Source organism: Prevotella histicola (assembly GCF_055385135.1).
Genome location: NZ_AP043793.1, coordinates 1,557,132 through 1,787,817, shown reverse-complemented (window position 1 = coordinate 1,787,817; position 230,686 = coordinate 1,557,132). Strand labels below are relative to the sequence as shown.

The 230,686-nt window shown below is 41.2% G+C and carries 154 protein-coding genes and 1 tRNA gene (2 of these 155 only partly in view); 49 read left to right on the top strand and 106 right to left on the bottom strand.

Annotation, left to right across the window (positions count from 1 at the left end; genetic code table 11):
* Both ACZ48L_RS07095 and ACZ48L_RS07090 read left to right on the top strand, forming a co-directional pair.
* Positions 1–623, top strand: partial view of a hypothetical protein gene (locus ACZ48L_RS07095; protein WP_044113833.1) — the 3' portion only. It extends 538 nt beyond the left edge of the window; the window shows 623 of its 1,161 coding nt (coding positions 539–1,161); its start codon lies off the left edge, out of view; its stop codon occupies positions 621–623.
* A gap of 36 nt (positions 624–659) precedes the next feature.
* Positions 660–1,898 (top strand): SGNH/GDSL hydrolase family protein, encoded by a 1,239-nt coding sequence (locus ACZ48L_RS07090; RefSeq protein ID WP_025791402.1) that lies wholly within the window; start codon positions 660–662, stop codon positions 1,896–1,898.
* A gap of 455 nt (positions 1,899–2,353) precedes the next feature.
* Here ACZ48L_RS07090 and ACZ48L_RS07085 read toward each other — a convergent pair whose 3' ends face one another.
* From ACZ48L_RS07085 to ACZ48L_RS07045, 9 genes are all read right to left on the bottom strand, one after another.
* Positions 2,354–3,259 carry a helix-turn-helix transcriptional regulator gene (locus ACZ48L_RS07085; RefSeq protein ID WP_464721976.1) on the bottom strand — a complete coding sequence of 302 codons (906 nt, stop codon included), beginning with the start codon at positions 3,257–3,259 and terminating at the stop codon, positions 2,354–2,356.
* Positions 3,260–3,452: 193 nt separating this feature from the next.
* Complete coding sequence (locus tag ACZ48L_RS07080; protein ID WP_025791407.1) at positions 3,453–5,069, bottom strand: RagB/SusD family nutrient uptake outer membrane protein; 1,617 nt, start codon at positions 5,067–5,069, stop codon at positions 3,453–3,455.
* A 31-nt stretch (positions 5,070–5,100) separates the two neighbouring features.
* The gene (locus ACZ48L_RS07075; protein ID WP_025791409.1) at positions 5,101–8,283 is read right to left on the bottom strand and encodes a SusC/RagA family TonB-linked outer membrane protein; all 3,183 of its coding nucleotides are present in this window, start codon (positions 8,281–8,283) and stop codon (positions 5,101–5,103) included.
* A 603-nt stretch (positions 8,284–8,886) separates the two neighbouring features.
* Entirely contained in the window at positions 8,887–9,645 is a 759-nt protein-coding gene (locus ACZ48L_RS07070) for a hypothetical protein (protein ID WP_025791410.1), read from the bottom strand.
* 27 nt (positions 9,646–9,672) lie between these two features.
* Entirely contained in the window at positions 9,673–11,343 is a 1,671-nt protein-coding gene (locus ACZ48L_RS07065; protein WP_025791412.1) for a RagB/SusD family nutrient uptake outer membrane protein, read from the bottom strand.
* 47 nt (positions 11,344–11,390) lie between these two features.
* The gene (locus tag ACZ48L_RS07060; protein WP_464721975.1) at positions 11,391–14,666 is read right to left on the bottom strand and encodes a SusC/RagA family TonB-linked outer membrane protein; all 3,276 of its coding nucleotides are present in this window, start codon (positions 14,664–14,666) and stop codon (positions 11,391–11,393) included.
* A gap of 725 nt (positions 14,667–15,391) precedes the next feature.
* A complete protein-coding gene (locus tag ACZ48L_RS07055; protein WP_025791417.1) occupies positions 15,392–16,936 on the bottom strand; it encodes a RagB/SusD family nutrient uptake outer membrane protein in 1,545 nt (514 codons plus the stop codon).
* Between the two features lie 24 nt (positions 16,937–16,960).
* The gene (locus ACZ48L_RS07050) at positions 16,961–20,041 is read right to left on the bottom strand and encodes a SusC/RagA family TonB-linked outer membrane protein (protein ID WP_025791419.1); all 3,081 of its coding nucleotides are present in this window, start codon (positions 20,039–20,041) and stop codon (positions 16,961–16,963) included.
* Positions 20,042–20,753: 712 nt separating this feature from the next.
* Positions 20,754–21,356: a ribonuclease HII gene (locus ACZ48L_RS07045; RefSeq protein ID WP_025791421.1), complete on the bottom strand. Its 603-nt coding sequence runs from the start codon at positions 21,354–21,356 to the stop codon at positions 20,754–20,756.
* 170 nt (positions 21,357–21,526) lie between these two features.
* Here ACZ48L_RS07045 and ACZ48L_RS07040 point away from each other — a divergent pair, with 170 nt between their 5' ends.
* On the top strand, positions 21,527–21,808 hold the full coding sequence (locus ACZ48L_RS07040; protein WP_025791423.1) for a hypothetical protein: 282 nt from the start codon (positions 21,527–21,529) through the stop codon (positions 21,806–21,808).
* 5 nt (positions 21,809–21,813) lie between these two features.
* On the opposite strand, the gene ACZ48L_RS07035 is transcribed toward ACZ48L_RS07040, so the two are convergent.
* The 8 genes from ACZ48L_RS07035 to rimP form a co-directional block, all read right to left on the bottom strand.
* Positions 21,814–23,031 carry an aminotransferase class V-fold PLP-dependent enzyme gene (locus tag ACZ48L_RS07035; protein WP_025791424.1) on the bottom strand — a complete coding sequence of 406 codons (1,218 nt, stop codon included), beginning with the start codon at positions 23,029–23,031 and terminating at the stop codon, positions 21,814–21,816.
* Positions 23,032–23,043: 12 nt separating this feature from the next.
* Positions 23,044–24,387 (bottom strand): Fe-S cluster assembly protein SufD, encoded by a 1,344-nt coding sequence (gene sufD / locus ACZ48L_RS07030; RefSeq protein ID WP_455077624.1) that lies wholly within the window; start codon positions 24,385–24,387, stop codon positions 23,044–23,046.
* A 252-nt stretch (positions 24,388–24,639) separates the two neighbouring features.
* A complete protein-coding gene (gene sufC / locus ACZ48L_RS07025) occupies positions 24,640–25,395 on the bottom strand; it encodes a Fe-S cluster assembly ATPase SufC (protein WP_008823623.1) in 756 nt (251 codons plus the stop codon).
* Positions 25,396–25,407: 12 nt separating this feature from the next.
* On the bottom strand, positions 25,408–25,815 hold the full coding sequence (locus tag ACZ48L_RS07020) for a hypothetical protein (protein WP_025791426.1): 408 nt from the start codon (positions 25,813–25,815) through the stop codon (positions 25,408–25,410).
* A gap of 14 nt (positions 25,816–25,829) precedes the next feature.
* Positions 25,830–27,275 (bottom strand): Fe-S cluster assembly protein SufB, encoded by a 1,446-nt coding sequence (gene sufB / locus ACZ48L_RS07015; protein ID WP_008823621.1) that lies wholly within the window; start codon positions 27,273–27,275, stop codon positions 25,830–25,832.
* A gap of 421 nt (positions 27,276–27,696) precedes the next feature.
* Entirely contained in the window at positions 27,697–30,546 is a 2,850-nt protein-coding gene (gene infB, locus ACZ48L_RS07010) for a translation initiation factor IF-2 (protein WP_278539480.1), read from the bottom strand.
* A gap of 135 nt (positions 30,547–30,681) precedes the next feature.
* Positions 30,682–31,947: a transcription termination factor NusA gene (nusA, locus tag ACZ48L_RS07005; protein WP_008823619.1), complete on the bottom strand. Its 1,266-nt coding sequence runs from the start codon at positions 31,945–31,947 to the stop codon at positions 30,682–30,684.
* Between the two features lie 4 nt (positions 31,948–31,951).
* The gene (gene rimP, locus ACZ48L_RS07000) at positions 31,952–32,419 is read right to left on the bottom strand and encodes a ribosome assembly cofactor RimP (protein ID WP_025791429.1); all 468 of its coding nucleotides are present in this window, start codon (positions 32,417–32,419) and stop codon (positions 31,952–31,954) included.
* A 1,826-nt stretch (positions 32,420–34,245) separates the two neighbouring features.
* Here rimP and ACZ48L_RS06995 point away from each other — a divergent pair.
* The 4 genes from ACZ48L_RS06995 to ACZ48L_RS06980 are packed head-to-tail and all read left to right on the top strand — an operon-like array spanning position 34,246 to position 37,468.
* On the top strand, positions 34,246–34,830 hold the full coding sequence (locus tag ACZ48L_RS06995) for a hypothetical protein (RefSeq protein WP_025791431.1): 585 nt from the start codon (positions 34,246–34,248) through the stop codon (positions 34,828–34,830).
* The gene (locus ACZ48L_RS06990) at positions 34,830–35,648 is read left to right on the top strand and encodes a CsgG/HfaB family protein (RefSeq protein WP_025791432.1); all 819 of its coding nucleotides are present in this window, start codon (positions 34,830–34,832) and stop codon (positions 35,646–35,648) included. Before ACZ48L_RS06995 ends, ACZ48L_RS06990 begins: the two co-directional genes overlap by 1 nt.
* 2 nt (positions 35,649–35,650) lie before the next feature.
* On the top strand, positions 35,651–36,544 hold the full coding sequence (locus tag ACZ48L_RS06985) for a DUF6175 family protein (RefSeq protein WP_464721974.1): 894 nt from the start codon (positions 35,651–35,653) through the stop codon (positions 36,542–36,544).
* A gap of 6 nt (positions 36,545–36,550) precedes the next feature.
* Positions 36,551–37,468, top strand: a complete 918-nt coding sequence (locus ACZ48L_RS06980) for a hypothetical protein (RefSeq protein ID WP_025791433.1) — start codon at positions 36,551–36,553, stop codon at positions 37,466–37,468.
* Positions 37,469–37,910: 442 nt separating this feature from the next.
* On the opposite strand, the gene ACZ48L_RS06975 is transcribed toward ACZ48L_RS06980, so the two are convergent.
* From ACZ48L_RS06975 to ACZ48L_RS06965, 3 genes are all read right to left on the bottom strand, one after another.
* On the bottom strand, positions 37,911–38,495 hold the full coding sequence (locus ACZ48L_RS06975; protein WP_008823609.1) for a LemA family protein: 585 nt from the start codon (positions 38,493–38,495) through the stop codon (positions 37,911–37,913).
* A 43-nt stretch (positions 38,496–38,538) separates the two neighbouring features.
* Complete coding sequence (locus ACZ48L_RS06970) at positions 38,539–39,324, bottom strand: TPM domain-containing protein (protein ID WP_025791435.1); 786 nt, start codon at positions 39,322–39,324, stop codon at positions 38,539–38,541.
* A gap of 113 nt (positions 39,325–39,437) precedes the next feature.
* Positions 39,438–41,153 (bottom strand): S41 family peptidase, encoded by a 1,716-nt coding sequence (locus ACZ48L_RS06965; protein ID WP_025791437.1) that lies wholly within the window; start codon positions 41,151–41,153, stop codon positions 39,438–39,440.
* A 193-nt stretch (positions 41,154–41,346) separates the two neighbouring features.
* Here ACZ48L_RS06965 and ACZ48L_RS06960 point away from each other — a divergent pair.
* Positions 41,347–41,420, top strand: a tRNA-Asn gene (locus tag ACZ48L_RS06960).
* A gap of 203 nt (positions 41,421–41,623) precedes the next feature.
* On the opposite strand, the gene ACZ48L_RS06955 is transcribed toward ACZ48L_RS06960, so the two are convergent.
* From ACZ48L_RS06955 to ACZ48L_RS06880, 16 genes are all read right to left on the bottom strand, one after another.
* Positions 41,624–42,889, bottom strand: coding sequence for a family 43 glycosylhydrolase (locus ACZ48L_RS06955; RefSeq protein WP_025791439.1), 1,266 nt, complete (start codon positions 42,887–42,889; stop codon positions 41,624–41,626).
* 32 nt (positions 42,890–42,921) lie between these two features.
* On the bottom strand, positions 42,922–43,392 hold the full coding sequence (locus ACZ48L_RS06950; RefSeq protein WP_025791441.1) for a hypothetical protein: 471 nt from the start codon (positions 43,390–43,392) through the stop codon (positions 42,922–42,924).
* 31 nt (positions 43,393–43,423) lie between these two features.
* Positions 43,424–44,557 carry a SusE domain-containing protein gene (locus ACZ48L_RS06945; protein ID WP_025791442.1) on the bottom strand — a complete coding sequence of 378 codons (1,134 nt, stop codon included), beginning with the start codon at positions 44,555–44,557 and terminating at the stop codon, positions 43,424–43,426.
* A gap of 39 nt (positions 44,558–44,596) precedes the next feature.
* A complete protein-coding gene (locus ACZ48L_RS06940) occupies positions 44,597–46,516 on the bottom strand; it encodes a RagB/SusD family nutrient uptake outer membrane protein (RefSeq protein WP_081767847.1) in 1,920 nt (639 codons plus the stop codon).
* Positions 46,517–46,527: 11 nt separating this feature from the next.
* Entirely contained in the window at positions 46,528–49,563 is a 3,036-nt protein-coding gene (locus tag ACZ48L_RS06935) for a SusC/RagA family TonB-linked outer membrane protein (RefSeq protein WP_464722034.1), read from the bottom strand.
* 525 nt (positions 49,564–50,088) lie between these two features.
* The gene (locus ACZ48L_RS06930; RefSeq protein ID WP_008823600.1) at positions 50,089–50,457 is read right to left on the bottom strand and encodes a desulfoferrodoxin; all 369 of its coding nucleotides are present in this window, start codon (positions 50,455–50,457) and stop codon (positions 50,089–50,091) included.
* Positions 50,458–51,028: 571 nt separating this feature from the next.
* Positions 51,029–51,211: a hypothetical protein gene (locus ACZ48L_RS06925; protein ID WP_148295436.1), complete on the bottom strand. Its 183-nt coding sequence runs from the start codon at positions 51,209–51,211 to the stop codon at positions 51,029–51,031.
* 233 nt (positions 51,212–51,444) lie between these two features.
* Positions 51,445–51,783: a hypothetical protein gene (locus ACZ48L_RS06920; protein WP_044113836.1), complete on the bottom strand. Its 339-nt coding sequence runs from the start codon at positions 51,781–51,783 to the stop codon at positions 51,445–51,447.
* Position 51,784: 1 nt separating this feature from the next.
* The gene (locus ACZ48L_RS06915) at positions 51,785–55,135 is read right to left on the bottom strand and encodes an RHS repeat-associated core domain-containing protein (RefSeq protein WP_025791448.1); all 3,351 of its coding nucleotides are present in this window, start codon (positions 55,133–55,135) and stop codon (positions 51,785–51,787) included.
* A gap of 2 nt (positions 55,136–55,137) precedes the next feature.
* A complete protein-coding gene (locus tag ACZ48L_RS06910) occupies positions 55,138–58,362 on the bottom strand; it encodes a hypothetical protein (protein WP_278573182.1) in 3,225 nt (1,074 codons plus the stop codon).
* Positions 58,363–58,374: 12 nt separating this feature from the next.
* A complete protein-coding gene (locus tag ACZ48L_RS06905) occupies positions 58,375–59,421 on the bottom strand; it encodes a hypothetical protein (RefSeq protein ID WP_148295437.1) in 1,047 nt (348 codons plus the stop codon).
* A gap of 558 nt (positions 59,422–59,979) precedes the next feature.
* On the bottom strand, positions 59,980–62,406 hold the full coding sequence (locus ACZ48L_RS06900) for an alpha-amylase family glycosyl hydrolase (RefSeq protein ID WP_025791452.1): 2,427 nt from the start codon (positions 62,404–62,406) through the stop codon (positions 59,980–59,982).
* 286 nt (positions 62,407–62,692) lie between these two features.
* Positions 62,693–63,700, bottom strand: a complete 1,008-nt coding sequence (locus tag ACZ48L_RS06895; protein ID WP_025791454.1) for an Outer membrane protein SusF domain-containing protein — start codon at positions 63,698–63,700, stop codon at positions 62,693–62,695.
* Between the two features lie 85 nt (positions 63,701–63,785).
* The gene (locus tag ACZ48L_RS06890) at positions 63,786–64,967 is read right to left on the bottom strand and encodes a SusE domain-containing protein (RefSeq protein WP_025791455.1); all 1,182 of its coding nucleotides are present in this window, start codon (positions 64,965–64,967) and stop codon (positions 63,786–63,788) included.
* A gap of 126 nt (positions 64,968–65,093) precedes the next feature.
* Entirely contained in the window at positions 65,094–66,725 is a 1,632-nt protein-coding gene (locus ACZ48L_RS06885; protein WP_025791456.1) for a RagB/SusD family nutrient uptake outer membrane protein, read from the bottom strand.
* 21 nt (positions 66,726–66,746) lie between these two features.
* On the bottom strand, positions 66,747–69,812 hold the full coding sequence (locus ACZ48L_RS06880) for a SusC/RagA family TonB-linked outer membrane protein (protein ID WP_025791458.1): 3,066 nt from the start codon (positions 69,810–69,812) through the stop codon (positions 66,747–66,749).
* A 281-nt stretch (positions 69,813–70,093) separates the two neighbouring features.
* Between ACZ48L_RS06880 and ACZ48L_RS06875 the strand changes: the two genes are divergently transcribed.
* From ACZ48L_RS06875 to pulA, 4 genes are all read left to right on the top strand, one after another.
* Positions 70,094–71,119, top strand: coding sequence for a LacI family DNA-binding transcriptional regulator (locus tag ACZ48L_RS06875; RefSeq protein WP_025791459.1), 1,026 nt, complete (start codon positions 70,094–70,096; stop codon positions 71,117–71,119).
* Between the two features lie 180 nt (positions 71,120–71,299).
* A complete protein-coding gene (locus tag ACZ48L_RS06870; RefSeq protein ID WP_025791461.1) occupies positions 71,300–72,628 on the top strand; it encodes an SLC45 family MFS transporter in 1,329 nt (442 codons plus the stop codon).
* A gap of 57 nt (positions 72,629–72,685) precedes the next feature.
* Complete coding sequence (locus tag ACZ48L_RS06865) at positions 72,686–75,373, top strand: 4-alpha-glucanotransferase (RefSeq protein ID WP_464721973.1); 2,688 nt, start codon at positions 72,686–72,688, stop codon at positions 75,371–75,373.
* Between the two features lie 23 nt (positions 75,374–75,396).
* Entirely contained in the window at positions 75,397–77,310 is a 1,914-nt protein-coding gene (gene pulA, locus ACZ48L_RS06860; RefSeq protein WP_219448517.1) for a type I pullulanase, read from the top strand.
* Between the two features lie 90 nt (positions 77,311–77,400).
* Here the strand turns inward: pulA and ACZ48L_RS06855 are convergent, their stop codons facing one another.
* The 5 genes from ACZ48L_RS06855 to ACZ48L_RS06835 form a co-directional block, all read right to left on the bottom strand.
* A complete protein-coding gene (locus ACZ48L_RS06855; protein WP_025791462.1) occupies positions 77,401–77,934 on the bottom strand; it encodes a DUF6646 family protein in 534 nt (177 codons plus the stop codon).
* Between the two features lie 8 nt (positions 77,935–77,942).
* Positions 77,943–79,391 (bottom strand): hypothetical protein, encoded by a 1,449-nt coding sequence (locus ACZ48L_RS06850; protein ID WP_025791463.1) that lies wholly within the window; start codon positions 79,389–79,391, stop codon positions 77,943–77,945.
* 363 nt (positions 79,392–79,754) lie between these two features.
* Positions 79,755–80,687 (bottom strand): peroxiredoxin family protein, encoded by a 933-nt coding sequence (locus tag ACZ48L_RS06845; RefSeq protein WP_025791464.1) that lies wholly within the window; start codon positions 80,685–80,687, stop codon positions 79,755–79,757.
* Positions 80,688–80,762: 75 nt separating this feature from the next.
* Entirely contained in the window at positions 80,763–82,439 is a 1,677-nt protein-coding gene (locus ACZ48L_RS06840) for an ABC transporter ATP-binding protein (RefSeq protein ID WP_025791466.1), read from the bottom strand.
* Positions 82,440–82,455: 16 nt separating this feature from the next.
* On the bottom strand, positions 82,456–83,346 hold the full coding sequence (locus ACZ48L_RS06835) for an NAD kinase (protein ID WP_025791467.1): 891 nt from the start codon (positions 83,344–83,346) through the stop codon (positions 82,456–82,458).
* A 135-nt stretch (positions 83,347–83,481) separates the two neighbouring features.
* Between ACZ48L_RS06835 and ACZ48L_RS06830 the strand changes: the two genes are divergently transcribed.
* The 4 genes from ACZ48L_RS06830 (at position 83,482) to ACZ48L_RS06815 (ending at position 88,155) form a co-directional block, all read left to right on the top strand.
* Positions 83,482–84,054 carry a DJ-1 family glyoxalase III gene (locus tag ACZ48L_RS06830; RefSeq protein ID WP_008823574.1) on the top strand — a complete coding sequence of 191 codons (573 nt, stop codon included), beginning with the start codon at positions 83,482–83,484 and terminating at the stop codon, positions 84,052–84,054.
* Between the two features lie 9 nt (positions 84,055–84,063).
* A complete protein-coding gene (locus tag ACZ48L_RS06825; protein WP_025791468.1) occupies positions 84,064–84,738 on the top strand; it encodes a 2-C-methyl-D-erythritol 4-phosphate cytidylyltransferase in 675 nt (224 codons plus the stop codon).
* A 47-nt stretch (positions 84,739–84,785) separates the two neighbouring features.
* Positions 84,786–86,882 carry an ATP-dependent DNA helicase RecG gene (gene recG, locus ACZ48L_RS06820; protein WP_025791469.1) on the top strand — a complete coding sequence of 699 codons (2,097 nt, stop codon included), beginning with the start codon at positions 84,786–84,788 and terminating at the stop codon, positions 86,880–86,882.
* A 268-nt stretch (positions 86,883–87,150) separates the two neighbouring features.
* On the top strand, positions 87,151–88,155 hold the full coding sequence (locus tag ACZ48L_RS06815) for a peptidoglycan DD-metalloendopeptidase family protein (protein ID WP_025791471.1): 1,005 nt from the start codon (positions 87,151–87,153) through the stop codon (positions 88,153–88,155).
* Between the two features lie 585 nt (positions 88,156–88,740).
* Here the strand turns inward: ACZ48L_RS06815 and ACZ48L_RS06810 are convergent.
* The 13 genes from ACZ48L_RS06810 to rplM all read right to left on the bottom strand — a co-directional run bounded on the left by ACZ48L_RS06810 (position 88,741) and on the right by rplM (position 105,141).
* Positions 88,741–89,148 carry a hypothetical protein gene (locus tag ACZ48L_RS06810; protein WP_219524000.1) on the bottom strand — a complete coding sequence of 136 codons (408 nt, stop codon included), beginning with the start codon at positions 89,146–89,148 and terminating at the stop codon, positions 88,741–88,743.
* Between the two features lie 29 nt (positions 89,149–89,177).
* A complete protein-coding gene (locus tag ACZ48L_RS06805; protein ID WP_025791472.1) occupies positions 89,178–89,957 on the bottom strand; it encodes a glycosyltransferase family 2 protein in 780 nt (259 codons plus the stop codon).
* Entirely contained in the window at positions 89,954–91,228 is a 1,275-nt protein-coding gene (locus tag ACZ48L_RS06800) for a glycosyltransferase family 4 protein (RefSeq protein ID WP_025791473.1), read from the bottom strand. Before ACZ48L_RS06800 ends, ACZ48L_RS06805 begins: the two co-directional genes overlap by 4 nt.
* Positions 91,229–91,596: 368 nt before the next feature.
* On the bottom strand, positions 91,597–93,216 hold the full coding sequence (locus ACZ48L_RS06795; RefSeq protein WP_025791475.1) for a hypothetical protein: 1,620 nt from the start codon (positions 93,214–93,216) through the stop codon (positions 91,597–91,599).
* Positions 93,217–93,273: 57 nt separating this feature from the next.
* Positions 93,274–94,779 carry a hypothetical protein gene (locus tag ACZ48L_RS06790; protein ID WP_025791476.1) on the bottom strand — a complete coding sequence of 502 codons (1,506 nt, stop codon included), beginning with the start codon at positions 94,777–94,779 and terminating at the stop codon, positions 93,274–93,276.
* A 531-nt stretch (positions 94,780–95,310) separates the two neighbouring features.
* Positions 95,311–95,817: a 2-C-methyl-D-erythritol 2,4-cyclodiphosphate synthase gene (gene ispF / locus ACZ48L_RS06785; RefSeq protein WP_025791478.1), complete on the bottom strand. Its 507-nt coding sequence runs from the start codon at positions 95,815–95,817 to the stop codon at positions 95,311–95,313.
* A 112-nt stretch (positions 95,818–95,929) separates the two neighbouring features.
* Positions 95,930–97,096, bottom strand: a complete 1,167-nt coding sequence (gene porV / locus ACZ48L_RS06780; protein ID WP_025791479.1) for a type IX secretion system outer membrane channel protein PorV — start codon at positions 97,094–97,096, stop codon at positions 95,930–95,932.
* A gap of 92 nt (positions 97,097–97,188) precedes the next feature.
* Positions 97,189–100,770: a type IX secretion system sortase PorU gene (porU, locus tag ACZ48L_RS06775; protein WP_025791481.1), complete on the bottom strand. Its 3,582-nt coding sequence runs from the start codon at positions 100,768–100,770 to the stop codon at positions 97,189–97,191.
* The gene (locus ACZ48L_RS06770) at positions 100,771–101,388 is read right to left on the bottom strand and encodes a fumarylacetoacetate hydrolase family protein (RefSeq protein ID WP_025791482.1); all 618 of its coding nucleotides are present in this window, start codon (positions 101,386–101,388) and stop codon (positions 100,771–100,773) included.
* Positions 101,389–102,018: 630 nt separating this feature from the next.
* Positions 102,019–103,017 carry a translation elongation factor Ts gene (tsf, locus tag ACZ48L_RS06765; RefSeq protein WP_008823561.1) on the bottom strand — a complete coding sequence of 333 codons (999 nt, stop codon included), beginning with the start codon at positions 103,015–103,017 and terminating at the stop codon, positions 102,019–102,021.
* A 121-nt stretch (positions 103,018–103,138) separates the two neighbouring features.
* Positions 103,139–103,975: a 30S ribosomal protein S2 gene (rpsB, locus tag ACZ48L_RS06760; protein ID WP_025791483.1), complete on the bottom strand. Its 837-nt coding sequence runs from the start codon at positions 103,973–103,975 to the stop codon at positions 103,139–103,141.
* A gap of 303 nt (positions 103,976–104,278) precedes the next feature.
* A complete protein-coding gene (rpsI, locus tag ACZ48L_RS06755; protein WP_008823559.1) occupies positions 104,279–104,665 on the bottom strand; it encodes a 30S ribosomal protein S9 in 387 nt (128 codons plus the stop codon).
* An 11-nt stretch (positions 104,666–104,676) separates the two neighbouring features.
* Entirely contained in the window at positions 104,677–105,141 is a 465-nt protein-coding gene (gene rplM, locus ACZ48L_RS06750) for a 50S ribosomal protein L13 (RefSeq protein WP_008823558.1), read from the bottom strand.
* Positions 105,142–106,083: 942 nt separating this feature from the next.
* Between rplM and ACZ48L_RS06745 the strand changes: the two genes are divergently transcribed.
* Both ACZ48L_RS06745 and ACZ48L_RS06740 read left to right on the top strand, forming a co-directional pair.
* Positions 106,084–107,181: a lactonase family protein gene (locus tag ACZ48L_RS06745; protein WP_219444392.1), complete on the top strand. Its 1,098-nt coding sequence runs from the start codon at positions 106,084–106,086 to the stop codon at positions 107,179–107,181.
* A gap of 172 nt (positions 107,182–107,353) precedes the next feature.
* Entirely contained in the window at positions 107,354–109,981 is a 2,628-nt protein-coding gene (locus tag ACZ48L_RS06740) for a hybrid sensor histidine kinase/response regulator transcription factor (protein WP_025791486.1), read from the top strand.
* Positions 109,982–110,304: 323 nt separating this feature from the next.
* On the opposite strand, the gene ACZ48L_RS06735 is transcribed toward ACZ48L_RS06740, so the two are convergent.
* Positions 110,305–111,459 (bottom strand): TlpA disulfide reductase family protein, encoded by a 1,155-nt coding sequence (locus tag ACZ48L_RS06735; protein ID WP_025791487.1) that lies wholly within the window; start codon positions 111,457–111,459, stop codon positions 110,305–110,307.
* 410 nt (positions 111,460–111,869) lie between these two features.
* Here ACZ48L_RS06735 and pnp point away from each other — a divergent pair, with 410 nt between their 5' ends.
* The 6 genes from pnp to ACZ48L_RS06705 all read left to right on the top strand — a co-directional run bounded on the left by pnp (position 111,870) and on the right by ACZ48L_RS06705 (position 119,481).
* Complete coding sequence (pnp, locus tag ACZ48L_RS06730; protein ID WP_455078170.1) at positions 111,870–114,125, top strand: polyribonucleotide nucleotidyltransferase; 2,256 nt, start codon at positions 111,870–111,872, stop codon at positions 114,123–114,125.
* A gap of 569 nt (positions 114,126–114,694) precedes the next feature.
* Complete coding sequence (locus ACZ48L_RS06725) at positions 114,695–115,033, top strand: hypothetical protein (protein WP_025791488.1); 339 nt, start codon at positions 114,695–114,697, stop codon at positions 115,031–115,033.
* Positions 115,034–115,259: 226 nt separating this feature from the next.
* Entirely contained in the window at positions 115,260–117,416 is a 2,157-nt protein-coding gene (locus ACZ48L_RS06720; protein ID WP_025791490.1) for a TonB-dependent receptor, read from the top strand.
* Between the two features lie 172 nt (positions 117,417–117,588).
* Positions 117,589–118,326, top strand: coding sequence for a DUF4625 domain-containing protein (locus ACZ48L_RS06715; RefSeq protein ID WP_025791492.1), 738 nt, complete (start codon positions 117,589–117,591; stop codon positions 118,324–118,326).
* A gap of 119 nt (positions 118,327–118,445) precedes the next feature.
* On the top strand, positions 118,446–118,931 hold the full coding sequence (locus ACZ48L_RS06710) for a DUF4625 domain-containing protein (protein ID WP_025791494.1): 486 nt from the start codon (positions 118,446–118,448) through the stop codon (positions 118,929–118,931).
* 88 nt (positions 118,932–119,019) lie between these two features.
* Positions 119,020–119,481, top strand: a complete 462-nt coding sequence (locus ACZ48L_RS06705; RefSeq protein WP_008823548.1) for a copper resistance protein NlpE N-terminal domain-containing protein — start codon at positions 119,020–119,022, stop codon at positions 119,479–119,481.
* 723 nt (positions 119,482–120,204) lie between these two features.
* Here the strand turns inward: ACZ48L_RS06705 and ACZ48L_RS06700 are convergent.
* The 3 genes from ACZ48L_RS06700 to ACZ48L_RS06690 form a co-directional block, all read right to left on the bottom strand.
* Positions 120,205–121,140: a DUF7017 domain-containing protein gene (locus ACZ48L_RS06700; RefSeq protein WP_219448499.1), complete on the bottom strand. Its 936-nt coding sequence runs from the start codon at positions 121,138–121,140 to the stop codon at positions 120,205–120,207.
* 99 nt (positions 121,141–121,239) lie between these two features.
* On the bottom strand, positions 121,240–123,003 hold the full coding sequence (locus ACZ48L_RS06695; RefSeq protein ID WP_464721972.1) for a RagB/SusD family nutrient uptake outer membrane protein: 1,764 nt from the start codon (positions 123,001–123,003) through the stop codon (positions 121,240–121,242).
* A 29-nt stretch (positions 123,004–123,032) separates the two neighbouring features.
* Positions 123,033–126,215: a SusC/RagA family TonB-linked outer membrane protein gene (locus ACZ48L_RS06690; RefSeq protein WP_464721971.1), complete on the bottom strand. Its 3,183-nt coding sequence runs from the start codon at positions 126,213–126,215 to the stop codon at positions 123,033–123,035.
* Positions 126,216–126,930: 715 nt separating this feature from the next.
* Here ACZ48L_RS06690 and yfcE point away from each other — a divergent pair.
* Positions 126,931–127,470: a phosphodiesterase gene (gene yfcE, locus ACZ48L_RS06685; RefSeq protein ID WP_278544820.1), complete on the top strand. Its 540-nt coding sequence runs from the start codon at positions 126,931–126,933 to the stop codon at positions 127,468–127,470.
* Positions 127,471–127,562: 92 nt separating this feature from the next.
* On the opposite strand, the gene dusB is transcribed toward yfcE, so the two are convergent.
* Positions 127,563–128,522 carry a tRNA dihydrouridine synthase DusB gene (gene dusB / locus ACZ48L_RS06680; RefSeq protein WP_025791495.1) on the bottom strand — a complete coding sequence of 320 codons (960 nt, stop codon included), beginning with the start codon at positions 128,520–128,522 and terminating at the stop codon, positions 127,563–127,565.
* A gap of 181 nt (positions 128,523–128,703) precedes the next feature.
* Between dusB and ACZ48L_RS06675 the strand changes: the two genes are divergently transcribed.
* From ACZ48L_RS06675 to ACZ48L_RS06660, 4 genes are all read left to right on the top strand, one after another.
* Entirely contained in the window at positions 128,704–129,006 is a 303-nt protein-coding gene (locus tag ACZ48L_RS06675; RefSeq protein ID WP_025791497.1) for a type II toxin-antitoxin system HigB family toxin, read from the top strand.
* Between the two features lie 21 nt (positions 129,007–129,027).
* Positions 129,028–129,390 carry a helix-turn-helix domain-containing protein gene (locus ACZ48L_RS06670; RefSeq protein ID WP_025791498.1) on the top strand — a complete coding sequence of 121 codons (363 nt, stop codon included), beginning with the start codon at positions 129,028–129,030 and terminating at the stop codon, positions 129,388–129,390.
* A gap of 102 nt (positions 129,391–129,492) precedes the next feature.
* Positions 129,493–131,370, top strand: a complete 1,878-nt coding sequence (locus tag ACZ48L_RS06665; RefSeq protein WP_025791500.1) for a heavy metal translocating P-type ATPase — start codon at positions 129,493–129,495, stop codon at positions 131,368–131,370.
* A 402-nt stretch (positions 131,371–131,772) separates the two neighbouring features.
* Positions 131,773–132,369 carry a hypothetical protein gene (locus tag ACZ48L_RS06660; RefSeq protein ID WP_025791502.1) on the top strand — a complete coding sequence of 199 codons (597 nt, stop codon included), beginning with the start codon at positions 131,773–131,775 and terminating at the stop codon, positions 132,367–132,369.
* A 106-nt stretch (positions 132,370–132,475) separates the two neighbouring features.
* Here the strand turns inward: ACZ48L_RS06660 and ACZ48L_RS06655 are convergent, their stop codons facing one another.
* The 10 genes from ACZ48L_RS06655 to ACZ48L_RS06610 all read right to left on the bottom strand — a co-directional run bounded on the left by ACZ48L_RS06655 (position 132,476) and on the right by ACZ48L_RS06610 (position 149,414).
* Positions 132,476–134,221 (bottom strand): alpha-amylase family glycosyl hydrolase, encoded by a 1,746-nt coding sequence (locus tag ACZ48L_RS06655; RefSeq protein ID WP_025791503.1) that lies wholly within the window; start codon positions 134,219–134,221, stop codon positions 132,476–132,478.
* Positions 134,222–134,462: 241 nt separating this feature from the next.
* Positions 134,463–136,184 (bottom strand): RagB/SusD family nutrient uptake outer membrane protein, encoded by a 1,722-nt coding sequence (locus tag ACZ48L_RS06650; protein WP_025791504.1) that lies wholly within the window; start codon positions 136,182–136,184, stop codon positions 134,463–134,465.
* A 20-nt stretch (positions 136,185–136,204) separates the two neighbouring features.
* Positions 136,205–139,177 carry a SusC/RagA family TonB-linked outer membrane protein gene (locus ACZ48L_RS06645; RefSeq protein WP_373274224.1) on the bottom strand — a complete coding sequence of 991 codons (2,973 nt, stop codon included), beginning with the start codon at positions 139,175–139,177 and terminating at the stop codon, positions 136,205–136,207.
* 551 nt (positions 139,178–139,728) lie between these two features.
* Complete coding sequence (locus tag ACZ48L_RS06640; RefSeq protein WP_025791508.1) at positions 139,729–140,694, bottom strand: acyltransferase family protein; 966 nt, start codon at positions 140,692–140,694, stop codon at positions 139,729–139,731.
* A gap of 134 nt (positions 140,695–140,828) precedes the next feature.
* Complete coding sequence (locus tag ACZ48L_RS06635) at positions 140,829–143,246, bottom strand: hypothetical protein (RefSeq protein ID WP_025791509.1); 2,418 nt, start codon at positions 143,244–143,246, stop codon at positions 140,829–140,831.
* Positions 143,247–143,327: 81 nt separating this feature from the next.
* A complete protein-coding gene (locus tag ACZ48L_RS06630; RefSeq protein WP_199897294.1) occupies positions 143,328–143,501 on the bottom strand; it encodes a hypothetical protein in 174 nt (57 codons plus the stop codon).
* Between the two features lie 635 nt (positions 143,502–144,136).
* A complete protein-coding gene (gene aspA, locus ACZ48L_RS06625; protein WP_008823532.1) occupies positions 144,137–145,549 on the bottom strand; it encodes an aspartate ammonia-lyase in 1,413 nt (470 codons plus the stop codon).
* A gap of 52 nt (positions 145,550–145,601) precedes the next feature.
* Positions 145,602–146,810 (bottom strand): porin, encoded by a 1,209-nt coding sequence (locus tag ACZ48L_RS06620; RefSeq protein ID WP_025791511.1) that lies wholly within the window; start codon positions 146,808–146,810, stop codon positions 145,602–145,604.
* A gap of 137 nt (positions 146,811–146,947) precedes the next feature.
* A complete protein-coding gene (ansB, locus tag ACZ48L_RS06615; RefSeq protein ID WP_025791512.1) occupies positions 146,948–148,003 on the bottom strand; it encodes an L-asparaginase 2 in 1,056 nt (351 codons plus the stop codon).
* An 88-nt stretch (positions 148,004–148,091) separates the two neighbouring features.
* A complete protein-coding gene (locus tag ACZ48L_RS06610) occupies positions 148,092–149,414 on the bottom strand; it encodes an anaerobic C4-dicarboxylate transporter family protein (protein WP_008823529.1) in 1,323 nt (440 codons plus the stop codon).
* Positions 149,415–149,725: 311 nt separating this feature from the next.
* Here ACZ48L_RS06610 and ACZ48L_RS06605 point away from each other — a divergent pair, with 311 nt between their 5' ends.
* The gene (locus ACZ48L_RS06605; RefSeq protein WP_025791513.1) at positions 149,726–150,361 is read left to right on the top strand and encodes a DUF4294 domain-containing protein; all 636 of its coding nucleotides are present in this window, start codon (positions 149,726–149,728) and stop codon (positions 150,359–150,361) included.
* A gap of 775 nt (positions 150,362–151,136) precedes the next feature.
* Complete coding sequence (locus ACZ48L_RS06600; protein WP_006045714.1) at positions 151,137–152,063, top strand: IS982 family transposase; 927 nt, start codon at positions 151,137–151,139, stop codon at positions 152,061–152,063.
* Between the two features lie 545 nt (positions 152,064–152,608).
* Here ACZ48L_RS06600 and ACZ48L_RS06595 read toward each other — a convergent pair.
* The 11 genes from ACZ48L_RS06595 to dapB all read right to left on the bottom strand — a co-directional run bounded on the left by ACZ48L_RS06595 (position 152,609) and on the right by dapB (position 169,601).
* On the bottom strand, positions 152,609–153,490 hold the full coding sequence (locus ACZ48L_RS06595) for a carbohydrate kinase family protein (protein WP_025791365.1): 882 nt from the start codon (positions 153,488–153,490) through the stop codon (positions 152,609–152,611).
* Positions 153,491–153,498: 8 nt separating this feature from the next.
* Positions 153,499–154,659 carry an MFS transporter gene (locus ACZ48L_RS06590; RefSeq protein WP_025791364.1) on the bottom strand — a complete coding sequence of 387 codons (1,161 nt, stop codon included), beginning with the start codon at positions 154,657–154,659 and terminating at the stop codon, positions 153,499–153,501.
* A gap of 161 nt (positions 154,660–154,820) precedes the next feature.
* Positions 154,821–156,509: a glycoside hydrolase family 32 protein gene (locus ACZ48L_RS06585; RefSeq protein WP_025791363.1), complete on the bottom strand. Its 1,689-nt coding sequence runs from the start codon at positions 156,507–156,509 to the stop codon at positions 154,821–154,823.
* Between the two features lie 209 nt (positions 156,510–156,718).
* A complete protein-coding gene (locus ACZ48L_RS06580; RefSeq protein ID WP_219491074.1) occupies positions 156,719–158,314 on the bottom strand; it encodes a glycoside hydrolase family 32 protein in 1,596 nt (531 codons plus the stop codon).
* A gap of 14 nt (positions 158,315–158,328) precedes the next feature.
* Positions 158,329–159,723, bottom strand: a complete 1,395-nt coding sequence (locus ACZ48L_RS06575) for a DUF4960 domain-containing protein (RefSeq protein WP_025791361.1) — start codon at positions 159,721–159,723, stop codon at positions 158,329–158,331.
* Positions 159,717–161,450 (bottom strand): RagB/SusD family nutrient uptake outer membrane protein, encoded by a 1,734-nt coding sequence (locus ACZ48L_RS06570; protein WP_025791360.1) that lies wholly within the window; start codon positions 161,448–161,450, stop codon positions 159,717–159,719. Before ACZ48L_RS06570 ends, ACZ48L_RS06575 begins: the two co-directional genes overlap by 7 nt.
* A 21-nt stretch (positions 161,451–161,471) precedes the next feature.
* Complete coding sequence (locus tag ACZ48L_RS06565; RefSeq protein ID WP_464722033.1) at positions 161,472–164,531, bottom strand: SusC/RagA family TonB-linked outer membrane protein; 3,060 nt, start codon at positions 164,529–164,531, stop codon at positions 161,472–161,474.
* Positions 164,532–165,241: 710 nt separating this feature from the next.
* Positions 165,242–166,135: a SusF/SusE family carbohydrate-binding protein gene (locus ACZ48L_RS06560; protein WP_025791357.1), complete on the bottom strand. Its 894-nt coding sequence runs from the start codon at positions 166,133–166,135 to the stop codon at positions 165,242–165,244.
* Between the two features lie 358 nt (positions 166,136–166,493).
* Positions 166,494–167,108 (bottom strand): WbqC family protein, encoded by a 615-nt coding sequence (locus tag ACZ48L_RS06555; protein ID WP_025791356.1) that lies wholly within the window; start codon positions 167,106–167,108, stop codon positions 166,494–166,496.
* 165 nt (positions 167,109–167,273) lie between these two features.
* Positions 167,274–168,803, bottom strand: a complete 1,530-nt coding sequence (locus ACZ48L_RS06550) for a S26 family signal peptidase (RefSeq protein ID WP_278527964.1) — start codon at positions 168,801–168,803, stop codon at positions 167,274–167,276.
* Positions 168,804–168,845: 42 nt separating this feature from the next.
* Complete coding sequence (dapB, locus tag ACZ48L_RS06545; protein ID WP_025791355.1) at positions 168,846–169,601, bottom strand: 4-hydroxy-tetrahydrodipicolinate reductase; 756 nt, start codon at positions 169,599–169,601, stop codon at positions 168,846–168,848.
* A 173-nt stretch (positions 169,602–169,774) separates the two neighbouring features.
* On the opposite strand from dapB, the gene ACZ48L_RS06540 reads away from it, so the two are divergent.
* The 3 genes from ACZ48L_RS06540 to dprA are packed head-to-tail and all read left to right on the top strand — an operon-like array spanning position 169,775 to position 172,679.
* Complete coding sequence (locus tag ACZ48L_RS06540) at positions 169,775–171,076, top strand: DUF2851 family protein (RefSeq protein ID WP_044113826.1); 1,302 nt, start codon at positions 169,775–169,777, stop codon at positions 171,074–171,076.
* Positions 171,077–171,101: 25 nt separating this feature from the next.
* Positions 171,102–171,509: an acyl-CoA thioesterase gene (locus tag ACZ48L_RS06535; RefSeq protein ID WP_025791354.1), complete on the top strand. Its 408-nt coding sequence runs from the start codon at positions 171,102–171,104 to the stop codon at positions 171,507–171,509.
* 51 nt (positions 171,510–171,560) lie between these two features.
* Entirely contained in the window at positions 171,561–172,679 is a 1,119-nt protein-coding gene (dprA, locus tag ACZ48L_RS06530; RefSeq protein ID WP_025791353.1) for a DNA-processing protein DprA, read from the top strand.
* 676 nt (positions 172,680–173,355) lie between these two features.
* Here dprA and ACZ48L_RS06525 read toward each other — a convergent pair.
* The 6 genes from ACZ48L_RS06525 to ACZ48L_RS06500 form a co-directional block, all read right to left on the bottom strand.
* Positions 173,356–173,835 carry a hypothetical protein gene (locus ACZ48L_RS06525; RefSeq protein WP_025791351.1) on the bottom strand — a complete coding sequence of 160 codons (480 nt, stop codon included), beginning with the start codon at positions 173,833–173,835 and terminating at the stop codon, positions 173,356–173,358.
* The gene (locus ACZ48L_RS06520) at positions 173,825–174,337 is read right to left on the bottom strand and encodes an RNA polymerase sigma factor (protein ID WP_025791350.1); all 513 of its coding nucleotides are present in this window, start codon (positions 174,335–174,337) and stop codon (positions 173,825–173,827) included. Before ACZ48L_RS06520 ends, ACZ48L_RS06525 begins: the two co-directional genes overlap by 11 nt.
* 348 nt (positions 174,338–174,685) lie before the next feature.
* Complete coding sequence (gene speA, locus ACZ48L_RS06515) at positions 174,686–176,578, bottom strand: biosynthetic arginine decarboxylase (protein WP_008823510.1); 1,893 nt, start codon at positions 176,576–176,578, stop codon at positions 174,686–174,688.
* Between the two features lie 22 nt (positions 176,579–176,600).
* Positions 176,601–177,161 (bottom strand): shikimate kinase, encoded by a 561-nt coding sequence (locus ACZ48L_RS06510; RefSeq protein ID WP_025791347.1) that lies wholly within the window; start codon positions 177,159–177,161, stop codon positions 176,601–176,603.
* Between the two features lie 86 nt (positions 177,162–177,247).
* Complete coding sequence (topA, locus tag ACZ48L_RS06505) at positions 177,248–179,584, bottom strand: type I DNA topoisomerase (RefSeq protein WP_025791346.1); 2,337 nt, start codon at positions 179,582–179,584, stop codon at positions 177,248–177,250.
* A 107-nt stretch (positions 179,585–179,691) separates the two neighbouring features.
* On the bottom strand, positions 179,692–180,225 hold the full coding sequence (locus ACZ48L_RS06500; protein WP_025791345.1) for an NUDIX domain-containing protein: 534 nt from the start codon (positions 180,223–180,225) through the stop codon (positions 179,692–179,694).
* Between the two features lie 284 nt (positions 180,226–180,509).
* On the opposite strand from ACZ48L_RS06500, the gene ACZ48L_RS06495 reads away from it, so the two are divergent.
* Positions 180,510–181,334 (top strand): alpha/beta hydrolase, encoded by an 825-nt coding sequence (locus ACZ48L_RS06495; protein ID WP_025791343.1) that lies wholly within the window; start codon positions 180,510–180,512, stop codon positions 181,332–181,334.
* A gap of 596 nt (positions 181,335–181,930) precedes the next feature.
* Here ACZ48L_RS06495 and ACZ48L_RS06490 read toward each other — a convergent pair.
* Positions 181,931–182,485 (bottom strand): DUF3332 domain-containing protein, encoded by a 555-nt coding sequence (locus tag ACZ48L_RS06490; protein ID WP_008823505.1) that lies wholly within the window; start codon positions 182,483–182,485, stop codon positions 181,931–181,933.
* A 376-nt stretch (positions 182,486–182,861) separates the two neighbouring features.
* On the opposite strand from ACZ48L_RS06490, the gene ACZ48L_RS06485 reads away from it, so the two are divergent.
* The 5 genes from ACZ48L_RS06485 to ACZ48L_RS06465 all read left to right on the top strand — a co-directional run bounded on the left by ACZ48L_RS06485 (position 182,862) and on the right by ACZ48L_RS06465 (position 193,712).
* Positions 182,862–185,000: a glycoside hydrolase family 97 protein gene (locus tag ACZ48L_RS06485; RefSeq protein ID WP_025791341.1), complete on the top strand. Its 2,139-nt coding sequence runs from the start codon at positions 182,862–182,864 to the stop codon at positions 184,998–185,000.
* 220 nt (positions 185,001–185,220) lie between these two features.
* Positions 185,221–186,828 (top strand): DUF6377 domain-containing protein, encoded by a 1,608-nt coding sequence (locus ACZ48L_RS06480; RefSeq protein WP_025791340.1) that lies wholly within the window; start codon positions 185,221–185,223, stop codon positions 186,826–186,828.
* Between the two features lie 1,062 nt (positions 186,829–187,890).
* A complete protein-coding gene (locus ACZ48L_RS06475; RefSeq protein ID WP_025791339.1) occupies positions 187,891–190,167 on the top strand; it encodes a leucine-rich repeat domain-containing protein in 2,277 nt (758 codons plus the stop codon).
* On the top strand, positions 190,164–190,376 hold the full coding sequence (locus ACZ48L_RS06470; RefSeq protein ID WP_008823500.1) for a hypothetical protein: 213 nt from the start codon (positions 190,164–190,166) through the stop codon (positions 190,374–190,376). Before ACZ48L_RS06475 ends, ACZ48L_RS06470 begins: the two co-directional genes overlap by 4 nt.
* Before the next feature lie 285 nt (positions 190,377–190,661).
* Positions 190,662–193,712 carry a glycoside hydrolase family 66 protein gene (locus ACZ48L_RS06465; protein WP_044113821.1) on the top strand — a complete coding sequence of 1,017 codons (3,051 nt, stop codon included), beginning with the start codon at positions 190,662–190,664 and terminating at the stop codon, positions 193,710–193,712.
* A 482-nt stretch (positions 193,713–194,194) separates the two neighbouring features.
* Here the strand turns inward: ACZ48L_RS06465 and ACZ48L_RS06460 are convergent, their stop codons facing one another.
* The 5 genes from ACZ48L_RS06460 to ACZ48L_RS06440 form a co-directional block, all read right to left on the bottom strand.
* Positions 194,195–196,210, bottom strand: coding sequence for a glycoside hydrolase family 16 protein (locus ACZ48L_RS06460; RefSeq protein WP_025791335.1), 2,016 nt, complete (start codon positions 196,208–196,210; stop codon positions 194,195–194,197).
* Between the two features lie 406 nt (positions 196,211–196,616).
* Complete coding sequence (locus ACZ48L_RS06455; RefSeq protein ID WP_025791334.1) at positions 196,617–198,563, bottom strand: glycoside hydrolase family 16 protein; 1,947 nt, start codon at positions 198,561–198,563, stop codon at positions 196,617–196,619.
* A 239-nt stretch (positions 198,564–198,802) separates the two neighbouring features.
* The gene (locus tag ACZ48L_RS06450) at positions 198,803–199,321 is read right to left on the bottom strand and encodes an LOG family protein (protein WP_025791333.1); all 519 of its coding nucleotides are present in this window, start codon (positions 199,319–199,321) and stop codon (positions 198,803–198,805) included.
* A 521-nt stretch (positions 199,322–199,842) separates the two neighbouring features.
* The gene (locus tag ACZ48L_RS06445; protein WP_025791331.1) at positions 199,843–201,033 is read right to left on the bottom strand and encodes an FprA family A-type flavoprotein; all 1,191 of its coding nucleotides are present in this window, start codon (positions 201,031–201,033) and stop codon (positions 199,843–199,845) included.
* 33 nt (positions 201,034–201,066) lie between these two features.
* Entirely contained in the window at positions 201,067–201,996 is a 930-nt protein-coding gene (locus ACZ48L_RS06440) for a carbohydrate kinase family protein (RefSeq protein ID WP_008823494.1), read from the bottom strand.
* A gap of 142 nt (positions 201,997–202,138) precedes the next feature.
* On the opposite strand from ACZ48L_RS06440, the gene ACZ48L_RS06435 reads away from it, so the two are divergent.
* The 4 genes from ACZ48L_RS06435 (at position 202,139) to ACZ48L_RS06420 (ending at position 207,741) form a co-directional block, all read left to right on the top strand.
* Positions 202,139–203,380 (top strand): M16 family metallopeptidase, encoded by a 1,242-nt coding sequence (locus tag ACZ48L_RS06435; RefSeq protein WP_025791330.1) that lies wholly within the window; start codon positions 202,139–202,141, stop codon positions 203,378–203,380.
* Positions 203,381–203,602: 222 nt separating this feature from the next.
* On the top strand, positions 203,603–204,874 hold the full coding sequence (locus ACZ48L_RS06430; RefSeq protein ID WP_219524044.1) for an NAD(P)/FAD-dependent oxidoreductase: 1,272 nt from the start codon (positions 203,603–203,605) through the stop codon (positions 204,872–204,874).
* A 465-nt stretch (positions 204,875–205,339) separates the two neighbouring features.
* Positions 205,340–207,211, top strand: coding sequence for a DEAD/DEAH box helicase (locus ACZ48L_RS06425; protein ID WP_025791329.1), 1,872 nt, complete (start codon positions 205,340–205,342; stop codon positions 207,209–207,211).
* Between the two features lie 47 nt (positions 207,212–207,258).
* A complete protein-coding gene (locus tag ACZ48L_RS06420; protein WP_025791327.1) occupies positions 207,259–207,741 on the top strand; it encodes a methylated-DNA--[protein]-cysteine S-methyltransferase in 483 nt (160 codons plus the stop codon).
* Between the two features lie 416 nt (positions 207,742–208,157).
* On the opposite strand, the gene ACZ48L_RS06415 is transcribed toward ACZ48L_RS06420, so the two are convergent.
* The 9 genes from ACZ48L_RS06415 to ACZ48L_RS06375 form a co-directional block, all read right to left on the bottom strand.
* Positions 208,158–210,281 carry a S46 family peptidase gene (locus ACZ48L_RS06415; protein WP_025791325.1) on the bottom strand — a complete coding sequence of 708 codons (2,124 nt, stop codon included), beginning with the start codon at positions 210,279–210,281 and terminating at the stop codon, positions 208,158–208,160.
* A gap of 112 nt (positions 210,282–210,393) precedes the next feature.
* Positions 210,394–211,836, bottom strand: coding sequence for an oligosaccharide flippase family protein (locus ACZ48L_RS06410; protein WP_219496510.1), 1,443 nt, complete (start codon positions 211,834–211,836; stop codon positions 210,394–210,396).
* 65 nt (positions 211,837–211,901) lie between these two features.
* Complete coding sequence (locus ACZ48L_RS06405; RefSeq protein ID WP_025791323.1) at positions 211,902–213,128, bottom strand: nucleoside recognition domain-containing protein; 1,227 nt, start codon at positions 213,126–213,128, stop codon at positions 211,902–211,904.
* A gap of 663 nt (positions 213,129–213,791) precedes the next feature.
* Positions 213,792–214,826: a M28 family peptidase gene (locus tag ACZ48L_RS06400; RefSeq protein WP_025791322.1), complete on the bottom strand. Its 1,035-nt coding sequence runs from the start codon at positions 214,824–214,826 to the stop codon at positions 213,792–213,794.
* A 21-nt stretch (positions 214,827–214,847) separates the two neighbouring features.
* Positions 214,848–216,707: a gamma-glutamyl-gamma-aminobutyrate hydrolase family protein gene (locus ACZ48L_RS06395; protein WP_025791320.1), complete on the bottom strand. Its 1,860-nt coding sequence runs from the start codon at positions 216,705–216,707 to the stop codon at positions 214,848–214,850.
* 51 nt (positions 216,708–216,758) lie between these two features.
* Entirely contained in the window at positions 216,759–217,223 is a 465-nt protein-coding gene (locus ACZ48L_RS06390; protein ID WP_008823484.1) for an Lrp/AsnC family transcriptional regulator, read from the bottom strand.
* A 171-nt stretch (positions 217,224–217,394) separates the two neighbouring features.
* A complete protein-coding gene (locus ACZ48L_RS06385) occupies positions 217,395–218,423 on the bottom strand; it encodes an FKBP-type peptidyl-prolyl cis-trans isomerase (RefSeq protein ID WP_025791319.1) in 1,029 nt (342 codons plus the stop codon).
* An 84-nt stretch (positions 218,424–218,507) separates the two neighbouring features.
* Positions 218,508–219,416 (bottom strand): FKBP-type peptidyl-prolyl cis-trans isomerase, encoded by a 909-nt coding sequence (locus tag ACZ48L_RS06380; protein ID WP_008823482.1) that lies wholly within the window; start codon positions 219,414–219,416, stop codon positions 218,508–218,510.
* Positions 219,417–219,494: 78 nt separating this feature from the next.
* Positions 219,495–220,100 (bottom strand): FKBP-type peptidyl-prolyl cis-trans isomerase, encoded by a 606-nt coding sequence (locus ACZ48L_RS06375; protein ID WP_008823481.1) that lies wholly within the window; start codon positions 220,098–220,100, stop codon positions 219,495–219,497.
* Between the two features lie 150 nt (positions 220,101–220,250).
* Here ACZ48L_RS06375 and ACZ48L_RS06370 point away from each other — a divergent pair, with 150 nt between their 5' ends.
* A complete protein-coding gene (locus ACZ48L_RS06370) occupies positions 220,251–220,937 on the top strand; it encodes an SIR2 family NAD-dependent protein deacylase (protein WP_025791317.1) in 687 nt (228 codons plus the stop codon).
* A 49-nt stretch (positions 220,938–220,986) separates the two neighbouring features.
* Positions 220,987–221,598 carry a glutathione peroxidase gene (locus tag ACZ48L_RS06365; protein WP_025791315.1) on the top strand — a complete coding sequence of 204 codons (612 nt, stop codon included), beginning with the start codon at positions 220,987–220,989 and terminating at the stop codon, positions 221,596–221,598.
* Between the two features lie 152 nt (positions 221,599–221,750).
* On the opposite strand, the gene ACZ48L_RS06360 is transcribed toward ACZ48L_RS06365, so the two are convergent.
* Positions 221,751–222,671: a YitT family protein gene (locus tag ACZ48L_RS06360; RefSeq protein ID WP_025791314.1), complete on the bottom strand. Its 921-nt coding sequence runs from the start codon at positions 222,669–222,671 to the stop codon at positions 221,751–221,753.
* A gap of 170 nt (positions 222,672–222,841) precedes the next feature.
* Between ACZ48L_RS06360 and ruvB the strand changes: the two genes are divergently transcribed.
* The 3 genes from ruvB to ybeY all read left to right on the top strand — a co-directional run bounded on the left by ruvB (position 222,842) and on the right by ybeY (position 225,024).
* Complete coding sequence (gene ruvB, locus ACZ48L_RS06355) at positions 222,842–223,876, top strand: Holliday junction branch migration DNA helicase RuvB (protein WP_008823477.1); 1,035 nt, start codon at positions 222,842–222,844, stop codon at positions 223,874–223,876.
* A 262-nt stretch (positions 223,877–224,138) separates the two neighbouring features.
* Positions 224,139–224,585 carry a pantetheine-phosphate adenylyltransferase gene (gene coaD, locus ACZ48L_RS06350; RefSeq protein WP_025791312.1) on the top strand — a complete coding sequence of 149 codons (447 nt, stop codon included), beginning with the start codon at positions 224,139–224,141 and terminating at the stop codon, positions 224,583–224,585.
* A gap of 13 nt (positions 224,586–224,598) precedes the next feature.
* On the top strand, positions 224,599–225,024 hold the full coding sequence (ybeY, locus tag ACZ48L_RS06345) for an rRNA maturation RNase YbeY (protein WP_025791311.1): 426 nt from the start codon (positions 224,599–224,601) through the stop codon (positions 225,022–225,024).
* A gap of 368 nt (positions 225,025–225,392) precedes the next feature.
* Here ybeY and ACZ48L_RS06340 read toward each other — a convergent pair whose 3' ends face one another.
* The 4 genes from ACZ48L_RS06340 to ACZ48L_RS06325 all read right to left on the bottom strand — a co-directional run.
* On the bottom strand, positions 225,393–226,979 hold the full coding sequence (locus ACZ48L_RS06340) for a S41 family peptidase (protein WP_025791310.1): 1,587 nt from the start codon (positions 226,977–226,979) through the stop codon (positions 225,393–225,395).
* A 123-nt stretch (positions 226,980–227,102) separates the two neighbouring features.
* Positions 227,103–229,040 carry a DNA topoisomerase IV subunit B gene (locus ACZ48L_RS06335; RefSeq protein WP_464721970.1) on the bottom strand — a complete coding sequence of 646 codons (1,938 nt, stop codon included), beginning with the start codon at positions 229,038–229,040 and terminating at the stop codon, positions 227,103–227,105.
* Between the two features lie 94 nt (positions 229,041–229,134).
* Positions 229,135–230,286: a hypothetical protein gene (locus ACZ48L_RS06330; RefSeq protein ID WP_025791308.1), complete on the bottom strand. Its 1,152-nt coding sequence runs from the start codon at positions 230,284–230,286 to the stop codon at positions 229,135–229,137.
* Between the two features lie 338 nt (positions 230,287–230,624).
* Positions 230,625–230,686, bottom strand: partial view of a hypothetical protein gene (locus ACZ48L_RS06325; protein ID WP_242401699.1) — the 3' portion only. The gene runs 397 nt beyond the window's last position; 62 of the gene's 459 nt are visible here — the last part of the coding sequence; its start codon lies off the right edge, out of view; its stop codon occupies positions 230,625–230,627.

Below are 230,686 nucleotides of genomic sequence, written 5' to 3'. Positions count from 1 at the left end.
AGATACAGGACCGTTATGAGGTGGCTATGGCACAAAGGGAAGCCCTACAACTACAGCTTTATATAGCCTATCTTCTGATTCTGTTGATACTGGTTACCGGTGGAATTATCGTATGGTTTCGGCGCAGAATGCACCAGCAACTACTGAATTACCGCAAGCAACAAGAGGAGACGGAGCAGAATATTCAGATGACCCTACAAAGGAAAGATGCCACAATTGATGAGATGAAGGCTGAGATTGACAGTAAACTCAATGAACTGGAGCAACTAGAAAAGAAGATTCCAACCCACAACAGAGAAACAGAAACGTCTGTTTCAATAGAACAAACAAAGTTAGGAATAGATGCTTTGTACACAATTCTCAAAGGTGGGAACATCTCACAGATGGGCAAACGGGAGCAACAAGCCGTTTGCATGATTATGCCTAACTTTGATTATGACCTTGCTTACATTCTTAACAACCCTCGTTATGCCTTTACTCCTAAGGAAACTTTCTATTATATCATGGAGCATAACGGTATGACGGACGAAGAGAAAGCTACTGCTTTCTGCTGTACTGGTCAGGCAATAAGGTCGATAAAGAGTAGAATGAAGAAGAAAATGGCTACCTTTGCCAACACATAAACATAAGAATCAACAACAAATTATATATTCAGGATAATGCAACCACGTAAGATTTTATTCGTTTTATTTACGCTCATAACCCTAACTCTCCATGCACAACGTTGGGTTGGAACATGGGCTTGTGCACCACAGACTGTTGACAAGAGCTTCATGCCCTACAACAATCAGATGACTAATCGTTCCGTAAGACAGGTAGTAAAGGTCAGTATCGGGGGTGATGTCATCCGACTCCGACTCAGTAATGAGATGTCATCAGAGCCTGTTGAGATTACAAGCGTATATATTGCAGAAGCACAAGAAAGTGCAGAGATACGTAAAGAGACAGCCCGTTACCTGCAATTCGGCAAGAGACATGGGGTGACGATAGCAGCAGGAAAAGCTGTATTCTCAGATGCTTTGAAGTTTAATCTCGCTCCTTTAAGCCGTATTGCCATAACCATCAACTATCGGAAAGCGCCAAAGGAACCTACGGTTCACATGGGCTCGCGTACTACATCATATATACTACGAGGTATAAGCACTCCCAATACGAACTTTTCAAAAGCCTTTAAGGAAGATCATTGGTTTAACATCTCTGGCATTGACGTGTATGACCCAACGGCTTCAAGCATAGCAATCCTTGGTAATAGCATCACAGATGGGAAGGGAAGCACAACCAATGCGCAAAACCGATGGCCTGACTTCATGTCGGAGATCATGAACGCAAACCCAGAGAAAGATCCAGCAAAGAAAGACTGGACGGGAGTATTGAACCTTGGAATAGGTAACAATCGCATACTTTCTGTCGGCCTTGGGGAGCCGGGACGCATACGTTTCGATCGTGATATCCTTGAACAACGCGGGCTACGTGCCGTGATTATCTTTGAAGCAATCAACGATATCGGTACTTCAAAGGCTCCAGACGAGACATCCCGACAGCTGATTGAAGCTTATCATGTGATGATTTCCAAAGCTAAAGCACGCGGTCTGAAGGTGTATATGGGCACCATAACACCATTCCGTGGATGTAAAAGCTACTTCACAGAGGAACGTGAAAAAGCAAGAAAAGTTGTCAATGACTGGATCAGAACTACAAAGGAGATAGACGGTTTCATTGACTTCGATGCCTTGATGCGTGACCCTTCAGAGCCTGAACAATTGCGAAAGGAATGGCAGAGTGGCGACTGGTTACATCCGAATCCTGATGGTTATAAGATGATGGGAGAGTTTGCTGCAAAACAGTTAAGCAAGCAAGCTACTCCAGGAAATGGTTTCTCAACTGTTACCGTCCGCTAAAACGCAAACAAAACACAGATTATTGGTAGTCTGCTTTCAGGTAAAGGACACTTCATTATATATCAAATTAGAACCTCTGTATCAACTAATGCAGAGTATTTGTTTGTGTTTCAGAGCTTTTCTAATTGTACATTATGCACATAACAGACATGCCTTGCGATGGTGTTGAATATGAAAAACGCTTGGTGTTTACCAACAACTCAACAGGCGATGAGTAGCGACACCAGTGGTGATGGACTACAACACAACGGTAGAAAGGAGAAAAATATGTTATTTTCCACCACCTAAAGCTTTGCAATAAGACATAGACGAATTCCTAATACAGGGAATAATTATCAGACAATAATATGTCATGACATACGGAAAAAGCACCACTGGGAATGCCAATGGTGCTTTTTCAGCTTATAAAAGAGCCACCCGAGAGGCTCTCAAGTTTACAAATCCGTATATATACTTTATACATTCTTCTCTGCCAAGGCATCTATCTCCTTCCGCATATATGCCCTAAAATCATCTCCTTCCACAATGTCGATGTCCCTGAAAAGTCCCAAAACGAACCTACCAAGTCCACGATAGTCGCAGACATCTATGTCAAGTATCCACTTTCCATCCCCATCTGGCGTTATATACTTGGTCCCTTGAGGAAATTCTTCTATGAAAAGATTGCGAGATAACAGACCTAAATGCAGCCTCACGTGATGTCGTTCCTCCCCACTGAACATAAAGATATCAGTGAAGACCTGCCTGTGTTTATCTTCATGTAGCCATGAAGTATCTAGCTCTTCAATATCTTCCATGCGTGAAACCTTGAATGTTTTATTCGTATGAGTAAGTAACTCATGGCAGCGAACATCCTGATTATCATTCAAGAGTAGGAATGGTTCAACAATACGATCACGTACTGAACAGCTATTAGGACTAGAGTAGCCTATGAGACGGACCATTTTCTTACGTTCCATAGCACGCTTCAAGACTTTCAGATTACTCTCCATCTGCTTGCGAATGGGTGAATTAGCAACCACAGAAAAGTCATAAGCATTCTCCAACTTCTTCCTTAATTGATTAGCAGTATCACTATCTTTGCCTATCATCTGCAGCAGACTGTAGATTGTCTTCACCTCTGCTTCGGAGAATTGTACCGCTTGTAACAGGTCAATAAAGAATGGTGAACGCCTGTCAATATGGTAACAGCCTTCATTCTTAAAGATGATAAAGCCTGCTTGCTTGAGGAAATCAAGCAAGTAATAGAAGTTACGACGTGACAAATCCATTTTCTCACACAGCTCATTTACCGTATAACTAGACGAATCGGACAAGAGAATCAACAGTTCTAACTGCTTCTTGAGTTTATCAAATCTCATAATTAAGGCATTATATACTGTAGATATAACGGTAGAAGTGGTACTTTTATTAATTCAAGGTCAACCTTTTTGTTAATAAAACAACAAAAGACGGATAAGAGAAAGTCCCTTATCCGCCTTTTATTCATTGATCCTTACATCCTTAATGGAGTAAGAACAGTATTATCACATGGGAGATCTTGTCAAAAGAATATTACTCTTTCACAAGGTCATTGTAATCAATTTCATCCTGAGGATATACCCAAGTCCACTTGTTACCAGCATCAGCTGGGATCGTAAGTGATACTGTTGGGTGTGCATTACCACCTTCAGCAAAGGAGTGACGTACCACAGGTATGTTCCAACGCTTGTAGTCGCTCCATGCAAAACCTTCTCCCCAGAGCTCTACTTCACGATAATCCTTAATCTCATCAAAGAGATCCTGACCAGTCTTAGTACATGTATAACCTGGTGTACGGTCAGTAGAAGCATTTAAACGAACCAATGCAGCCTGTGCATCAGCAGTGTTTCCAAGGAAGTAATTAGCCTCAGCTTCTATGAGAACCATCTCGCTGGAACGTATGAAAGGAACATAACTAACACCTGGAAGGGTGGTTACCCAGAACTTCATATGCCCATCCAAATAGATAACCTTTGAAGCATAAGCAGCTGGAAGACCTGGAAGCTGATGAGCCTTAACAATAGCTTTAGCCTCTTCAAGCACGTTCTTATTACCTAAACCAATGATACCATTCTCCTGATCAACCTGTTTGTTATCAGTAATATCAATACTAGTGAACTTATCTTGAGTGATAAAGAGCTCCTTACGAGCGTCATCATTCGGAATACGATTAATCAATTCATGACCAATTGTACCTGCTCCAGTAGACTTCTTAGTTGCATTATTACCATTACAAGCATCTGATGCACCAAAAGCCCAGTACCATAACTGCTCTGTGTCACCACCATAACTACCAAAGATCCACTCCTTTGTTGGCTTATAGAAGCCGCCTGCATATTCACTTCTGTTCATAAGAGGACGATTCACTTCAGCCAATTTCGCCTGTGCTAACGCTGTTGCATAATCCTGACGGGTCAATGCTGCACGTGCATAAACGGCATGAGCCGTGTTCACATCGGCTATCCAGCAACGAGAAGCATCACGTGTCTGACCACTCTCTGTAAAGAGTTGAATAGCTTCCTCACAGTCTTTATATATCTGTTGATAGACTTCTGCAAGAGTAGAAGCTTTCAGTTCACCTGTTGATAAGTCAAGACGTATAGGTAAACCTCGCGTTGAACCATTGTTACTATCTTGCCAACGATAACAGAAATAATGAACAAGTTTCTCATAAGCATAGGCACGGAAGGTGAGCGCTGATGCCTTTAAGAACTTTTTATCAGCCTCTGGACCTTTTGCTTCATCAATGTTTAAGATAAAAGCATTGGCGTTTGTAATAATCTGATAGTAATATGCCCAGGCATAAGAGTCGTACTTTGTCGTTGCACGATCATGCCATTCCTGATTATGAAGGGGTGAGAGACCTGGTGCATAGTAGTTATAATTGTAATTCTGACTTGGTATGTTCTCATAATAACGGATGATGGCATTCTCGCCAGCGAAGCCCTGTCCATACTGTCCTTGCTGTACACTCATCACCTTTGCAATACCATTCAAGGTACTACGTGCATTGTTTGTCGTCGCATATGCAGCCTGTGGACTAATTGATTCAGATGGTGCTGTATCAAGATACCCATCCGTACAAGAGACCACCATCATTGATGCTACAGACAAAAGACCTATCGTGAGTTTGTTAATTGGATATTTCATATTATATCTTTTATTTAGGTTCATGTAAATATTAGAGATTAACTGTGACTCCAAAGTTGAATACCCGAGCAGTAACATATGTATCATTGCTACTACCACTGAAGCTATATTGTGGGTTCAATCCCTTACGTGATGTAACGGTAAAGAGGTTCTCTACACCTGCTTTCAGGGAGACGCCACCCAGTCCACACTTATCTACCCAAGCCTTAGGGAGGCGATAAGAAAGCACGATATTCTTCATAACAAGGTAAGAAGAGCTTGTTAACCAACGGTCACTAGCAGCATTATTGTCATTACTCTGAGAGTAATTAAGTGCTGGAATACCATTCGGATCAATGCGATCAGGTGATGTTGCTGTCATACCAGCAGGCACTCCCTTCCATGAAGACAGTGCATCCTTGTGCAAAGCACTGGCAGATGTAGCAGAACCAGCACTCATCAATGACTGATAAGGACCATCCATCGTCTTTCCACCAAGGCTGTAAGTCATCAAGATATTAAGACTTAAATCCTTCCAACGCAGGTTAGAACCGAATGAGCCATAGACAGATGGCAGTGCTGTACCAGCCCATACACGACGTGCATAGGTCGTTGTAGTAACATATTCCTTACCATTGATATCAACAACAGCACCTGCAGCGCGAGCCGAAGTAGCCTTATCCATATCAATATCATAGAGTGACTGACCCGTCATCTGATCTACACCAGCAAAGTGATAAGTGTACCATTCATAGGCAGAATGTCCTTCAGAATAATTCTGTTGACCATGAAGAATATCCTTTCTACCAGGTAATTTGATTACTTTATTGTTCAATGTTGTAGCATCAAATGCTAAGTTCCACGTCCAATCTTTCGAACGAACAACATCTCCGTTCACCATAAACTCGAAACCACGGTTAGAGATTGTACCAATATTCTGATACTGACTGAGGTTTGTTAGGGCATCTCCATAGAAAGAACCAGCTGACAATGGGAAGCGAACCTGGAACAACAAGTCCTTTGAACGCTTATCAAAATAACCGATACTGAAGTTCACACGATTAAAGACTGTACCTTCAACGCCGAGGTCAAAGGTCTGGGTTGTCTCCCATCTGAGGTTATCAGCCGCCAACTTCTGACGTATCAAGGCTGGTTCTCCAGCATTCTTCTTGATATAATAAAGTCCCTGATAGCCATAATAGTCTACTGCTGCATCATTTCCAACTTCACCATATGAAGCACGAGCACGCAGAGCATCAACCCATTTTACTTTCTTCATGAACTCTTCTTTCTTAATATTCCAGTTCAAACCAAAGGAGAAGAAGTTACCCCAACGCTTATCCTTATGGAACTTAGAAGAGCCATCACGACGATAAGAGAAGTCAACAAAGTACTTATCAGCATAATTATAACGAGCACGTCCGAGATAAGACTCTGTTCTATAATCCTCATTATAACCACCAGTAGTTGCATTCTGAACGAAGTTATTCAGCACTAACAGACCGTCAATTGCGGCATCTGTATTCATCAGACTTGAATATCTAACCTTCCAGCTATAGTTCTCGTGACCGAGAAGTACATCAATATGATGATCTCCAAATTCATGTTCCCATGTCAAAAGTTCCTGTCCTGTATAGGAATTGAACTGAGAAATTCTCGCCTTCAAACGTCCATTGTTACCAGCACCATCACCGATATTAGGGTTATCATAGGACTGTTTATTAGAGTTAGCATGCTTCATGCTCACCTTACCCAAGAAAGAGAAGCCGTAAGGCAATGTGATCTTTCCATAAATCAGACCATCAAGTACATTTCTACGGTTCTTGTCATTATCATGTCGTAGCTCATAAGCTATATTACGGTTCGACAGGTACTGAGAGGTAACATCAAATTGTGGATTCCCATCTGCGTCCAAGACGTAAGAACCATCTGCATTATGGAGATAATAAGGATAGATTGGTGCCATGTAACGGGTTACATAGAAAGGATTACCATACATAGAACCAGAAGCATTACTATTATAGTTCTGGATGGCAGAAGTACCAGAAAGGTTCATACCTAACTCCAGCCACTTGTTTGCATTATAAGTAGTATTAATACGACCAGTGAATCTTTCATAGCCAGAATTAATGATATAACCATGCTCATTCAGGTATCCTGCAGAAGAATAGACATTGAACTTATCGCTAGAAACAGCAGCAGAGACATTATACTCCTGTCGATGACCTGTACGTTCAATAGGTTTCTGCCAGTCAAGATCAGTATATTCAGGACGCATGTGGGCTATCAGCTTGCCATTAGCATCAAAGAGCGCATCTTCAGGACCATCATAGATATTCCATTTCTTCTTCAAAAGGTTCTTGGTTGCATATGCTGCGGCATCTGCCTCACTAGTAATACGCAAAGCTTTATTAGACAAAGCATAATTCTTATAAGCCATCCATGATGCTTCCATCCACTCATCAGGTCCTAAACGGTCATACTCGGGGATACCACGTCTATAGAATCCTTGGTCAACCTTCAATGTAATAATAGGCTTAGAAGCATACTTGGCCTTCTTAGTAGTAATAAGAACAACACCATTTGCTGCTCTGTTACCATAGAGAGCAGCAGAAGAAGCATCCTTTAAGATAGACACTGACTCTATATCGTTAGGGTTCAACTCAGCAATATTGCCAGAGTATGCCGTACCATCAACAATATACAGAGGCTGATCAGCACCACTTACCAACGTTCCTACACCACGTATGTGAATCTTTGGAGCTTGTCCAGGCTCACCATACGTATTGTTAACCTGTACACCAGGCGCTGCTCCCTCCAAAGCACCAGTCACTGACGTACTGATACGATCAGAGATTTTCTTCGAATCAACCACTGCTACAGAACCAGTAATTGACTGTCGTTTAGCTGTACCATAAGCGACAACAACGACTTCATCAAGGTTCTTGTTATCAGGGTCCAACGTAATTTTCATATGGGCAGTTGCCGTAACAGTCTTTGTGTTCATACCAACGTATGAAACAACCAACTTTGATCCTACTGATGTTGACAGTGTAAAATTACCATCGACATCAGTAACAGTACCATTCTGGGTACCAGCTACAACGATGGATGCACCAATGACTGGTTGCCCATCCTCCGAAGATACTACTATACCGTTAATACTTGTTTGTGCAAACGCCGTTCCTAAACTTAGGAACATTGCTGCCAAAAACACAATTAGTCTTTCCTTCATAAATACTCCACTTCGGTTAATAAATTATTTAATTATACTCTATTCTTTATTTATATCCCGAAATAATCTTATACCACGCCGAAAGGCTGACTAATCTATGTCCACAAATTTAATGCACTTCTGCTAAATACACAAACTCAACCTACCAAAGCACCCTAAATTTTTATATTTATTAACGTATCAAAAGAAGTAGGAAGACTAATACTACATCTGTTTCTAACGACAAAAACGCCATATTTTCAAGGGGTTTTCACAGATTTCGAGCTTGTTTATTAATCTTACTAGTCGCTAAACTCACCCTTGTTTTATCCGTCTTCTTCAGTTCTTATGAATAAAAAGCTTTGAAAAAACTAATGACAACAACACTTTGACTTAAGAGAATAGTGTGTTAACCAATATTGAATTTAAACAAATTAATTGTCAAACAGTATTTAATTTAAAAACTAAAGCTGTCAACTAAATCCAATACATAGTAGAGAAGATGAACAGGACAAATAACTTTTGCCCAACTATACCTTTATTATAAATAAGCCCATAGTTAGTTATAGCACAAAAAAGCGGCTCCCTACAAAGGGAACCGCCCATATTTACATGATAATCAGATTAATTATTCAGTTGTAAAGTCTCAGCCTTCACACCAAAAGAGCCTGCTGAAACACTAAACAGGAAGTTGAATGTGACGGTTTTAGTAGCCTCATCGTAGGTACTACCACTCTGGTCATTAGCTGAAATCATACCATATCGAGGATGTTCACGACCCGTTACGATGGTTTGAGGATAGACTGTAACCTTCGTTCCATTAATACTGAAAGCAAAACCATGGTCTACTCCCCACACATCCTTAATACGATAGCGACTGCCGACTTCGGAATATTCAACGTTAACAGTACCAAGATCACCGAACATATCGGAATGATAAACACCCGTACCATAAGGCTTGTAATCAAGTCCAGCAAACTCTATGCTTTGAGAAGTCTTCGTTCCACCTTTTACAGCTACAACTGTTACGGCATAAAGTCCGTGCAAATTAGTAACATACACATCCTTATAGTCAGATGCCTTCACGTCAACCTTCGTACCATGAGCAACAACATACTCTGCATAAGCATCTGCTGTCATGTTACGAGCTTCCTTTTCTGTCTTCAATTCTGCTAGATAATAGACCTCCCCCACAGCTGCATTGGTTGCTACACGAAAGAGACAATCATTATCAGAGTTGTATCCTGCACCTGCAGTATATTGATACACTGTAGCTATAGGAGTACCGTCATTACCTGGATCTGTACCGACCTCCTCCCTACAACCCGTGAGAGCCATAGCTGCAAGGACGAGCATCAGCAAGCTTTTAATATATTTCTTCATATTCATTTTACATTATTGATTTAACTATTATTGAAATACGAATGGGGCAGAGTCACCTGTTGGTTGCTTTGGATCAGGGTTCTGAGTCATACCACCATTGTAAGAAGACTCCGTATCAGTGAAGGTCCATACCATCCAACTAGGGATTTCTTCCACGTTCCAACGAGCATTTTCAGTATGATTCGTTCCAGCATAGCTGCGAATAATACCCTTATTGAGACGTTTGATATCAAATGTTGAGAAACCTTCTCCCCACAATTCTACACGGCGTTGCCACCATACCTCATTCTGGAAAGCAGAAGTTGAATTATTATAGTAAGCATCATTGTGCTGACCATAGGTGAAATTCGGATCACGTGTCTTAGCAAAGTCTATTAACAACTGCTTACCACGAGCCTCATCCTGCATACCTGCAGCCTCTATTTCAATGAGCTTCATCTCCTCAACACGCATCAATGGCACTGACACACACCAGGCTTCATACTTGACATCAGCCTTTCCTGCGGCATTACGGAACTTGAAACACATACCGTTTAAGCCATAACCATTTGCTTTACCACTCTCATACACACGCTCAGGATAGTTCGTATACTCTGCTAACTTCGTTACAGCATCAGCCTTTGACATACCGTCAAGATCGAAAGTCAACCAACATTTCTTACGGAAGTCGGTTACTGGGATCGTTGTATAGAGATGGTGATCGATAACATTCACACCTCCATAGTTAGAAGCATAACCACCGCCGAAGCCGTTCTCTGGCAACATCACAGAACCCCAAGAGCAGTCACCGTCGTTATCAGAGATGTTAATATCACTGGAAACAAACTTCGTTGCAAACATCCATGAGCTATTAGGAGTGTTAAATCCATTATCACGGCTCAGATAGTCAGTCTCGCTCATCATTGTATAACCTTGTTGTGCAAGCTTAGCATACTTCTCTGCATTCACCCAATCTTGCTTCTCAAGATAGGTACGTGCTTTCAAACCATAGACAACACTCAGGTCTGGCACATACTTATCAGTACGATTATAAGTAGCAAGATACTGTTCTGCAGCATCAAGATCCTTTAAGATAAACTCGAAGGCCTCATCCCATTTCATACGTTCTTGATGGATTGCTTCCTCAATAGTACGGTTTTCATCAGCTTTAATCGTAGTTAAAGCATTATGATCGACTATATAAGGCTTAGAAGCATACATGCGAACAAGGTCGAGATAGAACATAGCACGCATTGCATAAGCAATACCTGTACCCACTTTCTTGTCTGCTGGGGGCTCTGCATAATTATTAGCGCCCGCATTCTTTATAACATTATTACAGTTGGTAATCCACTTATATACTGTCCATGGGAATTGCGAAACCGCATAACCAGCTGATAGGTACTTTACATTCTGATACCAAACCTGATAATGGTTGTTACTACCCGTTGCAATAACGTCTTGTCCCTCTACATCACGTGTCAAGAAGAAACTTGTGTAACCATAATCCCAAACATTCTGGTTATTACCTGGACTATAATCTCTCTTACCACTAAGTCCTGTAGTAAGACCACTCACCATATTGTCAAAGGCATTTGGAGCTTCTGCCACTTGATCAAGGGTAGCTTCACCACCCAGTGGTTCAACTTCCTCAATACAACCTGTAAGCATCGAAGTGCCTATTGCTGCGAGGATAATTGCTGAAAATATCTTTTTCATTGTCTTTTCATTTTATTGTTATTAATAACGATGTGCGAATCATCTCATTAGAAAGACAACTGCAAACCACCCATAATCGTGCGTACAGGTGCATAAGCGTTGATACCTGCATGAGACGTTCCCTGGAAGCTATAACGTGGATCAAGACCCTTACGAGCTGACCAGAAGCAGAGGTTCTGACCTTGTACATAGATGCGAATCTTACTCAACATCAAAGCCCGAGCTATCTTTGCAGGAACGCTGTAACCAACAGTAAACGACTGGAAGTTAAGATACCTTGCACTTGTAAGGAAACGAGTAGACTGCGCTGTCATATCCTGATCAGTATACATAAAGCGTGGTATATCACTTGAAGTATTATCAGGTGTCCATGCCTTCAGGATATCTTTTGACAGATTATAGCCTTCGCTCTTCGTTGTTACGTTGCCCATCAAGCCAGCATAACCAAAGTCATAAATCTTACCACCAATCTGATAATCAAAAATCAGGTTGACATCAAAGTCATATACACGTAAAGATGTTGTGAAACCACCATTTGCTACAGGCAACATCTGGTGTGTATACTTAGTAGCCTCACGCCAATCAGTTGTTAAGAACGAATGTTTTGTACCAGGTTTACTACTAACAGACATCTTTCCTGCCTTATAATCATTATATATGTCTTCATCAACCCAATACTGTGGCAATCCCTTATCGTTCACACCAGCATAATCAGCCAACATGGCATTATACAATGGCTGTCCCTCAGCATACCACATAGGAACGTTGAATCCTGCATTTACATCAGCTTGAGAGAAGCCACCATACTGTGCGGTCTTTACAGGGTCAAGCTTCAAAGCCTTTGCTCTGTTATGTGAGATATTAGCAGATGCACTCCAAACAATATTCTTTGTACGAATGATATCACCATTTAATGTGAACTCAACACCAGTATTACGGATATCACCAAGGTTACCATAGTAACCACGAACACCCATACTCTCTGGAACACTAAGCCAGAAGAGCATATCCGTTGTCTTCTTATTATAGAAGTTGAACTCACCATTCAAACGGTTCTGGAAGAGGTTGAACTCAAGACCAAGGTTGAAGTTGGTTGTTGTTTCCCATGTAATCTTAGGGTTACCAATACCAGAGAAAGAAGGCAACATTGACTGTCCGCCACGTACAAGCGTGTACATGTCGATATAGTTGAAGTTTGGAATACCATCATTACCTTGCTGACCAATAGATGCTTTCAGCTTCAAATTATCAACCCACTTTGTATTTAGATTCTGGAAGAACTTCTCTTTACTAATAATCCATGCACCACCAATACTCCAGAAGTCACCCCAACGGTTCTTCTTAGCAAAACGGCTGGAAGCATCACGACGATAAGATGCCTGTGCAAAATATTTCTGATCGAAGTTATAAAGGAAGTTTGCAAAGTAACCTTCTACGTTGTAATTCCGCTGATATGAATAGCTATTATAACGGTCAGCGAAGGCATTGATCTCCTGAATAGCAGGAGAGAAACCACCACGTGCCAATGCTTCGAGGAAGTTTTTATTCATCTTATACCACTCATGACCAACCATCAGCTGTACATCGTGCAATCCAAATACCTTATGAGCATTCAATGTCTGTACGTAGTTCCAACGATAACTAACATCCGTATACTTGTCAATACTACCATTTGTTGCAGCAGCATTACCAATAAATGGATTCTCATAATGAGAGAAACGGCTCAGAATAAGTGTAATAGAGTTCGTTGAATTAAACTTCAACCATGGTGTAAATGTAACATCAAAGTTCAATTGTCCCTGTAACTGATCAAGGATATCATTCACCTTATTATACCTATTAGAACCCAGAGGGTTACCAGTCTGACTAAATGGGCGACCATTCAAGCCCTGGAAGTTTGTTGCAGGTACACCGAAGTCATACTGTGGATGTCCGAATCTATCTGTTGCAATGACTGGATTACCGTTTGCATCAATCGTACGCACATAGATTGGATAGATAGGAGAGATATACTGTGTGAAATAACCGAGGTTACTAGCATTTGAATTCGTATTACTCAAGTTTGGATTTGATTCACGATCAGCATGAACATAGCTGGCATTTGCTAATAGATGCAACCAGTCTGTTGCCTGATAATCAGCTTTCAAACGAGCTGTGAAACGCTCATAACCAGAGTTCTCAAGCACACCTTTCTCCTTCAAATAACCAATACTTGAATAGTAACTAATCTTAGAGTCACCACCACTTATGTTAACATTATACTCCTGACGGAAGCCATGACGATAAGCAGCATCTTTCCAATTATCAGGAAGAATATAGAATTTCTTTCCATTATACTCGTACATACGGCCCAATGTAGCCTTCGGATTCAGCTTGCCATCAAGACCGATGAGGTTTTCACCTATAGGAATCGTATAAGGATTATATTGTAAACCAAAGTTGGAGTTGGTGATAAAATTATCATTAGCCCACTGATTTGCCTGCTCGCGTGTCATACCTTTCTTATAGAAAGCATAGTTATAGAACTGCTTATAGTAAGCTTCCATATACTCTCCTGGATCAGTAAACACGTCATAATCTTGGATACTACGGCTTGTAACACCCCATTTTGACTCAACATTAATAGTTGCTTTGCCTTTACCTTTCTTCGTTGTAATAAGAATAACACCAGCTGCACCACGTGCACCATAGAGAGCTGCAGATGAAGCATCCTTCAAAACCGTTACACTTTCAATATCATCCTGTGGGATATTACTCAAAGAAGCTGGATAAGGAGCACCATCCACGATAATCAATGGAGTCGTTGAAGCATAGAGAGAAGCAATACCACGAATATGGATACTTGCATTGTCAGCACCAGGAGCACCAGAGCTACCCGTCATTTGCAAACCTGGAACAGAACCTACAAGAGCATCTGCAACGTTAGTAGTAATCTTTTTCTTTAGGTCACCAGAGTTGACAACTGCTGCAGAACCAGCAAATGAAGCTTTCGACTGTGTTCCGAAAGCAACAACCATCACCTCATCCATAACTTTACCGTCAGGATCAAGCGCAATTTTCATCTTTGCTTTACCTGTCAGCGTCTGTGTTTTCATACCGATGTAGGAAACTGTAATCTTCGAACCAGACTTTGCGGACAATGAGAAATGTCCATCAATGTCAGTTGCAGTACCGTTCTGTGTTCCCACAACTAAGATAGACGCACCAATGACAGGCTGTCCATCTTCAGAAGAGACAACAGTTCCGCTAATCTCAGTTTGCGCCAGTGCAGTTCCTAAGCATAGGAAAAAACCAGCAAAAAACATAATTAGTCTTCTTTTCATAAAATCAACTTTTTGTTAACAATTAATATAATTCTTTTGAAGTTTAGGCAATATGTATTTATGGCATTGCGAATTACATGGTAATAGTCAGTGAGTATTTTCGATCGGCTACAAATCTAATATTGTTTTTCTTAACTAACAAGTAAAAATAAACATAAGTTTAATATTTTAACATTAATTACGAATAACAATACTAAAAGTGTAAGGTTTTACCACACCAAACACACAACATAAGCTAAAAATAACATCGAAAAATTTAATATTGTAAGTTATACACAATATAACAGATTGATAGTTAGATTTTAAACAAAGAGCTTTTATGAAAAGACATAGCTTACATTATGACAACAAGAATTATCTATAATATGTCAAGGAATTATCTATAGTTACAAATTCCAACTATACTTCAATACAAGATAACCTTGTTAAGATCAACAAAAGAAAATACATCCCTATAACCCCTATATCATTTTTAAATTATGTTACTGTCACTTTTAACACTTCCTACAAGTGTTTTATTATAAAGAAGTTATAGGCGTAAAGTGAGTGACACTAGTGACAGGAAAGTTAAAACTGGGTTATTAATAAAAGAAAAAGCCATTTCAAAATCTATTATTTGATCTTGAAATGGCCATTTCTTCATCCTTGAGAGGATTTTAGTACTTACAAATTAAACACATTAAATAAAATGTGCATCTAATATATCCTCTTTGGACATAAAGGTCTTAATTACTATACCCTGGATTCTGTTGTTTTTTAAGATTAGGATTAGCATCTGTCTCTCTACTAGGGATGGCAGCTAGCGACTTAAAGAAGTCACGGTTATAACTACGCACCTCAGTTGTTAGGATATCATGCCAACCACGATCAGCATCATTAGTGTAGCGGGTAATAGTCTCATTGTTACGCATAGCGTCAAAGAAACGCTGTCCCTCACCAACAAGTTCTTTACGACGTTCCAACAAAATGCGCTGTAATGTAATATTTGCCGCTGTTACCTGCTGTGCAGTATCGCTCGTACGATTCTTGATAATATCATTCAAATACTGTGCAGCCTTTGTCGTGTTACCTGATTTAAAAGCTGCCTCAGCTGCATTGAGATAAACTTCTGAAAGACGAAGAATAGGTACATTAGAATAACGTACATCACCATTTGCAGCCGGCATCTTATTAAGATAAACTTTCGCACCATTAAACACATGTTTTTTATCAGCTGATGGGGCAAGGAACACATCAGCGCGCACATCTTGTGGGTCCTCAGCAAGAAGTTCTACAAACTTCTTCGTGGCACAAACATCACCATAACCTGGAACACTCGGACGATTCTCTGCATACAGGTATGCAATACCATTACGGTCGTTCCAATCGTTAGAATTGGTTATAGATAATTCGAAAAGCATCTCTTTTGAGTGATTCTTATCATCTTTCTTCCACGCATTTACATATTCATCAGCTGCCCAAAGAGTATTTCCAGAGTTATTAATAACATCTTCAGCTGTAGAGAGAGCATCAGCCCAATCACCCTTCGTTAAATAGACACGTGAAAGCAATGCCTTAGCGGCATAAAGTCCCATGTATCCGACCTCAGGGCTAGTTGCTAACTTACCAGAATTAATTGCTTCATTCAGGTCTTTGATAACCTGTGTATAACATTCGGCAACTGTACTACGACCCGGCTTCTCTGTTGCTTCAAGTGTTTTGGTCACTAATGGCACACCTAAGGAAGCGCCATTGTCTTCAGTATAAGTCTTACCGTAAACACGTGTGAGGTCAAAGGTTGCCATTGCACGAAGTACCAAAGCCTCTGCCCTATATTGGTCTATTAGAGCCTTTGCATCTGCATCATTTGCATCTGTCAACTTACCTCCATCTGCAGCTTCAATGATATGATTAGCCGTCTGAATAACAATATAAGGTGACTGCCATATACCATAGGCATTGAAGTTAGAAGCAGAAGTATACTCCATCTTGTAGTAGAATGAAGCACGATTACTACCATACTTTGAGTTATACTGTAAATCCTCTCCGTGCATCTCGCCGTAAAGGAACATCTGCTGACCGTAATAGTCTGAGAAATTTGATGTACCTTTTAAGGCAGCATACATACCAGTACGAGCCGTACCCAAGTCTTCACTATTCTTAATAGCTGTCCCTGAAGGTACTCCATCACTTGGTGTCTGGTCAAAGAATTCGTCACCACATGATGCCAAGCCGAATAATACGGCTGTAGCAAGCATGAAGCTATATATATTTTTATATGTTCTTTTCATAACTAATAGTTTCCATTAATTAAATTAGAATCCGAGTTCAATACCGAAAGTGAAGGTACGGAGTCCAGGAGTCTGGAACGTACAAACACCATCTACACGCATCTCTGGGTCAACATAGAGATCCTTAGACTTCCATGTAAGCAAGTTGCTGGCAGAGAAGAAAGCACGTGCCTTGCTTAGTCCAAGATGTGACACCCACAAAGTCGGGGCAGTAAAACCAAGAGTAAGACTCTTTAAACGGAGGTAATCCGTTGGCATCAACCAGCGAGAAGAAGTCTGACTGGTATTTCCGTACTGGAACACTGGTTGTGAAGCACTAGTATCTCCAGGACCCTTCCACATCTTGTTAACATCATAATAAGCAGGAACCTGACCACCAAAGGTATAATCACCATTGTCATGTTGCCATGAAGCTGCATCATAAGCTTTTCCTCCAAGTGAGAAAGTGAAATTCAAACCGAAGTCAATGAACTTCCATGTGATATTATTGGTAAAACCACCCTCAAGCTTTGTTTCATGGTTACCAATGATAACCTTATTAGCCTTGTTAGGGTCTGTTGTGGTATTACGTGCATTACTAGTTCCATCATTAATATAGAACAACTCCTTACCAGTTGCAGGATCAACGCCAGCATATTCAAATCCGTAGAAGCTGTAATAAGGTTCACCTACCTTATGGATACGCACACCACTGATAATCTGATTCTCATCACCATAAATCTTTGTCAACTTATTATGGTTATGACCAAAGTTCAACATAGTAGTCCATGAGAAATCTTTCTTCTGTATATTATTGCTCTGGATAGTAACCTCATAACCATTGTTTCGTAATGAACCAACATTGATAGGAGATGTTGTAGCTGTAGAGCTACCATCATAATAACCAGGAACAGCAGACATTGGTAAATCATAAATAAGATCAGAAGTAGTACGAACATAGTAATCGAACGTTACAGAGATACGATCAATGAATGTGAGGTCGAGACCAACGTTGAATGCACGGTTCTTTTCCCACTTCAAATTAGGATTAGCGATACCTACGATAGCCATACCCGACTTACCATTATAGTACTGACCATACTTATAAAGGCTCATATAGTCATAATAGTTACCAGGTAATGTACCGTTGACACCGTAACTCAGACGCAACTTACCATCACTAAGTACCTTCTTCACAGGATCCATAAACTTCTCAGCTCCAAAACGCCATGCTGCTGATAGAGACCAGAAGTTACCCCAACGATTTTCCTCAGCTAGACGGCTACTACCATCACGACGGAAACTAACACCAGCATAATACCTATTATCATAGTTATAGTTCACACGACCTAACCAGCTTGCAAGTGTATAACCACGAGAATCACTACTTGCACGAGTAGTTCCTGCATTTGAGAACTCGTATAAGTTACCAGGGTAATCACTACCATTAAGATAGTTATACTTTACAATGTACTTTTCAGTCTCATAACCTAAGAGGGCATCAATATTGTGTAAGCCAAAATTCTTTGCATAGCTCAACTGTGTCTGCCCATTTAACTGGCTAATAGAACCATTGTAGCGTTGTACATTACCAGCAGGTCCACCATCATTAGAATAACGATCCCAAAGAACATCTTCATTATTAGAAGTGTAATCATAAGTTACTTTCTCGCTCAAATGAAGTGCATCCCATATGTTCCAGTCTAACTTCAATGTATTGAAAGCTCTCTTGATATCTGTTTTATCATAAGTATGAAGAGCCTCATAAATAGGGTTCACACTAACGATACTGTTAGTTTCAGGACCAGAAGCAAACGACCCATCAGGGAGATAAGCAATAGATGAAGGACTTTGCATAAAAGCATAGTTAGCAATTGGATTACCATAAGATGCCCCTCCATCACTTGTAAGGCTCTGATTCATCTTTGTAAAAAGTGACGAATAAGTCAGCACGAAACGACCAAACTTATGGGTAAGGTTTGCATTACCTGTGAATCGTTCCATACCTTGATTGGCAAATATACCAGTCTGTTTCATGTAAGAAAGTGAAGCATAGAACTGAGTATTATCATTACCTCCACTCAAGCTTACCTGATAATTTTGGTGATGACCTGTCTTTATAAGAAGTTTCTTCCAATCTGTCCAAGCATTGATAGCCTTACCACTTGCATCATAACCAACAACTGGTTTTTTAGCAAAATCATCAATATTGTCATCAGCAAAGGTTATTGCATCAGCCTCTGATTTACCCTCACCGTATAGAGCATAGTTCTTTAAACCTTGGTAAAGCAAGCTACGACGTGCATCACCTCCTAAGACAGGACGATAATCAATAGCTAAGTTTGAGAAACCCCAATCACTACGGAAATCAACATGAGTTTTACCTTTCTTACCACTCTTAGTAGTAATAACTATCACACCATTTGCTGCACGAGAACCATACAAAGAAGCTGCTGCAGCATCTTTAATAACCGTGATTGATTCAATATCATTACTATTCAGTGTTGCTAATGCATTCGTACCAGCTTCATTATAGTTACCTTGACCAAAGCCATTGATATCACCTGAAAGCATAGGTGTACCATCAATAACATATAATGGATCATTACCTGCATTAATAGAACCCATACCACGAATACGAATATTGCTTACTGAACCAGGAGCACCAGAAGCACTCGTCACTGTAACACCTGGAACAGAACCCGCAAGTTTATCCTGAACTGATGCAACAGGTACATCAGCAAGCTTACCAGGGTCAACGTTAGCAGCAGCACCAGTAAAACTTGACTTCTTAAAGTTACCATAACCAGTAACAATTACCTCGTCTAATGAGCCTGCCTCAGGTTTCAAAGTAACCTTCATTCCATCCTTTGCAGGAACAGTCTGGGTCTGTAAGCCGACATATTGAATACGCAACTGAGTTTTGCCCTCAGGTACCGTGAGATGGAAATTACCATCGATATCTGTCACTGTACCCATCTGTGTTCCAACAACAAGAATAGAAGCCCCAACTACAGGCTGCTTATCCTCGGAAGAGATTACAGTTCCGCTAATCTCAGTTTGTGCCAACGCTGTCCCTACACATAGGAACAAAGCGGCTAAAAACATCATTAGTCTTTTTTCCATAAATACGCTCTTTTTATATTAATTATATGTATTATTTCCTAAGACAATCCTTATATATCTTGAAAAAGCTTACAGTTTGTAACTTATTAAACAAGAGTATTTAACAATTCACAAAGATAATGTAGCTATATTAAACATCCAAAGAAAAGTAAAATTTTAAATCTTATTTTTACATTTATTAATAATTAATATGCAAAAAGTGATAGTTTTCCGCATAATAATTGAATAATCCAGAGCTTTAAGTTGAAAGTTGTTTGTGAATAACAAGCTTTAAATTCTTACTAAATGGCATCATTTAGTCCCTTCAGGAGTGTTTTTCATGCCTCTGAGTATGACATTATCGACAGATTATAACCTTAACATTTATGACCATCATTGCATTTTATGCATGAATAGAGTGTATAAAGAAGAGCAGTCTCAAACCATCTAAAATACAGGGGAGGGATAGGCTTTGTCAAGATAATTACAAACAGGAAAAGAAAAGGGGCTCTTTTGCAATGTAAAAGGGCACCTTTTGCAATGTAAAAGACGCCCTTTTGATGTGTAAAAGGGCATCTTTTGAAGAGCAAAAGGGCACCTTTTAAAAACGAAAATATAACTATCTGACTTTCTGTAGATTACAAAGTACAAAATAAACAAAATCCGTTGATTTCAAGAAACCAACGGATAAGAAACTTGTAAGGCTATTTCAACTTTCCATTAATAACACACTTTAAAAATCAAAACTGAGCTGTCCATCACCTAAGAGATTATAGCTCTTACGATGATAGGGTGTAATGCCATGGTCGCGAATGGCTTGCCGATGCTTCTTCGTTGGGTATCCCATGTTGGATTGCCAGTCGTATTGAGGATATTCTTTTGCAAGACCGAGCATGTAATCATCACGATAAGTCTTGGCAAGAACTGATGCTGCAGCAATGGAAAGATACTTTCCGTCACCCTTTACTATCGTGGCGAAAGGTAAATCCTGATAAGGTTTGAAACGATTACCATCCACAATGACGGCTTCAGGACGCAAGGAAAGCTGGTCCAAAGCACGATGCATCGCAAGGAAGGAGGCATTAAGAATATTGATTTTATCTATTTCCTCTGGTGTGACAATACCCACTGCCCATGCCAAAGCATCACGCTGGATAACCTCACGCAGGGCATAACGCTTCTTGGCTGTTAATTTCTTGGAATCATTTAACAAGTCATTCTCGTAATCAGGAGGGAGGATTACGGCTGCAGCATAGACACTTCCGGCAAGGCATCCCCTACCCGCTTCATCGCATCCTGCTTCAACAAGATTTTCATAATAATGACTTTTCAACATAGAACAAAGTCCTTTAACTGTTAATAAACCTTTCGTTTTAAAGTTAAATAACAAAGAAAATTTTCAGTTTGAACATCCTGTGCACACCATGCTACTAACTTTGCAAACGTAAACCACAGTTGGTTTTACACCTTATTATATATATAGCAAATAACAATAAGACAAAGAATATGAAAAAGGAAATGACTTTCACGGAGCAGAACACATCGTATAATGACCTCAGTAGACTTTTCAGCGATGGCTGTGCATGGCTTCAAGCACCTGTAATGTGGCTTAGAAGATATTACAGTGCCATACTTGAACGTGAAGTAAGTACGAAACAAGCATCTTACATCACGCAAGCACAAGTGGCATTTGTATTTGCTGCATTCCCTATTATGTCGTCCCTCTTACTACATCTTGCTGCCGTTGTTTGGTTTGCAGCGAGCATTTACATGTGCAAGAGGGCCTAAAGGAATCAGAACATCTGTACCACTCGCTTGATACCTGACACCAAGGCGTCTACTTCCTCACGGGTGTTATAAAGTCCGAAAGAGGCACGAACAGTTCCGAGAACACCCAAGCGATCCATCAAGGGCTGGGCACAATGATGACCAGTCCGGACGGCAATGCCAAGTTGATCGAGGAGTGTACCGAGGTCCATGTGGTGGATATTGCCTACATTGAAGCTGATAACGGCATCGCCACTATCACCGACATGCCCGTAGATGTGCATTCCTTCTATCTCACGCAACTGCTGAAGGGCATAATGTGTGAGGTCTTGCTCATGCGCTAAGATCTTATCCATTCCCAAAGCAGAGGCATAATCGAGGGCTTTGGCAAGTCCGTGAGTAGCTACATAGTCGGGAGTTCCGGCTTCAAACTTCAATGGTGGACGCTCAAAGGTGGTCTTCTCAAAGCTGACATGCTCTATCATCTCACCGCCACCTTGGTAAGGTGGCATCTTATCGAGCCATTTCTCTTTACCATAAAGAACACCAACACCCGTAGGACCATAGACCTTATGCCCACTGAAAGCAAGGAAATCACAATCTAAATCCTGTACGTCAACAGCAAAATGCGGTACGCTTTGTGCACCATCAATCATAACTGGTACACCATGTTCGTGGGCTATCCGAATCATTTCCTTTACTGGATTGATGGTGCCAAGAACATTACTTACCTGCATTACACTGACGAGTTTCGTACGTTCGGAGAAGAGTTGCTCATAAGCCTGTAGGTCGAGAACTCCCTCATCGGTCATCGGGATAACCTTCAAAACAATCCCTTTGCGCTGTTCTTGCAACTGCCAAGGAACGATATTAGAGTGATGTTCCATCGTAGAGACAATCACCTCATCGCCTGCTTGCATACATCCTTCAGTGAAGCTGGAGGCAACAAGGTTCAGACTCTCCGTTGTTCCACGTGTAAAGACAATCTCCGTAGTGGAGCGAGCATTGATAAACTTCCGCACTGTTTCGCGTGCCGCCTCGTGTAAGTCGGTTGCCTGTTGCGACATCCAGTGTACTCCACGATGCACATTTGCATTCACATTAAGATACTCTTCACGCATAGCGTCCAGCACACAGAGCGGTTTCTGCGTGGTAGCACCATTGTCAAAGTAAACCAACGGCTTACCATAGACGGTGCGAGAGAGTATCGGGAAGTCTTCTCTAACTTTATTTATATCGTACATAAGTACCTGCTTTTACTTACACAAGTTGCAACCTTCGCACTTATCAAGCTCACCACGGAAGCGCTTTTCTACCAAATGGTGGAGACGGTCACGCAGTGGTTCGAGTTCCATCTTGTCGATGACTTCATTGATAAAGGCAAACTCAAGGAGGAGTTTAGCTTCTTTTCTATCGATACCACGTTGCTCCATATAGAAGAGAGCGGCATCATTGAGCTGTCCAACCGTTGAACCATGATTACACTGAACATCATCAGCATAGATCTCAAGCATTGGCTGCGTGAACATTCTGGCAGTCTTGCTGGCACAGAGGTTACGGTTATTCTCTTGTGAGAGTGTCTTCTGTGCGCCCTTACGAACGAGTACACGACCTGCGAAAGCACCCACAGCATTCTCGTCGAGTACGTATTTATAGAGTTCGTTGCTTGTACAATGAGGCACTTGATGGTCGATAAGTGTGTTGTTATCAACATGCTGATTCTTGTCAGCTATCACACAACCATTGCAGAAACACTCGCTACCCTCACCCTTAAAGACAAGGTCGAGCATGTTTCGGGTTACTCCATTGTGCAACGTGATGACGTTATGACTTGCACGTGAATTGCGTTGCTGTTCGATATAAACATTCGAAACACGTACATTCTTAGCATGTGTTTCTTCCATACAGTTCAGTTCCAGGTTCGCATTATCGCCCACAAAGGCTTCAATCACCTGTGTTGCAAGGAAGTTTCGGTCGTCAGCTGCGTGGTCACAGAAGAGGAATTGCGCCTTAGCACCTTCTTCGAGCACAATCAGTACACGACGATTGACCATCAAGTCAACATCAGAACGGAGGATATTTATTACCTGCACCGTACGGTCAAGTTGCACATTCTTAGGCACATAGATAAAGAGCCCGTCTTGTGCTAACATCGTATTCAGTGCCGTAACAGCATCTTTCTCAGTGCCAGCCAGCTTACCATAGTACTTCTTCACCAACTCTGGACGCTCTTTAGCCACACGACTCAAGCTATCAATGACTACTCCATCGTTGAGTTTTACGTTTGGAAGTGCCTTCGTATAGAACTGATCGTTGACTATAAAGTAAAGAGATGTACTGAGATTGGGCACATCACATCTGAAAGTCTCGTATGGGTCAACGGGTATTTCAAGTCTGTTGAGGTTCAAACCATAATCTGGTTCGAATAGCTTTTGCATGTCCGTGTACTTATAGCGTTCCACCTTCTTTGATGGAAAGCCCAGCCGACGGAAATCGTCAAAAGCCTTATCGCGCACCTCATTCATCACAGGAGCAGCGTGATCCTTTATGATTTGCTGCGCATCTGTGTAGAGGTCTATATATTGTTTTTCGCTTTGCATGTTTGTTTTAAGAAGTTTTGGAGCAATGAAAGAGCAGTCTTTGTAATCCTTTTTTACCGTTTATTACAACCTAAAAAGAGGTTTTATAACTCTTTGAGAACCACCATCTTACAGACAATTAAAAATCTCTTATAAGACAATTTAAATTCTCTTATAGGACAATTTGAATTCTCTTATAAGACAATTTCAACTTTCTACTAACTCTTTTTCTACTCGCTCCATTATGTAAATACTTTTTCTTACACGACGTTATCAGTCGTTATCCACTTCTTCCTTTATCCAATCGTAACCGCGTTGTTCAATCTCCTTTGCCAATTCTGGTCCTGCCGTCTTCACGATACGACCTTTATAAAGTACGTGAACAACGTCTGGTTTGATCATATCAAGCAGTCGCTCATAGTGCGTGATGACGATGTATGAGGTTTTATCAGTATGCATCTTGTTAACGCCATCAGCTACAATGCGCATGGCATCAACGTCAAGACCAGAGTCAGTCTCGTCCAGAATACTAAGCTTTGGCTCCAACATTGCCATCTGGAAGATCTCATTACGCTTCTTCTCACCACCCGAAAAGCCTTCGTTTACACTGCGACGAGAGAGTGTAGAGTCCATCCCCACCAACTGACGTTTCTCACGCATGAGTGCCATAAACTCAGCAGCCTTCATTGGTTCTAATCCTTCATAGGCACGCTTTGCATTGATAGCAGCCTTCATGAAGTTAGTCATACTTACGCCTGGTATCTCAACAGGATACTGGAAAGAGAGGAACAAACCCTCGTGAGAGCGGTCTTCTGGCTTCATCTCCAATAGGTTTTTGCCATTAAAAATAGCCATACCATCGGTCACCTCATAGAGAGGATTACCCGTCAGTACGGCACTCAGCGTTGATTTACCCGAACCATTAGGTCCCATGATAGCATGCACCTCACCATCTTTTATCGTGAGGTTGATACCTTTTAATATTTCTTTTCCTGCGATGGTAGCATGCAGGTTTCTTACTTCTAACATATTATTTATTCTTTACTTTAAGTTTGTGATTATTATATCAGCAACTGTTGACAAAATAGCAGAGAAGATACCGAATCCAGAATCATGTTCTCCCTCTACCATACGAGCACGCTCGATAGCTGCATCTTGCTCGGCAAATACGGACTGAGAAGGGTCGCTATCACCAAAGATAGACTTCGACTTCTTTTTGTAGTGAGGTAATTCACTGATAAATCCTGAGCCTGTCACTGTGCGGAAAAGCCTTACATCATAAGGTTTAGGCGTATGAGCGACTCCCATAACAGAATGAGACTCACGAATAGTATCGCTCTTCACTTTCATACTAACAAGATACTTCTCCCACGTCTTTGGCTCCCATGTCTGTGCTTGAAGTATTGTAGTGAACAATAGAGTGCATACTAAAAGAATGACCTTTCGCATACGTTTTGACGACTTTATCCTACCGTTCCTTCCAAAGTTACAGAGAGAAGTTTCTGTGCCTCAACAGCAAACTCCATTGGAAGTTTGTTGAGAACATCCTTCGCATAACCATTGACAATCAAGCCGACAGCATCCTCGGTAGGAATACCACGCTGATTACAGTAGAAGAGTTGGTCCTCACTAATCTTCGAAGTAGTTGCTTCGTGTTCAACAATAGCAGTATCATTGTGGATGTCCATATAAGGGAATGTATGTGCACCGCAATCGGAACCTAAGAGAAGAGAGTCACAACTTGAGTAGTTACGAGCGTTCTCCGCATTGGCTGTAGCACGAACTAGACCACGATAAGAGTTCTGACTGTGTCCGGCAGAGATACCTTTCGAGATGATTGTACTCTTCGTATTCTTACCCATGTGAATCATCTTCGTACCCGTATCAGCCTCTTGGTAGTTGTTTGTCACAGCAACAGAATAGAACTCTGCCTGTGAGTTATCGCCTTTCAACACACAAGAAGGATACTTCCAAGTAATAGCCGAACCCGTCTCTACCTGTGTCCATGACAGCTTAGAGTTCACTCCACGCAGTTCGCCACGCTTTGTAACGAGGTTCAAGACACCACCCTTACCATTCTCATCACCTGGATACCAGTTCTGAACAGTAGAGTATTTTACCTCAGCATTGTCTAACACAACGATTTCAACTACTGCAGCATGCAACTGATTCTCATCACGCATAGGAGCAGTACAGCCCTCAAGATAGCTAACATACGAATCATCATCAGCCACAATCAATGTACGTTCGAACTGACCAGTGTTGATAGCATTGATGCGGAAGTACGAACTAAGCTCCATCGGACAGCGGACACCTTTAGGAATATATACGAAGGAACCATCACTAAAGACCGCAGAGTTGAGTGCTGCAGAGTAGTTGTCACGGTAAGGAACAACACTTCCAAGGTATTTACGTACCAAGTCAGGGTGCTCTTTGACAGCTTCACCAATAGAACAGAAGATGATTCCCTTCTCTGCTAACTGCTTCTTAAAGGTTGTCTTCACTGATACGGAGTCCATAATGGCATCAACAGCCGTCCCACTCAGTGCTAATCGTTCTTCCAGAGGAATACCTAACTTATCAAAAGTCTTCTCTAACTCTGGGTCAATCTCCTTATTCTTAGGCTTCTTCGCCAATGGATCAGCATAATAAGAGATATCCTGCAAATGTAGTTCTGGCAAATGCAAGTGTCCCCACGTTGGTATAGGGAGCGTCTGCCAGTAACGGAAAGCCTTCAAACGAAAATCGAGGAGCCACTCTGGTTCCCCTTTCTTCTGCGAAATAAGTCGAACGACATCCTCGTTCAGACCCTTCGGAATGACCTCCGTATGTACGTCGGTTGTAAAGCCAAACTCATACTTTTGCTCTGCAACCTTCTTTACGAATTCATTATTTTTGTTCTCTGACATTTGTTTTTGGGATTAAAAAGAGAGGGAGTTTATAGGAGTTAATGAAGTTAGCAGGGATTAAAGGAAACTGGAGAAGTTGTTAAAAGCTAAAGGAGTAATAATAGTTAGAGAAGTTAAAAGCAACACTTCTGTCTGTACTAATACCACATACTCTTTATACTCGTTTCACTTAAACCTTCCTTTTAGCAGCCCTAAACATACCATTCACATTTCTTATACCTATCATTTAACTCATGTAAATCTATCGTTTAGTACCCTAAGACAACAGATTATGAGCTTCCACCGTCTCTATTCTCAATATTTATAAATACACAATGTGAACACACAAAGAGTATGCCACACATATCAACGGCAACATTTGTTACCATAAACAAAAACCGTCTTTACTCCTTTGCCGGAGAAAAGACGGTTCTTTTATTTTTTATAGTTTCTGTTCAACCTCAATCTCCGTGAAGGTTTCGATGATATCACCAACTTGTAAATCATTGTAATTGACAAGTGATATACCACATTCAAGTCCCGTTGCGACTTCCTTCACATCATCTTTATAACGTTTCAGGGCATCAATAGGAGCTGTATGAATAACAATACCATCACGGACTACGCGACCTTTATCCTTGCTATGAACCTTACCTTCAGTAACCATACCACCGGCAACCGTTCCAACCTTGGATATCTTGAAGACTTGTTTCACCTCAAACTGACCAGTGACAATCTCCTTCTTCACCTTGTCAAGCATACCCACCATCGTTGACTTCACATCGTCGATAGCATCGTAGATGACAGAGTAAGTATTGATTTCTACACCCTCACGGTCAGCCAAGCGACGTGCATCAGCAGAAGGACGAACCTGGAAGCCTACGATGACAGCATCAGAAGCAGATGCTAACATCACATCATTCTCTGAAATCTGACCTACTGCCTTGCTGATAACATTCACCTTCACCTTCTCTGTTGACAGCTTAATGAATGAGTCAGACAATGCCTCGATAGATCCATCGGTATCACCCTTCACGATGATATTCATCTCATGGAACTCACCACGAGCAATTCGGTGAGAGATATCAGACAGAGTAAGACGTGTCTGTGTACGCAAGCCCTGCTCACGTTGCAACTGCTCACGCTTGTTAGCAATCTCACGTGCCTCCTGTTCAGTCTCCATAACATGGAAGGTATCACCAGCTGTTGGTGCACCATTCAGACCAAGGATAATAGCTGGTTCTGCTGGTCCAGCACTCTCGATGCGTTGGTTACGCTCATTAAACATAGCCTTAATACGTCCCCATGAAGTACCAGCGATAACGTTATCACCAATCTTCAACGTACCATTAGACACAAGAACCGTACTTACATAACCACGACCCTTATCAAGAGAAGACTCAATGATAGTACCTGTAGCCTTACGGTTAGGGTTAGCTTTAAGATCCATCATATCGGCTTCAAGAAGGACTTTGTCAAGAAGCTCATTCACTCCCAAACCCTTCTTAGCACTAATCTCTTGACACTGATACTTACCACCCCACTCTTCAACGAGCAAATTCATCTGTGACAAGTCTTCACGTATCTTATCAGGATTAGCTCCCGGCTTATCAATCTTATTGATAGCGAATACCATTGGTACACCAGCAGCCTGTGCATGTGCAATAGCCTCCTTAGTAGTAGGCATGACTGAGTCGTCCGCCGCAATGATGATAATCACGATATCGGTAACCTGTGCACCACGAGCACGCATAGCAGTAAAGGCTTCGTGACCCGGAGTATCAAGGAAGGTAACCTTACGGCCATTCTCCAATGTTACACTATACGCACCAATATGCTGGGTAATACCACCAGCCTCACCAGCAATCACATTCGTGTTACGGATATGGTCGAGCAAAGAAGTCTTACCATGGTCAACATGACCCATGACTGTAACGATAGGAGCACGTGAAACAAGATCGTTCTCATCATCAACCTCCTCGCTAACAGCCTCCTGTACCTCAGCACTGACATACTCTGTCTTGAAGTCGAACTCATCAGCAACGAGATTGATAGTCTCTGCATCCAAACGTTGGTTGATAGAAACCATGATACCGACAGACATCAATGTTGAGATGACATTCGTTACAGGAACATTCATCATTGTAGCCAATTCCGAAACAGTAACAAACTCGGTCAGCTTCAATATCTTACTTTCCTTACGCTCTGCCTTAGCCTCTGCATTCAGACGCTCTTGAACAGCATCACGCTTCTCCTTACGGTACTTAGCACCCTTCTTATTCTGGCTCTTACTTGTCAGACGAGCAAGTGTCTCCTTTACCTGACGTGCTACTGCCTCATCATCAACCTCTAATGGTTTCTGATTACGGTTGCGGTTCTTCTTACCACCGTTCTTATTATTGCCGTTATTGCCACCCTTCTTACCATTCTGGTTCTGCTGCTGATTAGCTGCAGCATTGATGTCAACACGTTCTTTATTAATACGAACACGTTTCTTCTTACCCTGACCATTATTCTGACCAGCCTTCTCTTCACGCTCTTTACGGCGTTCTTCCTTACTCTTCTTCTTAGGACGAGTACTCTGATTCAGCGAACTAAGGTCAATCTTACCCAATACATTCACCTTCGGAGTATTGAGCATTTTCTTCTCATTCTTAGTCTGGAACAGACCATCTTCCTGCTTTTTATCTTCCACAACAGGTTCTTCTTTAACAACAGGTTCAGTCTCAGTCTTCACTACAGGAGCCTCTTTCTTTGGAGCTTCAGCCTTCGGAGCCTCAGATTTCTTCTCCACCGGAGCCTTAACAGGTTCTTCAACCTTATTTTCAACAGGCTTTTTCTCCTCCTTTGCTATAGGCTTCTCAACTGTAGAAGGCTGTTCTTCCACAACATTCTCCTTCGCTGGGCTGACGGCAGCAGCCGCTTCAGGAGCAGACTTCTCTTCGGTAGGAGCAACAGATTTCTTAGCTGTCGGCTTATTCAGTTGGTCAAGATCAATCTTTCCAACTGGCTTATACTTTGGACGGCCAGAATCTAATATAGCTTCTGCCTTATGGTTATTACCAGAAGACTTTTTCTCCTTAGGCTTCTTCTGGAAAAGCTTGGCAGCATCTTTCTTTACCTCTTGATCATTCTTGAAGGCACCAACAAGAGCCTTATACTGCTCCTCACTGAGTTTAAAGTTAAGATCACTCTTTACCTCACCCAGTTCTGGTTTCTTCTCTAAGAACTCCACTGCCGTTTGAAGTCCTACGTTTAATTCTCGAATTGCTTTGTTTAATCTGATGCTCATTAATTTCTTTTTTCGGTGTTGGGTGCTAGTTGTTGGTTGTAGCCTTTTGGTAGAGAGGGGTTCCGAACATGGAGTTGCTGAATAGTCACACCCGTTAGCTTCCAGTCAACAGCCATCGCCCACCAACCAATCACCTTATTGCTCGAATTCTGCTTTTAGAATATTCAATACATTATCAACTGTCTCTTCCTCCAAGTCAGCCTTCTCTATCAACATCTCACGTGGAGCGTTCAATACCTGGCGAGCCGTATCAAGCCCGATACCCTTAATGGCATCGATAACCCACTGATCAATTTCGTCAGAGAATTCATCCAAATAAATATCCTCCTCGGCATTCTGTTCATCAAGCTCACGGAAGACATCAATGGTATAACCGGTCAACATACTTGCCAGCTTAATGTTCATACCACCACGGCCAATAGCAAGACTAACCTCCTCAGGCTGCAAATAAACTTCAGCCTTTTTGTTCTCTTCGTCAACCGTCAAGCTGCTGACCTTAGCAGGAGAGAGTGCACGTTGAATAAAGAGTTTTGTATTGGCTGTCCAGTTGATAACGTCCAAGTTCTCGTTACAAAGCTCACGTACGATACCATGTACACGACTACCACGTACACCAACACAAGCTCCTACTGGGTCAATGCGCTCATCGAAGCTCTCAACAGCAATCTTTGCACGTTCACCCGGCATGCGAGCAATCTTACGAATTGCTATCAAACCGTCATTGATCTCTGGTACCTCAGCCTCTAACAGACGTTCCAAGAACTCTGGAGCAGTACGGGAAAGGATAATCTTTGGATTGTTATTCTCATTGTCAACACGAAGGATTACGGCACGTACTGTCTCACCCTTACGATACTGATCACGAGGAATCTGCTCACCCTTAGGAAGTATCAGCTCATTGTTTTCATCATCAACAAGCAGCACTTCACGCTTCCAAGTCTGATAAACCTCACCAGAGATAATCTGTCCAACGCGGTCCTTATACTTATTATAAAGTGAGTCATGCTCCAACTCAAGGATCTTTGAAGCAAGCGTCTGACGCAGGTTTAGGATAGCACGACGACCGAACTTATTAAAGTCGACCTTCTCACTAACATCCTCACCAACCTCATAATCCTGTTCTATCTTACGAGCCTCTTTCAGGGCAATCTCCTTGTTTTCATCCTGAACTTCACCATCTGCCACAACCACACGGTTACGATAGATTTCAAAGTCGCCCTTATCTGGGTTCACAATAACGTCGAAGTTTTCATCGCTACCGAAGATTTTGGCAAGGACATTGCGGAAACTCTCTTCCAACACGCTTACCAATGTCGTACGATCGATACTCTTGGTGTCTTTAAACTCCTTGAAAGTCTCGATCATATTCGGACGTTCTTCTTCTACTTTTCTTGCTGCCATAGCTTTACTTGAAACTTATTATGTATTTTGTATATTTTACTTTATCCATCTTGTACGCATGGTCTACATCCATTTTCACAGGACGTTTCTTACCTTCCACATGTACTTTCTCATTGACAGCCACAACAAAGTCGTTGCCATCAACGCTCTTTAATACGCCTTTGACTTTCTTTCCGTCCTTATCCAGCACCTCAACTTCTTTACCAACGAAGATCTTATATTGCTGTGGAACCTTGAAAGGCTGTCCTAATCCAGCTGAACCAACCTCAAGTTCATAGTCTTCTTCGTCACGTGAGAGTCTATCCTCTATATACTTACTCAACTCCACGCAATCTTCAATCCACACACCATCAGCATGGTCAATCTCAACAACGATCTTGTCATCGGAACTGATTTGGATATCAACCAAGAAGTAGTCTTTTCCTTCCAACCACTCCTCTACGAGGCTCTTTACTACGTTTTTATCTATCATAAGCGTTTAAATATGAAAAATGAGGGACTACCAAAAGTCCCTCATTCCTCTGAACGTGTGCAAAGTTACGAATATTTTTCGATATACACCAAATGTTTTCTGTTTTTTATCACCTACCTATTGTATAACAGAAGCTATCAGAAAGGAGTAATACAGGTGAGTCCCTTACATCAGACCAGAACCCATCTGACATAACAACGCCTATGGAAAAGAAGTAGCAACAAAGCCTTTCTTGTAAAATAAAATCAACGACATGCTTTCCATAGGTCCTCTTTTGCAATGTAAAAGACGCCCTTTTGCATTGTAAAAGATGCCCTTTTGAGGTGTAAAAGACGCCCTTTTGAAGTGTAAAAGGACGTCTTTTAGGACCCTATTCTTAAGTACCTGAATATCTTAACGTTACAAATCCGCAGGAAAATGAGTTTTGTTTATTTCCCTCATCATTACGCTCTTCTTTTTGTAAATATATTTTCTCAAACATTATTTCCACCTCCTTACAGCTCTTACTTTATCCTTATCGTTCACACATATAACAAACGACCAATACAATTGGCCTACAAAGCGTTTAAGACGAGCTACATATCCAGTCGAAGAATAGTCCAAAGTTCTTACACAAAATCTGCCAGGCACACAGATAAACCTTGAACTAAAGGAACAATGGGGAAGCACTGTCATACTAAGTCGTTAATTAATGATATTTTCAATACTGCACGAATCAAGCCACAGCTCTGCTTTATAGGGTACGAGAAGATTATATGAAAAAGCAAATCAACACACACAATATAGATAGAATGTAACGTAACTTATAACTTCAAGCAACGGGATCTGAAGATAAAGGAGAGGAGCAAATAGTAAGAGAAAAAGTTCTTCTGAAATATGGACTAATAAACTAAAGTTCTTAAATAATAAGGTACACAAAGTTCCTAAGAAGACAGAACTAAATGCAATATCACAGATGTACCAATAGCACAGAAAGCGATAGAGGCGAAGCGTACAGAGTCATGATAACTTTTGAGATAAATCTTATATGTATAAATTTCTAATAAAATTAGCATACAAACTCCGTTATTTCATGCGCCAACAACACCTCCATACCCACCATTGCAATATTCTTAACAATCCCGCTCTCTATGTAACATCTCGTCAAAGTTCTAAACTTAGGAGACACACTTATAATTCCAAATTTCAGAAAGCCCCTCTAAACTATCAAGATAGGAATGCAACGTTTAGGGTTAGGCATGTCGCTTTGGGAGTAATACAGATATTCTTGGAGCATATCTTAATAAACATCCACGTCACTATAGACAGAAACTAAAGGCAAAGCAAACAAAACTTTTTTAACAGAATATTTGGTACTTTTAAACAAAATTAGTAGCTTTGCAACGACAAGTTATTATCAACTTGTCCAAACATATTGGAATTGAGCATAAGACTCCATACTATGTATAGTAAATGGTCTACTGCTCAGAAAGGACGTTTACAGACGTTATCTTTTGGTCCTCAAACTTCGCAAATTTGACCAAAACCCAAAAGAGATACGGCAACGGAAACGTTCACGTTAGTTGTATTATTTCTATGTTCACTTATGACATTGATTATAATATAGCATTGACGTGGGCCTCTAGCGTTGCCTATCCTTTGGGTTAGGCAATGCGAAGGCCTGAGGACTGGGATAGGTAAGTGAAGACTCCCACGTCTTTTTTTTCACCTAAATTTTGGACCTTGCTGCAGGAGAGAGGCATAAGAATATTTCACTTCCGTATTCTCGTGTCCTTTAAACAACCTGCCTATACTTGGGAGTGGTAAGGCTTATAAAATTAAAATCTATGAAACGAATTCTATTTTTCATTGTGATGACTTTGTGTACTATGACTACATTTGCACAAGAAACAAAAGAACAAATCCAGAAAAGCGAAAAACGCGCCAAGAATCTACAGACCTTACTAGACAAGTATTCTGACACAAAATGTGGTGACGAAACCATTGACGGCTTCGGTCAGTCCGTTCGCGATGCAGCGGTATTTGCAATTGCAAACAGAGAGAAGCTAGAGGGTCTTTATTATCGCCAGATGGGGCAGACAAAGGATGGAGTAACAGACGCTACTATCGTAAAACCAAAATTGGAAGATTGGTTAGAGCTACTAGCAACAGTTACAGCTGAAACCAAATCTATTGGAAATGCAGTAGATAATGCAAAAGCTGCAGGTGAGCAGATGAAACAAATAGCAGAAAATGCGAAAAACAACAAGAATCCAATGAAGATGGCTAAACTTGCGAAGATGGCTAAGGGAGCTGGTGTCGTTATGGAATTTGGCAATAGTGCGACCCCTATTCTTTTAGAAGAGAGTGCTGGGCAATTAAAGGCTGTTCAGGATATTATCGAAACGATAAAATCAGGTAAGAATCTATAATGAGGTATTATGTCCTCTCCGTTCTGCTTCTGCTTGTACATGGCACAATATGTCATGCACAGGCAGAAAGCAGACCTGTCGTAGGTGTCACAGAGTTCACTTGCGACGAAAAAAGTCCTTATACAATGTTAGTAACCGAGAAAGTCGTGGAGATGCTAACCAACACTCATCGATTTATTGTTGTTGACAGGACTAGTCGTAATAAAGTAGAAGAAGAACTTGAGCTACAGAAAAGTGAAGCTTTTTTGGATAGCAAGAATCTAGCACAACAAGACGCAGCACTTGGTGCTAGTATGCTAGTAACAGGGCATATTATCAAGATACCTGTTTATCGCGTCCACAATGGTGATGGAAGTGTAAGAGGTTACAAAGCAAGTGTTGCCTTTCAGTTGAAAGTTGTAGACGTCTCTACTGGTATTAGTAATGAGGCACAGAGCTTTCAAGGAAAAACAAGCAAAGAAATGCTTTCTCCAGAAAGCGCTGTCACTGCTGCAATGCAGTCAATCAAAGATGACATTTATGAGTATTTCCGAATCAACTTCCCTCTCACAGCAAAGATTGTTAAGGTGCTAGACAAAAAGACTCTTGTCATTAATGCAGGTATAGATACTGGCGTAAAAGTTGGAGATAAATTTATTGTCCAAACAATAGAACTACTTGACGGCAAACCATACCCATCCGATATAGGAACAATAACTGTAAGGAAACAATCAGGTTCCTCTTTCTCTGAATGTGACGCTACATCTAAAATAATATCAGCAATAAACTCTGCGCAACAAGGTGTGGTTATTCAATGTAGTTTAATCATAAAGAAGTAGCTATGAAAAAAAAACTTATACTATTATTGACTATCTTGTCTATCTGTCTTTCATATACGTATGCGCAAGAATTGACATCAAAAGTAGAGAATATTGCGACGGCGAAGCCCAAAATAATGGTAATTCCCTACACACATCAAGGAGAAGATATACGTATGGTGTTGGAAAGTGATGTCAACAAACGTATCGCCTTGACAAAGATAAAAGAGGCATTTGATCAACGAGGATATACAACCGTTGATTTCTTTGGACGGGTTAAAACTCTGTCTAAAGCCAATGCTTTAGGAAGTAATCAACAACAAGATGCAAAGTCACTTATCATACAACAATCTGGGGCAGATATATACGTTGAAGCAGAAATCAGTATTCTCGACTCGCCAACGGGCAACTCTGTAAAGATTATCATGTCGGGATATGATGTCTCAACGGGCAATTCACTAGCAAATGCTGTATGCGAAAGCGGAAGATTCTACACGGAAGATTACGGCAAACTGGCATCAAGGGCAGCCGAGAGTGGTATTAATGGTTTCCTTAACTCTATGCAGAACAAACTCATGGACATAACAGAGAACGGACAATCAATCAGTCTAACAATCGGATTTGATCAATCTTCAATGCTATCGATGTCTACAGAAGTAGGGGATGAAGGACTTCCATTATCTGATGATATCGAAATGTTCGTTGCAGGGAAAAGTTATAAGGAGAACTATCACATACAGGGTACAAGCGACAAACAAATGATTTTTGATGACATACGTATTCCACTGACAGATGCCGAAGGCAGAACTTTTAACGCTAATAAGTTCGGATTAAAACTCCTACAATATTTTCGTTCAAGGAATATTAAGGTCGAAAGAACTATCAGCAACAACATGATTGTAATCACTATAAAGTAAAACTTCATGAATATCCGCAAGTTATATATCATCACAGCATTATTTCTTACCGTCATTAGCTGTATTCATGCACAAGGGATTGAGATTGGTTTTGTTATACCAACAAATCAAGATGAACTAAGTGTAAACACGGCAAGAATGCTTCGCAGCAGGATTCTTCCTGCATTCACGGCAGAAGGTATCGAAACATCAGAAGTAAGTTCCATCGCTATTAAGCCTGAACTCAGCTTCACAAACTACCAAGAGGCAGAAGGAGGAATGAGAAATATTCATACTTCTGAGGTTCAAATAAATCTCATCTGTCAAAATCTTATTACGGGAACGGTATTTGCCAGTCGGACGTTCAGTCTACAAGGGCAAGGCTATTCTGCTGATGACTTAGTTAAAAATGCGTTTTCTCAAATAAAACCAAATGATGAGAATGTAAGATCATTCATACACGCGGCTAAGAGACAGATATTGAGTTACTACTCTAAGAACCTGCGAGCTATACTCAGTAGAGCACAAACTTTTGCCCAGCTCCACCAATACGAAGAAGCATTATCTTTACTCTTTTCATGCCCATCCACTTTAACCAATTACAATAGTGTAAATGCTGCCATCAACAATATCTACAAACAATACCAAAGAAATGAATGTGGCAACCTTTTACTACAGGCACAAACTGAATATTCTAATGGTAATTATGAAGCATGTGCTGAGATTTTAAAACAAATAGACATAACAAGTCCTTGTGCTACAGAGGCAAAGAGTTTATGTCAGCGCATTAAACAATCGCGAGATACAGAGGCACGACGCATTATTGAATTAATAGAGAATCAGGCAAAAAGAGAAGTTGATTTAGAGAAACAAAGAATAAGAGCTGCTAGAGATATTGCTGTTGCGTATTACAAACAGCACACTAACCTAATCTTGATATTCTAATCATCATATCTCGTTTTTGCTAGTATATATATTGCAGGATACGGAAGAACCAGAGAAAAGTCTGATTGTAGTAATAGTCTTACTTATTCCGATGCATATTATCACGACATAAGAAGAAGTAGTTTTCCCAAGTTGCTGTCACTCCTATCACTCTTTACAGTATCATAACAGCATGATAATCAATGAACTTCACCTAAATGTTAAAATGACAGCAACTTAATTTTAAATTATAATTGGGTTTTTTATAGAGAGTAAGAACTATTCTCTGACAGCCGAGAGCATAATATATTCGACAAAAAAAAGGAACTCAAAACTTATCGAATTGAGTTCCTTTTTCTATTTTATGTCGGCACTTGAGAAGAACATCTATCCCTACTCTTACCATCAGTTTTCAGTTTAAATTAACTGGAAATAGGGGCAGACGGAGTGTTTTCCCCAAGCCTTAAATATCCAAATCTGGTGCTTTCTCGGCACCTTCTGCAGCTGCAAACTTAGTCATTTTATCGAAACCAAAGATACCCGCTAACAGTGAGTTAGGGAAGTGACGGACTGTCTGATTATAGTTTTGCACTGCATCATTATACTTTCTGCGTGCTTCACTAATACGGTTTTCAGTACCTTCCTCCTGAACTTGTAACGCCTTGAAGTTCTCACTTGCTTTCAGTTCAGGATAAGCTTCGGCAACAGCTATCAAACGTGATAAGGCTTGTGAGACCTGACTTTGTGCTGCTTCAAACTGCTTCATCTTCTCAGGCGTCAGGTTATCAGCATCAAGATGTATCTGTGTAGCAGCATTACGAGCCTTTGTCACTGCCTCGAAAGTCTCTTTTTCATGCTTTGCATAAGCTTTAACAATCTTTGCCAGCTGTGGCATCATGTCTGCTCTGCGCTGATATTGCGTCTCAACATTACTAAGAGCAGTTGTTGCTTCCTCCTGTTTATCTACCATACCATTATAGCCGGAGAATGCCCATAACCCTACAACAACCACAATTGCTATAACAATTAAAAGTGTCTTATTCTTCATTTCTTCTTGTTTTAAAATAATATTTCCTTAATTCAAACTAACTTTACCAGCCACCGCCAGAGCCTCCGCCACCAAAGCTGCCACCTCCGAAGCTACCTCCTCCACTGAAGCCACTACCGCCTGTACTACCAGGGTTGCCCCAAAAGATGAATGGAACACCACCGAATCTGTCTCTACCACGGCCATTATTACCTCCTCGATGGTTATCGTCATCATGATTGATCTTTGCCCAAACGATCCAGAAGAATACAACAAGGAAGAGTATTACGATGACAACATCATTAGCTCCATCGTCACTTGCTCCTTCAATACCGGTTTCCCCTGTTTTAAACTTATTATAAACAGCCTTCGCTGTAGACAGCATAGCCTCATCAACATCACCTGCACGCATATTCCTTACGATGCAAGCTTGTGCAATATCATCACAATCAACATCGGTCAGATCACCTTCCAACCCATTACCTGGTGCAATAAAATACTTTTTATCATCTACTGCCACCACAACAACCAGACCTCTTCTGGTCTTTCTATCACCGACACCGTATTTGTTTCCAATATCTTCTGCAACACGAAAAGCATCACCGTTCTTGACATGCGATACTATGACGAATACCGTTTGTATACCGGCTTCTTTCTCCAACCGTCTCAAATAAGAGTCGGTAGAGTCGCGCATAGCTGGAGACATGATACCATCTGGGTCACTGACATACCGCCTTGCATCTTGCAGATGTACCATTGGGATATTATCTGCATCCCAATCCATTGCTGCAACCTGCAACGTAAATACAGAAAAGAGGAATGTATAAAATGCAAATAAGATTTTGTTCATGCACACAGAAATAGTAAAAAGTTGAGAAATGACTCACACATAGGACCGAATATATATCCTACCTCAGCGCTATGTGCAAGCACTATCAACCCACTTTATAGTTATTCTGAATATTAGCGGAGTGTTGTCTTTGATGCCTCCGTACCCTTCTTGGAAGATGATGGCTGAAGAATATTTCTATATTCTGTTGGATTCTGCAATACTTCCACAGCCCTTTTCCATTGTTTGTCGAACTGCAGGCTGTTCTGAATAGACCCTCGCTGATAATAATAAGCAGAAACAAGGTCGCTCGTCAGCACCTTCTTCAGTGTCTGTTTATTATAATCAAGATCTTTAGCAAGGTTATGGCTCAGCTTTTTCTCCAGTGCTTCAAATTCAGGTTTGGCATCATCATAATACCCTTCAAACTTTGCCAGCTTCTCAAGACTCTCAAGGAATTTCTTACTTTCACGGTCATATTTGAAGCCACTCTTCAACACTGCCTGCTTGAAATCTTCATAATCAGCATCCGAAATAACAAAATCCTTAGCTGGAGCAATCGTTGGATGAGTCTTAATATACTTCAGTTCCCAATTCCACATAACCTCCGTTGAGTCTCTTCCTGTAGATGCAAGATAGAAAGCAATGTTAGGTAGAGAGTCAGGTTGCACCTCTATATCAGGCTTAATACCACCACCGTCACGAACCTCACGTCCATCTGCTGTATGGAACACATGGGTGAGAGAATCAGGAACATGCTCAATATAGCCTCCATTAGAGTGTTTATAATTGATAGCCTGTATACATCTGCCACTCGGAATATAATATTTACTTGTGGTCAACTTCAGACTTCCATTATAAGGAAGCTCCATTGAAACCTGTACAAGTCCCTTTCCATATGTACGAGTACCAAGGATTACGGCACGATCAAGGTCCTGCAGACTACCACTTGTGATTTCACTTGCACTTGCAGTCTCGCCATTGACAAGAACAACAATAGGTATCACCGTATCAATAGGTTCTACGGTCGTCTTATATTCCTTATTCACACGCTCCAACTTACCTTTGGTCTTCACCAATGTAAGCCCTTTTGGAACAAACATATTCACAATATTGATAGCTTCCTGAAGACTACCTCCACCATTGTTCCTCAAGTCAAAGACTAGAGATTTCATGCCCTGCTTCTTCATATCAAGGAAAGCACGACGAACATCTTTTGAACAATCTGTAGTGAAAGAGTTAAGATCTATATAACCAACACCATTTTCTTGCACACCATAATAAGGAACAGATGGCAACTGAATAGCACGACGTGTTATCTTAAACTTCATCTTCTTGTTTGTCGAAGGACGCTGAATGGTCAAAATAAAGGTAGTACCAGCATCACCACGTAAGTGGTTACTCACATAAGAGACATCCTTTCCCACCATAGAAGAGTCACCTATGGAAAGTATAACATCACCCTTTTTCAGTCCAACTTCAGCAGCAGGCATATTTTCATATGGCTCGTCTATAACAACATTCTTCAATACTAAGTTATAACGAATCAAAGCTCCTATACCAGCATACTTACCTGAAATCATCATGTCCAAATCCTTCACCTTGTCCTCTGGGTAATAAACGGTGTAAGGGTCAAGTGAACGCAACATATAGTTAATACCATTACCAACTACTTCATCGGCATTCAGGGTGTCAACATACATCAAGTCTAAGTATTTGTATATAGCAGAAAAAGTCTCAAGATTCTTTGCTACATCGAAATTATGTTCCTTGTTTACATTATTTTGAGCCGTTACAGTGCTCCCCAATGTTAGGAGGAAGAGTGTAAATGACAAGAATATTTTCCTCATCGTGTTCCTTTTGTTTATTATTTATGCACTTATAGATTGACAAAAGTACATTATTATAATGGAATACCTACTTCTGGAAGGAAAAAATTAGATAAAATTACGTTTTAGATGATTTTTTCTCTCAAAACATTTGGCAGTTTGGAAGAAAGAATGTACCTTTGCAACCGCTTACAAGAAATAAGCACTTAACATTGCTTCAGTAGCTCAGTTGGTTAGAGCACCTGACTGTTAATCAGGGGGTCGTTGGTTCAAGCCCATCCTGGAGCGCAAAAAGGAATTACGAAAGTAATTCCTTTTTTTATATATAAAGATTCCTTGTCCTATCAACAGGAAGAGAGGATGATAATTATCATCAGGTTGATAAATACAAGATTTATAAAGGTACATTCATAAAAAGATTGCCTATAAAATAATGATGGTACTATAATTCCGCATCACTTTCCTACAAGAAAGCATAGATTACTCCCTCTTTATCGGTCAACCTTTATTATCTTCTGCTCCAGCTTTCCTGCTACCCCATTTACCTTAACAATATAAATCCCATTAGCTATATCATTAACCCAGAGTTCTTGGACTTCTGTTGAACGCCCAGTTTTTATCCTCTCTCCACAGATATTATACAGACTCCAAATAAAAGAAGAATGGACTGGAGCATGGATTTCATAATGATTTTCGCCACTGTTCGTTATGGTATAGGTCTTATTAAAAGCTGTAACATCATTGATTGCTGTTGCAGAGAAAGTGGGTTTTACTGACTTTTCAGAAGGTTTTCCACCAGTGAAGAATGGCCAACCATCTTTATCCCAGTTTACTTTATCTAGGAACAATAGCCTACCATCACTGGGTTTCATAACATCATAGCCATGATAAAGTACCCAATAACTACCCTTATCATCCTTTATCAACTCAGAATGATGTCCTGGGCCTTTCACCTTATCACTACCCTGAAGGACTACATCTGAGAAATGGTCCATAATACTTTGCCCTGCTTTATTCAGATATGGCCCTTTAATATTCTTACTACGAGCTACAACGACATGGTAAGTACTATTAAGTTCATTACAACAGCTACCTGCTGAAGCAAAGAAATAATAGTAATCACCTCGCCTCATCATCATAGTTCCCTCAACAAGAGTTCTATTCTTACCCTCAATAGGACTAATTTGGAACTTTGTTTCTTTCTTAAGTCTTAGACCATCTGCAGATAGTTCAGCACCGTATATACCATGAAAGCTGCCCCAAAAAAGATATTTTTTACCGTCCTTATCTTGAAAGAAACATGGGTCAATACTGTTTCTTACACCAATCTCAGAGCTAGTAAAAAGTTTACCATGATCCTTAAAAGGACCAGAAGGAGAAGAAGAAGTTGCAACACCGATCCCACATTCCCATTCTCCACCCCAAACGGACATGGAATAGTAAAGTACATACTTTCCATTGATGTAGTTGATATCAGGTGCCCATAACCACCCATTCTTTACGAAAGTTGGACGCCCCGCTTTAGTGAAGGCACTGCCTACAAATGTCCAATCAACTAAGTTTAGGGACTTATAAATAGGAATAGCAAGCCCCGCGCTCTCTGTTGCATAAACATAAAACCATCCGTCATTGGCTTTAATGACGGATGGATCTGCAAGATATTTCCTTATTACAGGATTCGTATAAGTATTTTGCGCATAGATGTTCTGCAACCAAAGCAATGCAATCACTGCACATATCAAGACTCGTTTTTTCATTACTTTTAATTGATTCGAGACTAAGAGGATAATTATTTCTTGAAATGTATTGTAGCCTTGATTGTTGAACCAGTAGGGAGCAAAGCAGAAGGCTGACTAGCATCAATTGGAATTCCTGTCAGATTAATGAAAATATCAATGGCATCAGTAGAACCATAATTGCCAGAAAGCAAATTAGCCTTTTCTACATAATCTTTTAAGAATGCGTATGGCACCTTTAAAGATAAAGTGTTCAATTCTCCTACTACTGGTTGTCCACTCACCTCTTCTACATCCGAGGTGTAAGCATTAGAAAGATATACACGGTATTTAGCATTCATCACATCAATCCAACGTAAGGTAAGTGCATCTACCGTATCATTCTCTAAGTCCACATTATATTCACTGTGCTCAAGGAATAGACTCTTTGCACGAGGTACCCCTGCCCCATCCTCCTTAACACATGAGCTAAGGAAGATGCTGGTAAAGATACAAGTTAAAATAACATATACTAGTTTATTCATCTCTTCAATATTTAATTAATTCAAGATTCTATTACTGAACAGGTTCGAAGGATGTGTGTAAGTCATCAGCATCTAAATAGAGCGAGAACTTAAATCTACCAGGGGTTGTCACTTTCCATTTCACGTCACCACCAGCACTTTCATATCGGAACATGCTCAACTGGTGATTAACAGCTGGATCAGCATTAGGTTCAGGTGCATAAAAGAACTGATCGCCCCAGCTTGTACCTGTATTCACTTTAATCTCACCAACCTTAAATTCACCGACCCATGAATAGATGTATGGATAACGTGGGTTTTCTATTGTAAAGACACCTTCAGAAGATGCCGGATCCCATCCGATAGAACAGCCATCTCCAACGATACGGATCGTTTCTGGATTTGGTAACTGAACTATATTGAGGACACGACAGTCCATAAAATCATCATTGGTATCAACAATAATTGTACGCTTACCTGTCACAGTATTTGTAAATGGTTGTACATTTCCATTATCTATAAACTTCACTTTTCCCCCAGTATCTTGACCATAAGCAGGATAAGCATCAGTTGTCGAAGTAGTAAAGTAATAGGTACATGGTTTCATAGAAAGTGTAGCTTCATAAATACCTGTACCTAACTGACGTTGAGACATACGTTCAACTCGTTCAGCACCAGTTGCATCATCTTTAATATGAGCATATAGATAAGTAGGATTCTTTTCATAACCCGTCACACGGAACTCTACTTTTGATACTTCTGGCTTGATATACTTTATTTGATTATTTACCGTACCGACCAATTCTGCTGTTACAGCAATAGAGGTCCCTGCTGGTACCCAACGAGCAACAATAGCATTCAGATCTTTATGAGTAAAAGAAACTTCATGAGCGCCACCTAAAGAGAAGAAATCACTATGATGCTCATTCTTTGAATCTGTTGCATAAAAACGCAAGGCATAGGTTATTGAGTCATAATTTTCTATAGGACTTTTTACTGTATTCCATTTGAAAGTGACAGCAGACTCATCCTCTTGTGCCTTACTAAGTGTCAGTTCTGTTACTGATGCCTGAAGATGCATATCATCAGGCTGATTCTCTAAAGTAAAATAGGTTGGATCCTCATTACATGCTGTAAAAACCAGTAGGATACACAACAATCCGAAGAATTTATTTATTGTATTCATTATTATCTAACTTATTTTTAAAGAATAGACTAAGATTAATTAATCGCCCCAGAATGGTCCTTGAACAAGATTCGGATTCTTCTCATACTCATCAATATATACAGGCATCCAATAGTACTGACGTTTCCAAATACGATGTTGGAAAACAGTTCGCTTGTAGAACGTATCCTCGGAATTACCCAATGCATTCATACCATAACCATCACCTGTTATCTCTGGAAGGTTCTCAGCCTCTTTCCAACGGCGTATATCATACCAGCGGTTGTCTTCAAAACAAAGTTCAACACGCCTCTCAGCCCGAATAACCTTACGTAAAGCAGCCTGTGTATTGTCAATATGAATAAAGTTATCATCCTGTATTGGCACATTATCAAAAGTATACTTACGCACTCCTGCACGTTCACGAATGAGATTCAGATACTCCAAGGCAGATGTACGTGCACTGACATCATCGTGAGCTTCATTCTCTGCCTCAGCATAATCAAGATAAGTAAATGCTAAACGGTATATGAAACCTTGGCGATCAGTAATCTTACCGGTTTTTATGTTATCAGTCATACAGATAGCTTTACGAAGGAGATAACCATTCTGTGGAGCATCATGTGGTGAACTCGACTGAATATTGTCTTTATGATTATAGAACATATCGACTTTTCTATTCACATAAGTCAACCACGCCCCATTATAGGTTACAGCATTATAGAAACGTGGTTCACGATTACAATACATATTATATGTATGCTTCGCTGTAACTTCTCCAGGCTTACCCGTGCCATATTCCCACTTAGTATTACGTGTATCAACAGCATTTGAGAAGCCTTCTTCATTGTAATTAGAATTCACATCTGAGATGGGCAAGCCATTTTTAGTAAAGAAAGCATCAACTAGTCCTTGATAAACACCAAGTCCATTACCACCACCAACTTCACGTACAGAGCACCAATTAAGCAAGCCATCAATCTGCTTATAAGCATTTCCCTTCGTTACAGGGAACGTTATTTCACGATTTCCCTCACTCCAACGTTTCAGATGTACATTATAAGTAGACATAAATGGGTCAATGGAACCATCATCATTATATTCCTTGTACAGTTTATAACCAGCCTTCTCAGCCTCATCAATACATAATTTACAAGCTTCTGCTGCCTTCACCCACTTCTGTGGATCATATGTAGGATTGAATATTAATTCTCCGGACTTGTTACGATAATCTTTATACCATGGATTACCATTAACTAACGGGCTAGCTGCAAAGAGCAACATACGAGCTCGGACTGTCAGGGCCATAATCTTTGTTATACGACCATACTTAGCAGGATCCTCATAAGTAGCAGGCAAAGCATTTGCAGCCTCCAACATCTCTTTATCACAATAGTTGACAATATCATCAAACTTAGATTGCCCTATCATCAAATCAGATAACGTAAAGTCTGTCGGAGCTATATAATCAGGTTTAAAAGGAATACCACCATAAGCTTCAGCCATTTGCCACCAGCCGTAAGCTGTCAAAAACTTTAATTCATTCTTAATGTTATCAACTTCTCTCTGCGGAAGATCTTGATCTGGCAAAGCCTTTATTCTCTGTTCTATGATATAACCATGACGTATATATTTAGGCATAGCTGCCCAAAGATCTCCATCCCAATCAGAGTTAATTGTCCATTGTCCAAAGATTCTTGGAATTGTGTGTTTCCATCCCCATTGCTCCCAACGACGTGAAGGAGTCAAATCATCAGCAAATACCTCATATCCATCCTTTATCAAAGCAAACTTATCTGGGGTATGGATGACATTATAAACATAAGACAACATTGAGTAGACCTTGTCACGATTCGTAAACACAATATCCATATTAAGCTCTGTATCAGGTTCCTTATCAAGATAATCAGAGCAAGATGTTGTCATTGTTACAGCCATCAGGCCAACCATGAAATATTTTGTAATTTTCAAAGTTCTCATCTTCAATTTTATTAGAAATTAATATCCAACCCAAATTGTACTGAACGATTCATTGGGTACTTCAAGCCATCACCTGTTCCCAGCTCTGGATCCCATAATTTAAAGCCAGAGAGGCAGAAGAGATTATTACCACTGACATAAACACGAAGATTCTTTACGTATAAATTCTTTAACCATTGGGCATTAAGCGTATATCCGACCTCTATCGTCTTACAACGCAAAAAGCTCATATCCTTCTTCCACCATGTCGAAGCACGATAGTTGTTTAGGTCAGGTCCATAGGTAAGCCTTGGCCAGAATGCATACGGATCTTGATTATCAGCAGTCCAACGATCACTGAGATTCTCACTGTAAGCATTACCTTGTACGGTTGTTCCACTTGCTGGTATAAAATATGGTGAACCACCTATAATACGATGGGTATCTCCAACTCCTTGAAAAAAGAAATTCACATCAATATTCTTATAAGCAATAACACCACCAAAGCCATACACAATACGTGGGTCAACTGTTCCACCAATAAAGCCAGCATCTTCTTCTGTGATAACACCATCCCCATTCATATCTACATATTTTATATCACCTGGCTTCAGATCTGTACCTCCCACCCCACTTTGTGACGGAATACCAAATTTCAAAGAACCATCAGCATTGAAATCACTTGGCATAAAAAGACGCTCTGCAGTAAGACCCTGTAGTTCATTCAGAGAACGACCAGTCTGTGCACGATAAGTCCCTTTCTTTATTTCGGGCTCATCATACTCATCAACACGGTTCTTTGCATAGGTAAAGTTTACATAAGCAGAAGTGAACCAATCCTTGTTCCACTGCTTATGGAAGTTGAGGCTCATATCAACACCACCATTGGTAACCTTACCAAAGTTAGCCCATGGTGCATTGATAAACCCACTCTGTGTTGGGATGATAGTACGTTTCATGAAGATGTTTGAACGATTCTCACGGAAGATATCTAGATTGAAATCAAGCATATTCCAAAGTCCCAACTCAAAGCCCACATTATATTTCTTCACCGTTTCCCATGTCAAGTTGCTTACACCAATATCACCCTCTGTAATACCCGTATAACTACTCTGTCCTGTCGTACCCCATACATAACCTTCTGCATTTGTATTCATAGTAGTCAGGTAAGCAAAGCGGCGTCCACCTATATTATCATCTCCAGCCTTTCCAACACTGGCACGAAACTTTATCTTATTGAACGTCTTATGATACTTCTGCATCCATGGCTCTTCACTCATCAACCATCCTATAGCAAGTGATGGGAAGAAGCCAAAGCGCTTTCCTTTGGCAAAATTCTCCGAACCATTATAACCAAAATTGAACTCAGCAACATAACGATTATCATAGGTATAAGATAAACGCCCCGCTATACCCTGCTTACGATAGTCTTGAATGTCACCATCATCATAAGCTTGCTGATTATACAGGAAAAGCGCATCAACGTCATGTTTACCGAAACGATGCTTATATAACACATCTGCTTCAAAGTAAACACGGGTATTACCATAATCACTACCTTTATAACTACTCATAGATTCATCACCTACCGTACCTTGGGTGTGAATCAGATTACCTTCTACGTCTCTACCTGTAGCAGGGAGGACTGTACCTGGATTAGCCTTACGTCCACGCTGACTCTTATTCCAACGGTCAAAACTAAAGAGCCCCTTAACTTTTAATCCAGGTGTGATAACTTTCAAGTCTTGTTCTACAGCGAAAAGAGTTTGAATCTTTGAGCTTGTATAGAAGTCATACCCATGCTGTGTAACCGTTTCCCATGGGTTAGCACGGTTCGATACTTTTGGAATCGTGCCATCACTATAACGGATTGGATGTACAAACGGTAAGGTCTGGAAAGCTTCTGTAAACGCATCATCTGTGTTACAACTCTGCTGCTTAAAACGATTCAGATAACCTCCGATACTTACACTAAGCAGAGTTGTCTTAGTTACATCCATATCAATATTGGTACGAAGATTAAACTGCTGGTTGTTCGTTGCATTATCAACAATCAGAGATTTATCCTGTGCTAAAATACCCGTCTCACGGAAATAAGAAGCTACTATGGAATAACGCAAAAAGTCTGATCCACCACTAACCTCAAGGTTCGCACGTGAAGAATAAGCATAATCCTTTGTAATAGCGTCTATCCAATTCACATTCGGATAGAGGTCTGGATCATACCCGCTACGTGTACGGTCTATCTGCAACTGGGTAAACGGGATGGGAGAACCATCGTGTTGTGCCACATTATTAAGCAGACTCATATAGTCTGGTGCATCCAAGAACTTTGGCAGTTTTGTTGGTGAATTGATAGACTGCTCCACATGAAATCTCACTGCAGGTGCACCAATCTTTCCATGTTTTGTCGTAATGACGATTACACCGTTTGCACCACGAACACCATACATGGCACTTGCTGATGCATCTTTCAATATAGAGAAGGACTCTATCTCTGACACATCAACACTGTTCAGGTCACGTTCTACACCATCAACCAGTACCAACGGTGCACGATTTCCTGAGAAAGTACTGATACCACGAATCCAGAAATTAGAATCGTCATAGCCAGGTTCACCTGAACGTTGAATGCCAATGACACCCGATAGCTTACCAGCAAGATTATTAGATAAGGTACGCGTATTGCCAAACTTCAGTTCAGTGGGTTGAATAGTCTGAATAGCACCAACGATAGATGCTTTCTTCTGACTACTGAAACCCGTAACCACAACCTCGTCAATGTCCTTAGTGTCCTCTTCCATAATAACATTCAAGGACTTAGAACCCGTAACGGGGACATTCAGTTTCTTATATCCTACATAAGAAAACTCAAGGGTTTTATTACCTTCGGGTACATCAAGTGAAAACATACCATCAATATCACTGATAGTACGTATTGGACCATTCGAACCAACGACAGTAACTGTCACACCAATCAATGGCTCCTTAGCCTTATCAGTTATCTGTCCTGTAACCTTAAAAGTCTTAGACTGCTGGTCTACTGACAAAGCTGATGGTACTGCCATTGCAGGAGTAATAACACCATTGGAAAACAGACATGCCAACAGACAAGCAGCACTAAGCGTATGTCGGTTGAACATACTGCGGCAAATGGTAAAGCGTTTATTTCCCATATTTTTAAGTTTAAGTTATATTTTATCAAGTCGGTAAAATCGGGTAAAGATTGCTTAGTACAATTAAAATTAATGGTCGCAAAGATAAACAAAAAGCCTTCTCCCCAACCTATTTATAATGTAATATACAACAAAATACAGATTTATATTTTTTTATTATCCTAAATATCAACTACTTACAAATGACACTAAAAAGAAAAATATATAATAAATAAAACAATCATTAACAATATAAAAAGCCCCATTTCATCGTATTCGGTGGTATAGACACAAGTTTAAGGATAACCAAAGTATGATATAAAATAAAATATGGTATAGACTTTTCAACAAGATTTCTACAAAGAATAAGGGTATGCATGTCTCCACTCTGGAGTCTGCATACCCTTCACTATTATATGTCAGTTTGATATCTTTCGCTTATTTTGAGCGCCAAAGACCATGCAAGTTACAATATTCACGTGCATAAACCTCTGTTGCATCTGTCTTAAACTCTGCTACAGGACGGTCAGATGGGTTAAGATATTTACGAAGAACCTCATTGTTATTCGTAATCAACTCAATCCACTGAATTGAATGTTCCTCGGTCATTGGGTGCTCTACCTCACCTACTGTTACACGATAACCACCTGCTATCTTCTCTACAACAGGTACATGTTTCTCTGTAGCAGCATCAGTAGTGTTCTCTTTTAGCAACTGCATGCTACCAACACCACTCTCGCTACCTACTAAAACTTCTACAATATTACCGCTCTCTGAGCACTTATATAATTCGTTTCTCTTTGCCATAATAAATTATTTCTTAATGTTACGTTTGCAAATTTAGAAGAAAATTCTGAAAGAAACAAAACAATCACTTGTAAACATTACAACTTTTACATTCTTTAAGATTACATCCTACTCGACATTATCATACTTTCTTTCGTATCATACAGTCTTATAGGTTAACTGCTTGACAGGAATATCAATAAAAAACGCCTCAATTCCTCCCTACACAAATTGCTCATATCCCCACCAACTACATAACAGAGACACGTGAAGACTTTATCTCTAATCTATCTTTAATTCCCCTATCTTATTTTAAAATTATGTTGCTGTCACTTTTAACATTTTAAATAACATACTAATAATAAGGAGGTTAAGCAGCAATACGGCATGACAGGAGTGACAGCAACTAAAAACAAAACTATATTAGGGGTTTAGAGTAACTATAGAACATGTAATACCAAAGACTGTATCCATGATAATGTTTATATCTATTTATTGTGATAAGGTTTGCCATATTGTTTTCGTTTTGAATACTTAAAGCATTTAACACCATTTTTGAAGAGATTTTCCTACTCCACGATGGAAGATTAACTCACTCAAAAGATCTGAATAATCCGTAAGCAATTGCAATAATACCAGCTTCATAGCCACTAAAATGCAATGAATATGCAGCCGTAAGACCAGGAGAAGGCTTGTTCTTGTCACGATATGTAAAAATGAAGAAAACAATACCTAACAATATTGCACAAATATTATCGTACTTCCCTACAATCATAGCTATCACCGCTAAGATCACCATAAAACATCCTACACACAAATAAAAAAGACGTAAAGGGGTTATCGATCGTCTTCCTTTCTTGGCTATACAATATACTATTATAGCACCTGCAACAAGGGATAATGAATCCCAAATATAATCACAATACACCATATTGTTTTCGTTTTGAATACTTAAGCATTTAACACCATTTTTGAAGAGATTTTCCTACTCCACTATAGAAGATTAACTCACTCAAAGAATCTGACCAATCCGTAAGCAATTGCCATAATACCAGCAAAATAGCCACCAATAAGCCATGAATATTCAATCGTAAGACCAGGGGAAGGCTTGTTCTTGTCACGATAAATAAAGATGAGGAAAACAATACCAACCAATATTGCACAAATATTATCGTACTTCCCTACAAGCATAGCTATCACTGCTAAGATCACCATAAAACATCCTACACACAAATAAAAAAGACGCAAAGGGGTTATCGATCGTCTTCCTTTCTTGGCTATACAATATACTATTATAGCACCTGCAACAAGGGATAATGAATCCCAAACATAAATATAGTTTGCCATTTCAATCTTTGTTTTGATTACTTATTATATTCTCTTTTTCTTCGATGAGTTTATCTGTTAGCCGTTCTGCACCAGATAGCTTCAGATTTACTCCTTGTCTTATCACTTCAGTCCCTAAGTCAAATCCCTCTTCACCAATCTTCTTGCCATAACCTGGAAGGACTTTGTTTAACCCCATACTAACTAACTCTTCTCCACCTTTATAGATAAGTCCTTTTATTGAATTGCCATAATCACCATTTGCAAAATCAAGAAGGATCTCACTTAAACTACCAACTAAAGAAATAGCTTCTCCGAATCCTGCTAATGGCACCCCAATCTCTGCTCCTACCCCTGTCAGAGTCAGACCATATCCGAATAATGCTGCTCCATCACCTGCATCCTGCATTTTTTGTGTCCATTTAGTATCAAATTTATAATTACAAGTAATAACAAACTCTTTCTCATTCAAGGGACTAAATGTATTATAAGTATAGCGATATCTTGAATTCTGTGCTTCTCTATTTTCATATATAGGACTCGCATTTGTTTTATGAAAGAGATTATAGAACCACCTTGAGACTGCTGCTTGCCATTTATAAGGAAATCTCCCATCAGGATCAATAGCATTAACTGGATTATTCCCACAATAGCTATACGGAGTAGCATTATAAAACTTCTCTGCCAATGGGTCTACAGCATTCCATCTACAGATGATGGGGTCATACATACGGGCACCATAGTCGTACCAGTGAAGTCCATGCATCGTCTGAAATTCCTTACCATTGTATTTATAGGGTTGGATATCAGTGCCCTTCATGGAACCAGTATCACTATAAGGCAGCCCAAAAGGATAATAGTCATTCAATTGAACAACTTTCCCTTCCACGTCAAGCACCTCGCGAATATTACCTAGGTGATCAGCTGTATAGAAATACGGTTTGAAAGTAGGTCTCAATCGATAATACGGTATATTCTCATGAAATACGATATTGGGGAATCTATTATTCTTTGAGCCAGAATCTAAAGATGGTTTTCCATAAGGATAGATTGGTTCACCATAAGCTTCCATATCCTTTTGAATATAACCTCCTACAAAAAGATACTTATCTATTTGCCCATTTTTCAAAATAAGGTTACCTCCACAAAGATAATCTATTGAATCCGACGATAGGATTTCATCTTTTGCTAATTCATGCCTTCCTCCCATCGCAACACTAATATTTGGGACAGCAGTATAATGAATAGTACGTAATTTCTGCCCCGTAGCAGTAAAGACGTACTTTATGACGTTACCATTTACAAATTGTATACGCTTTAGCATGTTGTTTTCATCATAATCTATCATAGCTATACCACACCCATCATCACTATCTAACATTCCGCTATTATTATATGTATAACGGGCATTGGTAGCTTTAAAATCGATAGATCCACGACGTAGAATAGGTTCTGCATCATCATGGACGTCTACCATAAAATCATTATACGTCATCGTTAAATCGTCTATCAACCCAAAACTCTCATCTTGTTTCTGCCCACAACGCTTTAAAGACATAATTTTTCCATTATTATCATAAGTCATCTGTTCACTGAATTTCCCTATATTTTCTGATAATAATGAATTTTCACCATATACTGCATTACTCAAACGATTTAGACCGTCATAAGAGAACATATATCCTCTTTTCAGTCCATTCTCTCCACGGCTCCATTGTAGGCTACTAATATTACCATTATAGCAAGGCTTACCATGTCCCTCTGCATAATATAACTGTTCAACAAAACTGCCAGATGAGATTTCAGTCATCCAGCCATGCAAATCATAATGATAGCTAATATTCCCATTATTTCCAGAAATAGGCCTAGAGAGCTTCTTTAACTGACCGAGCTTACCATACTCATACTTCACTACAATATTTGGACTTTCTGTTTGTCCCTGCTTAATAGATATATTACTCGTAGACAGTTTATCATTATACTGATTATAAGTGTTATTTAAAATGGCTTTGAGCTTATCATTGTTCTTCAACTCAACATCTATCCGGGAGCAACTTAACTGATTCGTAAACGTATAAGTATTGTAACTCTTTTCGACAAATTGATTTAACCCTTTTGTATATACTTCTATAATGTTCCCTTTAATATCATACTTCATTGTTTTATATATATACTCACCATTAGAAGCTTTGACTATACAACCCGTCAAGCATCCTTTGGTTTTCATTGAAAAGTCCATTTCTATACTTGAGAAGCCAGATTTCCGACTGCCATACTGAAAAGAATAATCATCATAATAATTAACAATCTCTATCTCTGGATTATTCAGCATATCACTGTATTTACTTTCTAATAGATAATCTGTTGAGGCTAATCCACCTTGTGCCTGATGATAAGTAAGAATAGGATTATCATTTGGATTCAACTTAAAACTTGAACATAATCCCTGAATAGCCAAACGACCATACTTATCGTATAGCATAAAACGAATTTTCCTCTTTTCTGCAAGATTATTATCCTGTACAAAAGTAAGATGTTTTTCCTTATCATACCAATATCTCATTGTAAAGTCATTATACTCCCACGTAGGATATTTTTTCTTTACCAGATTACCTCTATCATCATACTGATACTCATATGCATTTTTTACTATATTCCCTTCTTCTTGATATAAGGGAGTGAGAATATAACGCAACTGTCCAACCGAATTATAAACATAATAAGTATCTCCTATATTACGACGCTCAAGTATAATATTTCCGAATAAATCTTTAAATTGAGTCACATAATGACCATCTGCATCTGTCTGTGTCATTTTCTGAAGACTACCTGCAGGATAATATGTATATTCCGTACTACTAGGCTCCTTCAATATTCTCTGCCCCAAAGGAGCTTCATAATGTAGCACTCTATCCGTATCTAGATTACTGCCAAAGTTCTTTGAATTCTCTTTACCTCTCTGCCTCCATGCCTGTCCAGGAAGTTCTTCTTTATTCACATTACCAAAAGAGTCGTAATGATATGAAGAAAAAGCTGTGTTATCATTATTATAGAATGCTTCAGAAAGTACAGATAAAGCATCAATATCTTCAAATTGGAAAGATCGATCTGCACCAACAGGTAGATAGGATTTCACAACTTTTCCCCTACCATCATAACACTTAGCTGAATAAACAGATGTACCTGTCCCAGAAGCAGACGTCACTTTCTCTATTTCTCGACCAATACCATCGAAATAGGTAACATTAGTAATAAGATTAGTCCCGTCCTCATCCAAAGGTATACTTTCACTAATAAAGTTCTGATTTAGACTCTGGCCCTTTACAAGCAAAGGAAAGAAGCCAACAATAAAGAATATTATTCTTGTATTCATATTTATTTGCGATAATGATACTGATATTTCTTTAAAAGTCTCCCACTATAATCAAAGATTCCTTGCAAATCTCCAAAACTATTATACTTATATGTTGTTTTATTCCCATTTGCTTGCATGATAGAAGTAATTCCCAAAAGAATATTATATGAATAAGCAACAGTCCCAGGAGGAGCAGTCGTAATATATTGTTGTAGTTTATTTTGACATTGTTCTGAATCAAGGAACTCTTCATTTGATATACCTATAGGAACATAAGTATCACTCTTCACTAATAAGTAGCAATCATTATACCCCCATTTTAGATAAGTAGTCGGTTTCCCAAGCTCTCGAATAAAATAAGGAACTCCAGTATTAGTATAACTGATGCTACGTACTAATGTATCAATTTTTCCTTCATAATTTGTACGCATAATGCTATAAGGTACAACTATCTCTTTTCCATAAAGTTTTTCATATTTAGTGGCAAGAAGAGATTCAAGCTTTCCATCTCTATAATGTACGACTTTCAATGGTTTAATATCAAACATTTTCTTATATAATAAAGAATCCTCTTCTTTACAATGCATAAAATCCCCAAATTGATATAAATACTCTTCTGAAGAATATGCTCTTTTTGTATGTCGCCCAACGGTAAGTCTTATATTCATATCATGCTTGTATGGATACCATGTGGTATACACTTTATCAATACGGTTTATTTCATTTACGGTTACAATGGGAGATGACCCATCTTCTGGGAAAATTGTATCCCGTTGTTCCACGACATCATACTTTGGATAATAAATTTTATAGACACCACCGAGGTAATGCGCAAACTGCGCCGTGTGAAAGCTTTCCTGTCGGAGATTTGTAGTTAACGAATATTGTTTAAGGTAATTATCCTCATCTGTTCTATATTTAAATGCAGTAGCTTGCACTTTTCTCCCATCATTATTAATGACTTCTTCTTTTAATAAAAGTCCTCGTTTAAAACCCATATCCGAGTACTCATCGTTAGGTGTCATTTTGTCTGTATATCCGAAAGTCAACACGAATGGTTGGTCTTTTGCACCTTCCGTAGACAGGTTTGAGAAATGATAAATATGCTTCTCTGTCTGATTTTCTATATTCCCCAAGACTTTAATAGACTCTGTAACATAGGAATATCCAGTACTCGGGCCACTACTATTAGCAAGAGGTACGATAGAAGATGAACGTGAGGTCCCTATACTATAAGTCGTTTTACCATATATACACTTTATATCATAATTCCAACTATAAAATGGTAAGGCAAACAACTCTCCGCTAGAAACAGATGTTCTTGGTATATTATAAGAATAATCTCTTTCACTCAACAGGCGTCTCATATCCTCCGTCTCATATATTTTTATAGATTTAATTCTAAGTCCACCTCCTATACCATTACAAAGTTCTAGATCTTGTCGATTATATTTAAGTCTTTTTCCATAAGTATTAGGTTCATAATCCAAAACAGAGCAACCGCCCGTAGGATAAATAATCTTATTTAATACTCCCAAAGCAGTAAACTTGGAATCTGGGGCTCGTACTGTATTTATGTTACTAAGATGCCCTTCATATGGTCTCCCATTATAATACCCCCAGTGATCCACCGCCGTAGTAAGATAGTCTGCCGGCAACCTTTCAAATTCATTATATTTGAATCTATACGCATTTTTTACGCCATGCGGCATAATACCTTCATTATCTTGGATTAAGACACTGTCAAGACATAGTCTTTTATTTACTATACTTGTACAGAGCCTAAAAGCAATTTTACTAATAACCTTCTCTTTAGCTACTGGTTGGATTACAATACTACTAAGCCTTTCTAACCTAGAATAACTAAGCAAATCTTCCCTAATTTCTTTTTCAATACCAGAAGGGCGATATATACCTTTGTTAAAAAAACTAGGAGGGTTATGACGAAATTTGTAAAGAGAATCATCATCTTCCTGAAGATAATAGAACCCTCTTTTTGAAGGGCGATTATCATGAGCTGCACCACCAACTACCCATCCACTAACATTATGGGCTAGCACTTGATAAAGCCCACTTACCCCATTGTATCTATCATAGAGTTTCTTATATAGATGTTCTGTCCCCATTTTATCCTCCACACAACAAGAAGATAGATTTATCAACAGTCCATTCAAGGTTTTTATACTCTGTAAATAGACTGGTGAGTTTATTGAAATACTATAAGGAAAGTCGTTATTATTATATGAATACATAGCTTCTGTTGCTAAGACTCCAGAGTATTTTCCATACACACCATTCGAATATGAGCAATTAAATACTTGAATAACGTATGCTCCTCTTTTATATTTTAAGGAGAATAACTCATTCCCATATTTATCAGAGACTTTAGTTAAATACCAGCTCATAGCATGCCAACATTCAGTGTATTCACTAACACTCATACACCAAAAATTAGTATTATACTCTATGGCATTTTGTACATAACCAAACTGATATTCATACCCATTATCATCCCTGAGAATAAAACCTGCAATGCTTCGAGGTTGAAGTTCTCCATTTGGGTATTTCGGATAAAAAGGGGAAGTAAAATTCGAAGATTTATTAACATCAAAGATTACTTCTATATTATCTTTACTTTGCACAGACCAATTACCATTTGTATCTAAGAAGAACTTTCCACTTTTCCCCATAAAATTAAAGGTAAATTCATCTGGAGACATATCATATTCACCACCATGTGTTATGGCTTCTTTCAAGTCGGAATAATCATTTTCTGGCTTATTCATTAAAATTGGTAACTTAGAATGAGACTCAAAGTAATTATGTGCTATTCCAAGACATACTCCCTGAGCTTGTGGGGGAGCAATCCACTCATCATAGTTCCCATGTCTATTACGCGTAATAACCCCGCCAACATTGAGCGTCCAATTCTGACCTACCCATGTTGGAAGGCTATTTGGCATAACTCCACTGGCATCATAATCTAAGGTTATTGGCATGGAAATATCCTTGACTTTAATATTATATAATGGAACACTTATATTAGGCCTACCTGTAAAATACGAGATTCCAATGTCGCCATAAGTACCCAAAGAAGATGCCGTAGGCGTGGGAACATCTACAAAATGATCTAAATTGGTTACCCATTTAGGAGGAGCCTCTCCTGGTAATTTTAATTGTGCTTTAACACTATTGGAAATAACAATTAGTAAAATTAAGATTAAACATACATTTCTCCGTTTCATGATACCATAATATTAAAATGTTATTGTCTTACTATATATCCTCCCATTTACATTAATGTACAATATATACTGTCCCCGACGTAGTCCGTTACAGTCTATGCTCTCAGAATACCCTTGTCTTGCTATTTGGCTGCGGTGCAACCTCCGATATACAATACCCATAGTATTAGAAATGAGCATTGTTATCTCAGCTTTTTCATCTAAATTATAATCAACATGTACCAGCATTCCTTGTACATTGGTTTGATAATGGAATATATCTTGTTTTTTGATCTGTTCTATAGAATCATTCTTATGAATAGCTTTATTAACAGGATCAAATAACTGATTTTGAAAGTCTGGTAAACAACAATAAGCCTGTTGCTTAGTTCCAATCATCTTCATACCAGCATAAGTGGTACTCGTAAAAGTTTCAAAGACAGGATATCTATACCCTCGAGCATACCATTCATAGTGCTCTTCTATAACTTGGTGAAGTCGTGCCGTATCAAGTGCAATAGAATCAATATCCATACAAATAAAATAGGAACGGAGCGTATAAAGACGAATAACATTTTGTAAAGTATCTCTATTAGGCAGTATAATTTTGCCGTAAGCATCTGCCAATAAAGTGGTTTGTCCGCCTTCACGATAAATATGATCATTACAATAGATACCTTTTCCATAAAAAGGTATAGTAGCCGAATCGCCATATGCATAGGGATATATCAATCTACAGACAGGAAAGATATAATGAATTATATGCAGAGGAGACTCTGTCTCTACCTGGTATAGTGTATCCTTTTTCAAAATAAAAGACCGAACATTGACAGTATTTATTATAAATGCACTATCTGATCTCAATCTATATGATAACTTTTCAGTAGACCCATCACCGATATTCAATTCAGAGAAATCCCATATTTGATTACCAGAACCTCCTTGCGAGAAATAATCAACATTAATTCTTTCCAAATTATTTGTAAGCCATTGATTGGCCTGTTTCTCTACTCTTATTTGTGAATAGCAAGATAAAGAAGACATTAGAAAGAAAGCTATAAAAAGACTTTTAACTGTCATTACTAGATTATTAGTTATTAGACCTTGGGTTAAATGCTTCCTATACAGAAAGGCTTAAATTCACTTGCAAATGTATGTAAGAATAGCGTAAACTGCAAATGAATGAAAAAGAAAGTGAATTGCATTAACAATGTTTATGAATTAACACCTATCAGCCTTTCAACTCTTATCTGCCATTCCCACGCTTGAAATGGCAAGTAGAACAATGAACAGATAACGGACGAACAGAAAGTGAAACATAAGAATATCGCAAGAAGAAAAACATCTTACAATTTCGGACACAAAAAGACTTGATAATTAAAAGAAAACCTTTCATTTCTGCTTTCATAACTCACGCTGTACCAACGGGTTACAAAACCGAAAACAAAAGGTGCCCTTTTGCGTTCCAAAAGAGCACCTTTTACACCTCAAAAGGGCATCTTTTACAATGCAAAAGGGCGTCTTTTACATTGCAAAAGAGCATCTTTGAATTGACAGTTATGAATCATCTTTACAATAACACCAAATTTATCTCCATCTAAAGGCACATGAAGAAAGATGCTATCCACAACATACTGCTTATTTTACCACAATCTTCTTCCCATTATGGATATAAACTCCACACTGTGAAGGCTTGCCATTGAGCCGCTGCCCAGAGAGGGTGTAATAAGCGTTATCAGCTGATATCTTCCCAAGGTCCTCATGAACCATACTGATTCCCGTAGGTGTTGGTTTTGAAGCAGCCCTTTGTATATTGAATTTGTCTCCTTCCTTTACAGAAGAAATAGTAAAGAATGAAGTTTTGTTTATATATTCTCTGTCCACAGTTTGGCTCTGATAAGCATCAGCAACTGTTCCTCTACTGAACACAAAATTCACATAATCATCATCATTGTTGAGTGTGTAATCCTTATAAAACCATTTCTTCCCATTAATAATTTCCGTATCAGTAACCTTATCCCCAGGCCATTGTGTATCTGCGTGCGAGCCACCCCAAGAGTGAATGTTCACATAATCATTCCATCCAACCTGCTCCGTATTCACATAAATACGAATGGTCTTTTGCTTATACACTGGTGTAAGGTTATCTATGAAGTAATGTTCTTCCTTCGGACCTTTATCCTTACCGGAATCAAAGTAAACCCCTACATAATCTTTCTCTGGAGAGACATCAAAGAAAGAAGTCTCCTTCACATTGTTCTTATCGAATGTCTGATTCTTAGAAGCCGTACCACCATCAGTTCCTGTACTAAAAACAAAGTTCACATAGTCGTCGGCAGTCTTCAGTTCGTAATCCTTATAGAACCATTTTTTTCCATTAATAGTCTCTGTTCGGGTTACTTTTTCACCTGGCCACTGCGTCCCTGTCTGTGTTCCACCCCATGAATGGAAGTTCACATAATCGTTCCATCCCACTCTGTCTGCATTAACATAGACACGAATCGTATGCGGTTTGAAATCCTCTACCTTATAGACACGCGTCACAGATTTCCCCAATTTGCCGTTTACGACAGGTGTAACACGTAATACTGTTCTGCCTTCGGGCAATGTAACCTCCGTCCCTGGGGCTACTTTCCGACTTGAAAGATCAGGAGTGGTACCATCTGTTGTATATGCGAGCTGCACATTATTATCAACTGATACAGCATCCAATCTGACCTTCAAGTCCCTTCCCTGATATTTTCCACCAGGTAGAGAAATCCATGCTTTACTACCAAACGAAGCCACATCAGCATAGTAAACATAGTGATAACCACTGAGAATCTTCTTGTATTTGTGAGTGTCAACAGGTAAACTGTTTGCCTTTGGACCAACAACTACCAGTATCTCACCGTCGTCACCCTTCGTAGTTATTGCATAATAAGCCTTGTCTTTGGCGTATGTCTCGTAGAAGCTCTCATTATGAATACCTGCAAACTTACGAACATCTATCATCTTCTTTATCTCTTGCGGATATCTCAAATAATGAGGAAGGAAGACACATGGTGTACCAGGCATAGCCAACATGTAAGCATTAGCAGCCAAAGTATCCTTTTCCATGTACCCATTATTTAGGTTAATATTCTCCCCATGTTCGCCTTTGCGTATCTGCGTGTCATGATTCTCCACGTAAGTAACAATATAACGGCGATAATGAGTATCAGAAACAACGGTATTTGGTTCTCCGAGCTCCGTCCAATTATTATCATGAATAGCCTTCTCGACAGTCCTCTTAAATGGAAAATCGAAGACTCCACTGTACCATTCTGTATTTTCAATCCACTTCTTCATCTCAGGGATATCATAAGTCCAGACCTCTCCCACTGAGTATTTCGCATTTGCAGCAGAGTTATAGTCCTTGAAATGATATCCTGCAAAACCCTTTGCCATATCATAACGGAAGCCGACATACCCAAGATCATCTATCAACATCCTCTCATACGCCTTCACAATTTTCTGCACATTCTCACTCTTATGGTCAAGATCGCGCATACCACCCCAGTCATCACCCTCGTCATTGTTTTTACTTAGTTGCACATTCTGCTCCCTTGCTGCATCTTCGCAAGAGTTACGATTCTTCACACCATCATCTGCACAGATATCGGTTGACCGGAACTGATAGGTTACACCATTATATGTTTCCGGGGGGAAGAGAAACCATCCAACTGTCTCATGATGGTTGATCACAACATCAGCTATCGTCCCGATACCTCTTTGTTTGAAGGTTTTGATCATGTTTTTCAGTTCATCTCTCGTACCGAAAGACGAATGCTGATTGAAATAATACAGAGGATTGTAACCCATAGACGGGATAGAACCACCCTTACCGCTTTGTGGTACCCATACCAGATTGAAGTAATCGGCGAAATCATCCGCCATTTTCTCTAAGTTTGTCCATTGTGTCTCCTGAAAAGAATCCCAATAGAACCCTTGCAACATGACACTATGATCATGTCCTGGCCATCCCTGTGCCATAGAACATAAGGATAGCAAAAAAGCAAATGTACTTGCTAAAAATCGTTTCATATAGATTTAGTTTATTTGTCTCCGTCAACAAATTGACGAGAGAGAAAGTATTTATAAAATGGTGATTAGCGAAGATTGTTGTAGCTATCATAGTGATAGATTTTCATCATACACAATCAATAATCGTCATGATTACCCCTGCAAAGATACTAAATTATTCTATATAAGAAAGCATAACTCACAAACTTTCTATAAAATACGCACATTAACTCAGAGCGGAACAAGAAAGGGTGTACTGACAACAATGCCAATACACCCGACGTCATACAATGATCAATTCAGAGTCTTATGGAACTATCTCCATTGTGCAATGCGACTTTGTATCACACAAGAGATAGAGTTTAATGTTATATTTGCCTGCTGTAACATTGATGTTACCACCCTTAAAGGTGATATTATCCAATGAACCGCCCCAGTCTAACACCCAATCACTGTTAGCACGGAACTTCAATTCGCCTGTCGTCAAGGTGATATTATCTATCTCCCAACACTTTTGAGCAGCATTATAGGTCATAGCTACGTCAGAGTTCCACCCATTAGGAGAGGCTGAACCGATGACACCCACACTGCTGATGGGTGTGTAAGTAATCGCTTGTGTGGTAAGATCAAGGTCCACCTTATAGAATCCAGCAGGGTCTGTCAGTACGATATTGGCACCTTTCTCTACCAAGTTCTGTCCATAATCAGTACCATTCCAGTCCTGCTGGGTCGCGAACTTAAAGCCGTTCTGATTAAGATACATGAATCCAGTATATTTTCCGTCTGCCAATGGGCTATAAAGTGGATTGCTAAATGACCATCCATTGGCATCACCTGACATGTAAAGATACTGTGTGAAGGCTGGTGCAACACAGGTAACACTTGCCGTCGTACTCTGTGACAAGCTGAATCCTTCACCACGTTGCAGCTTAATTTTGTTCGTAACGGCAACGGCAACCTTATGCAAGTCACCATTCTTACCATAGAGATTCTCCACTGCTGCAACGAGTTCTGTACTCTTTACCCGTCCTGTCTCACTCGCATTCAGTGATACAGTCTTGTTATTATTAGAAAGGACAGCCGTCAGCGACTGGGTTGAGACAGCGTTATCAGACTCTACCGTTGGGACAAACAGCTGCACAGAATCAGCCGTTACTGTATTGAAGTCAATGGCGGGGGCTTCTGCAACAGTGAACTTTACTTCCTTCGCCACCTCCTCACCATTCGCCTGTGGGCGTGTCCATTCTTGATATTCATCGCTACCGCAAGCAGTGATAAGCAATGCGGTACTTGCCATGATTAGTAACTTCTTCATTGTTTTAGTTCTTATTATGTGATGAGCATGTGCCACAAGGCTTACACTTCACGTGGCACACGCTCTCTAATCATCATTTTCTCTCTTATTGTTTTACGAAGGAATACTGTCCCGTAATATCATTGAAGTAAACGGTATAAGTCCCTTTCTGGTTATGGATGTTCTGTCCGCCCTTGGTGGCTACACCATATGGGAATGCTTCTGCTCCCCAGCTGACATCCCATGTACCATTAGCAGCAAACTTACAGCCCTCACCGTCAGCACCAGTTGACTTCTCTGCAAAGGTTACAGTAGCTTTCCAGTCGTGATTCTCAACAACCGATGTCTCAGCTGTCATTGGTGTTCCACCTGCAACAGTCCAGCCATCATGCTTACCAGGCAATGCCATTGAAGTATAAACAGTAGGTGCAGTACCCGTGTAAGGAACAATCTTTAGTTTAAGATTCTTTGTATCAAACGTAATGGTATAGTAACCTGCTGTTGGAGCTTTGATATCTGAAGATCCGCCATCATTATATACGAAGTCACCGAAGCTTGCTCCTTGACCAACCTGACCGTCATCCCAGCTTGCTGGGTTCTTCTTCAACTTAAAGCCTGCTGTTGACAGGTAACCAGTCCAAGAGATGACACCTTTACCCGTCTTTTTGTCATATTCCTGACCTTCCATTGGCAACAAAGGAACAACCTGAGCATTGCCCCATGAGCCATCACCGAAGCTACCTCCAACGAGATACCATGTCTCAACGGGTGCATCAGAAAGCTCAATATAATAAGGAGCCACACTCATCTTCACCGAATTAGAGTAGATGGTGTCACCATTCAGCAAAGAATAAGCACGTGCATAGAGTGTCTGTGAAGTAGGGACATGCCCTTCTTCATAACGTTCCATCTTCTGAATTGCCGTAGCAATGTCAGCTGCATTTACCGATGTACGGCATGTTCCTGTTGGAGTACCAACAGATGCGTAATCACCACGCTCTGTATCCATATCAACAACCTGGTCAACTGACTTTGTCCAATGGTCAGTTGTAGAGAACTGCATACCGTATTCTGCAGCTGCAGGGAAGCCGTATTCTGGCTGAGACCACGTGAAATTCAGAGTCCCAGAGGTCTTCAAATCAACCGTCTGTGCAGCATAAGCAGGTGCATTCAGAACAAAACTCTTTGGTGTCTGAAGCGTAGGGTTATGCTCCAAGTCCTTGTCGCAGGCAGCGAACAACGCTACACCTGCACACAGAAGCAACGAGGATTTTATTATTGATTTCATATTTATTGTTCTTTTATAGTTATATTCTATTGATCTGTCTTACCTGTTCACAATGGCCAACAGTCCAGATGCTTATTCTAAAAGAATCCGTCATAAGATTCTGATGACCATTGCAAACGATCTCAATTAATAGCCAGGGTTCTGCTTTAGTTTATCATTAGCTGTCAAATCACTTGCTGGAATAGGGAACAAGTTTAGGTGAGCGTCAACGTTACGCCCTACTTTCACACCGCCTTTCCAGCTCCAGTTATAATTAACATTCCCACCAAAGTAGCCGAAACGGATAAGGGTTGTACGACGCAAGCCCTCAAAATAGAACTCACGACTCCACTCATCACAGATCTGAGGAAGAGAGTAAGCACTGCGAGTGGTAGCATGTGCACGCTTACGGAGGTCGTTGATATACTGTGCACCATCAGCAGTTGTCGTCCCGCCGTTCATACGTGCATCAGCTTCAGCATACATCAGATAAGCCTCTGCAGCCCGCATAAGGAAGAAATCAGTATCAGGGAACATCGAATCATGTCCTGCTGAGCCATCAGTCTTAAAGTTAGTGAACTTACAAACGGCAAAACCATTGGTAAACACCTTCACATCAGCTTCATCATTACCATTATCAACGTTTCTGCCTTCACCATCAAAGAGTGCACGATCATCATTAGCAGCAGCAGGCATAGCATATGCACCGATGTTTGGAGCATTGTTATTAGGGAAGAACTTCTGTACTAATTCTGGACGCATACGGTTACCAGCCCATCCAGCAGTGGTATTGTTACCCTTTGTTGTAGCATCCTTTATGTGCTCACTATTATCATTCGAACCAGCCATAAGGTAAAGTGTTGAACCATAAGAAGTGGTCATTTTGCCATCTAGGAGGATTGGGAATACAGCCTCAACAGAAGCTCCACTCTCACCATTGTCGCCCATAAAGAGCTGTTGATAGGCACTCCACTGTCCTTTCTTGGTTGTGTAAAGCTTGTAAGGAGAGTCAATAACCTTCTTTGCATATACCTTAGCATCAGCCCAATCAGGTGTACCTGTGTATACCTCAGCGTTCAAATAGAGACGAGCTAAGAGCATCCATGCAGCAGCCTTATCAACACGACCGTATCCAGAAGTAGCTGATGTCTTTGGTTGAGGATCGCTCAATTTTGGTTCAACATTGGTTTTCAGCTCGTCAACAAGCCACTTATAGAGGTCAGCACGCTTGATACGATCAGCTTTATCAGATGATACTACTGTCGTAAATGGCACGTTACCGAACTCATCCAATAGGTAATAATAGTTCAAAGCGCGGAGGAATCGAGCCTCAGCTGACATTGTTTCGTTATAATCGCCGTAGTCTTTAAGATACTGATTACAGTAAGAAATACCAGCATAAAGACGGTTATAGAAACCCTTCAACATAGGGTGTGAAGCATCGTAAGTAATGAAATTGAAATTGAGGATTCCCTCATCACCTCCCCAAGCACAGATGGCTTCATCGGTTGGAAGCTCCTGTGTATTGAACAACTGGCGAATATAACCACTCGTACCACCATCAATACCGTCGACATCACTATCTCCATTGGCTCCTCCATTACCAGCCATTGCTATGATAGCATAACACTTATTCAAAACACTTTCTGCCTTTGTGTTTACCTTTGTCTTAAGGTTTGGATCAATTGGATTAACATCCAAATCGGCAGTACAAGAGGTTAGTCCTACAGACAGCATAAAGGCTGCAGCAGAGAATATATATTTTATGTTAGAATTCATTGTCTTTATCCTTTTAAAAAATTAGAAGTTTAAGTTCAAACCCAGAATAAAGGAGATTGGACGTGGATAGAGATTATTGTCAATACCATTGAACACCTCTGGGTCAAGTCCCTTATACTTAGTAATACAGAACACATTATTTACCGTTCCATAAACGCGACCAGAGATTCCATTCCATGTCCCCTGCTTGAGGAGGTTAGCGAAGCTGTAACCAAGAGTGATATTATCCAGCTTTAAGAATGACGCATTCTGTACCCAATAGTCAGTCTGTATTGACTTTGTTTCTGTTGAAAGCCAGTTGTCTGCTAAGACTTCTGTTGGACGGTTTACAAGATACTTGCTCTTAGAGAATAATTCAGAATTTGACATATTTGCAGTACTTGCGAAAGCATCATTGTAAACATAGTTACCAATACTTGCACGGAGAGCAAAGCCTAAATCCCAACTGTGATATTCAAAACGAGAAGCAAATCCCATGGTAACAGGGGCAGCTGGTGCCTTATAATAGTACTTGTCAGCATCTGTAATCTTACCATCACCATTGCGATCTACAACGACTCCCTCAATAGGTTTACCATTTTTATCATATACCTGTTGGAAAACATGGAAAGAGTTGACGGTATTACCTACATGCTGTGCCTGAATGTTACCACCGGTTCCAGCTGAGATACCACCAGTTGGAACGAAGTAGTCTGCATCATTGCCACCATTGAGGTTGGTAATCTTATTATAATTATAGGTGAAATTGTAATCCATTGTCCAGTTGAAGTCCTTTGTATTTATCGCTAACCAATGGATACTTGCCTCTACACCAGTGTTATACATAGAACCAATGTTACTCATCACCTGGTTACGGAAGTTAGACCCAGCTGATACAGTAGCACTGTTCAACAGATCATTCGTCTTACGATAATACCAATCAATTGTACCACTAAGACGTTGTTTGAGGATTCCCCAATCAAGTCCAACGTTATATGAAGTTGTAGTTTCCCACTTCAGACTTGGATCGTACGCCTTTGGTCGGGCTAAAGTACCATCACCATATACAGGATAATAAGAGTCGACACCCGTATTCATCTCATATACAGCAAAGTAATTGTAGTCACCGATACCTTCTTGTTGTCCTGTCATACCCCAGCTAAGACGAAGTTTCAAGTCAGACAACCAATTTATTTTCTTAAACATGTTCTCTTCATTCATACGCCATGCAAAAGCAAATGAAGGGAACACAGCCCAATGATCTCTGAAACGAGAAGAACCATCATCACGTACAGTGGCTGTTACCATGTAACGACCATCCATTAATGACCAGTTAGCACGACCAAAGAATGATACAAGATAGTTCTCTGTTGCGAAATCATACTTTGTACGATTACGCTCTTTACCAGCAATTGAAGCATCCGCATTCGTCTTAGGGAAGTAGCTCCAATAAGAGTTATGTGTGTTATGCCAGAAGTGTGCCCACTCATAACCAGCCATTATGTCAAAGTGATTCTTTGCTTTATCATTAAAGTCATGGTAGTATTGTGCATAAGCCGAGAGTTGCATATTACGTTTCAATTGTGATTCCCATCCATATGAACCGTAATAAATAGCTTGTGGAGAAGCTGGGTCAACGTCAGTGAGCTGGCGTCCTTTGGCAATATCAATACCAGCAGTAACATGCAAACGCAGGTCTTCAAAACCATGAACCTTATAGTCTATATCAGCACTACCAAGGAAATCACGGCTGATAGCACGGTCGTTTTTCAAATTAAGAATGGATACAGGATTCTTGGTAGCCAAGGAATAATAGGTTGTAGGCCATGTTGGGTCATTGAGAGCAGTTCCACCATCCAACCATTGATAGTATCCTGCGAAGTTATCAAAGCCTGAAGCATATACCGGTTGGGTTGGATCGAACTGACGAGCAGCCTTGATAGCTTCACCATCAGCATAACGGTTCTTTGTCCACATGCCCTTACCATTCAAAGTAATGTTCAAATGATTATTCAAGAGAGAAGGGCTTAAGGTGACTGCACCAGTGAAACGTTCGAAGTTAGAAGTCTTGATTATACCCTGCTGATTCGTATAACCAGCACTTACACGATAAGGTAACCAATTGGCTGCTTGACCTGATACAGAAACATTATGATCATGACTGAAAGCCGTACGGAAGATCTCATTCTGCCAATTAGTATTTGCTTTACCCAAACGTGCATAAGCTGTTGGAACTTGATTGCCATTAGAATCAATAGTGAACATAGCTGTTCCAAACTTATCTGTTATCAATTTACGATACTCATCAGCTGACAGTACGTCGAGATTCTTTGACTTTGTACTAACGGTAAAGCTACCATTATAAGATATTTGTGTCCCACGGCGTCCCTTCTTTGTCGTAATAATGATAACACCATTTGAACCACGAGAACCGTAGATGGCTGTTGCCGAAGCATCTTTCAGTACGTTAAAAGACTCAATATCCTGTGGATTAACAAGAGACAGAGGGTTGGTTACACCCTTAATACCCGTCTGATCCATTGCCACACCATCAATAACAATCAATGGATTATTAGAAGCATTCAAAGAAGAGCCACCACGAATACGGATTGTGGAGCCAGCGCCTGGAGTACCACCATCGCTTGTGACGCTCACACCAGCAACTTTACCAGAAAGCATATCTTGCGCATTAACAACGAGGCCTTTGTTCTTACTATCAGGCTTCAGAGCTGTTACAGATCCTGTAAGGTCACTTTTCTTCACAGCTCCATAACCAATAACAACCACCTCATTCATCTGTTGTGCTTGGTCATCTTTAAGTATAACAACCATACCATTAGCTGCTGCCACTTGTTGTTTTTGATAACCAATGTAAGAAATCGTCAAAGGTGCACCTGGCTGTACATTGACAGTAAAGTTACCATCAAGGTCAGTTACAGTGCCATTGGATGTTCCGTTGATAAGAACCGAAGCACCAATGACTGGTTCACCGGCTGCATCCTTCACGTGTCCAGTAATAGTAGACTGTGCAAAGGAATAGACTGAAAGGAATAGACTAATGAATAAAGTCAGCATCCTAACAGGAAATTTACATTTAACCTGCTTCATCACTGTTTAATTAAAGTTATTTATAAAATAATAAAATTGTTGTCGTTTAGTTACATTACAGACTGACTTACAGTCACATTATAGGTTTTGTCGGATGCAAAGATAATTGAGGGCAAAGTGATTTCACACTTTTTTCTCTTTGAAAGTATAATTTAGCAAGCGCAAACGTTTGCACAGATTGTTGCGTAACAAATAAATTGATATAAGTCAAATATTTCATAGAAAATGTGTATATTTGCGTAACGAAATCACGAGACTGCATTAAGATAAAAAACAAATTAATGGGTGGTACCACAAACATAACAATGAAAGATATAGCACAGAACCTTGGAGTATCTGTTGCTACGGTCTCTCGAGCACTCAAAGACAGCCCTCGCATCTCTGTCGAAAAGCGTGAGGAAATAAAGAAATATGCGCGTGAACATAACTTCTTTCCAAATATGATAGCCGAGAGTTTACGCAAAAGTAAGGTACAACCTATCAAGATCATTGGCGTCATTATCCCACAACTCACTCACTTTTATTTCTCATCTATCTTATCAGGCATTGAAGAAGAAGCCACAGCAAGAGGCTATAAACTGATGGTTGCACAAAGTAGAGAGATGTATGAGAATGAAGTGAAGATCTGTCGAGCTTTCTCTGAGAGTAAAGTATGTGGTATAATCGTATCACAAGCAAAGAATACGGCGAAGTATAATCATTTCCAAAAGCTTATTGAACAAGGTGTTCCGCTAGTGTTTTACGACCGTATCTGTACTGGAGTAGATGCCAGTCGCGTGGTAGTAGATGATTATATGGGGGCATATTCGGCTGTAACGCACCTCATAGACACGGGTTGTAGGCGTATTGCTTACTATGGGACATCACTTACAATGGAGATTGGAAAGAACAGATACAATGGTTATCGTGATGCATTATTAAAGCATGGCTTACTTCCAGACGAGCGTTTGATAAGGACATGTGATAATAGGGCCGATGCCGAAGCCATCACACCAGATGTAATGAGCCTTCCAGAACCACCTGATGCTTTCTTTGCAGTAAATGATGACACGGCAATTGGCATTCTATATTCTTGCAAACGAATGGGGTATGCAGTCCCTGAAGAAGTTTCCATCTGCGGATTTACAAATGGCGAACGGGCTATTGCATGTGACCCGATGCTAACAACTGTTGAGCAACGTGGCAATCAAGTTGGCGAAGAAGCTGCAAATATTTTGATTGACAAGGTTGAAGGAGTCATACCAAGAAGCAGCATTGAGAAACGAGTTGTAAGAACAAGACTGATCATTAGAGGGACAACACGATAAGAGAAAAGGAGAACCTCTAACCTGCTTGAAAGGAAGTTAGATTCAAATAGTACAAGACATAAACAAAAATATATCGATAATATAACACCTACCTGTCACATATTTAAGAATACAATCTTTCCCAATTCCATCTTATTACAAGGATAGCAAGAGGGATAAAACTAATAACAACGCATAACAATGAAACAAAAACCTAACTTAACTTTCTGGCAACTGTGGAATCTAAGCTTCGGTTTCTTCGGAGTTCAGATAGCCTATGCACTGCAGAGTGCTAACATTTCTCGCATTTTTGCCACACTTGGAGCCGACCCACATAAGCTCAGCTACTTCTGGATACTTCCTCCTCTGATGGGAATCATCGTACAGCCCATCGTTGGAGCCTTATCCGACAAGACTTGGACGCGCTTCGGACGACGCATTCCTTATCTCTTCGTGGGTGCAGCGGTGGCCGTGTTAGTAATGTGTCTATTGCCTAATGCAGGCTCATTCGGCATGGCGGTATCCACGGCAATGGTATTTGGTTTACTTTCATTGATGTTCCTTGATACAAGTATCAACATGGCGATGCAACCGTTCAAGATGCTCGTTGGAGACATGGTAAATGAAAAACAAAAGACACTTGCCTACTCTATCCAATCTTTCCTGTGCAACGCTGGCTCCATAGCTGGTTATATTTTCCCCTTCTTATTCACTTTCCTTGGTATCTCAAACCAAGCTCCTTTAGGTGTAATCCCCGACTCCGTTGTTTATTCTTTCTATATTGGTGCTGCCATTCTCATCCTTTGTGTCATCTATACTACAGCCAAAGTAAAAGAGATGCCACCAAAGGTGTATGCAGAATACCATAGTTTAAAGACCCCAGAGAACGCACAGAAAACGGGTTGGATAACCTTATTAAAGAATGCTCCAGCTACCTTTTGGAAGGTTGGATTGGTTCAATTCTTCTGTTGGTTTGCCTTTATGTATATGTGGACATACACTAACGGAACCGTAGCTGCCAACTGTTGGAATGTTGATATGTTCGCAAAAGATGCCACAGCCACGGTCGGTTATCAAGAAGCAGGCAACTGGGTAGGTATGCTTTTCGCTGTTCAAGCTATTGGATCTGTACTATGGGCTATCATTCTTCCACAGTTCAAGAACAGGAAATTAGGTTATGCTCTGTCCCTCATTTTAGGTGGTATAGGCTTTGCAATGACAGCTTTTGTACATGACCAGTACGTAATGTTCATTCCTTTCATCCTCATCGGGTGTGCATGGGCAGCAATGCTTGCCATGCCATTTACGTTTGTTACCAATGCTTTGGAGGGTTACGGACACATGGGAGCATATCTTGGACTTTTCAATGGAACCATATGTATCCCACAGATTATCGCAGCTTTAGTAGGAGGAACTCTCCTTAGTATGGTTGGTTCTGTACAGAGTAACATGATGATTATAGCAGGTGTAGCCCTCGTACTAGGAGCACTATCCGTCACTATCATCAACGATCAACACACAACAGAATAGCATTTCCATTTATCTAATAGTATTATCAATTTTGAAGAATATAAATATTCCAGCCCTATGAATATACATTTTCATTTAGATTACAACACTTATTACGGTCAGGATCTTATCCTTAACGTCATCAAAGGCTACCATAATGGGGAGAAAGAGACTACAGAATATAGAATGCATACTACTGATGGATACCATTGGGAAGTAAACATGCAGAAAGATGTGAGACCAGGGACTCACATGGATTACTTTTATACCGTACAATGCGGTGATAATACCGAACGCAAAGAGTGGAGTGTGGTAACACATCGATTGGAATTTGATGCAGAACATGCACACAACTATTCTGTTTATGATCACTGGCATGACATTCCTGAAGACTCATTCCTCTATAGCTCAGCAATTACAGACAGCGTAATGGGTAAGAAACTCGGGAAATGCAAAACTAATATATATAATAAAGCTATCACTTTAAAGGTACGAGCACCACAATTAAATGCAGAGGATAAGCTCTATGTTGCAGGAGCTGAACTGGCTTTAGGTGCATGGAATGTTACGAAAGCCCTACCAATGACACAGCACAACATCAATGAATGGAGTGTAGCACTTGATGTCACAAAGCTAACTGGTAACACACTTGAAGTGAAGTTCTTCATGAAAGGGAACAGCGATATACCCGTGTGGGAAAGTGGCAATAACCGCATCATCACCTTACCACTTATGGAAGAAGGAGATGTCACTGTCTATGAGCTTGACGAAGCTTTCTTCCCTCTTCCACCTGTACGCATAGCAGGAACATTAGTCCCTCTTTTTTCTCTACGCTCTGAAACGAGTTTCGGCATTGGAGACTTTGGAGATCTGAAGAAAATGATTGACTGGGTAAGTCTGACGAAACAACGTGCCTTACAGATATTACCTATCAACGATACAACGATTACGCACACTTGGACAGACTCTTATCCATATAGCTGTATATCTATCTTTGCCTTGCATCCTCAGTATGTGGACTTAACAGCTTTACCAACATTGAAAGATGCGAAGGCAAGAGAAAGATTTGAAAAAATTCGCAAGGAACTCAATGCTCTACCACAGATTGACTACGAGCGAGTTAACTTTTCAAAGATAGAATATCTGCATTTGCTTTTCGAACAAGAAGGAGAAAAGGTTCTCAAGAGCAATGCCTTTAAGACATTCTTCAAAGAAACAGAACACTGGTTAGTCCCTTATGCACAATACAGCTACCTGCGGGACAAGTACGGCACAGCCGATTTCTCTCTCTGGCCAGACCATCACCAATGGGATGAAACTACTCGTAAGGCTCTATCTGACCCAAAGAACAAAGCATACAAGGACGTTGCATTCTTCTATTATGTACAATTTATTTTGAGTAGTCAGCTCAAAGCTGTACATGAATATGCTCAGGCTCATAACGTAATACTCAAAGGTGACATCCCTATTGGTGTTAATCGATATGGTTGTGATGTATGGACTGAACCACGTTACTTCAATCTTAACGGACAAGCAGGTGCTCCTCCTGATGACTTTTCAGTAAATGGACAGAACTGGGGATTCCCGACTTACAACTGGGAAGAGATGCTGAAGGATGGTTGTCAATGGTGGATAAAACGATTCCAGAACATGGCTCAATACTTTGATGCTTATCGAATCGATCATGTCTTAGGCTTCTTCCGTATATGGGAGATTCCAATCAACTCTGTCCACGGACTTCTCGGACAATTCTCTCCATCACTGGGTATGAGCCGAGAAGAGATAGAAGGCTATGGATTACAGTGGCAAGAAGCATTGTTTACTGAACCTTTTATCACAGATTGGGTACTCGACCGTGTCTTCAAGGAGCATGCCAACGAAGTACGTGAGAACTATATAGAGCACACTTGGGGCGATCATTATAAGATGCGGCCAGCCTATGACACCCAACGCAAGGTGGAAAAGGCTTTTGAGGATAAGACTTCTGAGAAAGATATTTGGATACGTGATGGACTATATGCCCTTATCAGCGACGTTCTCTTCGTACGTGACCGTAAAAATCCAAATCTCTTCCACCCACGTATAAGCGTACAGCATGACTTCATATACGAGAGTCTCTATGACAGTGACAAAGCTATCTTCAATAGGTTGTACAACGATTACTATTACAGACGTAACAATCAGTTCTGGTATCAGGAAGCAATGAAGAAACTTCCGAAGCTGGTTGACGCCACACGTATGCTTGTCTGTGCAGAGGACCTTGGTATGGTACCGAGCTGTGTTGCATGGGTCATGAACGAACTGCGCATCCTTAGTCTTGAAATACAAAGTATGCCTAAGGACCCACACGTACGCTTTGGACATCTGGGAGCTAACCCTTACCGAAGTGTCAGCACCATTTCAACACACGACATGGCAACACTTCGCCAATGGTGGGATGAAGATTGGCCACGTACACAGGACTACTTCAACACGATGCTGCATCGTGAAGGTCCTGCACCACACCCACTGCCAGGCTGGTTGGCACGTGACATCGTTAGCCGACACCTCACCTCACCAAGTATGCTTTGTATCCTTGGCATACAGGACTGGATGAGTATTGATGAAGATCTACGTCTTCCTGACCCCAATGCAGAACGAATCAATATCCCTGCAAATCCTAAGCACTACTGGCGCTACCGTATGCATGTTAGTATTGAAGCACTTATGAAGAATGATGCTTTCAACAGCCAAATAACTGATTTGGTTCATCTGTCAGGTAGATAACAGTATTCTAAAGAATAAAAACAATGAAGATAAAACATTATATCATAGCGTTCTTCACCGCACTTCTATGCTCTCAGAATGCCTCAGCACAACAGAAGTTTAACGAGGTGTCCTACTCTCCGAGTGAAACGACCTTTCGTCTCATAGCACCTAGCAAGCCAACACTTCGCCTTTATGATGCTGGTACAGGAGGAAAAGCATACAAGAAGATAAAGATGGAACAAAGTGGAGAGAACACTTGGACTACAACTGTCAAAGGGAACCTCAAAGGTAAGTTCTATACTTTCGATATAGGACATGGCGAAACACCAGGTGTCTTTGCAAAGGCTGTAGGCTGTAACGGCATACGAGGTGCTGTTATTGATATGAAGGAGACCGATCCTACAGGATGGAATACCGACCACCGAGTACCAACTAAAAGTCCATCCGACCTTATTATATATGAGTTACATCATCGCGACTTCTCCATTGACCCTTCTTCTGGGTTGGTTCATAAAGGCAAATTCCTAGCTTTGACTGAGCAAAAGGCCATTGATTATCTAAAGAAATTAGGAGTTAACACCGTTCATATACTCCCTTCTTTCGATTTTGCATCAGTAGATGAGTCAAAACCAAACACACCTCAGTACAATTGGGGATATGATCCACTGAACTATAATGTGCCAGAAGGAAGTTACTCCTACGATGCTAACCTTCCAACACGCCGTATCAAAGAATTCAAACAGATGGTACAGGCATTACATAAGGCTGGCATCAGAGTGATACTTGACGTTGTTTACAATCACACTTTCGACCTGAAGAATAGTAATTTTGAGCGTACCTTCCCTAAGGCTTATTACCGTTATAAAGCTGATGGTACACCTTCTGACGGTTCTGGGTGCGGCAACGAAACAGCAAGTGAGAAGACTTTGATGCACGACTTCATGTTAGAGTCAATGAAGTATTGGGTGAAAGAATATCATATTGATGGCTTCCGAGTCGACCTTATGGGTGTCCATGACATCCAAACGATGAACGACATACGCCGTGAGCTCAATGCTATTGACCCTGGAATATTCATTTATGGAGAAGGATGGAGTGCTGGCACTTGCGCTTATCCACATGATAAACTGGCTATGAAAGCTGCTATTTCGCAGATGCCGGGCATAGCTGCCTTCTCAGATGATATCCGTGATGCCTTGCGTGGTCCGTTCTCTGATGATAAGAAAACTGGCTTTGTAGGTGGCATCGAAGGTCTGGAAGAGAGTTTAAAAGCAGGTATTGCGGGGATGATTGCCCATCCACAAGTAGATTACTCAAAGGTAAACTACTCTAAAAAACCGTATGCTACAGAGCCAACACAGATGATTGCTTACGTCAGTTGTCATGATGACCTGTGCCTTGTGGACCGTTTAAAAGCGTCAATACCCGAAGCTGAATATGATGAGAACGAACTGATACGCCTTGATGAACTTGCTCAAACAGCTGTATTGACATCACAAGGCGTACCATTCATACTTTCTGGTGAAGAGATGCTGCGTGATAAGAAGGGTGTCCACAACTCATTTAATTCACCTGATAGCATCAATCACCTTGACTGGAACAATCTCAAAGCATACCCTCAAGTATTCAATTACTATAGTGGATTAATCAATCTGCGTAAAAATCATCCTGCTTTCCGCCTTGGAAGTGCCGATCTTGTACGCAAACATTTGGAGTTCTTGCCTGTTCAGAAGTGCCTTGTAGCCTTCCATCTCAAAGGACATGCAGGTGGAGATAAGTGGAATAACATCTATGTTATCCTCAATGCCAACCCTGAATTGCGCACAGTAAATATCCCGAAGGGTAAATATACGATTGTATGCGCTAACGGTGAAGTCAAAGAATCAGGCCTTGGTGAAATGGAAGGAGGCGAAGTTACAGTAGATGGACAAAGTGCTTTGATTCTTCATGATTGATTATTAAAGGAGAAAAAAATAAGATAACAGATATTGTTATCAATCATAAAAGAGGGTTCATGCCTAACAAGCATGAACCCTCTTATCGTATTAGAACGTAATTGTCATACCCAATGACAAGGCTGTCTTACCTTTATAGACAGCTGGATGATCACTATCTTCACCAAAAGTCTTGAAGATATTCTGCTTCACCTGAGCATAAAGTCCGAAAGTCTCGCTAAAGTTATAACGAAGACCCACCTGCAGAGCACCAGTGCGAAGACCAATAGAAGCACCTGAATAAACATCCAATACCGAAGGCAACTTCATGAGTTCAGCCCAGTGATAATCACAATGAAAACTGAGATCATAGCCTGACAAAAAGCCATAGTCTTCTCCTTCACGGTCCTTAACATGCACATAAGTGACTTGTCCACCTAAGGATATATAGTCAGTAACGGCATAATCAGTACCAATTTCTACACCCGACTTGCCACCAACGTTAGCATATCCACCATAAACCTTCACATCACCTTCTCCATCCCAGGCTTGTGCATGAGAAGTTTGTGATACACAAAGGAAACAAGCCATCATGAACAGACTCGCAAGGAGATTACGTTTGCCAAATAAACACTTTACTTTCATAATCTTATTTATTTAATAGTATACTTCGTTACAGCAAATACCTTACGGCGTTCACCCGTCTTTGAGTTCTTCACAACTTGCTTTCCATAAACCAAGAAGTTGTCACCATACCAATGTTGTGAGTCAGAATAACGCATCTTTTTCACATCTTCGTCATCATTATCTGTCTCAATAAATTCAGAGGTACGGTCCTGAATCACCTTTCCATCAGCATTGTTAAAGAGCTTGGAAACCATCTTATTCCTATCTGTAAAGAGAAGATTGACATTCTTTCCCTTTAAACTTGCAGATACAAATCGCTTCACATAAAGAGGCATTGTACGTGGTTCCATCGGGAAACATTCGTCCCATAACAGATTACCTGACGCATCAAACTTTGCCAATACGGCATGGGTATAGTTATAACCAACAAATGTTGTCATAACCATATTACCCATTCTTGTTGTTGAATATACAGGGAAGTATGCCTCACCAAGATAGAAATAATCTTTTCCATCTGTCATAATTCGGTGTGAAGCCATCAGATATTTCAATGCATATTCCTTACCGGCTTTCTTTGCTTTTTCCTTCCTCCGCTCAATCTTAGCCTGCTTACGGTCACTCATATAGTCGGTAAAGTTCTTCAAATCAAGGAAGTTGTAGAACTTAATGTTATTAAACTTATTATCTTTCAACTCAGAGAAGAAGATACCTTCAGCGCCACCTTTCTTCGAACGAGAGTAGGTTCCCGTAACAAAATACTTGTCCCCAGCCTTTGAAGCAGAAGCTGAAATGATGCGTTCTGGCATGTCTGCCGTAAGATTGGTCGTACCTAACTCTTTTCCTTGCATATCAAGTCGTACCAACTGAATATCATTATCAGCGCTTACTAACGCATAGATGGTATTGTCTATCACGGTGTTCTCTAGAATAAAGATATTCTTATCCTTTACTTTAGGGAAATGAATATCTGCAAAATGGCTCTCACCTGTCTTCAGATTGATAATACCAATACGGTCTATCTTCTTCTGTGTTGAACTGAATACCACATTATCATTTGAAATGATCAGGTTGCGCATTGTTCCTTTTCGGGTATACTCACCATCTGTAACAGTAATCTTATGCGTCGTAGCATTAAAGGCAACAATCATAAACGTACCATCACTCTCACGCAATACGGTGTAGAGTACTCCGTTGTCAACGATGTTGGAATAGTAATACATCCCCTTGTCTATCAACATGGAGTCTGTGCTCACGGGGGTCATCATCGTTGAATAGAACTCGGTCTTAAAATAACGTTTGCCAGCTTTGGAATCTTTTGCAAACGACTGAATAACCAATCCTTTATCACCAATTGGCAGAACCAACTGATCTTCATAGTCAGCACGGTAGGGATATTCAATTCTTCCCGTCACCTGAGCAGTCATACTCATAACATGAGAGCATAACGCAAGTACACATAATAAAAGAGTTCTCATACTTTTTTGTAATAAGTTAATTAGTTATATATCTTCTTTTGAAACACTGTCAATACACCTTTTACATCTTAAACAATCGTCATTGTGGCTATGATAAAGCATCCTACAGAAAATTACAAAGGCTTTGTAATCTTATTACAAGCGCCTTGTAATACTATTACAGACGCCTTGTAATACTTCTACAAAGGGCTTGTAATTTCTTGTAAAGTGGCAAAGTGTCAACCATAAGCTTGTTTTGTTATTAGTAAATCAGCGTGAATCTATAAAAAAAGAGAGCCTATCATAGAAGACATCAATAGCCTATAGCTTGTCTTCTTATCGATATGCTCTCTTCGTATTATCATGAGTTAGTTTCTTTAATGGTCAGGCCCGAAAGGCAATTGTCAGAGAAGTCCTGCTCTGAACGGGGCGTCCGTTCTCCTGAGCTGGTGTCCATTTCGGCATGTTATTCGTCAAACGAACAGCCTGTTCCTTGTAGTAATCAACGCATTCTTTAAGAATCCGTTGTTGTTTTGCTGGTTCCATCTTCATAAAACGCTTGCTGGTTCCACGGGCATTCTTCACATCTGCAACACGAGCTCCCGTCACTGTTCCATCCATTTCAACATTGAAGACAACCGTAATGTCCATCTCTGCCTTTGCACGGAATGATGTTATGCTTGGACGTTGTGCCTTTGTAAAATACAGGTCAATGGCATCTTGACCTCCTTCGAAGGTTGGTAAAACATCCGTCTTACTTATTTTTGGTGCAGAAGCAACCTCCTCCAACTTTGCTTTCAGCTTGTCAATCTCTACTGTTCCAAGGACAATCTTACCATAAGGGTCGACAAGATACATGGAAGGAATCCAATCAATCCTGTATAACTTATCAATGTTTGTTTCCTTTCTGAACTTCTTAAGTTCACTGACCTGTGTCCAATTCATCTGATAACGGTTCCAATAAGTCTTTGCCCAAGCCTCCCTGTCTGTATCAAAAGAAATACCAATAAACTGCACACCGTGGTCACGGAACTGCTCATAGAGAGCTTTCATAGCAGGAATATCACGCCGACAGTCAGGGCACCAGCTTGCCCAGAAGTCCAATACTACGTAACTTCCACGATATTGACTTAGGCTTATCAACTTACCATCGTATGTTTTCAACTTGAAATCGGGTGCCTTTGCTCCTGATTTAAGCATATTAACAGCATACTTTGCATCCAGATCTTTCTTTTGATTAGAGTCTGCTGACTGTGCATGAACACCTGTTACTGACACGAACAGTGCGCAAAGGGCTGTGAAAAGAATCTTTCTCATATTTATTATTCCTTTGTTTTTATATTTCATACCATGCAAATTTAGGTTTTTATATCCAATAAAACAAGTTCATTATTAGTTTTTTTCTATCGTCAAAGTCTGGTCACAATAATCTACAACAGCTGGTCGGTGTGTGATGAATATAACAGTCTTGTCATGCTTAGAGAGAATATTCTTCAGCAACTGCCGTTCCGTCTCTGGGTCAAGGGCTGAGGTAGCCTCATCAAATATCATGATACTACGGTCACGAAGCAATGAACGTGCTATTGCAATACGCTGTGCCTGTCCTTCACTGAGGCCTCCTCCCTGTTCAGCACAAGGTGTTTCGAGTCCTAAAGGCAAATCAAAGACAAAGTCAGCACAGCTCTTTAACAGTACAGTCTTCATCTCTTCCTCCGTGGCATCAACCTTTCCAAGTAGTAAGTTCTCACGTATTGTCCCGCTAAGAAGCGTGTTCCCCTGTGGGACATACACGAAATTGGCACGGAGAAGAGGGCTTAACTCCGCATGTTTCTTGTTATTATAGATCTCGACTTTCCCACTCTGTGGCTTCACAAGTGCCAAAAGCATACGAACCAAAGTGGTTTTTCCTGCTCCGGTCTCACCGAGAATAGCCGTACAAGAACCGGGATAGAAATCGAACGAGAGGTCATTTAGGATATCACGTTCCCCGTCTTCATAGCGATAATGAACATGTGTGAGTCTGATTCCGCAAGGAGATTTAAGCTCAATGGGCTCACCTTGCTCCTCCAAAGGGTCTTCTTCTAATTCCATCAAACGCTCTGCTGCAGTAAATACAGAGACAAAAGCTGGTACAAGCTTCGTTAACTGACGTGCAGGGTTCTGTATTTTGTTCACCAATTGTAGGAAAGCTGTCATGCCACCGAAGGTCAATGAGCCCAGAGACATACGAAAAGCCGCCCATGTAAAAGCTACAAGATAACCAAAAGCAAAGCCAAAATTCAACACAAGATTAGAGAAAACAGAGAATTTCGTACGACGAACAACCTTACGACGCAGCTCACTTTGTGTGTCTTCCAGCTTATCAACAATCACTTCATCACTCTCTAACGTCTTAATAAGCATGCGGTGTTGAATCGTCTCTTGCAACACACTCTGTACTTTAGAGTCGGAGTTACGAACCTCACGAGTCAGTCTTCGCATCTGGCGAACATATATTTTACTCACCAAAACGAATATTGGAATCATCGCAACAATGAGAATTGCAAGCCTCCAGTCCATTGACATGAGGTAGAAAAAGGCTCCAAGGAACATTGCAAGCGTGGAAATAGAACTCGGAATGGTCTCTGTAAGGAAGCTGACAACATTGGATACGTCAAATTCCAAGCGGTTCAAGACGTCTCCACTGTGGTGTTTCTCTCTTCCATGCCACTCCGAACGCAGGATTCTATCAAGCATTTGCTGTTGCATTCGGTTCTGTGCTTTCACTCCAAGGAGGTTACGAACCCACACAGATGCCACACTTAGAGCAAAGTCACACAGTATCAAAACACCCATAATGCCCACTGCAGTATAGATACTACCCTCTATTACATGCGAAGCAACGTCTATAGCATGCTGAACAGCCCACACTGTAGCCAAAGAAACACCCACACTAAGAATACCAATAACGGCATTCAACACTGCCTGTGTACGGTTTCCACGCCACGCAAGCCACAACCAACGGAAGATTTCCTTTGTAGTATAACGCGTCTCAGGAATCTGAAAAAGTCTTTTTATCTTACTTATCATTCGCCTTTTTTCTAACTTAGAACTTTCTCATATCGGCTCCCCACATCAGTTTTTCACGTAATGTAGAGAAAAAACGCTGTCCATGAAGTTTCACAATATGAACTTTATAAGGAGCTTTTTTAATGGTTAAGACTACTCCTTCACTAATCTTTTCTGATCTACCATCAATGGCTGCAAGGATATTATGGCTACGACTTTCTACTTCAAGCTTTATTTCCACATCATCACTGATGACTATTGGACGAATATTTAACGTGTGTGGAGCCACGGGAGTCAGACTTAATATACCCGCTTGAGGCATGATGATAGGTCCACCAACTGATAAAGAATATGCAGTTGAACCCGTTGGGGTACTGATAACAAGCCCATCTGCGAGGTAAGTAACCAGATATTCTCCATTAACACTTGCCCTGATAGAGATCATTGAAGCTGTATCACGCTTCAGAATTGCAATATCATTTAATGCACAGGGACAACCTTCTAAAGACTCAGCACCAGCATCAAGCTGAATAACAACACGCTCTTCTATGTCATATTGCCCTGCAAAGATATTGTCCAGCATGGATATGACGTCGGCAGGAGCAACGTTTGCAAGGAATCCCAATCGCCCCATATTCACACCAATGATGGGTATTTGCTTAGCACCAACACTACTTGCAGCTTTCAGAAAAGTACCATCACCACCAAGGGAGATAACATAATCAGCATTAAAGTCAGAGCCCTTGAACAGGCCATCTACCTCTAAATCATCCTTCAGTTGGTGCTGTAAGGCATAGTAAAAGAACTGTTCCACATAGACTTCAGCACTGTGCTTGATCAGATAGTCAAGCATCTCCCATATCTGAATGGACTCTAAAGCCTTGGAACCATTCCCAAAAATGGCAAACCGCAGTTTCTTTTCAGCCATAAAAACGTACCTTTTAAATTTCTTTTAGCCTTACAAGACACACTAAACCATTAATATTTAGTATATTTGCAAATACATTAACATGTGCAAAATTAAAGATTTTAATTGAATCTATAGACTTAAAAGCGAAATATTATGGCAAAAGTGTATGAGTTTCTTGCGAACGGCTTCGAAGAAGTTGAGGCTTTAGCACCTGTAGATATCCTACGTCGGGGTGGTGTAGAAGTAAAGACTATTAGTGTAACTGGTAACCATTTGGTTGAATCATCACATGGAGTTACAATCAAAGCTGACCTTCTTTTTGAAGAAATTAGCAACTTCTCGGATGTAGACTTACTGATGTTGCCCGGCGGAATGCCTGGTTCCAAGAACCTAAATGAGCATGATGGGGTGCGAAAAGCTCTCAAAGAACAGTTCGAAAGTGGCAAAAGAGTAGCTGCGATATGTGCAGCACCATTGGTTTTAGCATCTGTTGGCTTGCTGAAAGGTAAGAAAGCAACAATCTATCCAGGTATGGAAAGCTATTTAGGAGACGACGCTGAATACACAGGAGCACTCGTACAGGAAGACGGAAACGTAACTACAGGTGGCGGTCCGGCTGCTTCTTTCCCCTATGCTTATAAGCTTTTAAGCTACTTCATACCACAGGAGAAGGTTGAAGAAATAAAGAAAGGAATGATTTACGACCGATTAATAAGCAGCAAATAAGTCGTAAGGATGAGCAATTATGTTATCATTGTAGCAGGCGGAAAGGGATTGCGTATGGGGTCAGACATACCCAAACAGTTCCTTCCCGTAGGCAATAAGCCCGTCCTGATGCGCACAATAAGTCGCTTTCATGAGTATGACAAGTCGATAAACATTATCCTTGTTTTGCCAAAAGAGCAACAAGCGTATTGGAAAGAGTTATGTGACAAATATCATTTCGACGAAGAATACACACTGACAGATGGAGGGGACACACGTTTCCAATCATCGAAGAATGGCTTAATGATGATACCTGATGGCGAAGAGGGACTCGTAGGTATTCATGATGGAGTACGTCCGTTTGTCTCTATAAGCACCATTGCACGCTGTTATGATACTGCTGAAGACACCTATGCAGCAATACCAGTCATGCCAGTAACCGACACTTTACGTTATATAGATAAGCAAGGAGGAGGGAAAAACGTACTGCGAAGCGACTATCGAGTGGTACAAACGCCACAGGTTTTCGACATTGCGCTGGCACGTCAGGCTTTCCAGGTAGAGTATCAGCCATGTTTTACGGATGATGCAAGTGTTGTTGAAAGCCTTGGATGCCAAGTTGCAATGGTTGAAGGGAATCGGGAAAACATCAAGATTACCACTCCTTTCGACCTTAAAATAGCTGAAGTATTAATTAAAGAATAGGTTCAAGAGGGGGAAAGAAGAGTATATTCTCGCAAGAAAAAGACCTTATGGACATACTATCACAGGACATCATGTATCTACCGGGGGTAGGTCCGAAACGAAAAGAGATTCTAAGCAAGGAGCTTGGAATCACTACTTATCGTGATCTTTTGGAATATTTCCCCTATAAATACGTAGATCGTACAAAGGTTTATCTTATCTCTGAGCTTTCACAAGACATGCCTTTCGTCCAAATTAAAGGGCAAATCCTCAGCTTTGAGGAGGCTGATATGGGCAGAAGGAAGAAGAGAATCATCGCACACTTTAGTGATGGACATGGCATTTGTGACCTTGTTTGGTTCAACGGAACAAAGTATATCTATCAAAACTACCAAATAGGGAAAGACTATATCGTCTTTGGTAAGCCTACTTTCTTCAATGGTAGGTTCCAATTCACGCACCCTGACATTGACGATGCAAGTCAGTTGCAACTCAATGACATGGGGATGCAACCTTTTTATATCACCACAGAGAAGATGAAAAAGGCTGGCATCAACTCGCGTGCCATGGAGAAACTGACGAAAATGCTCATCAGTAAGCTCACAACACCTCTCGAAGAGACGCTCCCACCATTCATAACAACACATCTTCACCTTATCTCTCGTGATGATGCCATGCGGAAAATACATTATCCTAAGTCGGTCGATGATACACAAAGAGCACGTGTTCGATTGAAATTTGAGGAACTGTTCTATGTCCAACTTAACATTCTTCGATACGCAAGTGACCACCGCCGTAAGTACAGAGGGTATATTTTCAACCATATAGGAGCACAATTCAACTGGTTTTATACAAAGAATCTTCCTTTTGAACTTACTGGTGCACAGAAAAGAGTGATGCATGAGATAAGGGCAGACATGGCAAGTGGAAGACAGATGAACCGTCTTCTGCAAGGTGATGTAGGCTCTGGGAAAACACTTGTTGCACTGATGTCTATGCTAATAGCCATTGACAACGGCTATCAAGCTTGCATGATGGCACCAACAGAGATACTTGCAGAACAGCACTTACAGACGATCAAGGAGTTTCTGAAGGGTATGAACCTTCGCGTGGAACTACTGACGGGGATCATAAAGGGCAAAAAACGCAAGGAAGTTTTGGACGGATTGCTGGATGGTTCAGTAAATATTGTTGTAGGAACGCATGCTATCATAGAGGACAAGGTACAATTCCACAGTCTCGGAATGGCTGTTATTGATGAGCAACATCGCTTCGGTGTGGCTCAAAGGGCTAAGCTATGGAGCAAGAGTGAGAACCCTCCACACGTCCTTGTAATGACAGCTACGCCCATCCCGCGTACCCTTGCAATGACCATTTATGGTGATTTGGATGTCAGCGTAATCGACGAATTACCCCCAGGACGCAAACCTATACAGACGATTCACAAGTATGATGACCAGATGGTAAGCCTTTATCAAGGTATACGCCAGCAGATAAACCTCGGCAGACAAGTATATATCGTGTTCCCACTCATCAAAGAAAGTGAGAAAATGGACCTCAAGAACCTTGAAGACGGATATCATGCAATGTGTGAAGTCTTCCCGGAATTCAAGTTAAGTAAGATACATGGGAAGATGAAAGATAAGGAGAAGGAGGAGGAGATGCAGAAGTTCGTAAACGGGACTACTCAGATTCTCGTCGCTACAACAGTAATAGAGGTGGGAGTCAACGTACCCAATGCAAGCGTAATGATCATACTTGATGCACAGCGTTTCGGACTATCACAGCTTCATCAGCTCCGTGGACGAGTAGGACGTGGCGCTGAACAAAGCTATTGCATACTCGTTACCAATCACAAACTGACGAAAGAAACCAGCAAACGCATAGATATAATGTGTGACACTAACGATGGTTTTGAGATTGCAGAAGCCGACTTAAAACTCCGTGGACCTGGTGATCTGGAAGGTACACAACAAAGTGGTGTTGCCTTCGACCTCAAGATTGCCGACATAGCACGGGACGGTCAGATTGTCCAAATGGCACGGGAAGAAGCCCAGAAAATTATTGATGACGATCCAACTTGCCAGAAAAGCGAATATAATTTACTTTGGAATAGATTAAAAATGTTAAGAAATACTAATATTAATTGGGCTGCAATTTCTTGATAAAGATTGGGCTTTTTACCCTAAAACCGCCTAAAACTCCTCACTTGATTTACATTATTCAAGCATAATAATACATAAAAACTCCTTGTTAAAACCCCTATAAAAACTGTTAACCTGCAATTTTTTCTACATTTTTTCGTTATCTTTGCGACGTCTTTTAGTTCAGAATTGGACAAAAATGACGTCCATTACTGGATTATTAGTGAATAAATGAGACTCATTTGCCTCATATCCTTGACATAATAAACCGAAATAAAATAACTTAATTATGAAGTTAGGAAATATAGTTAGAGCCTTTGCGCTTACTTCGCTCTTTGCTCTAACATCACATACAGCAAATGCTCAAGACTTGCTTGCACGTCAAGCACCAATCGACAGACGAGCCAAAGCTCTTGACACTGTGGTTATCACTCGCTTACGCGAGGCTGAGGAAATAGACGAACCATCATCAGAACTCTATAACGACTGGAACAACGTATATGCACACAGGGCTGGTACACTGCCTGATGTCTATAAGATTGATTTACGTGGGTTCTGCATGCCAACACCAAGTCGCGTCATAACAAGTAACTTCGGACGCCGTTGGGGACGTCACCACCAAGGATTAGACATCAAAGTTTATATCGGTGACACTATCCGTGCAGCCTTCTCTGGTAAAGTACGTGTAGTAAAATACGACGGAAATGGCTATGGAAAGTACATTGTTATACGACATAGCAATGGTCTTGAGACCATTTATGGACACCTCTCTAAGCAGATTGTATCTGTCAATCAGACTGTTCGTGCAGGACAACCAATCGGTTTAGGCGGTAATACTGGGCGTTCTACAGGTTCTCACCTGCACTTTGAGACACGTCTTTGTGGCGTTGCTTTGAACCCAGCACTATTCTTTGACTTTGCTCATCAGGACGTAACTGGCGACTATTATGTATTCCGTCGCAGTACGGTTGCACAAGAATCAGAACGTGCTACAGCTGCTCGCGGTACATCATCAAGCCTCGGTTACTCTCGTGAAAATATACAGGGGAAGCGTGGACAACGGTATTCATCTTATCAGCCGAAGACCTATAACACAGACTTCTCGAGTCATACACCTCGTTCTGAGGCTTATGCTGAAAGCGGAAAGATTCTCTATCATAAGGTTGCCAATGGTGAAACCTTAGAGTCAATAGCCAAACAACACGGCATAACGCTTGACCAAATCTGCCGATTGAACCGTTTGGGACGATTTACAAGAGTGGTAGAAGGACAGCTTCTGACTATCAGTAAGTAGCGATTCAAGCTATAATAAGAAATACAACAGCCTCGATAGACGCACGTCTATCGAGGCTGTTTGCATATATACATACGCAACCTGCGGAGCAGTCCTATAGAGAAAGGGAAGCAATTCTTTGATAAGCATGCAAGACATAGACGGCTTCTTTGTAAAATAATTTAGCCTATGACATTTTAATAGGGCATCTTTTGGCTTCTAAAAGATGCCCTTTTGCATTGTAAAAGGTGCCCTTTTAGCATGTAAAAGACGCCCTTTTACAACCTAAAAGACACCCTTTTACAAGGCCTCATGTAACTATCTGATAATGCAGTGGTTACAAAGTCGAGAAAAGACCATTTCCTGTTATTTTATTCTTCTTTGTGTTTTCCAAACTGTAAGTTTACTTTACTCCAGTAAACTTACACCCTCCTACTCTCTTCCTCACCCTTTTACACCTTATTATAATATGTGCAAAGACATCTGAGAAGGGCATTATCAAACAGGCTTCTTTGAGTTGATTAACTCAAAGAAGCCTGCCTATTCATACGTTTGGTATAAGGTACAACAGATGTACCTCACACCAAATCCAAGTAATTAGATGGTTTACTTCTCGTCTACCGTGTCTGGTTTAAAGGCATCTGAGATACCTTTACCAAGCTTCTTGAAGAAATTCTTACCACCCTGACCTATCTTTCTGGTCGCCTTACCGACAGATTTCGCACCGTCCTTAACGGCATGACCGACACCACGTGACACACTGCGGAATCCGTCTCTTACCTCATCTGCAGCTGACTCATCGTCATCATCGATCCTCGTCGTGGTACGAGTGGTGGTCTTTGTAGTGGTCTTCTTAGGAGCAGGAGTCTGCTTTACCACACGCTCCGTTGACCTTCCATGTGCCCTAACGAGACGTGGTGAGGCACCAGCGATACCACTATACTCTGTCTGAGCAGATGCAGAAAGGCATATGACAGACATTACTACTAACACTTTCATCCTGATTTTTCTCATTGTCTCTCCTTTTTTTATTGGTTAAACAATTACTTAATAACACTGCGCAGAGCAAACCACGCATGCAACAGCAGGGTATGCACCAGTCCGTAATGCCGCTTCATAACTTCAAAACGCTCTTGAAGCGACTCCTTATGGTGCAGGGTTGTTTGCCCTTCCTGCATATAATCAGCCACAATGGCATGAATATTTCTTAATAATAGATGACGATGCTCACCTTCTTTCATCACCCTAATACACCAATCTACATCTGCAGAATAGCGGAATGACGTGTCATAAGGTAACGCTTTGGCTATATCTGTTCGTGCATAAAACGCCTGATGACACACCAACATACCATAACGGAACGAGCGCCATGTGAGCCGTTCGGGTGGACTGAGCCGACGATGACAAAGGAAATTACCCTTGGAATCGATGATATCAGTATCACCAAAGAGGACAGCCGGTAGTTCTTCACCGTCTCCAACCTCTGCAGCTAAAGCCACTTTGTCAAGTGTTTCAGGTGCCGGAAAACGGTCGCCTGCATTCAGAAAGACAACATAATCACCTGTCGCCTGCTGCAATCCTTTGTTCATAGCAAAGTAAAGTCCTCCATCAGGTTCGCTCTTTATCTTCACGACATGCCCATTCTCAGCCTCATCGGACTGACGCTTATAAGCCTCAGCTATACTGACTGTATTGTCTGTAGAGGCTCCATCAATAATGAGATGTTCAACATGAACATAGTCTTGCATAAGGACACTGTCTAACGTTGGTTGTAGAACGTCCTCCGCATTATAGGTTATTGTGACTACAGAAAATGTGATCATAGATGGAAACTCTTAAAGGCCATAGCCTCATTATATACTTCAATATATTGCATAGCAACGCTACGTTGTGAATAGTTACGCTGTACTTTCCCTACAGCCGACTCGGAAAGCTCTGCGTATTCAGCCTCCTCAAGCACCCAATGTAGGCCTCTGGCAAGGTCGTCTGCATTACGATATTCTGCTACGTAACCGTTCTTTTTATGGTCAATCTCCTCTGGAATACCACCAACTTTAAAGCCTACACAAGGCACACCACATGCCATTGCCTCCATGATAGTATTGGGTAGATTCTCCGAAAGTGAAGGTAATACGAACACATCGGTGGCATTGTAGATGTCAACAATCTGTCGGGTGTCATTCACATAGCCTAACTCATAGACCTTAAAATCAAACAATTCCTGTAACCCTTCACCATGTCCGCCCAGTACTGCAACGACAACTTCATCTCGCATCTCAGGATTCTCTGCTACCATTTTGTGACAAGCATCAATGAGATAGCTGATACCTTTATTCACATTATCAATACGTTGTGATGCGAAAAGAATGACTTTCTTATCCAAAGGTAGCTTGGTTCGCACTCGTGCCTGCCGCTTATCAGACGGTCGGAAGACGTGTGTATCAATTGGATTCGGAATGGTTTGAATCAATTGATTACTCAGAATAGCACTTTTACGTGCCTCTTTCTCAAGCCATTTACTGCAGGTAACAAATGAAATGTTGCCCCTTTTGAGGACCTCCTTCTTATGATGAAGTACCCGATAGGATAGATCATGGGATGAACCTCCATTGGGAAGAAGACGACAATTGCCACAATACGACTGATAACGCTGGCAGTTTAGCGTGATATGACAGATACCTGTAGCAGGCCAAATATCATGCATTGTCCACACAACAGGCTTGCCGCTATCAAGAATCTTACGTATTCCTTTCAACGAAAGCATACCTTGATTTATCCAAGAGAGATGGATTATGTCTGCTTCCTTGAACTCTGGGAGCTGTGTAATGTCCACTCCTGCATTGGCAATATCAATCTCAAAGAGATGTTTTCGGCTGAAATGAGAGTACCAGAAGACACACCAACGCTCCCAAAGAAAATAAAATTGGTTGCGTAAGGGGTGAGATAATCCAACGACAGTAATATCATCTGTCAGCTTATCACGTACTAACATCTTTGCTTTTACCCCGCTGTTGTTCAGAGCATCCTTGAGTCGGTTAGCAGCAACAGCTGCTCCACCGGTCTTCTCGCTGGTATTTACAATCAGTACTCGCATTCTTTTGTTCCTTTACCGCAAAGTTACAAGAAAACAAATAAACATACAAGAAAAGTAATAAAATATTAGTTGTTTGCGTACACAAGCAGTTGATTTGCGTCAAGAAAGATGTATTTTCTGCATAATTCATACTAAATTAGTTGCGAAAAACATGAAAACCACCTACCTTTGCATTGTCAAAAGGTTAATAGATTGTTTAGGTTAGTAGTAATAGATTTAGGTTTTTAGTTATTTTATTAAGGTAAACGTTTAACGATTGATCTAGGATGACAAAGGTGACCGTGAGGTTCCCTTTCATTAAAAAGGATTTCTAGTTAAACATACTACAGACGCCGATGCTCGATGAGAGTATCGGCGTTCTTCTTTTATCACATCATTCGTTCTATAACAAAGTCTTTGTTATATAGGTTTCGTCTTACTTTACCCTTCACTTTCATAAGGTTTCCCTTTGTATCATAGTAATATTCATAAGCGTCAATCTTGGTTTTCAAGTCCTGAATAGCTGGGTCCGAATCATCTACTAGGTCATCTTCTTTTACTTCAGGATCGCCCTTAAGCGTGATGATAGTCCCCTGTTCATTCTTTGATATACTGTAAGTTCCATAATCACCAAGCAGATCGAAATATCCTCTACCTGTAGTATCGCCTTCCTCAAAGTACATCTCTGGAGCTATAATAGCGTCCAATTCAGGCAAATACTGCAGAGCTCCATCGTCAATAAACTCATCCAGATGGAACAAAAGACTCTCTCCTTCAGTTGTACCCATCGTCTCATCCGTCACCTTACTGAATCTTTTATCCCTCTTCCAGCTTGCTTCACACCACTTTTTAAGATTCTTATACCATTGATCAAACTGATTCTTATCCTTTATTTCGACGCTGGTTTCACCTGTCAGATTACTTGTTTCAATAATAAAATGCTGTTTAAGCATCTGTTTCAGCACCTTAACTTCAAGGTTATTCAGTTCCCTATCATAAGCACTTGATGCCCAACCTGGTTGCTTAACATCGAGTCCTTCCACTATACACTCTATCCGATAAACATCACCAACCGCCAAGGGTACGAGCTTAAAGGCATGGGTTCCTGTTATCCAGTCCATATCACTATCTACTTTAATACGATAAGTAAGCATATCCCCCACTCTATATTGTGATGGAAGCAAGGGCTTGTAAGGTGGCTCTTTTACTACAGACGCTTGCAAACGCTTCATAAACAAATTACCATCCGACACGTTCTTAGCCTCTTGCCAGAAAGAGATATTCCTGTTGACAGGCACATTCTCCTTGTCTATAGGCCATCGTAACTCACCATCAATCACCATATACACATCATCTTTCTGCGGATTATTATAGAGCCTGATCAATCGTTTTGCATCCTGCCGAGTGAGCTTCAGGGAGCCAGTAACACTACCTTCAGAACTCTCCTCCTTATGTACTGCCGTGAACGAAGCTGATGGTATGGCATAAGGAGACTTCTTATCCAAGGCACAAAGGATTGACCAACCATCCATCATCCTATTCAAACCAAAACCAAACATATAACGTGAAGTATCATATAGCTGCTTCTCTCGGGCTAATTTCAGCAACTTCATCACCGTATTTTCATCCTGTGGATTCACTTGAACGTACGAAGTTTGAGTGGCTGCGCCATCCTCTCCATTATCAGCAGCCTCTGCTGCTGCAGCTGCAACATACCCTTCGGTATCGGGTAAAGTACCGAAACGCTTTTTGAAAGCAGCAGTTGAATCTGCCTCTCCAGCATCTTCATTATTATAAATCTCATCATTGAAACGCCCGAAATACTTCTCCAAAGGTCGGGTAGTGATATGCTTCTGATAGGGCAAAAGCTTATCACTAATTGATTTTAGCAGCTCATGTGGGTCGTGCAAAACGGGATAGAAGGATATTTGTACGGGCTTCAAGCTTTGTGCAATGGTCAGTTGCAGACAGCTAACAAATACCGATAAGACAAAGATTATACGTTTCATAGAGTTTATAAGTTTGATTGTTTGTATTCAAAATTAGCACTTCATTTATTATCAAGACTATCTTACGCGTTCTATCAGAAAGCTATAACCATCACCATTCGCCCCACTCTCGCTCTTCTCTTTCGCTTTTGGGTTGGCTGTCCACTGATATTCTAACCGTTGTATGAGCCCTTGTTTATCAATATAATAGACATAACTCTCAAACGCAGGACTATTCTTATCCTTTGATTTGAGTGCAATTACATATCCATTATCCTTGTTTGTTATCGTGTAATCTACTAAATTATTCACACAAGGGAAGTAACAAGTACCCTGTGTCTGACCCTCTGAAAAGAAATTATCCAGCACTGTCATAACAGTCAACTCAGGTAACTGAAGTGCCATATTATCGCTTGAGAAAAACGAACTCTGCTTGTCTAACAACTCTTCTACCATCTGTTTTGAGAACATTTTCATCTCCTCTTTGCTTGCGCCATACTGTTCTGCATTGGCTATCAGATAGGATTCCATTCCTTTAGAGAACGCCTCTTGGTCCTTAAGGTTCGAAACAGTGGTGTGCGTAGACAGGTCAGTCTCTATCATGACGCTATTCTTGCGAAACAAATAACGGGCTTGGTCTATTATTTCTTGGAAGGCTTTATCACTCTTACCAGCCTCTTCATACATAGGATAGGATATATCTGGAATACACTCTATGCGTGTTATTTTATCGTTTACAAGCCTTGGAATTAATTGGAAAATATGTGAGTTCTTCAACTCACTCCCCCCTTGTTTGGCTGTAAAACGATAAGTTAAAGTATCACCTATCACGTATTGTGCACGATAAAGGGGCGCAAGAGATGCCTCACTCACAGCAGATGAATTCAGATGACGCACAACATCTTCTGCCTTATCTGCACTCATCTCCTGCGGAAGTTCTAAGTTAAGAGTAGAAACGCCACTGTTAACGAACATTGAGGTGAGGAACTCTCCATACAACAAGAATACGATATTGTTATCAACTTCATCATAAGTCAGCTTTGTAAAAGCCGACGCTGCATCACGAGTAAGGTCTAGCAGAAAGACGGGATTACCATCACGGCTCATGCCATTACGCACGTCTGTGAACGAAAGAGAGGGGATTGCCGATGGACTTTTTAGGTCTATAACGTGCAAATTATACAAATGCTTATCCGAAAGAGACTGAGATAGCAAGATACGATAGTGTGTTGTATCATATAAACTCTGCTCTTTGGCTATGTTTAAAAGGCTAAGTACCGCACTTTTATTCGTTTCAGAAACATAGAAGATAGCATCATCTGTAGGAGAGCTTTTAGCCTTATCAGCCTCTGATTCATCCGAATCATAAGTACTTCCAGAGTCTATATAACCCAACAAATCAATAAGTGACTTTGAAGTTACACATCCCTTAAAAGGCAACAATTTCTTATTAATTGAACGAATAAGGCTTGCTACATTCTTTACTGAAGGATAGACTGATAAAGGTACAAGCTTATCATTTTGTGCAAAGCTTACTTGCAAAAGACCGAGAAACAAAAAGAAAAACAGGATAACACGTTTCATAAAAACCTTTAAGTTAGTTATTTGAAACAAAGATAAGTATAAACATTGACACTTCAAAATAACTAGACAGAAACATCAAATAATCATCTTTCTAGTGGTAATCTCATTCATTTTAGATGATGGGACATGGTATTACAGAAAATTACAAAGGCCTTGTAGAAGTATTACAGACGGCTTGTAGAAAGATTACAAGCGGCTTGTAAAAAGATTACAGACGCCTTGTAATTTTCTGTAACGGCGCACCTGGAGATGTCTGCGTCGCTCTTCTAACAGTAAGCTAAACGTTAATTGCCAAGCATAGATAAACCTTAAACGAATGAATTGCGTATGGGGAGTTCAGCCTTAAGCCATACATATAAAAAGATTTATCGGACACCAATACATCAAAATATAACTGAAAGTAATTGGCAACATGGTTGGGAACAACTTCATTCACCAACTAAAGACATACAAAACATCACAAAAAAAGCGGCTAATAGCAGGTTTCGATACTGCTATTAGCCGCTTGGCTATTTCTTTAAATCGTAGTGTTTATGCTTTCACTATCAGACAAACGGCATACGCTGCCATACCTTCTTCACGCCCAACGAAGCCCATTCGCTCGGAAGTAGTAGCCTTGATGGACACTGCATCCTCATCACAGCCAATGATTTCTGCCAGACATTTGCACATAGCAGGGATGTGCGGATTAATCTTCGGACGCTCTGCACAGACTGTTGCATCGATGTTTCCAACACGATAACCCTTGGTTGCAAGGAGCTCTATGGTCTTGCGAAGGATTACTTTTGAATCCATATCCAATGTATCGGCAGAGGTATCAGGGAAATGATAACCAATGTCACGCATATTGGCAGCACCAAGTAACGCATCACAAATGGCATGAATGAGAACATCAGCATCACTATGTCCGAGTAAGCCAAGACTATGTTCTATCTTAATACCACCTAAGTAAAGGTCGCGCCCCTCTACAAGTTTATGGACATCGTACCCCATTCCGACACGGAAAGATGGGATTATTGGATTTTGAGAAGTAGACATAATACTAATTGGAAACCTCCGCAAACTCCTCCAAAGGGGAGGATGTCTTTGCTGACATATAAGCAGGAGATTATAAATAAGTTAAAGTTTAAATCGCCCCAAACGAGTATTCTTACCTCCGTTTAAACAGGTCTTTGATTCCATCCATATCAAACGACAAGGAGAAACGCAGTGTCTGGTCAAGTGGATTGCTCTTGGCTGTTGCCACAACGTAACCAGCATCCAACGAGAACACACTCATCTTGAAGCCTGCACCAAAGGTAAAATACTTTCGATTACCCTTGTTTTCACTCTCATTATGGTAACCTGCACGGAGAGAGAACTTATCATTGTAAGTGTATTCTGCACCAACACTCCACTGAATCTCCTGCATTTCCTCAGAGAAACCATTAGGTGCATCACCGAAACTCTTGAAGATTCCAGAGATAGAAGACACATCATAATAGTCCTTCTGCAGGCGGTTGTCATAGTCAACTTCCGACTCATCAGCCCTACGTTTTGGGTAAGTTGGCACGAGAAGCTTATTGGCATCTGCTGCAATAGTAAACTTATTGAACTCGTCAATAGGAATCATGAGGGATGCACCAAGGCGCAAATTGGTTGGAATAAACTCTGAACGGTTATCTCCACCAAAGGTAATCTTAGACCCAATGTTGGAGATGTTCATACCCAAACCTAACTGACACTCACGCTGACCAATGTTTATATAATTCTGATAATAGCATGAGAGGTCGGCAGCAAAGGCTGAACCAGGAGATGTATCATCCGTGAAATTGTAAGTAAGGTCTGAATAAATCCAGCGTACAGCAGCTCCCAAAGAGAAGTGTTCACTCAACATCAGTGAGTAAGCAACATCAAATGACATCTCATAAGGATTGATAGTCAATGCTGAACCATCATTAGACTGCACCTCACCTAATGAGAAATAACGCATTGAAGCAGACACTGCACTGTAGTCACCAATACGATAATAACCTGCAAGGTAGGCAAGGTCAATGTCACTTACCAACTGTCGGAGCCATGGAGTATAGTTCAGAGACACACCAGCACGTGAGATATTAAAAGGATACTTTGCAGGATTCCAGTATTGTGAGTTCACATCTGGATCAGTAGCAGCACCAACATCACCCATACCTGCAGACCTTGCATCAGGCGCAATGGTCTGTGATGTAACCGAAGTGTTGACTGGATTGAACATGTTTCGCTTATCTTGGGCTGTCACAGTAGTAGAGACAAGCACCGCTAATGCCAAAATAGTTAATCTAAATGATTGATTCATTCTCTTTATTTGGGGTTTCTTATTCATAAAAAAAAATCCATGATACAGCCCTAATCATTAGCTGTACCATGGATAGAAACGTCACTTTGTACTTATTTATTGTCTATGACTATGAGTTTCTTCGCCTTAGTTACCTTCGTAGCTCCATTACATGTCAGGCGCACACGGTAAAGATAGACACCCGTATGTAGCCTTCCTCCGTTATTAATAGTCAGATCCCAATTCATTGCGAAGGCATTACCAGAGGAAACTCCAGACTCTTCATGATGCCACAAAAGCCTTCCGCTCATATCAAAGACCTCAAGAGTAATATCGACATTGGAGCCTATGAAGTCGTGAGTTACGATGAATGTTGTCTGCGTTCGAGCTGGATTCTCTGTCGCTTCCACACTGGCATTGTCAGGAGCAAGCCCCTTCACGACATTGAAATGCAGCGTAACGGTTGACGGATTGTTCAGAATATCCCACGCACGGAACTGTAATGTGTGGGCACCTTCGGTCAATTCGGGTAGACTATAGCCTGTTGAACCAGAAGTATAGCTACCAAAATCATAGCGAAAGTTATCATTGAGATTGAAAGTCTGCGTTGCTTTGCCATCAACAACAAGCTGCATGTCATGTCCAATGCCATTCCCTGATGCGTTAAGTCCGTCCTTATCGGTTATCTGAGCAAAGAAATAGGGTGTTGAATTCACCTTTCCACCATCAACAAAGGATGGGTTATTGAGGTAAGCATGAATAGATGGACCTATAGAATCATTATAAACGATTTCTGAACCATGGATATGAAAGCCTTCTTCTACCCCATTTGCCATAAGCGTATGGTCTGAACTGATTGCTGAAAGATTGATAAGTCCACTCCCATCAGCATAGTTTAGATCACGAGGTACGGCAAAAGTGAAACTAAACGCACCATTACGCACACTGTCAGTACCGTTATAAAGAATCTTCTGACGGTCATAATACTGGAAAGCAGAGTCTGATGTCTCTTCTTGTTTCTTACATGTTATCAGCTCTCGGGTATCTCTTACGACAGAAGTAAGCAAGCCATTAAAGCCCGTTTGCTTCTCTCCACCTTTATATATATGTCCTTTTACTGTCACAACTGAACCACCTTTGAGGACAACTGAGCCTAGAGCATCAGGCACTTTACCATTAATGCTCTCTACTTTCACCTGCAGGCGTGGAAGATTCAACGACAGTGCAGGGTCACCAAGAAGGGAATATTGCAGTTTGTTTGGCGTCAAGTCACTACTAGAATTTATCAATTCACATTTTGCCAGACGCTGTGCTTCACCCAAAGTCGTTGGCTTTCCATCCGTAAAACTCAACACATGTTTCAGGAAAGCGGTGTTAATAGCTTTGTTATAGTAAGCATAAACGGTACGTGTTGTACCCCAGAAAGCAACAGAACCACCTTTCTTATTCAACATTGCAGCCTCACCGATTGTGGGAATAGTACCATCAAAAGGCATAATATCGCAACTGGCAGTAATCCAAAGAGGAAGATTTGCATTTGAGAAATTAGCAAAGTCACTCAGCTTAAGTACTGCTTCATGGGATATCTGATCTTCTTTTCCATGACCAGCATAGTCCATAATCAATGCACCCTGTGCTTGTTGCTGTTTTATAATAGAGCTAACTTCAGGATAGGTATTACCTGTTGCAGATGAAATACGCGTATATGAGTCCCACATTACCTTCCGAACGTAATAGTCAGGATAAGCTGCCATGATGGCTTCTGCGGTCTTATTGACGTCATTCATGTGAAGATTGTTGTTGCCATCATCGCCCATGAACATGATAATGTTCTCCCAACTGCCACCATTCTTGTTCTGTGTATAGTTGATTGTCTTGTCAACCAGGATCTGAGCATCCGTAGCTGTCGTAACAGGAAACCTTCCTACGCCTAGATCTTCCTTATCACCACTGAGCAAATTGTCACCTTCGCCATCATCCATAAGCGTAAACCAACCGTCATTAACATAACAATCAGTCTCGCTAAAGGAGTTTTCACTCTCGTAAGCCAGCAGATAATCATCAGGATTAAGGCTTCGACAATCAGCTGTCAGCATACGATTATCCCATACACAGTCGCCAAAGAGGAGTAAAGACTGTGGCATTTCCTTATCATCTGTTGCCCGATCATACAACATTTTCAGATATCTGCGATAAGCCATGGCGTCAGGTGTACCGCTGGAGAACTCATTATAAAGCTCATCAGCAGGGACAACACGAACAGTAATGTTATCATGTGTGCGGTGAAAGTCGGCTAATCGTTCTGCCTGTGCCAGTAGTTTCTGACTTGTAGGAATAATTATCACCATGTTAACAGGTGTATCTGCATGATGATCTTGGTTCGTTATGTTGTACACATACTCGGGAACTGGGAATGAAGACTTCAATGAAGGAGCAGGTGCAGGCTTATCATATGCCATCGAAATATAGTCAAGTCGCACTGGACCACCTGACACTGTAGTCAGTCGGATACTATCAGTATTCTGTAGATTATCAAGCTCATAGCTTCTTATTACTTCATAACCTTTATCATAAGAATCGCCTGGAGACACATGAATCTGAGAAAGTTGTCTTCCATTCAGCTCAACCTTAACATCTGATGCATAAGTACCTGTTGTTACGCCAACGGTTAGTATTCCCTTTGACGCCTTCCCTTTATTTACTAAAGAATATACTTTCGGTACATTCAACTTTAATGGTGTACTCTCAAAAAGGTCACGCCCACCATGATACCAACTGTAATCATCCACTTCATGCAGCGCATGATAATCAGAAGGAGAGGGATAAAAACTATTGATAAAAGCTGTACTATCAGCTATGGTTGCTGGTGTTCCAGAATCATCTTCAGTCAGAAAATAACAGCCAAAGTCTGAGTAAGGATTGCGAATTCTTCTTTTCGCCGTTGCAGATGCCCAACTAACAGGACCTTCCGCATAGAAAAGTCGTCTGCCATTAGACACATAAGTAGGGACTTCCTTCAGATCATCATGGGAACGAAGGTAGGCATCATCCAACACTTCATTTTGGAGATTGCCACCATAACCATAGATCTTTACCTTGTCAGGATTAGAGAAACCAGCACGACGTATCAGTTCATTCGTCAGTTGATACACACCTGTTGAAGAGACTTTTATCTTTGCCCACTTGCCATTTGCAAGGACTGAATGTGCTGCATAGCGACTGGCTGCGTCTGAAGATGCGCTTCCTACCCGTGTAGACATCGTACGTACGGATTTCTTCTTAGCAAGTGCTGACTTCGGACGAGAGGTAAGTGCTATCATGAAACTAACAAGAAACTGCTTCTTCCCATTACGTTCAACGATAGGCGTAAGGGAGAATTCCAGAACTCCACGCTTACGATCAACTGTCATTCGTTGGTGAATAGCAGGAAGAACAGAAGGAACTTCACTTGTAAGTGCATTATAACGTGCTATGTCCTCTTTGCTCATATCTATGAACTCTGGATAACGAATCGACAGTTCATAGGTAGAGTCAGCATAGTGTTCTCCTACAGGAATAGCATATCTAAAGCTTGGTAAAGAAGTCCCAATAGTAACATCATTAACCGTAAGATTAAAGAATCTCTGCTGCTGGGCAACCACTTTCAGACAACCCACCAGTAACAAGAAGCAGAGTATTGTTGATAGTCTCTTCATTTATTTACAATTAAATTCAAGGACTTTTCGGTCCTCAAGACAGCCTTCTAAATGGTCATTGATAGACACTGGACCACAAACTGCAGGACAACCCGTATAAATAATATCTCCAGTCTTAAGGGTAAAGAAGCGACTTATATAGCTGATTATTCTGTCAACAGTAAATAACATGTCGCTCGTACAGCCCTCCTGAACGGTCTTCCCGTTAATATCAAGATGGAAACGGAGGCGTTGAACATCAAGAAACTTATCCTTTTGCACCCATTCTCCCAAAGCTGCAGAACCATCAAAACCCTTACACAAGTCCCAAGGTAAACCCTTCTCTCTCAGTTTCTGCTGAAGTTCACGTGCGGTAAAGTCTATTCCAACAGTCACTGCATCATAGTAACGATGGGCAAACCGCTCAGAAATCGTCTTACCCAACCGACAGATACGCACTACAACTTCAGCCTCACACTCTATTTTCCCCATGTCATCAGGGATAAAGAACGGTTTATGGTCTTTCAAAAGAGCCGAGTCTGCTTTCGTAAAGACAACAGGCTCTTCTGATACTGATAACGTTTCATGCAGCGATTTATTGTACTCTGCATAGTTCATACCGATAGCAAAGATCTTCATAAGTTCTGCTTAAATAATGTATTTATTACATGAGTTTGGAATGAAATATTCCCTCCCTCTATAAAATTTTTTCCTATTTGTTTTTTAATAGGTCATCTTTTGCCTTCTAAAAGATGACCTTTTGCACTGTAAAAAGTGCCCTTTTGCAGTGTAAAAGACGCCCTTTTACATGGTAAAACATGCCCTTTTACAAGCCTGTTTATAACCATCTGAAATTAAGAACATTACAAAGGGTGAAAAAGATGACAATTGTCTATTTCACTTTTTATCACAGCTTCCAAACTGTAAGCATCTTTTACTACTGGTAATATTCACCCTTCTGCCTTATCACTTCACCTCTTACACATAATCAACCTGCATGCATTGGGCACAAGTTTAGCATCTCCCTCGATTCTATCAGCACAATCAGAATAAAGACTCTTTATATTTACACTCTATTAAGTAGCATAAACCAAGAACTATCTCTTCCTGCTTCATACCTCGTTCTACAAGCAGAACTTAGTCAACAGAGCTGCTCAAAAAGCACAATCATGCAAATAAAAACAATAAAAAAAGAGAGTTACAGGAGCCTTATGGGGCTTTCCTGCAACTCCCTCTATTATATATCCTCTTTAAAAAGAGATACTAATATTAGTCTGCTGAAAGTGTGAAACGCTTGTAAGCAACAACCTTAAGATCCTTGCTCTGAGCCTTCAACCACTCACCAACGCTCTGCTTGTCACCATCACCGAACTGGAATTCCTGGTCAACAAGGCAGTTCTCCTTGAAGAACTTATTCAAACGACCTTTTGCAATGTTCTGAATCATGTTCTCATTGAGGTTAGCAGCCTTCTCAGCAGATACAGTCTTACGAATCTCAATAGCCTTATCAGCCTCCTCACGAGTCAACCAACCCTTGTTGATATTAGACTCAATGTGATCATCACTGTCAACGAGGTTAGCATTGATACCAGCCTTCTTGATAGCTGCAACAACTGCCTTCTCAACCTGCTCTTCCTTTGTTTTCTCAACAGCAACCTTGAATTCCTCATCCTTAACAGACTGTGGAACAGATGCTTCATCAAGAGCTACAGGCTTCATAGCAGCAACCTGCATAGCTACCTTGTGTCCTGCATCCTCATTATTCTCGTTGAGCTGAACCATAGTAGCAAGAGTGTGCTTGTTCATATGGTCGTAAACAGAGATGTTAGCACCCTCTAAGAAGTTGTAACCATCAAGTTCCATCTTCTCACCTGTTACACCAGAACGCTGCTGAACAGCAGTTGCAGCATCCTCACCATTAGCAAGCTTTAAAGCCTTAACCTCATCAAGGCTCTTGCATTTATTAGCAACAGCGGCATCAAGAATCTCCTGAACCAATGCAACAAAGTCCTTACCATTAGCAACGAAGTCTGTCTCACACTTGATAGCTACCATAGCTGCGAAGTCGCCAACCTGCTTAACAAGAACGCAACCATTAGATGTTTCGCGGTCAGAACGCTTTGCAGCAATAGCCAAACCACGCTCACGGAGCAATTCTTTTGCCTTGTCGAAATCGCCATCAGCTTCTGTAAGAGCCTTCTTTACATCAGCAAGACCTGCGCCAGTCATAGCGCGGAGCTTCTTAATATCTTCAATAGATACAGCCATTTTTTGTTTTCCTTTCTAATATTATTAAATATTGTGGGCGTTGATGAGGGATGATGAACCTTACATGTAGCAACAAGAAAGGTCATTAGCACTCACCAGCGCCCACTATGTTTCTTAATTATTATTCAGCAGCTGGTGCTTCATTCTCAGCTGGAGCCTCAGCAGCTGGAGCCTCAGCAGTTGCTTCTGCCTTACGAGCAGCACGCTTTGGCTTAGCCTCAGCAGCCTCTTCAGCCTGCTCAGCAGCAGCCTTCTCATCAGCCTTCTCAGCCTTACGCTCCTCAAGACCCTCTGCAATAGCATCGCAGCAAGCAGAAAGAATTGCCTCTACAGAATCCTTTGCATCATCATTTGCAGGGATAACGTAGTCAATATTCTTAGGATCAGAGTTGGTATCAACAATACCAAATACTGGAATACCAAGACGATTAGCCTCTTTAACAGCGATATGCTCCTTCATTACATCAATAACGAAGAGTGCAGATGGCAGACGAGTTAAGTCTGTGATAGAACCAAGGTTCTTCTCAAGCTTAGCACGCTGACGAGAAATCTGCAGCAACTCACGCTTAGAGAGGTTTGAGAATGTTCCGTCATTCATCAACTTATCGATGTTCGTCATTTTCTTAACAGCCTTACGAATAGTAGGGAAGTTGGTCAACATACCACCTGCCCAACGCTCATTTACGTATGGCATGTTCACTGCTGCAGCCTTTTCTGCTACAACATCCTTAGCTTGTTTTTTAGTAGCGACGAACAAAATCTTCTTTCCACTCCTAGCTATTCCCTTAAGAGCTTCTGCAGCTTCGTCAATCTTAGCTACGGTTTTATGAAGATCAATGATGTGGATACCATTACGCTCCATAAAGATATAAGGAGCCATTGCTGGGTTCCATTTGCGACGGAGGTGGCCAAAGTGACATCCTGCCTCCAATAATTGGTCAAAATTTGTTCTTGACATTTTGTTTGATTTTACTTGTTTACTTTCTTTTTTAATTCTTTCTTGGCGAATGAGCTTCGCCAGGCTTTGTTAGAATCAACCAACGAGTAGTCCCCCGATAAGAAATCTCGCCAGTTTAGATACTAAACTTTATTCCTTCTAACCTTTGAGGTTTGACTTTTGAACTATTACCTTCGTGATTTTAGAAGTTACTTCCCGAAGTAAGAATCTCCAAACAGCACATACAATAACGTTCGATGGTCCAAATTCGGAAATCAGCATTCAATGTTCAAATCTAATACCCAAAGCCCAGCAAAGGAAATATTAACGCTTACTGAACTGGAAGTGAGCACGAGCTTTTGGCTGACCTGGCTTCTTACGTTCAACAGCACGGCTGTCACGAGTCAGGAATCCATGATCCTTCAAGTTCTTCTTATCTTCAGCGTTTACCTTAACCAATGCACGTGCAATAGCAAGACGCAGTGCCTGGCTCTGACCAGTAAAGCCACCACCATCAAGGTTGGCCTTAATGTCATACTGACCTTCAACACCGAGCAACTGCAGTGGCTGCTTAACCACGTACTGCAGGATAGCTGATGGGAAGAATTCAGTTAAATCTTTCTTATTGATTGTGATCTTACCGGTACCTTCTGAGAGGTAAACACGCGCTACAGCGCTTTTACGGCGACCAATTGCATTTATTACTTCCATCTTTCTCCTTATTATTTATACTGGTTAATATCAATTGCCTTTGGCTTCTGTGCCTCGAGACCGTTGAGTTCTGTACCATCGATAACATAAAGGTTATCCAACAGATGACGACCCAGAGGACCTTTGGGTAACATACCCTTAACAGCGTGACGGATCATCTTGTCAATACCATTCTTGCGAGTACGCAACTGAGCTGGAGTATTGAAACGCTGACCGCCTGGGTAACCAGTATAACGGGTGTAAACCTTATCTGTCTCTTTCTTACCAGAGAACACAACCTTAGCTGCATTGATAATGATTACATTGTCCCCACAATCTACATGAGGAGTGAAAGTTGGCTTGTACTTTCCGCGAAGCAGCTTAGCTACCTTAGAGCAAAGGCGACCTACAATCTGATCGCTGGCATCAATAACGACCCACTCCTTCTTAGCTGTTTCCTTATTAACGGAAATAGTCTTGTAACTTAAAGTGTCCATTCTAAAAAATTAATAATTTTACTACTAAAAAACGTTTTCTATTTTACGACCATGTGTTTACCTAACCATGCCGCCCGGCCAAAGACAACACTATTAACATGAATCGTATGGGGCTCTAAGATTACCCCTATAATAATCGGACTGCAAAGATAGTCATTTCCAACCTTATATATAAGAATGGCAATCATCGTTATAAATAATTTATATATATTTAACAATATCAGCCTAAATACAGAAGATTAGACATTGCTGTACACTAAACTTTTTCTAAAGAAATGGCTTAAGACTGAACTTATCATATATTATTCAATTGCTTGAGTCTTATCTTTATTTAGCTATCAACGCTTAACTTACTACTAGAAGAGCGATGCAAACATCCCATAGTGCGCCATTACAGAAAATTACAAGGCGTCTGTAATCTTTTTACAAGCCGCTTGTAATACTTCTACAAGGCGTCTGTAATACTTCTACAAGGCCTTTGTAGTTTTCTGTAATACCCTATAAGCACACGCGAAAGCAATAGTACAGGCATGAAAAAGCACATCATTTGACGACACAGGAAGAATGAACTTACGGGTAATTATGTAAAGTTCCCATCCCCAAAAGCAGACATAGACGAATTAAAACGATGAAGAAGTTTAGCAGATAACCATAAAACAAAAGGCGACGAAAAGCAGAAACAAGACAAGAAATAGTATAAAACAAAGGACAGAATACACCCACCGACAGTCTCTTTTCATCCCTTTACGAAAACTAACCTTTATTATAGGAATACAAAGGTAAAGTTATTAAAAACTTAAAAAGAAGACGTTGAAGCCAAAAAAGATAAAAAAAATAAAGGCTTATAGAACTTTTAATTACTTTTGCAAATGCAAGTTCATGATGCAGTATACAAAGTTAAAAGCCAAAAACGACAATAAATTTATTCAATAAATATTCCAAATGAAAACAAAATCTATTTTATTAGGTATGGCACTTGCCATTATGCCAGCATTCAGCATGGCCGACAATAATGTGAAAATGGTTGTTGGAACTTACACAGATGCAGGAAGCGAAGGACTTTATTCCTTTGACTTTGACCAGGTAACTGGTACGGCTACAGAGCTCAGTTCTTTAAAGATTGATGATCCTTCTTACTTTACTTTCAGCAAAAACGGACGTTATATCTACGCTGTTAGTGAGAAGAATAATTCTTTAGCTGTACTGAATAGCATTGGCTTTGACCCGACAAAGGGTACCTTTTCATTCATGAACTCACAACTGACACATGGTGCTGACCCTTGCTATGTTGCAACAAACGGCAAGATTGCAGTGACTGCCAACTATTCAGGTGGTAGCTTATCAGTATTCCCAATACTGTCAAATGGAACGTTAGACAAGTCTTTGGTACTAATGAGCAGTAAGAAAATGGGGCCCAACCGTACACGTCAGAACCAGCCACACTTCCATTGTACAATCTTCACTCCTGACAATTACATTCTTACAACAGACTTCAGCGGTGACAGAATACTCAGTTTCACTTACAATGCAAAGGAGAAAAAACTCGAAGATCGTGGTATTGCTGCACACGTCAGACCAGGTTCTGGCCCTCGTCACTTAGTCTTTGAGCCTAACGGAAGATATGCTTACCTCATGAATGAACTATCCGGAAAGGTTATTGCATACCAATATAAAGACGGAAAGCTCAAGGAAATACAGACTGTAGTTGCTGATGATGCACATGCACAAGGTGGTGCTGACATCCGTATAAGCCCTGATGGCAACTTCCTCTATGCTAGTACACGCCTTAAAGGTGATGGTATTACAATCTTTAAGTTAGGTGGTGACGGTTCTCTGAGACGTGTTGGCGTACAGAAGACTGGCAGACATCCACGCAACTTCGCTATTACTCCTAATGGGAAATACCTACTCGTTGCTTGCCGTGATGACAACACTATACAGGTTTATAGCCGTGACAAATCAACTGGTATGCTTACAAACACTCATCAAGACATTGACCTGAGCCATCCAGCATGTATAAGATTCTACCCTGAGAAGTAACTATCTTCGTTACACCTTATTTATATATAGTCTCCACTTATCACATATGACACTGTCATAACAGATAAGTGGAGACTTTGTTTATATGTATGAACATTTGCATATCCAAAAGAAACAGACTATCTTTGCCCCCATAAAACAAGGTAATAGCCCTCCTAAGTAGTAAGCAAAGATGAAAAAATATATTTTTATCATACTCTCTACACTCCTTATCACAGCTTGTAATACAAACAATAACAGGCAGTATGTCATTGGAGTATCACAGTGTTCCGAGGACATCTGGCGTGATAAGCTCAATAATGAGCTTGTCATGAGTACCTACCAACATGATAATGCTACTCTAAAGTTTGCCTCTGCAAACGACAATGATAAACTACAGACAGAGCAAATCAATCAATTTATCAAGGAAGGGGTAGACCTTCTCATCGTTTCACCAAACCAAATACATACCATTTCATCGGTTATTGACAAAGCATACGACAAAGGAATCCCTGTCATTCTCTTCGACCGTAAGACTGATTCCAAGAAGTATACTGCTTTCATTGGTGCCGATAACTATGAGGCTGGACACGAGATGGGACACTTCATTGCCCAACAATTAAAAGGGAAAGGGCGTATTGCAGAGATCAGTGGACTGAAAGGATCGTCGCCAGCCATAGAACGTAATCGCGGATTCATGGATGCTCTGAAGGCATTTCCTGGTATAAAAGTCGTTTCCAGACGATATGCTGACTGGCTAAAACAAAAGGGTGAAGATGAAATGGACAGTATTATAGCACGGGATATGCCCATCAACTATGTCTTTGCACAGAATGACCGAATGGCAATAGGAGCCTTGCAGGCAACAGAAAAACACAAAATTAAAGGAATAAAGATCGTTGGTATTGATGCACTTCCCGTCCCTGGAGGTGGCATGGAGAATGTGCGCGATGGCAGACTGGAAGCCTCTTACATCTATCCTACCCGTGGAGACCTTGTCATGCAGCTTGCTCTTAACATCTTAGAGAAGAGACCTTACAAGCGAGACAACTATCTTAAAGGAGCACTTGTGACCCGTGACAATGCCAATGTGCTACTGATCCAAAATGAAGAGATGAACAAACAGACGGCACGTCTCACCAATCTTCATGGCAAAGTGGACACTTATCTGGCACAATATAACCACCAGAAAGTATACATCTTCCTCTTTAGCGTCATCACGTTGCTCCTTATCGGCATCATGGTTTACGTCTATCGGACTATCGTCATACGAAGAAGGATAGAGGAAGAGGCTACTAATGCAAAACTACAGTTCTTTACTAACATCAGTCATGAACTACGTACGCCACTCACACTGATAGCTGATCCTGTAGAATACATTATCAACGACAAGAATCTTAACCCACAACAACGCAACATGCTACAGATTGTTGAACGCAATGTTGCCGTGTTATCACAACTTGTCAGTGAGATCTTGGATTTCAGAAAGGTACAAAATGGAAAGATGAAACTGCATCTTTCCGACTTCAACCTCACTGATGACATGGGACGTTGGCTCAATCTCTTTGTCACTTCGGCACAAAAGAAACGCATAACACTACAATTGGAAGTCGCATCACCTATCTTTATTCGGGCAGATCGGGAGAAAATAGAGCGCATTTGTTACAATCTTCTTAGCAACGCCATGAAGTATACACCCCAAGGAGGTAGGATAATCTTTGGCGCAACAGCTGATAATGACCTTGTACACATCAGCGTTTCGGACAATGGAATGGGCATTGAGGCTGGAGATATACCCTATATCTTCGATCATTTCTACCAAGCCAGAAATTCAGGGAGCGGAACTGGCATCGGACTTGCACTCGTAAAAGCCTTTACGGAGCTACATCACGGACAGGCAAACGTAACAAGTGAGAAGGGAAAAGGGAGTGTTTTCAGTATCACTCTTCCTCTCAAACAGAAAGGAGAAGTAAGCCAACAGGAGGCTCAAACCACTCCTCCACTCATTGATACCAACGAAAACTGCGGTGAGCCCAACACGGTACGCCACCTGAATGATATCATCCAGCCTACGGATAGTAACAACCCTGAAGTGCTAATCATTGATGACAACAATGACATAAGGACCTATCTCCGTTCTGCTTTGTCTGATCTTTACAAGGTAAGTGAAGCTGCTGACGGTAAAACTGGGTTAGAAATTGCGCGCAGAATAGTTCCTGATATTATCATCTCAGACATTATGATGCCCATCATGGATGGTTTGGAGTTCTGTAATCAACTGAAGAATGACAAGGCTATAAGTCACATTCCTGTCATATTACTTACTGCCCGTAGCCTTGATGAACAACGAGCTGAAGGATATGAGCATGGCGCTGACGCTTATATAGCTAAGCCTTTCTCACTTCACTTACTACTGTCTCGCATAGAAAACCTCATCCAAAGTCGTCGACAATTAAGTGAATTCTTCTCTGGGAACAATGAAAATGAAGATATTAGCAAGCTGTCAACAGAGACTGACAAGAACTTCATCACACAACTTCGTAGGATTATACAAGTGAATCTCGCTGATAGCGACCTCAGTGTAGAGAAGATTGGCGATGAAATCGGGCTTTCTCGCGTACAACTTTATCGTAAAGTGAAAGCCCTCACAGGCTACTCTCCTGTAGAAATGCTACGCAAAGCACGCCTCGCACGTGCCCGTCAACTCTTGCAGACAACTGACAAAAACGTCTCCGAAGTGGCTTATGCCGTAGGCTTTTCTACCCCAAGTTATTTCTCCAAATGCTACAAAGAAGAATTCGGAGAGAGCCCTAAGAAATAGACAAGAGGAGGTTCCGCTGCAACAGGAACAGCAAACAGAGACGTTAAGAAAGTTCTTTACTAAATTACTTCGTCTAAAAATTTATTCCAGGGAAAAACCTTTTATTTTGCTCTTCATAATATTATGACTGTCAAGACATTACAAAGTGGCTTGTAAAAGACGCCCTTTTGCATTGTAAAAGGGCGTCTTTTACACATCAAAAGGGCATCTTTTAAACAGCAAAAGGTGCCCTTTTACAATGCAAAAGGGCACCTTTCATTTTTCAATAGTGAAGTTATTTTACATTCCGAGCTCAACACTTGAGATCAGAATGGTACGGATTGCTACAATAACTTCTCAATTTCTTCACTTAAATTCTTAATCTGAGATGGATTCTTCACAACGTTATTACCACGGTCTATGAGGTAAATGATAGGAAGAGTCTGGGCTGGAGCCGTGTAAGCTTGGCTAATACCAGAATCGTCATATACGTTTATCCAAGGAAGATTGGCAACTTGCTCTTTCCAGAAATGCTCGTTATCATCCAAAGAAACCATGTAAATCTCCAGTCCGCGGTCATGATATTTGTTATATAAATCACGCATCTGCATGATATATTCTGTTGATCCATCTGCAGAGAACACATGGAAATCAAGTAGGACAACCTTTCCTTTCAGGTCTGTTAGATGACGAACATTGCCGTGATTATCACGTAATGGCAGGTCGACAACACCCAATTCCTGTGCTTTTAGCTCCACGGACTTGTTCTGTGCTTTGACAATACGCTCGTCTTTCATACCCTTTATTGTGATATTATGCAGGTTCTGTGTTCGCTCTGAGCCTGGATAATAAGTGTCCCAACTTGTTGCAACAGCACCAAACACCTTGTTATCACTAGCATCTCTCGTTGGATCGAAAATCAATCTTGCCTGGTTTCCAACAACAATATACTGGAACAAGGCAAAATAACTGTATGCACGCATAGGTTCTTTGAAGATATAATTCAAAGAGACATCACGTTTATAATCATTTACAAGGACGTTCACCATAGAGTCAGCAATATCGGGGCGCTCGTTATAAAGGTCTTGACAACGTGTCTGTAGATTGATCTGTTTGAGTGCTAACTCTTTGATTTTCTCATTTTCGTAAGAACCTTTTACGGTATAATCGGTTGACATCTGTGGGTAAGTAGCCTTTACATCAACCGTCTCAGTAGAATCAATAGCAACATTAATAATCTGTCCTGCTATGCGCAGACGATAGAACTCAGGGTTGTTCATCTTATCTCCTGAGAAAGAAAAATTGCCCTTTTCATCGAGTTTTAACGAATCAATAGTCGAAAATCCATCCAGTCCGTTATGCTCAAAGTAAAGAGTTGAATCCTTAGCATTAGCTATAGAACCAGCCACATGGAACTTTTCGCCCGTACAACTTGCCAAGACAACCAGTCCAACAACAGCCAATCCTTTTGTCAATATGCTTCCAATATTATGCTTCATTGCTTAATAGATATTACGTTTTTAATTGTTATGTTTTGTGCAAAGGTAATGTTATTTGATAAAACAGCAAAGCAAAAGAGTATCAAATATTGTCAATAGCGTTTCTCACAACACGCTACTATAACTGCTATTTTGTTACGTTCCGACCTATCAAAGAGCATCTTTTGCATGCTTTTCATGCACACTTATAACAATTAAAAGCATAGGGTTAGGAAAAGAGGCAACGCACTTGAATGACTCAAAATATATTCTTATTTATTTGTATGTTACATATATAATAGGTAAATTTGCACGGATTAATTTTATGGGATGCGTGAGAAGGTTTCCTCCAAGGCTTCAGAGTCTTGCAGAATTTACCGCTTTTCTTCCCTAAGATGTTGGTCAAAACAATAAGTATTTTTAATTTTTAGATGAACGTAATTACGAAAACAGTTCAATTGCCAGATGGAAGAACCATCTCAATTGAAACCGGAAAGGTTGCAAAACAGGCTGACGGTGCGGCAGTACTCCGCATGGGTAACACTGTACTTCTCGCTACTGTTTGTGCAGCTAAAGAGGCAGTTCCGGGCACAGACTTCATGCCTTTGCAAGTAGATTATCGCGAGCAGTACTCTGCAGCAGGTCGTTATCCAGGTGGTTTCACCAAACGCGAAGGCAAAGCTAACGACGACGAAATCCTTACATCACGCCTTGTGGACCGTGTTCTTCGTCCACTTTTCCCATCAGATTATCACTGTGAGGTTTATGTACAGGTGATGTTGCTGTCTGCAGACGGTGTTGATCAGCCTGATGCACTCGCAGGTTTCGCTGCTTCAGCAGCACTCGCAGCATCAGATATTCCTATCGATTACCCTACATCAGAGGTTCGTGTGGCTCGCATTAATGGTGAGTATGTCATCGATCCAACCTTCGAACAGATGAAAGAAGCCGATATGGACCTTATGGTTGGTGCCACTAAGGACAATATCATGATGGTTGAAGGCGAGATGAATGAGGTTTCTGAACAGGATCTTATAGGTGCTTTGAAGGCTGCACATGAGGCAATAAAGCCTATGTGTGAGATGCAGGAAGAGCTTTCAAAGGCATGTGGTACTGACGTAAAGCGTGAGTATGACGACGAAATAAACGACGAAGAGTTGCGTGAACAAGTACGTAAGGGGACTTACGATGCTTGCTATGCAGAGGCTCAGAGTGGTGACAACGACAAGAAACACCGTGAGGAGACCTACGAGAAGATTAAGTCTGACTTCACAGAGGCTTATGATGCAGCTCATACAGAGTTGTCTGAAGACGAGCTCGAAGAGAAACATGCAGAGATAGATCGTTACTTTGCAGATGTTCAACGTGACTCTATGCGCCGCAGTGTACTTGACACTGGCAAGCGTATGGATGGTCGTGCAACAGATGAGATACGTCCTATCTGGTGCGAGATTGACACTTTGCCAATGCCACATGGTAGTGCACTCTTCCAGCGTGGTGAGACAATGTCACTCTCAACATGTACCCTTGGAACAAAGATGGATGAGAAAATGGTTGATAATGTACTGGAGAAAAGCTACCAACGCTTCCTTCTTCACTACAACTTCCCTCCTTTCTGTACCGGTGAAGCTAAGGCTCAGCGTGGCGTAGGACGCCGTGAGATTGGTCATGGTCACCTTGCTTGGCGTGCATTGAAGGGTCAGATCCCAGCTGATTTCCCTTACACTGTTCGCTTGGTAAGCCAGATTCTTGAGTCTAACGGTTCTTCTTCAATGGCTACAGTATGTGCTGGTACACTTGCATTGATGGATGCTGGTGTTCCAATGAAGAAGCCTGTATCAGGTATTGCTATGGGTCTTATCAAGAATCCAGGCGAAGATAAGTATGCAGTACTTAGTGATATCCTTGGTGATGAGGACCACTTGGGTGACATGGACTTCAAGACTACGGGTACAAAAGATGGTCTTACAGCTACTCAGATGGATATTAAGTGCGACGGATTGTCGTTCGAAATTCTTGAAAAGGCACTTATGCAGGCTAAGGCTGGTCGTGAACACATCCTCAATCTGTTGACAGAAACAATTGCAGAACCACGTGCTGAGATGAAGCCACAAGTACCACGTATCATCCAATTGGAGATTCCTAAGGAGTTCATTGGTGCAGTTATCGGCCCTGGTGGTAAGATTATCCAGCAGATGCAAGAGGAAACTGGTGCAACAATCACCATCGAAGAGACTGAAGGTGTGGGCAAAGTACAGGTTTCTGCTCCTAATAAAGACGCCATTGATGCGGCTCTTGGCAAGATTAAAGCCATCGTTGCCGTACCAGAGATTGGTGAAGTATACGAAGGAACCGTACGTTCTATCATGCCTTATGGCTGCTTCGTAGAGATACTCCCAGGCAAAGACGGATTGCTCCACATCTCTGAAATAGACTGGAAGCGCCTTGAGACTGTTGAAGAAGCAGGCATCAAGGAAGGCGATAAGATTAAGGTTAAGCTCCTTGACATTGACCCTAAGACTGGCAAGTACAAGCTTTCACGTCGTGTTCTGCTTGAGAAACCAGAGGGATATGTAGAGCCACAGCGTCGTCCACGTGGTGAACGTCGCCCACGTCGTGACGGAGAACAACGTCATGATGAGCGTCGTCCACGTCATGAGAACAACAATACTGAGAGCAATGATTAGTCATTGAGTCTTTATAAAATAAGAATCCTCACAGCTACATATTGGCTTGTGAGGATTTTTTTTGCTCTTTTTGAAATAGCGAGATGCCGTACCTAAAAACAGGGTTGTCAGTCAAAGAGAGGATGAAAGGATAGATATTAGAAACATGAAAATATACTTACAATATTAGAAGTATACGCGAACCAAAAACAGAAGGAATTCTTCTTTTTTCAGCTTTGTAACCTAAACATTATCAAACAGTTATGAAGAGGCTCGCAAAAGGGCATCTTTTACAGTGCAAAAGGGCGTCTTTTACATGTCAAAAGGTGCCCTTTTACATTGCAAAAGGGCACCTTTTAGAAGGCAAAAGATGACCTATTAGAAAACAATAGGTAATTAGTTTTTACAAGAGAGGCGTCTAAGCCTCCCACAACAGCACAAACATTGCATCTCTTTATTATGTATTTTATTCCCCGATAACATAAACCTCGCACACGAAACGAACTGTTAATAATACTGAAAAACTTACATATTTACTTGTCTTATTTTATATTAATCAATATCTTTGTTCCCAAATAAACGAAGAGTTAATGACAAAACGTAGGTACAATTTGAAGCGTATCTTCATTGCATGGCTACTCTTGGCACTGTTCATGTTGCCAATGGTTGTTAAGTCTGTGCATATTTGTCAGGTGAATACTGAGCTCTCTACATGCGACCAAGGCTATGGTCACCATGGACAGAACCACAATGCAGACACCTGTCAGATTTGTCATTTTGCCTTCTTCAACTTCCTTCAAGCAGCAAACATTCAGTTGAATGCTGTTGCTATCACCGTCTTAGGCTTCCTCTTCCTTGTGAGTGTCACCTCCTATGTGCGCCCAGAAGTTGAAGTCATCAGCCTTAGGGCTCCCCCAACACGTTTATAATTAAGGTATTCCCAACGCCACAAAGACGTTGTTTGGGATTACTATTGCCGTAACAGACAAGGGAGAACTGTGTCTTGTTACATTTCCTTTAAGGGATGATTATATCCTCTTATTGGCTTCAAACCATTATGTTACGGCACACTTTATCTGCCTGATCATCAAGTCTACGTGTACTTGAAGCGTGCAGAAATCAACTATTTTTATCAATATTCTATAACATTTAGAAATGAAAAAAGCGTTATCAGCTTTTGTTCTTTCTCTTGTTTGCATGGCTATGTTTGCAGGTAATCATCTGTCAAAGCCTCTCCTTTCTAAAGCAAAAGAGGGCGTCGACAGTAGTATTGTCATGCAGGATGTAACCGTATTGGGCAACAGAGAGAAGGATCTCCAGATGAGATCATCCGTCAATACCATCAGTATTGGCAAGCAATTCCTTCAAAACAATTTTGCAGGAAGCCTGATGCAGACACTCAGTAATATACCAGGCGTCAAAGCGATGAGCATTGGGTCGGGACAATCCAAGCCTACAATACGTGGTTTAGGGTTCAATCGTATGGTTGTAACAGAGGACGGTATCAAGCATGAAGGCCAACAATGGGGCGATGACCATGGACTGGAAATAGACCAGTTTGCCATTGATCACATCGAGGTTGTGAAAGGTCCGGCAGCCTTACTGTACGGTTCTGATGCCATAGGAGGTGTCATCAACTTATACAGTAACTATATTCCAACAAAGAAATTCCAAGGAGGAGTATTGCTTTTTGGCCGTAGTAACAACGAATCATTGGGTTTATCTGCACGTTTGCAAGGCATTATGAACCACATTTATTGGAAGGTTAACACCACTCTTATCGACTATGCTGATTACAAGGTACCCACAAACAGTATTCAATATTACTCCTATGATATCCCACTGAAGGATCAACGCCTTCGTAACACAGCAGGATTTGAGCGAGATGGAAGTGTTACTATCGGCTACAAAGGATATAACTTCCACACTGAACTGAAGCTCACTGACTCCTACTCTAAGAGTGGTTTCTTTGCAAATGCACATGGTTTGGAAGTCAGACTGTCAAGCATTGACTATGACAAGTCGCGTCGTGACATTGATTTACCTTACCAAAGTGTGAATCATCTGAAGGTGATGAGCCACACGGTTTACCAACAAGGGGCTCTTGCTCTTGAGGCAAATCTTGCTTATCAGAACAACCATCGCAAGGAACTTTCCGAACCAATATCACATGGTTACATGCCAACTCCACCGAATACATTGGAGCGTGAGTTCAAGAAAGATACCTATACAGCAAACATTATGATGCGTCTTGCCCTGAATGAGCAGCACATGCTCTCCGCAGGTATCAATGGTGAATATCAGCATAACCGCCGTAATGGATGGGGATTCATCATCCCTGACTTCGAAACAACATCCTTTGGCGCTTACGCCTTCGACAGATACACTATCAAAAAGGACTTGATTGTAAATGCGGGGGTACGATATGACCACGTAACAACCAATATTCACAGTTATAACGATTGGTTCAAGACACCTATCAATACCACTGATTCCGTTTACAAACAGCGTTCTCAAGACCTTCATAGGTCGTTTAACAGCCTTACATGGTCGGCTGGTATCAACTATGCTACGGGCAATTGGATCCTGAAAGCAAACATCGGGAAGAGCTTCCGTGTACCTATTCCGAAGGAATTGGGCACCGATGGTATAAATTATCACATCTTCAGATATGAGAAAGGTAACCCTACGCTCAATCCAGAGGAGTCTTATCAGTTAGACTTGGGGCTTCGTTGGGGGAATGATAAGGTCACTGTACAGTTTGATCCTTACCTTAATTACTTCCCGAACTACATCTATATGAACCCAACGCCAAACTATTATGAGGGTCTTCAGTGGTATTATTACACACAGAGTCGTGTCATTCGCTCTGGTTTTGAGCTGCAAGCCAACTGGAAGATACTTCCTTTCCTAAGCGCAGAGTTCAAAGGTGAATATCTATATGCTGAACAATTGTCGGGTGAAAAGAAGGGTTATACGCTTCCTTTCTCAACTCCTTGGTCGGCAGACATGACCCTTAAGTATGATTATTGCCAACAAAAAGTAGGTAATGAAGGCTTCGTTGCACTTAATTTCCACGTCATTGGAAGGCAAAACAACATTGTTCCACCAGAGAAACCAACCCCTGGATACTACACATTGAACCTTTCTGCAGGAAAAGACTTTGCCTTTGGTGATAAAAAACTGCACTTGAGCCTTAACGCAGAGAACCTTTTGAACCGTAAATATTACGATCATACGAGCTTTTATCGGCTTATTGACGTGCCAGAACCTGGTAGGAACGTGGCTTTAATGGTTGGATTTGAATTTTAATTAAACAATATACCACTTAATTCTACAAACAAAATGAGAACGTGAAGGGATGCTTGTGGAGCGCTGCCCACAACAGGTAATATCTCCATAGCATCCCTGTCACACAACCGAGAACAAAGAAACAAAGAGTAAATAAACCAAGACGAAAGTCTTATCAAAAACAAATTAAACGATGAAAAAGAAGTTTTTTATTGGCGCAATGGCGCTGTTGAGTGTTTTCACTATGGCACTTACATCTTGTGATAATGATGATGACCCTACAACAAACGGTAACATCGAGTTCAAAGACATGGAGTTCGGACATGACAACGAGAAAGTTGGCACCATTGGTGACGACCTTCACTTGGAATGTAAGATTACTTCAAACTCTAAAATCACGGGCATTAACGTTACACTTGTAAAGGATGCAAACAACAAAGTAGAGAAATCATACACCAATAACAAGTATATTGGAGTCAAAAACACTACCTTCCACGAGCATCTTGACCTCCCTGAGACACTTACAGAGGGCGAATATGAGTGCACCATCACTGTTACTAACACAGAAGGAGCCGTAAAGAGCATTAAAGAAAAGATCACTTTAAAGAAGAAAATAGTAGATCCTAATGCTCCAAAGATTGAGAATCTGCAGGTAAACACAATGGAAGGAACACCTAATGGTAAGCTTACTATCACAGCAAACATTGAGACTAAGGACCCAGTTGATGAGATTGAGATCGAGTTCCATGGTGATAAAGAGCATGAAATGGAGGTTGATGGCTTCAAAGGAAAGACTGGTAGCTTCACGTTTACCAAGGAAATCACCATCCCAGCAGAGTGCCAAGCTGGCGAATATCACATCCACTTCACTGTAAAGGACAATAAGGGACGTGAGACTACTGAGGAGATTGAGGATTTCATCATCAAGTAAGAACACTTAAAGAAGTATTAAAATACAACAACACGATAGTCTCTGAACCCGTAGAGAAACGGAAATCAGTACGCATTCTCTACAGGTAAAGAGACTCAATCACACAAAAGAAAGACATTATGAGAAAGATTTTGTTCAGTTTAACTGCTGCTGCTGCACTACTCACTATGGTTGCATGCACTAGTAACGATGACATTGTAAAAGACAATGAATTGCCTGTTATCACAGACGCAGGCATCACTGCGAACCCTGTAGATTGCCAAGTCTATAGCCGTGGAGAAACGATTCCATTCCGTTATCGCTTCACTGACAATGAAGAATTAGGCAATTACAACATCGAAATACACAATAACTTCGATCATCACACACACGGTACGCAAAAAGACAACTGTAAACTCGATCCAAAAAAGGAGAGTAAAGACTACAAAAACCCATGGGTATATAAGCAAGACTTTACCATTCCACGTGGAGACAAGGCTTATGACGCCAAACAAGACATTCAGATTCCAGCTGATAGAGATACTGGCGACTATCATTTTGTCATCCGTGTCACCGATCAGGCAGGCAATCAACAACTGCGTTCAATGCCTATTAAGATAAAATAATAGTTAAAACATTCTCGATTTACAAATAAAATGCAATATCTTTGCAGGTCGAGAGTTAAAAAATAGTTAGAAACAAAAGTAGATAATTATGAAAAAGATTATGTTAATGGTAGCTGCTTGCGCAGCTATGGTAGCTTGTAACAATGGCAAGACTACAGCAAACAATGAGAGTAATGACAGTGCAGCTCAGGACACAGCAGCAGCTGGTGACTCAGCTGTTTACGAGGGTATGACACCTGCAGCAGACGTTGCTGGTATCAAATATCGTGTTGCTTTGGCAAAGGATTCATCTAATGGCTTCAGCGTTGTTGAGTCTTATATGAAGTCAAACACCGAGGCTGACACTACATACAACTACACTGGTAAGTATCAGGTTATCAAGAAGGACGTAAAGGGTAAGAGCAATACTTACTATCAGTTCGAGCTTGGTAAGGACAACAAGACCAACTTCCTCGTAGTAAACGACTCTACTCTCCGTCTTGTTAACAGCGACTTTGAGGAGCCAGCAGTTAACTCTAAGGACATGAACTACGATCTGAAGTTGAAGTAATAATCAACCGAATATTGCGCTAATAGCGCTAAAAAACAAAGGGGCTTATCAAGGTTTCACTCCTTGTACAAGCCCTTTTTCTGTTTTATCCATCATCCTGTAACGGGGCAAGTGTACTCCTTACGCCTGTTTCCTACTAACCATTCTTTCATATTCGTACAGCCTCTGCAGGCACGGTAGCCATTGTTTGATGAATAGCAGGAAATATCTTAAAACACAACTTACACCTCCCTTTTGTAAGGATTATTCTTACTCACAATTTAATAGATGCTCTTTTGCCTTCTAAAAGACGCCCTTTTACATGGTAAAAGATGCCCTTTTGATGTGTAAAAGGTGCCCTTTTACAACGCAAAAGGGCACCTTTTTAAACACCTCCTGTAACCTATTGGTTTTCAAAACGATACAGAAGCCGTTTTTTAGCACATTAACTGATTTTACAAAGAGACCACTTCTCAAAACTGTAAATAATCTTTCCTCTTAGCTTTTCCCATATTCTACTCCTTCTACCTGGTCCTTTTTCTTTCCCGATCCTCACATTTCAGGCAATAAAGGATACGACCTTCGCCCCGCAACATCCTATCACATCATGCCTATAGGGGCATTATACAAAGGAAACAAAAGGCAGGAAAGCAAGTGTGTTCCTCATCAGGGGGTGCTATAGTTCGAAGATAATGAGAACTTAACTGTGCTTACCTACAGAAAGACTGCACTGGATTTATACTATCAACTGAGTTTTGTCATCTCCCGAATGACAGCTTCCTGCTGACGATAAAAACTCTTTTCATCCACTTCAGTGACGGGTATCACCTCTGCCAAGCTTGCTGCAAGATTCTGCATCTCCCACGTAATGGCATATCCAGCTTGCTTACGTGCTGCAATACACTTGTCCAATTCGTATTTCGCCCTGGCCTTATCACGACTGAATAGCAAACCTGCCAGCGTATAACGCATACGCTGACGGAACTTCTCTTCACGTTGTGACGAGATAGCTTTGCAGAGTAAAGCTATCTTTTGTTGCTCATCATCAAGGAGATTGGACAACTCATGAAAGAGATAAGACTGTCGATGCTTGGATATAAGACGTAGATAAATCTCAATAGCCTTGTCTTTCTTCCCCATGATACGATAGACTATGGCTTTATAACGCTGATTATTCATGTTATAAGGGCTGTGCTTCAACGCCTCTGCCAATATAGGTGCAGCTTTCAATGCAACGTCAACTGTTGGTGTAGCCTCAACCTCTTTGAACACTTTTCCCACAATACGCATCCCCGTTGAAGGGACTGGATGCCCGTTACTTTGCCCTGTTGTCCAGTCTTCATCAGCAAGTCTGGTGATGCCCCACTGCGTGATGAAGCTGATCATTGAGAATGAAGGATGATGCTCGAAGACAAGTATTGCAGCACGCATCATGGCACTTTGCCCTTTCAAATCCTTATCCTCCATTGTCGGATAGAGTCGCATCAAACTCTGAAAGATTTTGTAAGCTTCTTCTAATCGGCGCTGCTGATAGCGTAACTGCATCATGTCAACCCCCACCCAGAACATCGCTATCGTGGTGTAATGTCCCTTATGCGTTGCATACATAGGGACGATAGCTGCATAAGCCTCCTCAGTTCGCCCTTGCTTTCGTAGTTCAAAGATATCCTTTACTTCCATAGCATTAAGATTAAAAGAAGGCAGACCCCAAGCCGAAACAGTATGTTCAGCTTTAGGATCTGCCTTTTCGTTATGATTTATTGATCAAATTCCAGTTAGTTATTGATTGGTTACTGTAAGACTTCCAGACGTATCTGGGTTCGGCTTACATGCCACATTGTTATGTGTTTCATACTCCAATATGAAGTAATTGAGCCATGGACAAACATAACCAGCCTTGGAATTGATTTGCGCATTAGGCTCATAATTAGTATTATCTTTGCGTCTGATCTGCTGAGCAAGGCGTTTATTATCAAAGTAAACAAGACCTTCTCCCCAAAACTCAATACGCTTCTGTATCAACAACTCCTTTATAAACTCATCCATAGTGGTAGCATTACCAGCCTGATAAGAGCCATCCGTGTAACGATAGTCATTGATGAACGACTTCAAAGCAGCTACACCGGCAGCTACACCGTCGAGATGTGCAGTGCATTCAATGTCGATAAACTTCATCTCCTCTACACGCATCAAAGGCAAACTAATGAATTGTCCCTCATAAGTGTCTACCCTATTACCCTTTGCTGGACGGAATTTCGTGTTTACATAAGCTGGAAGAGCCTTCCATTCCTCCTCATCTAACAGAGAATTCTGTACTTTATGGCCTGCAATCATCAGAGATTCATACTGCTTGTAACCGTCATGTGTACCCGCTGCATCAGGTGAAACCCATGAATAACGGCGCCAGTCACCTTGTCCGATCTGCCCATATAGCCAACTACCTATCATGCGGAAAGCCTCATAAGCACGTGTCAATCCCCAGTCAGTCTCGGTTGTTACACTACTTGTAAACGTATAATAGATATACGGTATCTGCTCACGTGTACTGTAACCTAAGCACCACATCCATGCCTGATTAGGCGTATTGAATCCCGTCTTAGGGTCAAGCCACTCCGTTTCTGTCACCGGACTGTATCCTGTAGAAGCCAACCGTGCGTAGTCACGAGCCTTCTCATAACACTCACGAGCCGTATGAATGCCTAACTTATCATACGTTATTGCCGTTGAATCTTCGGCTGCTATCGCCTTATCTAAGTCTGAACTGGATTTGTCAAAACGGCTTGCCATATCCAACCAAAGACGTGCTTTCAATCCATAAACAACACTAAGATCGGGCATTTTCTTATCAGAACGTACATAACCTTGTAGATACTTTTCTGCATTATCAAGGTCTGTTAGGATGAAGCGATACATCTTATAGAAAGGAGCTCGTGGATTATGACGCATCTCAGAGTCAGGTGTTTTCTCTGTCACGATGGGCACTGTAAGTCCCCATATATTGTCTTTCGTAGCCTTATCATCCAGACTTGCGATACCAGTTGGCTTAAATTCGAACTGCCGAGCTATGTCTAAATAAGCCATTGCACGATAAGTCAATGCTATACCAAGGTAGTTCTTTGAAGTCTCAGACGCCGTTGCAGGATCTATAACACTTGCAAGATTATTGCACGTAGCTATGAAATTGTAATAATAACGATAAGTGTAATAAGCCTTAAAACGCGTTTCTGTACCGCTTTCTACAGATGGCCAATAGCTATAGTTACTACTATAGACAGGGAAATCAGCCCCAAGAACCTCTCTATAGAACATCTGACAAGGATAACCCCAGTCATTAGTAGGATACCCACTACTACCCCATGAATTGATATCAATCACATAAGAGATGATACCATTCAGTAAACTTTGTTGTGAAGAAGTCAGATTCTTCACTTGCTGGGCAGTAAGTGTCGATGACGGATCAATGGTATCAATACATCCTCCAAGGCTAAATGTCGTTGCAACAAACGTCAACGAGAAGAGATATCTTAATATACGGTGTTTCATAATTTTGTTTTTTTTCATTTGAAATGACATTAGAATGTAACTTTAATACCGCCAGAGACTGTTCTGGAAGGGCTATAAGTTGCCGTACTACTACTTCCGGAGAACGATCCACGTGGGTCAAAGCCCTTACGTTTGCTCCAGTAATACAGGTTATCTGCAGCCAGATAAACACGTATACTACCCAATCCAAAACGCTGAATCAGATGGTTTGGAAGTGTATAACCGAAGTTAAGATTCTGCAAAGTCAAGTAACTTCCACTGATAAGGAAGCGATCACTAAGTGAAGAAGAGTTCGCATCATTGTATTGCCAACGTGGGATATTACTTGAGGTATTGGTCTCTGACCATGCATTAAGCATATCTTTATGAATTGCAAAGCCAGTAGATGTACCACTCGGAACGCCCATCATCCCTTCATAACCATAGTCACAAGACTTCCCACCAAGGGAGTAAGAGAATGAAACGGACAAGTCGAAGCCATAAGCTGTTAGTGTTGTGCCGAATCCACCATAGAGGTCTGGATGTGGACTTCCACATGCATAATAGTCTGCATTACCATAGACATCAGTCGTCTTGAGGCTTCCATCCGTATCATTGTAGTACCACATAGCCTTTCCTTCACTTGATACACCAGCATAACGTGGGATATACCATTCGTAAATAGGGAGTCCTTCAGCATAGAGTCTGCTACCATTCATATAACCAGCATGCCCATCTACGACGAGATCTGCCTTAAGAGCATCTGCCAATCGGGTAATTTTGTTCTTGTAAGTTGTGGCATTAAAGTTCACATCCCAATTGATATTCTTGGTTCTAAGAAGTGTAGCTGAGAGGTCAAACTCCAATCCTTGGTTCACCATATCACCAATATTGTCATACATTCCACTATAACCAGCAGAATAAGGTGCGAATACAAAGCAGAGCATATCAGTCGTTTTCTTATAGAAATACTCAACACTTCCGCGTATCCGACTATTCAAAACTTCATAGTCAAAACCAACATTGAAGTTGTTATTGGTTTCCCAAGTGATATTAGGATTACCCTTTTCATTGAGTACCAGACCAACCTTACCATTGCTATTCACGATGCTGTAAGTATCAATATAATGGAAATCACCGATATTATCATTTCCTTGCTGACCAAAAGAAGCCTTCAACTTCAACATATTCATCCAACGGAAAGGCTTCATAAACTTCTCTTTTGTGAGAATCCAGGCACCTCCTACAGAATAGAAGTTACCCCAACGATGAGCTGGATCGAAGCGACTTGAGGCGTCACGACGGTAAGAAACACTTCCGAAATACTTCTGATCGTAATCGTATTGACCACGGAAGAAGAAGCCTTCTGACTCATAAATACTATTACCAGACTCACCTGTATTGTCTAATTTAATAGCTCCAGCCAGTGTCTGATTGGTAAAGTAAGATGCCATACCAGTCTTTGAGCCGAACAAATTCTCATAACTACTACGATAGAACTCATGTCCTAAGAGTAATTCCATGTGATGATGACCAAACTCATGATGGTAATTTGCGAGCTGTTGGAAGTTATATGAGTAAGTCTGTTCACTTGATCTTGATACGAAACCAGTAGGGTAAGCCGTATGACTGTATCCATAAAATGGTTGTGTTGCTTCTGTTCCACGAGAGTCATAGCTTGTTACTGCGCCATTAAGAGTAATCTTTAACCCAGTAATCGGCATAATATCAGCATAGCCAAAGAACGAATACATGTTGTTCTTACTAGTGTTTGTATTCAAACGATTCTCCTGTAATGGATTAAGATTAGGCAACACTGGACGCATATAACCAATCACTGAGCCAGCTCCATAATCGTACATTGGACCATTTTCGTCCGTCAGAATATTACCCTGTCCATCACGTATATAGGCAGGATAGAGGGGCGCCATATTGTTAATTTGATAGAAAAGACCATTGCCAGTAGATGGAATTACATGATACTTTGTACGACTGAAGTTCACGTTTGTACCAACTTTCAACCAATCCAAAGCCTCATAATCAGCCTTAGCACGTACTGTAATACGATTGAAATCAGAGTAATAAGCAATACCTTCATTGTTCAAATATCCTAAAGAAAGATAGTACTGCATCTTGTCACTACCTCCTGTCAGGCTGATATCATACTCTTTTCGCAAGCCGTTTCGGAACCCTAAGTTCTCCCAATTATCAGGTTTTATCATGTAGTCTTTACCTTTATAATTGAAGACACGGCCTAATGTAGCATTTGGATTGATACGTCCATCAGCCCCAATGAGCTCTTCTCCAGCAGGAACAGTGAAGATTGGATAACCCAAACCACCAGATGCACCAGAAGAAATCAATTGCTTATTAGCGGCAATCGTAGCTTGAGCAGGTGTTAATCCTAAACCATTTACTTGATAATTATATAATGCTTTATAATATAATTCATAGTATTTAGCAGGGTCAGAAATCGTTTCATAGTCTCGTTTAATACGACTGTTAACACCCCATTTCATATCAATTGCTATGTGTGCCTTACCTGCTTGTGCATGTTTTGTGGTCACCATGATAACGCCATTGGCACCACGCGCACCATAAAGGGCTGTTGAAGAAGCGTCTTTCAGTACTGTAACCGATGCGACATCGGCTGGGTTAAGGTTATTCCAACCGCCATCATAAGGTGCACCATCCACGATAATAAGTGGTGCCTGACCAGCACTGATACTGCTGAAACCACGTACACGGATGGCAGGAGTAGCTCCTGGCTCACCACTATTGTCTACGATCTGCACACCAGCAGCCTCACCCTTCAAGCTACTCATCACATTATTGAGTTGCTTATTCTCAATTTTCTTCGAGTCAACAATAGCAGCTGAACCCGTAAAAGCTGAACGTTTCTGTTCTCCGAAGGCTGTGATGACAACTTCATCCAGTGTAGAATTCTCATTGACCATAGTGATTTTCATCGTCGGTCGTGCTGGAATCACTATAGTTTTCATGCCGACATAAGAGACGGTCAGCTTAGCTCCAGGCTTCAAGTTGTTCAAAGTAAAGTTGCCATCCATGTCTGTCGCCGTGATATTCTTTGCGTCTCCAACGACCTGAACCGTAGCACCTATAACGCTTTCTCCAGTCTCATCGACGACGACTCCCTTAGAAGTAAATGGTTGCTGCGCATAGCTTACCACCGCTGTCAGCACCAATAGTGAAATTAGTATGAGTCTTTTCATATCAAAAGGTAGGTTATAAAATTAGTATTCTCTAGATTCATAAACACGATATTATTTTATTTCGCAAATATAAATAAAACTTTTAAACGAACAAATTAATCACAGATATTTCTTAAAAAAAATATTTTATCGCCACGAAAACAAGGATACAATAAGCTTTATAAGCGTATTTCGTACAATATATAATAATCAATTGATTCTTTCTATTAATAAAAAAGAAAGCTCTACAGAACCCTCTTACCATGGAATATCGGTATTCTTTCCTTACAAAACAGAACTGTATGAGATGCAAAAAGGCTATTATAACTCACAGATAGAGAATAGATACAGAGACGGGGAATGCTTATAATGTAATAAAAAATCAGCATGTGCAAAACAATAGATGCTCTTTTGCAATGTAAAAGAGCATCTTTTGCAATGTAAAAGAGCATCTTTTGCAATGTAAAAGGGCATCTTTTGACGTGTAAAAGGTGCCCTTTTGAAGTGTAAAAGGGCGTCTTTTACTTTGCCCATCATAACATATTGGATATCTGAATGTTACAAATGGAGAAATAGAGTCTTATCTTTAAAAACACGACACCAAGCAAAGAGCAATATTGTAAATGATTTTTCAATCTAAGGAAAACAGTCTGGTAATATGTTAGTAGGTCTTAAATATAAGGGATATCTCAATGAATTAACGTACCTTTGTGGGAGAATAATAAAGAAGAAAAGAATGAAATATCTACTTGTATCAGACATTCACGGCTGTTTACCAGCCTTGGAGAAGGTGCTACAGTTCTATGACAGAGAGCATTGTGACATGCTTTGCATCCTCGGTGACATACTTAATTACGGTCCACGCAACTCTATTCCAGAGGGAATCGATGCTAAAGGAATCGTTGAAGCACTGAACAAACGTGCCAATGACATCATTGCTGTGAGAGGAAACTGTGATGCTGAAGTCGACCAAATGCTACTGAAGTTCCCTATGATGGGAGACTATACGTTACTGGTTGACGAGGGGCGTAAGTTGTTTCTCACCCATGGACATATATATAATAAGGAGAAAATGCCACAAGGGCACGTAGATGCTATCGTATATGGGCACACTCACCTCTGGGAACTAAGCCAACAGGATGACACCTTGGTATGCAATCTCGGTTCAATAACATTCCCTAAGGGTGGAAATGTCCCCACATTCATGACCTATGAACACGGTGTTTTCACGGCATATACCTTAGATGGGAAAGCCTTGAAACAGGAACGAATATAAGAAAATGGCTACTTTGACGGCGTAATCTCATCTGGTTACGAAAGAAAAGTAATAGGGCTTACGGAACTCTTCATTCCATAAGCCCTATTACTTTATACCTCTTTCAACTTCTCTCTGCATTCTTCCAAGATAGTAAGAAGCTCATCCATCTTCGTTGCACGAAGCATTGAGATGCGTGTTTGCTTAAAGTCGGAAATACCTTTAAAGATAGGTGATGCTGCCAAATGCCGACGTGTATGGAGAATACCACGATACTCATCAATCCGTTCAACATTGATTCTCAGCATTTCTTCAAGTATATCAATCTTCTCATCGAGTGAAAGTTCCTTTCCACTTTGGTTGAATAACCACGGACAACCAAAGGTTGCACGACCTATCATCACTGCATCCACACCATAACGATCGAACTTTTCGCGGGCATCCTCAACACTTGTCACATCGCCATTACCAATAATAGGAATATGAATGCGTGGATTCTTCTTCACTTCACCTATCAAAGTCCAGTCTGCTTCACCAGTATACATCTGTGCACGCGTACGTCCATGGATGGTCAAAGCTTGTATTCCACAATCCTGAAGTTGCTCTGCCAGATCGGTAATGATAAGGTGATCATGATCCCAACCCAACCGAGTCTTCACCGTTACAGGGACATTCACAGCCTTAACGACCTCACGTGTTATCTCCAACAACAAGGGAATGTTCTTCAACATACCTGACCCAGCACCTTTGTTTGCCACCTTCTTTACAGGACAACCAAAGTTAATGTCTATCACATCAGGCTTTACCTGCTCAACAATCTTTGCAGCTTCAACCATAGAAGCTACATCCCGACCGTATATCTGTATACCAACTGGGCGCTCACCATCATCAATCACCATCTTTGACAGTGTCGACTTAATACTCCGAATGATAGCATCAGCCGAGACAAATTCCGTATAAACCATTGCTGCCCCAAAGCGTTTACACATCTTTCGGAAGCCTATATCCGTCACATCTTCCATCGGGGCCAAGAACAATGGGCGTTCCCCTAAATCTATTGTTCCTATTTTCATGGGTGCAAAGGTAAGGAAAAGCAAGAAAGTAAAAGAGTAAAACTAAAAAAAGCTATGCTTATAATAAAGGGTATAATAAGCTTTCAAGAGACTTCCTTTCTAATATTTTTATTTTGATATATAGGATTTTAACATGCAAATAATTCTGATTTACGAAATATTTGATTATATTTGCAGCAGAATGAGAATCATTTCACATAAAAAATTAAAGCTCTTTTATGAGCAAAGAGAACACAATGATGCCAAAGTTCCATTAGAACGGTGGTATGATATAGCCTGTCATCGCACCTGGCATTCGCTTGGAGACATTCGTCAAGACTATGGAGATACCGACATGGTAGGTAACCAAAGATATGTATTTAACATCCATGGAAACAAATATCGTTTAGTAGTTGTTGTGCAATTCACTATCCAACGTATTTACATACGGTTTGTCGGGACACATAAACAATACGATAAAATTAAAGATATAACAACCATATAAACTATTAAAAAGGATATATCAATGACGGAAATTACTAAGACACAATATGAATTTGCACTTCAAAGGATAGAAGATCTACTCCCTTTGGTTAACGACTCTACGCCAAGAGATAATCCAAACTGCATAGAGTTAGAACTTATGAGTGACATAGTAGAAGAATATGAGAAGGAATATTACCCTATAGAAAAGCCTTCTCCTGCAGAACTCATACGATATAGTCTGAAAGAAAAGAAGATAACACAGAAGCAATTAGCAAAAGAATTGGGTGTTAGTCCAAGCCGAGTTAACGATTATGTAAGCGGGAAAAGTGAACCTGGACTTAGTCTTGCAGGAAAAATTTGCCATATATTAGGAATCATGCCTGAGGCTATCTTGGGGTTATAACACAACAGAAAGAACCTAACTACAACACACTTTGCAACCCAGTTGCAAAACATTATCCTTACCTTTGCTGCAGAATATTAAGCAGTAACAGGTATTTGAATTATGAATAAGAAACTTTTAAGAATCATTCTCGCAGCTATTCTCCTGGTAGGAGCATGGCTTGTGGAGCGTTATGCAGGACTGGCTACATGGCAGATCCTGCTTGTTTATCTCGTCCCTTACCTACTTATCGGTTATGATGTGTTAGGTGAAGCTGTAGAAGGGATCATGGAGGGAGATCCTTTTGATGAGGATTTCCTGATGGCATTGGCTACCATTGGAGCTCTCCTGATAGGTTTCCTACCAGGTGCAGAGACGCAGTTCCCAGAAGCGGTCTTCGTGATGTTGTTCTTCCAAGTGGGTGAACTCTTCGAAGATTATGCGGAAGACAAGGCACGCGACTCTATCTCTGAGCTGATGGATATACGTCCTGACGTAGCTTATGTGGAACGAAACGGGGAGGTAAAGGAGGTCAATCCTGAAGAAGTAAGCGTTGGAGAGACTGTCATCATCAAACCTGGAGAGAAGATTCCACTTGACGGAACAGTGCTGGAAGGTGCTTCGAGCCTTAACACCGTTGCCCTTACAGGGGAGAGTATACCACGCGATGTAGCCAAGGGAGACGATGTCATATCGGGATGTGTGAACCAATCGGGTGCATTAAAGGTGAAAGTAACAAAGGCTTTCAACGACTCTACCGCATCAAAGATTATACAACTTGTTGAGAATGCAAGTGAAAACAAGTCGAAGAGTGAGTCACTCATACGGCGTTTTGCCCGTGTTTATACTCCTATTGTGGTAATAGCAGCACTTGCCTTAGCCATCATCCCTCCTTTCTTTTACGACAATTATGCCACAGCCTTCAGCACTTGGCTCTATCGGGCACTAACCTTCCTGGTTGTAAGTTGTCCTTGTGCACTGGTCATTTCTATCCCATTGACCTTCTTTGCAGGTATCGGTGGAGCATCTCACAAGGGTATTCTCATCAAAGGAGGTAACCACATGGATGCACTGGCAAAGCTCTCTACGGTGGTATTCGACAAGACTGGAACACTCACACATGGCTCTTTTGAAGTGGAAGCGGTGCACCCTGAAACGATTGACGAGAAGGAACTGCTCCATTTGGCAGCCCATGTGGAACGCTTCTCTACGCACCCTATCGCCGTCGCCTTACGCAATGCGTATCCCAATGAGGCTGACAGTTGCGTGGTAACTGACACCAAGGAGATTGCAGGACAGGGTATCACGGCTGTTATCAATGGGAAGACTGTCAGTGTGGGGAACGACAAAATGATGGCAACACTCGGCATCAAGCCTCATGCATGTAAGCTTTGTGTACACCATACGGGTACTACAGTGCATGTAGCTATCGACGGACAATACGCTGGACACATACTCATTGCCGACCAACTGAAGGATGATGCACGTAAAGCCATCGAACAGTTGAAGCGTCTGGGGGTACAAAGAACCGTCATGCTTACTGGTGATCGGGATGAGGCAGCACGACAAGTTGCTGAGCAAACGGGCGTCACGGAATATCATGCCGAACTACTCCCTGCTGATAAGGTAAGCCACGTAGAACGACTATTAAAGGATAAGCAGACCGGTACATCTCTGGCTTTTGTCGGCGATGGTATCAACGATGCTCCCGTATTAGCACGTGCTGACGTAGGCATAGCAATGGGTGCTTTGGGCAGTGATGCTGCCATTGAAGCTGCTGACGTAGTACTGATGGACGACAAACCATCGAAGATTGCCCTTGCCATCCGTCTTTCTCGCCGTACAATCTTCATTGCAAAAGAGAATGCTTGGTTTGCTATCGGCATCAAAGTGGCGGTCCTACTCCTCGCAACCGTTGGCTTTGCAAACATGGGATGGGCTGTCTTTGCCGATGTCGGCGTGATGGTTCTCGCTGTACTTAATGCTATGCGTGCAAGATAGAACACTGATTTCGCAATCAATTTTATACACGTTTCATCATCAATTCCTATAGGATTCGCTTCCGTTTCCTATAGGATTTGTTTTTGTTTTACCCGTACTATTTCCTATTATCACGCTTAGATAATTAATTATCACGCTTAGATAATACTTTATCAAACTTAGATAATACTTTATCACGCTTAGGTAATTAAATAAGAAGCATAGAAAACCATTCTAAAGCACGCACTTCACAAACATAAAACACATACAAAAGAGATACAAAAGCAGAGTATCTGCAGTGTGAAGCATGAGCAATACTATCTTAAACAATATTAGAACGCTATTCAAACAACATAAAAAAAGAAACAGAAGGAAGAGTATAAGGAAAGTTTTATGTAAATTTGTCGCAAAGAACAGCTCACTATGAACGTACGTATTGCTATATCTTTCCTGTGGCTGATGCTACAATTCGCGCCTTTACATGCCCAGCAAGTATTGGTGTGCGACGGTGCATCCCACTTTCCAATACGGGATGTGCTGGTCATGGCAGACGGCAAACGAGTGGGGATGACTACTTGGGAAGGACTCATTCAGTTGCCTGATTCGTTCCAGACAGCAAGCTTCAAGAAGAAGGGTTATGCCCCTGAGAAACTCTTGCGTGAGGAGGTTCTTCGTGACACTGTCTTCCTTTTCCCTGCTGAACACTATCTTGACGAGGTGGTTGTCGTGGGGAAACAGATGGTTGATGGGCGTGCCTTATTAGAGAAAATGCCGAAACGTGACATCCTGGAGAAGCGCCCACGCGCAGTTCTTGGAGGTTTCGACTTAGGCGTAATGCTCGATAAACGTTATCGGAGGGATAAGAGACACGTCGCACAACTGCGTGAAGTGTTCAAGAAAATGGATAAGATAGGAGAAAAGGAGGACCCGATATTAAAAGCCTATAGGGAGACACAGATGGAACTTAGAGCTGACAGTATCAAGCAGAACACATTGAAAAAACATCAGGACACCAAGTAGTGAGCACGGAAAAGAACATGGTTCAAGACTAAGAAGTTCTGATACAGACATAGAAAAAGGACGCACTTACTCGTGCGTCCTTTTCCTTTTTATGGGTAGTCGGTCCTTATTCAGCTATCTTAAATACTGCTGCTGAGATTCCATTGAGTTCAACAGCATCTTCCGTCTTACCAGTTTTGTAACTTGCCTTACCCGTCATTATCAATGACTTTGCTTTACCAAGATGCACAATATTGGCAGATACTTTCTTGTCACTGGGGTTGATTGCGACAACAACGGTCTCACCTCCTGACGTACGTTTGTACACCATAGGATAAGGTTGGGACTCTTTGCTCACCAAAGTCCAGTCGCCATTACCGCGCAAAGCAGGTTGTGAATGACGTAAACGGGTGAGTTCACGGGTGTAGTTCAGCAGAGAATGTGGGTCATTCTGTTGTGCCTCAACAGTCAACTTACCCTTTTCAGTATCTACAGGGAAGTAAAGCTGAGACGGATTACAGGTAGAGAAGCCAGCAGTAGGACCTGATGTCCATTGCATTGGCGTACGGGTACCGGCACGTTCGTTACTTCCTTCCTTGCTTGGCAGGTCCATCTGATACTTCATACCGATCTCATCTCCATAATAAATGAATGGTACTCCTGGCATTGTCAGGAAGAAAGTCATAGCCACTTTCAGCTGATCGGGGGTGTTACGTGTACCGATATTCGGACGCTGATAGTCATGATTGGCAGACGGAATAGCTATATAACCAAGATCCTTCGTAGCATTATAGACTTCAGAGAAGTTATCAACGAACTCCTTTACCTCACCTTTACCAGCCTTATCGAAGTAACAGAACTTGTAATCCTTTGATATATCCTGTCCTGGCCATGGCTTACCCCACGGTGTATTACGGTCGAAGAAGAGTGAAGGATAACCTTTTATCCCGAAATGAATCATGAAGTCAATATTAAAACCTGCTGGAATAGCCACTGCAGGATCGCTCCATTCAGAGATTAACACGCACTCTGGATAGTTCTCATCCTTCCATTCACGCATCTCATTCCATAGCTTTGACACCTCTTTCTTACCCCAGTCATTCTTAACAAGGGATGATGCCATGTCTACACGGAAGCCATCTACACCTTTATCAAACCAGAAAGCCATGATATTGCGCATCTCCCGACGTACTGCCTGTGGTCCTGGAGCTGTCACAGGTTGCTCCCAAGGCTGGTTAGGGTCGGGCTTTGCAAAGCCATAGTTTAGTGCTGGCTGACATTCAAAGAAGTTCTTCTCATAATATTTACCACGCTTTGCATTCATCTCTACGTAACGTCCACGGGTACTTGAGGCTGGATTGGCTTCTTTATGACGTTCGGCAATCTCCTTCTTGTCCCCTTCTGAGATGCTGTCCGTCCAAATAAAATAATCTGAATAACGACTGTTCCTATCACCATTGGCACTCTCCTTGAACCATGGACACTTTGTACTTGTATGGCCAGCAACCAAGTCGAGACATACCTTTATGCCCCTTTTGTGTGCTTCTTTGACAAGGTTCACCATGTCAGTATTGGTTCCAAAGCGTGGATCTATCTTATAAAAGTCTATCACATCATAGCCACCATCAAACCAACCAGACTCAAAGACAGGGTTCAACCATATCGCATTGACGCCAAGTGACTTGATATAATCAAGCTTTTGGGTGATACCAGGCAGGTCACCTATACCATTTCCATCTGTATCCATATAGGAAGATGGATAAATCTGATAGAAGATTGCATCACCAAGCCACTTCGGATTAGTCCCCATCTGAGCTGATGCTGACATCGTCATAGCACATGCAAGTGCCATAGTTAGAAGTTGTTTTTTCATCGTTTTAAGTTTTTAATTCCCATAAGAAAGACGCACTTCCCTCTGGTTATAGGTACAATAGATACCATATATACTCACGTTAGTAATATTCTTTACTGCAAAAGTACATATTATAATCTGAAAAGAAGACAGTAACAAGGAATATCTTTGAAGAGAACACACGCCCATACAAGGCTCATAAACATAAAAAAAGTCGGAATGCATAAGGCATTCCGACCAAAAAAATCAGAGAGTAAACTACCTACTTAGTGTAACCTGGATTCTGATGAAGATTCCTATTTAGGTTCAACACTTCGTAAGGAATAGGGTAAACACAGGTATAACCTTGAGTATCATCATTGTAATCACCAGCTGAAGCATTATGCCAAACATTAGGATAACGGTCAGCTGTTGGCTGTGTAAAGGTGCAGAAACGAATCTGATCTTGTCTACGAACGCCTTCCCAAGCCAGCTCTATCATACGCTCATTGAGGATATCATTGAGGGTAAGTGACGTACGTGCAGTTGCATGTGCACGACTACGAATCTGATTGACAAGTGTTAGGGCGTCTGCAGTATTACCTAATCGATACTCTGCTTCAGCCTTCATCAACACGGCATCACCGTAACGCCAGATAACAAGGTCATTGTTATACTGTCCCTGTGCGGCTGCTGTTGGATCGTATTCATACTTCTTAAAACGTGCACCAGCACACTTAACGTCATGCTTATCAGCATTATTATCGAAGTCAACCTTTACTGCCAATGGCTTATAAGTAAGTGGACCACCTACTCCATCATCAACAATCTTACCAGTCTGCTGGGTGTATTCCTGCTCAACCCAGTAGTTCAGACGCAGACGTGGGTCTTCATCGCTCTCCTTATAACCCATAACCTTCATGGCTTGAACCGTACCACATGCACCATTCCACCCATTGAAGCCAGCTGCACTGGCATGATTATAGTGTACAGAGCGGATAAGATTGTAGTCAGTAATCTTATAAGTCTTGTCGTCATTGGGCCGAACAAAGATGTTTTCGTTGGAGTTCTGGTTCTGAGTAACGAAGTTATCTGCATAATTAGGAGATAGTGAATAACCTAAACCAGCGATCTTGTCAACGCAATACTTAACTGTTTCCCAGCAATTACGTGATGTTCCGTCAACAGTCATCATGATATTTTTACCCATTGCAGTAACATTTGCGCCAAGAGTTTCGCTCGCTTTGCAGGCTTTTGACTTATCATCACCAACGAAAGCCTTATAGCTATCAATGGCTGTTGCATCCGTTTTATAGACAGGAGCATTCAAAGCACACTTTGCAAGACACATGTAAGCTATAGGTTGGGTGATACGTCCATAGTATTTACCAGTCTTCTGACTCTGATCAGGAGCAAGTTCTGGCAACACTTCCGTGAGTTCTTTCACTACAAAGTCAAACACTTCTGAGCGGTTACTCTGCTTAACATCCTTGATACTCTGTGTGGAAGAGGTTACAACAGGTACCTGTCCAAACAAGTCCATAGCATAATAATAGTAGATAGCACGCAATGCACGCAACTCAGACACGTATGCTTTATAGTCTGGATGGTCAGTAAGCAGTGGTGTCAACTGGTCTATTGACCCATTACACTGCCCGATAATCTTATAGATATTCTTCCAGTTGTTATTGTAAGTATCCACAGATGATGCGAAATTATGCAGGAAGAAGTTCTGCCATTTACCACCATCTACCCAGTCACCCTGCCTTCCTGGAAGGATAGCTTCATCTGAAGTAAACTCCTGCAGACAGTGGATCGCATCCGTACCACCATATATTCCATCACCAATCTCCGAATAAACCTTAGCAACAGAGTTCACATAGGTAAGTGTAGAGTTGGCAAAAGCTTCACTTTCTTTAAACTTACTTTGTGGTGTTTCATCCAACGAACAGCTTGTAAGGAGTGCTGTGGAAAGGAATACTACACTAAAAATATATTTCTTCATAACTGTTTTCCTTTTGATAATTAGAAATTAACTGCAACATTAAAAGAGAAGGTACGTGTCAGTGGGAACAGTCGTTTGTCATCAACACCAAGTGTTCCGTAAGTCGTACGACCCTCATCAACGCGAACAAGTGAAGCAGAATTGATCATTGGAGTCAAGCCTTTGTATCCTGTAATAGTACATACATTGTTGACTGCAAGCCCAAGATGAATACTCTGAATCCAATCAGCCTTGAGTTGTTTCTTGTTAAATGTATACCCAAGTGTGATATACTCGAAGTTCACATAGTCACCTTTCTCCAACCAGTAATCAGAGATTTGGATATCCTTGATACCCTTTTCTGGTGCATCTGCCAATACATTATAGGTTGGGAAGTTGTTCATGTTGCTGTAAGTCATGCCAGTACCGTTGTAGATCTTATGTCCAAAGGCACCATTAAACTGCATTGCAAGGTCCCAATTCTTATATTTAAAGGTGAAATCCCAGCCTAAATAAGCCTTAGGAATAGCCTGTCCACATACGTAACGGTCGCCAGAATCACCCGTATCAATTGTACCATTCTTATCCAAATCTGTAATTATATACTGTCCATTAGCATTAATCCCTTCGCAATGAGGCAGATAAAAGACACCTATTGGCTGACCTTCGATAAGATAAGTAACGCCCGTATTTTGCGTTAAACCAGCCGCATTGATATTTGCAACAGCAATATGTTCACTCGTTGTCAGCGCCTGTCCCTTGTAAGTACCACTCAAAGTGTTCAGCTTATTCTGCTGAAAACTGAGGTTAAGACCTGAGTTGAAGGTGAAATCCTTTGTACGAATGATATCACCACGTACACCAATCTCAAAACCAGAGTTGGTCATCTGTCCCATATTAGCCAACAAAGTGTTGTAAGTAAATGGTGGAACAGGAACAGTATAAGTATAAAGAAGATCCTTTGTCTTTGAAGTGTACCAGTCCAAAGTAACATTCAAACGGCTCTGGAAAGCAGAGAAATCAACACCAACATCGAAGGTATGCTTTACTTCCCACTTCAAATCAGGGTTGTCATTACTCTGAATAGCATAGGTAGTAGTGTTGGAACCATTGACAAGTGTCACTCCATTAGGTGCATAAAGAGCCAAAGAATTATAAGGAGCGATGACATCCTGATTACCAGTAACACCATAACCGAGGCGCACTTTCAGGTTATCAATCCAGCGAATGTTCTTCATAAACGCTTCTTGAGATACTACCCATGCAACAGAAGCTGATGGGAACCAACCCCATTTATGGCCTTGACCCAACTTTGAAGAACCATCTGTACGGAGGTTAACCGTAGCTATATAGCGGTTACCATACATATAATTCAAGCGAGCCATGTATGAACTCAAGGTATATTCAGATGCTTCTGATTCAACATCTCCCCAAGAAACATTCGCTCCAGACTTCATATTGTTATAACCGAAGTAGTTTGTATCGAACTTAAAGGACTGTCCTGAATTCCAGAAAGTCTTATAACGCTGGCCTTCCATCAAGGCTAAAGCATCGATATGATGCTCTCCAAAGTCCTTTGTATAGGTTAGTTGGAGGTTGCCCATGATGTCTGTACGCTTCATATTATGGATATATGCCCATCCATTACCATTGATACGACCCTGCTGGATGTCGTTAGGAACGTAACGTTTGTGGTCCAGATTCAATCGGGTATAACTACCAAAGGCACTCAAGAAGAGTCCATCAGCAATAGTCCATGTAGCCTTTCCATGTGCATTCAGCGACCCTACGTCAAAGCGATCCTTCACTTCAAGCTGTCCAAGTGGGTTATAAATCTCATTAGCCAGCTTGTCTTCGTCCCATTCACCAGTCGTTACGTTCTTATATGTTGGGTAAGTTGGATTGTAAGCAGCTGCAGAATAGAACATCTTCTGTGGGTCATACTGCATCTTACCGTCTCTTTCACTACCAAGAACACCAAGCTCCAACTTCAGTTTTTTGTTGAAAGCGTACTGTGTAGCATCAAGTTTTACGGTGTAATTCTTCATATCAGAGTTCTTCAAAGCACCCTGACGCTGTATGAAACCAAGGCTTGCACGATAGTTACCATGGTCGTTACCAGATGAGAAAGCAACATTATGGCTTTGCGTAAGACCAGCAGAGCGTTCTATTTCGTCAAACCAATTGGTGTTACCACCAAGGTCAGTAAAGGCTATACCCATGTTGGTAGCAGTCTTACGATAGGCATCTGCACCCAACATCTTCAGATTTTTGAATACGCTGTTCACACCAACAGTACCATTATAAGAGATGTTAGCGAAACCATTCTTACCTTTTGTAGTTGTCACAACAATAACTCCGGCTGCACCACGTGAACCATACTGAGCCGTCTCTGACGCATCTTTCAGGATTGTCATGCTCTCAATATCATTTGGCTGAAGGGCATTGAACATTGTCATGTCACTAAAAACGCCGTCAATAATCACCAAAGGATCATTACCACCAGAGAGAGATGAGGTACCACGAACGCGGATATTCGTTGCTCCCATAGGGTCACCACCATTCTGACTGATGACTACACCAGTCACTTTACCCTTCAAAGCATCTGCTGCACTGGTAACAACTCCCTTGTTCATGCCTTCCTTTCCCACGCGTTCAACCGCACCTGAGACCGTACGTTTAGTACCAACGGCATAACCAACGACAACAACTTCATCCAATTGTTTGTTGTCTTGACTGAGACTAACATTAATGTTTGATTGATTACCTACGACAACTTCCTTGTTGCTATAGCCAATGTAAGAGAACACAAGTGTAGCACCAGGCTTCACATTCGTAAGTTTGTAATTACCATCAAGGTCCGTTACGGTACCACCTTGTTCACCTTTCACTTGGATGGTCGCCCCAATCAATGGTTCACCCGACGCATCCTTCACGTTTCCTTGCACCGTTGATTGGGCAAAAGAACTCATTGAACACATCAAACCAATGGCTATCGCCACGGTCTTCTTCATAAACGATTTCCTGCTCATGAGGGATTAGATCTTTTTAAATTAGTTATATATTTAGGTTCTTATTATTATTCTTTGTTCTCTATGGCTTCTATCAATGGCCCTGTCATGGTTCGTAAGTGATAGTTCTGTCTTCGGTTTTTTCTTGTTCGTTAAGGCATAACATCGTTACGATTGTTATAGGCTTTAGATTCTTATTGGGGTCAAAGGTATTTTATTTTTTTAATATCTCCAAACATTATGTTGATTTTTTAAAACGTACTTCATCAACTATAACGCATAAAAAACTATATCACAGCATGTTACATATAGTTTTTACTATAGAATATTTTTGTGAAAAATGTCGCTTATCAATTGATTTTATGACAAAATAACAAAGAAAACAGACGAACAAAAACATGTAAGACCAGTTAATTAGGAGTACAAAAACATTGTTTTTTATCGTTTAGAATAAGGTATAAATCAAGATTTCTGCCTAAAGAAAACACCTAACTTAACCTAAGATATTGCTCTTTCTCTTTCTTATAAATCACCAATGGACATTGGTATGTGCATCAGAAATTAGTCAGTTGCTGATCTTTCCCGAAGAAGAATGGCGAGAGATGCAGTCTATCCATCAGCCAAGTGATAGCAAAAGAGCCTGCAACGGCAAGCGAAACACTGATGACGAGGAAAAGCATTCCCGTAGAATCAAGTTGCAGAAGAAATGCCTGATAACTCTTAGCAAGCATGGTGAAAAGAGGTGAAAAGAGCAACAGAGGAAGTGTGTTACGCCCAATGAAAAGCAAAAGACGGCGTAACGGGGAATAAAAAGGAAAGTGAAAAAGCCACATCAGCAGACTGATAACGAGGTATACGATGCTTGCTCCTGCAAAGGAAGCACGATCATAATGGCTATTATCCAGGCATAATGCCACCAAAGGAATGATAACCCACCACCGAGCAGGGAAGGCTTTACGGAAGTCGACCACGCTTTGACGAATGAGAACACCCACAAAGAAGTAAGCGGCATTAGCCCATGAAAGGAGTCCACAACCCAAGGAAAGTACCCCAAGGAGCACTGCCAACAAAGCTGCTTTCCCTTGCCAAGGTAACCGAGGGACGCAGAAACAGATATAATAGCTTGCCCCGCAGAGTATCAATGTGTGCAGATACCAGTACGGACCGATAGGATGTAAGAAGATCTTGTTCAGTAATAGCCCTACAGAGAGATGGTCAATGTGCTCACGAATAGGCAACAGTGATGCCATCACAGTGTAACCTATCTCCATCACAGCATAAGGTATCAGAATCCAAAGCAGCGTATGTCCCACCCTACTCCACGACTTCCGAACATTAAAAAGATAACCTGACACTAAGAGAAAGCCTGGCATGTGGAAGGTATAAACCAATTGTTTGGCTACAGGATAGGTGTTGCCTATATATATAAGGTGGAAGGCTATCATCAGAATGATGAAAACACACTTGAGGAAATCAAGTTCTTCAATCCGCTTATCACCCAATGTTATTGGTATTCTCATGCTTGCAAAGATAGGAAAATGGCGTCATATGACAAAGAACTGACGTAAAAAAAGCATCTGCAACACCCTTTTACAGGCATTACAGATGCATGAATTTTTATAGAGAAAATAATATTAGCCTTTCTGTTTGTGTACTAATTATCGTAAGGAGAGGTCCTCCAAAGACGTACAGGGGCACTCATAATGAAGTTAAGTTTAAATCTTGGATCATCTTTTGCGCCTTGTGCTACATTACCAGTCGTAGGAACGTTTATGTAAAGATAGTGTTGGAAGAAACCACAAGTCTCATTTCCGCCCTGCGAACCCATGAAAGCAACCGCCTGTTTAGGTCGAACGCCACCCAATCCGAGCATTGCTCCCGTACCATCAGAGTTCTGTGGAGTATATCTTCCAGTGGTTGTTGTATTGTCAGGAGTCCAATATTGTGTACACTTTCCTAAGGTTGATGTGTCGTAATACCAGAACGTTTGGTTACCAGCTTCTGCAGCACTATTCACTCCTGCGTATGGAAATATGCGCTTAGTATCGGTTGGATAGGTGGTACCATTACTTGGATCAGCCCAGAAATCCTCCGTATCTATGTCGTCCATATCTAGTACAAAGCGTGGACCAAGGTAGCGTTGGGTGAGCACAGCTGCCCCGTTTACATCTTCGTAGCGTATGGTATAGCGATAGTTATTATTGTCTATCCATGTTGGATTGCCGTCAAGTCCTGCGCTAACTCGTGTTGGAGAAGCTGTTACATGCCCCATATAAAGCTGTCCTTCTCCGCTATTGGTAATGTAATCGGGCTTTTTCGACATACCAATCATATAGGCAATAAGTTTGCCGTTGCTATCTTTCACACCCTTAGAATAGGAATGGAACACGAGTTTAGTGGTGCTCCAACCCGGTAATTTAGCAGGAGAAACAATACCGACAGAATACTTATAGGTTGCACCAGCATTACGGAAGCCTGCAAAACCATAGTATTGTGCAATGATGCTACGCCAGTATTCGTTGCCAGCAAACATATATCCAGACGGTATAGAAGCCAGTTTGTCGGTTATCTTTTCTGTGTTTGCAGCATATTCTTGGTAAGTATAGCGTTTTGTATTAGCCACATTATAATCGTTATCAACCGACAATTCGGCATCAGTACCAAAGTTATCGTGCTTTGCAATGTAGCTTAATGGTGGGAATTTGTATACCACACTGCCCCTTGCCGGATAGTTAGCACCCGATGTATAAGGTTTTAACGAACCGTAAGCAGGTATCATATTAATGGACGAAGGCACAACTTTAGTAGCCGAACTGGTCTCTGTAGGCACAGCCATCAGTAGGAACTGTGTTTTAGCAACACGGTTTACGGTGTAATTAGTGCTTGTTGCAGATTCCATATTATCACTATACAGCTTCACAGCTTGTGTTTGTGGAGCCATCCAAACATATATGTAGCTGGGTGCTTCGCTATTATTTGGAACATTATCGAAGTTGTTTCCCGTTGCATCTTTTAGGAAAGTGTGGTCGTAATAAGTAAGTGCTGTATTGAATTTCTTACTTAAATCGTTATCAGCCTTAGCATTATTAGCCTTCTCTTCAGCATAGTTTGCAATGTATTCGCCCTTAATACGGAAGTGTTTTTTGGCAATAAGACCATCTGATCCTATCATTGCATTGTCGGTTAATGGGCGTTGATAGAACTTAAAAGCCTTGAAAGCATCTTGGAAAGAGGTAGATGTTGCCGATGCAATATTGGTATCTTTCGTGTCAATTAAGTCGGTTGTTGGAACCTCATCAAATACTTTTAAGTCGAACTGACCGCACAAAATGTTGCTTGTTATTATGCGAACGCCATTGTATTTAAAGCCAAATCCGGTTTTGTTAGTAACCTTTAGTCGAACAATTGTTCCGAACTGCTTAAAGCGAACAGGGTCTTTTGCCTTAATAGTTTTATTGGCTTGATTGGTTTCTAACTTACGCCAGCTGAACACGTACGGTATGTTTGCGCCCCATTTAACCTTGTTTCCGGCAACATCTCGTGCCACATGTCCTTCCACAAAACCATTAAATTTCACCTGATTAGCACCAGGAAGAGGCTCTCCACCCAGTATTCCGCACACAAACCATGTACCTTTACTAAGGTCGGTACCCGCCTTCATCTCGAACGTTTCGGTTGGTTCGAGCGTTAAATTTCCCCCTTTTGCGTAGGTCCATTTGGTAATAACCTTTGTTACAGGCTGTGTTGTGTCGGTGCTTTTAAATATCAATAGCACTGGCACTTTGGTACCGTTGGCAAGCTCTGTGCCCTCGTTTGTACCCTTATTGTATATACCTACGGGAGTAGGAAAGCCAGTGTTGTCGTCTGTTTCGTATCCAATGGCGTTGTTTGGAGGGTCTGCTCTACTTGTAAGAGCGGGTTTGTCGGCTTGCATATTGCCTTCCATTGCCATCGAAACAGTAATACCTGGCTGGTTGTCTTCACCATTTATGTTGTCTACAATGTCCTTATCTGCACAGCTTGCAAATAGTAATGCACATATTGCAAGGCATGAATAGAATAATTGTTTCATAAAGAAAAAGTTGTAAGAAAGTCTTTTTAAAAGAGAAAATGAGCTCCTCTTTGGTTATAAAATCTTAGTAAAATTGGTTCGTTAAGGGTCTTGATCGTCTATTCCTGCCGTATTATCTTCAGGGTCTGGTTCGTCATTTCCTGGATCTAAGTGCCCATTGATACCACTCCTTGCGTGGAAACCACCCTCCAAAAGCTCATCGGTGTAGAGGCTTATGACCTCTGCCATGGGCTTAACATACTCTGTTCTAATCATAATCAAATAATAAGTTTAGGTATAAAAATTTCGTTTCTTTAGTTCGTTTCATTGGTTCTCTGGGCAAATTAAGTGGCTTTTTGAGGTTAATTTATATCGCCCGCAATTCTGTGAACCGTTGCAAATTTATATATAATAATGCAAACCTCAAATCATCAAATACACTATTTAATCTTTTTTAAACATATGGTAGCAGAGGCAGAAGAGAGAGGTTGGAAGGTGAATAACGCACCAATAGTAGCAGCCTGACTAATAGAGAATTACCCATATACGCACCTTTATTGTAAAGACTATTCATAACTGCAAAATAAAAGGTGCTCTTTTGCAATGTAAAAGATGCCCTTTTGCATGGTAAAAGGTGCCCTTTTGATGTGTAAAAGACGCCCTTTTGCAATGTAAAAGGGCGTCTTTTACAACACGATTTGTAAACTCTTGATTATCTGAACGTTACAAATCCAAAAATAATCGGTTTAGAGTTGCATTTCATGTTATTGGCTATTTTAATTTGTAAAGTAATATTCTACCACGGAATCTCTGCTTTTTTGAGGCGGTATATACGCCTTTCGGGGATATTACATGCCTAAAAAAAGGGACACCGAAGCGGTGTCCCTTATCATGAAGAATACTTTTCAGTATTACTTAACCATATCAGTTGAGTCGAGCATGTGCTCTGGATTCAGGATAGCATCAAGCTTTTCCTTCGTCAAAATCTTCTTCTCAAGCACGAGATCATATACAGAACCACCAGTCTCAAGAGCCTCTTTGGCAATCTTGGTACTGTTCTTATAACCAATATATGGGTTCAAAGCTGTCACAATACCAATTGAATGTTTCACCATTTCAAGGCAACGCTCCTTGTTAACAGTGATGCCATCGATACACTTCTCACGCAGAGTGTCCATAGCATTAGGCAACCATGTGAGGTCTTCAATAAGACATTCTGTGATGATTGGCTCCATAACGTTCAACTGAAGCTGACCTGCTTCGGCAGCAATCATAACAGTTGTGTCGTTACCAATAACCTTAAAGCAGGTCTGATTGGTTACCTCTGGGATGACAGGGTTCACCTTACCCGGCATGATACTTGACCCTGGAGCCATTGGAGGAAGGTTGATTTCATTCAAACCACAACGAGGACCAGAAGCCAAGAGGCGCAAGTCGTTACAAATCTTAGACAGTTTAACAGCCAAACGCTTCAAAGCACTTGAGTAACTAACGTATGCACCCGTGTCAGGAGTAGCCTCAACGAGGTCGGCTCCAGCAACGAATTCCATACCAGTAAGCTCAGTAAGTCTCTCAGCACATACCTTTGGGAAGCCCGGAGCTGCATTCAAACCAGTTCCAATGGCTGTTCCACCCATATTGATCTCGTGTAAAAGAGCAGCATTACGGTTGAGGTTTGCAATCTCTTCTTCCAACGTATTGGCAAAAGCATTGAACTCCTGACCACTTGTCATTGGCACTGCATCCTGCAACTGGGTACGTCCCATCTTGATAACATGCTTGAACTCCTCACCTTTCTTGCGGAAAGCAGCAATCAATGCACTCAAAGAAACAATAAGATTCCTGTTCATACGGATAAGAGCAAGGCGTATTGTTGTTGGGTAAACATCGTTGGTTGACTGTCCACAGTTCACGTGGTCATTAGGATAACAGTACTGATATTCACCTTTCTTATGGCCAAGTATCTCCAAAGCACGGTTAGCAATAACCTCATTGGCATTCATATTAACAGATGTACCAGCACCACCTTGTACCATATCAGTAACAAAGTTCTCGTGTAACTTACCTCCAATAATCTCGCGACAAGCCTGTGCAATGGCGTCAGCTATCTTGTCATCAATCTGACCAAGGGCATGATTAGTCTCAACAGCAGCCAACTTAACATAAGCAACAGCGATAACATAATCAGGATAGTCGCACATTCGCTTGCGTGAGATGTGATAATTGTTAATCGCACGTTGCGTTTGTACACCGTAATATGCCTCCTCTGGCACTTTCAACTCACCTAAGAGATCACTCTCTACACGGAATTTCTTTTCTTCCATAACTTTAAATTTAATGATTGTGTGTATTTGTTATTATCTTATTTCAGGATCATTAATACGCCTTTATTCTATACTTGATACCCAACTCGATACGGTTTGTATTGTACTTATCAAGTCCGCTCTTAGCTGTATAACTAACCTTTCGACCTATATAAGCAAGGAAAACACGGAGATCCTGGCTCTTAACAGGATAGTATTCAACGCTCCCTACGTAGCCATAACTCTCACGATAGTTCTTGAATTGCTCAACCTTTGTGGCGCTGGCAGTCTCATACATACCCTTCAACATAAGGTTCCATTGTGGTGCAAACTGCCAGTTGAGCTTCGTAACGAATGAGTTGTAATGCACATCACTCATCCATACGTTAGCTAAAGAAGGAGCTGAGACGAGTCCAGAAAGCTCATTTGACACAATACCTAACCGATCGAGGCCATCAAATTCACCCATATAATCGAAATAAATCTGTAGCTTTGAAAGGTTCAACTGCTGACCAAGGAAGAGCAAACGACTGTACTTATGACGTGCTTCTCCTTGTAATCCCCATGACCAACGGGTCTGTAATTTATTGCCAAAGAAGCTACCATTCCAGTTAACAATATAGGTTAGCGGATTGCGTGAAGCCTCCAAAGGACGGGAACTTGTCGCATTCCCCTCAACAGCTACCGAGCCATTACCATATACTTCACCGAACTTCTCGTTATGAGAGTTTGTCACTTCAAAGACAAATTCCTGTGTTGGTACAGGCTTAATAGTAGCTGCCACACCTGCCATATAGTTATCCATGGTTCCTACCATATCGGAGAATTCATAGATATACATAGGGTTTTCATCAAACTCAAAGCCTCCCCAGGTCTGGCACATCTTACCACCTTCGAGCTTAAACTTATCTGAGAACTTATAACCTACCATCATAATATCCGTCGCTTTAGCAAAGTTGTCTCCACTCTTAGCTGCATTTGACTTATTAAGACGGTGACGGAAACGATAGTAAAGCTTATCTGTCAGGTTACCTTTAATCTCCAAACGAAGCTGTTTATTCTCAAAGTTTGTACTCCATTTGTGGTCTGCATCCGACTGAACTTGTGCACTTGCAGCATAGTTAAAGTAGACATTGAACATGTCATTGTGCTTCTGTAGCTTTGCAACTTCCTCTGCAAGAGACTTGAATTTGGCGTCATTGGCTCCATAGCCATGGTTGTCCTGTGCTGAGACTCCTAATGAGAGAGCCAGGAAACTGGTTAGTAGTAGAGTCTTTTTCATATTAGTTTGGTTTTCAGTTATTATTAATAAATATGGTAAGTACTACCATTTTAAATGCCATAAAAAGGTTTGTTGAGGTGTATACAGTGGGGACAGACGCCTTCCGACACCCATCCCTACCCGTTAACACCTTAAGTTTAGTACTCGTTGAAGTACTGTTGTATCTTCTGCCAGTCCTTGGTTTTTGTCAAAGCAAGCATGAGAAGAACACGCGCTTTCTGTGGGTTGAGGTTCAAAGATGCTACAAAATGATACTTCGCATCATCCACTTCACCGTTGAGATTAGTAGGACCAAAGGGTACACGACTTGACCGAACAATCTGTATACCACTGTTCTGTGCCTTCAAAGCAACGTCGAACACGTCCTTATAGAAGTTACCATCACCTACTCCAGCGAGGACAATTCCATCAAACTTAGCATTTACGAAAGCCTGGATTGGCAGTGGAGAACAGTTTGCATAACCATAAACAATGCCAACTTTTGGCAGACTTGTGAGGTTATCAACATTGAATTCAGAGGTAAGACCTTGCTTAGCAACTGGCTTATGGAGGAAGTATGGCTTACCATTGTACACATATCCCATCTCACCATAGAGCCCTCCTTTGAAGGTAGAGACGTCAGTTGTATGGGTTTTGATGACTGACTTAGCCTCAAAAAGCTCATTGTTCATACAAACCATTACGCCATGTCCCTTTGAAGAAGGGTCTACTAAGGTACAGATACCATTATAAAGGTTAGCTGGACCATCGGCACTAATGGCTGTAGAAGGGCGCATTGAACCTACCATCACTACTGGTTTATCCGTATGAACAGTAAGAGAAAGGAAATAAGCTGTCTCTTCCATAGTATCCGTTCCATGCGTAATAAGAACGCCATCATAGCCCTCTTTGTTCAGAAGATCATTGATACGCTTAGCCAATTTCAGCCAAACTTCATCATTCATGTCCTGACTTCCAATGTTAACAAGCTGTTCGCCTGACACGTCAGCAATGTCCTTAATCTGTGGAACAGCATCAATGAGGGTCTGAACGCCTACCTGTCCTGCCCCATAAGCAGAACTTGTAGCTGATGCAGAGACGCCCGCAATGGTTCCACCTGTGGCAATAATGCGAATCTTTGGCTTCTGTGCGTATACGACAGTAGACATAACCAATGCCAAAACTGTCACAAATGTGATTTTAAGGATTCTCATAAGAATTCGTATTTATAAGTTAAACATTTCCTATTTTATCATTGACCTAAGGCTTTGAAGCCCCATGTAGTACCGTAAAACAGTGATTTCAACGGAAGAATTGAACCATCAATACTCCCAGCAAAATAGACACTATAGTGGTGATGAAACCAGGTATCTGGAAACTATGATTGATGACATACTTACCAACACGTGTCGTTCCTGTACGGTCAAAATCAATGGCTGCCACCTCCGTCGGATAGTTTGGAAGGAAGAAATAGCCATTACAAGCTGGGAACATAGCAATGAGTAAAAGCGGATTGATACCCAAAGCGATGCCAACAGGATAGAGTGTAGTTACTGTAGCAGCCTGTGAGAAGAGCATGATGCTCAATAAGAAGAGGGCAACAGCGAAGAGAATAGGTGTAGAAGAGATCATTGAAGACAGTGCTGCATCAAGAATCTTCTCATTACCAACATAGAAAGTATTACCCATCCATGCTATACCGAAGATGGCAACGACAGCATTCATTCCTGCTTTGAATATGTTTCCATTGACAGCATCTCCCACTTTACCCTTACCAACGAGCAGAATCAAAGCGGCATCGGACATCATTATCATCTCAATAGTCTGACTCATCGACACACCCTCAGGTCGAAGTTGAGGCAAGAAGCCAAAGAGAATAACCAAAGCTACGCCAAAGAGGAAAGCCCATACTGCATGTTTGGCAGACGGGTCGTGCTCGTTTTCAGCCTTTTGGACCTCTTCACACGCTGCCTCTGGATTGATAAGCCCCGCAGCCACACGCCGTTTATACTCTGGATCATCCTCAAGTTCCTTCCCAATATGGTTCTCCACGAAGGCAGCAACAAGGATTGAGATAAACGCTGTCGGTATACAGATCATCAAAACTGTACCTAACTCGATGCCCTTAGCGCCAAGTAGATCCTGACTGATAAGGGCTGCAGTAGCAGCACTTACCGGACTACACGTGATTCCCAGTGAAGCTGCTATCACACTAAGGCTCAATGGGCGTTCAGGACGAATCTTATTCGTCTGTGCTATTTCGGCAATAATCGGCATCAAAGAGTAAGAAGTGTGGGCTGTACCTGCTACAACACAGAAGAGCCAGCAGGTTATAGGGCCGAAATAAGTAATGTGATCAGGATGCTTTTGCAGGAACTTTGCTGCAACACCCACCAGATATTCCAATCCACCAGAGGCTTGAAGAGCTGACGCTGCTGTAATAACAGCGACAATAATCATCATCACATCAATAGGTGCTGAGCCTGGAGCCAAACCAAAACCATACACAAGAATGAATACGCCTATCATTCCATAGATACCAAGACCAATACCTCCAACACGTGCACCAATAAAGATGAGTGCCAGAACTATTAGCAACTGAATTATAACCAAGCCTGTTATCATATATGTTTTATGTATTTTCGTCCGAGGTTGATTTGACAAAAATAAGAAAAAATACTGATAGCAGCATTATATAAACTTAACAAAACAACACTCATTAACAATCTTTAATGGCACAAAGTCAGCTTGCTGAGGAATATTTAAGGAAAAAATCAACCCTAACTTACACTTTGTCAGCTGCAACACATACATTATCTGCACTCCACTTGTAAGAAGAAATCATTGTATAGACACGTAATTACAACTGAAAAAGGCAAATTATTCGTCAAAAACGAATCACACTTCGGAAATAATCGTTACTTTTGCGATTGATTATGGACAAAAAAATATGTTCTATAGTGATTGCCTTGCTACTTATTTCAGTAAGCACAATGGCACAAGATCATATCAATCCCGAGGATCGTGTGGTTGACATGAACTCGCCAACATTCGTTCCAATGGTTCACATTGGTAAGACGAAGGTGGGCAATGACAGTATTCAGTATGTCAAAACCAGCAACGTTTACGTTTTCCCTCCTTTAGATTTCAAGAACAAATCACAGGAGATTGCTTATTACCGATTGGTATATAACATCAAGAAAGTACTGCCTATCGCCAAGGAATGTCATCAGATTATCCTTGAGACGGGTGCATACTTGGAGACGATTCCTTCAAAAAAGGAACGTGCAGAACACATGAAGCGGGTGGAGAAAGACATATGGAACACGTATAAACCACGTATGAAGAAACTTACTTTCACACAGGGTAAGCTGCTCATCAAGCTGGTTGACCGTGAATGTAACTCTACTTCCTACGATCTTGTCAAGGCTTTCTTAGGCCCAGTGCGTGCAGGTTTCTATCAAGCTATTGCTTGGACATTCGGCAGTAGTTTGCGAAAGAATTATGATCCACAAGGAGCTGACCGCCTTGTTGAGCGTATTGTGCTTCAAGTAGAAGCTGGTCAGTTATAGCTTTCTACAAGCTTTCATAATATATAAGAGGAAGAAACTGATATTTTTATTAGAATATTAAATCAACAAAAGAGGTCATTCAGCTGCTCTTTATATTACTCTTCACATATAAAAAAGTCCCGAATTGATCGAGAAAAAGACATTTCTCTCTATCAACTCGGGACTTCTTCGTTATGCTGAAAGCCTTTGACGTTGAGCTTATCAAACCTTTCATTCTCAAGTTCAGGCAGATTTCAGTTTTATGTCGCGGTTTCATCGCCCTTGAGAAGCACCCCTACCCACTCATTCCTATATCGTTTCTACGTGAATAAAAACATGACATACACATTTTCTAAGAGTATCTTTGATACCTATCCCTATCCATCTTTTACAGGAATTGTCGCCGACTGCATTGCAATACATACACATTGCACTTATTGCAAACGCCTACTCATCCAACTAAAGGATACCATAAATTGTAAAAATAAATAACACTAGGCAAAGCAATACATGCTCTTTTGCATTGTAAAAGACGCCCTTTTGCAATGTAAAAGGGCATCTTTTGATGTGTAAAAGGTGTCCTTTTGAAGTGCAAAAGACGCCCTTTTAAAAGCCCTTTGATAACTTATTGGTAATCAAAACGATACAAAGCCTATTTTTCAGCATATTGACTCATTTCGCAAGAACATAACTTTACGCGAGTTCGGGATAAGAAAAGGCTTGAAAAAGTTGGTAATCTCGTCAAAAATTCGTATCTTTATAGGTGAAAATCAATAGATTACAAGATTTTTGAACGATGATTACCAAGGACAAAGTTACTGAAATTTTCTGTATAATCGACGAGTTTGATAAGAATTTGAGTGCCGAATTAGCGAAAAACCTGCGTCTACCGTCCCATAACAGTGACGGCAAACGCTACCGAAACCGCAAGGGCAGACTCTCGGAAAGTGAGATTATGACCATTTTGGTATGCTATCATTTCGGCGCATATCGCAATTTCAAGGAGTATTATTTGAATTGGGTCAAAGGGGTGATGCGTCAGGATTTTCCCGACGCGGTTTCCTATAACCGCTTCGTTGAACTCATGCCAAGAGTGTTCTTTAAGATGATGCTGTTCATGAAGCTCTATGCCTTCGGCAAGTGTACGGGTATAACATTCGTTGACAGCACAATGATACCCGTATGTCACAATGTACGACGATATTACAACAAAGTCTTTGCCGGCCTCGCCAAGGACGGAAAGGGTACCATGGGCTGGTGTCATGGATTCAAGCTGCACCTGCTATGCAATGATTCTGGTGAAGTGATAACGTTCTGTCTTACAGGAGCAAATGTGGATGACAGAGATAGCAGGGTATGGACGGTATTTGCAAAGGTCTTATTTGGGAAGATCTTTGCTGATAGAGGGTACATCAAGCAGGAACTCTTTGATAGTCTGTTCAGTCAAGGTATCCAACTCGTTCATGGGCTCAAGGCTAAGATGAAGAACAAACTGATGCCTATGTGGGACAAGATTATGCTGAGGAAAAGATACATTATCGAGTGCATTAACGAACTACTCAAGAACAAAGCCAACCTTGTTCACTCAAGACACCGCTCGATACACAACTTTATCATGAACTTGTGTTCTGCCCTTACAGCATACTGCTTCTTTGAGAACAAGCCAGAGGCACTGCCAGTGTATGTGGAAAAATCAAGGCAGTTGGAACTTTTTTCATACTAAACTTATCCCGAACTCAAGTATAACTTTCAGAAACTGTAAACATATTTTCCCACACGAATAGACTATCCTATCAAGAGATCTTCAGTTGGATATTTGATAGGGAATGTGCTGTCTTCTTAGAGATAAACTTTGATGAATCTGTCAGCAACAGGGAAGCTATAACGAAAGTTACTGTCACTGCCTTCACTCTATATTCTTCTACAACATTTTGATATTAAGCAGCTTATACGAAGTGTTAAACATGACAGGAAAGTAGTTTTAAACCTTTTTAGGGTTATTAAGAGTCGTCTCTTGGCTAAATAAAATATAGAAAGTAGAGAACAATCTCTTGGGGACTTTGGTCGAGACAAGCCATGAGTTGATAGCCTCTGACCTGCCCCAACAGTCATAATTAGACCCGAATTGATTGAGAGAAAAAGCGTTCTCTGTATCAATCCGGGTCTTCTGTGTTATCCCGAGATCCTTTACCTTGGACCAATCGGCTTTACCGTGTTGTATTGTTGTTACCCTCTAAGGGTGAGACGTCAGCATATTACCACATCTCTTTACTTGATTCTCTCAAGTAGTTCCTGTGGTATTTTAGGCATAGCTCCATTCTGTGTACAGACATATGCACTCACTTCCACAGCCAATCTGTGAGCCTCTGTTATCGACATTCCAGCCAATATAGCCGATGTGAATGCCCCTGTAAAGGAGTCACCAGCACCAACCGTATCGGCAACATTGACTTTCGGAGTCTCTTGGAATGACTGTACGTTTGGTGCAAAGACGTATGAACCGTTTACACCACAAGTCAGAACAAGCATGTCAAGGTTGTATTTGCCCAACAAGAGCCAACACTTGTTCTCAATATCAAGCCCTGGATAGCCAAAGAGACGCCCAATCGTAATAAGTTCCTCATCATTAATCTTGAGGATATTTGCTTGATGAAGCGAGTTAGTAATAATCTCTTTCGTATAGAAATTCTGTCGGAGGTTGATATCAAAGATCTTCAAACAATCCTTAGGAGTAGCCTCCAAGAACTTCTGAATAGTCTGTCGACTCACGCTACTACGCTGTGCCAAGGAGCCAAAGCATACAGCCCGACAGTTTTTAGCAGCCTCTTCAATCTCTGGAGTGAATGGAATGTTATCCCAAGCCACACCTTCTTTAATATCATAAGTTGGCACACCCTCCTCGTCCAGTTCAACCTGAACCGTTCCTGTTGGGTAGTCAACCTGTGGCATAATGTACTTAACTTCTTTTTGATCGAACTTCTCAAGCGTCTCTTTACCAAGTGCATCGTTCCCTACAGCACTGATAGCAAGAGTGTCATGACCAAACTGACCAGCATGATAAGCGAAGTTTGCCGGTGCACCACCAATCTTCTTTCCTTCAGGAAGACAATCCCATAATGCCTCTCCGAGGCCGACTATTACTTGTTTCATATCTTATTTTATTTGTGATTCATCTTTGGAATATAAGTAAAGAGGTACAGAACGCCTATTGCCATGATTGCTACTGCACCAATTTGTCCTAATGCGTCACTGGCAAATCCCATAAAGAGAGGGAAGATAGTACCACCGAAAAGCCCCATAATCATCAATCCACTTACTTCATTCTGCTTATCAGGAACACTCTGCAAGGCACGTGCAAAGACCATTGAGAACACGTTACTATTCCCATAACCAACGAGAGCAATAGCGATGAAAAGGACCGTTTTTGACGTCCCGACAGCCAGTCCAAGCATTGACAGAGCCATCATTGTGATGGATATGATGAAGAATACCTTGTTGTTCATCACTCTTAAGAAGAATGAACCCGTAAGACATCCAAGCGTACGGAATATGAAATAAAGTGAAGTAGCAAATGCCGCATCATTCAAAGTCATCCCCAATCGTTCCATAAGGATCTTAGGTGCAGTGGTATTGGTACCAACATCAATCCCCACATGGCACATGATACCAAGGAAACTCAGCAATACGATAGGTTTACCCAACAAACTTAAGCATTGCATGAAAGAACTTGCTTTACCCTCAATAGGTTCTTCCTCAATAGGAGTTGAGAAGAGTAAGAGGGTGGCAAGGATACCAATTACAAGATATATAGGGAAGAGAACACGCCATCCAAGACCAAAGGCTGGAATGCTTGCTTGTGCTCCCCACATTGCAAGATAAGGTGCCATGAAAGAGGCTATAGCCTTAACAAACTGTCCGAAAGTTAGTGTTGATGCAAAATTTCCACCTTTCATGACTGTTGCAACCAATGGGTTCAACGAGGTTTGCATCAACGCATTACCGATACCCAACAGTGAAAAGGATACGAGCATCAAGCCATACGACTCCCCAAAGACTGGTAACAGGAGTGAAAATAATGTTATTATCAAGCTGACCAACACTGTCTTCTTTCGTCCAATCTTGTTCATCAGCATACCCGTTGGCACAGAGAATATGAGGAACCAGAAGAAAACGAGTGAAGGAAAGACGTTGGCTGTTGCGTCAGTCAGGTGAAGATCATCTTTTACATAGTTGGATGCAATACCTACCAAATCAACAAAGCCCATTGCAAAGAAGCAGAGCATAACAGGTAGTAATGCGAGTTTATTGGTTTTCGACATAACATTTAAATTTTTAGTTTATATAGATAACTGTTTCTAATTGCGATGGCAAAGGTAGCCGCTTTTAGTAAAAGAGAGTGGAAAAATCCGTTCATTGACCGCAACAAATGTTTCTGCTACAGAGAAATTGTGTATCAATGAGAGGCTTTTCCTTACTCTTTTTATTGTTTTAAAGCATGGATCTTTACCTTACATCCTTTCGCAATTACATTATCATAAGGTTTTGTTGGGAAGACCAGATTGGTCATTGACAGCTTACCATCAGCATCGAAGGCTTCTATACTACTACGATCGACAAAGATATTAAGTGCCTTGACAGCACCGTAGGTTGGTGCAACAGTCTTTGCTTTGAAGTCATTGTTGAAGTCAGATAGCCCACTCTCGTTGCGATCCATACTAAAAGTACCTGCCTTACCATCATAAACCATTGTCACATTCTCACCTTTGTCGTTGCTTAACACGATGGAAGCGTTGTTTTTTATATTCGTAACCTCCAACCAAGTAGCCGCCTGTAATCTACCAGAAGGCTTCTGTTCAAAGGCTGCAAACACTTCCGGAGAAGGCTTTATGGTAACGTAGTCCTCACCATTATAGTTAAACAGCCCCATCTCTCGTGGTAGTCCATTGGCTGAACGGAACTGTTGTGTAGGGACTTGGTTGGCATATTGCCAGTTACTCATCCATGGAAGAACGACAATTCTACCATCAGGAGCATTGCTGAAAGATACTGTAGCGTAATGGTCTTTACCATAATCCATCCACTTTGTTACTTCAGGCTTTGACGCACAAGTAAACTTATGACCATCGAAAGTGCCGACAAAGTACTGTGTAGCACTACCGCCAAAGGGGCCACCAGGATTGATATTACAGATGAGAACCCACTTATCACCAACCTTTAACAGGTCAGGACACTCCCATACACCACCATGATTACCATATCCTTCACCAAAATTACTCTCATATTTCCAGTCCTTCAGATTCTTTGAACTATAGATATTCATCTGTTGACCAGCCGCAAGAATAAGGATCCATTGCTTTGTATCTTCATGCCAGAACACGTTTGGATCACGAAAATCAGGGACATCACTGGTAATAATAGGATTGTCTACGTATTTATTGAAGGTCTTGCCATTATCAGTACTGTAGGCAATGCTCTGCGTCTGTGATGCTCCTGCTGAAGTATAGAATGCTATAACAACATCCTTACCGAAACCTGCTGTATTGTCTTTGTCCACAACGCAACTGCCACTAAAGATTGTTCCAAGTGCATCAGGTTGGATGGCTTCACCCTGATAGGTCCAGTGCATCAAGTCTGTTGACGTACTATGAGCCCAATTCATGTTCTCCCATTGCGAACCAAATGGGTTATATTGGTAGTAAAGATGCCATACCCCATCCTTATAAAACATTCCATTAGGGTCATTCATCCATCCGTATGCTGGTGTATGATGATAGATGGGACGAAACTTCTCACGATTAGTTGTATCGAACTTACTTGTTTCCTTGAAATCTTTCCAGCAAGCAAAGTTCTCTATAAGACCTGTTGTTCGCTTGTCACCAGTAAGTTGTATGTCGAGAAGAACATCGCCTCCGAATTCGCTTACATCAAGCGGAACAGTGTAGTCTGTCTTGTTAACAGAGAGTTTACAGTTGAATTCCTTAACTACTTGGTTATCTTTAATAACACGAATGTGAGCAATACCCTCGCTCTCTTCTACAGGAAGGAGGATGTATTTCTCCGTTGTCTTCACGCGTTTCATCGCGTGATTCTGGCTAAGAAACTTTTGTCCAAACATAAAACCTGTACTTGTAAAGAGGCATACCGCCAGTGTTATAATCTTTTTTATCATTGTAGGTTCTCTATTAGTAATTCGGTTTTCGCCGATAAAGATACGTATTATTTCTATAATTAAGGTATAAATACACTCTTATTTACACCTCTGAAATATGTTAGCTATACCTCTTCGGTTTACTTACCCTTAGGTTTAGATCTTAAAAAAGCCAACCCTTTTAGAACTATCTACTTAACGATAATTCCAAAAGAGTCGGTCCTTTTCTGTTAATAATGACTGACAGTAAGGTCGCTTATATCAATCTTTCCGCCATAATTATTTATGCTCCAGCAGTTCTTCTGTGTACCATAGATGCGGTTTGTATAGCTGCATACGTCGTTGATATACATAACGGAAACACTGTTATCCGTGTAAATAGTGACATGATAAATATTATCAGCAGGACGAGAGAAGTTATATCCGTCAGCTCCTGCAATGAATCCCATTCCTGCTTTGCCTTCCTGCTCGAAATTAATCTTACGTGTATTGTCATTCTCAGGATTAACAACCATAGAGTAATACTTCTCAGAATCACTTCCACGGACGAGGGAAATGCCGAACTTATCAGTGTTGGATGCAGTCTTCACTGTGAAGGATATCTTGTTGTGATAGCCCAAGCGGTCGAAGAGAATATAGGAATCTCCTGTGAGTGTGAATCCGTTATTGGTCTTTTCAACACCATTCTCACTCTGTCCTACAAGCTTTACTTCCTGCTTTTGACTATATTTTTCGTTGATACCCTTTACCTCTCCGAGTGTTAATGTACCGTCTTCATGCTGAACAAGACGATGTGCTACGAGATTTCCTGCCCATTCTGGTTCGTTAGGAGCAGCTCCAACAGCTGTATTATCTCTGCCTGGACGGGTTGGACACCAGCCCCAAATATATCGGTTTTGTCCATCTGATGCTGTCTTCCCAGCATAGAAGGCACGGCTATCTAAGAAGCCTTCATGGCTATCAGGCCAACGACCAGCATCATTCAGCGTACAAGCTTTCAACTCATCGAGACTTCTTCCTTTGAAGTACTGTACACGACGGATTGCAGAATGCTTCTCACTATAAACAAGATACCACCAGTCACCCATCTTAAAGACATCTGGACACTCATAGAAACGGTCCCACATCATGGTCATGAAAGTACCTGCATGAGTCCAATTCTTGAGGTCAGGAGAAGTGAACTCTGCCAAATGGCCTTTACTTCCTTGCTGTGTTGCCACTAACATGTGCCATTTATTGTCATCACCTTTAAATACAAATGGATCACGGAAGTCGTCTCTACTATATCCATAGTCACTTCCCTTCAGACGGAAGGTATGATTTTTAGTCCATACTTTGAAGTCAGGAGAAGTAGCCATCATAACCATTTCTCCGTAGTCTGATGCTGAAGCTTGTGTCCGATGCCCTGTATAGAAGGTATAATAAAGTCCGTCGGCATCATTATAAACAGTAGAACCTGTTCCCAATGCTGCATCTTGCTCATTGAGTCCACCACAATGAATTAACTCACCCAAGGACTCATAGTTAGCTATGTCCTTTGTTGACACCCCCCAAATAGGGTGAAAAGTACCTGCAGGGTTAGGGCGGAAGTCCTGAAGATAGAGGATCTTGAAGTCTTTTGCTTTAGGATCAAAGAAAGGCATAGGGTCTCCAACATAACCAACTTCTGGCTTATAGTACGTTTTTTGTCCGCTTTCATCGGTAGATTGGAAGTAAGTTGTAGTGTTCCAATCCTTCTCTTCTGCAGCAACATTGTTATCACTGCAGCCCGTCAGAGGGGCTACAGTGCATGCGACAAGTGCAAACGAATATAATATTGTCTTCATATAAAACCGTTATTTTAATTGTTCATAAGATAATTAAAGGCATTCATCGTCATCTTACCGATGTTGTCATGATAATGAGAAGGCACCTCATCGATACTATACCAGTCGTAACAACCAGATCCAATGCAAAGGATTTTACCCTTAGAACCTGTTGCAGGGAACTCCCAAGCAACGATAGCACCGTCGCCACCATAGGCAATATCTTGCGCTCCTGTCTCTGTACGCCACTTGTTATAGTCGGCATAACCACCCCAGTCTGCGCCAATGTGCCACTGTGCAGTAGAGTTTGTTATTCGATAACCAGCGTCACAGGTATACACAGCATTAGGTTCTCCTGTCTTCATGATGAGTCCTTGGAAGAGTGGATGATTCGTATGTCCCTGAATAAAGAAGCTCCATGGAGAATTAACCTTCTCCGCATCAGCCTCTTTACCGCCCCAACAATTGTTTGGGGTAGCATTGTTTGCTACAGCTCCGAGTTCTGCTGGCATATTGGTTGCATAACGAGTGAAGAGGAATGAGCCACCATTATTATAATAATCGCGTAATGCTACAGAGGCATTCACTGCTTCTGGTGCCGCACGTTCGAATGCTTCCTTCCCATCAACACCACCATCTTTGTGATAGTGCCACCATATAACCTTACACTCACTAAGGTCTATAGTTCCGTTCTTTATATCACTAAAGGAGACATAAAGAGAATTTGGAATATTCTGTAACATCCACTTACATGCTGTAAGTTCCTCTATATTGAGTTCATTCATCGTTGCTGGGAGTCCAACAAAGACAGCTTTTGGTTTACCTATTGCTGTTACTGTCACGGTGTAAGATGCCGTTGCCGTGTTATTTGTGACGGTGTAGACAACAGGATTAGTGAAGTCTGTGGCGACACCTGACCCTGGACTAATAGATGCATTGGCACTGAAGGTGATAGATGGTGTAAGTGAATGGAGATTGAGAGAGTTTGGAACATAGACAGATATGGTCTTGTTAGCCTCATCAATAACGCCATTATAGATACCGTTTATCTTGAAAGAGGTAATCTTTGCCTCGTCTCTCATAACCTTTACGGTCCAATCAAGGTACACATCACCATTCTTAATACGGATAACCTGTGGAGCTATCATATTAAGTTTGTCACCTTCTTTAATATTACTAATAGCTCCTTGGCTTATTGAAAGTTTGGAGACTGTCATATTGGTGACATCATAAGTCTCAGGAACTCGTACTGTAATTGTACGTGAAGTCTTATCTACAATACCCTGATAGTCATCTAATTTGATATTTTCAACAGAGCAATGCCCGTCAAGTTGCAGGTCAGATACATTATCACTACTGCAGCTGCCTAATGCCAAAAGGGCTATTAAAGCAACGAAAAATGTTATTATCTTAGTCTTCATGATTACCATTGTCCAATGTTTTGTTTGTAATGTCCGTTAGAAGCAGCAATCTGTGCGTATGGGATTGGTAAATATTCATTCTTGTTTTTGGTGAAGTGAGCATTCGTATAGATAGAACAATGGCTCGCTTCCTCTGCAAAATACTTATTCAGAACAATATCAGCTTCCCCCCATCTAACGAGGTCGAAGAAGCGTTCTGACTCCATTCCCATCTCCAGACGACGTTCCATCTTTATGATGTTGAGTGCTTCTGTCTGGTTATATGTTCCCGAATAAGGCATAATATTCATCCTTACACCATAATCACTTTGGTAGTTACTGATAGCTCCAGTACTCTGTTTAGCACGATTACGGATCTCATTAACGATATTGATAGCCTCATTAATTCTACCATCGTTCAATTGAACAAGTGCTTCTGCCCGTTCTAATAGCACGTCAGCATAACGGAATACGATGCGATTCTCTGACGTTCCCCACCAAGCTCCTTTCTTTAAATAAGGACTTTCTGGGTCTACATTCTGCTTTAATGTTACGTAATAGCCATACAAACCATTACTTCTACTCCAAGTTGCACTTTGATCCATGATGAACTTAGGATTGAATTCATAGGGCAACCCTGGTATACCTACCGTCAAGAAAAGACGTGGATCAGCATAATCGGTTGTCTTATCATAGTCTTTAGTATTGAAAGTTCCGATGTAAGGATGTCCATTGGCATCTGTACGATAGGCATTAACCAGATTCTGACTAGGCTTATAGAAGTCACATCCACCGTCTGTAACACCTGGAATATTCGGAACAATAAGACCATAACTCCAATTCAAATTACCATTTTTAGTACCATCATTGATGGAATATTGCATTGCCCAAAGGCTCTCCTTACCATTTTCATACTGTGGTTCAGGGCGGAAGTTATTGTGGAAGTCACTCTCCAAACCATATCCACCAGCTGAATAGATAGCAGGATCACTGAATTGTATAGCTTTTAATAGGTCATCTTTAGAGATACTTGTCACTTCATTCGTATTCTCATTGTCTTGATGATAAGCTTTATACATATAAACTTTCGTGAGGAAAGCTGCAGCAGAAGCCTTTGTTGGGCGTCCCTTGTCAGCCTGATGTACAGGAAGATTGTTGTAGGCTTCCATCAAATCATCAATGATAACCTGCCATCCTTGATCATTAGTGTACTCACGGTTAGACAATGTATTATACTGGGCCGCTGTTAAGTTTGCATCAATAATGAATGGAATGTTCTTATACAAGCGCTTTAAAAGGAAGTGTGCATAGGCACGAAGGAACTTCATTTCTGCAAGACGCTCACTCTTCTTGGGATAAGAAGAAGCATCGACTTGGTCTAGAAGTGATATGGCTGTATTCACACGTGAGATACAATTATACAAACGTTGCCACATATCACTAATATTCCAGTTAGTTGTTAATACACCTTGTTCTATCTCTAGCTGATGGAATACATCACCATCACTGGTACCATTGCCACCTTTATAGGCATCATCACTGCGCACATCAAAGTTCCACATAGAGAAAGAGGAATTGATATCTTCTGCTGAAATAAAGATTGCATAAGCCGAGATAACCAAATTATCTACATATTTGGGGTCCTTAACCTGCTCATCACTCAACGTACCCTGAGGCTTTTGATCATCCAGAAAGTCCGAACAACTCGTCATGCCTAACGTCGCTAGCATAAGCACTATATATATTATCTTTTTCATATTGTTATCAGATATTATCTATTAAAATGTTACGTTGATACCAAAAGTGATGTTGAGAGGAATTGGATAACCGTAGTTGGGGTTCTCAGGGTCAACACCTGTAAAGCTCTTACTATGGATTGTCAGCAGATTCTGTGCACTGATATAGAAACGCATACGCTGCATAGCGAGCCGGCTGGCTACGCTGTTAGGGAGGTTGTAACCTAACTGAATGGTGCGAAGCTTCAGATAAGAGCCATTCTCAACCCAGTAAGATGACACACGCTTCTCATTGTTATTGTCAGATAATGATAGTGCAGGAATATTGCTTCCAGGGTTAGTTGCGCTCCAAGCTTCTGTCAAACGCTTTCCTTTGTTCAAGAATCCAATGTTCAAACCAGCCCAGATATCTGTCTCACGCTTTAAGTCCGAGATAACATCTACACCTTGTACTCCTTGCCAGAACATAGTGAAGTCAAAGTTCTTGTACTCCAAATATACGTTGAAACCATATGAAAAGTCTGGTGTTGGGTCATAAATCCAATCTTGATCAGCCTCTGTTATAACCTTATCACCATTCAAATCCTTCCAACGCATACGCCCTACAGCTGCTCCATCTTGCTTTGCATGATTGTCAACTTCGTCTTGACTCTTGAAGATTCCTTCCTCAATGTATCCAACCTGTGCCCCCATCGGATGCCCAATGACGCTCTTCACGCCATTACCACCGAATGTTCCATTGGCAGCGACAGTTGCTGGGAGTGCAGTAATCTTGTTTCGATACGTGCTAATGTTACCCGTTAGATCGTAATGGAGACCCCAATTGGTTGTCTTACGGTATCCAACATTGAACTCAACACCACGGTTTTCCATTGCACCAGCATTGATCCATTGCATACTACCTTCTCCCATAGCAGCTATACCAGCCATCTGTACAAGAATATCCTTGGTCTTTTTGTAGTACCAATCAAAGCTTCCATAGAGTGAAGAATTGAATATAGAGAAATCTAAACCAAGGTTTGTTTGTGTTGTTGTTTCCCATTTTATGTCATTATTACCCAATTGATTGCGTTTGAAACCACTTGGAAGCTGTCCACCTCCATTTGATCCAGTGATATCATACGATGTTCCATAACTCTGACCACCATTCTCATTCACACCATAATTGCTGACATAGATAGTATATCGCGCAATATTTGAGATTTCCTGATTACCTGTTGCACCCCATGATGCACGCAACTTGAGATCATTCAACCACTGTTTATCCTTTAAGAACTTCTCTTGATTGATACGCCAACCGAGAGATACAGAGGGGAAAGTGGCATAACGATTATTCTTACCAAAGCGGGAAGAGCCATCATAACGCAGTGTAAATGAAGCAAGATACTTGTCAGCGTAGTTATAATTCAACTTTCCAAAGTAAGAAACGAGCGAATAACCGCCACCATTACCATAAGCTTGAGCTGTTCCTGTACCAGCATCAGGCCACATATATGTTGGATTAAGGATAATATAATCTTCTTTATAGCCTGAGAAATAATCATCATCTTGCCTGTTCAATTCTATACCTGCCATTGCATCTACATGATGTTTACCTGTCTCAAAGTTATAGGTTGCTACGGCATTCCACATCCATTTCGTCCAATGTTCCTGCTTTGCTTCGACAGCATTCTTTGGATTGGCGACCGTTCCTTCTGTAACAGGGAATGTAAAGATGCGCTGTTGCTTCTGTGAATAGTCCAAACCGAAGGTAGAACGCAGGTTAAAGCCTTTGAAAAGATGGAGGTTTACGTAAGCATCACCGAAGGTACGCCAATAAGTATAGCGATTATGACTATTACGACTGAGGCGTGCTACGGGGTTCTCACGGTCAGGATAACCACCAACAGGACCTGCAAAATCACCTCTTTCAGTATATACAGGGAGTGAAGGGTTAAACTGAAGAACGTTCTCAAGGAACCCACCAGGTGCCTGAACTTCAGAAGTCCGGTTCAAAGTGAAGTGCTCTCCGATGGTCAAAACATCTTTAATAAGCTTGTATTCAGTATTCATACGAGCTGAATAACGGTCAAAGTCTGATGACTTGATAATACCGAGATTCTTATAATATCCTAATGAAAAATAAGAAGAATGGCGATCAGAACCACTGCTTACAGCAACATTATAGTTCTGAACAACACCAGTACGAGTTGTTTCCTTAAACCAATCTGTGTCTGCCGCAGGTGTTGTACCAGCTGCATCAAGGTATTTCTTCATGGTAAGACTATTGAGTACAGGATGACCTTGTGCATCATACCCCCAATCATAGTGATAACCTAAACCATTTGTGTTAGGGTCCATACCATCATTAACGTATGCTTGCCACATAACCTGCCCGTATTCCTTTGCATTCAACACATCCATTTTGTGAGCATACATAGAAGCAGCTACAGAGGCATCGACATCTACTTTTACTTTTCCTTCTTTTCCTTTCTTTGTTGTAATGATGATTACACCGTTAGCAGCACGACTACCATATATAGATGCCGATGCTGCATCTTTCAGAACCTGAACACTCTCAATGTCACTACCATTCAATTCATGCATACCAGCTTTGGTTGGAACACCATCAATGATATAAAGTGGATCATTATTATTCAACGTTCCGATACCACGAATGCGTACTGTAGCAGAACCTGATGGTGAACCATCAGCTGAAATGTTCATTCCTGGGACACGTCCTTGAAGGGCTTTCATAGGATTATTCTCATTTTGCTTAGCCAGTTCGTCAACATTGACAACCGAAACAGCACCCGTTAAATCTGCCTTACGTTGTGTTGTGTAACCAGTTACAACAACCTCATTAAGTTCACTGGCATTGGTTTGTAATTTAATTTTGAGTCCAGTACCAGCTTTAACCTCAGTTGTCTTGTATCCAATATAGGATACAACTAACGTTACTCCTTGTGGAGCTTTGAATGAGAAATTACCATCAATGTCCGTAACGGTTCCGTTAGATGAACCTTTCTGCAATACAGAGGCACCAATGACAGGCTGATCCTGTTCATCTACGACTGTTCCGCTGACGTCAACGTTCTGTGCCATTACACCTACACAGTACATCATACCCAACAGACTCATGATGATCCGAGATAATTGTTTCATACTTTAGATAGTTAGTAATACTAATTTAATTTTTAATTATGTGTTGCAAAACTATACAAAGTATTTATATCAATAGCTTATGAATCGTTCTTATAATAACATAAATGTTACATAAGACGAGACCGGAATGGATTATCTTGTAAATATTAAAAGCCTGTTCTTGTATCAAAAGAATATTGTCGTTATAAACAAAGGCGTTCTTTTTTCGATAAAATGGAGTATTTTCCTATTCTAACTTTTGACAGACATTTTACAGACAAGACTCTGTTCTCTATAGAAGCGATTTATAGAATAGATTAATTCCAGCCAAGCCTTTATAGTATCTTTTTAGCTTTTCATTATCAAAAATTATCTTTTCCAGTTTTATTTCTTAACTCTATTATCCTCTAAACTGGTATAGACAGAATGATTAAATGTAGTCCTTGGCAAAAGAATAGGAGATAGTTTAAACGAGACCTCATAATAAAAAGCACAACACCTGTGGAGATTCTAAAATGAACTTACCCTCTTATTACTCAAAGGACATACTTGTTTTGGAAAAACAAAAGACATATGTGAGATTTTAGCAAAACCTTTATATACACGTAAATACACATAAAAGCCCCTGTAACATACACTTCGCTACAGAGGCTTTCTTATTTAAATTGAAAAGAAGTTCTATTTGTCTGCTATTTCAAAACAACCTTTACAGTCTTACCACCCTGGCGTTTCACATAGACACCAGCCGTAGGATTAGTAACCTTAACACCACTCAAAGTGAAGTATTCTGCAGGTGCATCCTTTCCTGTCTCTACAGAAGAAATACCTGCAGAGGAATCCTTTACGAAAGAGATGGTCATATCAGCAACGTTAGCAGTGATTCTATAAGGACCTGCTTCTGTGATATTCCACTTATGATCACCAGCTGTTCCGAATTCCATCTTGCCTGGATCATTAGGGTTACTGAAGTAATATGCGGAATCATCGAAGCCAGCATTAGGCGAAATTGTAAACTTAAGTTCTCCTGCATTCAGGTTATAAACACCAGAATAAACATAAGGCTTGGATGGATCTTGAGGCATAATGGGCGCCTTACCAAGGTCCCATCCTGCATCACAAGCATTACCAATCAACCATAAAGCTGCATAATTAACATTTGTGTCTTGGTAAGCTGACTTATTTATGAGCATGACATTCGTCCCAAGATCACACGAAATATCATAGTTTCCAGACTCTGTTACATGAAATTTATAATCTTCAGCATCACCCTGTACAGCTGTAATATCCTTTGCTACACCTGGAGTTACCTCTACATCATCTGCAGACTTTGCTCTATATTCCGTCTTCGTGAACTCAGGTTCCGTAAGAAACTTGAACTCTTCATTTGCTTTCAAATAGACAGTTGCTTTGAAAACATTAGCATCACCCGCATCAGAAAGCATAGAAACACTCTTGCCTGGATTCCAGCCAGCCTCTGTAGCAGGTCCAATGATGTAGAGTTTGCCTTGAGCATTTACGTTCAGTACACCTACAGCAAGGAGGGTACCACATAAGATTGATTTGGTAAAAGTCTTTAATCCCATAATCGATTTAGTTTAAAAGTTTATTAATTGATTTAAGTTCTATTACTATGTTTAGGCGTATATATATAGTTGTGGTGAATAAGACCACACTTCTGACTGCAATATTACAAAATAATACTTAAAGAAAAATAAGCATACAACTACCTTACCAACATAATACAAAGAGGAAAAGAATCGATTCTTATCAGAAGAAACACTTATAAGTCACTAATAAACAACAACATACAAATATATAGAAGAAATGTAATTAATGTTTCAATCTTCTAAAAAATACAAGTAGAAGAATAACTTTTAATATTTACAAAAGAAACATTAAAAACGGGATATATGAAAAAAAGTAAACGCCTTTACCAATCTTTCATAAGTATAAGACACTTTCGTTGCCCTCATTAAAGAGCAAATCAAGAATACTAAGATTGGGGTGAAAACCTATTTTATGCTCATAAACCTGATAATAAGGGCGTGGGGAGAAATCAGGATCAGCACCTGGATGCTTAGGACGGATCACTTCACGGAAATCAACAATGCTGCCTGAAGGGTCTGAATCATAGCATTCTGTACGTCGGAGAGAAGGCATAATATCGATGAGTTCGCACATTTTCAACGTTATCTCCCAATTGAAATCATAAAGATATTCCCACTTTCGTTCAAAAAAAGGATGTAAATCATCTGCATAATATTCAAAGAACGGACTCTCTCCATAAGCAGATTGCAAAGCATTCCAATGTAGATGGCGCCAATTAGCATGGTCACTGATGCGCACATCTTTCATCTCACACTTCAATCCTTCAAACTTTTCTACTGGTATGGAAAGTGCTTGTAAACCATTAGTCGTAGCAATAACACAACGATTCCTGTAGGTCTGCTTGACAAAATGGTCATGTTGTTCTATCAGACATGCATCAAAACGGTTCAGTTTCTGATACCATTGAATGGGTGCGAAGTAAGCAGAGGAAAGCAATGCTATTGCCATAATATATTGAGATATGTGATGGAATGGGGAAAAATAAATACTTATACATAAGAAAAGGACAATGAAAGACAGTCTTTAACAACAGCTATTCATTGTCCTCTTTGGTAATATCTCCCCTCTCAAAGCTGGGAGAGGGCGAGGATGAAGCTGTACTTATACATGCTTCTACTTTATATTATCAACCCAGTTAAACAGTCTATGCCAGCGGATTCCACCCAAGCCTTTACGGTCAGGATCGCTTGACCACCATATAAACAGTGGTTTTCCGACAATATGATCCTCCGGAACAAAGCCCCAATAGCGGCTATCTGCAGAGTTATGACGGTTGTCTCCCATCATCCAATAGTAGTCAAGTTTGAACGTATAGCGGCTCGCAGGCTTACCATTAATATAGATTTTTCCATTCTTAACCTGCAGGTCATTCTTCTCATACACCTTGATACAGCGCTCATAAACAGGCAGGTTCTTCAGTGTAAGGTCTATGCTCTTTCCCTTTGCAGGTATCCATACAGGTCCATAATTATCACGTGTCCACCCAGTAAAGGCGTTCAATGGATAGTTAGGACCAGAATAAAGATCTTTGTCTGTAACCAAACGCATTGACTTAACAAGACCTTGGCGCTTCAACTCTGCCGCAGCTCGCTTGGTCAAAGGCATGTAACCATCATAGGCAAGAGCCGCATTGTTGAGTACATATCCCTGATCAACATCATATCCATGCAGTCTGCTGAGGCTCTGAACATCCTCTGCACTAATGTCTAAGTCCTTACGGAGTTCATCAAAACGCTCACCAAGGAGGTCAGCAGCAGTGATATTATTGAACTTTATAAGGTACGTATATTCTACATTTTCAGGTTCTTTATTTGCCTTTCCATCGAGATAAACGATTTTATTCTTTATCTGTAAGGTCTGCCCTGGGAGGCCAACACAACGCTTAACATAGTTCTCACGACGGTCAGTAGGACGCCAATCCAACACCCCATACGTCCCTACATTCCTTACAATGTAAGCTCTCCCGACAGCATATGCCTTGTTATAGAAGTCACGTTGCTGCAGTGTGGTCATCTTAGACAGATTTATATGAGGGTTCTGTTGGGCTAAGATGTTCTCACCCATTGTATAAACATCACGATAATAGTCATCTCCTTGATAAGCAGGTTCGCTCATTATGGTGTCACCAGCAGGGAAATTGAACACTACAATATCGTTTAATTGTACTTTTCCAAGTCCTTTTACACGACGATAATCCCAATGTGGCCATGAGATATAACTCTTTGTATTGATGATTGGCAGTGTATGTTGAGTCAAAGGCATGGTCAACGGCGTCTCTGGAATACGTGGACCATAGCTTACTTTAGAGACAAACAGATAGTCACCCGTAAGCAATGACTTCTCAAGAGACGATGAAGGGATAACATAATTCTGGAAGAAAAAGAGGTTAATGAAGTACACTGCAACCAACGCGAATACCAAAGCATCCACCCAACCCATTATGAATCGGACTGGTCCCTCGGCATCTTTCCACCACTGCCAGCGTATTTTCTTTGTTATATACGCATCAAAGATGAAAGGAACAACAAGGAGTCCCCACCAGCTCTCTACCCATAAGAGGAAGAGAAGATAGAGAACAAGAACTACAATAAACTTTACCCATTGCTTAGTAGGGTTGAGTGCGGCTTTCTCTTTATCAATCATAGGAGATTATTTTTAGGCGATATCAAACGTTGATAGTTGCTATTAAAACTGGAAAAGATCACTTGTCGTAAGCAATCCATGATGATTCTGTGTATATTCAGCTGCAAGAACAGCTCCCAACGCAAAGCCCTTACGACTGTGGGCATCATGCGTTATAGTGATTTTGTCGGCATCAGAGTCATAACTGATACTATGAATACCTGGCACTTCATCACGACGAATAGAGGCAATGGGCAACTCATCGGCAGCAACATCATTACTTCCCGACTCCGTACCATCGGCAGCATGCTGGAAACCTTTTACCCATTTATCCTTCCGGTCGAGATTATCAATGATCTCTTCTGCCAGAGTTATGGCTGTTCCAGACGGCGCATCCAGCTTATGAACATGATGAACCTCCTCCATCTGAACATCATATTGAGGGAATTTATTCATGATTTTAGCCAGATAACGGTTCACTGCAGAGAAGATAGCTACGCCGATTGAGAAGTTACTTGCCCAAAAAAGCGTCTGCCCTTCCTCATTACAAAGGCGTTCCACATCAGCCTTATGGTCCTGCATCCAGCCTGTTGAACCACTTACAACTTTCACATTATGCGCAAAAGCACGCTTATAATTGTCATAAGCTGCCGTTGGATTCGTAAACTCTATTGCCACATCTGCTGATGCAAACGCAGGAGAATCGAAGTCATTTGTATTATTAACATCTATAATACTCACGATTTCGTGGCCACGATCACGGGCTATTTCTTCAATCATATGCCCCATTTTACCATAGCCAATCAATGCTATCTTCATAATTAATTCGAATTAAAACACATGCAAAGGTAGCTGATTTGTCACACAAAACAAAATAACTTCACGTATTTTATATAAGGTGGAACCCCACGACAGCAAAAAATAAACCATCTATGCGAGCATTGTAGTGGATTTTTTGTATTTTTGTCGTCTATAAAATACCAAGAATCTGTATGGAACAACTCATCCATTATGTATGGAAACACAAACTGTTTCCCCTGACTGGACTTAAAACAACCGACGGAAAGCCTGTGGAAGTCATTGATCCCGGACTACATAATCACAATGCTGGGCCTGATTTCTTCAATGCAAAGGTAAAGATTGACGGCACTTTATGGGTGGGGAATGTTGAAATTCACGATCGTTCATCAGACTGGTTTCTACATCATCATGAGCAAGATGCAAACTATAACAACGTAATCCTGCATGTAGCAGAGTCGATTGATGCGGATGTAAGGACGGAACAAGGTGACTATCCTCCACAGATGCAACTGAATGTTCCCGTCAAGATACGTGAACATTACGACGAACTGATAACTACAGATAACTATCCTGCCTGCTATTGCATTATTCCAGACCTACCCAAACTGATGATTCATGCGTGGATGAGTGCTCTACAAGTAGAACGTTTAGAGCAGAAGACAGATGCTATCACAGAAAGACTGACCGCCTGCAACGGTTCATGGGAGGCTGCTTACTTTGTAACACTCGCCCGAAACTATGGCTTTGGCATCAATGGTGATGCCTTTGAGACGTGGGCAAAGACGGTTCCTCTGCAGAGTGTAGACCATCATAGGGATGATATCATGCAAATAGAGGCTATCTTCCTGGGGCAAGCAGGGCTATTAGAAGTACCTGCTATACCAGAAAGATACCAGCAGGAGGCTGCAAAAGATGAATATTTCATACGTCTTCAACAAGAGTATAGATACTTAGCCCACAAGTTCGGACTACATAAAATGGATGCTCATCAATGGCGTTTTCTGAGATTACGACCACAGAATTTCCCACATATACGCATTGCACAACTAGCACATCTCTATTATCAACGGCATGCAGGACTGTCGCAACTATTAGAATGTGAAACCGTAAAACAGGCTAAAGAGCTTCTTGCAACACAGGTAACACCCTACTGGGAGACGCACTACATGTTCGGTGCAGAGAGTGAGAAGAACGAAAAGCATCTCTCAACATCCTCTTTGAATCTGTTAGTCATCAATACTGTCGTCCCAATGCTCTTTGCTTACGGCAGACACAAAGGTTCAGAACGACTCTGCAACCGTGCCTTCGACTTCTTAGAAGCTTTGAAAGCAGAGAACAATCACATTGTAAGAATGTGGAAAGAAGTGGGGTTAGCCGTTGGAACAGCAGGTGACTCACAAGCTCTCATACAACTGAAGAAGACATATTGTGACAAGAAAGACTGCCTACGATGCCGCATTGGATATGAATATTTGAAGAAAAAAGACGCATAAACAACAAGAGAATAAAAACAAAACAATGGAGAAGAAATACATTTATGAAACCCGAATGGATGTCCGTGACTATGAATGTGACATCGAGGGTATTGTTAACAACGCCAACTATCTACATTACACAGAACACACACGCCACCGTTTTCTGCGGTCATTGGGGGTGAGTTTCTCTGAATTACATGAGAAAGGAATAGACGCCGTTGTGGCTCGTATGCAATTAACTTACAAGGTTCCGTTGCGCTGTGATGACGAGTTCATCTCACGTATGGGACTGAAGAAGCAGGGATTACGTTGGGTTTTCACACATGATATCTTCCGTGCCAGTGATGAGTGTCTGTGCTTTCATGCCGACGTAGACCTCGTTACGCTTATCAATGGTAAGTTAGGACTGAGCAAAGAGTACGACGAAGCATTTTCAAAAGTTTTAGAATAAGCAAAAAAACAACGCCCTTCTCTCCTAAAAAGAGGGAAGGGCTAACTACTTATGGAAACACTTAATACCATCCTTCTCACACGTATGACACGGTTCCACCTTACTGAATTAGTGGAACTATACCGTCGTGCAGGGTCGGCAACGACTGTTATTGAACACCATAAAGACATCAGAGAGATTCTTCCTGATGCCTCTACGCATCTTGTCAATGCACTGAAAGACATTGATGAACTGAGGAAAAGGGCTGAAGAAGAGCTGACATACGATGAAAAACACAACATCCTACCTATCTGCATGAACGATGAAAGATATCCACAACGCCTACGTGAATGTCCAGATGCACCTCTCCTACTCTATCAATTGGGGAATGCTGACCTCAACAACCGACGGATAATAAACATTATTGGCACTCGGCATTGCACCCCATATGGGCAAGATCTCATCCGCTCCTTTGTGAGAGAATTGAAGACTTTGTGCCCAAATGTTCTTATTTTCAGCGGACTGGCGTATGGCGTTGACATCCATGCACATCGTGCTGCATTAGAAAATGGGCTTGAAACAGTAGGAGTTCTTGCACACGGACTTGATGATATCTACCCAAGAGGACACCGTGATACTGCGCTGGAGATGATAAAACACGGAGGATTGCTCACCGAATACATGACACATACGCAGCCTGTAGCTCGTAATTTCGTGCAAAGAAACCGTATTGTAGCTGGTTGTTCGGACGCAACTATCCTCATTGAGTCTGCAGCTAAGGGTGGTGGACTCATCACTTGCAGTATTGCTCGAAGCTATGGACGTGAGATCTTCGCTTTCCCAGGTGCTATTGGGACTGAATACAGTGAGGGATGCAATAATCTGATACGTGACAATGGCGCTGCACTCATCACCTCTGCAACTGACTTTGTGAAGGCTATGGGATGGAATGAAGACTTAATTTTGGAGCAAGCGCAGCAAAAAGGAATTGAACGTAACTGTTTTCCAGAGCTTTCAGCAGAAGAGGATACCATAGTGAAGACGCTCAGTAAGAACAATGATCTGCAGATTAACCTTCTTTCCACACAAGCTAACATCCCTATTTCTCAGCTCTCGGGGCTCCTTTTCTCCTTAGAAATGAAAGGTGTTATCAGGACTATGGCGGGCGGATGCTACCACTTGATCGTGTAAAAAGGAGTAATAGAGTTGATGATAAAACAATATTACACTTTTAAAAATATAAGAAAGTTCAAAACAAGAGAAAACCAACTCTTTTCGCCTTTGTAACGTCCAAGTATTCAATCAGTTACAAAACGGCTTATAAAAGGGTATGTTTTACCATGTAAAAGGGCACCTTTTACACCTCAAAAGGGCATCTTTTGCAATGCAAAAGGTGCCCTTTTAGAATGCAAAAGACGCCCTATTAAAAACGGAAGAGGAATAAATTTTACAAAAGAGGATTATGCTTTGCCTCAACCCTATGTGTATAATGTTACGAATAAAAGATAACTCTACACACGGGGAATAGGGAACTAGCAGAAGAAAAAGTCCCCAAAGACAGATCTATCACTACCGTCAGGCACAAAGAAAACATGCAAAACAAAGATAAATGCTGGATATTCCTGTCATCATCAGACTGCAGTTCCGTGTTGACATACCTTACAAGTATAAGAAAGAAAGGATGAAACACGATCACAAAAGTCCAACCCATGGTATGAGAAACATAACAGAAAGAGCCGAAATCCACAAGGGATATCGGCTCTTCTACGTTAGTATGTTATGAAAAATTTGAGAGAATTGTGAGGCTTCACAGCCTCGGACTTGTTTTAATTAAAATGATTTTTTATAGAGAAAGCATAGAAAATTTCTATTTCATAAGGGTTGATACAGGCACCTGTAACTTATGTTGTAAGGTGTCATTCTGTACAGAATCAGCCTTTGCAACGGATGGTCCCTCATGTGGTTTGTCCATTGCTGCTGTGCTCGGAACGGCATGTTGCGCATCACCATCAGACACTGCAACCTGTACTGCATTACCTAATGTGAGAATGATTGCCACAACTGCCGCTGCCTTAAACAGTGGCATAAGACGCTGACGCATTGTTATTATGCGTGCCTTTACAGGCTCGTCTTCTTCAACCATTCCTAATATCTTCTGGTCAAAGTCATCTCCCAGCACGTTCACCGTCTTTTCATTCTGTTCATAAGTAAACAGATGGCGATAAGGTTGCAAGTTAGCTGGGATGTTTTCCTGTAGGAAAAACATGCGAAGTATCTCCTCTTCTTGAAGAGAAGTCTCACAACGCCAGTAGCGTTCCAGTAACTGTTCAATGTACTTATAATCCATAATTATCTAATTTCAAGTATTTTTGTTTGACCATTTGACGAGCTCTGAAGATATTTACCTTCACCTGCTCTTCTGTAATATCAAGCACTTGGGCTATCTCCTTGTATGATTTTCCTTCGAAATCTCTCAGCTGCATGCAGCTTCTTTGCTTCTCGGGAAGTGAGTCAATAATCTGTCTCACGAGGCTAACCCTGTCCTCTTGTATCATTCGGTCTTGTGGATTAGATGAAGCAACGGGCTCGGCTATGTTCACATCTTCAAGAGAATCATTGCTATTCTCCTTCTTTCTGAGGCGATCGAGCGATAGATTCCGGCATACCGTTAGGCTAAAAGCCTCAATAGAGTCGATACTCTCCCACTCAAAGCGGCGATCCCAGACCTTTATCAGCGTGTCTTGAACGATGTCCTCTGCCTCTACTCTGTTGAGAGTGATACGGAGTGCAAGCCGAAAAAGCTCATTTTTCAGCGGCAACACATCGTTACGGAAACTGACTTTCTTCATCTTCTCTCTGTTTAAATGACGATTATATATGGGGGAAAGTTACAGAAGAATGGTTAGATTCTTCAATATTTAAAATTCATTAACACTATATTGGGTAAATACTCTACTATTGAACTGGTGGTAATCTGTTTGGTAAAACGCTCACAACAATGGGAAAGTATCTTCTTTTTGAGAATGAAGGGGAAAGCTATTTACTATATTTTCTGCCGGGCAAGAGCCCCAACAACTGTATCTTCAACCATCATTACTTCAGCATTCCCATTGATAAGCATTGGTTATTTAAAACAAAAGGCGACATTATCTGTGCCGCCTTTCCTATTATTAAATATGTGATAACTCCTCAATTGCTTATTCCAAGTACGTATATCCGTATAGTCCGCTGCGGTAATTATTGAGAAACTCCTTGCCTTCCTCAAGTGAAATCTTTCCTTGTTTGACACTCTTGGTTACCCAAATCTCGAGTTGTCGGACAAGCTTCTTGGGATTATACTGTACATATTCAAGTACTTCCTCAACTGTTTCTCCGTCAAATATCTGGTCAATATGATAGCTTCCGTCCTTCACAGAGATGTGAACAGCATTCGTATCACCAAAGAGATTGTGCATATCACCAAGTATTTCTTGATATGCACCGACAAGGAATACACCTAAATAATAAGGCTCATTGCGCTTCAAAGAATGTACAGGAAGCACATGACTGCTACGTCCTGCTGCAACAAAGTTGGAGATTTTACCATCACTGTCACATGTAATATCCTGTAAAGTAGCATTACGTGCCGGCCGTTCATTGAGTCTTTGAATCGGCATAACAGGGAATAGCTGGTCAATAGCCCAACTATCAGGAAGTGATTGGAAGAGAGAGAAGTTGCAGAAGTACTTATCTGCTAACAGCTTGTCAAGGTTTCGAAGTTCATCAGGCACATGTTTCATGTTCTTTGACAGGCTATTGATCTCATGACAGACGCTCCAATACATTGCTTCTATCTCTGCTCTGGTACGTAAATCAACCAATCCATGAGAGAAAAGTTCCAATGCTTCTTCGCGAATCTGCTCTGCATCGTGCCAATCTTCCAACATATTGCGAGAGTCAAGGTTGTCCCATATATCGTAAAGGTCCTTAACTAACTGGTGATCGGTATCCTTTGCTTCAAAGTCTTCTGACATCTCAGGCAGTGAAGCAGTCTCTAAGACATCAATGACAAGGATGGAATGATGGGCAGAAAGGCTACGGCCACTCTCTGTGATGATGTTCGGATGAGGGATATCATTCTTGTTTGCTGCATCAACAAAGGTATAAACACAGTCGTTGACATACTCTTGTATAGAATAATTGACAGAACTCTCACTACTTGAAGAGCGTGTTCCATCATAATCAACACCAAGTCCACCACCACAATCTACGAAGTCTACATCGTAACCTAACTTACGTAGGTTGACATAATACTGTGCTGCTTCATTCAAAGCAGTCTGTATTCTGCGTATTTTTGTTATCTGTGAACCTATATGAAAGTGGATAAGATGCAAGCAATCATGCAACCCTTTATCATCTAAAGTTTGTAAAGCCTGTAATAATTCAGATGAAGTAAGACCAAATTTAGAGGCATCACCACCACTTTCAGCCCACTTCCCGGAACCACTTGAGGCCAGTTTAATACGTATACCAAGGTTTGGTTTAACGTTTAACTTCTTTGCTGCACGTGCAATAAGTTCTATTTCGTTGAGCTTTTCAACAACAATAAAGATCCGCTTACCCATCTTTTGTGCAAGCAAAGCAAGCTCAATGTAGCTCTGATCCTTATAACCATTACAGATAATAAGCGAGTCGCTCTTGCATTGTACGGCTATGACAGCATGCAACTCTGGCTTTGAGCCAGCTTCAAGACCAAGATTGAACTTGCGACCATGCGAGATTATCTCCTCAACAACAGGTTGCATCTGGTTTACCTTTATAGGGTATATAATGAAATTCTCGGCCTTAAAGTCATATTCTTTCCTTGCTTTGTCGAAGCAAGAAGACGTTTTTTCGATTCGATTATCAAGGATATCAGGGAAACGTAACAGTACAGGAGGAGTCACATCACGCAAAGCAAGCTCGTCCATCACGTCACGTAAGTCAATCTGAGTATTGTCTTTACAAGGTGTTACATACACATCGCCCTTGTCATTGATTCCAAAATAAGAGGTACCCCATCCTGAGATGTTGTACAGTTCACGCGAATCTTCAATCGTCCACTTTTTCATTTTACAGTCTATCCCTGGTAAATCAGTTCTCTATATTTAATAAATGGCGGAGCTTTTCCACCGAAAGTTGTATCTTTTCATAATTATCCATCAGGCTCACATCCAACGTATACTTTGCCTTAGTATAGAAAGGCTCACGCAGTTTCAGCTGTTCACGAATGAAAACATCGACCTGTTCTGGTGTTTTATTCAACAATAATGGGCGCACGGACTTACCCATTACCAAGTGACCATGGAGGACTTCAGGTACAGCCTTCAGATAAACGGTCTCTCCTTGGGCGTTCATATAATCCATATTATCAAAGAAACAAGGAGTACCACCACCACAAGAGATGATCACATTTTCAAACTCTGCCACCTCATGGAGCATCGCTTGCTCCACCTTACGGAAGCCATCTTCTCCCTTTTCATCGAAGATTTGCTTCACAGTTTTATACATTCTGCTCTCAATATACCAATCTAAATCATAGAAAGGGATACCAAGTTCCTTCGACAACGCCTTACCTACAGTCGTCTTTCCAGCTCCCATATACCCAATAAGGATAATCCGAAGTGGTATCTTCTCGGCCTTGTTGTCTGTCATATCCACGAGATTTGGAGGTCTGTCTACCCTTTCATAAGCAGTAGACAGATATTTTTTTGCTCTCTACAGAAGAAGCTTTTTCCGTCTTATTTCTTCCGTTTTGGCTCTGGAGCATTGTTTACAATGTCCATACATTGCTCATAAGTAAGTTCTGAAGCTTTCTCATGTAGGGCCTTTGGCATACGGTAATTCTTTCCATTATATGCTATATAAGGACCATAACGACCATTCATCACTTCCATATTAGCATCCTCTTCAAAGGTTTTCAAGTGACGTTGAGCTTCCTGAAGGCGTTTCTTTTGAATAAGATTGATCGCTGCATCAAGAGTAATCGTCATCGGATTCTCATCTTTAGGAAGAGAAACATATTTCTTATTATGCAATACATAAGGGCCGAAACGTCCTGCACCAATAACAACATCAGTACCTTCAAACTGTCCAACAGTACGTGGTAGCTTAAAAAGTTCTAATGCTTCATCCAACGTTATGGTCTCCATGCTCTTGTCAGAAGGCAACTGTGAGAAGCGAGGTTTGTCTTCATCTTCTGCAGTTCCAATCTGAACGACAGGTCCAAAACGCCCGATCTTGACGAAAACAGGCTTCCCTGTAGCAGGATCAATACCCAATTCACGTTCTCCAGCCTTATGTTCTGAACGTGCATTCATCACCTTTTCCACCTCAGGTTCAAACCCTTGATAGAAAACTTTCATCTCTTTGTTCCATTCAGCCTTCCCTTCTGCGATCTTATCGAACTCCTGTTCCACCTTAGCAGTGAAGTTATAGTCCATGATTTCAGGGAAGTTTTCCATCAAGAAGTCATTCACGACCATACCGATATCCGTTGGAATCAGTTTACCTTTATCTGCTCCAGCCATCTCTTTCTTGGTCTTTGACGTAATTTTCAAGCCTAAGAGAGAGTCAACTGCGTACTTTCTTTCTTCCCCTTTACGGTCACCTTTATGCACATAGTCCCTCTGTTGGATAGTAGAGATTGTCGGTGCATAGGTTGAAGGACGACCAATTCCCAGTTCTTCCAGCTTGCGGACGAGGCTAGCTTCTGTATATCGGTTTGGACTTTGTGAGTATCTTTCTGTAGAAACAATCTCCCGACGCTCCAATTCTTCACCCTCATGCATTATAGGAAGTGCATGAGAGAATTCCTCACCAGCGTCTTCATCATCAGTAGACTCATGGTATACCTTTAAGAAACCCTCAAAAGCGACCACCTCACCATTGGCAATGAACTGCAAATCATTCGTTGTCTTCCCATCTTCTGACTCCATAGCGATGTTTACAGTAGTCTTTTCTATCTGAGCATCAGCCATCTGTGAAGCAATCGTACGTTTCCAAATAAGGTCATAAAGGCGCTTTTCCTGACTTGTCCCTTCAATCGAAACATTATCTATATAGGTTGGTCGGATAGCTTCATGGGCCTCCTGTGCTCCTTTACTATGCGTATGATACATCCTGACCTTACTATATTCTTCACCGTAAAGACGTACTATTTCATCCTTACTGGTATTGATTGCCAATGAAGAAAGGTTGACACTGTCAGTACGCATGTATGTAATACGTCCTGCCTCATACAGTCTTTGTGCCACCATCATTGTCTGACTAACCGTAAAGCCAAGCTTTCTAGCAGCCTCTTGTTGCAAAGTTGAGGTTGTAAAAGGAGGAGCTGGCGTACGCTTCAATGGCTTTTTCGTTATCGATGAAACCGTAAATTTTGACTTTTTACACTCCTCTAGGAATGCAAGAGCTTCCTCATGTGTTTTAAAACGATTGCTTAATTCAGCTTTTACTTCGTTCTTTGCTCCGTCATCACTTGTTACTGCAAAGACAGCATTCACCCTATAATAAGGTTCTGACACGAAATTCTGGATCTCACGTTCACGTTCTACGATTAAACGGACGGCTACACTCTGCACACGTCCCGCACTTAACGCTGGCTTAACCTTACGCCATAGAACTGGAGAGAGGCGAAAACCAACCAAACGGTCCAACACTCGGCGTGCTTGTTGCGCATTAACAAGATTCATATCCAGGTGTCTTGGCGTCTCAATTGCCTTCAGAATCGCTGGTTTGGTTATCTCATGAAAGACAATACGGTTCGTATTTGCCTCGTCAAGTCCCAAGACTTCACACAAATGCCAACTGATTGCTTCTCCTTCACGGTCCTCATCGGATGCAAGCCATATCTTTTTTGCCGCCTTAGCGTTCTTCTTCAGCTCGCTGACAACCTTCTTTTTCTCTTCAGGAATTTCATAATCGGGATTCAACGTATCAAGGTCAATGCTCAATTCCTTCTTCTTTAGATCACGGATATGCCCATAAGATGACATCACCTTGTAATCTTTTCCAAGGAACTTCTCTATTGTTTTTGCCTTTGCAGGGCTCTCTACTATTACCAGGTTTTCTTGCATATAATCAAACTTATACATTTTTTCAAGGACGCAAAAGTAATCAATCTTTTCTCTTACACCTTATATAATAGGCAAAATTTCTACTTTTTTAAGTTTTCACCCGTAGGTTATTTCATCTCACCAGCTTTACTTTGGAGGAAGTCATGGAGTGCTTGTCGAATAGAACGAAGACCGAATTGCTCCGTATGAATATCTTCTAAAGGTATCCAGAGGGCTTCCTTCACATCATCAGCTGCACTAAGAACGCTGGCATCTACGGGTTGACAAATAAAGAACGTATCGAGCGTAGGGACATCAAAGCCACTATAACGATACTTATTAGGCAATGAACAGAAATACCTAACATCCTGTATCTCAAGATTGGTTTCCTCCTTTACTTCACGTCGTAACGCCTCCAAGACGGTCTCACCAATGTCACAAAAGCCACCAGGAAGGTCAAGAGTCCCCTTTCCTGGGTCATATCTACGCTGCGTTACCAGCAATTCTCCCTTCTCATTCAGGATGAAAGCTGCAACAGCTGAGCTTGGATTGAGGAAATACTCAAAGCCACAACTCTCACAACGCTTACTCTTTTCAGTCTGTTCTACAAAATGTTTACTACCGCATACAGGGCAATATTGGAACTTCTCTAATACGTGCATAATAGAATATTGGGTAATAACGACATACGAATATAGCCTTTACGGTAGTGCTTCTGAAATGGTTGTTAACAGAAATACCGAATTATTAAAATTCGTTTAGAAACAAATCACTTTTCCTATATCCGACTGCAAATATACTAAAAACTCTAAACTTCCACCCTCTAAACAGTATATTTTTGTTAACTTTGCAAAATATAGACCCCTAATGAGACGTTTTATTCAGCCCATAAATGCGTTGAAAGATTGAATGTGGGCTTGAAAAACATAACTAAACATTGTACAGAATGAAATTAAGAAAAATCTTCCTAACTCTTGGAATGGCTGCCATTGCTATGTCAATGTCGGCTCAGAGAAGTTTTGATGTGAAACTTTACAATAGTCGTCCACCATACGATAACGGCGATTCACAGGACACTGCAAAGGTGCGCGTATTCCTTCCCTATGAGAAGGAGGCAACAGGAAGGGCTGTTGTCATTTGTCCTGGCGGTGGATATTCCTCACTTTCAATGGAAAAAGAAGGCTATGACTGGGGAGAATACTTCCAGAATATGGGCATAGCAGCCATTGTTTTGAAGTATCGCATGCCACATGGTGAGCCCAATGTTCCTATCTCTGACGCTGAACAAGCTATGAAACTTGTACGTCTGAATGCAACCGGATGGAAAATAAATCGGAATGACGTTGGCATCATGGGGTTCTCTGCAGGAGCGCACTTAGCGGCAACCATCGCTACACAAAGCCAGGGAGAGGCTAAGCCAAACTTCCAGATTCTCTTCTATCCTGTCATCTCTATGATGGAAGGATATGGTCATGAAGGTAGCAGAATCAACTTCTTGGGCAAGCGACCATCCAAGCGTGACGAGAAAAAGTACAGTGCTGACATGAATGTAAGCCGTGTTACACCACGCGCATTCATTGCTCTCAGCGACGATGACGACACTGTTCCACCTGCAAACGGTGTGAATTATTATATGGAACTCTATCGGAATGATGTCCGTGCATCGCTCCACGTCTATCCCGGAGGTGGTCATGGATGGGGCAGCAAGATAGGTTTCCGTTATCATGAGGAAATGATGATGGACCTCAAAGCTTGGTTGAAGAGTTTTTAATTCATTCATTTTTGAAACATATCAGAGGGATCACTCCCTCACACTGTATGGAGTAATACGCTGCATACAGGAAAGAATAAGCGGGTGTTTTGTGGATTTCCACAAGGCACCCGCTTATCGTTTATGCTCCCATGATGCAGCCTTTGCAAAAAACGGAGTCATACTTCATACTACCCAAAACCTACTTCTTTTGTCAAGAAAAATCCCATTCACTTTTCAGAAGGGCGTCTTTTGCATTCTAAAAGGGCACCTTTTGCAATGTAAAAGATGCCCTTTTGCGTTGTAAAAGACGCCCTTTTACATCGTAAAACATGCCCTTTTACAAGCCTCTCTGTAACCTTTTGATTCTGTGAAGGTTACAAAGTCGCAAAAAGAAGGTTTTCATTCATTTCACACTTTCGTACGCCTCGCAAAGTGTAAGGTTATTTTACTGCTAGACGTTTGTTCCCTTTCGACTCCCCAAACTTAATATTCCTTCCTCGACAAGACAGTCTAACAAAACACTCCCTCAGGTGTTCCTTTCCATGAAGGACAACCTGAGGGAGAAAAACAGGATAAGTTTGGGAGCCTTATAATTACATCTCCTGTAGTCTGCTTTATCGTCTTGCCATAAAGAAACTGGTACCAGCCTGTGCCTGCTTTAGTTCGTAAAGTCCAGCAGCATCAGGTGTAATGTCAACCGTGAGACCATTGTTAAGGAAGGTCTTGATGGTACCATCACCGTTGAAATGGATGATTTTCTTCTCTTTACCCTCAGCATTCATGTACCAAGTATCCTCCTGTTTATTATAAGTAAAGTAGAGAACACTGCCGTCTGGCTTAGTAATCTGATAGCCATCCTCCAAGTATTTTACGGCATACATCAGTCCATCGTCACCCTTAATATTCTCAGTTTTGCCCACACGGTTGGCAACAGGGTTCTTTCCTGACCAGAACTCAATAGAGTTAACCACCAACATGTCCGCAGCACCACAGAACACATAAGCAGGAGAAATGGCAATGAAGATAATCTCATTGAGGAACTTAGAGTTTGTTGCATGCTTATTCCAGCGTGCCAGTTTATTGAACAAAGCAAATGATCCAACGCATGAACTCATCGTAATTGCTGCCATAAACAAGCATACTGTTGATTTTAATCCTTTCGTTTTCATTCTTTTTGGTTGTTTATTTATTGAATACTAATCTTTTTTGTTGCCAGTAAAAGGTCGGCAGGAAACACCAGCCTATCGCTTAATACTGCAAAGATAAAAGTTTTCAAGATAGATAATCGTTACACTTAACATAATTTCTAATAATTTACAGTATGCTGAATTTTAAGCGTTTACAAGCTCTGTTCTCCTCTATCTTTACCGATAAAGATATCTTCATTATACTTCATTAATGTCATAAATATCAAGGAAACAGAAGACAACAATTTACTTTTTTCGCAGTTATAATGTTAAAAAGAATGTTCACTGAGTTTTTTTTATTATCTTTGCAGCTAACGTGGCTTAAAACAAACATAATCAATCATACTTTAACAAAACAATGAAAAAAACCAACATCGCCCTCATTGGGCTTCTGATGGGGATGGCTACTTTCACCAATGCACAGACGGTAAAGTCGCCAAACGGCAATATTGCCGTGACGTTCTCGCTGACTGGGAACGGTGTACCAACCTATGAAATGACTTATAAGGGCAAGACTGTGGTCAAACCTTCACACTTAGGGTTGGAATTGGCTAAGGATAAACATGCAAGTAAGGGCTTGGAAGAAACAAGTTTGATGGATGGATTCCAGAAAACCAATACCAAGACGACAACTTTTGATGAGACATGGAAGCCTGTTTGGGGTGAAACGGCTACGATACGCAACCATTATAACGAGTTGGAAGTAGACCTTAACCAGCCAAGTAGCAAACGAAATATTGTCATTCGGTTCCGTGTTTATGACGATGGAATGGGCTTACGTTATGAATTCCCATTGCAACCAGAGCTGAATTACTTTGTTATCAAAGACGAGCACACACAGTTTGCCATGGCGGGTGACCATACAGCATGGTGGCTTCCAGGCGATTATGACACTCAAGAGCAGGAAACACAGGAGTCAAAGCTCTCTGAAATACGCTCAAGATTCCATGATGCAGTGAACTGGAACAACTCTTCTGTATCAGTTTTCTCTGATACTGGCGTTCAGACTTCCCTCCAAATGAAGTCAAAGGATGGTCTTTACATCAACATTCATGAAGCAGCTTGCGCTGACTATGCTACCATGCACTTGAACCTTGACGACAAAAACATGGTATTTGAGTCATGGCTTACACCTGATGCAACCGGTATGAAGGGTTTCATGCAGACGCCTTGTGAGACACCATGGCGTACGGTTATGGTCAGTGATGACGCTCGTGACATGCTGTCAAGTAACCTTATCCTGAACCTCAATGAGCCTTGTAAGCTTGAAGATACCTCTTGGATTCATCCTACAAAGTACTGTGGTGTATGGTGGGAGATGATTGCCGGCGGTAAGTCTTGGGCTTATACGGATGAGTTTAGCTCTGTAAAACTGGGCTTAACTGACTACGCTCATGCTAAACCAAACGGTCATCACCCTGCTAATACAGCCAATGTGAAGAAGTACATTGACTTCGCAGCAGAGAATGGTTTGCAACAAGTGCTGGTTGAAGGATGGAACATTGGATGGGAAGACTGGTTCGGTCATTGGAAAGATTACGTCTTCGACTTCGTTACTCCATACCCAGATTTCGATCTGAAGGGCCTCAATGAGTATGCACACTCAAAGGGTGTGAAGCTTATGATGCACCATGAGACCTCATCAAGTACGCAGAATTACGAGCGACACATGGAGGAAGCATACAACTTAATGAACAAATATGGATATGACGCAGTGAAGACTGGCTATGTTGGTGACATCATTCCACGTGGTGATCATCACTATTCACAGTCTATGAACAAGCACTATCTCTACGTAATAAAGGAGGCTGCAAAGCACCATATCATGGTAAATGGTCATGAGGCAACACGCCCTACTGGTCTTTGTCGTACTTATCCTAACCTCGTTGGCAATGAGTCTGCACGCGGAACAGAGTACGAAGCATTCGGTGGTAACGATCCAAACCATACTGTAATACTTCCTTTCACACGTCTGCAGGGCGGTCCTATGGATTATACTCCTGGTATTCTTGAGACTCAACTCTCAACATGGTGCAACAACAAGAGCTGGGTTCACACCACACTCGTTGGTCAGCTCGCACTCTATCTTACGATGTACAGTCCACTCCAGATGGCTGCTGACCTCCCAGAGAACTACAAGAAGTACAACGATGCCTTCCAGTTCATTAAGGATGTAGCCTGCGATTGGGATGACAGTCGTTATCTTGAAGCTGAGCCAGCACGCTATGTTACCGTTGCACGTAAGGCAAAAGGCACTAACAACTGGTTCATTGGAGGTAAAACAGGACTACAACCTCACCAGAGTATTGTGAAGCTTGACTTCCTGGATAAGGGTCGTAAGTATGAAGCAACCATCTATGCTGATGCTAAAGATGCCGACTTTGAGAAGAATCCTAAGGCTTACACAATCACCAAACGTACTGTAAAGAAGGGCGACGTTCTTAAGTTGAACGAAGTTCGCGGTGGTGGTTTTGCCATCAGTGTTAAGGCTCTTTAAGAGCAATCAATAAGGAATAACACCTTATTATATATAGAACGCAATCTGTAGGGACGCACAGTAAGTACGTCTACTACATCAGAAAAAGAGACATACTCAATGCTAATACTCCCTACAGATTGCCTTTTCATCTCTCTCCCTTCTATGAAGGGAACTCTGCAACACAACACAATACAAACCCAAAAAGAGGTTTAAGAACCTTGAATAGAGTCGACGACTAATGAAAAAAGAGGATTTAAAACAACAGAATCATCTAAGAATGATGAAAGGTAGAGGGCTTGCTACAGTTATAGCAGTCTTCTCTGCGTTCTTATTACATGCCCAAAACAACAGACCAATGCCGACACTTGACGACCTCGACAGGGAGATTGCCATGTCTGCAAGCTATGATAAGCACTTTGAAAATGAGATTCTCAAAGTGAAAAAGCAGTATAAAGCTGCCCGAACAAAGGAGGAACGATACAAGCTGAGTGATAAGATTTTCAATCTATATACCTCTTATCGTATTGATTCGGCGATTGTTTACGCTGAACATAAGCTACAATTGGCTCAGCAAATGAACGATAAGAAGTATATAGATGACTCAAAACTCAACCTTGCTTACCTCATGATGAAGGGTGGACAGCTGAAGGATGCCAGCGATTTTGTCAACTCCATCCAGCTTCAACAGCTCGATCCAAACCTCTTTTTCTACTATTTCTCTACCCGCAAGACACTGTATGAGTCACTTGCTAGTGCTGCATTGACATCAGGAAAGCGGAATTACTATAATCAAATAGCAAAGAGTTGCAACGATTCTCTGCTTGCTCACAGCGATAAACCTGATATATGGTCGAGAGCTGAGCAATATGTAAACCATCATCAAGACGAACAAGCGAAGAAAATTCTATTAGATTCTTATCGAAAACTGGATGTTGGAGATCGCCGAATGGGCTTTATAGCCTATGCTCTTGCGACATTGTATGGCAGACAGAAGAACACAGAAGCTGAGAAACAGTACCTCATTGCAGCTGCAATTTCCGACCTTCGCAACTCCGTAAAGGAGTATCTCGCTCTGCAACAACTTGCCGTCATCCTCTTTGATGAGGGCGATACGCAGCGTGCTTACGCCTATATGGACCATGCACTGAATGATGCTATCTTCTGTAATGCCCGCCAACGCACCATAGCTATGGCTGATGTGTGGCCGGTTATACTGAAATCACACGAGCGGGAAACCACCATGAGGATGATTTGGCTTACCTTGGCGCTGGTGGTTATCACGTTGTTATCAATCTTCCTCCTTGTGATGATTATCTATATTCGCCGTAAAATGGCTGTATTAAAGGTGGTACGTACACAGCTTTCGAATACAAATAAACAGCTAAAGGAATCCAATCAGATCAAGGATGAGTATATTACACGCTTCCTGGCACAGTGTTCTACATACATTGATAAGCTTGACAGTTATCGGAAACACATCTATCGACTCTTCACTGCAGGCAAACGAACGGAGCTATTAGAGACGTTGAAATCTCAGGATTTTGTCGATCGAGAGCTTGAAACATTCTATAATAGCTTTGACGAAACCTTCCTTGGACTCTTCCCAGACTTCGTTGAAAAGTTCAATGCGTTGCTGAAACCAGAGGAACAGATCATCCCGAAGCAAGCAGGACACCTGTCAACCGATCTCCGTATCTTTGCTCTTATCCGTCTGGGGGTAACAGAAAATGAGCTGATTTGCTCTTTCTTGCGCTGTTCTAAAGCCACAGTATATGCTTATCGGTCTCGAATCCGACTGAAATCTCTGGATCCAGACAGCTTTGATGAGCAAATCTTACAGTTATAAAAACATTCTTCTGCCCATTTCTCTTTCGTGAGAAATGGGCAGAACTCTTTTCTATTATATCTTTCATCATTATACAAGAACTAATACGATAAGCACATTTAGTTCACTCTCATTCATTTTCTCTTGTGTCAATGCACAATCATCAACGGCGTTAAGTAGGATGTTTGGGATATCAGGAAGCAAAGACTACATCCCACACTATGCCATCATAGGAAGTATAAAGGTTTGAAGCCTATCTCCGAATCTAGTAAAGAGGCAAGCTGGAAAGGTAGGCTAGCAAAGGGCTGCATGCTCTTCTATCACACATTATGCCGTAAGAGAAAACATGAAAGTAAAGACAACACGAATGGTAAAACAACCTTACAAATAAAAGTGCCTAAGGAAGAGCAAAGTAAGAGGAAACCTTCTTTTTTCGACTTTGTAACATCCACAGACTCAAACAGTTACAAAACGGCTTGTAAAAGGGCATGTTTTACCATGTAAAAGGGCACCTTTTACAACGCAAAAGGGCATCTTTTACATTGCAAAAGACGCCCTTTTAGAATGCAAAAGACGCCCTATTAAAAATGAAAGAGTAAATAGTTTTACAAAAAAGGATCATCTTCGTCCTCTACCCTCGCCATATTTCAATACTTAAAGATTCTCTGTGCGTACTTCTTTAGTTGGCAGTTAAGCATTCAGACTAATACATATCTGTGCTTAAATAGCCATTTTTTATTTGCTATTAGATTATATATTCTTTATAAAAACCTATCACAATAACAGGCATAACACACTGATTAACAGTGTATATAACTATCTAAATGTTTATATTCACATCCATATCGATATTCTTTCTATCTAACATTTCATAACTTTGTATTCGTTTGACAGAAGTCAGAAACAATCCACAGCGTATGACATATACATCTACTGCATGGAGTTTCTTGATGGATAAATTATTATAACGACGTATTTCCAGAAACAACTCAAGACTATCTAATCAGTAGACTTGGGTGAACCTGAAGGGAACTAAAGCCGCAAAAAAACTCATTAAACAATTAAATAAAGTACAAACAAACAATGAAACGAAAACTACTTTTGGCAATTTTGACAATCATCTCTATTGGATGCTTTGCTGACTCTCAGCCAACCGATGCCGAACGAAAGGCCAACCTGTTCATTTACAATGGCATGTTGTTCAGTATTCAGCATTTCGAGAGTATCGGCTCACAGAACAATACTGTAGAGTTCTGTGGTTGGACCACTAAAACTAGTGTAGCTAATGAAGCTGAAAAGACTGCTGCTTTAAACGACGCTCTTTATCAATCAGTGCGCAAGACGGGAGAAATTACTATTCCCGAAACAGTACAGGCTGCTGTTACATACAACGGACAACTCCAAGGTAACGCTACATATAAGGTGATTATGCTTCGTGCTAACCTCTTTCGGGCAGCTGGTTCGGGCGTAACAAGTCAGATAACAAAGATCACTATTCCTAAGACTGTTCAGCATATCGAGTCACGTTGCTTCGATGAATGTGTGAATATGACAGCCTTTGTCATTGAAGGAGCAACGGATGGAACATCCCAATTGAAGGAGATTGACTCACATGCATTCTTGAATTGTAAGAAGTTGGCGTCTATTACTCTTCCTAATTCAGTCACTTACTTAGGCGATAATGTTCCTAATTCCATAGAAGGCGGTGTGTTTGAAGGCTGCGAAACGCTTACATCCTTCACCTTTCCAAGTAGCTATGCCTCAAGTAATGTATCAAGTTTCACCTTCAAAAACTGTACGAACTTAACTACAATCAATTGGAATGGCTTCAATCCAAAACGCTTAAACAATAGCGCTTTCTACGGTTGCAGTAAGATTACATGGTCTCAAATACCTCAATCTGTAGAGGAGTTAGGGGCAACTTGCTTCTATGAGTGTAGTAGCTTGACTTCTGTTGACCTATCAAGAATCAAGAAGATGGATACCGGAGTGTTCTGGCATACACCACTTACATCCGTAGAATGGCCTGCTGCAGTGACAGAAATACCTGCAAATACTTTCTGGGGTTGTCATCAGTTAACAACCATCAAAGGTATTCCCAGTCAGCCAGGTGCATGGGACAACATCACGAAGATTGGTGCTAACGCCTTCAATGAGTGTACTGCTTTGACAACTATCAAGCTACCAGCAGAGCTGAAGACTATTGATGCACAAGCATTCCGTACTTGTACGAGTCTGGCAACAGTTGATTATGGCACAAAATTGGAGACCATCGGCGACGGTACTTTTATGTCTACTGGTGCATTGAAGAAGTTCTTTTTCAAGGGATCTGTTAAGACTCTTGGTACTAATGCATTCCAAGAAAGCGGTCTTACCTGCGTACACTTAAAGGGTGATATGACTATCGGTAAAGAAGCTTTCATGATGTGTACAGGCTTGAAGTATGTTGAAATCCCTGCCACTTCTAATGCTTCTCAACCATTAAATAATGTATCTGAGGGTATGTTCGCAGGTTGTACAAGCTTGCCTTTCATCACACTTCCTGCTTCAATAACAACAATTAAAGCCAATGCTTTCAATGGTTGTGCAGCCTTGAAATACGTTAATATCCTGGCGGACAGCCCTGCAACTTTGGCTGCTAATGCATTCGATAATACCCCAAAGGATATCTATGTGAAAGCAAGCAAGCTGTCTGCTTATCAGGCAAATGCCGCTTGGAATGCACTTAACCTTAAGGATACTTACGAGCGTACATTGACAACTAAGTATGCCACCATGACCCATGACTTCCCAGTAGAGTTTGTTGCAGCTAACGGTCGTGAAGCTATGGTGGCTTATGTGGGCAAGAGTACATACAAAGTAACACAACCAACGAAAGTTCAGAAGATTCTGAAGATGACGAAGGTTAACGCCATTGCAGCTAATGAAGGAGTAATCCTTGCTGGCACACCTAATACTACTTACACTTACCGTATTGCTGAAACAGCAGCTACAAAGCTTGCTGATAACAAGGTAATGCCTGTACGTGAGGATACACTTCTTTATCAAACAGAGGCTGATGGTAAGAGTAACTGGACATTACAACCTGATTACAAGCTACATTTATCAGAGAATGCAAAGACCATCTATTGTGGTAGAGCTTATATTCATGAGCAGAATGAGGCTGGAGTACAGGGCGCAAAGAGTGTTTCCTTTGCATTAGAGCTTGATGATAATCCTGCGACAGCAGGCATCAACACGGTTGAAGGCAATAAGAAAGATAATGACAACGTTTATTATACACTTTCAGGTGTACGTGTCATCAACCCAACAGAGAAGGGTATCTACATTAAAAACGGAAGAAAGGTAATCATAAGATGAAACGAAATTATATAACACCTGTTACAGAACAGATAACAATAAAACTCGAGAGACACTTATTAGACTTGTCATTTGATGACACACCAGCAGACCCAGGTTCTGCTCTTGCGAAACCACATGTCCTGCTTGAGGATGACAACAATGACCAGTTAGATATCAATTCTACTGGAGTAGTCTCAATAGGAAAGCATTCTGTATGGGATGACTAAGTTCCAAAGATTTTTTAAGAAGGCATTACCACTAAAGAAATTACTCGAAAGAGTAAAGGAGTGGTGATGCCTTTTTTTATTAAAAAATGATATGCTGAAACAAAGGAAACGAAAGGTTGAAGCCTTTAAACTATCAGTAGTATAGTAGAACTCTACTATAAATAGAGACTCAACCATGAACATCTAAGGTGTATATATACATAATGGTAAGGAAGTAATGACAAAGTAGTCGAATATTATAGCCTATTTATAATATATAGTTTTACAATCAACAATTTTAAAATCATGAACATCAAGAAAACATTCGTGTTGACACTTGCCTTGTTTGTAGCATTGGTTTCATTTGCCGATAGCTTCAATAAGAAAGGTATCAACTACGAGACTACTTCCCAAACGGAGGTCCAAGTCGTTGGAGGTAATGGCGTGAATGGCGCTGTAGACATCCCCGAAAGCGTGTCTAACAATGGACATAATTATCGGGTAACAGCCATTCGTCACAATGCCTTCGAAGGTAACAACCACATTACATCGGTGACAATTCCTCGCTCAGTCACCAAGATTGAATGGTCAGCTTTCAATAGATGTCAGGGCTTGACAACGGTAATTGACAACTCAAGTGTAGAGGTAATGGATGGCTACATCTTCACAGATTGTAGCAATCTAACGGTAGTTAGGTTATCAAATGCGCTCAAGAGAATCGGTCAACGTAGTTTTGCCAATACAGCTTTGACATCTATAGCACTTCCTGCAGGCTTTGAAGGCTTTGGAGATCAGTCCTTCTGCGGCTGTCGTTCGCTCTCAAGTGTCTATTACTCTGGTAATAATTGCCTTGCAATAGAGGGTAGCACCTTTGCCGATACACCTAAAGATTTCACAATCTATGTAAACCCAAGCGCTTTCAATAGCGTTAGTGGGATGGCTTATTATGGTAATAAAGTAAAGGATAAGATCCCTTATGTACTTACAAGTAACTATGTAACATTCTCTCGAGACTTTGCCATTGATTTCTCATCAGCACCTGGATTGACAGCTTATGTTGCTCAACGTAATAACAATGCATCAATAAAGTTGGTGGCAGTTACTGGTGCTGTTGCTGCTGGTACGGGTCTAATACTTAAAGGAAATGTAGGTCAGACCTATAATTTAACCATCTCAAGCAATGGTAAAAGCTATGAAGACAACCTTCTGAACCCATCAGATGGTGTCGTTGTAGAGACAAATAAGTCAGACCTTGACGCAATAAGATTTAAGTCAGATGGGACAAATGCTTATTTACCAAAGCTCCTTTCTACAGATAAAGTTCGTTATAGACCAGGTGATATGGTTAACTTCACACTCAGCCTTATCACATTCCCTAATGGTGCAAAGGTACGTTACTTACATGGCAATACTGTTGTTGGCACCGCAGATGTAGGTGGTAAGAAGTCTTGGACATGGAAGGTTCCTAAGGACGACTTCAAAGGTTACTTAGCTGAAGTTTATGTAAAAGAGGGTGATAAGGATAAGGTTCTTTCAACTATCGGTATAGATGTTTCTTCTAATTGGAAGCGTTTCCCTCGTTATGGGTTCTTGTCTGATTTCCAAAACAGCAAGATGAATACAATGAACAAAGAAGTAAACGTTCTTCTTCGTCATCATATTACAGGTTTACAGTTCTATGATTGGCAATGGCAACATCATAGAATGTGGAAGAAAGATAACGATGGTACGTGGAAGGATTTTGCTAATCGTGAGATCTCTGTTAATGTTTTACGCAACTACATTAGTAAGTTACATAACGTAGGGGCCAAGTGTATGTTCTATAATCTCTGCTATGGGGCAACTGGAGACACACTAAATGGTGAAGCTTTTCGTGTCAATTACCTCAATAAGGATGGAGTGAATGGACGTGAATGGGGAATGATTTGGTATGATGAAGGTATACTCCGACAAGGTTGTTATAATGCTTATAAGGAGTGGCCCAATATCTATCTGATGAATCCTTCAAATGAACATTGGATTAAATATATGACAGATTCTGTTAACTTAGTATATAAAAACCTTCCATTTGATGGTTTCCATGTAGACCAAGTAGGCAAACGAACAGATTGGTTATATAATGCTGACGATACTAACAGACGTGATGATCGTGAGATTTATGAAGGTTTTGCAAAGTTCTTGAAAGCTATGAAGGCTGCACAACCCGAAAAGTATCTTGTCATGAACTCCGTTTCAAACTATGGACGTCGTAATATTGTTGGTTCAGGAAGCATAGAGTTCGCATATAACGAGATGTGGGAAGGTGAACGTTGGTATACTAGTTTCCGAGATGCGATTAAGGGTAATAGGGAAGAAAGTGCGAATCCTAAGCTTAATACAGTCTTCGCTGCTTATATGAATTACCGCCGTGATAATCTTGATATGGATAAGGTTGGCGGACAGATTAAGCCATTTAACACACCATTAGTACGTTTTACAGATGCTGTAATATTTGCTTTGGGCGGTGCACATATCGAACTAAGCGGTGATCATATGCTGTATACTGAGTACTTCCCTGATGCTGGGAAAAAGAGAGAAAACGCATTGGAGAATAGTCTAGTTACTTACTATGACTTCCTAACAGCCTATGAAAACTATCTGAGAGATGGTAATGTTGAGAAGACAGTTACTATGGAAATAGGAGGCAAAAACGTAAAAGCATGGGAGCCAGAGTTAGGAAAGATTGTCTCTTATAGTACTCAGAAAGACAACAAAACTATGATCCAACTATTAAATTTCACAAATGCCAACCGTTTGACATGGCGTCTTTCAAAGCTTGAGAATGGTGAAGAAAAAGATAAGAGCAAGGTGAAAGAGGATGTTATGAACGAACCAAACTTGTATACTCAAGAACCTGTTACACTCTATGATGAGGGCAATGTAACTCGTATTTGGGTGGCTACTCCAGACGCATTGGGCGGTGCTCCACAGGAAGTTAAGTTTACTCAGGACCGTGATGTGGTTAAGTTTACTCTGCCTTCTTTGAAGTATTGGACAATGATTGTTGTTGAGCATGGCGCTAAACCTGGCAGTCAAGCAGCTCAGTCACGCAATTATGTTTTGCAGGGTGATAAGTTCAGCGACAAGACTTATGGTTTCGTACCTGCCGGTGAGGCTTATCTTTCATTCCCATCTGATGCTGCCAGCTCTTTACAGTCAGTATTATCACTGGTTCCAGTGACTGCAGGTATTGAGAATGTAACAACCGATAATGCTAACAACACCGATGATGGCTACTATACAGTATCTGGTATCAAGGTTGACAAACCAACCAAGGGTGTGTATATCCACAAGGGTAAGAAAGTTGTTATCAAGTAGAAGTTCAGACATTCCATACTAATAAATATTACTGTCTGAAGGGATTTAAACAACATAAGGGCTTCCGCAGGGTGATCTTTAAATAGGTTTCTGCATATTACTTTTAAGGAAACGAGGCCTTTATGATTGGATAAAATCATCACACCTTTGGTGTTTCAACATCCTTCTGATTATAAACTGCTATCACATCTGTAGCATATCGGAAGGTGTTGAACGCTAAACACGACTGGTGCTGGGCATCAGCTCCACTAGTGCTGACCATTAGCCCCACTGGTGCTAACCATCAGCTCCACTGGTGCTGGGCTGCAGCACATAAGTAGAAAACAGTATGACGTATTCGTTTCTGACGTTATCAACTATATAGTAAGGCGTTGATGAATAACGAATACCAGAAGGGTCAACCAGACAGTAACGATCAATAAAAACGCCATTAGCTTCAGTGCTAATGGCGTTTTTATAGCTTTTAAATCCCTATTCAGGAATTATTTCACAACGAATTTCGCTCCATTAGTGACGTATATGCCAGGGGCTAACTTGCTATTATCATTGGTTTCTTTTACCTTTACCCCACTCATCGTATACACAGATTCGTTTTCTTTCTTATGTGAAGTAATGTTTTTGATTCCCAATGGCAAGTCTTTCTTGTTCTTTAATTTGATACTTCTTAAGTAAAATCCCGCTCCTGTAAAATACAACCCGTTGTCTTTTAGCATCTTAACGGTGTTCTTATCAAGTGCGATATAGTATTGTTTCTCATCATTTGAAGCCACTAAAGGAATAGTTCTATCAGCTTCATTCCATTGCGGTAGGACAATCTTTGCATCCCTTTTAACATCCCGTACAGTAACTTCCAACGCCTGTTTTTCTGTTACTCCATCAAACATTGTCTTTGGGATTACCACCTTATTATTATCATCTATTTGCTTGAAACCACTCCATATACCGTCATCTTTCTTCTCTCTTACCAAAGAAAACAAGCGAATATTCTGTCCTATTATACTACAACCATCTGCCTTTAAGGCGTTAAGCATGTCTTCATCTGTGATATAGAAAGTCACTTGGGCGTCATTTCTTGCGACTTCAGGTTTCAAAGTCACAATACTTTTCCCGCTCTTATTGCAGATATCGATAGATGAAGGTCCAGCATCCCGGTCACAGACAGGTCCCATATTCGGATCGGTACATGGTGGAGCAGTTAAGTCTTTAGCAGGAAGAGTATCTATATCTAAGATGAGCTTATCACCAACTTGCAACTTTGCTAACCGATCAACAGGCACTTCTTTAGATAAATTGATCTTTGCTGTTGTTGTTTCCCAGTCCCATCCTTGAGGTACAGCACCAACCCATAAAAGCTCATTTGCACGTTTATAGACACGTAACCAGTCTATATCCATGATGTAATCTTTTGGAGTTTTGTTGATATCATTATGATATTGAGGGTCTCTTTCTGGGTATAGAATACCGCTATTATGGTCTCCTGGCGTACCACCAATACCCCCTGTTATTGCAACATCCCATACATGGTCAATACCATGTGGCATGAATTCAGGTCTTAACAGTGCATTGTATCTATATTTATGACTGGATTTAGGGTTCGATACAATATCTGTTGATGTCAAAAAGACCGACCTTACCCTGCCATCCAGAAGGAATGTAACAGCCAAATGCCGTCCTGAGTCTGTAGGAAGAGGGTCAATTTGTGCACCATATACATGAAAGTCTTCTGAAGGATCAAACTTAATTTCCTTTACTCTGTCTGCATATGCATTGTTATTGTGTTTATTAGGAATAGGATTCTCATCTGTTGCACTTTGATAATCAATCCCATGTACCGACTGATGCAGGAAGTTTTTGTTTGCATTGTAGTATCTATGCTTTTCGTATTTGTCATATCTGTCAACCTTAGGATCATCATTTACGAAGAACTCTTGTAGGTCAATTTCAAACGTACTTGCCCCTGTATAATGCCGCAACCATAGTGCCATCCATGTCCCAATACGGAAAGGTATCTTGGCTTTTATCTCTATTCGCGAATAAAGAGGATAATAACAGCCTATCTCTTTATTCTGTTCATCCATATTACCAGTCTGTGCATCCTTACTGGATAAGAACCCTGACCACCATCCATGGTCTGTGTAACCATGCCCAGGCTTAGGAGGGAAGCGCATCTTTTCCGTATAATCGCTCCTTAATCCTGTGAAGATTTTGCTGCGGGTAGCCCTTACTATTGCCAATCCATCTTGCACTTTAATCATGTTATCACGATAAGTTTGGGCCATACCTTGGTTCTTATTGTTACCATAAACATCAAAGAAATAATCCCTCGTCTTGTCTCCATAGATACCCCACAGCTTCCTATTGATAGCTGTACCATTGAATTCATCTCCTCCATAGTACTTCCAACCAGACAGTGGAGGTACTGTTTCTTTTGTCTCTTGTGCGGATAGATTGAGGAGTCCGAGCCCTAATCCACAAAGAATAATTGCTATTTTTTTCATGTTTTGATGTGTAATAGAGTAGGATTTAGCTACTCATGGTTATGTAAATTACTTATATTAATAGTTATTTCATGTGTCAATACGAATCTGCATGTAGCTCAAATACTTAAAGATTCGGTGTCGTTTATGAGTATTAAATTGAGTGTACAACTAACCCTTGTTGGCAAAGTTACACTTTTTTTCGTATAGTTGGTTATCAAAACAACAAAAAAATGCCACGGAATAGTAATATTTTCATTATCTGATAGATAATAAGTAACATGCTAAAAGGTAATTATCCCTTCTTTAACTGATGAATGTCTTGTCTTCCATAGGTAATGACACATTATCCATTTATAAAGAGAAAAGCCATTAATATCAATGATGATACTAATGGCTTTATACCCAAATAGGAAAGAAAGAATTACTATTTCACAACAAATTTCTTCCCATTGGTGATATATATACCAGGGGTTAACTTACTTTTATCATTGGCTTCTCTTACCTTAACACCATCAATCGTGTACACAGCACCGTCCTCTTCCTTGTTAATATTAACCCCTTTTACGTCAGTCGTACTTTTTTTATCAGTCAATCTTACACCTCTTAGGTAGTAATTAGCTCCTGATATCTGCAAACCATTCGTACGTAAGCGTTGAACAGTCTGTCCATCAAGTGTGATACGGTACAGTTTCTCGTCTTGTGAAGGGGTCAGTTGGATATTGGTTGCATTCCCTCCGAAAGGTGTTAGTACGATATTTCCACCCCCAGCTACATCCCTTACGGTAAATTCCATTTGCTGTCCTTCAGAAACATTACTGAAAAGCAGGGCAGGAAGGACAACCTTATCAGGTCCAATCTGTTTGAAGCCACTCCACAATCCACTTCTCTTCGTCTCGCTCATAAGGGTGAAGAAACGAACATTCTTGCCGTTTATCTTGCATCCCCCAGCCTTCAACGCCTGCAACATGTCGTTATCTGTTATGAGGAATGTCACCTCTGCGTCGTTTCTTGCAATCTCTGGCTTCTGCTTTAAGATACTCTTACCCGTCTTATCACAGATGTCGATTGACACAGGACCAGCCTTTCTGTGTTCCGAAGTACTGAGTGTGTCTATATCCATGATGAGCCTGTCGCCCACCTGTAGGTTACCTAACTGTGCGTTAGGAACATTGATTGATACGGTTGTCGTCTGCCAATCATATCCCTTTGGTACAGATCCTATCCACAATAACTTGTTTGTTCGCTTATAGACACGTAACCAATCGAGGTCCATAACATAGTTCTTGGGGACTCTGTTTATGTCTCCTCCATACTGAGGATCATTCTCTGGATAGAGTACTCCACCACCTTTTCCGTCTGGTTTACCCCCTATTCCACCCGTAATGGCAACATCCCAGATGTGATCAATATTATTCTTAATATACTCATTCTGCAGAAGTGCGTTGTATCTGGAAGAATAATTAAGCGTCTTTGGCTTATATTCTGATGTCAAGAACACCGACCTTACCCTTCCATCCAGCAGGAATGTCACTGCCAAGTTCCGTGAGGAATCACCCGGTTCGGGATCAATTTGTGCACCATAAACATGGAAGCCCTTCGATGGATCAAACTTTATCTCCCTTACACGATCAGCATACGGGTTATGATTGGAAGTAGTTTTAGGGATATACTTCTTAGTCTTCTCATCATATTCAGTCTGATCATAATCCAATCCGTGGATAGATTGATGCAAGAAGTTTTTCCCTTTCTTATGATAAGTATGCTTTTCCCAACCAGCAACATAGTCATTTTGATCATCATTTACAAAGAACTCTTCCAAGTCAATCTCGAACGTTCCTGCACCACCATACCGATGACGGAGCCACAAAGCCATCCATGTTCCTATGCTAAAAGGTATCTTTGCCTTTATCTCAATACGAGAATAGAGCGGATAATAAGTCCCTCCATTGTCTGCATCCCTACTTGACAGAAACCCTGACCACCAACCATTCTTCGTAAAATTATGGGTAGGTGCCAACGGAGCGCGCATCTTTGGACTGGTGTCAACTCCTTTTTGGTATCGTAACCCAGTATAAATCGGTTCACGAGTAGCACGTACGGAGGCTTTACCATCCTGCACTGTTACCATTTTATCACGGTAAGTTTGTGCCATACCTTGCCCAATATTGTTACCGTATGTCTCGTTAGAATAGTCTTTCTTCTTATCCCCATAGAGTCCCCACAGGTTCCGATCGATAGCATTTCCATTGAACTCATCACCACCAAAATAGCTCCATCCCGCCAACGGTGGTACTATGTCTTGTCTGTCTTGTGCCGTTAGGCTAAGAACTCCTAAGCCTAATCCACAAAGTGTAATTATTATTTTTCTCATATGATTTTGCTTTTCGTGTATATTAATGTAACACGGAATAAATATCTACGTGCAAAGGTACGGCATTTAAAATAAACTCAATGACATCGTTTCTCACAGTAATGTAAAATAAAAATAAGGTATTATAAACGTACTCATTTTATGTTGAAGAACATAAAATGAGCATGCCTTTTAATTAATTTTTCTTTCTTTTCGTTGCCAGAAGAGCCGTCTTCTGAACGTTTTTCCTTATCAAAGGCTTATTGATTCAAGCTGTCAATATGCTTCACATGGATGTATTCATGGTAATCACCACGTATCATTCCCTTCTGCTGAAGGTCGTCTAACAGTGCTATGAGGCTGTCCCAGAAACCATTTACATCATAAAGTGTCACACGTTTATGATGATATCCTATGGTTGCAGACGCAGCAACAGTGAACACTTCATCCAAAGTCCCGATGCCACCGGGCAAGGCACAGAACTCATCCGCCTGTTGCATCATGATTGCTTTGCGGTCAGTAAGATCCTCACATGGAATCTCTACGTCCACATAATCACTCATTCTGCGCCCCTCTTCCATGATACGCGGGACGACACCAATGGTCCTTCCGCCTGCTTCATGCACACTTTTACCAATACACTCCATGAGTCCACTGTTTCCTCCACCGTAGATGAGGGTGTGACCATGCTCCCCTATCCATTTCCCCAACCGTTCTGCCATGTTGAAGTAGGTTGGATCTATATTGTTGTTTGCCGAACAAAATACTGCTATCTTCATCTTATTTACTTTTCCACAAAGGTAGTTATTTTTTCACAATCTTACCTCTGAATACAGAAGTTTAAGGTAAATTTGAACTAAGTACTTTTTGATTGACAATCAGTTTGTACTTACAAAATAGACTAATTATAATAATAAAACAGACTATATATCAAGACTTCTATCTTATAAGAGAACAATTTGGCAAACTGAAAGCCACGTAATCACATTCTTTCTCCAACCTGATGAAAGCAAAAGAAAGATCTTTTGCACCATTAATGACTGAAGGATGACACAGTTAGAAATAATCTTACAAAAACTGAAGTGACATAACTTCGAAATCAAACAAAAATCTATTTTTTCTTGCTTTGTAACTTCCTAAGATTCAATTGGTTGTAAAGGGCAAAACAAAAGATGCCCTTTTAGCATCCAAAAGACGCCCTTTTACATTGCAAAAGGGCATCTTTTACCATGCAAAAGGGCGTCTTTTAGAGTGCGAAAGGGCACCTATTACTTTTCGTTATACGAAATTCTATTACATATTACTCAGCCAATAGCTTTGCAGCCATCTCATGACCGAGTCGTGCACACTCCTCTTTTATCTCTGGAGTAAGTGCTTGCTTCATCTCTACAGGCTCACCCACCTGTTCAAAGTGCAGGTGATTCTCGTTCCATTCTCCTATTGCAGAGACAGCCTTTGAAGCCCATGAGTATGACCCGAACCAACCAATGAGATGGTTCTTGATATCCCTGTTAGCCACTTCCTGCAGCAAAACATCCATCTCATGATAGAGCCCAGCATTGTAAGTTGGCGCACCAACAATCAGTCCACGGAAGCGGAAGATATCCTGAAGGATGTAGCTATGATGCGTTTTAGATACGTTGTAGAGTCGAATGTTCCTGACTCCAGCCAATGAAGCAGCACGTGCTATCTGTTCAGCCATACGCTCTGTGTTCCCATACATCGTTCCGTAGCAGATAACCAAGCCTGGATCAGTCTCATATTTCGACATACGATCATACAGGTTCACCACCTTTTCAACGTTCTCATGCCATACAGGACCATGTGTTGAACAGATATAATCAATGTGAATACCTGCAAGTTTCTTCAGTGCATTCTGAACTGGAATACCGTATTTACCTACAATGTTAGAGTAATAGCGAACCATCTCCAACCAATATCCCTCTGTATCGATGTCCTTATCGATGAATCCGCCGTTTAAAGCACCGAAACATCCAAAGGCATCACCTGTGAAAAGGATGGATGCTTCACCCTTGCTAAGAGTCATCATCGTCTCTGGCCAGTGCACCATTGGTGTCATAAAGAACTGCAATGTATGATGTCCTAACTCTAAAGTCTCACCATTTTTCACTTCTATAGTATTCTCTCTGATACCGTAGAAGCCTGACATCATGTCGAATGTCTTCTTGTTTCCAATGACTTGTATGTTAGGATAATACTTCTTCAACAAGGCTAAAGAACCAGAATGGTCAGGTTCCATGTGGTTGATGACAAGATAGTCAATTTGTCTATCACCCAAAACAGCATGTAGATTCTCGATGAACTGGACAAAGAAGTCCACTTCTACTGTATCAATCAGGCAGACTTTGTCGTCGTCAATGAGATAAGAATTGTAGCTAACGCCGTATGGCAATGGCCATAAACCTTCAAAAAGAGATTTGTTACGGTCGTTGACACCTACATAATAAACTTTGTTGGCAATTTCTATCATTTTTCTATTTTGATTTAGTGTGGTTCTTTTTTGTTATCCTTTCATCTGCTCTCCAAACTCCCGACTTACATAATTGAAGATGTCTTTGCAGCAGTCTGCAGAGAAATCCAAGCCACAATTGATAGCCTTGTCCCATTGTTCTTCAGTGAGTCCACGCAATAAGTCGTCGCGGGTGATACCATACTTCAGCATTCCGAAGATGAAACCGGCATTGAAGTTATCGCCAGCTCCAATGGTGCTTACGATATTCGTGTTATGGACAGGGTATGACTTTTTAAAGTCTTTACCACCACGTACCTCCACAGGTTGGCTTCCTTGCGTGTAAATGAACTGCTTGCAATAGAATGAAATCTCTGCGTTATAGACCTTGTCAGCCTCATCTTTTTTATAAAGTGTGGTGAAATCTTCATTGCTTCCACGCACAATGTCGGCATAATCGAGGTTCTCTAATAAGTTCGGAGTAATCCTAATAACATCGTCTTTGTGTGCAGGTCGATAGTTAACGTCATAATAGATGATTGCGCCATGTGACCGGGCATAATCTAAAAGCCCCAACACTTGCGGACGAATGACAGGGTTTACAGCATAATAAGAGCTGAAAATAACGATATCATCGGGCTGAATGTCAGGGTAAGTGAACTCTAATTGGTCGTGAGGATGGTCCTTATAAAAGATGTATTCTGCATCATTCTTGGTATTAAGGAATGCCAATGACACTGGAGACTTTGAGTCTGGGAAGGTGCTAACATTATCTGCATTAACCCCATTCTCCCTAAGGAACTTAATGATATAGTCTCCTACACGGTCATTACCAGCCTCAGAGATGAAGGATGCATTCACTCCGCAACGTCCTAAAGAGATAATGGCATTAAAGGTTGAGCCTCCTGGGACAGCTTCAACAGGCTTATTATCCTTGAAGATGATGTCCAAGACAGTTTCACCGATACCTATAACTTTCCGCATTCTATTATGATTTATATTAACTTCCTTATTAGTTTTGCAAATATAATGAAATTAGGTGGACTACAAAAAAGAATTAAGATTCTTTTTCCTTTACGCTTTTAAAGTGGTTTGTGTTTCGTTCTTTTTTCTTAAATTTGCAGTCATGACAAGTTATAAGACAGCAGTTTTGGATAACGGACTGCGTATCATAGTGCTCCCATCAGCATCTTCGGTGGTTTATTGTGGCTACCAGATCAATGCAGGAACAGCCAATGAGGAAACAGATGAAGAGGGTATTGCCCACTTTTGTGAGCATGTCAGCTTTAAAGGAACAAACAAACGAACAGCACTTGATGTTATTAATTGTTTGGAACAGGTTGGAGGTGACCTCAATGCCTTCACCACTAAGACAGATACTGTCTATTATTCAGCTATTCTGAAGGAGCATCTTCCGCGTGCAGTAGACCTCCTTACGGATATTGTTTTCCACAGTATCTATCCGCAAAAGGAGATTAATAAGGAGGTAGAGGTTATCTGTGACGAGATTGAATCATATAATGACAGCCCTTCAGAACTTATCTATGATGAGTTTGAAAACATCATTTTCCGTGGTCATCCACTGGGACATAACATCTTAGGTGAGGCAAAAAGGGTGAGAAAGTTCACCACTGAGGATGCTCTTCGCTTCACTCAGAAGTATTATCGACCAGAGAATGCTGTGTTCTTTGCCTATGGCAATATAGATTTCGAGCAGTTATTGTCTCTCTTGTCAACTGAAAACGGCACATTTGTGACCACTAAAGATGACAGTTGGAAGCCTAAAGAGATTTCTTTGCCAGCACTCAATGCATATGAACCACAGAAGATTACGGTGGACAAACATACGCATCAGGCACATGTAATGATAGGAAACAGAGCATATAGCGTACATGACAAGCGCCGCATGGCACTGTATCTATTGAACAATATATTAGGAGGTCCAGGGATGAACGCACGTCTGAACCTTGCATTACGAGAGCGTCGTGGACTGGTTTACACGGTAGAAAGTACAATGGTAAGCTATAGTACGACTGGGATATGGAGCATATATTTTGGTTGTGACGCTGAAGATATAGATGAGTGTAAGACCCTTGTACGGAAAGAACTCGACCGTTTTATGTCGACACCTCTGACTGATGCAGAGCTGTCAGTTGCCAAACAACAGATAAAAGGGCAAATAGGTATAGCCTGTGACAACCGTGAGAACCTTGCATTAGACTTCGGTAAGGTGTTCTTGCACTATGGTTGGAAGAAGGATATTCAGGCTCTTTATCATGACATAGACACCATCACAGCTGCCGAAGTACAATCCGTAGCACAGGAGTTGTTTGATAACAAACAGCTTACGGAGCTTATTTACGCATAAAAAAGAGGGATATTTACAGGGAGGACTCTGTTGAAGTACGGAAGGGAGAAGCGTTATCTTAACCTCTTTTACCCCTTTATTTCCCCCCATTCCATATCAGTATGGCATGTTTTTTTCTGTATTAAGAATAGTAATATATCTGTATTAAGGATAGTAATATATCTGTATTAAGAATAGTAATATATCTGTATTAAGGATAGTAATATAAATGTTTTAAGGATAATGAAAGCAAACATCGAACGCACAGATAAGAAGAGAGTAGTAATCGTTGGCGGTGGATTGGGTGGATTAGAGCTGGCTGTGAAGCTGACGGATGCCGACTTTCAGGTAGTATTAGTGGATAAAAACAACTATCATCAGTTCCCTCCATTGATTTATCAGGTGGCATCAGCGGGTCTTGAACCAAGTAGTATATCTTTTCCTTTCCGACGTTTGTTCCAAGGAAACAAGGACTTCTTCTTCCGCATGGCAACCGTTGAAGGTGTTAATACTAAGGAAAAGAAGATCATAACTTCAGTTGGTAGCATCCACTATGATTACCTTGTGTTGGCTGCAGGAGCCAAGACGAACTTCTTCGGGAACAAAGAAATAGAGGCTACCACACTACCGATGAAGTCCGTTTCAGAGGCAATGCGCTTGCGCAACACTATTTTGCGCAATCTAGAAAAGGCTGAAACGGAGGAAGATCCAAAGAAGAAACAAGCCTTAATGAATATTGTTGTCGTAGGTGGTGGTGCTTCTGGAGTAGAGATTGCAGGTGCTGTTGCAGAGATGAAGAAGAACGTTATACAGCGTGACTACCCTGATCTTGATGCTTCACAAATGCATATTTACCTCGTAAATGCTGTCGACAGACTACTGTCTGCTATGGATCCTGCATCATCAGCACGTGCAGAACGCGACTTAAAAGCTTTACATGTACACATTCGTCAGCCACAATTTGCAACGGAATATAAAGATGGTGTATTGAAGACAAGCGCTGGATTAGAGATTCCAACAGAGACTGTTATCTGGGTAAGTGGTATCTGTGCAAATCATATAGATGGATTACCAGAGGATAGTATCGGGCATGCTGGGCGTATACTTACCGATAGATTCTGCCAAGTTAAGGGCTTACAGGATGTCTATGCCATAGGCGACCAGAGTCTGGTGGAGGGTGATGAGGAGTATCCTTTAGGGCATCCACAGTTAGCACAGGTGGCTTTGCAGCAGGCAAAGACCGTTGCAGCAAACCTTCAGCGGATGCAGAAAGGGGAAGAACTAAAGCCCTTTAAATATCATAACTTGGGTGTTATGGCTACGATAGGACGTAATCATGCTGTGGCAGAGATTGCCGGCAAGAAGTTCGGAGGCTTCCCTGCATGGGCTTTGTGGCTTGTTGTTCATCTGCGTTCTATCCTTGGTGTGAAGAACAAAACATTCATTCTACTAAATTGGGTATGGAACTATATAAACTATAAGCAGAGCTTACGACTGATATTAAAGGCTAAATAGCAAAAAGGCTTCGCATCACTGCGAAACCTTTCGTTAACATGTGGCTTGCTCACGCAAGTCATGTTTCCTTGTACTAACTCAAATAATTAACTTTAATAACGACTATTTTTCTATTTGACGGGACAAAGTTACAAAAAAAGAACATAAGTAAAAGGAACAGAGAATATAAATAGTGTTACTTTTAGACTTTATAACAAATACAAGCTATCCTATTCACAATCAGTGGCTTTTTATTATCTATTGTTAACGCCTAAGTTCATTATTTACGAATCTTTGGGTATCATTCTCTTGGCTTTTATTTGCTACTCTCACCTTCTTACCGTACCTTTGCACACCAAAAAGGTAACATGCCACCTGAGAGTCTGCGTACCGATTGGTAGAAATTAGTCGTAGGCAAGTGTCTGTTGTGGGTTCGTTTGGTGGCGAGTTTGCCTTTTGTAAGATTATAAATAAATACAAACGAATTTGAAGACATTTGAAGAATTGGGCGTCAGCGAGGAGATTCGCCGCGCCATTAGTGAGCTTGGATTTGAGCATCCAATGCCTGTTCAGGAAGAAGTAATCCCTTATTTGCTTGGTAATCGTAATGACGTCATCGCACTGGCACAGACTGGTACGGGTAAGACGGCGGCATTTGGGCTTCCATTGCTACAACGTATTGATACGAATAGCAAGGAAACTCAAGCTATTGTGTTGAGCCCTACGCGTGAGCTTTGCCTGCAAATTGCCGATGACTTGAAGGATTTTGGCAAGTACATCCCCCACTTGCACATAGCAGCAGTGTATGGTGGAGCATCTATTGAGACGCAGATTCATCAGTTAAGACATGGAGTACAGATTATCGTTGCTACCCCTGGACGACTGATAGACCTCATGCACCGTGGCAAAGCACGTCTTGACAAAGTAACAAACGTTGTTTTGGATGAGGCAGATGAGATGCTGAACATGGGCTTTCAGGAGAGTATTACGGAGATCTTAACCGGTGTTCCAGAGGACAGAAACACTTTATTGTTCTCTGCAACGATGAGTCGTGATGTGGAACGTGTGGCAAAAGGCTATCTTCATGATTACAAAGAGATTGTCGTTGGAAGCCGTAATGAAGGGGCAGAGAGTGTAAACCATATATATTATATGGTGAATGCACGCGACAAATATCTTGCTTTGAAACGCTTGGTAGACTTTTATCCTAAGATTTATGCCATCGTATTCTGCCGTACTAAGGTTGAAACACAGGAGATTGCAGACAAACTGATCAAGGATGGATACAATGCAGAATCGTTACATGGTGACCTTTCACAGCAGCAACGTGACCTTACAATGCAGAAGTTCCGTTCTCATCTGACACAGATCCTTGTTGCAACGGACGTTGCAGCACGTGGATTGGACGTGAATGACCTCACACATGTCATCAACTATGGCTTACCTGATGACATAGAGAACTACACTCACCGCTCGGGTCGTACGGGTCGTGCAGGCAAGAAGGGTACATCTATCTCCATCATCCACTCACGTGAAAAGTATAAGGTACGTAATATTGAGCGTGAGATTGGTAAGGAATTCGTTGACGGAACACTCCCTTCACCTGAAGAAATCTGTAAGAAGCAGCTCTTCAAGTCAATGGATGATATCTTGAAAACAGATGTTGACGAAGACCAGATTGCTCCTTATATGAAGGACATCACCCGCCAGTTTGAGTATATAGACAAGGAAGACATCATCAAAAAGATTGTTACTTCAACCTTCGGACGCTTCCTGAACTACTATAAAAACGCTCCTGAAATAGAGAAACCATCATCACGTAGCTCTAAAGAGGAGAACCGTAGCATGCGAGGAGAAGGCAGAAGCACCCGTGGTCGTGGTTCTCGTAAGCCTGAGAGTGGCTACAAACGGTTGTTTGTCAACCTTGGTAAGGCTGACGGTTTCTATCCAGGTGAGGTGATGCAGTTCATCAATAAGAACATGCATGGGCACCAGGCAGTAGGTCATATCGACCTTCTTTCTAAGCAAAGTTACATTGAAGTGCCCGAACGGGACGCCCAAAAGGTAATGCATGCACTGGATGGTGCTACATATAAAGGCCGTAAAGTGCGTTGTAACGATGCTGAAGAAGGCGGACATGGTCGTAATTCAGGTCGTTCTACAGGTGGTCGTGGAAACAAGGAAGGACGTAGCGAACGTCGCAATCGTCGTCAATATGATGACAACATGTATCCTTCCACACGCAAATTCAAAAAGGATGACTGGAAAGAACTTATGAAAGGAGCACCTGCAAAGCTGAAAGGTGAAGAACCAGACTTCTCAGAAGAGGGATGGGCAAGGCGCAGACCAAAGAAGTAAACCAGCCTCCTACCCTCTCATTATCTACTGCTTCTGTCCACCGAATTATGCGATTTCATCGTTACCGTTCGCCTATCGGCAATCTGATTCTTGCTGCAGACAACGGCTTCCTGTGCTACTGTCTATGGGAAGACAGCATGGATAATCAGCTCCTTGACGATTGGGAAGAAGACAAGACTACGCATGAGACAGTGCTTACTGAGGCTTGTCGACAGATGGATGAGTACTTCTCAGGGACACGTAAGAACTTTTCCTTGCCGCTCAAGCCCTTTGGTACCGTCTTTCAACAGCACGCCTGGCAAGCACTACAGAAGATTCCCTATGGCAAAACCATCTCTTACGCCGAAGAAGCAAGACTGATGAACAGTCCTAAAGCTGTAAGAGCAGTAGGCAATGCCAACCGTCATAACCCACTAATGATCATCATTCCGTGCCACAGAGTAGTAGGAAGCAATGGACATATAGGAGGATATGTTGGTGGAACAGAAAGGAAAAAGTGGTTGTATAAATTTGAAAACGTGTGTCAATAGAGCTATTGACACACGTTTTTTGTTCTACTATCTCTATACAAGAAAGCAAATGTTTCGCACCAGAAAAATATCTTACAATCATCAGAAGTAATCTGTCTAATATCTCGAAGGAATCATCCAAAATGTGGTTTTGTAACCATCACATACTTAGAGGGTTACGGTGAGCAATGTAAAAGGGCATCTTTTACCTTCTAAAAGGGCACCTTTTACACATCAAAAGAGCACCTTTTGCGTTGTAAAAGATGCCCTTTTGCAATGCAAAAGACCGTCTCTTACTTTTCAAATGTGAAACAACTTTACATAAGAGACATTGATAAGGCATTTGGAAGATACGTTAATACAGATTAAATCACATAAAAAAAGGATGTGCAAAACAATCCATTGCACATCCTTTTCCGTATTTATACACTTACAGTTTACTGTGGATTAATCTCCTTCAGCAGGCGGTCAGCGTGTCCCCACTTGTCCATAAGATAGAGAACGAAGCGGATATCAACACCAATACAACGTGCTAACTTGCGGTCGAAGTAGATATCACTGGCAAGACTATCCCAGTTTCCATCGAATGCAAGACCAATGAGTCTGCCCTTTCCATCGAACATTGGAGAGCCTGAATTACCACCTGTAATATCGTTATTGGTAAGGAAGCACAGTTGCATCTTACCTGTTGTCTTATCCGTGTAACGCCCGAAATCCTTTGCACTCATGAGGTCCATCATGATTGGTTCAGCCTTATAGTCTTCGAGTTTATCGCCACGTTTCATCTTCTCCACAATACTTTCAGCTGTTGTGTAGTAGTTACTGTCGAAGTTACCAATCATGTATCCACCCACCTGACCATAGGAAAGACGCATCGTAAAGTTAGCATCACTGTAATGAGGCATGTCCATTTCCATCTGTACCTTTGCTTCACAGAGTTTCTTTTCTTCGTTGTCAATGGAGTCAGACTTGCCCGTTAAGTCCGTCAGAATACCTTGATAAGCAACGATAAGTTGCAAGCCTAGCTGTACACCTGGGTCTTTCAGGGTCTTATCATCGTTATAGAACTTATGGTCTTTCTCCATTAACTTACTCTTTGAATAGAGCCATTCCGTATACTTCTTATAATCATTACCGAAGCTTTTCTTTATTGTGCTGTATACATCAGGTAGGTATTTAGCTGGTACATGTTCGGCATAATTCTTCAGCATGGCAGCAGTCATCTCCTTATCAAGTGCCAAATTCCATTCGTCACTATTGTCTTTGAACTGCATATATTGCTTCTTTGGATTGTCCTTTGGTCCTTGAGGCTCTATCGCACCACGGGTAAGATCAAGCGCACGTTTGAACATTTCTGTGACTTTCCAGAATGATTCATTCCAGTAATTGGCTGCAAGTGAAGATTCATTGCTGTTCGTATAGAGCTTACTCAGCTCTGGGAAGTTAACATCTACAGATGGATCTTTCACCTTTTTAGCATCAAGCCACTTCTGTATCCTTGCCTCGTATTCTGCTTTCTGGCGGATAAGCCCCGTTGAATCGATACATTTGTTCATACCCATGGAGTTCTTCCAGTAGTTAGCAGCAGTGACATATTTGTCCTCATATTGGATACGTGTCTTCTCATTCATATCCATATACTTCTTCATAATGGCTAGTTTGATGTCACGTGCCTGTATGCGAGTGGTGTTTTCTATGTCCCGACGTTGTTTAATACCATACGAAGACAGATAACGACTTGTTGATCCTGGATAACCTACTGTCATTGCAAAGTCCTTATCCTTATACCCTTCTAAGCTTACTGGAGCCCAGTGTTCTGGGTGATAAGGCACATTATCCTTAGAGTAAGCAGCCGGTCCGTTGGTCTTTGGGTCAGCATAGATGCGGAAAACAGAGAAGTCACACGTCTGTCGAGGCCACATCCAGTTGTCGGTTTCACCACCAAACTTACCCATACTCTTCGGTACTGTGAACACTAATCGTACGTCAGGGAAGTCCTGATAAGTTGTAGCATAGTACTTATTACCTTCATAGAAAGCGTCAATATTCACGTGTAAGCTCTTGTCGATGTTCTTCACGGAGTCCGTCATCTGGTTCGTCAAGACATCAATAAGGGAGTCTGCCTGCTCCTTAGTTTTACCATTAATAAGCTTATTCACACGTGCTGTGACATCCTTTTGGTTCTTCATGAAGGAGACAAACATGTTCTCATTCGGTAGCTCTTCCGCATAATTCTTAGCATAAAAGCCATTCAACATGTAGTCATGTTCTACTGTTGAGTGTGCATTAATAGCACTGAAGCCACAGTGATGGTTTGTGAATACTAAGCCATCAGGGGATACTACAACTCCAGAACAGAAGCCTGAGAAGTTGATTACATAGTTACTGATAGCGTTAGGAGAACTGTACAGCATGTCAGCAGGTAGCTTGAAACCCTCTGCTACCATTTGATCATAGACTGCATTCGGAAGGTTGTAGAGTGTCCACATACCTTCATCGGCGTGCATTGAGGTACTACCCAATGCAAGAAGGCCAGCGATGAGTAAAGTTGTTTTCTTCATAATTTATTTGTTTTGAGGTGCTTATCTATGTATTAAGAGACTAAATTAGGATGGTTTTGTGAACCATTTCGTCTCCTTTTTACTTGCTTTTTAAGTTTTTTCGCCCTACTTTCTACTTCTTAAACTTTCTTATTACCTGTGGCATATCATGATAAATCACGTGTGCAATGAAGGCAATGATCACTAATGTATTGACTCCTAATGCCTCTGGAACAGAAAGATTAGCATTGCAGTAGGTAATAATAGCGAAGAAGAAGCCTCCTATCAACACGTAAACGAGGATACTCTTCAGTGGATAATCAATGGGATACTTACGTTGACCAACGACATACGACAGTACCATCGCTGTTGCATTCCCTAAGAATCCTGCCCATGCGCATGCCATATAGCCGTAATGAGGCACGAAAATAACGTTGATTCCGATGATTACTGCACATCCTATGCCCGAGAAATATGCGCCCCAAATGGTTTTATCAATAAGCTTATACCAGAAGCTTAGGTTGAAATAGACACCCGTCATGATACCACCTGCCATGACAATCGGTACGACACGGAGTCCAACCCAGTAGTCTCTGCCGATGATATGACGCAGAACATCCATGTAACCCATCACAACAAGGAAAGCAAGTATGGTGAAAATGAGGAAGAACTTCATTGCTCTGGCATATGTTTCTTTGTTGTCCTTATCACGTGATTTACCAAAAACGAAGGGCTCATAGGCGTAACGGAAGGCCTGTGTTATCATTGACATGATCATTGCTATCTTACTTGCAGCACCGAATATGCCAAGTTGTGCATGTGCATCGCTATCCTTATAGACGTATGGAAAGAGGATATAACCTGCTGTTTGGTTCAGAATTCCTGCTATACCAAGGATAAGAATAGGCCAAGAGTAAGACAACATCTTCTTTGCCAAGGGCATATCAAGCAGTTTACCACCAGCAAAGAAACCATCTTTCAGCTCCTTCCAGAAGCAGAAAGTAATGGTACCCGTACATACAAGGTTAATATAGAAGGCGAAACCAACCTCATGTCCGTTGAGAATAAGGTAGTAAACGATGTTCAGAATGATATTCAATGCAATGAACAAGAGCTTGAAAGCAGCAAACTTTATAGGTCGTTTCTTGTATCTAAGGTATGCAAAAGGAATACATTGGAAGGCATCTATAGCAACGGTAACAGCCATCACCCACACATAAGAGGGATGATCTGGATACCCCATAAAGTTACAAATGGGTTGCAAGAAGATGAAAACCAATGCGATGAACAGTAACGAAGATAATCCAACTAACGACAAAGTCGTTGAATAAACCTTCTTTGGATCTTGGTCAGCCTTATTTGCATAGCGGAAGAAAGTGGTCTCCATTCCGTATGTTAGAATCACAAGTAGCAAAGCTGTATAGGCATATATGTTCGTAATAACGCCATAACCACCACTGGCAGCACTAATCTTTGCGGTGTATAATGGTACAAGAAGGTAATTCAAGAACCTTCCGATGATACTGCTCATGCCATAGATGGCTGTATCTTTTGCAAGTGATTTTAAATTTGCCATTGTTTGTTTTGTTATTGAACGTTCTGGCTGACAAAGTGAGTTAAGCTTGTAGTCGTAATGCTTTGTTAAAAGAACATGTAGCAGACTGCTATAGCTGCTATCACACCAACCAGGTCAGCAAGCAGTCCACAAGCCACGGCGTGACGTGTATATCTCACGCCAATACTACCGAAATAGACTGCAAGTATATAGAATGTAGTGTCCGTTGAACCTTGGAAGATACAACTTAGTCGTCCCACAAAGGAGTCAGGACCATAGCTTTTCATTGCTTCCAACATCAAACCTCGTGCTCCACTGCCTGACAATGGTTTCATGAAAGCTGTTGGAAGGGCACCTACGAAGTCGGTATTTAAGCCACATTGCTCCATACACCACTGTATTCCACTTATCAATAAGTCCATTGCTCCTGACGCACGGAACACTCCTACAGCAACAAGTATCGCTACAAGGTATGGGATAATGCGTACTGCGGTATGAAATCCCTCCTTTGCTCCTTCGATGAAAGCGTCATAAACGTTTATCTTCCGCATCAGTCCTGCACCGATGAAAAGGACGATTATAGACATTAAGATGAGGTTTGAAGCCACAGATGTCACTGTACCCATCGTCTGTTTGTCCATTTGTCCAAAGCCCCAGATGATGATTCCAACGAATGCCATCAGTCCAACAAGCCCTAAGAAGAGTGTTGGTTGGAAGATATTGATACGTTGCCAGGCTGCAGTAATGATGATTCCAGCGAGCGTTGCAACCGTTGTAGCAAGCAAGATAGGGATGAAAACATCAGTTGGTTGTGCTGCTCCGTATGAACTTCGGAAAGCAAGAATAGTCGTTGGGATGATGGTTAAGCCCGAAGTATTCAGCACCAAGAACATTATCATGGGGTTGGTAGCGGTGTCCTTCTGTGTGTTTAGCTCTTGCATCTGACTCATTGCCTTAAGTCCAGTAGGTGTGGCGGCATTGTCAAGTCCCAACATATTCGATGCAATATTCATAAAAATAGAACCCATAACAGGATGGTTCTTAGGAATATCAGGGAAGAGTTTTGTGAAGAAAGGGCTGAGCATACGTGCCAATACGTTTACTATACCCGCCTTCTCACCAACTTTCATGATACCTAACCATAAGGCGAGAACACCTGTTAAGCCCAAAGATGTTTCAAATGCAGTCTTGGATGAGTCAAAAGTAGCATCCACCATCTTTTGAAAAATCGTCATATCACCTGTCAGTAAGGCTACTATTCCGAAGACAAAAGCGATGAGGAAGAAGGCAATCCAAATATAGTTAAGTACCATTCAGTTTCTTTCTTGCGATTGTTTTTTTATTTATTGATGATAATTATGGGATGGACTGACTTTGGTAACATCATTCTTTCCCATTGCAAAGATACGCAATAATGCGTGAACTATCGTCATAATAAATAAAAAAGATAAGCAGCTCGCTATGAATATAACTGCTTATCCTGCTATCTTTCTGCTCTGATCGTTTTGGTAATAATACCCCTGATAAAGTTTAGAATTGGTTCCCTGTCATTTTTAACACTTCATATAATATACTTATAATCAAATTATTACAGAGCACGAAGGCGTGACAGAAGTGACAGCAACTTTCGTTTCAGCACTTCTGTTGCCGCTGAATGTATCAAGTTTATCGCCAAAAACAAATCTAATATCAAACAGTTTTTCTTCTGATAGGATAAACTGTCAGTACGGGAAAGTATCTTTACAGTTTAAAGAAGTCATATTTTCACGGAATCAGTTAATACACCAAGAAAGTCAGCTTTGTATTATCTTGATTATCAATAGGTTATCAACAGGCTTTCAAAAGGGCGTCTTTTGCACTTCAAAAGGGCACCTTTTACACATCAAAAGATGCCCTTTTGCGATGTAAAAGGGCGTCTTTTACAATGCAAAAGGGCATCTCCTATTTTTCAATAGAGTTACTATTACGAATTTATATTACAACTCTTTGGATTCTGTATACAACAGTTGTATCATTGTCTGACCAACTGCCTGCAGTGTATTCTTATCTATATGCGCCATCGTGTCATTGACAGTATGCCACGTAGGTCCAAATGAACTCTGTGCACAATCAGGATAGTATGGGATAATATCTATCGTTGGGATTCCTGCATTTTCATTGATTGGGACATGGTCATCAGTAACCATTCCACCCACAGCATCAGGGAAGTATGACCCATAACCAGCGGCTTTAGCTGCATTCCAGACCTTATCTACAACGTCAGGAGCGAACTGCATGGACTGACCTTCACGATAGAACTGTGCGCCTTCACCACCAACCATATCCAAAAGGATACCAAAGACGGGCTTTGCACCAGCTGGAAGGTTCTTAGAATAGTATTGTGCGCCCAGCGCCCAGCTATCACCAGTATCCTGATAGTTCGTTGCCCACTGCGGAACACCCCAGTCTTCAGCATCTGTACAGACGAAGTCTACACCAATCTCCAGCTTCTTATCAGCCTGCAACTGTCGTGCAAGCTCAAGCATAACAGCAACACCACTTGCTCCATCATTGGCTGCCATAACGGGTTTCTTATGATTTGTTGAGTCTGGATCATTATCAGCCCAAGGCCTACTGTCCCAGTGTGCACAAAGCATAATACGCTTCTTGGCTTTCGGATTGTAACGTGCAATGATGTTTGTAGACTTCAGTATCGTACCATCATAGCCCTTCAGGTCAGCTTTTTGCTCTAAAACCTCACATCCATATTGCTTAAACTTTGCCACAATCCACTTTCCGCACTGCTCATGTGCCGTAGAATTCATAGTTCGTGGACCGAAATTGCACTGTGCAGCAGTAAAGGCATAAGCTGAATCAGCATTAAACTTTGGACCAACAGGCTTGACAGCGGCAACTGTATCAGCATCTGCTGTACTGTTATTGTTCCCTGTTTTCTCTTTACAACCATAGGTTGATGTTGTCAGGAGAGCCGTCAAAAGACAGCCAATGATAATTTTAATTTTAGCTTTCATTACTTATTTTCTATGAGAAAATTACCTAACGCTCTGCACCTTTGCCATGACACGCAGCCAATTTCCTCCCCATATCTTTTCAATATCACGTTCACTATACTTACGACGAAGCAGATGAAGCGTGAAGTTTATCATCTCACTAGCATCTGCCATACCACGTACCGTACCGTCACCATCAAAGTCTGTGCCTACTCCAACATGGTCTATACCCATCACTTCAATAGCATGTTCCAAGTGAGCAATGGCATCCATGACCGTTGCTTCGCCTTCTTTCTTGAGGAAACCATGATAAAGTGTGATATGGGCTACACCACCTTTCTTTGCCAAAGCGCGCATCTGATCGTCTGTAAGGTTACGAGGTACATCGCAAAGCACCTTACTATTGGAGTGACTGCAGACAATTGGCTGTGTACTTATGTCCAAAGCATCATAGAAACTCTTCTCACCGCCGTGGCTCAAGTCGACCATTATGCCATTACGATTCATCTCTTTGATGACTTCAGCACCAAACTTACTCACTCCACCATGCGTATTACAGCCACGAGCAGAGTCACAAATATCATTGTCACCGTTATGACACAGAGTAATATAGACTACGCCACGCTGTGCAAAGTGCTTCACATTCTCCAACTTATGCTCTAAAGCAAGACCATTCTCAATGGCAAACATGATACTCTTACGTCCCTTTCGCTTGTCTTCATAGAGGTCGGAAGGTGTACGCGCTATGCTGATATAACGTTGATTCTGCTTTACAATCTCTTCCAATTTGTTGAAGATAAGGTCAGCATATACGGCTGGTGTCAGGTGATCAAGCGTCTCTATCAGATCCGGATTGAAGCGTTTCAACCCCGCAACATCTATCTTTGAAGAGAAAGTCTCACCTATCTTCGGCTGTGGAAGATAAGCAGCCATCGTCACTGCGTCCTGCCTTCCCTCCGTCATCTTATGGAGATCATAGAGGATACGTGGGTCACGTTGATCAAAACGAACACCTTGTGGGAAGAACATTGGGGTATCACAGTGGGTATCCAACGTGAGGACACGCTGGTGAAGTTGCTTTGCTATATAGAAATTGTTTGCCTGTGTGGCGAGCCAACCAAAGAGTTTACCACCTTCGTCACCCATCCATTCTGGGTGCCACTGCACTCCCATGACCGACTTAAACTCCCTACTCTCTATCGCTTCAATCACTCCATCGGGTGAAAAAGCCGTGGCACGGAACCGATCGCCTGCCGTTTTCACTGCTTGATGGTGGAAAGAATTAACGAAAATATGCTCTTCCTTGTACAAAGCACGTAGGATTGAGCCCTTTTCTAACGTCACGCTATGCGTTGCCTCACCACGATCAGCATCCTGAGAATGCTTTAATGTAGCAGAATGGAGGGTTGTTACGACTTTATCTTTGCTGAGTTTCTTGCCTACAGCCTCATCAATACGGAGATAATCTTCATAAATATCCTGCTGAACTATACCTCCTAAGGCAACAGCTAACGTCTGTATACCACGACAGATACCAAGGATTGGGATCTGACGGTTGAACGCCAAGCGTGTCAACATCAGTTCTGCCAGATCACGTTCAGCATTGATATTATGTAAATGGGTAGAAGGTTCCTCCCCCATCCACAATGGATTGATATCTCCACCACCTGTAAGCAACAGACCATCTAAGTGGGTTAGCGTATTTACCAACACTTCTTTATCTGCAACAGGTGGTATAAGAACAGGCGTCCCACCAGCCTTTACAATCTGTTTATAGTAAACGTCTCTTAAAGTAGCATCCCCTTCCGTGAAATTTGTGGTGATACCAATAATAGGCTGACGCTTCGCCTCAGGGTAAGTCGCATAGACTTTGTCAAGCTGCGACTGTAGATCATACTTCATTCTTTCGCTTGTTTGAAAGCTATTATGTTATTGTTTATTGGATAATTCCTCCTACATATTTTCAGAAATGGGCACTTCACGCTTGATACTCTGCTCTAAAGAGATAAGTGTTTCGGTTGATACCACACCAGCGATGCCTTGCATCTGGTTGTTAAGCAGGTCCATTAATTGCTCATTATCCTTTGCATATAGTTTCACCAACATGGTGTAAGGACCCGTTGTGAAGTGACATTCCACAATCTCAGGGATAGAGCTAAGACGATCAACCACCTTCTTATACATAGAACCACGCTCAAGATTCAGTCCGACATAAGTACAAGTCGTATAGCCTAAGCTCTTGGGATTAATGTTAAAACCACTACCCGTAATAACGCCATTCTCTACCAAATGCTGCACACGTTGGTGGATTGCTGCACGCGACACACCGCACTGAGCAGCCACATCCTTGAAAGGCATACGAGCATTCTGCGACAGGATACCTAGTATCTTCTTGTCTAATCTGTCAATTTTGTCCATCTTTATTGTTGATAAACTTTGTTTATTAGGTAATTAAATATAAGTATAGATTGCAAGCAAAAGTAGGTAATAAATATTGAACAAGCAACAAAATGACATAAAAAATGCGCCATTAAGGCGCATTTTGCTTTCTTTTGCATATCCAAATGATATTTAAAACAGTTGTTAAGTTTACTTCTTAACAGTTTTCTTAGCAACCTTTTTCGCAGGAGAAGTCTTCGTGACAGGAGTCTCCTTAACCTTTTTTACTGCTTCAGGCATGGCTACTGTTGCAGGTTCAATGCCCTTCAGTTCCAAAGTAAATATCAAAGTAGAGTATGGAGCAATGTCTTTACCTGCGCCACGTGAGCCATAAGCGAGGTCTTGAGGTATGAATACTTCCCACTTAGAACCAACAGGCATCAACTGCAAGACCTCTGTCCAGCCTTTGATAAGACCACCAACATTGAAGGTATCATACTCTGCACCATGCTTAGAGGTAGCATCGAACACCTTACCATCAATGGTTTTACCCTCATAAACAACGCGAACAGCATCTGAAGCCTTCGGTGTTGCACCTGTACCTTTCTTAATTATACGGTATTGTAAGCCATCAGGGAGTACTACAACGCCCTCTTTCTTCTTGTTTTCAGCCAAGAATGCTTCGTTCTTTGCCTTCAATTCAGCCTCTTTCTGTGCTATTAAAGCAGCCTGCTTAGCATTAAACAAGTTGTTAGCAGCCTCAGAAGTGAAATAAGTAGTATCCTTCTGCAGCGCATCCAAGAAGCCTTTATAAAGCAAATCGCCCTGAATTGGAGCAGAAGTCCCTTCAAATTGCTTTTCCATATTGGGCAACATACGGCTCTGAACCTGCTGACTGATGGTCAAACCTGCTACATAAGCAGCAAAAGTAGAGTCGTTACGGCTGTCAAAACCTTGACGCAAGCCCTTCATAAACATTGGCATCTGTGCCTTCGTCACACCAAACTGCTGACCAATATACTCCTCCAAGCCACGCGTCATGACCACTCCCGCAGCATAACTAAGCGAGTCGGAAGCTGTCTTAAGCTGTACTGGCTGTGCAGAACCTTCTTTTTTGCATTCTACAGCGCACTCTGTCTTCTGCTTATTCTTCTTATCTTTCTTCTTACTTTGCGCACTAACAGAGTTGAAAGCAGCACCGGCAAATACCAAAACTGCCATTAAAAATACCTTCTTCATGATCTTATTGCACTTTAAAAAATATACTCAAATAAGGGTCGGATTCGTAAATCCGACCCTAATATGTAATGTTATAGCCTTCAATTACCTTACAGCTGGCTGACCCTGAGGCATAGCTGGCTGACCTTGAGGAGCCTTCTCAATACCAAGTAACTCTACTGTAAAGACGAGAGTAGAGAATGGTTTGAGGTCAGGACTTGGCTGTTGAGCACCATAACCTGCGCTATAAGGGATAGTAATCTCCCACTTTGAGCCTACAGGCATCTTGGTCAGAGCCTCTGTAAAGCCAGGGATTACACCACCAACAGGCATTGTTGCGTCATTACGCTGGTCGAAAACCTTACCTTCAATAGTCTTACCTACATAGTTAATCTTTACTACATCAGAAGCTTTTGGCATTGGACCGTTACCAGCTTTGAGCTCTTTTACCTGCACACCCTGGCCGATTGTCTTCACACCTGGCTTCTTTGCATTGGCTGCCATATAAGCATCGCTCTTCTTTTTGTTGGCACCATAGGTCTTTTCAGCATTCTTCATCTGGATTGCTTTAGACGTATTCTGCTCAATATTGCGAGCCTGCTCAACTGTCATCTTCTGTCCTTTACCCTTTGCACTTGCTGCGAAACCAGCGAGGAAGTTATTCAAAGAGATTGTCTTTGTTGAATCTTCACCAAAGATCTGACGGTTGATCTGCTGCTTGATAATCATGTTCATCTGCATACCAACACCAATACCAGCATTGTAAGCAGCACGTTTCTTATCGTCAGCACCCTGTGCTCCATCGTTCATACCTTTGATAAACTCATCGATATAAGCAGTATCAATCTGCATTTGCTGGAGGTATTGTTTTACACTCTGACCCTGATCAATACCGAAAGCATAGCTCAAAGAGTCTACATCTGACTTCAACTCCTCTTTTGGAGCAGACTTACCGCAAGAAACAAGACCTACGGCAACGATAGCCATTGCGGCTACAATTGAAATTTTCTTCATTATTCTTTTGTTTAATTATTAGTCTATTTTAGTATCAACAAGCTATAAACGGATGCCATAAACACCCATTTATATGTCTTATTTCACCTGAATCAGCTCAACATCAAAGACAAGAGCAGCAAAAGGAGGTATCTGTGCACCTGCTCCACGCTCACCATAAGCGAGGTTATAAGGTATGAAGAAGCGGTATTTAGCACCTTCACTCATCAGTTGTACACCCTCTGTCCAACCAGCAATAACCTGATTCAAGCCGAATGTTGCAGGCTCATTGCGCTTGTAAGAACTATCAAATACTGTTCCGTCTATGAGCGTTCCCTCATAATGACATACTACCTGATCCGTTGCAGAAGGCTTCTTACCATTGCCTTCCTTCAACACCTGATACTGCAAACCAGATGGAAGTGTAACGACTCCATCCTTCTTTGCATTCTCTGCAAGGAACGCTTCACCGGCAGCCTTTGCTGCTTTACCAGCCTCAGCGGCTGCAGCTTGCTGTTTAGCTTCCTGTTCCTGGAAGAAGTTTTGTACCAAAGTCTGTGCTTCAGCATTGTCAACTTTCAGTCCAGCACCTGAGATAACATCCTTAATAGCCTGTGCGAAGTCGTCGATATTCAGTTCTTTCGCGCCCATACCAGCGAGTTGGGAACCAATACCGATACCCAATGCATAGCTTAATTTATCCATTATTCTTTTTGATATTGTTTAAAATTAATGTGCAAAGATACGATTTTTAAAACATAGTATAGCAATAATCGAATTAAAATAACTAAATTTGTGGAAGATAATACAATGTATTATAGATTTCAAACCTTGGACATCATAAACAAGAAATATATGAAGAAAATAGTATTTCTGACAGGTGCTGGCATGTCAGTAGAGAGTGGTTTCAAGACTTTCAGGGGTAATGACGGACTCTGGGAGAACTATCCTGTGGAACAAGTTGCCTCACATGAGGGGTGGGAAGCTAACCCTACATTGGTAAATAATTTCTATAACATGCTGCGAAAGAAGCTCTATGCTGCAGAACCGAACGATGGTCATCGTCTCATCAAACAGTTAGAACAGGACTATAACGTTACTGTTATCACGCAAAACGTAGACAATCTGCATGAGAAAGCTGGTTCAAAGCATGTCATCCACTTACATGGTGAGTTGTCCAAGGTATGCTCTAGCAAGGATCCTTACGACAGTAGATATATCAAAGAGCTTCCTCCAGACCACTGCGAGGTTGCTCCCGGAGCGTTAGCAGGCGATGGTAGCCTACTCAGACCATTCATTGTTTTCTTCGGAGAGGCTGTCCCTATGATTGAACCAGCGGCAGAAGAGGCCATGCAAGCCGACATATTCGTCATCATTGGTACGTCTCTGAACGTCTATCCAGCAGCAGGACTCGTACGCTACACACGCCCCGGAACGCCAATCTATCTCATAGACCCAGACGATGTGCCTGCTGACAGAAATGTAACACACATAAAGAAAGGTGCAAGTGAGGGTATGAAAGAACTCATAAGCAGACTATAACAACATCAATATTATCCACATAAGATTTAAAGATTACAACTTACACAATATGAAAAAGCTATTATCACTCCTCTTCATTGCCTTTATGGCATTACCCATCATGGCACAGAAGACCGTTTATAAGTTCGATGTAAAAGACGGAAACGGGCAAAACGTTAAATTAAAGGACTATAAAGGTAAAGTACTTCTCATCGTAAACACCGCCACAAAGTGTGGTTTTACGCCACAATATGAGGAACTACAGAAGCTTTATGAGACTTATAAAGCACAAGGATTGGTCATTCTTGATTTCCCATGCAACCAATTTGGTGCACAAGCGCCAGGCTCTTTCAAGGAGATTCATAGCTTCTGCACGGGGAACTATGGTACTACTTTCCCTCAGTTTGCAAAGATCATCGTCAATGGACATAATGAATCACCACTTTATACCTACTTAAAAGCGCAGCAACCATTCAAAGGTTTCGACTTAAACAACCCCATTGGCAAATATCTTGATGAGAAATTCCGAGCTCAGAATCCCAATTATGCAAAAGATCCGAGTATCAAATGGAACTTCACAAAGTTCCTTATCGACCGTCAAGGGCATGTCATCGACCGCTTCGAGCCAACTGCTGATATGAAAGATGTGGAGACTTGCATCAAAGCTGCCTTGAAAATGTAAGATAAGTAAGCATCATTCAGAGAGAGTTGAAATAAAAAATAAATTCATTTCTGCCACAAAAGTCAACCTATAACATATATAATAAGGTGCTAATGGTTAACTAATACAGACAGATTTACCAGATAACAACTGTAAAAAGAAACAGGTCTCGCTTAAGCGGGACCTGTTGTTTTTTCTTTATGTGTCTTGTGTTTAACCTTGAATTTATCAAAGCCCTTGCCGAAAACACCCATTACCTGACTCTGTGTGACAAAGGCATCAGGGTCTATTTCATCAATCATTCGATAGACATAAGAAGCTTCACGCTGACGGGTTACTACGATAACGACTTTCATATCATGCCCCGTATAATAGCCTTTTGCATCAATTATCGTACTTGTTCTGTGTGGTTGTTCAGATGATATCATATCACATATCTCCTTATACTTCTCAGAAATGATGAGGAACTGTACAGAACGACGACTCGAACTGATAACCTGATCCAAGACAAATGAAGTGATAATCAGATTGACATAACCGTAAATAACCTGCTCCCAACTGTGAAGAACGAGGTAACTACCCGTTACAATTGTCATATCAACCAAGAGAATGACACGCCCAAGAGAGATATCACGATACTTATTCACGATGGCTGCAACAATATCGGAGCCACCTGAACTACCATTATATGACAGACCGAATGCCAAACCTACACCACAGAACACTGCACCGATGATGGCTGACATGAAAGGTTGCCCATGTAAAAGCATCGGATGTGGAAAGGCTGAACCCAATACGCGCGTAAGAATAGTCAGAATAACCACACCATAAATAGTACGGACACAGAACTTCCAACCTAAAATCTTCAATGCTACAGCCAGCAAGATGGCGTTAAGTACAAAATAAGTGTAACTTACTGGGATGCCTTGCCCCCAATTAACGATAGACGCAAAGCCCGCTACACCACCATTACCGATGTGATTTGGGAGAAGAAAAATCATCCAACCGATAGCATACGAGAACATTCCAACGGCTATCATCACGTAGTCCATGATCTCTCGGTATAGGACTTTCTTGTTAATGTTGTTAATCATATGTTTAAGGAAATAAGTAATACCACCTTGCAAATTTAGATAAAAAATCCGAAACAAAGCCTTTGCACAGAAAAAATACAGTATCTTTGCATGAAATAACAGTCCTTTTAGGAAACGAAAGTAGGTTTTCTTTCCAAATGACGACTCTATTTTTATAGAAATTTAGATACATGCCAGAAGATTTTGACATACGGGAAGAGAGGCTGACGTCAGCTGAGAAAGATTTCGAAAACGCTCTTCGCCCACTCCGATTTAATGATTTCAGTGGGCAACAGAAGGTTGTTGAGAATCTCAGTGTCTTCGTTGAAGCTGCGAAATATCGCGGTGAACCGCTTGACCACACACTCTTACACGGTCCTCCAGGACTGGGTAAGACCACGCTAAGCAATATTATTGCCAACGAATTGGGCGTTGGTTTCAAGATAACATCAGGTCCTGTACTCGACAAACCGGGCGACTTAGCAGGTATTCTGACCTCATTAGAACCGAACGACGTACTCTTTATTGATGAAATCCATCGTCTTTCACCTGTCGTAGAGGAGTATCTCTACTCTGCAATGGAAGACTATCGCATCGACATCATGATAGATAAGGGTCCTTCAGCACGTTCTATACAAATTGATCTCAATCCTTTCACCCTCATAGGTGCTACTACCCGTAGCGGACTTCTTACTGCTCCGTTGCGTGCCCGATTTGGTATTAATCTCCATTTGGAGTACTATGACCCAGAGACACTACAGAGAATCATCAAGCGTTCAGCACAATTGCTGAAGGTTCCTATCATAGATGAAGCAGCAGTAGAGATCTCCAGACGCTCACGTGGTACGCCTCGTATCTGCAATTCATTGCTCCGCCGTGTACGTGACTTTGCACAAGTACGTGGCAATGGGACGATTACTCCCGAGATAGCAACGCTCTCTTTGCAGTCACTGAACATTGATCAGTATGGCTTAGATGAGATTGATAACAAGATTCTCCTTACCATTATTGACAAGTTTCATGGTGGTCCGGTGGGTGTTTCCACCATTGCTACTGCCATAGGTGAGGACTCTGGCACCGTAGAAGAGGTCTATGAGCCTTTCCTTATCATGGAAGGTTTCATCAAAAGGACGCCTCGTGGACGTGTTGCAACCCAACTTGCATACGATCATCTGGGGCGTAACATGCACATGAATGACGCTCTTCAGCCAGGATTATTCGACTAAAAGCTCCGCAGCGTAAGCCTTTTCAGAGGGTTTACACTGCGGAGTTCTTTGTTTTTCTACACTTCTAATAATCCTGCATTACCACTCTTCATCACACAAAAAAGAATACTATTTATCATTCAATGGAGTGAGATTCGTGTCATTATTATCATTGACCGTGTATCCCTCCAGCACATACTAAGGAAGAGCCAGTGGGAAATAATCCCCTGGCTTTCTTGGTTATATGCAGGAATTGGAGTAATTTTGCAGTAAAATAAGTGGTATGAGAACAGGCATATTCGTAGGAAGTTTCGACCCATTCACAATAGGACATGATTCTATTGTGCGTCGCGCATTGCCTCTCTTCGACAAGATTGTTATCGGAGTGGGTATCAATGAGCGTAAGACACACATGCTCAATGAGAACGAAAGGGTGGAGAGAATAGCTCGATTATATGCCTCCGAGCCCAAGATTGCGGTAAAAGCCTACAACGATCTGACTGTTGATTTTGCAAAAAGGGAGCAGGCTCATTTCATCATCAAGGGTGTTCGGAGCATGAAAGACTTTGAGTATGAACGGGAGCAAGCCGACATCAACAAGCTCTTGAACGGCATTGAAACCATTCTTCTATACGCTGAACCACAGTTGGCAAGTATCAGTTCAAGTGTTGTCAGGGAGCTAAAGCACTTCGGAAGAGATATAAGTAAATTCCTACCAGAAGGATATTAAAACATAAAAGACAATGATAACATACAGTGCAGAAGACGTAAAGATGCCTAAGATCAGGAAGCGTGACACTTCCCGGTGGATAAAAGCTGTTGCTGCCAGCTATGGCAGAAAGGTCGGAGAGATTGGGTATATGTTCGTTAACGACGAGAAAATGCTCGAAGTCAATAACGAATACTTAGGCCATGACTACTATACTGACATCATCACATTCGACTATGACGAAGGTGATGTACTCAATGGCGACCTTGTCATATCGCTTGATACTGTGCGCACAAACGCCGAACTCTTCCATAAGTCATACGAGGATGAACTGAACAGGGTTATCATTCATGGCATTCTTCACCTCTGTGGAATCAATGACAAAGGTCCTGGAGAGCGTGAGATAATGGAAGCAAATGAGAACAAAGCACTTACCTTACTGAAAGAAATGCAAGGATAAGGGGGAGCAAAGGTTTAGAAGTCCATTCTTGAGAAGCCTCAACTTTAGCCTTAGAAATATCCTTACAACAAGACAACCATAATCATAAGGATAAGCAAAGGATTCCTCCCGAAAACGGTTTTGTAACTAACTATCATTCAAAAGGTTAGGAAAGCCATCATAAAAGACGCCCTTTTGCAATGTAAAAGACGCCCTTTTACATGCCAAAAGATGCCCTTTTACATTGCAAAAGGGCATCTTTTAGAATGCAAAAGAGCACCTATTGAAAATCACTTGTGAATATTCCTTACATTAGACTGTAGTATACAGAAACTAAAAAGGCTCCGTTTCATACGAGAAACGGAGCCTTTTTAGTGAATTATTGTTTGTTACTTCGAGCCTGAGACAGCAAGGTCAACAGCCTTATTGACAATCTCACTCTGTTCATTCCATACACGGAAATACTCATTCATATCCCATAAGTCACGGGCAACGAGAGCCTTTAGCTGTGTACGGAGGTAAGGAAGACTTGCCTTTAGTTCTGCGGCGTCCTTCAGTTCTACCTTCTGTTTCTTTCCTTCAGCTATGATTGTGTCTATCAAAGACTGTGGAACACTGTATGACTTATTGAAGACATCAAATGACTTATACTGTGCTTTCAATGCCTTACGGTTTGCATCAGCATACTTCAGATAGGCATCAATGATGATATTCTTCGCTGCAAGCTGACGATGGAAACGTGTGAACTTCATCGTATCAAGCGGAACGAAGTAGTCAGGCATGATACCTCCACCACCATAAACCACACGATGCTTGTGCAAAGTATAATACTTCAGGGAGTCAGAGAAGTGGATACTGTCCGGATTTGTTAGCTCTCCATGCTTCAAACGGTTCTCCAAATCCATCTCATAGTCCTTCAAATCACCTTTCTTATAAGGCTTCTGAATACACCGACCACTTGGTGTATAGTAATGAGCAATGGTCAAACGAATCATACTTCCATCAGGGAAGTCAAACGGACGCTGTACAAGTCCCTTACCAAAGGTGCGCCTTCCAATGACTGTACCACGGTCATTATCCTGTATAGCACCTGTAACAATCTCTGCAGCTGACGCTGAGAACTCATTAACAAGCACATAAACCTTCACATTCTGCAGGCGTCCGTTACCAATAGCCTTATAGTTTTGACGGGCAACACGGCGTCCTTCAGTATATACTATCATGTCATTGTCATGCAAAAACTCATTGGCTATCTGGACAGCAGACTGTAGATAACCACCTCCATTGTCCTGAAGATCGAGGATAAGGCTCTTCATTCCTTTCTTCTTCAACGAGTCTACAGCTGTCATAAACTCATCATAGGTCTTCATTCCGAAGCTCTCTAAGCGTACATAGCCTATGCCTGGACGAATCATATAAGCAGCATTGAGCGTATGAACAGGGATCTTTGCGCGTGTAACAACAAAGGTAAGCATACCTTTTACACCACGACGCATGATGCCTAACTTCACCTTTGAGCCTTTCTTTCCGCGTAAACGCTTCATGATATCTATACGAGGCATCTTCACACCAGCGATAACTGAGTCGTTAACCGTCACAATACGGTCACCAGCAAGTATACCAACCTTCTCAGAAGGACCATTGACTACAGGCTGAATGACAACTAAAGTATCGCCAATCATATTGAATTGCACCCCAATACCTTCGAAATCACCTTGCAAAGGTTCATTCATAGCCTTCGTTTCCTTCGCATCTGTGTAGGTAGAGTGCGGATCGAGCTTCTCTAACATTCCCCTTATGGCATCTTCAGTCAGCTTCTGTTCATTCACAGAGTCCACATAAAAGTTCGTAATAGCCATCTCCGCCATCTGCAGTTTACGCAATGGTGAGTCACCTCCGAAGTTTATTTTCAGCTGAGCTGACAATGGTAGGAAGGTAAAAAGGCTGAAGATTAAACAATAAACATATTTTTTCATAATGATGATTATTCCTTTTCTAATATTTTCATTATATGGTTCTCAGACGAGAAACCACACCATGAATACAATAAACTACCTTATTTCTTTATTTCTACAGGCTGAGAAACACTCCCAATTTCCTTAATTCTCTTCTTCAGGTAAGTCTTCTTCAATAACCAAATTGTCAATGATGAAGTTCTGACGTTCCATCGTATTCTTTCCCATATAGTACTCCAAGAGCTTCGCAACTTGGTCATTCTTGTGCAGAGTGACCTGTTCCAAACGCATATCGGGACCTATGAAGTGGGCAAACTCATCTGGAGAGATCTCTCCAAGACCCTTGAATCGAGTGATTTCAGGCTCTGGTCCAAGGTCATTAATCGCTGCTAAGCGTTCCTCTTCAGAGTAACAATAACGTGTAATGAAGTCGTTTTTCTTCTCATTCTTTGCCCTATTTGCATCAGCATCAGCAATGACTTGCTTGTTCTTTATCTTTGTTCGACGGTTACGAACACGGAAAAGAGGTGTCTGAAGGACGTAGACATGTCCCTTCTTTATCAACTCTGGAAAGAATTGTAAGAAGAAAGTGATGATCAACAGACGGATGTGCATACCGTCAACATCGGCATCTGTTGCCACAATCACTTTATTATAGCGAAGTGAATCCAAACCATCTTCAATATCAAGAGCTGCCTGAAGAAGGTTGAACTCCTCATTCTCATAAACGACTTTCTTTGTAAGTCCAAACGAATTAAGGGGCTTTCCACGCAAAGAAAACACAGCTTGTGTATTCACATCACGACTCTTTGTGATACTTCCACTGGCAGAATCACCCTCAGTTATGAAGATAGAGCTCTCCTCTTTACGGTCATTCTTCACATCACAGTAGTGCACGCGACAGTCACGAAGCTTACGATTGTGCAGATTTGCCTTCTTTGCACGCTCTCGAGCGAGCTTAGTTACACCCGCCATAGCCTTTCTTTCGCGTTCAGTCTCCTTGATTTTATTCTCTAATATATCCGTAAAATCCTCCTTATGGATGTGGAGATAGTTGTCGATATTCGTCTTTATGAAGTCTCCAACATACTTATTAATGGTCTCACCATCAGGAGACATCTGTGTAGAACCAAGCTTTATCTTCGTCTGAGACTCAAAAACAGGCTCCTCAACATTAACAGCTATGGCTGCAACGATACCGTTTCGGATGTCACCATACTCATATTTACCAAAGAATTCCTTGATAGTCTTGGCTATATGTTCCTTAAAAGCAGTCTGATGTGTACCCCCTTGTGTTGTATGTTGCCCATTTACGAACGAATAATACTCCTCTCCATACTGGTTTGTATGGGTGAAAGCAATCTCAATATCTTCCCCTTTCATATGTACAATAGGGTAAAGAGGATCTACAGTCATGTTATCTATCAGCAAATCCTTCAATCCATGGCGGCTAAGAATGCGCCTTCCGTTGTACATTATGGTAAGTCCTGTATTCAGATAGGTATAGTTACGGAGCATTTCCTCCACGATATCATCATGGAAAGAGTAGTTCTTGAAGAGCGTGTTGTCTGGTTCAAAGTAAATATACGTACCGTTTTCGTCTGTTGACTTCGATGTTTTGTCACTCTGAAGATTACCTTTCTCGAATGACAAAGCCCGTACTTTTCCGTCACGGAAGCTCTTTACCTCGAAATGTGAGCTAAGAGCGTTAACTGCTTTCACACCGACTCCGTTCAGACCAACGCTCTTTTTAAATGCTTTTGAGTCATACTTACCACCCGTATTCAGTACTGATACAGCCTCAACAAGCTTTCCTTGCGGAATACCACGCCCATAGTCGCGCACACTAACACGCAGATTATCTTCTACATCTATCTCTATTCGGTCGCCAGCATTCATCTTAAACTCATCGATAGAGTTGTCGATAACCTCCTTCAAGAGCACATAAATACCATCCTCTGGCAGTTTTCCATCACCTAAACGACCAATGTACATACCTGGACGGGTACGCACATGCTCCATATCCGATAGGTGTCGGATGTTATCATCTGTATATTCTACGGGTTTAATTGTTTCGTCCATATTAACTTATCAGTAGCGATAGACGCCCTCGTCTGCCACTATTAATAAAGAGTTTACGGACAGACGAGGGCGTCTGTCCCCACATCATCCAGCGTTATAGATCAATCTTTTTTCTGTAGCAGCGTCTCCGCTTGTGGTTAATTGGGTCTAAAGGACCCCACTGACTCTGTACACTTTCGTTCGTTTCCATCTCCACTTGTGTCTCTCCCCACTTGAAACCATACTTGACATAACGTGGGATAAGATCCGTAAAGATCAATGCATTTGCTCCCTTTGAGCGGTATTCCGGCAACACACCTATAAGCAGAAGGTCTACAGCCTCAGTCTTATGGAACTTTATTGCACGTAAGATATGCCACCAACCAAACGGGAATAACCTACCACGACGGCACTTCTGCAGTGCCCGACTCAGTGAAGGTATGGTGATAGCGATGCCCACAATCTCATTATTCTTATTACCATCTTCAATGACAGTGACAAGATCTAAGTCGGCAAATGGGAAGTACATCTTGATATACTGGTCTATCTGACGGTCGCTCAAGTCGGAGAATCCATACAAATGGGAATAGGTTTTATTCACCACTTCAAAGAGTTTCTTTCCGTATCCTTCGTCAAAGATATCTTCTTTGGTCAACTTCCGTGCATGAAGATTGTATCGACTCTCAACCATTTCGGCTATCTTCGTATACTTCTCTGGTATCTTCTCTGGTACCACAAGATAATACTCCACATAGTCATTGTCTTTCTCCCATCCCCCGAGTTGCTCCATATGCTTTGGATAATACTCGTAGTTGTAACTGGTAGCCATCGTTCCGAGTTTATCAAAACCCCATGTTAGCATACCTTCTGGGTCCATATCCGTGAAGCCTAATGGGCCGACAATATCTTCCATTCCTTTCTCTTTGCCGTACTGTTTTACAGCAGTAAGCAAGGCACTTGACACTTCTATATCGTCAATGAAGTCTATCCAACCGAAACGAACGTCTTTCTTTTGCCACTTTTCGTTGGCTCTATGATTGATAATGGCAGCCACACGACCCACCACCTTACCATCTTTCAAGGCAAGAAAGTACTCTGCTTCACAAAAGTCAAAGGCTGCATTCTTGTCTTTCGAGAGCGTATTCCATTCGTCACTGTAGAGATTTGGCACATCATAAGGATTACCTTCGTAGAGATCATAATGAAATTCTATGAAAGCCTTGAGGTCTTTCTTGGTCTCTACTCTCTTTATCTGAACTGATGACATTTGCTATTTTTAATTCGTTATGTATCTATTCTTAAACGTGCAAAAGTACTAAAAAAAAGGTATATGGACAAATTTAGACTGTACTTTATTGACCATCAACCGTTCAATCGACAGTAAAAAGAGTTTGTGCTAGGCGTCCGCACATGTGGTGCTAAGCACCAACACACGTTGTGCTAAGCGTCAACTCCACACGTGCTAGGCGTCAACTCCATACGTGTTTACCCTCAACACATTTGCGGAACATCATCAACAGCTATAAAAAAGAAGGCTTTATAATTCCTATTTTATCAAGGAATTATAAAGCCTTCATTAGCTATTAGTCCACTGATGGCTATTGATTATCTCACAAAGAACTTCTTTCCACTGCGTACATAGATACCCGGTTGGAGTTTAACTCCGT

What these genes read in the sequence shown, in the direction of transcription:
- ACZ48L_RS07090 (WP_025791402.1), top strand. Translation starts at nt 660, where the DNA reads ATGCAACCACGTAAGATTTTATTCGTTTTATTTACGCTCATAACCCTA.
- ACZ48L_RS07085 (WP_464721976.1), bottom strand. Translation starts at nt 3,259, where the DNA reads ATGAGATTTGATAAACTCAAGAAGCAGTTAGAACTGTTGATTCTCTTG.
- ACZ48L_RS07080 (WP_025791407.1), bottom strand. Translation starts at nt 5,069, where the DNA reads ATGAAATATCCAATTAACAAACTCACGATAGGTCTTTTGTCTGTAGCA.
- ACZ48L_RS07075 (WP_025791409.1), bottom strand. Translation starts at nt 8,283, where the DNA reads ATGAAGGAAAGACTAATTGTGTTTTTGGCAGCAATGTTCCTAAGTTTA.
- ACZ48L_RS07070 (WP_025791410.1), bottom strand. Translation starts at nt 9,645, where the DNA reads ATGAAGAAATATATTAAAAGCTTGCTGATGCTCGTCCTTGCAGCTATG.
- ACZ48L_RS07065 (WP_025791412.1), bottom strand. Translation starts at nt 11,343, where the DNA reads ATGAAAAAGATATTTTCAGCAATTATCCTCGCAGCAATAGGCACTTCG.
- ACZ48L_RS07060 (WP_464721975.1), bottom strand. Translation starts at nt 14,666, where the DNA reads ATGAAAAGAAGACTAATTATGTTTTTTGCTGGTTTTTTCCTATGCTTA.
- ACZ48L_RS07055 (WP_025791417.1), bottom strand. Translation starts at nt 16,936, where the DNA reads ATGAAAAGAACATATAAAAATATATATAGCTTCATGCTTGCTACAGCC.
- ACZ48L_RS07050 (WP_025791419.1), bottom strand. Translation starts at nt 20,041, where the DNA reads ATGGAAAAAAGACTAATGATGTTTTTAGCCGCTTTGTTCCTATGTGTA.
- ACZ48L_RS07045 (WP_025791421.1), bottom strand. Translation starts at nt 21,356, where the DNA reads ATGTTGAAAAGTCATTATTATGAAAATCTTGTTGAAGCAGGATGCGAT.
- ACZ48L_RS07040 (WP_025791423.1), top strand. Translation starts at nt 21,527, where the DNA reads ATGAAAAAGGAAATGACTTTCACGGAGCAGAACACATCGTATAATGAC.
- ACZ48L_RS07035 (WP_025791424.1), bottom strand. Translation starts at nt 23,031, where the DNA reads ATGTACGATATAAATAAAGTTAGAGAAGACTTCCCGATACTCTCTCGC.
- sufD (WP_455077624.1), bottom strand. Translation starts at nt 24,387, where the DNA reads ATGCAAAGCGAAAAACAATATATAGACCTCTACACAGATGCGCAGCAA.
- sufC (WP_008823623.1), bottom strand. Translation starts at nt 25,395, where the DNA reads ATGTTAGAAGTAAGAAACCTGCATGCTACCATCGCAGGAAAAGAAATA.
- ACZ48L_RS07020 (WP_025791426.1), bottom strand. Translation starts at nt 25,815, where the DNA reads ATGCGAAAGGTCATTCTTTTAGTATGCACTCTATTGTTCACTACAATA.
- sufB (WP_008823621.1), bottom strand. Translation starts at nt 27,275, where the DNA reads ATGTCAGAGAACAAAAATAATGAATTCGTAAAGAAGGTTGCAGAGCAA.
- infB (WP_278539480.1), bottom strand. Translation starts at nt 30,546, where the DNA reads ATGAGCATCAGATTAAACAAAGCAATTCGAGAATTAAACGTAGGACTT.
- nusA (WP_008823619.1), bottom strand. Translation starts at nt 31,947, where the DNA reads ATGGCAGCAAGAAAAGTAGAAGAAGAACGTCCGAATATGATCGAGACT.
- rimP (WP_025791429.1), bottom strand. Translation starts at nt 32,419, where the DNA reads ATGATAGATAAAAACGTAGTAAAGAGCCTCGTAGAGGAGTGGTTGGAA.
- ACZ48L_RS06995 (WP_025791431.1), top strand. Translation starts at nt 34,246, where the DNA reads ATGAAACGAATTCTATTTTTCATTGTGATGACTTTGTGTACTATGACT.
- ACZ48L_RS06990 (WP_025791432.1), top strand. Translation starts at nt 34,830, where the DNA reads ATGAGGTATTATGTCCTCTCCGTTCTGCTTCTGCTTGTACATGGCACA.
- ACZ48L_RS06985 (WP_464721974.1), top strand. Translation starts at nt 35,651, where the DNA reads ATGAAAAAAAAACTTATACTATTATTGACTATCTTGTCTATCTGTCTT.
- ACZ48L_RS06980 (WP_025791433.1), top strand. Translation starts at nt 36,551, where the DNA reads ATGAATATCCGCAAGTTATATATCATCACAGCATTATTTCTTACCGTC.
- ACZ48L_RS06975 (WP_008823609.1), bottom strand. Translation starts at nt 38,495, where the DNA reads ATGAAGAATAAGACACTTTTAATTGTTATAGCAATTGTGGTTGTTGTA.
- ACZ48L_RS06970 (WP_025791435.1), bottom strand. Translation starts at nt 39,324, where the DNA reads ATGAACAAAATCTTATTTGCATTTTATACATTCCTCTTTTCTGTATTT.
- ACZ48L_RS06965 (WP_025791437.1), bottom strand. Translation starts at nt 41,153, where the DNA reads ATGAGGAAAATATTCTTGTCATTTACACTCTTCCTCCTAACATTGGGG.
- ACZ48L_RS06955 (WP_025791439.1), bottom strand. Translation starts at nt 42,889, where the DNA reads ATGAAAAAACGAGTCTTGATATGTGCAGTGATTGCATTGCTTTGGTTG.
- ACZ48L_RS06950 (WP_025791441.1), bottom strand. Translation starts at nt 43,392, where the DNA reads ATGAATAAACTAGTATATGTTATTTTAACTTGTATCTTTACCAGCATC.
- ACZ48L_RS06945 (WP_025791442.1), bottom strand. Translation starts at nt 44,557, where the DNA reads ATGAATACAATAAATAAATTCTTCGGATTGTTGTGTATCCTACTGGTT.
- ACZ48L_RS06940 (WP_081767847.1), bottom strand. Translation starts at nt 46,516, where the DNA reads ATGAGAACTTTGAAAATTACAAAATATTTCATGGTTGGCCTGATGGCT.
- ACZ48L_RS06935 (WP_464722034.1), bottom strand. Translation starts at nt 49,563, where the DNA reads ATGGCAGTACCATCAGCTTTGTCAGTAGACCAGCAGTCTAAGACTTTT.
- ACZ48L_RS06930 (WP_008823600.1), bottom strand. Translation starts at nt 50,457, where the DNA reads ATGGCAAAGAGAAACGAATTATATAAGTGCTCAGAGAGCGGTAATATT.
- ACZ48L_RS06925 (WP_148295436.1), bottom strand. Translation starts at nt 51,211, where the DNA reads ATGATTGTAGGGAAGTACGATAATATTTGTGCAATATTGTTAGGTATT.
- ACZ48L_RS06920 (WP_044113836.1), bottom strand. Translation starts at nt 51,783, where the DNA reads ATGGCAAACTATATTTATGTTTGGGATTCATTATCCCTTGTTGCAGGT.
- ACZ48L_RS06915 (WP_025791448.1), bottom strand. Translation starts at nt 55,135, where the DNA reads ATGAATACAAGAATAATATTCTTTATTGTTGGCTTCTTTCCTTTGCTT.
- ACZ48L_RS06910 (WP_278573182.1), bottom strand. Translation starts at nt 58,362, where the DNA reads ATGAAACGGAGAAATGTATGTTTAATCTTAATTTTACTAATTGTTATT.
- ACZ48L_RS06905 (WP_148295437.1), bottom strand. Translation starts at nt 59,421, where the DNA reads ATGACAGTTAAAAGTCTTTTTATAGCTTTCTTTCTAATGTCTTCTTTA.
- ACZ48L_RS06900 (WP_025791452.1), bottom strand. Translation starts at nt 62,406, where the DNA reads ATGAAACGATTTTTAGCAAGTACATTTGCTTTTTTGCTATCCTTATGT.
- ACZ48L_RS06895 (WP_025791454.1), bottom strand. Translation starts at nt 63,700, where the DNA reads ATGAAGAAGTTACTAATCATGGCAAGTACCGCATTGCTTATCACTGCT.
- ACZ48L_RS06890 (WP_025791455.1), bottom strand. Translation starts at nt 64,967, where the DNA reads ATGAAATCAATAATAAAATCCTCGTTGCTTCTGTGTGCAGGTGTAGCG.
- ACZ48L_RS06885 (WP_025791456.1), bottom strand. Translation starts at nt 66,725, where the DNA reads ATGAATTCTAACATAAAATATATATTCTCTGCTGCAGCCTTTATGCTG.
- ACZ48L_RS06880 (WP_025791458.1), bottom strand. Translation starts at nt 69,812, where the DNA reads ATGAAGCAGGTTAAATGTAAATTTCCTGTTAGGATGCTGACTTTATTC.
- ACZ48L_RS06875 (WP_025791459.1), top strand. Translation starts at nt 70,094, where the DNA reads ATGGGTGGTACCACAAACATAACAATGAAAGATATAGCACAGAACCTT.
- ACZ48L_RS06870 (WP_025791461.1), top strand. Translation starts at nt 71,300, where the DNA reads ATGAAACAAAAACCTAACTTAACTTTCTGGCAACTGTGGAATCTAAGC.
- ACZ48L_RS06865 (WP_464721973.1), top strand. Translation starts at nt 72,686, where the DNA reads ATGAATATACATTTTCATTTAGATTACAACACTTATTACGGTCAGGAT.
- pulA (WP_219448517.1), top strand. Translation starts at nt 75,397, where the DNA reads ATGAAGATAAAACATTATATCATAGCGTTCTTCACCGCACTTCTATGC.
- ACZ48L_RS06855 (WP_025791462.1), bottom strand. Translation starts at nt 77,934, where the DNA reads ATGAAAGTAAAGTGTTTATTTGGCAAACGTAATCTCCTTGCGAGTCTG.
- ACZ48L_RS06850 (WP_025791463.1), bottom strand. Translation starts at nt 79,391, where the DNA reads ATGAGAACTCTTTTATTATGTGTACTTGCGTTATGCTCTCATGTTATG.
- ACZ48L_RS06845 (WP_025791464.1), bottom strand. Translation starts at nt 80,687, where the DNA reads ATGAGAAAGATTCTTTTCACAGCCCTTTGCGCACTGTTCGTGTCAGTA.
- ACZ48L_RS06840 (WP_025791466.1), bottom strand. Translation starts at nt 82,439, where the DNA reads ATGATAAGTAAGATAAAAAGACTTTTTCAGATTCCTGAGACGCGTTAT.
- ACZ48L_RS06835 (WP_025791467.1), bottom strand. Translation starts at nt 83,346, where the DNA reads ATGGCTGAAAAGAAACTGCGGTTTGCCATTTTTGGGAATGGTTCCAAG.
- ACZ48L_RS06830 (WP_008823574.1), top strand. Translation starts at nt 83,482, where the DNA reads ATGGCAAAAGTGTATGAGTTTCTTGCGAACGGCTTCGAAGAAGTTGAG.
- ACZ48L_RS06825 (WP_025791468.1), top strand. Translation starts at nt 84,064, where the DNA reads ATGAGCAATTATGTTATCATTGTAGCAGGCGGAAAGGGATTGCGTATG.
- recG (WP_025791469.1), top strand. Translation starts at nt 84,786, where the DNA reads ATGGACATACTATCACAGGACATCATGTATCTACCGGGGGTAGGTCCG.
- ACZ48L_RS06815 (WP_025791471.1), top strand. Translation starts at nt 87,151, where the DNA reads ATGAAGTTAGGAAATATAGTTAGAGCCTTTGCGCTTACTTCGCTCTTT.
- ACZ48L_RS06810 (WP_219524000.1), bottom strand. Translation starts at nt 89,148, where the DNA reads ATGAGAAAAATCAGGATGAAAGTGTTAGTAGTAATGTCTGTCATATGC.
- ACZ48L_RS06805 (WP_025791472.1), bottom strand. Translation starts at nt 89,957, where the DNA reads ATGATCACATTTTCTGTAGTCACAATAACCTATAATGCGGAGGACGTT.
- ACZ48L_RS06800 (WP_025791473.1), bottom strand. Translation starts at nt 91,228, where the DNA reads ATGCGAGTACTGATTGTAAATACCAGCGAGAAGACCGGTGGAGCAGCT.
- ACZ48L_RS06795 (WP_025791475.1), bottom strand. Translation starts at nt 93,216, where the DNA reads ATGAAACGTATAATCTTTGTCTTATCGGTATTTGTTAGCTGTCTGCAA.
- ACZ48L_RS06790 (WP_025791476.1), bottom strand. Translation starts at nt 94,779, where the DNA reads ATGAAACGTGTTATCCTGTTTTTCTTTTTGTTTCTCGGTCTTTTGCAA.
- ispF (WP_025791478.1), bottom strand. Translation starts at nt 95,817, where the DNA reads ATGTCTACTTCTCAAAATCCAATAATCCCATCTTTCCGTGTCGGAATG.
- porV (WP_025791479.1), bottom strand. Translation starts at nt 97,096, where the DNA reads ATGAATCAATCATTTAGATTAACTATTTTGGCATTAGCGGTGCTTGTC.
- porU (WP_025791481.1), bottom strand. Translation starts at nt 100,770, where the DNA reads ATGAAGAGACTATCAACAATACTCTGCTTCTTGTTACTGGTGGGTTGT.
- ACZ48L_RS06770 (WP_025791482.1), bottom strand. Translation starts at nt 101,388, where the DNA reads ATGAAGATCTTTGCTATCGGTATGAACTATGCAGAGTACAATAAATCG.
- tsf (WP_008823561.1), bottom strand. Translation starts at nt 103,017, where the DNA reads ATGGCTGTATCTATTGAAGATATTAAGAAGCTCCGCGCTATGACTGGC.
- rpsB (WP_025791483.1), bottom strand. Translation starts at nt 103,975, where the DNA reads ATGTCAAGAACAAATTTTGACCAATTATTGGAGGCAGGATGTCACTTT.
- rpsI (WP_008823559.1), bottom strand. Translation starts at nt 104,665, where the DNA reads ATGGAAGTAATAAATGCAATTGGTCGCCGTAAAAGCGCTGTAGCGCGT.
- rplM (WP_008823558.1), bottom strand. Translation starts at nt 105,141, where the DNA reads ATGGACACTTTAAGTTACAAGACTATTTCCGTTAATAAGGAAACAGCT.
- ACZ48L_RS06745 (WP_219444392.1), top strand. Translation starts at nt 106,084, where the DNA reads ATGAAAACAAAATCTATTTTATTAGGTATGGCACTTGCCATTATGCCA.
- ACZ48L_RS06740 (WP_025791486.1), top strand. Translation starts at nt 107,354, where the DNA reads ATGAAAAAATATATTTTTATCATACTCTCTACACTCCTTATCACAGCT.
- ACZ48L_RS06735 (WP_025791487.1), bottom strand. Translation starts at nt 111,459, where the DNA reads ATGAAGCATAATATTGGAAGCATATTGACAAAAGGATTGGCTGTTGTT.
- pnp (WP_455078170.1), top strand. Translation starts at nt 111,870, where the DNA reads ATGAACGTAATTACGAAAACAGTTCAATTGCCAGATGGAAGAACCATC.
- ACZ48L_RS06725 (WP_025791488.1), top strand. Translation starts at nt 114,695, where the DNA reads ATGACAAAACGTAGGTACAATTTGAAGCGTATCTTCATTGCATGGCTA.
- ACZ48L_RS06720 (WP_025791490.1), top strand. Translation starts at nt 115,260, where the DNA reads ATGAAAAAAGCGTTATCAGCTTTTGTTCTTTCTCTTGTTTGCATGGCT.
- ACZ48L_RS06715 (WP_025791492.1), top strand. Translation starts at nt 117,589, where the DNA reads ATGAAAAAGAAGTTTTTTATTGGCGCAATGGCGCTGTTGAGTGTTTTC.
- ACZ48L_RS06710 (WP_025791494.1), top strand. Translation starts at nt 118,446, where the DNA reads ATGAGAAAGATTTTGTTCAGTTTAACTGCTGCTGCTGCACTACTCACT.
- ACZ48L_RS06705 (WP_008823548.1), top strand. Translation starts at nt 119,020, where the DNA reads ATGAAAAAGATTATGTTAATGGTAGCTGCTTGCGCAGCTATGGTAGCT.
- ACZ48L_RS06700 (WP_219448499.1), bottom strand. Translation starts at nt 121,140, where the DNA reads ATGGAAGTAAAGGATATCTTTGAACTACGAAAGCAAGGGCGAACTGAG.
- ACZ48L_RS06695 (WP_464721972.1), bottom strand. Translation starts at nt 123,003, where the DNA reads ATGAAACACCGTATATTAAGATATCTCTTCTCGTTGACGTTTGTTGCA.
- ACZ48L_RS06690 (WP_464721971.1), bottom strand. Translation starts at nt 126,215, where the DNA reads ATGAAAAGACTCATACTAATTTCACTATTGGTGCTGACAGCGGTGGTA.
- yfcE (WP_278544820.1), top strand. Translation starts at nt 126,931, where the DNA reads ATGAAATATCTACTTGTATCAGACATTCACGGCTGTTTACCAGCCTTG.
- dusB (WP_025791495.1), bottom strand. Translation starts at nt 128,522, where the DNA reads ATGAAAATAGGAACAATAGATTTAGGGGAACGCCCATTGTTCTTGGCC.
- ACZ48L_RS06675 (WP_025791497.1), top strand. Translation starts at nt 128,704, where the DNA reads ATGAGAATCATTTCACATAAAAAATTAAAGCTCTTTTATGAGCAAAGA.
- ACZ48L_RS06670 (WP_025791498.1), top strand. Translation starts at nt 129,028, where the DNA reads ATGACGGAAATTACTAAGACACAATATGAATTTGCACTTCAAAGGATA.
- ACZ48L_RS06665 (WP_025791500.1), top strand. Translation starts at nt 129,493, where the DNA reads ATGAATAAGAAACTTTTAAGAATCATTCTCGCAGCTATTCTCCTGGTA.
- ACZ48L_RS06660 (WP_025791502.1), top strand. Translation starts at nt 131,773, where the DNA reads ATGAACGTACGTATTGCTATATCTTTCCTGTGGCTGATGCTACAATTC.
- ACZ48L_RS06655 (WP_025791503.1), bottom strand. Translation starts at nt 134,221, where the DNA reads ATGAAAAAACAACTTCTAACTATGGCACTTGCATGTGCTATGACGATG.
- ACZ48L_RS06650 (WP_025791504.1), bottom strand. Translation starts at nt 136,184, where the DNA reads ATGAAGAAATATATTTTTAGTGTAGTATTCCTTTCCACAGCACTCCTT.
- ACZ48L_RS06645 (WP_373274224.1), bottom strand. Translation starts at nt 139,177, where the DNA reads ATGAAGAAGACCGTGGCGATAGCCATTGGTTTGATGTGTTCAATGAGT.
- ACZ48L_RS06640 (WP_025791508.1), bottom strand. Translation starts at nt 140,694, where the DNA reads ATGAGAATACCAATAACATTGGGTGATAAGCGGATTGAAGAACTTGAT.
- ACZ48L_RS06635 (WP_025791509.1), bottom strand. Translation starts at nt 143,246, where the DNA reads ATGAAACAATTATTCTATTCATGCCTTGCAATATGTGCATTACTATTT.
- ACZ48L_RS06630 (WP_199897294.1), bottom strand. Translation starts at nt 143,501, where the DNA reads ATGATTAGAACAGAGTATGTTAAGCCCATGGCAGAGGTCATAAGCCTC.
- aspA (WP_008823532.1), bottom strand. Translation starts at nt 145,549, where the DNA reads ATGGAAGAAAAGAAATTCCGTGTAGAGAGTGATCTCTTAGGTGAGTTG.
- ACZ48L_RS06620 (WP_025791511.1), bottom strand. Translation starts at nt 146,810, where the DNA reads ATGAAAAAGACTCTACTACTAACCAGTTTCCTGGCTCTCTCATTAGGA.
- ansB (WP_025791512.1), bottom strand. Translation starts at nt 148,003, where the DNA reads ATGAGAATCCTTAAAATCACATTTGTGACAGTTTTGGCATTGGTTATG.
- ACZ48L_RS06610 (WP_008823529.1), bottom strand. Translation starts at nt 149,414, where the DNA reads ATGATAACAGGCTTGGTTATAATTCAGTTGCTAATAGTTCTGGCACTC.
- ACZ48L_RS06605 (WP_025791513.1), top strand. Translation starts at nt 149,726, where the DNA reads ATGGACAAAAAAATATGTTCTATAGTGATTGCCTTGCTACTTATTTCA.
- ACZ48L_RS06600 (WP_006045714.1), top strand. Translation starts at nt 151,137, where the DNA reads ATGATTACCAAGGACAAAGTTACTGAAATTTTCTGTATAATCGACGAG.
- ACZ48L_RS06595 (WP_025791365.1), bottom strand. Translation starts at nt 153,490, where the DNA reads ATGAAACAAGTAATAGTCGGCCTCGGAGAGGCATTATGGGATTGTCTT.
- ACZ48L_RS06590 (WP_025791364.1), bottom strand. Translation starts at nt 154,659, where the DNA reads ATGTCGAAAACCAATAAACTCGCATTACTACCTGTTATGCTCTGCTTC.
- ACZ48L_RS06585 (WP_025791363.1), bottom strand. Translation starts at nt 156,509, where the DNA reads ATGATAAAAAAGATTATAACACTGGCGGTATGCCTCTTTACAAGTACA.
- ACZ48L_RS06580 (WP_219491074.1), bottom strand. Translation starts at nt 158,314, where the DNA reads ATGAAGACAATATTATATTCGTTTGCACTTGTCGCATGCACTGTAGCC.
- ACZ48L_RS06575 (WP_025791361.1), bottom strand. Translation starts at nt 159,723, where the DNA reads ATGGTAATCATGAAGACTAAGATAATAACATTTTTCGTTGCTTTAATA.
- ACZ48L_RS06570 (WP_025791360.1), bottom strand. Translation starts at nt 161,450, where the DNA reads ATGAAAAAGATAATATATATAGTGCTTATGCTAGCGACGTTAGGCATG.
- ACZ48L_RS06565 (WP_464722033.1), bottom strand. Translation starts at nt 164,531, where the DNA reads ATGTACTGTGTAGGTGTAATGGCACAGAACGTTGACGTCAGCGGAACA.
- ACZ48L_RS06560 (WP_025791357.1), bottom strand. Translation starts at nt 166,135, where the DNA reads ATGGGATTAAAGACTTTTACCAAATCAATCTTATGTGGTACCCTCCTT.
- ACZ48L_RS06555 (WP_025791356.1), bottom strand. Translation starts at nt 167,108, where the DNA reads ATGGCAATAGCATTGCTTTCCTCTGCTTACTTCGCACCCATTCAATGG.
- ACZ48L_RS06550 (WP_278527964.1), bottom strand. Translation starts at nt 168,803, where the DNA reads ATGATTGATAAAGAGAAAGCCGCACTCAACCCTACTAAGCAATGGGTA.
- dapB (WP_025791355.1), bottom strand. Translation starts at nt 169,601, where the DNA reads ATGAAGATAGCATTGATTGGCTATGGTAAAATGGGGCATATGATTGAA.
- ACZ48L_RS06540 (WP_044113826.1), top strand. Translation starts at nt 169,775, where the DNA reads ATGGAACAACTCATCCATTATGTATGGAAACACAAACTGTTTCCCCTG.
- ACZ48L_RS06535 (WP_025791354.1), top strand. Translation starts at nt 171,102, where the DNA reads ATGGAGAAGAAATACATTTATGAAACCCGAATGGATGTCCGTGACTAT.
- dprA (WP_025791353.1), top strand. Translation starts at nt 171,561, where the DNA reads ATGGAAACACTTAATACCATCCTTCTCACACGTATGACACGGTTCCAC.
- ACZ48L_RS06525 (WP_025791351.1), bottom strand. Translation starts at nt 173,835, where the DNA reads ATGGATTATAAGTACATTGAACAGTTACTGGAACGCTACTGGCGTTGT.
- ACZ48L_RS06520 (WP_025791350.1), bottom strand. Translation starts at nt 174,337, where the DNA reads ATGAAGAAAGTCAGTTTCCGTAACGATGTGTTGCCGCTGAAAAATGAG.
- speA (WP_008823510.1), bottom strand. Translation starts at nt 176,578, where the DNA reads ATGAAAAAGTGGACGATTGAAGATTCGCGTGAACTGTACAACATCTCA.
- ACZ48L_RS06510 (WP_025791347.1), bottom strand. Translation starts at nt 177,161, where the DNA reads ATGACAGACAACAAGGCCGAGAAGATACCACTTCGGATTATCCTTATT.
- topA (WP_025791346.1), bottom strand. Translation starts at nt 179,584, where the DNA reads ATGCAAGAAAACCTGGTAATAGTAGAGAGCCCTGCAAAGGCAAAAACA.
- ACZ48L_RS06500 (WP_025791345.1), bottom strand. Translation starts at nt 180,225, where the DNA reads ATGCACGTATTAGAGAAGTTCCAATATTGCCCTGTATGCGGTAGTAAA.
- ACZ48L_RS06495 (WP_025791343.1), top strand. Translation starts at nt 180,510, where the DNA reads ATGAAATTAAGAAAAATCTTCCTAACTCTTGGAATGGCTGCCATTGCT.
- ACZ48L_RS06490 (WP_008823505.1), bottom strand. Translation starts at nt 182,485, where the DNA reads ATGAAAACGAAAGGATTAAAATCAACAGTATGCTTGTTTATGGCAGCA.
- ACZ48L_RS06485 (WP_025791341.1), top strand. Translation starts at nt 182,862, where the DNA reads ATGAAAAAAACCAACATCGCCCTCATTGGGCTTCTGATGGGGATGGCT.
- ACZ48L_RS06480 (WP_025791340.1), top strand. Translation starts at nt 185,221, where the DNA reads ATGAAAAAAGAGGATTTAAAACAACAGAATCATCTAAGAATGATGAAA.
- ACZ48L_RS06475 (WP_025791339.1), top strand. Translation starts at nt 187,891, where the DNA reads ATGAAACGAAAACTACTTTTGGCAATTTTGACAATCATCTCTATTGGA.
- ACZ48L_RS06470 (WP_008823500.1), top strand. Translation starts at nt 190,164, where the DNA reads ATGAAACGAAATTATATAACACCTGTTACAGAACAGATAACAATAAAA.
- ACZ48L_RS06465 (WP_044113821.1), top strand. Translation starts at nt 190,662, where the DNA reads ATGAACATCAAGAAAACATTCGTGTTGACACTTGCCTTGTTTGTAGCA.
- ACZ48L_RS06460 (WP_025791335.1), bottom strand. Translation starts at nt 196,210, where the DNA reads ATGAAAAAAATAGCAATTATTCTTTGTGGATTAGGGCTCGGACTCCTC.
- ACZ48L_RS06455 (WP_025791334.1), bottom strand. Translation starts at nt 198,563, where the DNA reads ATGAGAAAAATAATAATTACACTTTGTGGATTAGGCTTAGGAGTTCTT.
- ACZ48L_RS06450 (WP_025791333.1), bottom strand. Translation starts at nt 199,321, where the DNA reads ATGAAGATAGCAGTATTTTGTTCGGCAAACAACAATATAGATCCAACC.
- ACZ48L_RS06445 (WP_025791331.1), bottom strand. Translation starts at nt 201,033, where the DNA reads ATGATAGAAATTGCCAACAAAGTTTATTATGTAGGTGTCAACGACCGT.
- ACZ48L_RS06440 (WP_008823494.1), bottom strand. Translation starts at nt 201,996, where the DNA reads ATGCGGAAAGTTATAGGTATCGGTGAAACTGTCTTGGACATCATCTTC.
- ACZ48L_RS06435 (WP_025791330.1), top strand. Translation starts at nt 202,139, where the DNA reads ATGACAAGTTATAAGACAGCAGTTTTGGATAACGGACTGCGTATCATA.
- ACZ48L_RS06430 (WP_219524044.1), top strand. Translation starts at nt 203,603, where the DNA reads ATGAAAGCAAACATCGAACGCACAGATAAGAAGAGAGTAGTAATCGTT.
- ACZ48L_RS06420 (WP_025791327.1), top strand. Translation starts at nt 207,259, where the DNA reads ATGCGATTTCATCGTTACCGTTCGCCTATCGGCAATCTGATTCTTGCT.
- ACZ48L_RS06415 (WP_025791325.1), bottom strand. Translation starts at nt 210,281, where the DNA reads ATGAAGAAAACAACTTTACTCATCGCTGGCCTTCTTGCATTGGGTAGT.
- ACZ48L_RS06410 (WP_219496510.1), bottom strand. Translation starts at nt 211,836, where the DNA reads ATGGCAAATTTAAAATCACTTGCAAAAGATACAGCCATCTATGGCATG.
- ACZ48L_RS06405 (WP_025791323.1), bottom strand. Translation starts at nt 213,128, where the DNA reads ATGGTACTTAACTATATTTGGATTGCCTTCTTCCTCATCGCTTTTGTC.
- ACZ48L_RS06400 (WP_025791322.1), bottom strand. Translation starts at nt 214,826, where the DNA reads ATGAAAGCTAAAATTAAAATTATCATTGGCTGTCTTTTGACGGCTCTC.
- ACZ48L_RS06395 (WP_025791320.1), bottom strand. Translation starts at nt 216,707, where the DNA reads ATGAAGTATGATCTACAGTCGCAGCTTGACAAAGTCTATGCGACTTAC.
- ACZ48L_RS06390 (WP_008823484.1), bottom strand. Translation starts at nt 217,223, where the DNA reads ATGGACAAAATTGACAGATTAGACAAGAAGATACTAGGTATCCTGTCG.
- ACZ48L_RS06385 (WP_025791319.1), bottom strand. Translation starts at nt 218,423, where the DNA reads ATGAAGAAGGTATTTTTAATGGCAGTTTTGGTATTTGCCGGTGCTGCT.
- ACZ48L_RS06380 (WP_008823482.1), bottom strand. Translation starts at nt 219,416, where the DNA reads ATGAAGAAAATTTCAATTGTAGCCGCAATGGCTATCGTTGCCGTAGGT.
- ACZ48L_RS06375 (WP_008823481.1), bottom strand. Translation starts at nt 220,100, where the DNA reads ATGGATAAATTAAGCTATGCATTGGGTATCGGTATTGGTTCCCAACTC.
- ACZ48L_RS06370 (WP_025791317.1), top strand. Translation starts at nt 220,251, where the DNA reads ATGAAGAAAATAGTATTTCTGACAGGTGCTGGCATGTCAGTAGAGAGT.
- ACZ48L_RS06365 (WP_025791315.1), top strand. Translation starts at nt 220,987, where the DNA reads ATGAAAAAGCTATTATCACTCCTCTTCATTGCCTTTATGGCATTACCC.
- ACZ48L_RS06360 (WP_025791314.1), bottom strand. Translation starts at nt 222,671, where the DNA reads ATGATTAACAACATTAACAAGAAAGTCCTATACCGAGAGATCATGGAC.
- ruvB (WP_008823477.1), top strand. Translation starts at nt 222,842, where the DNA reads ATGCCAGAAGATTTTGACATACGGGAAGAGAGGCTGACGTCAGCTGAG.
- coaD (WP_025791312.1), top strand. Translation starts at nt 224,139, where the DNA reads ATGAGAACAGGCATATTCGTAGGAAGTTTCGACCCATTCACAATAGGA.
- ybeY (WP_025791311.1), top strand. Translation starts at nt 224,599, where the DNA reads ATGATAACATACAGTGCAGAAGACGTAAAGATGCCTAAGATCAGGAAG.
- ACZ48L_RS06340 (WP_025791310.1), bottom strand. Translation starts at nt 226,979, where the DNA reads ATGAAAAAATATGTTTATTGTTTAATCTTCAGCCTTTTTACCTTCCTA.
- ACZ48L_RS06335 (WP_464721970.1), bottom strand. Translation starts at nt 229,040, where the DNA reads ATGGACGAAACAATTAAACCCGTAGAATATACAGATGATAACATCCGA.
- ACZ48L_RS06330 (WP_025791308.1), bottom strand. Translation starts at nt 230,286, where the DNA reads ATGTCATCAGTTCAGATAAAGAGAGTAGAGACCAAGAAAGACCTCAAG.